The sequence below is a fragment of the Pseudorhodoferax sp. genome (assembly GCF_047601025.1).
In the GTDB taxonomy this organism is placed as follows: Bacteria; Pseudomonadota; Gammaproteobacteria; order Burkholderiales; family Burkholderiaceae_C; genus Pseudorhodoferax.
Genome location: NZ_JASGJZ010000001.1, coordinates 724,676 through 950,101, shown reverse-complemented (window position 1 = coordinate 950,101; position 225,426 = coordinate 724,676). Strand labels below are relative to the sequence as shown.

Annotated in this window: 211 protein-coding genes, 3 tRNA genes, 2 pseudogenes and 1 riboswitch (2 of these 217 only partly in view); of the genes and pseudogenes, 133 read left to right on the top strand and 83 right to left on the bottom strand. The window is 69.1% G+C overall.

Annotated features, from left to right (window positions below):
• The 15 genes from QM782_RS04535 to QM782_RS04465 all read right to left on the bottom strand — a co-directional run.
• Positions 1–193: the 5' end (the start) of a FimV/HubP family polar landmark protein gene (locus QM782_RS04535; protein ID WP_415201734.1), read on the bottom strand. The gene continues 1,937 nt to the left of window position 1, outside the view; the window shows 193 of its 2,130 coding nt (coding positions 1–193); it begins with the start codon at positions 191–193; its stop codon lies beyond the left edge, outside the window.
• A gap of 109 nt (positions 194–302) precedes the next feature.
• Positions 303–1,466, bottom strand: a complete 1,164-nt coding sequence (gene asd / locus QM782_RS04530; RefSeq protein WP_415201733.1) for an aspartate-semialdehyde dehydrogenase — start codon at positions 1,464–1,466, stop codon at positions 303–305.
• Between the two features lie 219 nt (positions 1,467–1,685).
• Complete coding sequence (locus QM782_RS04525) at positions 1,686–6,824, bottom strand: RecQ family ATP-dependent DNA helicase (RefSeq protein ID WP_415201732.1); 5,139 nt, start codon at positions 6,822–6,824, stop codon at positions 1,686–1,688.
• Positions 6,825–6,843: 19 nt separating this feature from the next.
• The gene (leuB, locus tag QM782_RS04520) at positions 6,844–7,914 is read right to left on the bottom strand and encodes a 3-isopropylmalate dehydrogenase (protein ID WP_415201731.1); all 1,071 of its coding nucleotides are present in this window, start codon (positions 7,912–7,914) and stop codon (positions 6,844–6,846) included.
• A 32-nt stretch (positions 7,915–7,946) separates the two neighbouring features.
• Positions 7,947–8,600: a 3-isopropylmalate dehydratase small subunit gene (gene leuD / locus QM782_RS04515; protein ID WP_415201730.1), complete on the bottom strand. Its 654-nt coding sequence runs from the start codon at positions 8,598–8,600 to the stop codon at positions 7,947–7,949.
• Between the two features lie 20 nt (positions 8,601–8,620).
• A complete protein-coding gene (locus tag QM782_RS04510; protein ID WP_415201729.1) occupies positions 8,621–8,740 on the bottom strand; it encodes an entericidin A/B family lipoprotein in 120 nt (39 codons plus the stop codon).
• Between the two features lie 13 nt (positions 8,741–8,753).
• On the bottom strand, positions 8,754–10,199 hold the full coding sequence (leuC, locus tag QM782_RS04505) for a 3-isopropylmalate dehydratase large subunit (protein WP_415201728.1): 1,446 nt from the start codon (positions 10,197–10,199) through the stop codon (positions 8,754–8,756).
• Positions 10,200–10,226: 27 nt separating this feature from the next.
• The gene (locus QM782_RS04500) at positions 10,227–11,198 is read right to left on the bottom strand and encodes a LysR family transcriptional regulator (protein WP_415205587.1); all 972 of its coding nucleotides are present in this window, start codon (positions 11,196–11,198) and stop codon (positions 10,227–10,229) included.
• Between the two features lie 155 nt (positions 11,199–11,353).
• Entirely contained in the window at positions 11,354–12,664 is a 1,311-nt protein-coding gene (gene gltA, locus QM782_RS04495; protein WP_415201727.1) for a citrate synthase, read from the bottom strand.
• A 10-nt stretch (positions 12,665–12,674) separates the two neighbouring features.
• Positions 12,675–12,950: a succinate dehydrogenase assembly factor 2 gene (locus QM782_RS04490; protein ID WP_415201726.1), complete on the bottom strand. Its 276-nt coding sequence runs from the start codon at positions 12,948–12,950 to the stop codon at positions 12,675–12,677.
• A gap of 13 nt (positions 12,951–12,963) precedes the next feature.
• The gene (locus tag QM782_RS04485) at positions 12,964–13,665 is read right to left on the bottom strand and encodes a succinate dehydrogenase iron-sulfur subunit (RefSeq protein ID WP_415201725.1); all 702 of its coding nucleotides are present in this window, start codon (positions 13,663–13,665) and stop codon (positions 12,964–12,966) included.
• A 16-nt stretch (positions 13,666–13,681) separates the two neighbouring features.
• Positions 13,682–15,490 (bottom strand): succinate dehydrogenase flavoprotein subunit, encoded by a 1,809-nt coding sequence (gene sdhA, locus QM782_RS04480; RefSeq protein WP_415201724.1) that lies wholly within the window; start codon positions 15,488–15,490, stop codon positions 13,682–13,684.
• A 2-nt stretch (positions 15,491–15,492) separates the two neighbouring features.
• Positions 15,493–15,861 (bottom strand): succinate dehydrogenase, hydrophobic membrane anchor protein, encoded by a 369-nt coding sequence (sdhD, locus tag QM782_RS04475; RefSeq protein WP_415201723.1) that lies wholly within the window; start codon positions 15,859–15,861, stop codon positions 15,493–15,495.
• Between the two features lie 24 nt (positions 15,862–15,885).
• Complete coding sequence (gene sdhC, locus QM782_RS04470) at positions 15,886–16,332, bottom strand: succinate dehydrogenase, cytochrome b556 subunit (protein WP_415201722.1); 447 nt, start codon at positions 16,330–16,332, stop codon at positions 15,886–15,888.
• Between the two features lie 137 nt (positions 16,333–16,469).
• A complete protein-coding gene (locus QM782_RS04465; protein ID WP_415201721.1) occupies positions 16,470–17,267 on the bottom strand; it encodes a GntR family transcriptional regulator in 798 nt (265 codons plus the stop codon).
• A 157-nt stretch (positions 17,268–17,424) separates the two neighbouring features.
• Between QM782_RS04465 and QM782_RS04460 the strand changes: the two genes are divergently transcribed.
• Genes QM782_RS04460 through acnB form a run of 5 tightly spaced genes read left to right on the top strand, consistent with a single transcriptional unit; the run spans position 17,425 to position 23,511 of the window.
• On the top strand, positions 17,425–18,411 hold the full coding sequence (locus tag QM782_RS04460) for a malate dehydrogenase (RefSeq protein ID WP_415201720.1): 987 nt from the start codon (positions 17,425–17,427) through the stop codon (positions 18,409–18,411).
• A 16-nt stretch (positions 18,412–18,427) separates the two neighbouring features.
• The gene (gene tam / locus QM782_RS04455; protein ID WP_415201719.1) at positions 18,428–19,219 is read left to right on the top strand and encodes a trans-aconitate 2-methyltransferase; all 792 of its coding nucleotides are present in this window, start codon (positions 18,428–18,430) and stop codon (positions 19,217–19,219) included.
• Positions 19,216–20,250: an HpcH/HpaI aldolase/citrate lyase family protein gene (locus QM782_RS04450; protein ID WP_415201718.1), complete on the top strand. Its 1,035-nt coding sequence runs from the start codon at positions 19,216–19,218 to the stop codon at positions 20,248–20,250. Before tam ends, QM782_RS04450 begins: the two co-directional genes overlap by 4 nt.
• Positions 20,247–20,861, top strand: a complete 615-nt coding sequence (locus tag QM782_RS04445; RefSeq protein ID WP_415201717.1) for a hypothetical protein — start codon at positions 20,247–20,249, stop codon at positions 20,859–20,861. The genes QM782_RS04450 and QM782_RS04445 overlap by 4 nt, the downstream gene beginning before the upstream one ends.
• A gap of 58 nt (positions 20,862–20,919) precedes the next feature.
• Positions 20,920–23,511 (top strand): bifunctional aconitate hydratase 2/2-methylisocitrate dehydratase, encoded by a 2,592-nt coding sequence (gene acnB, locus QM782_RS04440; RefSeq protein WP_415201716.1) that lies wholly within the window; start codon positions 20,920–20,922, stop codon positions 23,509–23,511.
• Between the two features lie 135 nt (positions 23,512–23,646).
• Here the strand turns inward: acnB and tolA are convergent, their stop codons facing one another.
• From tolA to QM782_RS04350, 18 genes are all read right to left on the bottom strand, one after another.
• Positions 23,647–24,711, bottom strand: coding sequence for a cell envelope integrity protein TolA (tolA, locus tag QM782_RS04435; protein WP_415201715.1), 1,065 nt, complete (start codon positions 24,709–24,711; stop codon positions 23,647–23,649).
• A 16-nt stretch (positions 24,712–24,727) separates the two neighbouring features.
• Positions 24,728–25,150 (bottom strand): protein TolR, encoded by a 423-nt coding sequence (gene tolR / locus QM782_RS04430; protein WP_415201714.1) that lies wholly within the window; start codon positions 25,148–25,150, stop codon positions 24,728–24,730.
• 9 nt (positions 25,151–25,159) lie between these two features.
• Positions 25,160–25,852, bottom strand: a complete 693-nt coding sequence (gene tolQ, locus QM782_RS04425; protein WP_415201713.1) for a protein TolQ — start codon at positions 25,850–25,852, stop codon at positions 25,160–25,162.
• A 34-nt stretch (positions 25,853–25,886) separates the two neighbouring features.
• Entirely contained in the window at positions 25,887–26,306 is a 420-nt protein-coding gene (gene ybgC, locus QM782_RS04420; protein ID WP_415201712.1) for a tol-pal system-associated acyl-CoA thioesterase, read from the bottom strand.
• Positions 26,303–27,487 (bottom strand): pyridoxal phosphate-dependent aminotransferase, encoded by a 1,185-nt coding sequence (locus QM782_RS04415; RefSeq protein WP_415201711.1) that lies wholly within the window; start codon positions 27,485–27,487, stop codon positions 26,303–26,305. Before QM782_RS04415 ends, ybgC begins: the two co-directional genes overlap by 4 nt.
• A complete protein-coding gene (gene nusB, locus QM782_RS04410) occupies positions 27,484–28,014 on the bottom strand; it encodes a transcription antitermination factor NusB (RefSeq protein ID WP_415201710.1) in 531 nt (176 codons plus the stop codon). The genes QM782_RS04415 and nusB overlap by 4 nt, the downstream gene beginning before the upstream one ends.
• The gene (gene ribH, locus QM782_RS04405; protein WP_415201709.1) at positions 28,011–28,490 is read right to left on the bottom strand and encodes a 6,7-dimethyl-8-ribityllumazine synthase; all 480 of its coding nucleotides are present in this window, start codon (positions 28,488–28,490) and stop codon (positions 28,011–28,013) included. The genes nusB and ribH overlap by 4 nt, the downstream gene beginning before the upstream one ends.
• Position 28,491: 1 nt before the next feature.
• On the bottom strand, positions 28,492–29,625 hold the full coding sequence (gene ribBA, locus QM782_RS04400; protein WP_415201708.1) for a bifunctional 3,4-dihydroxy-2-butanone-4-phosphate synthase/GTP cyclohydrolase II: 1,134 nt from the start codon (positions 29,623–29,625) through the stop codon (positions 28,492–28,494).
• Positions 29,622–30,248 carry a riboflavin synthase gene (locus QM782_RS04395; RefSeq protein WP_415201707.1) on the bottom strand — a complete coding sequence of 209 codons (627 nt, stop codon included), beginning with the start codon at positions 30,246–30,248 and terminating at the stop codon, positions 29,622–29,624. The genes ribBA and QM782_RS04395 overlap by 4 nt, the downstream gene beginning before the upstream one ends.
• A gap of 44 nt (positions 30,249–30,292) precedes the next feature.
• Complete coding sequence (gene ribD / locus QM782_RS04390) at positions 30,293–31,387, bottom strand: bifunctional diaminohydroxyphosphoribosylaminopyrimidine deaminase/5-amino-6-(5-phosphoribosylamino)uracil reductase RibD (RefSeq protein WP_415205586.1); 1,095 nt, start codon at positions 31,385–31,387, stop codon at positions 30,293–30,295.
• Positions 31,388–31,427: 40 nt separating this feature from the next.
• Positions 31,428–33,200 carry a pilus assembly protein gene (locus QM782_RS04385; protein ID WP_415201706.1) on the bottom strand — a complete coding sequence of 591 codons (1,773 nt, stop codon included), beginning with the start codon at positions 33,198–33,200 and terminating at the stop codon, positions 31,428–31,430.
• Complete coding sequence (locus QM782_RS04380) at positions 33,197–33,814, bottom strand: hypothetical protein (RefSeq protein WP_415201705.1); 618 nt, start codon at positions 33,812–33,814, stop codon at positions 33,197–33,199. The genes QM782_RS04385 and QM782_RS04380 overlap by 4 nt, the downstream gene beginning before the upstream one ends.
• Positions 33,815–33,904: 90 nt before the next feature.
• A complete protein-coding gene (locus QM782_RS04375) occupies positions 33,905–34,663 on the bottom strand; it encodes a PilW family protein (protein WP_415201704.1) in 759 nt (252 codons plus the stop codon).
• Positions 34,641–35,171 (bottom strand): type IV pilus modification PilV family protein, encoded by a 531-nt coding sequence (locus QM782_RS04370; RefSeq protein WP_415201703.1) that lies wholly within the window; start codon positions 35,169–35,171, stop codon positions 34,641–34,643. The genes QM782_RS04375 and QM782_RS04370 overlap by 23 nt, the downstream gene beginning before the upstream one ends.
• On the bottom strand, positions 35,165–35,722 hold the full coding sequence (locus tag QM782_RS04365; RefSeq protein WP_415201702.1) for a GspH/FimT family pseudopilin: 558 nt from the start codon (positions 35,720–35,722) through the stop codon (positions 35,165–35,167). The genes QM782_RS04370 and QM782_RS04365 overlap by 7 nt, the downstream gene beginning before the upstream one ends.
• 110 nt (positions 35,723–35,832) lie before the next feature.
• A complete protein-coding gene (nrdR, locus tag QM782_RS04360; RefSeq protein ID WP_415201701.1) occupies positions 35,833–36,282 on the bottom strand; it encodes a transcriptional regulator NrdR in 450 nt (149 codons plus the stop codon).
• 12 nt (positions 36,283–36,294) lie between these two features.
• Complete coding sequence (gene glyA / locus QM782_RS04355; protein ID WP_415201700.1) at positions 36,295–37,539, bottom strand: serine hydroxymethyltransferase; 1,245 nt, start codon at positions 37,537–37,539, stop codon at positions 36,295–36,297.
• A 36-nt stretch (positions 37,540–37,575) separates the two neighbouring features.
• Positions 37,576–37,736: riboswitch (ZMP/ZTP riboswitch) on the bottom strand.
• A 37-nt stretch (positions 37,737–37,773) separates the two neighbouring features.
• Positions 37,774–38,619 (bottom strand): transglycosylase SLT domain-containing protein, encoded by an 846-nt coding sequence (locus QM782_RS04350; RefSeq protein WP_415201699.1) that lies wholly within the window; start codon positions 38,617–38,619, stop codon positions 37,774–37,776.
• 584 nt (positions 38,620–39,203) lie between these two features.
• Here QM782_RS04350 and QM782_RS04345 point away from each other — a divergent pair.
• Both QM782_RS04345 and QM782_RS04340 read left to right on the top strand, forming a co-directional pair.
• Positions 39,204–42,875 carry a DUF748 domain-containing protein gene (locus QM782_RS04345; RefSeq protein WP_415201698.1) on the top strand — a complete coding sequence of 1,224 codons (3,672 nt, stop codon included), beginning with the start codon at positions 39,204–39,206 and terminating at the stop codon, positions 42,873–42,875.
• A 134-nt stretch (positions 42,876–43,009) separates the two neighbouring features.
• Positions 43,010–45,676: a DUF349 domain-containing protein gene (locus QM782_RS04340; protein WP_415201697.1), complete on the top strand. Its 2,667-nt coding sequence runs from the start codon at positions 43,010–43,012 to the stop codon at positions 45,674–45,676.
• 72 nt (positions 45,677–45,748) lie between these two features.
• Here QM782_RS04340 and efp read toward each other — a convergent pair whose 3' ends face one another.
• Positions 45,749–46,303, bottom strand: coding sequence for an elongation factor P (efp, locus tag QM782_RS04335; protein ID WP_415201696.1), 555 nt, complete (start codon positions 46,301–46,303; stop codon positions 45,749–45,751).
• A 115-nt stretch (positions 46,304–46,418) separates the two neighbouring features.
• Positions 46,419–47,438 (bottom strand): elongation factor P maturation arginine rhamnosyltransferase EarP, encoded by a 1,020-nt coding sequence (earP, locus tag QM782_RS04330; protein WP_415201695.1) that lies wholly within the window; start codon positions 47,436–47,438, stop codon positions 46,419–46,421.
• A gap of 153 nt (positions 47,439–47,591) precedes the next feature.
• On the opposite strand from earP, the gene QM782_RS04325 reads away from it, so the two are divergent.
• From QM782_RS04325 to QM782_RS04255, 15 genes are all read left to right on the top strand, one after another.
• Complete coding sequence (locus QM782_RS04325; RefSeq protein WP_415201694.1) at positions 47,592–48,800, top strand: CaiB/BaiF CoA transferase family protein; 1,209 nt, start codon at positions 47,592–47,594, stop codon at positions 48,798–48,800.
• 58 nt (positions 48,801–48,858) lie between these two features.
• On the top strand, positions 48,859–50,829 hold the full coding sequence (gene uvrC, locus QM782_RS04320; protein WP_415201693.1) for an excinuclease ABC subunit UvrC: 1,971 nt from the start codon (positions 48,859–48,861) through the stop codon (positions 50,827–50,829).
• Positions 50,830–51,151: 322 nt separating this feature from the next.
• On the top strand, positions 51,152–51,718 hold the full coding sequence (gene pgsA / locus QM782_RS04315; protein WP_415201692.1) for a CDP-diacylglycerol--glycerol-3-phosphate 3-phosphatidyltransferase: 567 nt from the start codon (positions 51,152–51,154) through the stop codon (positions 51,716–51,718).
• A gap of 13 nt (positions 51,719–51,731) precedes the next feature.
• Complete coding sequence (locus QM782_RS04310; RefSeq protein ID WP_415201691.1) at positions 51,732–52,817, top strand: tartrate dehydrogenase; 1,086 nt, start codon at positions 51,732–51,734, stop codon at positions 52,815–52,817.
• Between the two features lie 253 nt (positions 52,818–53,070).
• The gene (locus tag QM782_RS04305) at positions 53,071–53,343 is read left to right on the top strand and encodes an HU family DNA-binding protein (RefSeq protein ID WP_415201690.1); all 273 of its coding nucleotides are present in this window, start codon (positions 53,071–53,073) and stop codon (positions 53,341–53,343) included.
• A gap of 17 nt (positions 53,344–53,360) precedes the next feature.
• Positions 53,361–53,436 (top strand) — tRNA-Val (locus tag QM782_RS04300).
• A gap of 56 nt (positions 53,437–53,492) precedes the next feature.
• Positions 53,493–55,403, top strand: coding sequence for a SurA N-terminal domain-containing protein (locus QM782_RS04295; protein WP_415201689.1), 1,911 nt, complete (start codon positions 53,493–53,495; stop codon positions 55,401–55,403).
• Between the two features lie 36 nt (positions 55,404–55,439).
• A tRNA-His gene (locus QM782_RS04290) sits at positions 55,440–55,515 on the top strand.
• A 544-nt stretch (positions 55,516–56,059) separates the two neighbouring features.
• A complete protein-coding gene (locus QM782_RS04285; protein WP_415205585.1) occupies positions 56,060–56,578 on the top strand; it encodes a sigma-70 family RNA polymerase sigma factor in 519 nt (172 codons plus the stop codon).
• A 201-nt stretch (positions 56,579–56,779) separates the two neighbouring features.
• Complete coding sequence (locus tag QM782_RS04280; protein WP_415201688.1) at positions 56,780–57,817, top strand: FecR domain-containing protein; 1,038 nt, start codon at positions 56,780–56,782, stop codon at positions 57,815–57,817.
• A gap of 81 nt (positions 57,818–57,898) precedes the next feature.
• On the top strand, positions 57,899–58,231 hold the full coding sequence (locus tag QM782_RS04275) for a type II toxin-antitoxin system PrlF family antitoxin (protein ID WP_415201687.1): 333 nt from the start codon (positions 57,899–57,901) through the stop codon (positions 58,229–58,231).
• A gap of 2 nt (positions 58,232–58,233) precedes the next feature.
• Complete coding sequence (locus QM782_RS04270) at positions 58,234–58,734, top strand: type II toxin-antitoxin system YhaV family toxin (RefSeq protein WP_415201686.1); 501 nt, start codon at positions 58,234–58,236, stop codon at positions 58,732–58,734.
• 148 nt (positions 58,735–58,882) lie between these two features.
• Positions 58,883–59,113 carry a type II toxin-antitoxin system VapB family antitoxin gene (gene vapB / locus QM782_RS04265; protein WP_415201685.1) on the top strand — a complete coding sequence of 77 codons (231 nt, stop codon included), beginning with the start codon at positions 58,883–58,885 and terminating at the stop codon, positions 59,111–59,113.
• Between the two features lie 8 nt (positions 59,114–59,121).
• Positions 59,122–59,520 carry a type II toxin-antitoxin system VapC family toxin gene (locus QM782_RS04260; RefSeq protein WP_415205584.1) on the top strand — a complete coding sequence of 133 codons (399 nt, stop codon included), beginning with the start codon at positions 59,122–59,124 and terminating at the stop codon, positions 59,518–59,520.
• Between the two features lie 98 nt (positions 59,521–59,618).
• Positions 59,619–62,216, top strand: a complete 2,598-nt coding sequence (locus QM782_RS04255; protein ID WP_415201684.1) for a TonB-dependent siderophore receptor — start codon at positions 59,619–59,621, stop codon at positions 62,214–62,216.
• 6 nt (positions 62,217–62,222) lie between these two features.
• Here the strand turns inward: QM782_RS04255 and QM782_RS04250 are convergent, their stop codons facing one another.
• Together QM782_RS04250 and QM782_RS04245 are read right to left on the bottom strand one after the other, a co-directional pair.
• Positions 62,223–62,576, bottom strand: coding sequence for a DUF5615 family PIN-like protein (locus tag QM782_RS04250; RefSeq protein WP_415201683.1), 354 nt, complete (start codon positions 62,574–62,576; stop codon positions 62,223–62,225).
• The gene (locus tag QM782_RS04245) at positions 62,573–63,103 is read right to left on the bottom strand and encodes a hypothetical protein (RefSeq protein WP_415201682.1); all 531 of its coding nucleotides are present in this window, start codon (positions 63,101–63,103) and stop codon (positions 62,573–62,575) included. Before QM782_RS04245 ends, QM782_RS04250 begins: the two co-directional genes overlap by 4 nt.
• 63 nt (positions 63,104–63,166) lie before the next feature.
• Between QM782_RS04245 and QM782_RS04240 the strand changes: the two genes are divergently transcribed.
• From QM782_RS04240 to QM782_RS04230, 3 genes are all read left to right on the top strand, one after another.
• Complete coding sequence (locus tag QM782_RS04240; RefSeq protein WP_415201681.1) at positions 63,167–64,810, top strand: PepSY-associated TM helix domain-containing protein; 1,644 nt, start codon at positions 63,167–63,169, stop codon at positions 64,808–64,810.
• A gap of 1 nt (position 64,811) precedes the next feature.
• On the top strand, positions 64,812–65,135 hold the full coding sequence (locus QM782_RS04235; RefSeq protein WP_415201680.1) for a hypothetical protein: 324 nt from the start codon (positions 64,812–64,814) through the stop codon (positions 65,133–65,135).
• 126 nt (positions 65,136–65,261) lie between these two features.
• Entirely contained in the window at positions 65,262–65,405 is a 144-nt protein-coding gene (locus tag QM782_RS04230) for a hypothetical protein (RefSeq protein WP_415201679.1), read from the top strand.
• An 18-nt stretch (positions 65,406–65,423) separates the two neighbouring features.
• Here the strand turns inward: QM782_RS04230 and QM782_RS04225 are convergent, their stop codons facing one another.
• A complete protein-coding gene (locus QM782_RS04225) occupies positions 65,424–65,837 on the bottom strand; it encodes a type II toxin-antitoxin system VapC family toxin (RefSeq protein ID WP_415201678.1) in 414 nt (137 codons plus the stop codon).
• 117 nt (positions 65,838–65,954) lie between these two features.
• On the opposite strand from QM782_RS04225, the pseudogene QM782_RS04220 reads away from it, so the two are divergent.
• The 4 genes and pseudogenes from QM782_RS04220 to QM782_RS04205 all read left to right on the top strand — a co-directional run.
• Positions 65,955–67,080 (top strand): annotated as a pseudogene (locus QM782_RS04220) (PepSY-associated TM helix domain-containing protein); the annotation flags it as partial.
• Between the two features lie 65 nt (positions 67,081–67,145).
• A complete protein-coding gene (locus QM782_RS04215; RefSeq protein ID WP_415201677.1) occupies positions 67,146–67,772 on the top strand; it encodes a hypothetical protein in 627 nt (208 codons plus the stop codon).
• Between the two features lie 87 nt (positions 67,773–67,859).
• Entirely contained in the window at positions 67,860–68,039 is a 180-nt protein-coding gene (locus QM782_RS04210) for a hypothetical protein (protein ID WP_415201676.1), read from the top strand.
• Positions 68,040–68,172: 133 nt separating this feature from the next.
• Positions 68,173–68,298 carry a hypothetical protein gene (locus tag QM782_RS04205; protein ID WP_415201675.1) on the top strand — a complete coding sequence of 42 codons (126 nt, stop codon included), beginning with the start codon at positions 68,173–68,175 and terminating at the stop codon, positions 68,296–68,298.
• A gap of 63 nt (positions 68,299–68,361) precedes the next feature.
• Here the strand turns inward: QM782_RS04205 and QM782_RS04200 are convergent, their stop codons facing one another.
• On the bottom strand, positions 68,362–68,667 hold the full coding sequence (locus QM782_RS04200) for a DciA family protein (protein WP_415201674.1): 306 nt from the start codon (positions 68,665–68,667) through the stop codon (positions 68,362–68,364).
• A 152-nt stretch (positions 68,668–68,819) separates the two neighbouring features.
• Here QM782_RS04200 and secA point away from each other — a divergent pair, with 152 nt between their 5' ends.
• The 4 genes from secA to QM782_RS04180 are packed head-to-tail and all read left to right on the top strand — an operon-like array spanning position 68,820 to position 74,162.
• Positions 68,820–71,582, top strand: a complete 2,763-nt coding sequence (gene secA, locus QM782_RS04195; RefSeq protein ID WP_415201673.1) for a preprotein translocase subunit SecA — start codon at positions 68,820–68,822, stop codon at positions 71,580–71,582.
• 8 nt (positions 71,583–71,590) lie between these two features.
• Positions 71,591–72,820 carry a bifunctional glutamate N-acetyltransferase/amino-acid acetyltransferase ArgJ gene (gene argJ, locus QM782_RS04190; RefSeq protein ID WP_415201672.1) on the top strand — a complete coding sequence of 410 codons (1,230 nt, stop codon included), beginning with the start codon at positions 71,591–71,593 and terminating at the stop codon, positions 72,818–72,820.
• Positions 72,817–73,692 (top strand): ATP-binding protein, encoded by an 876-nt coding sequence (locus QM782_RS04185; protein ID WP_415201671.1) that lies wholly within the window; start codon positions 72,817–72,819, stop codon positions 73,690–73,692. Before argJ ends, QM782_RS04185 begins: the two co-directional genes overlap by 4 nt.
• Positions 73,689–74,162 carry an NUDIX domain-containing protein gene (locus tag QM782_RS04180; protein ID WP_415201670.1) on the top strand — a complete coding sequence of 158 codons (474 nt, stop codon included), beginning with the start codon at positions 73,689–73,691 and terminating at the stop codon, positions 74,160–74,162. Before QM782_RS04185 ends, QM782_RS04180 begins: the two co-directional genes overlap by 4 nt.
• Positions 74,163–74,174: 12 nt before the next feature.
• Here the strand turns inward: QM782_RS04180 and QM782_RS04175 are convergent, their stop codons facing one another.
• The 7 genes from QM782_RS04175 to pilB all read right to left on the bottom strand — a co-directional run bounded on the left by QM782_RS04175 (position 74,175) and on the right by pilB (position 82,205).
• Positions 74,175–76,427, bottom strand: a complete 2,253-nt coding sequence (locus tag QM782_RS04175) for a TonB-dependent siderophore receptor (protein WP_415201669.1) — start codon at positions 76,425–76,427, stop codon at positions 74,175–74,177.
• Positions 76,428–76,672: 245 nt separating this feature from the next.
• Entirely contained in the window at positions 76,673–76,885 is a 213-nt protein-coding gene (locus tag QM782_RS04170) for a DNA gyrase inhibitor YacG (RefSeq protein ID WP_415201668.1), read from the bottom strand.
• 5 nt (positions 76,886–76,890) lie between these two features.
• Positions 76,891–77,646: a cell division protein ZapD gene (gene zapD, locus QM782_RS04165; protein WP_415201667.1), complete on the bottom strand. Its 756-nt coding sequence runs from the start codon at positions 77,644–77,646 to the stop codon at positions 76,891–76,893.
• Between the two features lie 23 nt (positions 77,647–77,669).
• The gene (gene coaE, locus QM782_RS04160; RefSeq protein ID WP_415201666.1) at positions 77,670–78,269 is read right to left on the bottom strand and encodes a dephospho-CoA kinase; all 600 of its coding nucleotides are present in this window, start codon (positions 78,267–78,269) and stop codon (positions 77,670–77,672) included.
• Between the two features lie 3 nt (positions 78,270–78,272).
• Positions 78,273–79,229: a prepilin peptidase gene (locus QM782_RS04155; RefSeq protein ID WP_415201665.1), complete on the bottom strand. Its 957-nt coding sequence runs from the start codon at positions 79,227–79,229 to the stop codon at positions 78,273–78,275.
• A complete protein-coding gene (locus QM782_RS04150; RefSeq protein WP_415201664.1) occupies positions 79,229–80,446 on the bottom strand; it encodes a type II secretion system F family protein in 1,218 nt (405 codons plus the stop codon). Before QM782_RS04150 ends, QM782_RS04155 begins: the two co-directional genes overlap by 1 nt.
• 25 nt (positions 80,447–80,471) lie before the next feature.
• The gene (gene pilB, locus QM782_RS04145; protein WP_415201663.1) at positions 80,472–82,205 is read right to left on the bottom strand and encodes a type IV-A pilus assembly ATPase PilB; all 1,734 of its coding nucleotides are present in this window, start codon (positions 82,203–82,205) and stop codon (positions 80,472–80,474) included.
• Between the two features lie 16 nt (positions 82,206–82,221).
• Here pilB and QM782_RS04140 point away from each other — a divergent pair, with 16 nt between their 5' ends.
• A complete protein-coding gene (locus QM782_RS04140; RefSeq protein ID WP_415201662.1) occupies positions 82,222–83,118 on the top strand; it encodes a PEP-CTERM/exosortase system-associated acyltransferase in 897 nt (298 codons plus the stop codon).
• Entirely contained in the window at positions 83,115–84,122 is a 1,008-nt protein-coding gene (locus tag QM782_RS04135) for an NAD-dependent epimerase (protein ID WP_415201661.1), read from the top strand. Before QM782_RS04140 ends, QM782_RS04135 begins: the two co-directional genes overlap by 4 nt.
• Positions 84,123–84,125: 3 nt before the next feature.
• Here QM782_RS04135 and QM782_RS04130 read toward each other — a convergent pair whose 3' ends face one another.
• Positions 84,126–85,721: an FAD-binding oxidoreductase gene (locus QM782_RS04130; protein WP_415201660.1), complete on the bottom strand. Its 1,596-nt coding sequence runs from the start codon at positions 85,719–85,721 to the stop codon at positions 84,126–84,128.
• A gap of 162 nt (positions 85,722–85,883) precedes the next feature.
• Between QM782_RS04130 and QM782_RS04125 the strand changes: the two genes are divergently transcribed.
• From QM782_RS04125 to QM782_RS04035, 19 genes are all read left to right on the top strand, one after another.
• Complete coding sequence (locus tag QM782_RS04125) at positions 85,884–86,513, top strand: XrtA/PEP-CTERM system exopolysaccharide export protein (protein WP_415201659.1); 630 nt, start codon at positions 85,884–85,886, stop codon at positions 86,511–86,513.
• A gap of 3 nt (positions 86,514–86,516) precedes the next feature.
• Positions 86,517–88,082, top strand: coding sequence for an XrtA system polysaccharide chain length determinant (locus QM782_RS04120; protein WP_415201658.1), 1,566 nt, complete (start codon positions 86,517–86,519; stop codon positions 88,080–88,082).
• A 7-nt stretch (positions 88,083–88,089) separates the two neighbouring features.
• Entirely contained in the window at positions 88,090–88,977 is an 888-nt protein-coding gene (locus QM782_RS04115; protein ID WP_415201657.1) for an XrtA-associated tyrosine autokinase, read from the top strand.
• A 195-nt stretch (positions 88,978–89,172) separates the two neighbouring features.
• Positions 89,173–90,615, top strand: coding sequence for a TIGR03016 family PEP-CTERM system-associated outer membrane protein (locus QM782_RS04110; RefSeq protein WP_415201656.1), 1,443 nt, complete (start codon positions 89,173–89,175; stop codon positions 90,613–90,615).
• Between the two features lie 4 nt (positions 90,616–90,619).
• Positions 90,620–91,699 carry an XrtA/PEP-CTERM system-associated ATPase gene (locus QM782_RS04105; protein ID WP_415201655.1) on the top strand — a complete coding sequence of 360 codons (1,080 nt, stop codon included), beginning with the start codon at positions 90,620–90,622 and terminating at the stop codon, positions 91,697–91,699.
• A 26-nt stretch (positions 91,700–91,725) separates the two neighbouring features.
• The gene (locus QM782_RS04100; RefSeq protein ID WP_415201654.1) at positions 91,726–92,565 is read left to right on the top strand and encodes an XrtA system polysaccharide deacetylase; all 840 of its coding nucleotides are present in this window, start codon (positions 91,726–91,728) and stop codon (positions 92,563–92,565) included.
• A gap of 9 nt (positions 92,566–92,574) precedes the next feature.
• Positions 92,575–93,612 carry a FemAB family XrtA/PEP-CTERM system-associated protein gene (locus QM782_RS04095; RefSeq protein ID WP_415201653.1) on the top strand — a complete coding sequence of 346 codons (1,038 nt, stop codon included), beginning with the start codon at positions 92,575–92,577 and terminating at the stop codon, positions 93,610–93,612.
• A gap of 7 nt (positions 93,613–93,619) precedes the next feature.
• The gene (locus QM782_RS04090) at positions 93,620–94,840 is read left to right on the top strand and encodes a TIGR03087 family PEP-CTERM/XrtA system glycosyltransferase (RefSeq protein WP_415201652.1); all 1,221 of its coding nucleotides are present in this window, start codon (positions 93,620–93,622) and stop codon (positions 94,838–94,840) included.
• Between the two features lie 11 nt (positions 94,841–94,851).
• On the top strand, positions 94,852–96,417 hold the full coding sequence (xrtA, locus tag QM782_RS04085) for an exosortase A (RefSeq protein ID WP_415201651.1): 1,566 nt from the start codon (positions 94,852–94,854) through the stop codon (positions 96,415–96,417).
• A 17-nt stretch (positions 96,418–96,434) separates the two neighbouring features.
• Positions 96,435–98,345: an XrtA/PEP-CTERM system amidotransferase gene (locus QM782_RS04080; protein ID WP_415201650.1), complete on the top strand. Its 1,911-nt coding sequence runs from the start codon at positions 96,435–96,437 to the stop codon at positions 98,343–98,345.
• Positions 98,346–98,395: 50 nt separating this feature from the next.
• On the top strand, positions 98,396–99,613 hold the full coding sequence (locus QM782_RS04075; RefSeq protein ID WP_415205583.1) for a glycosyltransferase family 4 protein: 1,218 nt from the start codon (positions 98,396–98,398) through the stop codon (positions 99,611–99,613).
• Positions 99,516–100,751, top strand: a complete 1,236-nt coding sequence (locus tag QM782_RS04070; RefSeq protein WP_415201649.1) for a TIGR03088 family PEP-CTERM/XrtA system glycosyltransferase — start codon at positions 99,516–99,518, stop codon at positions 100,749–100,751. Before QM782_RS04075 ends, QM782_RS04070 begins: the two co-directional genes overlap by 98 nt.
• Before the next feature lie 15 nt (positions 100,752–100,766).
• Positions 100,767–101,981 carry a TIGR04063 family PEP-CTERM/XrtA system glycosyltransferase gene (locus tag QM782_RS04065; RefSeq protein ID WP_415201648.1) on the top strand — a complete coding sequence of 405 codons (1,215 nt, stop codon included), beginning with the start codon at positions 100,767–100,769 and terminating at the stop codon, positions 101,979–101,981.
• Positions 101,978–103,123, top strand: a complete 1,146-nt coding sequence (gene wecB / locus QM782_RS04060; protein WP_415201647.1) for a non-hydrolyzing UDP-N-acetylglucosamine 2-epimerase — start codon at positions 101,978–101,980, stop codon at positions 103,121–103,123. Before QM782_RS04065 ends, wecB begins: the two co-directional genes overlap by 4 nt.
• Positions 103,123–104,343, top strand: coding sequence for a UDP-N-acetyl-D-mannosamine dehydrogenase (wecC, locus tag QM782_RS04055; protein ID WP_415201646.1), 1,221 nt, complete (start codon positions 103,123–103,125; stop codon positions 104,341–104,343). The genes wecB and wecC overlap by 1 nt, the downstream gene beginning before the upstream one ends.
• 20 nt (positions 104,344–104,363) lie before the next feature.
• Positions 104,364–104,546: a hypothetical protein gene (locus QM782_RS04050; RefSeq protein ID WP_415201645.1), complete on the top strand. Its 183-nt coding sequence runs from the start codon at positions 104,364–104,366 to the stop codon at positions 104,544–104,546.
• Between the two features lie 16 nt (positions 104,547–104,562).
• Complete coding sequence (locus tag QM782_RS04045) at positions 104,563–105,885, top strand: putative O-glycosylation ligase, exosortase A system-associated (RefSeq protein ID WP_415201644.1); 1,323 nt, start codon at positions 104,563–104,565, stop codon at positions 105,883–105,885.
• A gap of 82 nt (positions 105,886–105,967) precedes the next feature.
• Complete coding sequence (locus tag QM782_RS04040) at positions 105,968–107,449, top strand: oligosaccharide flippase family protein (RefSeq protein WP_415201643.1); 1,482 nt, start codon at positions 105,968–105,970, stop codon at positions 107,447–107,449.
• Positions 107,450–107,458: 9 nt separating this feature from the next.
• Positions 107,459–109,678: a polysaccharide deacetylase family protein gene (locus QM782_RS04035; RefSeq protein WP_415201642.1), complete on the top strand. Its 2,220-nt coding sequence runs from the start codon at positions 107,459–107,461 to the stop codon at positions 109,676–109,678.
• A gap of 19 nt (positions 109,679–109,697) precedes the next feature.
• On the opposite strand, the gene QM782_RS04030 is transcribed toward QM782_RS04035, so the two are convergent.
• On the bottom strand, positions 109,698–111,923 hold the full coding sequence (locus tag QM782_RS04030) for a glycosyltransferase (RefSeq protein ID WP_415201641.1): 2,226 nt from the start codon (positions 111,921–111,923) through the stop codon (positions 109,698–109,700).
• Positions 111,924–112,051: 128 nt separating this feature from the next.
• On the opposite strand from QM782_RS04030, the gene QM782_RS04025 reads away from it, so the two are divergent.
• The gene (locus tag QM782_RS04025; protein WP_415201640.1) at positions 112,052–112,966 is read left to right on the top strand and encodes a polysaccharide pyruvyl transferase family protein; all 915 of its coding nucleotides are present in this window, start codon (positions 112,052–112,054) and stop codon (positions 112,964–112,966) included.
• Between the two features lie 34 nt (positions 112,967–113,000).
• Here QM782_RS04025 and QM782_RS04020 read toward each other — a convergent pair whose 3' ends face one another.
• Positions 113,001–113,810 (bottom strand): hypothetical protein, encoded by an 810-nt coding sequence (locus QM782_RS04020; RefSeq protein WP_415201639.1) that lies wholly within the window; start codon positions 113,808–113,810, stop codon positions 113,001–113,003.
• A 723-nt stretch (positions 113,811–114,533) separates the two neighbouring features.
• On the opposite strand from QM782_RS04020, the gene QM782_RS04015 reads away from it, so the two are divergent.
• Complete coding sequence (locus tag QM782_RS04015; protein WP_415201638.1) at positions 114,534–115,622, top strand: GNAT family N-acetyltransferase; 1,089 nt, start codon at positions 114,534–114,536, stop codon at positions 115,620–115,622.
• Positions 115,623–115,626: 4 nt separating this feature from the next.
• Here QM782_RS04015 and QM782_RS04010 read toward each other — a convergent pair whose 3' ends face one another.
• Genes QM782_RS04010 through QM782_RS03995 form a run of 4 tightly spaced genes read right to left on the bottom strand, consistent with a single transcriptional unit; the run spans position 115,627 to position 120,287 of the window.
• Positions 115,627–118,260: a hypothetical protein gene (locus QM782_RS04010; protein ID WP_415201637.1), complete on the bottom strand. Its 2,634-nt coding sequence runs from the start codon at positions 118,258–118,260 to the stop codon at positions 115,627–115,629.
• Positions 118,261–118,297: 37 nt separating this feature from the next.
• Entirely contained in the window at positions 118,298–119,176 is an 879-nt protein-coding gene (locus tag QM782_RS04005) for a hydrolase 1, exosortase A system-associated (RefSeq protein ID WP_415201636.1), read from the bottom strand.
• Positions 119,173–120,033 carry a hydrolase 2, exosortase A system-associated gene (locus QM782_RS04000; RefSeq protein WP_415201635.1) on the bottom strand — a complete coding sequence of 287 codons (861 nt, stop codon included), beginning with the start codon at positions 120,031–120,033 and terminating at the stop codon, positions 119,173–119,175. The genes QM782_RS04005 and QM782_RS04000 overlap by 4 nt, the downstream gene beginning before the upstream one ends.
• On the bottom strand, positions 120,030–120,287 hold the full coding sequence (locus tag QM782_RS03995; RefSeq protein WP_415201634.1) for an acyl carrier protein: 258 nt from the start codon (positions 120,285–120,287) through the stop codon (positions 120,030–120,032). Before QM782_RS03995 ends, QM782_RS04000 begins: the two co-directional genes overlap by 4 nt.
• Positions 120,288–120,422: 135 nt before the next feature.
• Here QM782_RS03995 and QM782_RS03990 point away from each other — a divergent pair, with 135 nt between their 5' ends.
• Together QM782_RS03990 and QM782_RS03985 are read left to right on the top strand one after the other, a co-directional pair.
• On the top strand, positions 120,423–122,024 hold the full coding sequence (locus QM782_RS03990; RefSeq protein ID WP_415201633.1) for an acyl-CoA ligase (AMP-forming), exosortase A system-associated: 1,602 nt from the start codon (positions 120,423–120,425) through the stop codon (positions 122,022–122,024).
• A 46-nt stretch (positions 122,025–122,070) separates the two neighbouring features.
• The gene (locus QM782_RS03985) at positions 122,071–123,276 is read left to right on the top strand and encodes a pyridoxal-dependent decarboxylase, exosortase A system-associated (RefSeq protein ID WP_415205582.1); all 1,206 of its coding nucleotides are present in this window, start codon (positions 122,071–122,073) and stop codon (positions 123,274–123,276) included.
• Between the two features lie 17 nt (positions 123,277–123,293).
• Here QM782_RS03985 and QM782_RS03980 read toward each other — a convergent pair whose 3' ends face one another.
• The 3 genes from QM782_RS03980 to QM782_RS03970 are packed head-to-tail and all read right to left on the bottom strand — an operon-like array spanning position 123,294 to position 127,188.
• Positions 123,294–124,343 (bottom strand): hypothetical protein, encoded by a 1,050-nt coding sequence (locus QM782_RS03980; protein ID WP_415201632.1) that lies wholly within the window; start codon positions 124,341–124,343, stop codon positions 123,294–123,296.
• On the bottom strand, positions 124,343–125,821 hold the full coding sequence (locus QM782_RS03975) for an MBOAT family O-acyltransferase (RefSeq protein ID WP_415201631.1): 1,479 nt from the start codon (positions 125,819–125,821) through the stop codon (positions 124,343–124,345). Before QM782_RS03975 ends, QM782_RS03980 begins: the two co-directional genes overlap by 1 nt.
• A gap of 47 nt (positions 125,822–125,868) precedes the next feature.
• Positions 125,869–127,188, bottom strand: a complete 1,320-nt coding sequence (locus tag QM782_RS03970; RefSeq protein WP_415201630.1) for a UDP-glucose dehydrogenase family protein — start codon at positions 127,186–127,188, stop codon at positions 125,869–125,871.
• Positions 127,189–127,308: 120 nt separating this feature from the next.
• On the opposite strand from QM782_RS03970, the gene QM782_RS03965 reads away from it, so the two are divergent.
• On the top strand, positions 127,309–129,258 hold the full coding sequence (locus tag QM782_RS03965) for a hypothetical protein (RefSeq protein WP_415201629.1): 1,950 nt from the start codon (positions 127,309–127,311) through the stop codon (positions 129,256–129,258).
• Positions 129,259–129,533: 275 nt separating this feature from the next.
• Here QM782_RS03965 and QM782_RS03960 read toward each other — a convergent pair whose 3' ends face one another.
• Positions 129,534–130,259: a PEP-CTERM sorting domain-containing protein gene (locus tag QM782_RS03960; RefSeq protein ID WP_415201628.1), complete on the bottom strand. Its 726-nt coding sequence runs from the start codon at positions 130,257–130,259 to the stop codon at positions 129,534–129,536.
• 305 nt (positions 130,260–130,564) lie between these two features.
• Here QM782_RS03960 and QM782_RS03955 point away from each other — a divergent pair, with 305 nt between their 5' ends.
• Positions 130,565–130,807 carry a hypothetical protein gene (locus QM782_RS03955; protein ID WP_415201627.1) on the top strand — a complete coding sequence of 81 codons (243 nt, stop codon included), beginning with the start codon at positions 130,565–130,567 and terminating at the stop codon, positions 130,805–130,807.
• A gap of 7 nt (positions 130,808–130,814) precedes the next feature.
• On the opposite strand, the gene QM782_RS03950 is transcribed toward QM782_RS03955, so the two are convergent.
• The 10 genes from QM782_RS03950 to QM782_RS03905 form a co-directional block, all read right to left on the bottom strand.
• A complete protein-coding gene (locus QM782_RS03950; protein WP_415201626.1) occupies positions 130,815–134,429 on the bottom strand; it encodes a molybdopterin cofactor-binding domain-containing protein in 3,615 nt (1,204 codons plus the stop codon).
• Positions 134,429–134,899 (bottom strand): (2Fe-2S)-binding protein, encoded by a 471-nt coding sequence (locus tag QM782_RS03945; RefSeq protein ID WP_415201625.1) that lies wholly within the window; start codon positions 134,897–134,899, stop codon positions 134,429–134,431. Before QM782_RS03945 ends, QM782_RS03950 begins: the two co-directional genes overlap by 1 nt.
• A gap of 13 nt (positions 134,900–134,912) precedes the next feature.
• Positions 134,913–135,635 (bottom strand): nicotinamidase, encoded by a 723-nt coding sequence (locus QM782_RS03940; protein ID WP_415201624.1) that lies wholly within the window; start codon positions 135,633–135,635, stop codon positions 134,913–134,915.
• A gap of 34 nt (positions 135,636–135,669) precedes the next feature.
• Positions 135,670–136,398, bottom strand: a complete 729-nt coding sequence (locus tag QM782_RS03935) for an ABC transporter ATP-binding protein (RefSeq protein ID WP_415201623.1) — start codon at positions 136,396–136,398, stop codon at positions 135,670–135,672.
• Entirely contained in the window at positions 136,395–137,165 is a 771-nt protein-coding gene (locus tag QM782_RS03930) for an ABC transporter ATP-binding protein (RefSeq protein ID WP_415201622.1), read from the bottom strand. Before QM782_RS03930 ends, QM782_RS03935 begins: the two co-directional genes overlap by 4 nt.
• The gene (locus QM782_RS03925; protein ID WP_415201621.1) at positions 137,162–139,051 is read right to left on the bottom strand and encodes an ABC transporter permease; all 1,890 of its coding nucleotides are present in this window, start codon (positions 139,049–139,051) and stop codon (positions 137,162–137,164) included. The genes QM782_RS03930 and QM782_RS03925 overlap by 4 nt, the downstream gene beginning before the upstream one ends.
• Positions 139,052–139,082: 31 nt before the next feature.
• Entirely contained in the window at positions 139,083–140,297 is a 1,215-nt protein-coding gene (locus QM782_RS03920; RefSeq protein WP_415205581.1) for an ABC transporter substrate-binding protein, read from the bottom strand.
• 37 nt (positions 140,298–140,334) lie between these two features.
• Positions 140,335–140,919, bottom strand: coding sequence for an amino acid synthesis family protein (locus tag QM782_RS03915; RefSeq protein ID WP_415201620.1), 585 nt, complete (start codon positions 140,917–140,919; stop codon positions 140,335–140,337).
• 80 nt (positions 140,920–140,999) lie between these two features.
• Positions 141,000–141,872 (bottom strand): UPF0280 family protein, encoded by an 873-nt coding sequence (locus QM782_RS03910; protein ID WP_415201619.1) that lies wholly within the window; start codon positions 141,870–141,872, stop codon positions 141,000–141,002.
• A gap of 6 nt (positions 141,873–141,878) precedes the next feature.
• Positions 141,879–143,462: a 6-hydroxynicotinate reductase gene (locus QM782_RS03905; protein ID WP_415205580.1), complete on the bottom strand. Its 1,584-nt coding sequence runs from the start codon at positions 143,460–143,462 to the stop codon at positions 141,879–141,881.
• A 228-nt stretch (positions 143,463–143,690) separates the two neighbouring features.
• On the opposite strand from QM782_RS03905, the gene QM782_RS03900 reads away from it, so the two are divergent.
• The 3 genes from QM782_RS03900 to QM782_RS03890 are packed head-to-tail and all read left to right on the top strand — an operon-like array spanning position 143,691 to position 146,385.
• Positions 143,691–144,467, top strand: a complete 777-nt coding sequence (locus QM782_RS03900; protein ID WP_415201618.1) for a ferredoxin--NADP reductase — start codon at positions 143,691–143,693, stop codon at positions 144,465–144,467.
• A gap of 8 nt (positions 144,468–144,475) precedes the next feature.
• A complete protein-coding gene (locus QM782_RS03895) occupies positions 144,476–145,246 on the top strand; it encodes a TetR/AcrR family transcriptional regulator (RefSeq protein WP_415201617.1) in 771 nt (256 codons plus the stop codon).
• Positions 145,186–146,385, top strand: a complete 1,200-nt coding sequence (locus tag QM782_RS03890) for an amidohydrolase family protein (protein ID WP_415201616.1) — start codon at positions 145,186–145,188, stop codon at positions 146,383–146,385. The genes QM782_RS03895 and QM782_RS03890 overlap by 61 nt, the downstream gene beginning before the upstream one ends.
• 28 nt (positions 146,386–146,413) lie before the next feature.
• Here QM782_RS03890 and QM782_RS03885 read toward each other — a convergent pair whose 3' ends face one another.
• Both QM782_RS03885 and zwf read right to left on the bottom strand, forming a co-directional pair.
• Complete coding sequence (locus QM782_RS03885; protein ID WP_415201615.1) at positions 146,414–147,262, bottom strand: MurR/RpiR family transcriptional regulator; 849 nt, start codon at positions 147,260–147,262, stop codon at positions 146,414–146,416.
• 229 nt (positions 147,263–147,491) lie between these two features.
• A complete protein-coding gene (gene zwf / locus QM782_RS03880; protein ID WP_415201614.1) occupies positions 147,492–148,955 on the bottom strand; it encodes a glucose-6-phosphate dehydrogenase in 1,464 nt (487 codons plus the stop codon).
• A 141-nt stretch (positions 148,956–149,096) separates the two neighbouring features.
• Between zwf and tal the strand changes: the two genes are divergently transcribed.
• From tal to QM782_RS03865, 3 genes are read left to right on the top strand one after another with little or no spacing between them, the layout of a single operon-like run.
• A complete protein-coding gene (gene tal / locus QM782_RS03875) occupies positions 149,097–150,047 on the top strand; it encodes a transaldolase (protein ID WP_415201613.1) in 951 nt (316 codons plus the stop codon).
• A 59-nt stretch (positions 150,048–150,106) separates the two neighbouring features.
• Positions 150,107–151,678, top strand: a complete 1,572-nt coding sequence (pgi, locus tag QM782_RS03870; protein WP_415201612.1) for a glucose-6-phosphate isomerase — start codon at positions 150,107–150,109, stop codon at positions 151,676–151,678.
• A gap of 3 nt (positions 151,679–151,681) precedes the next feature.
• Complete coding sequence (locus tag QM782_RS03865) at positions 151,682–152,392, top strand: FHA domain-containing protein (RefSeq protein ID WP_415201611.1); 711 nt, start codon at positions 151,682–151,684, stop codon at positions 152,390–152,392.
• Positions 152,393–152,426: 34 nt separating this feature from the next.
• Here the strand turns inward: QM782_RS03865 and QM782_RS03860 are convergent, their stop codons facing one another.
• Together QM782_RS03860 and QM782_RS03855 are read right to left on the bottom strand one after the other, a co-directional pair.
• Entirely contained in the window at positions 152,427–153,449 is a 1,023-nt protein-coding gene (locus QM782_RS03860) for a Bug family tripartite tricarboxylate transporter substrate binding protein (RefSeq protein ID WP_415201610.1), read from the bottom strand.
• A gap of 208 nt (positions 153,450–153,657) precedes the next feature.
• Positions 153,658–155,148 (bottom strand): sulfatase-like hydrolase/transferase, encoded by a 1,491-nt coding sequence (locus tag QM782_RS03855; RefSeq protein ID WP_415201609.1) that lies wholly within the window; start codon positions 155,146–155,148, stop codon positions 153,658–153,660.
• Positions 155,149–155,273: 125 nt separating this feature from the next.
• Between QM782_RS03855 and QM782_RS03850 the strand changes: the two genes are divergently transcribed.
• From QM782_RS03850 to QM782_RS03840, 3 genes are all read left to right on the top strand, one after another.
• The gene (locus QM782_RS03850; RefSeq protein ID WP_415201608.1) at positions 155,274–156,221 is read left to right on the top strand and encodes a LysR family transcriptional regulator; all 948 of its coding nucleotides are present in this window, start codon (positions 155,274–155,276) and stop codon (positions 156,219–156,221) included.
• A gap of 140 nt (positions 156,222–156,361) precedes the next feature.
• Positions 156,362–156,520 (top strand): hypothetical protein, encoded by a 159-nt coding sequence (locus tag QM782_RS03845; RefSeq protein ID WP_415201607.1) that lies wholly within the window; start codon positions 156,362–156,364, stop codon positions 156,518–156,520.
• Between the two features lie 48 nt (positions 156,521–156,568).
• Complete coding sequence (locus tag QM782_RS03840; RefSeq protein WP_415201606.1) at positions 156,569–157,555, top strand: tripartite tricarboxylate transporter substrate binding protein BugE; 987 nt, start codon at positions 156,569–156,571, stop codon at positions 157,553–157,555.
• Between the two features lie 150 nt (positions 157,556–157,705).
• Here the strand turns inward: QM782_RS03840 and groL are convergent, their stop codons facing one another.
• Positions 157,706–159,346 carry a chaperonin GroEL gene (gene groL, locus QM782_RS03835; RefSeq protein WP_415201605.1) on the bottom strand — a complete coding sequence of 547 codons (1,641 nt, stop codon included), beginning with the start codon at positions 159,344–159,346 and terminating at the stop codon, positions 157,706–157,708.
• A gap of 44 nt (positions 159,347–159,390) precedes the next feature.
• The gene (gene groES, locus QM782_RS03830; protein ID WP_415201604.1) at positions 159,391–159,681 is read right to left on the bottom strand and encodes a co-chaperone GroES; all 291 of its coding nucleotides are present in this window, start codon (positions 159,679–159,681) and stop codon (positions 159,391–159,393) included.
• Positions 159,682–160,000: 319 nt separating this feature from the next.
• On the opposite strand from groES, the gene QM782_RS03825 reads away from it, so the two are divergent.
• A complete protein-coding gene (locus QM782_RS03825; RefSeq protein ID WP_415201603.1) occupies positions 160,001–160,813 on the top strand; it encodes a class I SAM-dependent methyltransferase in 813 nt (270 codons plus the stop codon).
• Between the two features lie 19 nt (positions 160,814–160,832).
• Here QM782_RS03825 and QM782_RS03820 read toward each other — a convergent pair whose 3' ends face one another.
• Both QM782_RS03820 and metK read right to left on the bottom strand, forming a co-directional pair.
• On the bottom strand, positions 160,833–162,068 hold the full coding sequence (locus tag QM782_RS03820) for a multidrug effflux MFS transporter (RefSeq protein ID WP_415201602.1): 1,236 nt from the start codon (positions 162,066–162,068) through the stop codon (positions 160,833–160,835).
• Positions 162,069–162,083: 15 nt separating this feature from the next.
• Positions 162,084–163,265: a methionine adenosyltransferase gene (gene metK / locus QM782_RS03815; protein WP_415201601.1), complete on the bottom strand. Its 1,182-nt coding sequence runs from the start codon at positions 163,263–163,265 to the stop codon at positions 162,084–162,086.
• Positions 163,266–163,453: 188 nt separating this feature from the next.
• On the opposite strand from metK, the gene QM782_RS03810 reads away from it, so the two are divergent.
• On the top strand, positions 163,454–164,317 hold the full coding sequence (locus tag QM782_RS03810) for a lipid A biosynthesis acyltransferase (protein ID WP_415201600.1): 864 nt from the start codon (positions 163,454–163,456) through the stop codon (positions 164,315–164,317).
• On the opposite strand, the gene yihA is transcribed toward QM782_RS03810, so the two are convergent.
• Positions 164,311–164,985 (bottom strand): ribosome biogenesis GTP-binding protein YihA/YsxC, encoded by a 675-nt coding sequence (gene yihA / locus QM782_RS03805; protein ID WP_415201599.1) that lies wholly within the window; start codon positions 164,983–164,985, stop codon positions 164,311–164,313. The two genes, QM782_RS03810 and yihA, sit on opposite strands and share 7 nt — an antisense overlap.
• 72 nt (positions 164,986–165,057) lie before the next feature.
• Between yihA and QM782_RS03800 the strand changes: the two genes are divergently transcribed.
• The 5 genes from QM782_RS03800 to QM782_RS03780 all read left to right on the top strand — a co-directional run bounded on the left by QM782_RS03800 (position 165,058) and on the right by QM782_RS03780 (position 171,013).
• On the top strand, positions 165,058–165,699 hold the full coding sequence (locus QM782_RS03800) for a c-type cytochrome (protein ID WP_415201598.1): 642 nt from the start codon (positions 165,058–165,060) through the stop codon (positions 165,697–165,699).
• A 148-nt stretch (positions 165,700–165,847) separates the two neighbouring features.
• Complete coding sequence (locus QM782_RS03795; RefSeq protein ID WP_415201597.1) at positions 165,848–167,989, top strand: cytochrome c biogenesis protein ResB; 2,142 nt, start codon at positions 165,848–165,850, stop codon at positions 167,987–167,989.
• Positions 167,986–169,326 carry a c-type cytochrome biogenesis protein CcsB gene (ccsB, locus tag QM782_RS03790; RefSeq protein ID WP_415201596.1) on the top strand — a complete coding sequence of 447 codons (1,341 nt, stop codon included), beginning with the start codon at positions 167,986–167,988 and terminating at the stop codon, positions 169,324–169,326. The genes QM782_RS03795 and ccsB overlap by 4 nt, the downstream gene beginning before the upstream one ends.
• 42 nt (positions 169,327–169,368) lie before the next feature.
• Positions 169,369–170,367 (top strand): protein-methionine-sulfoxide reductase catalytic subunit MsrP, encoded by a 999-nt coding sequence (gene msrP, locus QM782_RS03785; protein ID WP_415201595.1) that lies wholly within the window; start codon positions 169,369–169,371, stop codon positions 170,365–170,367.
• 1 nt (position 170,368) lies between these two features.
• Entirely contained in the window at positions 170,369–171,013 is a 645-nt protein-coding gene (locus QM782_RS03780; RefSeq protein WP_415201594.1) for a sulfite oxidase heme-binding subunit YedZ, read from the top strand.
• On the opposite strand, the gene lysA is transcribed toward QM782_RS03780, so the two are convergent.
• The gene (gene lysA, locus QM782_RS03775) at positions 170,952–172,244 is read right to left on the bottom strand and encodes a diaminopimelate decarboxylase (protein WP_415201593.1); all 1,293 of its coding nucleotides are present in this window, start codon (positions 172,242–172,244) and stop codon (positions 170,952–170,954) included. The two genes, QM782_RS03780 and lysA, sit on opposite strands and share 62 nt — an antisense overlap.
• A 129-nt stretch (positions 172,245–172,373) precedes the next feature.
• Complete coding sequence (locus QM782_RS03770; protein WP_415201592.1) at positions 172,374–172,571, bottom strand: lipoprotein; 198 nt, start codon at positions 172,569–172,571, stop codon at positions 172,374–172,376.
• 46 nt (positions 172,572–172,617) lie between these two features.
• On the opposite strand from QM782_RS03770, the gene cyaY reads away from it, so the two are divergent.
• On the top strand, positions 172,618–172,947 hold the full coding sequence (cyaY, locus tag QM782_RS03765; RefSeq protein WP_415201591.1) for an iron donor protein CyaY: 330 nt from the start codon (positions 172,618–172,620) through the stop codon (positions 172,945–172,947).
• Here cyaY and QM782_RS03760 read toward each other — a convergent pair.
• Entirely contained in the window at positions 172,937–175,330 is a 2,394-nt protein-coding gene (locus QM782_RS03760; protein ID WP_415201590.1) for a penicillin-binding protein 1A, read from the bottom strand. The two genes, cyaY and QM782_RS03760, sit on opposite strands and share 11 nt — an antisense overlap.
• Before the next feature lie 283 nt (positions 175,331–175,613).
• Between QM782_RS03760 and QM782_RS03755 the strand changes: the two genes are divergently transcribed.
• The 45 genes and pseudogenes from QM782_RS03755 to tatC all read left to right on the top strand — a co-directional run bounded on the left by QM782_RS03755 (position 175,614) and on the right by tatC (position 213,214).
• The gene (locus tag QM782_RS03755) at positions 175,614–176,693 is read left to right on the top strand and encodes a pilus assembly protein PilM (protein ID WP_415201589.1); all 1,080 of its coding nucleotides are present in this window, start codon (positions 175,614–175,616) and stop codon (positions 176,691–176,693) included.
• Complete coding sequence (locus QM782_RS03750; RefSeq protein ID WP_415201588.1) at positions 176,690–177,286, top strand: PilN domain-containing protein; 597 nt, start codon at positions 176,690–176,692, stop codon at positions 177,284–177,286. Before QM782_RS03755 ends, QM782_RS03750 begins: the two co-directional genes overlap by 4 nt.
• Before the next feature lie 11 nt (positions 177,287–177,297).
• Positions 177,298–177,975, top strand: coding sequence for a type 4a pilus biogenesis protein PilO (locus QM782_RS03745; RefSeq protein ID WP_415201587.1), 678 nt, complete (start codon positions 177,298–177,300; stop codon positions 177,973–177,975).
• Complete coding sequence (locus tag QM782_RS03740; RefSeq protein WP_415201586.1) at positions 177,972–178,529, top strand: pilus assembly protein PilP; 558 nt, start codon at positions 177,972–177,974, stop codon at positions 178,527–178,529. Before QM782_RS03745 ends, QM782_RS03740 begins: the two co-directional genes overlap by 4 nt.
• Entirely contained in the window at positions 178,526–180,655 is a 2,130-nt protein-coding gene (pilQ, locus tag QM782_RS03735) for a type IV pilus secretin PilQ (protein WP_415201585.1), read from the top strand. Before QM782_RS03740 ends, pilQ begins: the two co-directional genes overlap by 4 nt.
• 29 nt (positions 180,656–180,684) lie before the next feature.
• Positions 180,685–180,987, top strand: a complete 303-nt coding sequence (locus QM782_RS03730) for a hypothetical protein (protein ID WP_415201584.1) — start codon at positions 180,685–180,687, stop codon at positions 180,985–180,987.
• Between the two features lie 104 nt (positions 180,988–181,091).
• On the top strand, positions 181,092–182,660 hold the full coding sequence (locus tag QM782_RS03725) for a hypothetical protein (protein WP_415201583.1): 1,569 nt from the start codon (positions 181,092–181,094) through the stop codon (positions 182,658–182,660).
• Between the two features lie 9 nt (positions 182,661–182,669).
• The gene (locus tag QM782_RS03720; RefSeq protein WP_415201582.1) at positions 182,670–183,182 is read left to right on the top strand and encodes a shikimate kinase; all 513 of its coding nucleotides are present in this window, start codon (positions 182,670–182,672) and stop codon (positions 183,180–183,182) included.
• Positions 183,183–183,209: 27 nt separating this feature from the next.
• Positions 183,210–184,328 carry a 3-dehydroquinate synthase gene (aroB, locus tag QM782_RS03715; protein ID WP_415201581.1) on the top strand — a complete coding sequence of 373 codons (1,119 nt, stop codon included), beginning with the start codon at positions 183,210–183,212 and terminating at the stop codon, positions 184,326–184,328.
• Between the two features lie 7 nt (positions 184,329–184,335).
• Entirely contained in the window at positions 184,336–185,502 is a 1,167-nt protein-coding gene (locus tag QM782_RS03710) for a deoxyguanosinetriphosphate triphosphohydrolase (RefSeq protein WP_415201580.1), read from the top strand.
• Between the two features lie 2 nt (positions 185,503–185,504).
• A complete protein-coding gene (locus tag QM782_RS03705; protein ID WP_415201579.1) occupies positions 185,505–186,071 on the top strand; it encodes a DUF1415 domain-containing protein in 567 nt (188 codons plus the stop codon).
• Positions 186,068–186,937 carry a class I SAM-dependent methyltransferase gene (locus tag QM782_RS03700; RefSeq protein WP_415201578.1) on the top strand — a complete coding sequence of 290 codons (870 nt, stop codon included), beginning with the start codon at positions 186,068–186,070 and terminating at the stop codon, positions 186,935–186,937. Before QM782_RS03705 ends, QM782_RS03700 begins: the two co-directional genes overlap by 4 nt.
• A gap of 7 nt (positions 186,938–186,944) precedes the next feature.
• A complete protein-coding gene (locus QM782_RS03695) occupies positions 186,945–187,637 on the top strand; it encodes a transposase (protein WP_415201577.1) in 693 nt (230 codons plus the stop codon).
• A gap of 158 nt (positions 187,638–187,795) precedes the next feature.
• The gene (locus QM782_RS03690) at positions 187,796–192,535 is read left to right on the top strand and encodes a glutamate synthase-related protein (protein ID WP_415201576.1); all 4,740 of its coding nucleotides are present in this window, start codon (positions 187,796–187,798) and stop codon (positions 192,533–192,535) included.
• A 24-nt stretch (positions 192,536–192,559) separates the two neighbouring features.
• The gene (locus tag QM782_RS03685) at positions 192,560–194,026 is read left to right on the top strand and encodes a glutamate synthase subunit beta (RefSeq protein WP_415201575.1); all 1,467 of its coding nucleotides are present in this window, start codon (positions 192,560–192,562) and stop codon (positions 194,024–194,026) included.
• Positions 194,027–194,107: 81 nt separating this feature from the next.
• Complete coding sequence (locus QM782_RS03680) at positions 194,108–194,950, top strand: ABC transporter ATP-binding protein (RefSeq protein ID WP_415201574.1); 843 nt, start codon at positions 194,108–194,110, stop codon at positions 194,948–194,950.
• The gene (gene mlaE, locus QM782_RS03675) at positions 194,947–195,729 is read left to right on the top strand and encodes a lipid asymmetry maintenance ABC transporter permease subunit MlaE (protein WP_415201573.1); all 783 of its coding nucleotides are present in this window, start codon (positions 194,947–194,949) and stop codon (positions 195,727–195,729) included. Before QM782_RS03680 ends, mlaE begins: the two co-directional genes overlap by 4 nt.
• 22 nt (positions 195,730–195,751) lie before the next feature.
• A complete protein-coding gene (gene mlaD / locus QM782_RS03670) occupies positions 195,752–196,225 on the top strand; it encodes an outer membrane lipid asymmetry maintenance protein MlaD (protein WP_415201572.1) in 474 nt (157 codons plus the stop codon).
• Positions 196,226–196,244: 19 nt separating this feature from the next.
• Positions 196,245–196,967 (top strand): VacJ family lipoprotein, encoded by a 723-nt coding sequence (locus QM782_RS03665; protein ID WP_415201571.1) that lies wholly within the window; start codon positions 196,245–196,247, stop codon positions 196,965–196,967.
• Between the two features lie 120 nt (positions 196,968–197,087).
• Positions 197,088–197,726, top strand: a complete 639-nt coding sequence (locus QM782_RS03660) for an MlaC/ttg2D family ABC transporter substrate-binding protein (protein WP_415205579.1) — start codon at positions 197,088–197,090, stop codon at positions 197,724–197,726.
• A complete protein-coding gene (locus QM782_RS03655; RefSeq protein ID WP_415201570.1) occupies positions 197,726–197,995 on the top strand; it encodes an STAS domain-containing protein in 270 nt (89 codons plus the stop codon). The genes QM782_RS03660 and QM782_RS03655 overlap by 1 nt, the downstream gene beginning before the upstream one ends.
• Before the next feature lie 63 nt (positions 197,996–198,058).
• Positions 198,059–198,991: an ABC transporter ATP-binding protein gene (locus QM782_RS03650; RefSeq protein WP_415201569.1), complete on the top strand. Its 933-nt coding sequence runs from the start codon at positions 198,059–198,061 to the stop codon at positions 198,989–198,991.
• A 14-nt stretch (positions 198,992–199,005) separates the two neighbouring features.
• Complete coding sequence (locus QM782_RS03645; RefSeq protein ID WP_415201568.1) at positions 199,006–199,761, top strand: ABC transporter permease; 756 nt, start codon at positions 199,006–199,008, stop codon at positions 199,759–199,761.
• Positions 199,762–199,769: 8 nt separating this feature from the next.
• Entirely contained in the window at positions 199,770–200,021 is a 252-nt protein-coding gene (locus QM782_RS03640; RefSeq protein ID WP_415201567.1) for a BolA family protein, read from the top strand.
• A 66-nt stretch (positions 200,022–200,087) separates the two neighbouring features.
• On the top strand, positions 200,088–201,368 hold the full coding sequence (gene murA, locus QM782_RS03635) for a UDP-N-acetylglucosamine 1-carboxyvinyltransferase (protein ID WP_415201566.1): 1,281 nt from the start codon (positions 200,088–200,090) through the stop codon (positions 201,366–201,368).
• Positions 201,365–202,027, top strand: a complete 663-nt coding sequence (hisG, locus tag QM782_RS03630; RefSeq protein ID WP_415201565.1) for an ATP phosphoribosyltransferase — start codon at positions 201,365–201,367, stop codon at positions 202,025–202,027. The genes murA and hisG overlap by 4 nt, the downstream gene beginning before the upstream one ends.
• Complete coding sequence (gene hisD / locus QM782_RS03625; protein WP_415201564.1) at positions 202,024–203,343, top strand: histidinol dehydrogenase; 1,320 nt, start codon at positions 202,024–202,026, stop codon at positions 203,341–203,343. Before hisG ends, hisD begins: the two co-directional genes overlap by 4 nt.
• Before the next feature lie 74 nt (positions 203,344–203,417).
• Positions 203,418–203,708: a hypothetical protein gene (locus QM782_RS03620; protein WP_415201563.1), complete on the top strand. Its 291-nt coding sequence runs from the start codon at positions 203,418–203,420 to the stop codon at positions 203,706–203,708.
• A 77-nt stretch (positions 203,709–203,785) separates the two neighbouring features.
• Positions 203,786–203,984, top strand: a pseudogene (locus QM782_RS03615) (IS30 family transposase); the annotation flags it as partial.
• A 70-nt stretch (positions 203,985–204,054) separates the two neighbouring features.
• Positions 204,055–204,444, top strand: a complete 390-nt coding sequence (locus tag QM782_RS03610) for a helix-turn-helix domain-containing protein (RefSeq protein ID WP_415201562.1) — start codon at positions 204,055–204,057, stop codon at positions 204,442–204,444.
• 51 nt (positions 204,445–204,495) lie between these two features.
• Positions 204,496–204,741 carry a CopG family transcriptional regulator gene (locus QM782_RS03605; protein ID WP_415201561.1) on the top strand — a complete coding sequence of 82 codons (246 nt, stop codon included), beginning with the start codon at positions 204,496–204,498 and terminating at the stop codon, positions 204,739–204,741.
• The gene (locus tag QM782_RS03600; protein ID WP_415201560.1) at positions 204,713–205,165 is read left to right on the top strand and encodes a PIN domain-containing protein; all 453 of its coding nucleotides are present in this window, start codon (positions 204,713–204,715) and stop codon (positions 205,163–205,165) included. The genes QM782_RS03605 and QM782_RS03600 overlap by 29 nt, the downstream gene beginning before the upstream one ends.
• Positions 205,153–206,241, top strand: a complete 1,089-nt coding sequence (gene hisC / locus QM782_RS03595; protein ID WP_415201559.1) for a histidinol-phosphate transaminase — start codon at positions 205,153–205,155, stop codon at positions 206,239–206,241. The genes QM782_RS03600 and hisC overlap by 13 nt, the downstream gene beginning before the upstream one ends.
• Positions 206,238–206,849 (top strand): imidazoleglycerol-phosphate dehydratase HisB, encoded by a 612-nt coding sequence (gene hisB / locus QM782_RS03590; protein WP_415201558.1) that lies wholly within the window; start codon positions 206,238–206,240, stop codon positions 206,847–206,849. The genes hisC and hisB overlap by 4 nt, the downstream gene beginning before the upstream one ends.
• Positions 206,850–206,852: 3 nt before the next feature.
• A complete protein-coding gene (gene hisH, locus QM782_RS03585) occupies positions 206,853–207,536 on the top strand; it encodes an imidazole glycerol phosphate synthase subunit HisH (RefSeq protein ID WP_415201557.1) in 684 nt (227 codons plus the stop codon).
• A gap of 34 nt (positions 207,537–207,570) precedes the next feature.
• Positions 207,571–208,314 (top strand): 1-(5-phosphoribosyl)-5-[(5-phosphoribosylamino)methylideneamino]imidazole-4-carboxamide isomerase, encoded by a 744-nt coding sequence (hisA, locus tag QM782_RS03580; RefSeq protein WP_415201556.1) that lies wholly within the window; start codon positions 207,571–207,573, stop codon positions 208,312–208,314.
• Positions 208,307–209,158 (top strand): D-hexose-6-phosphate mutarotase, encoded by an 852-nt coding sequence (locus tag QM782_RS03575; RefSeq protein ID WP_415201555.1) that lies wholly within the window; start codon positions 208,307–208,309, stop codon positions 209,156–209,158. Before hisA ends, QM782_RS03575 begins: the two co-directional genes overlap by 8 nt.
• A gap of 23 nt (positions 209,159–209,181) precedes the next feature.
• The gene (hisF, locus tag QM782_RS03570) at positions 209,182–209,961 is read left to right on the top strand and encodes an imidazole glycerol phosphate synthase subunit HisF (RefSeq protein ID WP_415201554.1); all 780 of its coding nucleotides are present in this window, start codon (positions 209,182–209,184) and stop codon (positions 209,959–209,961) included.
• A 41-nt stretch (positions 209,962–210,002) separates the two neighbouring features.
• Positions 210,003–210,392: a phosphoribosyl-AMP cyclohydrolase gene (gene hisI, locus QM782_RS03565; RefSeq protein WP_415201553.1), complete on the top strand. Its 390-nt coding sequence runs from the start codon at positions 210,003–210,005 to the stop codon at positions 210,390–210,392.
• A gap of 6 nt (positions 210,393–210,398) precedes the next feature.
• Positions 210,399–210,791 carry a phosphoribosyl-ATP diphosphatase gene (locus tag QM782_RS03560; protein ID WP_415201552.1) on the top strand — a complete coding sequence of 131 codons (393 nt, stop codon included), beginning with the start codon at positions 210,399–210,401 and terminating at the stop codon, positions 210,789–210,791.
• A complete protein-coding gene (locus QM782_RS03555; RefSeq protein WP_415201551.1) occupies positions 210,784–211,179 on the top strand; it encodes a DUF4870 family protein in 396 nt (131 codons plus the stop codon). The genes QM782_RS03560 and QM782_RS03555 overlap by 8 nt, the downstream gene beginning before the upstream one ends.
• 11 nt (positions 211,180–211,190) lie before the next feature.
• Positions 211,191–211,547: a histidine triad nucleotide-binding protein gene (locus tag QM782_RS03550; protein ID WP_415201550.1), complete on the top strand. Its 357-nt coding sequence runs from the start codon at positions 211,191–211,193 to the stop codon at positions 211,545–211,547.
• Between the two features lie 70 nt (positions 211,548–211,617).
• Complete coding sequence (gene tatA, locus QM782_RS03545; protein WP_415201549.1) at positions 211,618–211,854, top strand: Sec-independent protein translocase subunit TatA; 237 nt, start codon at positions 211,618–211,620, stop codon at positions 211,852–211,854.
• Between the two features lie 7 nt (positions 211,855–211,861).
• On the top strand, positions 211,862–212,350 hold the full coding sequence (locus tag QM782_RS03540) for a twin-arginine translocase TatA/TatE family subunit (protein WP_415201548.1): 489 nt from the start codon (positions 211,862–211,864) through the stop codon (positions 212,348–212,350).
• A gap of 60 nt (positions 212,351–212,410) precedes the next feature.
• Entirely contained in the window at positions 212,411–213,214 is an 804-nt protein-coding gene (gene tatC, locus QM782_RS03535; protein WP_415201547.1) for a twin-arginine translocase subunit TatC, read from the top strand.
• Here tatC and QM782_RS03530 read toward each other — a convergent pair whose 3' ends face one another.
• Entirely contained in the window at positions 213,215–214,360 is a 1,146-nt protein-coding gene (locus QM782_RS03530) for a S1C family serine protease (RefSeq protein ID WP_415201546.1), read from the bottom strand.
• Between the two features lie 95 nt (positions 214,361–214,455).
• Between QM782_RS03530 and QM782_RS03525 the strand changes: the two genes are divergently transcribed.
• Together QM782_RS03525 and pdxA are read left to right on the top strand one after the other, a co-directional pair.
• Entirely contained in the window at positions 214,456–215,211 is a 756-nt protein-coding gene (locus tag QM782_RS03525; RefSeq protein ID WP_415201545.1) for a Nif3-like dinuclear metal center hexameric protein, read from the top strand.
• A complete protein-coding gene (gene pdxA, locus QM782_RS03520) occupies positions 215,211–216,221 on the top strand; it encodes a 4-hydroxythreonine-4-phosphate dehydrogenase PdxA (protein WP_415201544.1) in 1,011 nt (336 codons plus the stop codon). The genes QM782_RS03525 and pdxA overlap by 1 nt, the downstream gene beginning before the upstream one ends.
• Positions 216,222–216,237: 16 nt before the next feature.
• Here the strand turns inward: pdxA and mscL are convergent, their stop codons facing one another.
• Positions 216,238–216,660 carry a large conductance mechanosensitive channel protein MscL gene (gene mscL / locus QM782_RS03515; RefSeq protein ID WP_415201543.1) on the bottom strand — a complete coding sequence of 141 codons (423 nt, stop codon included), beginning with the start codon at positions 216,658–216,660 and terminating at the stop codon, positions 216,238–216,240.
• A gap of 161 nt (positions 216,661–216,821) precedes the next feature.
• Here mscL and petA point away from each other — a divergent pair, with 161 nt between their 5' ends.
• From petA to QM782_RS03485, 6 genes are all read left to right on the top strand, one after another.
• Positions 216,822–217,421: a ubiquinol-cytochrome c reductase iron-sulfur subunit gene (petA, locus tag QM782_RS03510; protein WP_415201542.1), complete on the top strand. Its 600-nt coding sequence runs from the start codon at positions 216,822–216,824 to the stop codon at positions 217,419–217,421.
• A gap of 15 nt (positions 217,422–217,436) precedes the next feature.
• On the top strand, positions 217,437–218,840 hold the full coding sequence (locus QM782_RS03505) for a cytochrome b (RefSeq protein WP_415201541.1): 1,404 nt from the start codon (positions 217,437–217,439) through the stop codon (positions 218,838–218,840).
• Positions 218,841–218,862: 22 nt separating this feature from the next.
• Positions 218,863–219,630: a cytochrome c1 gene (locus QM782_RS03500; protein WP_415201540.1), complete on the top strand. Its 768-nt coding sequence runs from the start codon at positions 218,863–218,865 to the stop codon at positions 219,628–219,630.
• Between the two features lie 90 nt (positions 219,631–219,720).
• Entirely contained in the window at positions 219,721–220,332 is a 612-nt protein-coding gene (locus tag QM782_RS03495; RefSeq protein ID WP_415201539.1) for a glutathione S-transferase N-terminal domain-containing protein, read from the top strand.
• Positions 220,333–220,351: 19 nt separating this feature from the next.
• Positions 220,352–220,849, top strand: coding sequence for a ClpXP protease specificity-enhancing factor (locus QM782_RS03490; RefSeq protein WP_415201538.1), 498 nt, complete (start codon positions 220,352–220,354; stop codon positions 220,847–220,849).
• 32 nt (positions 220,850–220,881) lie between these two features.
• A tRNA-Thr gene (locus QM782_RS03485) sits at positions 220,882–220,957 on the top strand.
• Positions 220,958–221,123: 166 nt separating this feature from the next.
• Here QM782_RS03485 and serA read toward each other — a convergent pair.
• A complete protein-coding gene (serA, locus tag QM782_RS03480) occupies positions 221,124–222,359 on the bottom strand; it encodes a phosphoglycerate dehydrogenase (RefSeq protein ID WP_415201537.1) in 1,236 nt (411 codons plus the stop codon).
• A gap of 129 nt (positions 222,360–222,488) precedes the next feature.
• On the opposite strand from serA, the gene rph reads away from it, so the two are divergent.
• The 3 genes from rph to hemW are packed head-to-tail and all read left to right on the top strand — an operon-like array spanning position 222,489 to position 225,077.
• Positions 222,489–223,217 carry a ribonuclease PH gene (gene rph / locus QM782_RS03475; protein ID WP_415201536.1) on the top strand — a complete coding sequence of 243 codons (729 nt, stop codon included), beginning with the start codon at positions 222,489–222,491 and terminating at the stop codon, positions 223,215–223,217.
• Complete coding sequence (locus tag QM782_RS03470; protein WP_415201535.1) at positions 223,217–223,816, top strand: non-canonical purine NTP pyrophosphatase; 600 nt, start codon at positions 223,217–223,219, stop codon at positions 223,814–223,816. The genes rph and QM782_RS03470 overlap by 1 nt, the downstream gene beginning before the upstream one ends.
• A 1-nt stretch (position 223,817) precedes the next feature.
• Positions 223,818–225,077: a radical SAM family heme chaperone HemW gene (gene hemW, locus QM782_RS03465; protein WP_415201534.1), complete on the top strand. Its 1,260-nt coding sequence runs from the start codon at positions 223,818–223,820 to the stop codon at positions 225,075–225,077.
• Positions 225,078–225,087: 10 nt separating this feature from the next.
• Here the strand turns inward: hemW and QM782_RS03460 are convergent, their stop codons facing one another.
• Positions 225,088–225,426, bottom strand: partial view of a SirB1 family protein gene (locus tag QM782_RS03460; RefSeq protein ID WP_415201533.1) — the end only. Its footprint extends 519 nt past the window's final position; the window shows 339 of its 858 coding nt (coding positions 520–858); its start codon lies off the right edge, out of view; the stop codon is at positions 225,088–225,090.

Genomic DNA, 225,426 nt, shown 5'->3' with positions numbered 1-225,426 from the left:
CGGCCCGCAGCGGCTCGCCGAGCGCGGAGTGCACCTTCAGGCGGCCCAGCGTGAGCGCCTGCGCCGGCGACAGCGCGGCCCCCAGCGCACCCGCCACCGCGGCGGCGAGGATGCTGCGCTTCCAACCCTGCCGTCCCGGTTTCTTCGGTGGCGCGACCGACGCCGGATCAGCAGCAGGGGTTCGAATCATCATGCAGCAAATGGATGGGCATCCATGGGTTCAAAAAACAACGGTAGCAGCAATGCCTGGGGGTGACAAGCCGACGGCCGGCCGCAGGCCCGCGGCCTGCGGCGGCGGGCGATCAGGCCTGCAGCAGCACCCGCAGCGTGCGGCGCAGCGGCTCGGCCGCGCCCCACAGCAGCTGGTCGCCGATCGTGAAGGCGCCCACGTACTCCGGCCCCATGGCCAGCTTGCGGATGCGGCCGACCGGGATGTCCAGGGTGCCGGTCACGGCCACGGGCGTCAGGCTCTTGAGCGTGTCCTCGCGCGTGTTCGGCACCACGCGCACCCAGTCGTTGTCGGCGGCGATCATGGCCTCGATGTCGGCCAGCGGCACGTCCTTCCTGAGCTTGAAGGTCAGCGCCTGGCTGTGGCAGCGCATGGCGCCGACGCGCACGCAGAAGCCGTCCACCGGCGTGATGGCGGTGCCGAAGGACGGGCCCTGTCCCAGGATCTTGTTGGTCTCGGCGCCGCCCTTCCATTCCTCGCGGCTGACGCCCCAGTCGGCGTCGCCCTGCGACTTGCCCAGGCCCAGGTCCTTGTCGATCCAGGGGATCAGGCTGCCCCCCAGCGGCACGCCGAAGTTGGCGGTCTCGTCGGCGCTCAGGCTCTTCTGCCGGGCCAGCACCTTGCGGTCGATCTCCAGGATCGCGGACTTGGGGTCCTGCAGCAGCTCGCGCACCTCGGCGTGCAGGGTGCCGAACTGCGTCAGCAGCTCGCGCATGTGCTGGGCGCCGCCGCCGGAGGCGGCCTGGTAGGTCATGGTCGTCATCCACTCGACCAGGCCGGCCTTGTACAGCGCGCCCACGCCCATCAGCATGCAGCTGACCGTGCAGTTGCCGCCGATCCAGTTGCGGCCGCCCTTGGCCAGCGCGCGCTGCATGACGGGCAGGTTGACCGGGTCGAGCACGATGACGGCGTCGTCCTTCATGCGCAGCGTGGAGGCGGCGTCGATCCAGTGGCCGTTCCAGCCGGCCGCGCGCAGCTTGCCGAAGACCTCGGTGGTGTAGTCGCCGCCCTGGGCCGTGACGATGATGTCGCAGCGCTTGAGCGCGTCGATGTCGTAGGCGTCCTGGAGCGTGGTCTCGTTCTTGGCCTGCGCCGGGGCCTTGCCGCCGGCGTTGGAGGTCGAGAAGAACACTGGCTCGATCAGCTCGAAATCGCCCTCGGCCTGCATGCGGTCGATCAGCACGGAGCCGACCATGCCGCGCCAGCCGACGAGGCCGACCAGATTACCTACCTTCATCACATTGCCCTTTCAAGTAAAAACAAACAGCGCCGTACGGACTGATCGCCTGGCTCGTTCGAGGCCAGGAAGGGCGCACGACGAACCAGGCTGGATCAGCCCCGAATGGTGGTCGTGGTTTTGGTGGAGATGCCGGCTGCCGCAGCCACGCCGCAGGGCGTGGGGTATGCGAGAAGGAGGGCGGCGGCGGACATAAGGCGCAATTGTAGCCATATGGCGTCAGCCGCCGGCTTCGGCCCACTCGAACTCCGGCAGCACCACTTCCCACGCCGGCACGCGGGCCGTCTCCTGCGGGCGGGCACGCCGCGCGAGGAGGGCGGCGACGCGAACCTGCACGAGCCGGCCCGGCGGCGGCGCGAAGCGCCTGGCCATGCGGCCCACCGTGCGGCCGGCGGCGTCGGCGAGCTCCCAGCCTTCCTGCCCGTCGCCACGCCGCCGCAGCGCGAGCGGCGCGCCGACGTCGAGCGCGGCGATGGCCGCGTGCACGGCGGGGGCGGCGCGGGCCGGCCAGGACAGCACCACGTCGGCCGGGCCGGCACCGGCCACGCGCGTCCAGCCTGCCGGCAGCGTTGGCGCCGGCATGGGGCGCGCGCGCAGGGCCAGGCCGTCGGTGGCGCGCACGAAGGGATGGCGGCTTCCCGCGCGTTCGCACAGTGTCAGCGTCAGGCGGGCGCGCGTCATCGCGACGTAGTACAGCCGGCGTTCGTCGTCGCTGCCGTCGAGCCAGCCGCCGGCGTCGAGGATCAGCACGTGGTCGAACTCCATGCCCTTGGCGCGGTGCGCGGTCATCAGCGTCATCGGGGCGTTGGCCGGGGCGTCGCCCTGCACGGCGCCGGCGTGCTCGTGCAGCGCCTCGACCACGTCGCCCGCGAGCAGGGGGTAGCCGCCCGCCGCGCCTTCGGCGTCGCGAATGAAGCGGGCCAGCGCTGCGCGCCAGGGGTGGGCGATCCAGCCGTCCACCGGCTGGCCGTGGCGGCGCCGGAACCAGCGGCTCAGGGCGCCCGGACGCACCTGCATCCGCCTGCGCGGGGTGCGGCGCGCCGCGCCTTGCAGCAGGGCGCGCAGGGCCGCGCCTTCGCGGGTCTGGTGCAGGCGGACGGATCGGCTGTCGTGCAGCAGCTGCACCGGCATGCCGCGCGCGCGGCAAAGCGCGGCCAGGGCATCGAGATCGGCTTTGCGGCGCGCGATGGCGGCAAAGCGTCCCCAGCAGCCGGCGCTGCCGGCATCGGCCGCCAGCGCATGCAGCCGCTGCAGTTCGTCCAGTGCCAGGGCGGCTTCCTGCAGCGGCTGCGGCGGCACTTCGAGCACCTGGACCCGGCCGCCGGCCAGCGGGTCGCGCGCGGCCCAGGCACCGCCGTCCGGCTCCGCGCGGCGGGCGTGGTCGACGCGCAGCGGCTGGCCGTCCTTCATGCGGCCGCGCGCCGGCGCGATCACGCGGTTGGCGCACTGCACGATGTGGGCGGTGGAGCGGTAGTTCTCCAGCAGGCTGTGGCGCCGGGCCTGGTAGTCCGCCTCGAACTGCCGGATGTAGGCCGCGCTGGCACCGCCGAAGGCGTAGATGTTCTGGTCGTCGTCGCCGACGGCCATCAGCGACAGGCGGTCTTCCTCGCCGTGCAGCGTGCGGCCGGCGATGGCGCTGATCAGCGCGTAGTGCTCGCCGTTGATGTCCTGGTATTCGTCGACCAGCAGGAAGCGCAGGCCGCTCAGCAGCCGGTCGCGCGCGGCGGACGCACCGGCGCCTTCGCCCGCGTCGGCCTGCTGCAGGCTGGCCGTGGCCTGGCGGATCACGGCGGAGAAGTCCACTTCCTCGCCGTGCTCGCTGGCCACCGCGTAGCTGGTGCCGGTCAGCCGCATCGCGAAGCCGTGCAGGGTCTGTACGGTCACGCCGCCGGCGTCGGCGCCGGCCAGCGCCCACAGCCGGCGCCGGATCTCCGAGGCGGCCGAGCGGTTGTAGGCCAGCACCATGATTTCCTCGGGCCGCACCATGCATTCGCGCAGCAGCCAGGCGACCCGGTGCACGATCACCCGCGTCTTGCCCGAGCCGGGCCCGGCCAGCACCAGCTGGCTGCCCTCCAGCGGGGCGGCGACGATGGCCTGCTGCGCGGGATTGGCCAGGTCGGTCAGCACGCGGCGGTGCGTGGCCTCGGTGGCGGCGATGTCCAGCACCTCCTTGCGGCCGGCGAAGTAGCGCTGCACGAACTCGGCGCGGCCCAGCGCGAAGTAGTGGACGATGAAGTCCATCGCCGCTTGCAGCTTGCGCAGCGCCAGCCGGGCGTACTCGGCCATCACGTGCACCTGCACGACCTTGTCCTTGTAGTGCAGCGCCAGTTCGGCGTGGTCGGCCTTGCTGAACTGGCGCCGCCGCGCCTCGGGGTTCAGCGCGATGCGCATGGCCGAACGGAACACGGCCTTGCCGCGCGCCAGGTGCAGCACTTCGTTGGCGTGCAGGTACAGCAGCGCCGCGGCGAGGGCGCTGTCCCAGTCCCGGATGTCGAGGCCGGCGAGCGTGGCGTCGGCCCGCAGCTGCGCTTCCAGCGTGCCCTGCGGGCAGGTCACCAGCAGCTGGTTGCCCTGGCGCAGGCGCAGGAACTGCTGCACCAGGGCCCGGGCCAGCTGCAGGCGGCGGGCGCGGATGCGGTCGATGTCGCGCCAGTCGCGCTGCAGCCGCAGCTGGCGGTGGTCGGCGCCGGCCGGCCGCAGGGCGAAAAAGCCGCGCTGGCCCGTGCCCTGGCCGAAGGGCTCGGCGAACGACTTCAGCAGGCGCGTGAGCCGCTCCGGTGCGAGGTCGAGCTGCGTGCGCCGCCGCAGCAGGTCGCACAGCCGGCGCACGTCCAGCAGCTGCCAGTCGTCCGGGCCGGCATCGGGCGCCGCCTCGCGCAGCGCGGCGACGAGCGCGTCTTCCAGCCGCTCGAGCTCGGCCAGGCGCTGGCCGGTGTCGGGTGCGCGCTGCAGCGTCACGCCGATCTCGGTGTCGTTGGACAGCAGCCGCCACCGGTCCAGCTCGCGCAGCATGGCCTGCACGGCGCGGGCGTCGCGGCCGGTGGCCAGCACCAGCGCGTCGGTGGACAGGCCTTCGTCGGCATCGGCCTGCAGCAGCGGCGCCAGCAGGTCCAGGTAGGGCTGCAGGTCGGCCTGCGGCCCGAGCTGGCGCGCCAGCCGCTCGCGGGCTTCGTCCAGGCTCGCGACCCGCAGGCTGTCGGGGAACACCCGGGTGTGGTTCTCGTGGCGCTCCAGCAGGCGCGCCTCCTCCAGCCAGGCGACGGCGATGCGGACCTTGGTGTCGGCGTCGCGTGCGTCGGGGTCGATGCGCTGCTGGTCCGGCAGCTCCATCAGCAGCTCGCCGCTGGTGACGATGACCTCGCCCTGCGCGCGGTCCTTGCGCTCGATGGCGCGCAGCGCCTTCAGGATGGTCTGGATCTCGTGCTGGCTCAGCCGGGCGTTCTTGAGCAGGCGGAACTGCACGTCCAGGTCGGCGTCGTCGTACAGCAGCACGCAGCGTGCCGGCGCCTGGTCGCGCCCGGCGCGGCCGGCTTCCTGCAGGTAGTTCTCCAGCGAGCCGGGCGTGTCCAGGTGGACGACCAGCCGCACGTCGGGCTTGTCCACGCCCATGCCGAAGGCGTTGGTGGCGGCGATCACGCGCAGGCGGCCGGCGATGAAGTCCTCCTGCACCGCGCGCTTGTCGGCCGCCTGCATGCCGCCGTGGAAGTGGCCGCAGGCCAGCCCGGCCTGGTTCAGGAAGGCGGCCACCTCCTCCACGGTCTTCTGGCGCGCGCAGAACACGATGGCGCCGCCGTCTTCGCGCTGCGCCTGCTGCAGCAGGCGCAGCGTCTCGCCGAACTTGGCGGCGGTCGGCACGGGCAGCACCTCGTAGGCGAGGTTGATGCGCTCCACACCGCCTTCCAGCGGCACCAGCGCGAGGCCGAGCTGCCGGTCGAAATGGCGCAGGATGTCCTGCACCACGTCGGGCTTGGCCGTCGCCGTGAAGCAGAACACCGGCGACGGTGCCGGCTGGAACTGCCGGATGAAGCGCGAGACGTACAGGTAGTCCGGCCGGAAGTCATGGCCCCACTTGGACAGGCAGTGCGCCTCGTCGAACACCCAGGCGCGCACCTCGCGCTGCGCCAGCGCCTGCACGAACGCGGGGCTGCGGAACTGCTCCGGCGCGACGAAGACCAGCCCCAGGTCGCCCAGGCGCAGCCGGTCGAGCATGGCGCGGCGCTCGATCGGGCCGAGCAGGCCGTTGAGGTAGCCGGCGCAGGTGATGCCGCGGGCGACCAGGTTGTCCACCTGGTCCTTCATCAGCGACTGCAGCGGCGACACCACCACGGTCAGCGCGGCCGTGCGGTAGTAGTGGGCCAGCGCCGGCAGTTGGTAGCACAGCGACTTGCCGCCGCCGGTCGGCAGGATGGCCAGCGCGGAGCGGCCGGCCATGCCGTGCTCGACGATGCTGCGCTGCAGGCTGCGGCCGTCGGGCGTGGCGGGCAGTGGGCGGAATGCGGTGAACGGGGCGAAGAAGCGCGGCAGCAGCCGTTCGAGCTGGTGCTGTTCCCGGCACCAGGTGCAGGCCGGGTCGTCGCAGGGCGTGTCGCGCAGCGCGGCGATGGCCTCGCGCGTGCGCGGGATGTTGTGCCGAACCCACGGCGGCAGCACCGAGTTGCCGCCCGCCACGCGCAGCCAGGCCAGCACGTAGGCCAGCGGCTGGTGCCAGGCCGGGTCGGGCAGCCAGTGCGCCAGCAGCTGCGCCTGCGCGCGCCGGCAGACCTTGCCGTCGGTGCACCGGCGCCAGGCCGATGCCGCCTGCGCCAGCGCAGGCCGTGGCTGCCCGCGCCAGGCGGCCAGCAATGCGGGCAGGCCCGGGCCGTCGGCCGGCGTGAGCAGAAAGTGCAGGCACAGCGCCTCGTCCGGGTGGTCGCGGATGCGCTGCACCAGGGCCTGCTTCTGCTCGCCGAACAGCGCGTGGGCCAGCTCGGCGTCGCGCACCGGGTCGTTGCGCGCGAGCGTGCAGAGCTTGTAGTCCTTGACCAGCCGGTGGTAGGGGTTCTGCGGGAACGCGATGGGCGACAGTTCCAGCGTGTCGACCAGCGGCAGCCGGTGCAGCGCCAGCGCCGGATGCAGCACCCGCAGGACGGGCTGGTCGAACACCGCGATGTTGTGGCCCAGCAGGTAGGCGGCGCCGGCGGTGAGGGCGTCCAGCCGGGCCGCGAGATCCGGCGCCTGGCCGGACAGGTGCAGCCGGCGCCCCTGGTCGGGGCGGTAGGCGCCGATCTCCTGCAGCGCGGTCCTGTCGTCGCGCCGGGTTTCGATGTCCAGGCACAGGCAGCGGGATTCCAGGCCGCCCCCGGCATCGCCATCGGCCATGGGGCGGCTGGGCCCGGGCCTAGGCCAGTGCCTTCAGCACCGCGTCGCCCATCTCGCGCGTGCCGACCTTGGTCGTGCCCTCGCTCCAGATGTCGGGCGTACGCAGGCCCTGCGCCAGCACCTTCTGCACCGCAGCCTCGATGCGGTCGGCGGCCTCTGCCTGGTTCAGCGAGAAGCGCAGCATCATCGCGGCCGACAGGATGGTGGCCAGCGGGTTGGCCACGCCCTTGCCGGCGATGTCCGGCGCGCTGCCGTGGCTGGGCTCGTACAGGCCCTGGTTCTTCGCGTTCAGGCTGGCCGAGGGCAGCATGCCGATCGAGCCGGTCAGCATCGCGGCGGCGTCGGACAGGATGTCGCCAAACATGTTGCCGGTCACGATCACGTCGAACTTCTTCGGCGCCTTGACCAGCTGCATCGCGGCGTTGTCCACGTACATGTGGTCCAGCGCGACGTCCGGGTAGTCCTTGCCGACCTCGGTGACCACGTCCTTCCAGAGCTGGAAGGTTTCCAGCACGTTGGCCTTGTCCACGCTGGTCACGCGCTTGCCGCGCTTGCGCGCGGCCTCGAAGGCCACGCGCGCGATGCGCTCGATCTCCGGCCGGGTGTAGCGCATGGTGTCGAAGGCTTCCTCGGCGCCGGGGAAGTGGCCGTCCGGCGCCGTGCGGCGGCCGCGCGGCTGGCCGAAGTAGATGTCGCCGGTCAGCTCGCGGATGATCAGGATGTCCAGGCCGGCGACCAGTTCGGGCTTGAGGCTGGAGGCGTCGACCAGTTGCTCGTAGCAGATGGCCGGGCGGAAGTTGGCGAACAGGCCGAGGTTCTTGCGCAGGCCCAGGATGGCCTGCTCCGGCCGCAGCGGGCGGTCCAGCGTGTCGTACTTCCAGTCGCCGACGGCGCCGAACAGCACGGCGTCGGCCTGCTGCGCGAGCTTCAGGGTGGCCTCGGGCAGCGGGTGGCCGTGGGCGTCGTAGGCGGCGCCGCCGACCAGGGCGGTCTCCATCTCGAACGGGAGGGCCAGCGCGTTCAGGACGCGCACGGCCTGCTCGACGATCTCGGTGCCGATGCCGTCGCCCGGCAGAACTGCGATCTTCATGGGTGGTGTGGTGGAGGGTTGGGAAAAGGGGCTCAGGCCGAGGCCATGGTGTTGGCCAGCCAGGGCTTGGCGGCCAGGCGCTCGGCCTCGAAGGCGCGGATCTTGTCGGCGTAGCGCAGCGTCAGGCCGATGTCGTCCAGCCCGTTGAGCAGGCAGTAGCGGCGGAAGGGCTGCACCTCGAACGCGATCTCCTCGCCCTGCGGCCGCACGATGACCTGGCGCTCCAGGTCGATCGTCAGCTGGTAGCCGGGGAACGCGAAGCACTCGTCGAACAGGCTGGCTACCTGCGCCTCGCCCAGCACGATGGGCAGCAGGCCGTTCTTGAAGCTGTTGTTGAAGAAGATGTCGGCGAAGCTGGGCGCGATGATGGCGCGGAAGCCGTACTGGTCCAGCGCCCAGGGGGCGTGCTCGCGCGAGGAGCCGCAGCCGAAGTTCCTGCGCGCCAGCAGGATGGAGGCGCCCTGGTAGCGCGGCTGGTTCAGCACGAAGTCCGGATTGGGCTTGCGCTGGGACTCGGGCACGCCGGGCTCGCCCTTGTCCAGGTAGCGCCACTCGTCGAACAGGTTGGCGCCGAAGCCGGTCTTCTTGATCGACTTCAGGAACTGCTTGGGGATGATGGCGTCGGTGTCGACGTTCTCGCGGTCCATGGGCGCGACGATGCCCTGGTGGATGGTGAATTTCTGCATGGCGGTGTTCTCTGCTGGTGTTACTGGGCGGCGCGTTCGATGGCCTGGCCGGCCTTCTGCACGTCCTTGCCGACGCCCTTGACGGTGTTGCACCCGGCCAGCAGCAGCGCGGCGGCGAGCAGGGCGGTCGTGGTCTTCATCGCAGGGGGCCTTTCAGGCGAACTGGCGCACGTCGACGAAGTGGCCGTGCACCGCGGCCGCGGCGGCCATGGCCGGGCTGACCAGGTGGGTGCGCCCGCCGGCGCCCTGGCGGCCTTCGAAGTTGCGGTTGCTGGTGGAGGCGCAGCGCTCGCCCGGCTCCAGCCGGTCGGCGTTCATGGCCAGGCACATGGAGCAGCCGGGCTCGCGCCACTCGAAGCCGGCGGCCTTGAAGATCTGGTCCAGGCCTTCGCGCTCGGCCTGTTCCTTCACCAGGCCCGAGCCGGGCACCACCATCGCGAGCTTGACGTTCCTGGCGACCTTCTGGCCGAGCTTCTTGACCACCGCGGCGGCCTCGCGCATGTCCTCGATGCGGCTGTTGGTGCAGCTGCCGATGAACACCTTGTCGACGAAGATGTCGTTCAGCGCCTTGTTCGGCTCCAGGCCCATGTAGGTCAGCGCGCGTTCGATGGCGGCGCGCTTGCCGGCGTCCTTCTCCTTGTCGGGGTCCGGCACGCGCGCATCGACCGGCAGCACCATCTCGGGCGAGGTGCCCCAGGTGACCTGCGGCTTGATCTGCGCGGCATCCAGCTCGACCACGACGTCGAACTTGGCGCCGGGGTCGGACTGCAGCGTCTTCCAGTAGGCGACGGCCTGGTCCCAGGCGACGCCGGTCGGCGCCAGCGGGCGGTTCCTGACGTAGTCGATGGTCTTGCCGTCCACGGCCACCAGGCCGGCGCGCGCGCCGGCCTCGATCGCCATGTTGCAGACGGTCATGCGGCCCTCGATGCTGAGATCGCGGATCGCCGAGCCGGCGAACTCGATCGTGTAGCCGGTGCCGCCGGCCGTGCCGATCCGGCCGATGATGGCCAGCACGATGTCCTTGGCGGTGCAGCCCCGCGGCAGCCGGCCCTCGACCTTGACCAGCATGTTCTTGGCCTTCTTGGCCAGCAGCGTCTGCGTGGCCATCACGTGCTCGACCTCGCTGGTGCCGATGCCGTGCGCCAGCGCGCCGAACGCGCCGTGCGTGCTGGTGTGGCTGTCGCCGCAGACGACGGTCATGCCGGGCAGCGTGGCGCCGTTCTCCGGCCCGATCACGTGCACGATGCCCTGGCGCTTGTGCATGAACGGGAAGAACGCCGCTGCACCGAACTCCTGGATGTTCGCGTCCAGCGTGGTGATCTGCTCCTTGCTGATCGGGTCGGCGATGCCGTCGTAGCCGCGCTCCCAGCCGGTGGTCGGCGTGTTGTGGTCGGCCGTGGCCACGATGGAGCTGACGCGCCAGACCTTGCGGCCGGCCTGGCGCAGGCCTTCGAAGGCCTGCGGGCTGGTGACCTCGTGCACCAGGTGGCGGTCGATGTAGAGGATGGCGGTGCCGTCCTCCTCGGTGTGCACGACGTGCTCGTCGAAGATCTTGTCGTAGAGGGTGCGGGCACCCGTCTGGCTGGTCGTGAGGCTCATGGAGTCTTCCTTGTTGTGGCGTGGGGATCAGGCGGCCAGCGCGGCGTCTTCGGACGCCGGCCGGCCGGAGGTTTCGGGGGCGGGCGCCAGGTGCTCGACGAGCAGCCGCGCCGTGACCGGCAGCGCCGCGAAGTCGCGCGCGACCATGCGGATCTGCCGCATCGCCCAGGCATCGCTCAAGGCCACGTGCTCCAGCGCGCCGACGCCGTGCGTCAGCTCGAAGGCGCGCAGCGGCATCACGCCGATGCCCAGGCCGTTGTGGATCATGCGGCACATGGCGTCCAGGCCGGTGACCTGGATGCGCAGCTTGATCGTGCGGCCCAGGCCGGCCGCGGCGCTGCGCGTGGCCAGGTGGATGGAGCTGTCGCTGTGCAGGCCGACGTGGTCGAAGGCCAGCGAGGCCTCGAACGGCAGCGGCCCGCGGCCCGCCAGCGCGTGCCCGCGCGGCACGACCAGCACCAGGCGGTCGCTGCGGTAGGGGCGGGTCTGCAGCGCCTGCCCGCCGGCGAGCTCGGCCACCGCGGCGTTGCAGATGCCCAGGTCGGCCGCGCCCTCCTGCACGGCGCGCACGACCGCACTGGACAGGTGCTCCTCCAGGTCGATCTTGATGCCGCCGTGGCGCCGCGCGAAGGCGCCCAGGTCTTCCGGCAGGAACTGCACGATGGCCGAGATGCTGGCGTGCACGCGCACATGGCCGCGCACGCCGTCGGCGTACTCGCTGAGCTCGCCCTGCATGCGGTCCAGGCTGAACAGCACCGAGCGAGCATGGTGCAGCAGGCTTTCGCCGGCCGGCGTCAGGTCCACGCCGCGCGCGTGGCGGTACAGCAGCGTGGTCTGCAGCGTGGCTTCCAGGTCCGACAGCCGCTTGCTGACGGCCGAGGCCGCGATGAACTCGCGCTCGGCCGCCTTGCCGATGCTGCCGAGTTCGCAGACGGCCACGAACAGCTGCAGCGACGTGAGGTCGATGCGGCGGGCGAAGTTGCGCTCGGACGGTTTCATCATGGCTCGGTCATCGCCAACGGCGACGAGGGCGGCGATTTTCCACCGGAATGCACGCCGCAGGCATCGTGATGCGCGATGCCCCTGCTGCCGGAGCGCGCAAACGAAAGCCCCGCGGCACAGGGCGGCGGGGCTGCTCGGCCGGGACGGCGGGATCAGCGCTGGGCGATCGGCGGAACGTCGCGGCGCGGCGAGCCGGTGAACAGCTGGCGCGGGCGGCCGATCTTGTACTCCGAGTCGCCGATCATCTCGTTCAGCTGGGCGATCCAGCCGACCGTGCGGGCCAGCGCGAAGATGGCGGTGAACAGCGGCACCGGGATGCCGATGGCGCGCTGCACGATGCCGGAGTAGAAGTCCACGTTGGGATACAGCTTGCGCGAGACGAAGTACTCGTCCTCCAGCGCGATCTTCTCGAGCTCCTTGGCCAGCTTGAACAGCGGGTCCTTCTCCAGGCCCAGCTCGGTCAGCACCTCGTTGCAGGTTTCCTGCATCAGCTTGGCGCGCGGGTCGTAGTTCTTGTAGACCCGGTGGCCGAAGCCCATCAGCTTGACGCTGGAGTTCTTGTCCTTGACCTTCTTGATGAACTCGCCGATCTTCTCCACGCCACCTTCCTTCTGGATGTCGTAGAGCATGTTCAGCGCCGCTTCGTTGGCGCCACCGTGGGCCGGGCCCCACAGGCAGGCCACGCCGGCGGCGATGGCGGCGAAGGGGTTGGTGCCCGAGGAGCCGCACAGGCGCACCGTGGAGGTGGAGGCGTTCTGCTCGTGGTCGGCGTGCAGGATGAAGATGCGGTCCAGCGCGCGTTCCAGCACCGGGCTGACCTGGTAGCTCTCGCACGGCGTGGCGAACATCATGTGCAGGAAGTTGCCCGCATACGACAGTTCGTTCTTGGGGTACATGTAGGGCTGGCCCACGGTGTACTTGTAGGCCATGGCCACCAGCGTGGGCATCTTGGCGATCAGCCGGATCGCCGCGATCTCGCGGTGCTGCGGGTTGTTGATGTCCGTGCTGTCGTGGTAGAAGGCCGACAGCGCACCGACCAGGCCGGTCATGATGGCCATCGGGTGCGCGTCGCGGCGGAAGCCGCGCAGGAAGAACTGCATCTGCTCGTTGACCATCGTGTGGTTGGTCACGAGCTTGGTGAAGCGTGCCTTCTCGGTGGCATTGGGCAGCTCGCCGTTCAGCAGCAGGTAGCAGGTTTCCAGGTAGTCGCAATTCGTCGCCAGCTGCTCGATCGGGTAGCCGCGGTACAGCAGCTCGCCCTTGTCGCCGTCGATGTAGGTGATGGCGGACTGGCAGGAGGCCGTGGACAGGAAGCCGGGGTCGTAGGTGAACATCCCGGTCTGGGCGTACAGCTTGCGGATGTCGATCACATCCGGGCCCACGCTGCCGTGGTAGACCGGTAGCTCGACACTGGGGCTGCCATTGCTGAACGACAGCGTGGCTTTGTTTTCGGCAAGTTTCATGTTCACCCTTTCAGCGGTTTTCTCTCAACAGATTCAAAACGTCGCGTGTGTCCGCGGTGTCCAGCGAGGGACCGACCTGGGCTAGCGTCTTTCGTGCCAGTTGCAAGTCCAGCAGATCGTGGTCGCCCAGTTCCATCAGCCGGGACAGCGCCTGCGCCTGGGAGACCGTGAGCCGGGAGCCGTGGCGCTCGAAGAAGCGCTCGAGGAACAGGTCGTTCTCCAGCAGCCCGCGGCGGCACCGCCAGCGCAGCAGCGCCAGGGAGCGTTCGTCGAGGACTTCCTGCACCTGTGCCACGTTATCAGACGGTGCGCAGCACCATCATTTCCTTGATCTTCCCGATGGCTTTGGTCGGGTTCAGGTGCTTGGGGCACACGTCCACGCAATTCATGATCGTGTGGCAGCGGAACAGCCGGTAGGGGTCTTCCAGGTTGTCCAGCCGCGCGCCGGTGGCCTCGTCGCGGCTGTCGGCGATGAAGCGGTAGGCCTGCAGCAGGCCGGCCGGGCCGACGAACTTGTCCGGGTTCCACCAGAAGCTCGGGCAGCTGGTCGAGCAGCTCGCGCACAGGATGCACTCGTACAGGCCGTTCAGCTCCTCGCGCTCCTCGGGCGATTGCAGGCGCTCCTTGTCGGGGGCCTGGCTCTCCGTGATCAGGTAGGGCTTGATCGAGTGGTACTGCTTGAAGAACTGCGTCATGTCGACGATCAGGTCGCGGATCACGGGCAGGCCGGGCAGCGGCTTCAGGACGATCGGGTCCTTCAGCGTGTTCATGTTGGTCAGGCAGGCCAGGCCGTTCTTGCCGTTGATGTTCATCGCGTCCGAACCGCAGACGCCTTCGCGGCAGGAGCGGCGGAAGGCGATGGACGGATCCTGCTTCTTCAGCTTGACCAGCGCGTCGAGCAGCATGCGCTCGTGGCCGTCGAGTTCGATCTCGACGGTCTGCATGTAGGGCTTGGCGTCCTTGTCCGGGTCGTAGCGGTAGATGTGGAATGTGCGCTTCATCGTGATGGGACCTTGTTCAGAACGTGCGGACCTTGGGCGGGATGGACTCGACCGTCAGCGGCTTGAGGTTGACCGGCTTGTAGGTCAGGCTGTTGTCGGCGCTGTGCCACAGCGTGTGCTTCATCCATTCCTTGTCGTTGCGGCCGAGCGGGAAGTCGGGATGGTCGGCCGGGTGCTCGTAGTCGTACACGGTGTGCGCGCCGCGGCACTCGCGGCGCGCGGCGGCCGAGGTCATCGTGGCCTGCGCCACCTCGATCAGGTTGTCGACTTCCAGCGCCTCCATGCGCGCGGTGTTCCAGACCTGGGACTTGTCCTTCAGCGTGACCGTGCCCACGCGCTCGCGGATGGCGTTGACCTTGGCCACGCCCTCGTCCATGCTGGCCTGCGTGCGGAACACGCCGGCGTGCTGCTGCATGGTGCTGCGGATCTCGTTGGCGAGATCCTGGGCGTAGATGCCATCCCTGGACTCCTGCAGCTGGTTCAGGCGCTCGAGCGTGCGGTCGGCGGCATCGGCCGGCATCGGCTTGTGCTCGCCGCTGCCGCGGACGAAGTCCACGATGTGGCGCCCGGCGGACTTGCCGAACACCAGCAGGTCCAGCAGCGAGTTCGTGCCCAGGCGGTTGGCGCCGTGCACCGACACGCAGGAGCACTCGCCCACGGCGTACAGGCCGTTGACGACGTGGTTGTCGATGCCGCCCTGCTGCACCACGACCTGGCCGTTGACGTTGGTCGGGATGCCGCCCATCTGGTAGTGGATGGTGGGCACCACGGGGATCGGCTCCTTGGTGATGTCCACGTTGGCGAAGTTGTGGCCGATCTCCTCCACCGAGGGCAGGCGCTTGCGGATGGTGTCCGCGCCCAGGTGGTCGAGCTTCATCAGGATGTAGTCCTTGTTCGGACCGCAGCCCCGGCCTTCCTTGATCTCCTGGTCCATCGAGCGCGAGACGAAGTCGCGCGGCGCCAGGTCCTTCAGCGTGGGGGCGTAGCGCTCCATGAAGCGCTCGCCGTTGCTGTTCAGCAGGATCGCACCCTCGCCGCGGCAGCCCTCGGTCAGCAGCACGCCGGCACCGGCCACGCCGGTCGGGTGGAACTGCCAGAACTCCATGTCCTGCAGCGGGATGCCGGCGCGCGCGGCCATGCCGAGGCCGTCGCCGGTGTTGATGAAGGCGTTGGTCGAGGCCGCGAAGATGCGGCCGGCGCCGCCGGTGGCCAGCAGCACGGCCTTGGCCTGCAGCAGGTACAGCTCGCCGGTCTCCAGTTCCAGCGCGGTCACGCCGACCACGTCGCCGTCGGCGTCGCGGACCAGGTCCAGCGCCATCCACTCGACGAAGAAGTTGGTCTTGGACTTGACGTTCTGCTGGTACAGCGTGTGCAGCATCGCGTGGCCGGTGCGGTCGGCCGCGGCGCAGGCGCGCTGCACCGGCTTCTCGCCGTAGTTGGCGGTGTGGCCGCCGAACGGGCGCTGGTAGATGGTGCCGTCCGGGTTGCGGTCGAACGGCATGCCGAAGTGCTCCAGCTCGATCACGACCTTGGGCGCCTCGCGGCACATGAACTCGATCGCGTCCTGGTCGCCCAGCCAGTCCGAGCCCTTGATCGTGTCGTAGAAGTGGTAGTGCCAGTTGTCCTCGGACATGTTGCCGAGCGAGGCCGACACGCCGCCCTGCGCCGCCACCGTGTGCGAGCGCGTCGGGAACACCTTGGACAGGGAGGCCACGGACAGGCCGGCGCGGGACAGCTCCAGCGCGGCGCGCATGCCGGAGCCGCCGGCACCGACGATCACGACGTCGAACTTGCGCTTGTTGATGCTTTGCTTGGTGTACGCCATGCTCACAGCCTCCAGAGAACTTGGATGGCCCAGCCGGCGCAGCCGACCAGCCAGATGATGGTGAAAATCTGGAGCACGAGACGGAGCCAGACCGCCGAGGTGACGTAGTCCATCAGCACATCGCGGATGCCCACCCAGACGTGGTAGAGCAGGGCCAGGATGACGGTGAAGGTCAGCACCTTCATCCACTGGGCGGCGAAGATGCCGGCCCACAGGTCGTAGCCGATCGGGCCGCGGCTCAGCAGCAGCTGGGCCAGCACGATCACCGTGAACAGGGCCATGAGCGCGCCGGTGACGCGCTGCGCCAGCCAGTCGCGCGTGCCGTAGTGCGCGCCGACGACGAGGCGCTTGGATCCGTAGTTGACAGCCATGGGGGACTCTTCCTTCTCGTGGGATCAGTACACGCCGAACAGCTTCAGGCCCAGGACCAGCGTCAGGCCCAGGCTCAGCACCAGCACCGTGATGGCCGAGGTCTTGCCGAACTGCTTGCTGACCGCGTCGTGGCTGACGTCCATCCACAGGTGGCGCAGGCCGGCGATGAAGTGGTGCAGGTAGGCCCACATCAGCGCCAGCACGACCAGCTTGAGGAACCAGCCCGGCACCCAGCCCAGCCCGACGTTGAAGGCCGCCTTGAAACGCGCGAAGGACAGCTCGGAGGACACCGAGGTATCGAACATCCAGATGATGAACGGCATCAGCACGAACATCAGCACGCCGCTGACGCGGTGCAGGATCGACACCCAGCCCGCCGGCGGCAGGCGGTAGGTGCGCACATCCGTGAAGATGTTGATGTTGCGGAACTGGGGGCGCTGCGGCCGGGCTGAAGAGGCGGTTTCGGTCATGAATTGGCTTTCGTGGATGTAACTGCCTTGTAATTGTGTCGAGCGGTCAACCCAAAATTCTATTGCAACGCAACAAGCGAACTGCGACCAAGCGTTGCATCGCCGGTCGCGCAGGCGGCTCCAGGGCCGGAGCCGCTTCAGCTCAGGTCGTTGCGGTAGTGGTGGGTGTCCGTCCGGTACAGCCCGCGGCGCAGCTCCATCGGGGCGTCGTTGTAGGTGTAGGCGACGCGTTCCACGCTCAGCAGCGGCGTGCCGGTGGAGACCTGCAGGATCCCGGCCTGCTCCGCGTCCGGCAGCACGGCGCGGATCTTTTCCTCGGCGCGCACCATGCGCACCCCGAACTCGGTCTCGAACAGCGCGTACGTCGGTCCGCGGAACGCGGCCATCAGCTCGGCGGTCAGGCCCTTGAACGGCCCGCCGGGCAGCCACAGGTCTTCCAGGATCGTCGGCACCAGCACGGCGCCCTGGCCCGCGAAGGACAGCACGCGCCGGACCTGCATCACGGCATCCCCGGTGCGCAGGCCCAGTGCCCGTGCGATCTCGGCGCTGGCACGGCTGCGCCGGCATTCGAGGAAGCGGCGCTGCGCTGGACCTTCGCGGTCCAGGTCGCCGTCGTCGGGCACCAGCTTCAGGAAGCGGTAGCGCACGTGCTGCTCGGTGTGCGTCGCCACGAACGTGCCCTTGCCTTGGCGGCGCACCAGCAGGTTGTCGCCGGCCAGTTCGTCCACGGCCTTGCGCACCGTGCCCTGGCTGACGCGGAAGCGGCCGGCCAGCTCGATCTCGCTCGGGATCAGCTCGCCGGGCTTCCATTCCCCGGCTTGCAGGCTCTGCAGGATCAGGCCCTTGATCTGCTGGTACAGCGGACTGAAGGCCGGCGTCGGCGGCGGCGGGCTGCCGCCGACCGGAGCTTCGGCGTCGGGGGGCGGACTGTGCATGGGCATGGCGGGGCAATCTTATCTTATATAAGACATAAGACAAATTGACCCGAACCCTCGAACACGGGTAAACTCCTATGCTGTTCCTCGGCCGGTGCGTTCGCCGTGCGGCGTCCGGGCAGGGGTTCTTCTCATCTTCCATTCCGGAGCCTTTCTCATGAGCAAAAAGCCTGTCCGCGTGGCCGTCACCGGTGCCGCTGGTCAAATCGGTTACGCCCTCCTGTTCCGCATCGCTTCGGGCGAGATGCTGGGCAAGGACCAGCCGGTGATCTTGCAACTGCTGGAGATCCCGGACGAGAAGGCGCAGAAGTCGCTCAAGGGCGTGATGATGGAACTGGAGGACTGCGCGTTCCCGCTGCTGGCCGGCATGGAAGCCCATGGCGACGCCAACACCGCGTTCAAGGACACCGACTACGCGCTGCTGGTCGGCGCCCGTCCGCGCGGCCCCGGCATGGAACGGGCCGACCTGCTGGCCGCCAACGCCCAGATCTTCACCGCCCAGGGCAAGGCGCTGAACGCCGTGGCCAGCCGCAACGTCAAGGTGCTGGTGGTCGGCAACCCGGCCAACACCAACGCCTACATCGCGATGAAGAGCGCGCCGGACCTGCCGCGCAAGAACTTCACCGCCATGCTGCGCCTGGACCACAACCGCGCGCTGAGCCAGGTCGCCGCCAAGACCGGCACCAAGGTCGCCGACATCGAGAAGCTGACGGTCTGGGGCAACCACTCGCCCACCATGTACGCCGACTACCGCTTCGCCACGGTCGGCGGCAAGAGCGTCAAGGACCTGATCAACGACCAGGTCTGGAACGCCGACGTGTTCCTGCCCACCGTGGGCAAGCGCGGCGCCGCCATCATCGACGCGCGCGGCCTGTCGTCCGCCGCCTCGGCCGCCAACGCGGCGATCGACCACATGCGCGACTGGGCGCTGGGTTCCAACGGTAAGTGGGTCACGATGGGCATTCCGTCGGATGGCCAGTACGGTATCCCGAAGGACGTGATGTTCGGCTTCCCGGTCACCACGGCCAACGGCGAATACCATGTCGTCGAAGGCCTGGAGATCGACGCGTTCAGCCAGGAGCGCATCAACAAGACCCTGAAGGAGCTGCAGGACGAGCAGGCCGGCGTCGCCCACCTGCTCTGATCCTGTCCGTCCGGCCATGCGCGACTGGAATCCGGCGCTGTACCGTCGTTTCGAGGACGAGCGCACACGCCCGGCCGCCGAGTTGCTGGCGCGCGTGCCGCTGCAGGCACCGGCCCGGGTCGTCGACCTGGGCTGCGGCCCGGGCAACTCCACCGAACTGCTGGTTCGGCGCTTCGCCGGGGCCGAGGTGACGGGGCTGGACAGTTCGGCCAGCATGCTGGAGAGCGCCCGCGAGCGCCTGCCGGCAGTGCATTTCGTGGAGGCTGACATCGCCGGGTGGGCCGCCGCCGAGGGTGCGGCCCCGGACCTGCTGTACGCCAACGCGGCCTTGCAGTGGGTGCCCGACCATGCGCGGCTGCTGCCCCGGCTGTTCGCGCAGCTGGCGCCCGGCGGCGTGCTGGCCGTGCAGATGCCGGACAACCTGCAGCAGCCCTCGCACCGCCTGATGCGCGAGGTCGCGGCCGAGCCGGCCTGGCGTGTCGCCATCGGCGACGCCTCCCGCGTGCGCACGCCGCTGCTGGGCGTGGCCGACTACTACGACCTGCTGGCGCCGCTGGCGGCCGAGGTCGACATCTGGCATACCGTCTACCAGCACCGCATGAACTCGGCCGAAGCCATCGTCGATTGGCTGCGCGCCACCGGCCTGCGGCCTTTCCTGGACCGGCTGCCGACGGCCGCGCAGCAGGCCGGCTTCGTGGCCGAGTACACACGCCGTATCGACGCGGCCTATCCGCCGCGCAGCGACGGGCGACGGCTGCTGGCGTTCCCGCGCCTGTTCCTCGTGGCGCACAAGCCTCCGCACCCATGAATCCACCTGCCTCCGCCCATCCGCGCGACGTGCTGCTGGGCTCGCACGCCGGTCTGGTCGTGCTGCCCGTCTGCGACCACTACAGTGGCGTCGAGCAACGCATGCGCAAGAGCCTGCAGCTGCAGGCCGAAATGATCGAGGAGTTCGGCGCCTGCGTGTTCGACGTGACGCTGGACTGCGAGGACGGTGCGCCGGTCGGCGGCGAGGCGGACCACGCGGCGCTGGTCGTGGCGCTGGCGCAGGCGGCCGATCCGCGGGCCCGCGTGGCGGCACGCGTGCACCCGGTGGACCATCCGGCCTTCGCGGCGGACATGGCCACGATCGCCGGCCAGGCCGGCAGCCGCTTGGCGCACATCATGGTGCCCAAGGTCGAGTCCGTGCAGGATGTGCAGCAGGCCGAGCAGGCCCTGCTGGCGGCCGGGGCGGTCGATCTGCCGCTGCAGGTGCTGATCGAGTCGCCGGCTGCCGTGCACCGCGCCTTCGAGATCGCCGCGCATCCGCGCGTGCAGTCCATCAGCTTCGGCCTGATGGACTTCGTGTCCGCGCACGGCGGTGCGATCCCGGCCGAAGCCATGGGCGCGCAGGGCCAGTTCACGCATCCGCTGGTCGTGCGCGCCAAGCTGGAGATCGCCTCGGCCTGCCACGCGTATGGCAAGGTCCCGTCGCACTGCGTGGTCACCGAATTTTCCGATCCGCAGGCCATGCAGGCTGCGGCCCGGCGTGCTTCCCGCGAGTTCGGCTACACCCGCATGTGGAGCATCCATCCGGCACAGATTCGGCCCATCATCGAGGCCATGGCGCCTGGCGCCGAAGAGATCGAACGGGCCGCCCGCCTGATCCAGGCCGCCGTGGCGGCGGATTGGGCGCCGGTGGCGTTCGAAAAACAATTGCACGACCGCGCCAGCTACCGCTACTTCTGGCAGGTGCTCGAGCGTGCACACCAGACCGGACGGCCGCTGCCGCCCGACATGCAACCCTACTTTGACGAGCGCCGGGACGCGCACCGCCCGGCAACGGAGGCGCAACGATGAAAACCGCGATCCTGAGCATGGCATTGGCCCTGGCGGCCGGCACGGCGGCGGCGCAGACCGCCACCCCCAAGCATGGCGCGGCGCCGGCCAAGGCGCCCGCCAAGGCCGCCCCTGCCAAGAAAGTGTCCAAAGCCAAGCCGGCGGCCAAGCCGCTGGACGTCGGCGCCCTGGCGGCCCATTCGCCGTCCGCCGAGGCAGTGCTGGGCGCGGCCGAACTGGCCATTGCCGAGCGCGTGCACGTCGGCGACCTGCCGTGCGAAATGGGTGCTTCGGTCAAGCTGGTGGCCGACACCGCCAAGCCGGGCTACTTCGATCTGCAGATGGCCAAGACCCACTACCGGCTGGTGCCGGTGCCGACCTCCACGGGGGCGATCCGGCTGGAGGACGCCAAGGCCGGGGCCGTCTGGCTGCAACTGGCCAACAAGTCCATGCTGATGAACCACAAGCTCGGCCAGCGCCTGGCGGACGAATGCAAGAGTCCGCAGCAGGTTGCCGTGGCCGAGGAATTCAAGCTCCGGCCCCCGCCCAGCGTGCTCGACGGCACGCCCGCCGGTGCCCGCGAGGTCCAGGTCGGCACGACGATTGCATCGCCGTCCGCCAAGGCGCGCTGACGCCCCGGGCGCGTGCGGACTCCCCTTTCCCCACATCCCAGAACCGGAGAAGAAAACCATGTTGCAAGCCTACCGTGACCACGCCGCCGAACGCGCTGCGCTCGGCATTCCGCCGCTGCCCTTGTCGGCGACGCAGACGGCAGCGCTGGTCGAGCTGCTGAAGGCGCCACCCGCTGGCGAGGAAGAGTTCCTGCTGAACCTGATCACGCACCGCGTGCCGGCCGGCGTGGACGACGCGGCCAAGGTCAAGGCCAGCTACCTGGCCGCGGTCGCGCACGGCACCGAGAAGAGCCCGCTGATCAGCCGCGCCAAGGCCACCGAACTGCTGGGCACCATGCTGGGCGGCTACAACATCGGTCCGCTGATCGACCTGCTGAAGGATGCCGAGGTCGGCACCGTGGCCGCCGAGGGCCTGAAGAAGACGCTGCTGATGTTCGACCAGTTCCACGACGTCAAGGAACTGGCCGACGCCGGCAACGCCAACGCCAAGTCCGTGCTGCAGAGCTGGGCCGATGCCGAATGGTTCACCAGCCGTCCCGAAGTGCCGCAGAGCATCACCTTCACCGTGTTCAAGGTGCCCGGCGAGACCAACACCGACGACCTGTCGCCCGCGCCCGACGCGACCACGCGCCCGGACATCCCGATGCACGCGCTGGCCATGCTGAAGAACAAGCGCGAAGGCGCATCCTTCGTGCCGGAAGAGGACGGCAAGCGCGGCCCGGTCAAGTTCATCCAGGACCTGGTGGCGCGCGGCCTGCCGGTGGCCTACGTCGGCGACGTGGTCGGCACCGGTTCCTCGCGCAAGTCCGCCACCAACTCGGTGCTGTGGTTCACCGGCGAGGACATCCCGTTCATCCCGAACAAGCGGTTCGGCGGCATCTGCCTGGGCGGCAAGATCGCACCGATCTTCTACAACACCATGGAAGACGCCGGCTCGCTGCCGATCGAGCTGGACGTGAGCCAGATGAACATGGGCGACACCATCGAGCTGCGTCCCTACGAGGGCAAGGCGCTGAAGGACGGCAAGGTCATCGCCGAGTTCAAGGTCAAGAGCGACGTGCTGTTCGACGAGGTGCGCGCCGGCGGCCGCATCCCGCTGATCATCGGCCGCGGGCTGACCTCCAAGGCGCGCGAGGCGCTGGGCCTGCCGCCCTCCACGCTGTTCCGCCTGCCGCAGGCGCCCGTGGATTCCGGCAAGGGCTTCTCGCTGGCGCAGAAGATGGTCGGCCGCGCCTGCGGCCTGCCCGAGGGCCAGGGCATCCGCCCGGGCACCTACTGCGAGCCCAGGATGACCTCCGTCGGCAGCCAGGACACCACTGGCCCGATGACGCGCGACGAGCTCAAGGACCTGGCCTGCCTGGGCTTCTCGGCCGACCTCGTGATGCAGAGCTTCTGCCACACGGCGGCCTACCCGAAGAAGGTGGACGTGAAGATGCACCATGAGCTGCCCGACTTCATGAGCACGCGCGGCGGCATCGCGCTGCGCCCGGGCGATGGCGTGATCCACAGCTGGCTGAACCGCTTCCTGCTGCCCGACACCGTGGGGACCGGCGGCGATTCGCACACCCGCTTCCCGATCGGCATCAGCTTCCCCGCCGGTTCCGGCCTGGTCGCGTTCGCGGCCGCCACCGGCGTGATGCCGCTGGACATGCCCGAGTCGGTGCTGGTGCGCTTCAAGGGCACGATGCAGCCCGGCGTGACGCTGCGCGACCTGGTCAACGCGATCCCGCTGTACGCGATCAAGCAGGGCCTGCTGACGGTCGAGAAGAAGGGCAAGAAGAACATCTTCTCCGGCCGCATCCTGGAGATCGAGGGTCTGCCGGACCTGAAGGTCGAGCAGGCGTTCGAGCTGTCCGACGCCAGCGCCGAGCGCTCGGCCGCCGGCTGCACGGTGCACCTGAACAAAGAGCCGATCATCGAGTACATCAACAGCAACATCACGCTGATGAAGTGGATGATCGCCGAGGGCTACCAGGACGCGCGCACGCTGCAGCGCCGCATCGCCGCGCAGGAAGCTTGGCTGAAGAACCCGCAACTGCTCAAGGGCGACGACGACGCCGAGTACGCGGCGGTCATCGAGATCGACCTGGCCGACATCCACGAGCCCATCGTGGCCTGCCCGAACGACCCGGACGACGTGAAGACGCTGTCCGACGTCGCCGGCGCGAAGATCGACGAAGTCTTCATCGGCTCGTGCATGACCAACATCGGCCACTTCCGCGCGGCGTCCAAGCTGCTGGAAGGCAAGCGCGACATCCCGGTCAAGCTGTGGATCGCGCCGCCGACCAAGATGGATGCGCAGCAGCTGACCGAGGAAGGTCACTACGGCGTGTTCGGCAACGCCGGCGCGCGCACCGAGATGCCCGGCTGCTCGCTGTGCATGGGCAACCAGGCCCAGGTGCGCGAGGGCGCGACGGTCATGTCCACCAGCACGCGCAACTTCCCCAACCGGCTGGGCAAGAACACCAACGTGTACCTCGGCTCGGCGGAGCTGGCCTCCATCTGCTCCAAGCTCGGCCGCATCCCGACCAAGGAAGAGTACATGGCGGACATCGGCGTCATCAACAGCAATGGCGACAAGATCTACCAATACCTCAACTTCGACAAGATCGAGGACTACACCGAGGTGGCGGAGAAGGTCGCGGCCTGATCCCGGGCCACACGGCGGGCACGGCCCGCCGGCATCAGGAAAGCCCGCGGACGCGGGCTTTCTTCTTGGTACTCACTGGATGCCTTCACCCGTACGGGCTGCGGTGCGGGCTTCTTCTGGCGGCCGGGCGAGGCTCTATTCCTTGGGACGGAAGCTGATGGTCATCAGCGAGGGCACGCGTCCGTCGATGTCGCGTGGCAGCGTCTCGGTCTTGTCGATCGCGCGCAGTACGGCGTCGTCCCAGGCCTTGTAGCCGCTGGACTTGACGAGGCGGCGGCCGACGATGGTGCCGTCCGGTGCGGTGCGCACCTCGACCTCGGCGCTGGGGTTGCCCGGCACGTTGTCGGGGAACACGATGTTGGGCCGCACGCGCGCCGCGACGCGGGCGCCGTAGCCGGCGGACGGGCCGGCCGACTGCAATGCGCTGCCGGTGGCCGTGCTGCTGCCCGAAGCGCCGGCCATGCCGAGCGAGCGCCGGATGTTCTCCTGGCGGCGGGCTTCGGCGGCCTTTTCCTCGGCGGCCTTGGCGGCGGCTGCCTGCTGCTTGCGCTTGGCTTCGGCGGCTTCCGCGGCCTTGCGTTCCTCGGCTTCCTTCTTCTGCGCTTCGGCCTTCTTCTGGGCCTCGGCTTTCTGCTGGGCTTCCGCTTTCTGCTGGGCTTCCGCCCTTTGCCGGGCTTCGGCCTTCTGCTGCGCTTCGACCTTTTGCTGGGCTTCGCGCCTGGCCTCGGCCAGTTCCTCCTGGCGGCGCCTCTCGGCTTCGGCCTTGCGCTGCTGCTCGGCCAGTTCGCGCTCGCGTTCCTTGCGTTCGCGCTCCTTCTTCTCGCGTTCGAGCGCGATCTGGGCATCGCGCACGCGCGTGTCCGGCGGCGGCTCGGCCTTGGGAGGCGCGGCCTTGGCCGGCGCGGGTGGCGCCGGCGGCGGTGGTGGCGGTTCGACCCGGGGCTGCGGCCGCGGCGGTTCCGGCTCGGGGCGGGCGGGCGGCGGGGCCACGGCGCGGGGCGCGGCCTGCTGGCGCACGCTGGACCACAGCTCGGCCTCGACCGCCGGGCTTTCCTGCGACTTCCAGTGCACGCCCCAGGTCAGCGCCGCGATCAGCAGCGCATGTACCACCAGCGCCAGGCCGATCGAGCGGCCCAGCCCTTCCGGCTGCGGCGGCGCGAGGCTGGACGGCTCCGGCACGGCGTGCGACAGGGTGGCCATCGCGCGGGCCGCTCCCTTACTGCCCGCCCAATTGGACCGACAGGCCTACGCGCGCGATGCCCGCGCGCTGCAGCGCATCCATGGCCTTGACCACGGTCTCGTACTTGACGTTGCGGTCGGCGCTGATGACGACCGGGGCATCCTTGTCCTCGCCCTGGGCGCGCTTGACGGCGCCGGCCAGCTCGCGCTGCGAGACCGACTGGCTGTCGTCGCCGCCCTTGACCTGCAGTCGCTCGTCCTTGCCGATCACGACCTGGATCACCTTGTCCGGCTGGCGGCCGGCCTTGCCCACGCTGGGCAGGTCGATCAGGCTGGGCGTGACCATCGGCGCCGTGACCATGAAGATGATCAGCAGCACCAGCATCACGTCGATGAAGGGCACCATGTTGATCTCGTTCATGGTGCGGCGGCCGCGGCCGCGCGAGACGGTGGCGGGCATGGCGTTTCCTCAGTGTCCGGAGGCCGATTGGGAGGCCACGTTGCGCTGCAGGATGTTGCAGAACTCCTCGATGAAGGTCTCGAGGCGGATGGCGGTGCGGTCGATCTCGCGTGCGAAGCGGTTGTAGGCCACGACCGCCGGGATCGCCGCGAACAGGCCGATGGCCGTGGCCACCAGCGCCTCGGCGATGCCGGGCGCCACCGTGGCCAGCGTGACCTGCTGCAGGCTCGCCAGGCCGGTGAACGCATGCATGATCCCCCACACCGTGCCGAACAGGCCCACGTAGGGCGAGACCGAGCCGACCGAGGCCAGGAACGACAGGCTGGACTCCACCACGTCCATCTCGCGCTGGAAGCTGGCGCGCATCGCGCGGCGCGCACCGTCCATCAGCGTGCCGGGGTCGACGATGCGGCGCTCGCGCAGCTTCTGGTACTCGCGCATGCCGCTGGCGAAGATGCGCTCCATGGGGCCGGCGCTCTTGGCATTCTGCGTGGCGGCGGCGTACAGCTCGTTCAGGTTGCTGCCCGACCAGAAGTCGCGCTCGAACTCCTCGTTCAGCGCATGCACCTTCTTCAGCGCGAACAGCTTGCGGAAGATGGCGGCCCAACTGGCGACGGACACGCAGATCAGCAGGGCCATCACGAACTGGACGACGAAGCTGGCGTTGAGCACCAGCTGCAGGATGGACATGTCCTGGGTCATCGGGGACTCCGGACGGGTGGGCGCGCGATGTGCGTCATGGATGCTCTAGGACGTTCAGGACGAAAGGCGGAATTCTCGCAGGGCGCAGGCTGTCGGCCTGCACCCAGCCGATGCGGATGCGGCCCTCGCACAGCAGCGGGTCGGCCGCACCGGGGCCGGCCAGCACCTGCTGCGCCAATAGGAGCGAGGCCGAGCCGATTCGTTCCATCGCCACCGTCACGACGAGCGCGTCGTCCAGCCGGGCCGGACGCAGGTAGCGCACCTGCGTGTCGCTGACGACGAACATGCCGCCGGTCTGCTCGCGCAGCTGCTGCTGGCCGATGCCCTTGGCGCGCAGCCACTCGGTGCGCGCGCGCTCGAAGAACTTCAGGTAGTTCACGTAGAACACGATGCCGCCGGCATCGGTGTCCTCCCAGTACACGCGCACCGGGAAGCGGAAGGTCTCCTGCGTCATGCGAGCAGCGGCCGCAGCCGGGCCACGGCTTCCTGCAGGTGCGCCATCGAGCTGGCCGTGGAGAAGCGGACGAAGTGGCCGGCGTCGGCCTGGCCGAAGTCGCGGCCCGGCGTGACCGCCAGGTGCGCCTGGCGCATCAGCGCGAACGATAGCTCCCAGCTGTCCGGCACGCCCAGCCGCGCGCAGGCCGCCGAGCAGTCGGCCCAGGCGTAGAAGGCGCCGTCGGGCATGACCGGCACCGCCAGGCCCAACGCGTCGAGCGCCGGCACGAAGAAGTCGCGCCGTGCGCGGAACTCGGCCCGGCGCTGCTCGTACAGCGCCAGGCTCTCGGGCTCGAAGCAGGCCAGCGCGGCATGCTGGGCCACCGTGCTGGCGCAGATGAACAGGTTCTGCGCCATGCGCTCGACCACCGGCACCAGCGCGTCGGGCACGACCAGCCAGCCCAGGCGCCAGCCGGTCATGTTGAAGTACTTGGAGAAGCTGTTGATGCTGACGAGGTCCTCGCCCAGCGCCAGGGCGCTGCGGCCGAAGGCCGGGTCGTAGGACAGGCCCAGGTAGATCTCGTCGATCAGCGTGATGCCGCCGCGGCGCCGGACCTCGGCGTGGATGCGCGCCAGCTCGTCCGGGGCGATCGAGGTGCCGGTCGGGTTCGACGGCGAGGCCAGCAGCACGCCGCGCGTGTCCGGCCCCCAGGCCGCGGCGACCTTGGCGGCGCTGAGCTGGAAGCGTTCCGCCGCCGTGGTGGGCAGCAGCCGGGAGCGGCCTTCCGCGGCGCTGACGAAGTGCCGGTTGCAGGGGTAGCTCGGGTCCGGCATCAGCATCTCGTCGCCGGCCTCGACCAGCGCCAGGCAGGCCAGCTGCAGCGCGGCCGAGGCGCCGGCCGTGACGACGATGCGCCGCGCCGGCACCTGCACGCCGAACCGGTCGGCGTACCAGGCGCTGATGCGTTCGCGCAGCGCGGGCAGGCCGGTGGCGGGCGTGTATTGCGTGCGGCCCTCGCGCACGGCGCGCGCGGCGGCCTCCTGCACCAGCGGCGGGGCGGTGAAGTCGGGCTCGCCGATGTTCAGGAAGATCATCGGCCGGTCGCCGCCGGCCGCTGCGTGCGCCAGGTCGGAGGCCGCCTTGGCCACTTCCATCACATAGAAGGGCTCGATCGCCTGCGCGCGGCGCGAGACCCTCATGCGCCGGCTTTCTTGGCGCGGTCAGCCTGCACTTCGGTGGCGCGCAGCTGCGGCGCCAGCCCGTTCAGCACGCCGTTTACGTACTTGTGGCCGTCGGTGCCGCCGAACTCCTTGGCCAGTTCGATGGCCTCGTTCAGCACCACGCGCCAGGGGACGTCCAGGCAGTGCCGCATCTCGTAGATCGCGATCCACAGGATGCAGTGCTCGATCGGCGAGATCTCGGCCATCGGCCGGTCCAGCTGGGGCTGCATCAGCGCGTCCAGTTCGGCTTCCTCGCGGATGCAGCCGTGCAGCAGCGCGTCGTAGTGCACGGCGTCGGCCTTGTGGAAGCCCGACAGGTCGCGCGTGAACACGTCGATGGCGGTGGCCTCGTTGCGGCCCACCAGGTGCTGGTACAGGCCCTGCAGCGCGAATTCGCGGGCGCGGCTGCGGGGGTTCTTGGCCGCGGCCTTGCGTGCGCCGGTGGCGGTGCGGCCGGTGCGGGTCTGGTGGCCCTGGGGCAGGCCGTTCTCGTCGATCTCGTTCATGTTCGCAGCCGTTCGAGCAGGCGGGCCATCTCGACGGCGACGCGCGCCGCGTCGCGGCCCTTGTCGCTCTGGCGGGCCACGGCCTGCTGCATGTTCTCGGTGGTCAGGATGGCGTTGGCGATCGGGATGCGATGGTCCAGCGCGACGCGGCTGACGCTGGCGCCCGATTCGTTGGCCACCAGCTCGAAGTGGTAGGTCTCGCCGCGCACGATGCAGCCCAGCGCGATCAGCGCGTCGTAGCGGCGCGCGGCGGCCATGGCCTGCAGTGCGAGCGGCACTTCCAGCGCGCCGGGCACCGTCTCGTGCGCGATCTGGTCCTCGCGCACGCCGAGGGCGGCCAGCTCGCGCTTGCAGGCATCGGCCAGCGCGTCGGTGATCTCGGCGTTGAAGCGGGCCTGCACGATGCCGATCGCCAGGCCCTGGCCGTTCAGACGGGCGTCGCCGGCGGCGGGTTCACCCTGGTTGGCGCCTTGCATGTCAATCCTTCCTGCAGTTGGGGGGCGTCAGGTATCCGGTGTTCTCCAGCCCATAGCCGGCCATGCTGGGCATGCGGCGCGGGTGGCTCATGAGCTGCATGCGCTGCACGCCGCAGTCGCGCAGGATCTGCGCGCCGATGCCGTAGGTGCGCAGGTCCATGCGGCCGCGCTCCGGTGCCTGGGCGGCGCGGGCCGTGCCGTCGAACTGGGCCAGCAGCTCGGCGGCGCTCTCGCCGCAGTTCAGTAGCACGGCGACGCCGCGGCCGGCGCCTTCGATGTGGGCCAGGCTGGCCGGCAGGCTCCAGGAATGCATGGCGCGGTCCACCTCCAGCAGATCCAGCACCGACAGTGGCTCGTGCACGCGCACGGCGACCGCCTCGTCGGCCGGCCAGCTGCCCTTGACCAGCGCCAGATGCACGCTGGTGCTGGGCTTGTCGCGGTAGGCGTGCAGCTGGAACGGACCGAATGCGGTCTGGATCTCGCGGCTGCCGATGCGTTCGACCAGCGATTCGGTACGGCTGCGGTACTCGATCAGGTCGGCGATGGTGCCGATCTTCAGGCCGTGCTGCGCGGCGAACAGCTGCAGGTCCGGCAACCGGGCCATGGTGCCGTCGTCGTTCATGACCTCGCAGATCACCGAGGCCGGGCTGCAGCCGGCCATCACGGCCAGGTCGCAGCCGGCCTCGGTATGGCCGGCGCGCAGCAGCACGCCGCCGTCCACGGCCTGCAACGGGAAGATGTGGCCAGGCTGCACCAGGTCCTCGGCCCGGGCGCCGGGCGCCACGGCGGCCTGCACGGTGCGCGCGCGGTCGGCGGCGGAGATGCCGGTGGTCACGCCCTCGGCGGCCTCGATCGAGACGGTGAACGCGGTGGCGTGCTTGGCGCCGTTGCGCGCGACCATGGGCGGCAGGCGCAGGCGCTCGCATATCGCGCGCGAGAGCGTCAGGCAGATCAGGCCGCGCGCGTGGCGCGCCATGAAGTTGATGGCCTCGGGCGTCACGTGGTCGGCCGCGAGCACCAGGTCGCCTTCGTTCTCGCGGTCTTCCTCGTCGACCAGGATGACCATGCGGCCGGCCCGCATCTCGGCGACGATGTCCTCGACCGGCGAGATCGGGGCGGGGGAGGGGGGGGTCATGCGGATTCCTTGTGGCGCAGCATGCGTTCGACGTAGCGTGCGATGGTGTCGATTTCCAGGTTCACGGGAGAACCGGCGCACAGGTCACCCAGCGTGGTGTGCTCGACCGTGTGGGGGATCAGGTTGATGCCGACGAGGCAGCCCTGCGGCCCGTCCTGCACGGCGTTGACGGTCAGGCTCACGCCCTGGACCGTGATCGAGCCCTTGTACGCCAGGTAGTGCGCCAGCTGCGGCGGCACCAGGATGTCCAGCGCCCAGCTTTCGCCGACCTGCTCGAAACGCTGCACGCGGCCCAGGCCGTCGACGTGGCCCGAGACGATGTGGCCGCCCAGGCGGTCGTGGGCGCGCAGGGCCTTCTCGAGGTTGACGCGGCCGGTACGGTCCAGCCCCGCCGTGCGGGCCAGCGACTCGGCCGAGACGTCGATCGTGAACCGGCGCGCCGGCAGGTCCAGCGAGGTCACGGTCATGCAGGCGCCGTTCAGCGCGATGCTGTCGCCCAGGCCCACGTCGTCGAGGTAGTCGGCCGGCGCCTCGATCTCCAGGCGCTTGCCGAAGCTCGAAGAACTGCCGAGGTCGTGGACGGCGGCGATGCGCCCCACGCCGGTGATGATTCCCGTGAACATAGCCGCTCATTTTCGCAGGCTTTGCGCCCGCGGCCGGCGCGCGGTCAGAAGTCGCGGCCGGGGATGCGGGCCAGGATGCGCAGGTCGGGGCCGATGCGGTCGATCGCGCCCCATTGCAGAACCTGGGCGTCGGACAGCGCGGCCAGCGGGCCGAGCCGGGCCATGCCCAGGCCTTCGCCGATCAGCCGGGGGGCGAGGTAGACCAGCAGTTCGTCCACCAGGCCTTCGCGCAGCAGCGAACCGTTGAGCTGGGTGCCGGCCTCCACGTGCACCTCGTTGACCTCGCGTGCGGCCAGGTCGCGCAGCGCAGCGGCCAGGTCGACTTTCGCCGCGGTGGGCGGCGTGCCACCGGGCAGGCGCACCACGGTGGCGCCGCGCGCGCGCAGGGCGTCGGCCTTGGCCTCGTCGCCGACGGCGTGGTAGACCAGCAGCCGGCGCGCGGGGCCGAACAGCCGCGCCGTCGGCGGCAGCTGTAGCCGGCTGTCGATCAGCGCCAGGTGCGGCTGGCGGCTGGTGGGGACCAGGCGCACGTCCAGCAGCGGGTCGTCCTGCAGCACGGTGCCGATGCCGGTCAGCACCGCACAGGCGCGGGCGCGCCAGGCGTGGCCGTCGGCACGGGCCGGCGCATCGGTGATCCATTGGCTGCGGCCGTCGGGCAGCGCGGTGCGGCCGTCCAGCGACGCCGCGACCTTCATGCGCACCCAGGGCGTGCCGCGCTGCATGCGGCTGAAGAAGCCGATGTTCAGCGCCCGGGCTTCGTCCGCGCAGGAGCCCATTTCGACGGCGACGCCGGCTGCTGCCAGCCGGGCCAGGCCCTGGCCGACGACCCGGGGATTCGGGTCCACGCAGGCCGCGACGACGCGGGCGACGCCGGCGGCGATCAGAGCGTCGCAGCACGGGCCGGTGCGGCCATGGTGCGAACATGGCTCCAGCGTGACCCAGGCCGTGGCGCCGGCGACCGCATGGCCCTGCGCCTGCGCGTCGCGCAGCGCCATGATCTCGGCGTGCGGCCCGCCGGCCTGCTGGGTGAAGCCGCGCCCCAGTACGCGGCCGGCAGCGTCGGCCAGCACGCAGCCGACGCGCGGGTTGGGGTTGGACAGGGTCAGCGCGCGTTCGGCCAGGGCCAGCGCTTCGGGCATGTGGTCGATGGTCACGCCGGAATTCTCGGCGATGACGCCGTCAGCGCCGTTCGTGCCAGCCGGCCCGTGCGCCGGTGGTGCGCGCGGTGCGCAGCACCACCGGCGCGGCGCCGGGGTACTGCACCAGCACCTGGCCCTGGCCCGGCAGCCGCTGCAGCACGGCTTGCCCCGGCGGCACGCGGGCCATGCCCGGCGACAGCGGTGCCAAGGCCCCGTCCGCGATGCCGAACGCCGGTTGCGCTGGCGCATCGCCGGTCAGCAGGTTCAGCACCGACAGATAGGTCTGTCCATCGGTCCAGGGCCGGCCTGCTGCGCCGTGGGGCACCACACTGTGGACCAGGACCTTGTAGCCCTCGAAGCCCTGCGGGTTGAGCAAGACCCGCTGGCCGGGCCGCGGCAGGTCGATCCACCAGCCGCGCTGCGCGGTGTCGCCGGCCGGTGCGCCGGCGACACCGTAGTAGTCCGTGCCGTGCAGCGTGACCGGGGCGGCATAGGTCCGTGCGGCCATGATGGCGGGCCGGGCGCAGTCGGCCGTGCCGGACTGCAGCGGCCCGCTGCCGTCGTCGCGCACGCCGTAGATCGATTGGGGGCGGGTGTCGCCGCGGTCGCCGGGCCGCAGGTGGCGGCCGGTGCCGAACACCAGCATGATGCCGCCGCGCGGATGGGGCGTCGCATGAGGCGCGGTCGTGATCGGCTGCGGCCGGCCTTGCGCGTCGCAGGCCGTGAACAGGGGGCGGCCTTCGTGCGCGACTCGCCACTGGTGTTCGCCGCCAGCCAGGTCGAACCGCCACAGCCGGCCCTGCAGGTCGCCGGCGTAGGCGCGGTCGATGCGGCCGTCGCCGTCGACGTCCAGGAGCCGCGGCATCGACAGTCCGTTGCTGCCGGCGTACGTGCAGGGGCCGAAGGACGGGCAGGGCGTGAGGCGGGCCAGTTCGCGCGCCTGGTCGAGGTACTGGAACAGCAGCACCGGCCGGTCGGCGCGGCTGAAGTAGCCATTGCCCACGACCAGCGCCCAGCGGCCGTTGCCGAGCTGCACGACGTGGCGGGCGCGGTTGGCGGCGTCGTCCGCGAGCACGGGCGGGCTGAACAGCTGGCCGATGTCGGCATCGGTGCTGTCGCTGAGGTCCGCCAGCACCCGGTCCGGGGCGAAGGCCTGTGGTGCGTTCACGTCCAGCACGAAGAAGCCGCGCCCACCGCTGCCGAGCCCGGCGACGAGCAGCGGGTGCAGGGCACCCTCCGGCCCGATCGGCGCCTCGCCGCCGAAGACCGGACCGTCGACCGCGGCATCCCGGGCGCCGGCCGACAGGCGCGGCAGCAGTCCACGCGGCGCGTAGGCGAAGCGCTCCTGGCCGTCGTCGGCGTCGAAGCCGTGCAGCATGCCGTCGTGCGCGCCGACGTAGACCATCGCAGGTCGGTCTGGCGAACCGGCGCGCACCGGCCATGGCAGGGCGTTCAGCACGGCGCCGAGGGGCGCAGCATGCAGCCGCGCAGCGAGCGCATCGGACGGGCCGCGGCGGTCGGCATCGGCGACGGCGCCGAGCACGATGTGCCGCGGTTCGCGGCTGTCCGCGGATCGGCGCGGCTGCAGCAACTGCGCTGCCTGCCAGAGCGGCTGCGCGGTGTCGACGGCCGAACGGACGACCAGCAGGTCGCCAGCGCCGGTGGCCGGATCGTACTGCGCGACAAAAAGGCGCGGGCTGCGCTGCGGCAGCGCCGGCTCGGCGGCCATGCCGCTTGGCTGCCATTGCGCATGCGCGAGCGCCGCCTGCCATGCCAGCAGGCCCAGGATGGGGACGCGCCAGAGGGGCTTCATTGGAGTTGCGTGCTCGGATAGGGAACGAACAGGCTCTTCACGACGGCACGCGTGCCGGGGTGCAGGCCCTGCGCCAGCACGGTGATGCGGTAGACGAAGGGCCGGTTCGGATCGGGCGCGGCGTGGTGCGGGGCGGCAGTCGCGTCGTTCTGGTAGCGGAAGATCTCGACCCAATACCAGGCGCGGGGCCGCGTCGCCTCCGGCGCTGCGGCGTCCGCATCGGCCTGTGTGTATTGGCCGAAACGGGCCGCGTGTGCCAGGGCGTCCGGCGCGTCTTCGAGCGCGGCCAGTGCCGCGAGGCTGGCCGGCGCGCAGATGCCGTCGCGGCACGGAAAGCGCGCGCCGACCTGCAGCAGCGCCCGCACCTCATCGAATTCGGCCAGGCTTTGCGGGAAATAGGGTGCGGCCGGCAGCATGCCCGTGCCGCGGGTCCGGCAGCCGACGAAGCCTGCAGCGGGCTGCGCCGGATGCACCCGATCGGGGCGGCATGGGCTGCCGTCGGCGCGGGCGCCGAGGATGTCCGCCTCGGCGTCCAGCAGCACGGCTTGCGCATCGGCCTGCGCGCGCAACTGGTCGGCCTGCCGGCCCGTCTGCATCTCGTGCAGCAGGCCCATGCGGCCTGCTGCCAGCACGGCCATGCTGGCCAGCATCAGCGCCACCAGTACGCTGATCAGGGCGATGCCGCGGGTCCGCATCGTCGGCTTTCACAGCGCGGCGTTGCGCAGGGCGAAGGTCGCGTGCGCGACCTGCCGCAAGCGGCCGTCGGCTGGCGTTTCCAGGCCCCGGCAGTTGCGCACGGTGGCGGCTTGCGGATGGCGGCCGTCGCCGCGGACCTGCAGGCACACCTGGATCGCCCCGACGTCCTGCCAGCGGCCCGCGACAGCGTCCGCGGCGACGAAGTGGAACGGCGCTGCCGGGTCGGACGGGGTGCGCAAGCCGTAGTGCACCTGGAAGTCCTCCACGCCGTCGGCGACGACCTGGCTTCCCGTGGCGGCATGGGCGCCCAGGCAGCGCAGCGTGTCTCCGGACAGCGTGAAGCGGCTGTCGATGCGGACGCCGGTGCGCGATGCGTCGGGCCGGTTGCCCAGGCAGTCACGGGCCTCGCCATCGTCTTCGCGGCTGACGGCGAGCACGTCGGGCCGTCCGCCGGCCCCTTCCTCGCCCTGTACCGAGTGGCCACTGCCGGCATAGCCGTCGAACGCGGTGCTGAAGCGCACCGTGCCCTGCGGGGTCTCGACCAGTTCGATGGCGCCGGCCGGCTGCAACTGCTCGCCGATCGTCAGCAATGCCACCTCGACGCGCTGCTGCAACCGGAAGGCGTCGCCCTGCAGTCCGGCCGAGGCTTGCATGAAGGCCAGCGTGCCGAAGGCGGCCAGCGTCACCATCATGCCGATCGCCAGTGCCGTGACGAGTTCCAGCAGCATCACGCCGCGCTGGGCGTCAGAGCGAGGCGTAGACGACATGGCACAGGTGGTCCTGCGGGCACTCCAGCCCGTGCTGCTCGCGGGTGAGGACGCGCGGCTGCTGGGCCGCGTTGCGCGACGGCCATGCAACGGCGATGCCGATGCGGTGCGATCCTTCTGCAGCGGGAAACACGGTGGCGTTGCCGCCGCGCACACTCCGTGCCAGTGCGGCGCGCCAGGATGCCAGGTCCGCGCGGGCCAGTTCGGTGCCTGAGCAGCGGCGTTCCTCGCAGCCCGGTGCGGCCGGCTGTTCGTCCCAGCCGAGCCGATAGTCGCCGCGCGCCACGGCATGGTGGTTGAACAGCATGCGGTTGGTCAGGTCGTGGATGGCCAGTACCGCAGCCGCGCGCGCGGCGGAGTCGCGGCCATCGGCCAGTTGCCTGGCCTGGGTCCAGGCGAGGCCGCCCACGCCCAGCGCCAGCACGAGGATGGCGGCCAGCGACTCGACGAGGGAAATGCCCTTCTGGGCCCGGCGCTGGGAGGGGCGGTGTGCGCGTTGCTTCAGCATGATGTTTGTCCTTCGATGGTGCGAACCCTGCCGGTCCGGTTCATGCACAGGGTGATGGCGTGCGATGTGGTGGCCACGCCGAGGGAGGTGTCGGCCGGCAGTCCGACGACGAATTTGTGGGCGACCTGCGCCGGTTGTCCGGAGCGGGCGTAGGCCAGCGTGGCGCCGCCGCCCGGGTGGACGAGATGGAGCCCATGGTGCAGTTCGAAGCGCTGCAGCACTTCGCGCTCGTGCTCGGGGCCGGTGGCCACGATGTCCCAGCCGCAGTGCCACTCGTCGGCGGAGCGCAGCAGCAGGCCGCAGTCCTCGCGGCGGGCCAGGGAGACGGTGGCGTTGCGCCGCAGGGCTTCCCAACGGACCCACTGCAGCGCCGTCGTCAGTTCCGTCCGGACGGCGGCGATGCGCTGCTTCTGCAGTGCATGGTGAAAGGACGGCGCGGCCAGCCCTGCCAGCACCGCCAGGATGGCCAGGCAGACCAGCGCCTCGACCATGGTGATGCCCCGCGCCGTGCGGCGTGCGATGCGGGCCGGGTGGAGAGGTGGAGGGAACAAGAAGCGCCTCAGGACGAAGGTCAACTGAGGCGCAGTCTATGGATGCAAATGGTTACAAACAATGTGCAAAGATCACGGCGAGAGTGCTCTGCATACGATCTGTGAAGTAGTTAGCGACGCACCTCGTCGACCAGCGTCTTGAACTCCTCGATGTCCGCGAAGCTGCGGTAGACGCTGGCAAAGCGCACGTAGGCGACCTCGTCCAGCTTCTTGAGTTCGCGCATGACCAGTTCGCCGATGCGGCTGGACGGCAGTTCGCGCACACCCAGGCTCAGCAGCTGCTCCTCGACCCGCTCGATCGCGGCATCGACGAGGGCGGTTTCCACGGGCCGCTTGCGCAGTGCCAGCGCGAACGACGACCGCAGCTTGCCCGGGGAATAGTCCACGCGGCGCCCGTCCTTCTTGACCACCGCCGGAAAGCTGACCTCCGCCCGCTCATAGGTCGTGAAGCGCTTGTCGCAGCCGCTGCATTGGCGGCGGCGGCGGATGAAGCCGCCGTCCTCCGAGACGCGGGTCTCGACGACCTGCGTCTCGGCGTGGCCGCAGAACGGGCACTTCACGCCACAGCCCGTTCAGCGGTAGACCGGGAAGCGCTGCGTCAGTGCGGCCACCTTCTGGCGCACCTGGGCCAGGTTGGCCTCGTCGCGCGGGTTGTCCAGCACGTCGGCGATCAGGTGGGCCGTGGCATGGGCTTCGTCGGTGCCGAAGCCGCGCGTCGTCATGGCCGGCGTGCCGACGCGGATGCCGCTGGTGACCATGGGCTTTTCCGGGTCGTTCGGGATGGCGTTCTTGTTGATGGTCATGTGGGCGGCGCCCAGCACGGCCTCGGCTTCCTTCCCGGTGATGCCCTTGGCGCGCAGGTCGACCAGCATCACGTGGCTTTGCGTGCCACCGCTGACGATGCGCAGGCCGCGCGCGGTCAGCGTCTCGGCGACCACGCGGGCGTTGTCCAGCACGCGCTGCTGGTAGGCCTTGAACTCGGGCGACAGCGCTTCCTTGAAGGCCACGGCCTTGGCGGCGATCACGTGCATCAGCGGGCCGCCCTGCAGGCCGGGGAACACGGCGCTGTTGATGGCCTTCTCGTGCTCGGCCTTCATCAGGATGATGCCGCCGCGTGGGCCGCGCAGGCTCTTGTGCGTGGTCGAGGTCACCACGTCGGCATGCGGCACCGGGTTCGGGTAGACGCCGGCCGCGATCAGCCCGGCATAGTGCGCCATGTCGACCATGAAGAGCGCGCCGACGTCGCGCGCGACCTTGGCGAAGCGCGCGAAGTCGATGTGCAGGCTGTAGGCCGAGGCCCCGGCGATGATCAGCTTGGGCCTGCATTCATGTGCCTTGCGCTCCATCGCGTCGTAATCGATGGCCTCCTGCGCGTTCAGTCCGTAGCTGACCACGTTGAACCACTTGCCGCTCATGTTCAGCGCCATGCCGTGCGTCAGGTGGCCGCCCTCGGCCAGGCTCATGCCCATGATGGTGTCGCCCGGCTTCAGGAACGCCAGGAACACGGCCTGGTTGGCCGAGGCGCCGCAATGCGGCTGCACGTTGGCGGCATCGGCGCCGAACAACTGCTTGACGCGGTCGATGGCCAACTGCTCGGCCACGTCCACATGCTCGCAGCCGCCGTAGTAGCGGCGGCCGGGATAGCCCTCGGCGTACTTGTTGGTCAGTTGCGAACCCTGGGCGGCCATGACAGCGGGCGAGGCGTAGTTCTCGCTCGCGATCAGCTCGATGTGGTCTTCCTGGCGCCGGTTCTCGGCCTGGATGGCGGCGTACAGCTCGGGGTCGGTGCGTTCGATCAGGATGTTGCGGTCGTACATGGCAGTCCTCACAGCGTCGGCCTTGTAAATGGTTACAAGGGCTGCCCAGGCGAACGGCTGAACGCGGCGCCGAAAAAACACAGATGGCCGCGGTACGCTTCCCAGTGGTTGTCGAGGAGCTGTGGTGAGTCCGGCGGGTCCACGTCAGCAGCGGATCTGCGCATGACCGCTGCCTATCGCCAGTTGCGTACGGCCGCTAGTGTAGCCGAGGCCACCGGCCCGGCCCGGGAAGGCTCAGGACGCGTTGGACAGCGAGACCAGCGTCTCGTCGGCCGTGGTCTGCACGGGCTCCGCGTCGCGCGTGCCACCGGCAGGCGCGACGGCCGGGATGGTGCGCGGCTCGGGCGGCGGCAGTGCGCGGCCGGTGGCCACCTGGAACAGCCGGGCGTGCTCGGCCATGACCTTGGCGGCATAGGCGCCGCCTTGCTCGCCCAGCGCGTCGCCCACGTAGTGGCGCAGGCCGCCTTCGATCGAGCCGGCGCGCGCGATGCATTCCTGCAGCACCTTGACGCCGACCTTCAGGTTCGTGAGGGGATCGAACGCGGCCAGCGTGCCGCCGAAGCGCTCGTACTTGGCGGTGTGCACGCGTGTCATGACCTGCATCAGGCCCTGGGCGCCCACGTGACTCTGCGCGAAGGGGTTGAAACCCGATTCCACGGCCATGATGGCCAGGATCAGCGTGGGGTCCAGCTTGGTCTTGCGGCCCACCTCGAAGGCCTCGGCCACCAGGGCGCCGACGGGTTCGGGCGCGACGCGGTACTTCTTGCTGATCCAGAACGCGACAGCGGCCTGCTGCTTGGGCAGTTCGGCCGGATTGGTGGCGGTGGCGCGCTCGATGGCACCGGGCTCGGAGGGCTGCCATGCGGCCTCGGTGGTCGCGATGTGCCGCTCCTGCAGCCAGCCCATCAGCTCGATCTCGGCCGTGTGGCGCAGGTCGGGGCGCGCCAGGGCCACGCCCGCCGCCACCGCGACGGCCAGCCCCACCAGCGCGAAGCCGTTGTGCGTGATCTCGAAGAACCCCTGGGCGACGTCCGACCCGAAGGTCTTCAAGCCATGCCCGAAATTCCGCAGTAGTTCCATACCTTCCTCGTCTCAGAAACCGCCGCGACGTCGTAGAACGAGGCGGGGCTTGTCGATCGGATGGGGTCCATGTGTCCGGAACCGCGGACGTCCTGCGCTGGCAGGAGGGCGATTCATCGGCCGGCTCTGCGGCGCTGCGGGTAAACCCCAGAGGCCCCGCTTGGGGGCTGGCGGCGATTGTAGGAGGGGTCTTAATAACGAGTCAAGAATTAAGAATTGATTTCTTATGCGTATTTGCGTGATAAAAATAAGAAAAGTGGTGTTTTCTGTCAACACAAGCACATCAATGGCCACCTCTGCTGCCATTGAGACGTTGGCTTTGCCAGGTCCGTGGAAGCGCACTACATTGGAGGCGCTTGCACGACGCGAGCATTCCCCGGTAGGAGCGATTCGGCGGCATTCGTGCCAATGGTTGCAGCCCCGGACCCAACGAAGGCAATGCATTGCCTTCACCGCACGGCAGGACGTTGATCTCCATGCCTGCGACGACGGCGGCGAAAGACGATGAGTCCGCTGCCAAGCCCGGCGACAGGCCACCCTGTCGCCGGGCTTTCCATTTGGGCCGGGGCAAGTACGATCCGGCCATGTTCGCCCCGCTGCTTTCCCGTCTTCCGCCCTGGCTGCGCCGCACGCTGCTCGTCCTGCTGGCACTCGCCTTCATCTGGAGCGCCGGCATGCTGTGGGTGCCGGCCATCGTCAAGCCGCAGGCCGAGCGCGGCCTGGCGCAGGCGCTGGGTCGGCAGGTGGCGATCGGCGCGGTCGAGTTCCGCCCCTGGAGCCTGGAGCTCACGCTGCGCGATCTGGCGGTGCGCACGGCCGACGGAACTGGCGATCAGCTGCATGTCGCGCAGATCTATGCGAACGCGGCGCTGACGTCGGTATGGCGGCTGGCGCCGGTGCTCGATGCGCTGTCCGTGGACCAGCCGCGCCTGGTGCTGCGCCAGCAGGCGCCCGGCCAGTACGACATCGACGACATCCTGGCCAGGCTGTCGGCGCCGTCTCCCGAGCCGAAGGCCGAGAGCCGGCCACCCTCGTTCGCGCTGTACAACATCACGCTCAACGGCGGCAGCGTGGACTTCGAGGATGCGGTGGTCGGCCAGACGCACGAACTGCGCGGCCTGCAGCTGGGCGTGCCGTTCATCAGCAACCTGCCGACCTACCGTGAGGTCGAGACCGAGCCGCGGCTGGCGTTCCAGCTCAATGGCAGCCGTTTCGACTCCGCCGCGCAGAGCACCCCGTTCGTGGCCTCGCGCCGCACGGCCGCCAGCCTGCGCATCGCCGACCTCGACGTGAAGCCCTACCTGGGCTACCTGCCGCGCAGCCTGCCGGCACGGCTGCTCGCCGGCGTGCTGGATGCGGACCTTCAGCTGGAGTTCGAGCAGACGCCCGCGGCCTCGGTCGTGCTGCGCGGGCGGTTGCAGGCGCACGGCCTGCAACTGCACGATGGCGCGGATGGCGAGCTGCTGCAGGTCGCGCGCATCGGCGTCGATATCGCCGAACTGCGGCCGCTGGAGCAGCTCGTGAAACTGCAGGCGGTGGAGATCGATGCGCCGCAGCTGCAGCTGCGGCGCGATGCGGCCGGCCGGCTGAATGTCGCGCCATCGTCCGCGGCCGGCGGCGCAGCGCCGGCGCCGTCGACCTCCGCGTCGGCGGCCGCGCCCGCGTCGGCACCCGCATCGGCGGCCACGGCCGCCCCGGCGGAGGCTCAGGCCGGCTGGCGCGTCACGCTGGCCAAGGCCTTGCTGCGCGATGGCCGCATCGGCTGGCGCGACGCGGCGGCCGCGCCATCCGGTCCGCCTGCCGAACTCGTGCTGCAGCAGCTGTCGCTGTCGCTGGAAGACGTGGCCTACCCGTTCGCCCAGCCCGCGCGCCTGCAGGGCTCGGCCGAACTCGCCGGCACTGGCGGAGCCGCGCCGGCGCAACTCGAGTTCCAGGGCCAGGGCACCGACCAGGCGGCCGATCTGCGTGCCAGCATCGCCCAGTTGCGCCTGCAGCCGTTCGCGGCCTACCTGGCCGGCGTGCTCAAGCCGCGGCTGGAGGGCGAGCTGTCGGCCGAGCTCGGCGTGGCCTGGAACGCCCAGGGCGGCCTGGTCGTGACGGCCGAGCGCGCGACGCTGGCCCAGCTGGCGCTGAAGACCGAGGGTGCGCCCCAGGACATCCGGGCGCTGGAGCTGCGCGGCGCCCGCATCGATGTGGCCCAGCGCCTGGCCGACCTCGGTGCCGTGCGCATTGACCGTCCGCGCGCCGCCGTGGCCCGTGGCGCCGACGGCCGCTGGATGTACGAGGCTTGGTTGCAACCGCAACCGCAACCGCAGGCCGCTGCGGCCAAGGCCGAGGACAAGCCGTGGACCGTGGCGCTGCGCAGCCTGGCCGTGGAGCAGGGTGCCGTGTCGTTCTCGGATGCCGCCGTGCCGCGGCCGGTGGCGCTGGACCTGCAAGCGCTGCAGGTGCACGTCGGCGCCTTGCGCTCGGACCAGCTGAAGCAGCCCGTGCCGGTGGAACTGTCCGTTGCCGTGGGCGCGGGCCGTGCGGCGCCCGGCCGGCTCGGCCTGCGCGGCCAGCTGACGCCCGAGCCGCTGGTGCTGCAGGCCACCCTGGACGCGCAGAAGCTGCCGCTGCATGCGCTGGAGCCGTATTTCGGCGATACGCTGAACCTCGAGCTCGCGCGCGCCGACGCCAGTTTCAAGGGCCAGCTGCGCTATGCGGCCCAGGCCGGCGGGCCGGCCCTGCGGGTGGCCGGCGACCTGGGCGTGGAGGATTTCCGCGCGCTGCAGCGCGGCGACCGGCCTGCGCGCGGTCGCGAGCTGTTGACCTGGAGCGTCCTGCGCCTGCGCGGCCTGGCGCTGCAGTTGGCGCCCGGCGCGGCCACGTCGGTCGCCGTGCAGGACACCGCGCTGAGCGATTTCTACGCCCGCGTGATGATCGACGAGACCGGGCGCATCAATCTGCAGGACCTGGTCAAGTCCGCGCCGGCCGATGCGGCGCCCGCGGCGGCCGGCAAGGCGGCGGCCGGCAAGTCCGAGGCCGGTCCGCCGCCCAGCATCCGCTTCGGCCCGATCGCGGTGCAGGGCGGCCGCGTGCTGTTCTCCGACCGCTTCATCAAGCCCAACTACACGGCCAACCTGACGGAGCTGCAGGGCCGGCTCAGCGCCTTCGACTCCGCCGGCGCGGCAGGCAGCACGCCGGCCATGGCCGACCTCACGCTGCGCGGCCGCGCCGAGGGCACGGCCGCGCTGGAGATCGACGGCAAGCTGAACCCGCTGGCCAAGCCGCTGGCGCTGGACATCCGCGCCAAGGTGCGCGACCTGGAGCTGCCGCCGCTGTCGCCCTATTCGGTCAAGTACGCCGGCCACGGCATCGAGCGCGGCAAGCTCAGCGTGGACGTGCACTACGAAGTGCTGCCCAACGGCCAGCTGACCGCCAGCAACAGCCTGGTGCTGAACCAGCTGACCTTCGGCGACCCCGTGCCCGGTGCGCCGGCGAGCCTGCCGGTGCGCCTGGCCACCGCGCTGCTGGCCGACCGCAACGGCGTAATCGACCTGAACCTGCCGATCCAGGGGTCGCTGAACGACCCGCAGTTCAGCCTCGGCCCGGTGATCCTGAAGGCCATCGGCAACCTGATCCTGAAGGCCGTGACCGCGCCGTTCAGCCTGCTGGCCGGTGCCTTCGGCGGCGGTGGCGAGGAGCTCGGCCAGGTGCCGTTCGCGGCCGGCAGCGCCGTGCTGGACAAGCCGGCCGAGGAGCGGCTCGACAAGGTGGCCCGGGCGCTGGCCGACCGGCCCGGCCTGAAGCTCACGGTCGTCGGCACGGCCAGCGAGCAGGTCGAGCGCGAGGGCTTCAAGCGGGCGCGGCTGGCGCGCATGGTGCGGGCCGAAAAGCGCCGGCAGTCGCTGGCCGTCGGCCAGCGGGCTGCGGCCGGCGCGGCCGATGGCGCGCCCGTGCAGGTCGGCGCCGACGAGTATCCGGCGCTGCTCAAGGCGATCTACCAGCGCGCCGACCTGAAGGACAAGCCGCGCAACGCGATCGGCCTGGCCAAGGACCTGCCCGTGCCCGAGATGGAACAGCTGCTGCTGGACGCGATGACGGTCCCGGACGACGCCATGCGCGACCTGGCGGTGCAGCGCAGCGTGGCGGTGCGCGACTACCTGGCCAGCCGCCAGGTCGCGGCCGATCGCATGTTCCTCGGTGCGCCCAAGACCGTGGACGGCGGCGCGGGCTGGTCGCCCCACGCTCAGCTGGAGTTGGCCACCCCCTGACACACCCCAAGGGACCGGGGCCGCAAATCCGGCGAAAATGCCGGGCTCGGCGCGCGCTCTGGCGGGCCCCCATCGTTTTCTGCGGCCGCCTGCATGCCGGGGCGGCCGCAGCCACTTTTCGCAGAACACCCGTGGTGACATCGACTCCCTCCAAATCCCAAGACACCCAGGCGCTGGACGCGCTGACCGGCGGCGCGTTCTCGGCGCCGACTTCGGGCGAGCGCGCCGCACGCGTGCGTGAATGGCTGGCCGGCAACCCGGACGCCGAGCAGATCCAGCAGGTCTTCCAGGAACTCAGCGTGCGCGACCGCGGCGCGGCCAAGCCGCTGCGCGAGAAGCTCGACGAGATCAAGCGCGCGCGTGGCCAGGAGGCCATCGCCGCCGAATGGGCGGCCAAGGCCGAGACCCTGCTGGCGCTGCAGCGCCTGAACATCGCCGACGCCATGGCTTGGCAGCGCGACGCCGCCAAGGCCGGCGCGCCGCTGTCGCGCGAGCCGCTGGCCTCGCTGAAGACCCGGCTGGCCGAGCGCGTGCGCGGCATCGAGGATCTGCAGCACCGCGTGCAGGTGCAGCGCGAGGCCGCCGTGCTGCTGGCCCAGCGCATCGAGGTGCTGTCCACCAAGCCCTGGCAGGATGCGCTGGCCCAGCTCGGCGTGCTGCAGGCCGACGTCGCGCACTGGCAGGAGCAGGCCGCCGGCCTGGCCGGCGATGCCAACTGGGCCAGCGTGGACGGCAAGTTCCCGCCGCTGCTGGAGAACTCCAAGGCCCAGCTGCTGGTGGTGTGGGAGGCCTTCCAGGGCGCGCTGGAGCAGGCCCGCGTGGCCTCCGAGGACGTCGCCGCGCCGCTGCCGCCGGTGCAGATCTGGGCCGATGCGCTGCGCCTGGCGCGCGGCGAGACGCTGGAGCCGCCGGCTGCGTCCGAGCCCAGGCCGGCCCGCCCGGCCGTCGATCCGGCCCAGCGCGAGCAGGCCGAGCAGCGCGTCGCCGAAGCCCTGCGCCGCGTGCAGCAGGAGGTGACCGAGGGCCACGGCAAGGCCAGCGCCGCCGCGGCCACCGCGCTGCGCAATGCCTTCAAGGAGCACGGCCGCCTGATCGGCGAGAAGCTGGAGGCCGAGGTGCATGCCGCGCTGGCCTCGGCCGGCGAGCTCGAAGGCTGGCAGCGCTGGCGCGCCGACCAGCTGCGCGAGGAGCTGGTCATCAAGGCCGAGGGCCTGCTCAAGCGCCCCGAGGGCCATTCCCTGGGCGGCCGCAAGATGCAGGAGACGCTGCGCCAGATGCGCGAGCAGTGGAAGCAGACCGACCAGGGCGGCCCGGCCAACCATGGGCTGTGGCGCCGCTTCGACGAAGCCTGCAACGCCGCGCACAAGGTCGTCGAGGCCTGGCTGGACAAGCGCAAGGCCGAGGCCACCGAGCACAGGGCCCAGCGCCAGGCGCTGCTGGACGAGCTCAAGGCCTGGGGCGCGGCGCACGCGGCCAGCACCGACTGGAAGGACCTGTCGCGCGGCCTGCATCAGTTCGAGAACCGCTGGCGCGAGGCCGGCCACCTGGGCGAGAAGGCCTTTGCCGAGCTGCAGGCGCAGTGGAAGCAGGCGCTGCAGGAGGCCGGTGCCGGCCTGGAGCAGGCGAAGCAGGCCAGCGTGCAGCGCCGCCAGGCCCTGATCGAGGAGGCCAAGGCGCTGGGTGCCGCGGCGCAGCTGCGCATCGACGCCGTCAAGGCGCTGCAGCAGCGCTGGCAGGCCGAGGCGCAGAGCGTGCCGCTGGAGCGCAAGTTCGAGCAGAAGCTGTGGGATGCCTTCCGCAAGCCGATCGACGAGGCCTTCCAGCGCAAGACCGAGGAGCGCGAGAAGGCCGCCGCCGCGCTGAGCGCGGTGGACCGCGCCGTGCTGGACGCCGCGCGCGCGCTGCAGGCTGCCAACGCCACCGGCGATGCGCAGCAGATCAAGGCCTCGATGGCCGCGCTGGAAGCCGCGACGCGTGGCCAGGCGGCGGCCGTGGCCGCTGCTGCGGCGGCCGCCGCGCCGGCCGAAGCGCCCGCCGCGGCGGCACCGGCCGAAGCGGCACCGGTCGAAGCGGCGGCGCCTGCCGAAGCCGCGCCCGCCGCCGAAGGTGCCGAGACGGTGGAAGAGGCGGCGCCTGCTCCGGTGCCGGCCCCGGCGCCGCGCAAGCCCGTCGTGGCCGTGCGCGGCGACGACCGCCCCGGCGCCCGTCGGCCGGAGCCGGCGGCGGCGCGCGGCGGCCGTTTCGGCGACAGGGACCGCGACGGTGGCCGTGGCCGCCCCGGCGACAAGCGATTCGACCCCCGCCGCGACGAGCGCGGCCCGCGGTCCGAGCGCGGTCCGCGCCTGGGCGATGCCGCCTTCCGCGCCCAGCGCGAGGCGCTGGAGAGCGCCCAGGCCGCGCTGCGCAAGCTGGCGGCCCAGGCCCATGGCGAGGTGCTGACCAACCTGCTCGGCGCCTGGGAGAAGCGTGCCGCCGACCAGGTGCCCAGCGCCCAGGAGCTGGGCCACGGCGTCACGCCGGCCGTGCGCGGCCAGTGGGTGCAGAGTATCGGCGGCCCGGCCGGCGACGCCGATGCCGCGCGCGAGGCCCTGCTGCGCATGGAGATCGCCGCCGAGGCGCCGACGCCGGCCGACCAATTGGCCGCGCGCCGCATGCTGCAGCTGCAACTGCTGACACGGCGCGGCGATCCGTCCCCGGCCCAGACCTGGGCGCAGGACGCGGCCAAGGTGCTGGCCAGCCCCTACGACCAGGCCACGGCGCGGCGCGTGCAGAACGTGCTGAAGGTGCTGCTCAAGCGCTGACCGCGCCGCGCACGGGCCCATGAAAAAAGCGCCCGCGGGCGCTTTTTTTGCTGGGGCCTGCGCGACCGCCGCTCAGACGCGCTTGCGGTACTCGCCCGTGCGGGTGTCGATCTCGATGCGGTCGCCCTGCGACACGAACAGCGGCACGGACACTTCGAAGCCGGTGGCGATCTTGGCGGGCTTGAGCACCTTGCCCGAGGTGTCGCCCTTGACGGCCGGCTCGGTCCAGGTGATCTCGCGCTCGACGCTGGTGGGCAGTTCCACCGAGATGGCCTTGCCTTCGTAGAACACCACTTCCAGCGGCATGCCGTCTTCCAGGTAGTTCAGCGCGTCGCCCATGTTCTCGGCTTCCACCTCGTACTGGTTGTACTCGGCGTCCATGCAGACGTACATCGGGTCGGCGAAGTAGGAATAGGTGCACTCCTTCTTGTCCAGCACGATCTGGTCCATCTTGTCGTCGGCCTTGAACACGACTTCGGTGCCGAAGTTGTTCAGCAGGCTCTTGAGCTTCATGCGCACGGTGGCGGCGTTGCGGCCGCCGCGGCTGTATTCGGTCTTGAGCACGACCATCGGATCCTTTCCGTGCATGATCACGTTGCCGGCGCGGATTTCTTGAGCGATCTTCATAAGCGTTCAGTAGGGGAGGTTGGAAAGCCCGGCAGGTGGAAGGCGGCCGGGGCGCAACCCCGGACTCTTCGCTGGGCTGCGTCGGATGTTGCGAGAAATCGCAAAGCCCACGATTTTATCGTTTTTCGGCTGCGAACCGGAGCAGCTGCGCCGCCAAGTCCGGCTGGGCCAGCAGGCGCCGGCGGGCCGCTTGCACGCAGTCGCGCCACTGCTGCAGCAGCGCCGCGGTCAGCGGCGGCAGCGCGGCGTCGGCCAGGCCGTTCCAGGCCAGGTGGGCCTGGCGCAGCGAGGCCGGGGCCTGCAGCCAGTCCAGGAAGGCCAGCAGCTTGGCCGCGTGGGCGCCGTCGTCCTGCGGGTAGATCTGCCACAGCAGCGGCTGGCCGGCCCACAGCGCGCGGACCAGCGAATCCTCGCCGCGCACGCAGTTCAGCGCGCAGGCCCACAGCAACTCGTCGAAGGCCGGCTGCGGCCGCGCGGCCAGCCAGGCGACGGGCCCGGCCGGCGCCAGCGCGCGCACCGCGGCCGCCGCGCGGCCGGGCGTGACCAGCAGCTGCGCCCCGGCCTCGGCCACGCGTGCCAGCAGAGCGGGCAGCGCCGGCGGTTCGTAGCAGAACAGCGAGACGGCAGGCCGGTCGATGCCTTCGCGGGCGCGCCACGCCGCCGGGTCGAACGCGGCCTGGCGCGCCAGCAGGTCCGGCTCGCGCAGCAGCCCGCCGGTCGACGGCGTGAAGCCCGGGTAGTAGAACCAGCGCGTGCAGCCCGCCGCAGGGCCGGCCAGCAGCGGCGAGGGCAGGGCGTGGCTGCGCTCCACGTACGGCTCGGCCGACAGGTATTCGAGGTTGATCCACACCGGCCGCGGCTGGCGCGCGGCGATGGCAGCCAGCACGGCGCCGGGCAGTTCGCAGCCGAAGGCTTCGACGACCACGTCGCCCAGCCCGTCGGCCGGTGCAGCGTCCGGCCAGGGGCGCACCTGCACGCTGGCCTGGCCGGCGGGCGCCATCCAGGCCAGCGCGCCGGCGTCGTCGCACCACAGGCGCACGCGCTCGCCGCGCCGGGCCAGGTCGGCGGCCAGCCGCCAGCTCACGCCCAGGTCGCCGTGGTTGTCGATCACGCGGCAGAACAGTTCCCAGTTCATCGGGCTTCTCGGCGGTTTTCTCAGCGGGCCGGGTCGGGTTCCATGGGCGGCATCGTAGCGGCCGCCGCCGGCGGCCAGCATGCCGCGGCGGTTCGCGCCGGCTGCGGCCTGGCGCATGATGCGGCCCGTTCGCAACGCAGGGAGATGCAACCGATGGAGACGACGACGGAGACGCCGCTGGCCCTGGCCGGCGTGCGCGTGGTCGAGATGGGGCAGCTGATCGCCGGCCCCTTCTGCGGCAAGACGCTGGCCGAATTCGGCGCCGACGTGGTGAAGATCGAGCCGCCCGGCGGCGGCGATCCGCTGCGCAACTGGCGCCTGATCAGGAACGGCACCTCGGTCTGGTGGCAGGTGCAGTCGCGCAACAAGCGCTCGCTGGCGCTGGACCTGCGCCAGCCCGAAGGCCAGGACGTCGCGCGCCGGCTGATCGCCGAGGCCGACGTGCTGATCGAGAACTTCCGCCCCGGCACGCTGGAGGGCTGGGGCATGTCGCCCGAGGAACTGCACCGGCTGAACCCGGGCCTGGTGATGCTGCGCATCTCCGGCTACGGCCAGAGCGGCCCGTACCGCGACCGGCCCGGCTTCGGAGTGGTCGGCGAGGCCATGGGCGGCCTGCGCCACCTGACCGGCGAGCCCGGCCGCGTGCCGGTGCGCTGCGGCGTCTCGATCGGCGACACGCTGGCCGCGCTGCACGGCGCCATCGGCGTGCTGACGGCCCTGTACCACCGCAGGGTCAACGGCGGCCAGGGCCAGGTGATCGACGTGGCGTTGCACGAGGCGGTGTTCAACTGCATGGAGAGCCTGATCCCCGAGTACAGCGCCTTCGGCGCCGTGCGCGAGGCCGCCGGCAGCGCGCTGCCCGGCATCGCGCCCAGCAACGCCTACCCCTGCAGCGACGGCTGGGTGCTGGTGGCCGGCAACGGCGACAGCATCTTCAAGCGCCTGATGGGCGCGATCGGCCGGGCCGACCAGGCGAACGCGCCCGACCTGGCCGGCAACGCCGGCCGCGTGGCGCGCGTGGCCGAGATCGACGCCGCCATCGGCGCCTGGACCGCGCAGCGCACGGTGCAGCAGGTGCTGGACCAGCTGGGCGCCGCGCGGGTGCCGGCCGGCAAGGTCTACACCGCGCGCGACATCGCCGAGGACCCGCACTACCGCGCGCGCGACATGCTGCTGGAGCAGCCCACGCGGGACGGCTACACCGTCACCGTGCCGGGCGTGGTGCCCAAGCTGTCGGCCACGCCGGGCCGCATCCGCAGCAGCGCGCCGGGCCTGGGCGACGACACCGATGCCGTGCTGCGCGAGGCCGGCCTGACGGCGCAGCAGATCGCGCTGCTGCGCGCCAAGGGCGTGGTGGCGTGAGCCGGACGCGCCTGCCGGCCGGCAGGTGGCTCCGGGGCGGCGTGGCCACAATACGGCCATGCCTTCCCCGCATTCCGACGAACTGCTCGCCCAGGTCGCGGCGCTGCCCGCGCTGCCGGGCGTGTACCGCTACTTCGACGCTGCCGACCAGCTGCTCTACGTCGGCAAGGCGCGCGACCTGAAGAAGCGCGTCTCCAGCTATTTCCAGAAGACCCATGGCGGCACCCGCATCGGCCACATGGTGGCCTCGATCGCGCGCATGGAGACGACGGTGGTGCGCTCCGAGGCCGAGGCGCTGCTGCTGGAAAACAACCTGATCAAGGCGCTGGCGCCCAAGTACAACATCCTGTTCAGGGACGACAAGAGCTACCCGTACCTGAAGATCACCGCCGCCGGGTCGACCGAGCTCTCGACCTCGCGCCAGACCGCGCCGTCGGACTTCCCGCGCGTGGCGTACTACCGCGGCGCCGTGGACAAGAAGCACCGCTACTTCGGCCCGTTCCCGAACGCCTGGGCCGTCAAGGAATCCATCCTGCTGCTGCAGAAGGTGTTCCGCCTGCGCACCTGCGAGGACACGGTGTTCATGAACCGCACGCGGCCGTGCCTGCTCTACCAGATCAAGCGCTGTTCCGGGCCCTGCGTGCACCTGGTCGCGCCCGCCGACTACGCCGAGGACGTGCGCAACGCCGAGCGCTTCCTCGACGGCGACACGCAGCAGGTGCTGTCCACGCTGGAGCAGCGCATGCTGGCGCACGCCGAGAAGCTGGAGTTCGAGCAGGCCGCCGAGCTGCGCAACCAGATGGGCGCGCTGTCGCGCGTGCTGCATCAGCAGAGCATGGACACGGGCACCGACAAGGATGCCGACATCCTGGCCGTCAAGGTGCATGGCGGACGCGCCTGCGTGAACCTGGCCATGGTGCGCGGCGGCCGGCACCTGGGCGACCGGCCGTACTTTCCGAGCCACGTGGACGACGCCGTGGCCGTGCAGGCGGCCGCGGCGGAGGGCGACGCGCAGGCGGCCGCGACGGCCGAGGTGCAGGTGCTGGAGGCCTTCATCGCGCAGCACTACACCGGCGTGGCCGTGCCGCCGCTGCTGATCACCAGCGAGCCGGTCTCCAAGGACCTGATCGCGGCCCTCTCGGCCGACAGCGGCACGCGCGTGTCGGCCCAGCACCAGCCGCGCGAGCAGCGCCGCCAGTGGCTGGAGATGGCGCAGAAGAACGCCGCGCTGCAGCTGGCCCGGCTGCTGGCCGAGGAAGGTTCGCAGCAGGCGCGCACGCGCGCGCTGGTCGAGGCGCTGGACCTCGCGCCCGACGACCTGGAGCAGTTCCGCGTCGAGTGCTTCGACATCTCGCACACGGCCGGCGAGGCGACCCAGGCCTCCTGCGTGGTGTTCCAGCAGCACCGGATGCAGAGCGCGGAATACCGGCGCTTCAAGATCCAGGACATCACGCCCGGCGACGACTATGCCGCCATGCGCCAGGTGCTGACGCGGCGCTACGCCAAGTTCTCGCCGCAGGCCGCGGCCGAGGACGCCGCCACCGAACCTGCGGCCGCCGACGCGGCGAAGCCCGCCGGCCGCATGCCCGACCTGGTGCTGGTCGACGGCGGCCGCGGCCAGGTGTCGATGGCGCGCGAGGTCTTCAAGTCGCTGGGGCTGGACATCGGCCTGATCGTCGGCGTGGAGAAGGGCGAGGGCCGCAAGGTCGGCCTGGAGGAGCTGGTGTTCGCCGACGGCCGGCCCAAGGCTACGCTGGCGCGCGACTCGGCCGCGCTGATGCTGGTCGCGCAGATCCGCGACGAGGCGCACCGCTTCGCGATCACCGGCATGCGCGCCGCGCGCGCCAAGGTGCGCACCGGCGGCAGCCGCATCGAGGAAATCCCCGGCATCGGCCCCAAGCGCCGGGCCCGGCTGCTGCAGCGCTTCGGCGGCGTGCGCGGCGTGGCGGCGGCCAGCGTGGACGACATCGCCACGGTCGACGGCGTCTCGCGCGAACTGGCCGAGCGCATCTACAAGGCGCTGCACTGAGAAGCGGTGAGCGGATCTTTCACGCCCACGCGGGGCCCCGATGAACGTCCACTCGCCTCGCCTCGCCTCGCCTCGCCTCGCCTCGCCGATGCCGATGCCGATGCCGATGCCGATGCCGATGCCGCGCCCCGGGGCCTCGCCCGTCGGGCCGGGGCACGTCTCCCATGCGGGCGTTGCAGTCCCTGCCCTGGCACCGGCCAGGGCCGCGGCCTGCGCTTGCAGCCCGGCGCACCCCGTCGTGGGCGCGATCGATCCATTCACGGCTTCTGCTTCTGAGACCGGGGTCCGGCCGGCCTTTGGCCGCATGCCACAATCCGCCGCCATGTTCTGGACGATTCCCACCATCATGACGTGGACGCGCATCGTCGCGATTCCGCTGATCGTGGGGGTGTTCTACCTGCCGCTGCCGCCGGCCACCTGCAACCTGATCGCCACCGTGATGTTCGTGCTGTTCGCGGCCACGGACTGGCTGGACGGCTACCTGGCCCGCCGGCTGAACCAGACCTCCTCGTTCGGCGCCTTCCTCGATCCGGTGGCCGACAAGTTCCTGGTCTGCGCGAGCCTGCTGGTGCTGGTGCACCTGAACCGGGCCGACGTGTTCGTCGCGCTGATCATCATCGGCCGCGAGATCGCGATCTCGGCGCTGCGCGAGTGGATGGCGCAGATCGGCGCCTCCAAGAGCGTGGCCGTGCACATGATCGGCAAGCTCAAGACCACGGTGCAGATGGTGGCGATCCCGTTCCTGCTGTACGACGGGCGGGTGTTCGGCGTGGTCGACACCGGCGCTTGGGGCGCCTGGCTGATCTGGCTGGCGGCGGTGCTGACGGTCTGGTCCATGGTCTATTACCTGCGCAAGGCGATTCCCGAGATCCGGGCGCGCGCGCGTTGAGGAGCAAGCACCGATGAGCAAGCAGCGCATCGCCGTGATCGCCGGCGACGGCATCGGCAAGGAAGTCATGCCCGAGGGCCTGCGCGTGCTGGAGGCGGCGGCCAGCCGCTTCGGCATCGACCTGCAGTTCGACCACTTCGACTTCTCCAGCTGGGACTACTGCGAGCGGCACGGCAAGATGCTGCCGGACGACTGGAAGGAGCAGATCGGCGGCCACGACGCGATCTATTTCGGCGCCGTCGGCTGGCCCGAGAAGATCCCGGACCACGTGTCGCTGTGGGGCTCGCTGCTGCTGTTCCGCCGCGAGTTCGACCAGTACGTCAACCTGCGCCCGGCGCGGCTGATGCCCGGCATCGTGGCGCCCGTGGTGCGGCGCGACGGCAGCGCCCGCGCGCCCGGCGAGATCGACATGTACATCGTGCGCGAGAACACCGAAGGCGAGTACTCGTCCATCGGCGGGCGCATGTACGGCGGCACGCCGCGCGAGATCGTGATGCAGGAGACCGTGATGTCGCGCCACGGCGTGGACCGGGTGCTGAAATTCGCGTTCGACCTGGCGCGCACGCGCCCGAAGAAGCACCTGACCAGCGCCACCAAGTCCAACGGCATCGCCATCACCATGCCGTACTGGGACGAGCGCGTGGCCGCCATGGCCAAGGCCTATCCCGACGTGCAACTCGACAAGTTCCACATCGACATCCTGACCGCGCACTTCGTGCAGCGGCCCGATTTCTTCGACGTGGTGGTGGCCTCCAACCTGTTCGGCGACATCCTGTCCGACCTGGGCCCGGCCTGCACCGGCACCATCGGCATCGCGCCCAGCGCCAACCTGAACCCGGACCGCACCACGCCCTCGCTGTTCGAGCCGGTGCACGGCTCGGCGCCCGACATCGCCGGCCAGGGCATCGCCAATCCGATCGGGCAGATCTGGTGCGGCGCGATGATGCTGGAATTCCTCGGCCACAAGGACGCGCACGACGCGGTGCTGCGGGCGATCGAGGCCGTGCTCGACCCCGGGAGCGGCGCGCCGCGCACGCCCGACATCGGCGGCCGGGCCTCCACGCAGGATCTCGGGCGCGCGATCGCGCAGGCCCTCTGACGGCGTGCGCGAAGGCGCCGGCGGCAGCCGGTTCGCCAGCTGTAAAACAACTGGTAGCCTTGGCAAATCCGTCTAGAATCCGCCTCCGCGCCGACGCATGCGCCATGCGACTCGCGGAGGTGGCTCGGGCCACCGGCGCCGCCGCAACAATTCGTTTCCACTCCCCCTCGTCAGATGCGCGCCGCTTCCAGCGCGGGCCGTGGAGGCATTTCGTGTCGACTTCCGACCGCACAACCCAAGCGAGGCATCCTTCGTGAACAAGACTGAACTCATCGAACACATCGCCACCAACGCCGACATCTCCAAGGCCGCCGCGACGCGCGCGCTGGAATCGACGATCGAAGCGGTCAAGAAGACCCTGAAGAAGGGCGGCACGGTGTCTCTGGTGGGTTTCGGCACGTTCGCGGTCGGCAAGCGGGCGGCCCGTACCGGCCGCAATCCCCGCACCGGCGCGACGATTAAAATCAAGGCCGCCAAGGTTCCCAAGTTCCGCCCGGGCAAGGCCCTGAAAGATGCCCTGAACTGAACCACCGATGACGGTTGGGGTGCTTAGCTCAGTTGGTAGAGCGGCGCCCTTACAAGGCGTAGGTCGGGGGTTCGAGCCCCTCAGCACCCACCATCCCCAGCCAAGGCGAACGCTGCGTTCGCCTTTGTCATTTCTGCGAGAGCACGCCGATGTTCGATTTCGTCCGCCAGCACACCAAGATCATGATGGGCGTGCTGTTCCTGCTGATCCTGCCGTCCTTCGTGTTCTTCGGGCTGCAGGGCTATTCCCGGATGAACGAGGGCGGCAGTGCCGTCGCCCGCGTGTCCGGCGCGGACATCAACCAGGCCGAATGGGATGTCGCGCACCGCAACGAGGTCCAGCGGCTGCTGGCCCAGACGCCCAGCCTGGACACCCGCCAGCTGGATTCGCCGCAGGCCAAGTACGCCACGCTGGAGCGCCTCGTGCGCGACCGCGTGCTGGCCGGCACGGCCGACAAGGAGCACCTGGTGACGACCGACGCCCGGCTGGCGCGGGCGCTGCAGGAGGACCCGACCATCGCCAGCCTGCGCAAGCCCGACGGCAGCCTGGACGTGGAGCGCTACCGCGCGCTGGTGGGTGCCCAGGGCATGACGCCCGAGATGTTCGAGGCCAGCGTGCGGCACCAGCTCTCCGCGCGCCAGGTCATGGCCGGGCCGCTGGAGTCGTCGTTCGCCTCCAACGGCGCCGCGGACGCGGCGTTCGGCGCGCTGCTGCAGCGCCGCGAGGTGCGCGTCGCCCGCTTCGCGGCCGGTGATTTCCACGCCGGCCTGGCGCCCAGCGATGCCGACCTGGAGGGCTGGTACAAGGACCACGTGGCGCAGTTCCAGGCGCCCGAGCAGGCGACGATCGAGTACGTGGTGCTCGACCTGGACGCGGTCAAGCAGCACATCGCCGTCAACGAGGACGACCTCAAGACCTACTACGAGCAGAACCGCACGCGCCTGGGCGGCCAGGAGGAGCGCCGCGCCAGCCACATCCTGATCAACGCGCCCCGCAGCGCCCCGGCCGAGGAGCGCGCCAAGGCCAAGGCCCGCGCCGAGGAACTGCTGGCGCAGCTGCGCAAGGCGCCCGGCAGCTTCGCCGCGCTGGCGCGCGCGAACTCGCAGGACCCGGGTTCCGCGCCGAACGGCGGCGACCTGGACTTCTTCACGCGCGGCGCCATGGTCAAGCCCTTCGAAGACGCGGCCTACGCGCTGAAGAAAGGCGAGATCAGCGACGTGGTGGAAACCGATTTCGGCTACCACATCATCCAGCTGACCGACATCCGTGCACCCAAGGCGCCGAGCTTCGCCGAGATGCGACCGCAGCTGGAATCCGAGCTCAAGGCCCAGCAGGCCCAGCGCCAGTTCGCCGAGACGGCCGAGACGTTCACCAACACCGTCTACGAGCAGTCCGACAGCCTGAAGCCCGTCGCCGACAAGCTCAAGCTGGAGATCCGCACGGCCACCGTCACGCCCCAGCCCGCGGCCGGCGCGACCGGCGTGCTGGCCAACCCCCGCCTGCTGGAGGCCGTGTTCTCGGCCGATGCCACGCAGAACAAGCGCAACACCGAAGCCATCGAGACCGGGGCCAACCAGCTGGTGTCCGCGCGCGTGGTCCAGCATTCGCCGGCGCGCACGCTGCCGCTGGCCGAGGTGCGCGAACGCGTCCGCGAAGGCTGGATCGCGCAGCGCGCGGCCGAACTGGCCAAGAAGCAGGGCGAGGAGCGGCTGGCCCAGTGGAAGACGCAGGCCGATGCCGACGCCGGCCTGCCCGCCGCCATCACGGTCGCGCGCAACGAGGCACACCAGTTGCCGGCCAAGGTCGTGGACGCGGCGCTGCGGGCCGATCCCGCCGCGCTGCCGGCCTGGGTCGGCGTGGATCTGGGGGCGGACGGCTACGCCGTAGTGCGCGTGGAGAAGCTGGCCCCGGCCCAGCCGCTGCCGCCCGAAGCCGAGCAGCAGGCGCGCCAGCAATACGCGCAGACCTGGTCGCTGGCCGAGAGCCTGGCCTACTACGGGCTGCTGAAGGAGCGCATGAAGGTGCGGATCGACGTGCCCGAGCCGACTGCCGCGCAGTGAGTGGCGCGCGCCGCGCTATAATGCGAGGCTGTCGTGGTGGCTGTAGCTCAGTTGGTAGAGTCCCAGGTTGTGATCCTGGTTGTCGTGGGTTCGAGTCCCATCAGCCACCCCAGAAATTCATTGCAAGCGGTTCCGTAGACGCTCGGAACCCCGCACAGGTCCCTAAGTCGATCAACAGCTTAGGGGCTTTTTTGTGTCCGCAACGTCTCGATGGGGATCGAGACCGCGTGGCCCAGGGCAGGGAACATGATGGGGAACAAGCGGGCCTTTTTGCCGTGTTCTCCGGAGGCCTGTTCCCCCTGCGCACCGGTACCGAGTGCCGAAACGCCCCTGCCTGCCCCGAGGGTAAAAGCCGTCGTCGTCACCGCTGGAGGCCTGCAAGACCTCCAGCGCATAGACCTCCTGCGCGTCCGGTGCGAGTCGCGACTGGCAGCCCCGTCGGTGATGCTGCCGAAGAGGCGTACCGCATGGCCGTCTGCGTGCAGTACGGGCGTGGGGTTGGATGGCGGGCTGTGCCTGTGGGGAAGAAGCTTGGGCGCCGGCATCGATGGACTCCTTCCAGGCCGACCACGGTTACGGCAGAAATGTGAATATTTCTCATTTGCTAACATGCGCCCCCTTCACTGGCCATTCAGCGATGGAAGGGCATCGTGGGCATCCCGGAAGTCGCGCTTCATCAACAGCAGGTCGAAACCCTCTACACCGATCACCACGGTTGGCTGAAGGGTTGGCTGCGCCGCAGGCTGGGTGATTCCTTCGATGCGGCCGACATCGCGCAGGACACGTTCATGCGCGTGCTGGTCCGCCGTCAGGTTCCGGCCTTGGACGAGCCGCGCGCCTACCTGTCCACCATCGCGCGCGGCCTGGTCATCGACCACTGGCGCCGGCGCGCGCTGGAACAAGCCTGGCTGGAGACCCTGGCCGCGCTGCCCGAGCCCGAAGCGCCGTCGCCCGAGACACGCAGGATCTTCCTGGAGACGCTGATCGCGATCGACCGCATGCTCGATACGCTCAAGCCACCGGTGCGCACCGCCTTCCTGCTGGCCCAGCTCGACGGATTGACCTGCCCCGAGATCGCCCAGCGCCTGGGCGTGTCGCTGGCCACGGTGGAGCGCTACATCGCCAAGGGCCTGCGCGCCTGCTACGCCGCGTGCTTCGAGGACCAGAAGGTGTGAACGAACCGCTCACGCCCACGCGGGGCCCGATGGCCACCTGCTTCCCGCACCGCCGGCGCTCTTCGGGCCTCGCCCTGTGGGCCGGGGCACGCCGGACCGCACGCGGGCGCCGCAGTCCTTGCCCTGGCACCCGCCAGGGCGGCGGCCTGCGGTTCGCCGCGCCCCGTCGTGGCCGCGATCGGTGCATTCACACCTTCTGACATGGAGACCGGCTCGACCAGCGCCGCAGCGGCCGAGGCCGGCCGGCTGTCCGAATCCCTCATCCAGGCGGCCATCGGCTGGTCCATCCGGCTCCACTACAACCGGCCCAGCCCGCGGGACCGCCAGGCCTTCGAGCGCTGGCTGCAAGCCGACCCCCTGCACGGCGTCGCCTGGCAGCGCGTGAGCGGCCTCAAGGGCTTCCAGTCCGAACTGAAGGGGCTGCCGCCCCAACTGGCCAGCGACGCTCTGCAGGCCGCGCAAGGCCTGCGCGACCAGCGCGCCGCCGGCCGCCGCCATGCGGTCAAGCTGCTGGCCTGGGGCAGCATCGCCGTCGCCACCGGATGGCTGGCCCGCGCGTACGCGCCCTGGCAGCGCGTGCTGGCCGACGCCAGCACCGGCGTGGGCGAGCAGAAGACCCTGCGCCTGGGCGATGGCACGGTGCTCGTGCTCAACACCGACAGCGCCGTCGGCATCGACCTGTCCGGCGGCAGCCGCCTCATCACCCTGCGGCGCGGCGAAATCCTCGTCACCACCGGTGTCGACGCCGACGCCGTGGCGCACCAGGGCGCCAAGCGTCCCTTCTGGGTCCAGACCCCCTTCGGCCGCATGCAGGCGCTGGGCACCCGTTTCACGGTACGGCTCGATGACGGGCGGGCGCGCGTCAGCGTGCAGCAGGGCTCCGTGGCCTTGCACCCCGTCGGCGGCACGTCCGCCGTCGTGCCGGCCGGAGAAAGCCGCTGGCTCATGGAAGACGGCACTCAACCGGCCGAGGTGCAGGGCTTCGGCGCGGACGACTGGGCCGAGGGCGTCATCGCCGGCAGGAACATCCGCCTGCAGGACCTGCTGGCCGAGATGGCGCGCTACCGCCACGGCCGCATCGTCTGCGACCCGCGCGTGGCAGACCTGCGCGTGTCGGGCCTGTTCCACATCCGCGATACCGACCAGGCGCTGCAGTTCCTCATCCAGACCCAGCCCGTCAGCGTGACCTACCTGACGCGCTGGTGGGTCATGGTGCGGCCGCGCGAGACCGCTGCTTGAAATGCATTTGCATTGTCGTGGCAATGCAAATGCATTACCATGCGCGCATCACTCCCTCCATCGCCTTGACGGGAACATGCCATGCCAGCCGCGCTCGACGCCGAATCCACGCTGACCGACCGCTACCAGACCACGGTGCCCGAGACGGTGCGCCGGGCCCTGCGGCTGGGCAAGCGCGACAAACTCCACTACACCATCCGCCCGGGCGGCGAGGTCGTGCTGACCCGCGCCGCAGCGCAGGAAGACGATGACCCCGTGCTTGCCGCGTTCCTGGAGTTCCTGGCGCACGACATCGCCGCCCACCCCGAGCGGCTGCGGCCCCTGGATGCCGGCTTCGCCGAGCGCCTGCGCGCCCTCTCCAGCGGCGTCGAGGTCGATCTCGACGCCCCCATCGATGGCGACGTCGATCTCTGACCATGTCCCCCGCCCCGGCCCAGAGCTGGCAACTGTTCGCGCATCCGCTGTTTCTCGACCAGGTTGACAGGCTGGCCGCCGCCGTCGAACGCGCGCAGGCCAAAGACCCCGGCGGCTGGCGCCAGTCGGCCAATGCCAAATTGCTGGCCGTCCTGTGCCAGCTGGTGTTCCACACCATCCCGCAAGACCCCGCCCGCCCGGAATACCGGCAGGGCACGACGCTGGGGCCTGGGCACAAACACTGGTTTCGCGCCAAGTTCGGCGGCGGGCGCTTCCGGCTGTTCTTCCGCTACAGCACCGGCGCCAGGGTCATCGTATTTGCCTGGGTGAACGATGAAACCACCCTGCGCACCTACGGCGCCAAATCCGATGCCTACGCCGTGTTCCACAAGATGCTGCAAAGCGGCCGCCCCCCGGACGACTGGGGCCAACTGCTGGCCGAGGCCCAGGCGGAAGAACGGCGACTGCGGCAGTTCGCCGCCAGCGCCAGCGGGCCGCCGTGAACGGCTCCGACCAGGCGCTGCAGTTCCTCATCCAGACCCAGCCCGTCAGCGGGACCTACCTGACGCGCTGGTGGGTCATGGCGGGGCTGGAGCAGCCCGACAACCTCTTTACCGACAACATATGCCAAGCATATGCAAGGAGGCCGTCATGCGCACCGTATCTCTGTTCATCAATGGCAAGAACCAGGCCATACGCCTGCCCGTGGACATGGCCTATGAGGGCGTGCGTGAGCTGGAAATCTCCCGCGAGGGCGACGTCATCACCCTGCGCCCGGCCCGGCAGGACTGGCTCTCCCTGGCTTCGCTGGCCAAGGCCGACGCGGATTTCATGCAGGAGCGCGAAGCCGTGGTGGACGATGAAGGCCGGATTGCGCCGTGACCACCTACATGTTCGACACGAACATCTGTTCGTTCATCCTGCGCGAAATGCCCGCATCGGTCTTGCAGCGTCTGGCCGACATCAGCGCGCAAAAACACCGCATCGTGATCTCTGCCATCACCTATGCCGAAATCCGCTACGGCCAGATCGGCAGGAAGGCGTCGCCGCGCCATGCGCTGCTGGTGGACGGCTTCGTCCACAGGCTCGACGGCATCCTGCCTTGGGACCGGCACGCCGTGGACGCCGCCGTCCAGGTGAAACAGGCGCTCTCGCAGGCGGGCACACCCATCGGCCCCAACGACACCGCCATCGCAGGCCATGCCATCGCCACCGGCAGCATCCTCGTCACCAACAACACGCGAGAGTTCTCCAGGGTTGCCGGGCTGGCGCTCGAGGACTGGGCCTGATCCGGAAAATTTTTTCTTCGCACAACTGAGGGGATTCGGATTCTCGTTCGGCTGGCCAGGTAGGAGAACTTTTGAACCTACCTGAGGGAACGACCGACATGAGCATCACCCGGAGTCCGAATTTCGCAGCCTTGCCGACGCTGCGGGGCACCGCCCGCCGGGCAGGCAGCGCGAACAGCAGAGCCCGCCTGCGGCCCACCGTGCTGGCCGTCGCCCTCCAGGGTGCACTGGCGGGCGGCCTGGTCATCGGCGCGGCGACCGCGTCCCAGCAGGCCCGCGCCCAGGACTCGGGCGTCAATTCCGCCGCCGCCACGGCGCTGCCCAAGGGCGATGCGGTCAAGAGCTTCGACATTCCCGCCGGGCCGCTCGATGCAGCGCTGGACCGCTTCGCGCGCGCTGCGGGCGTGAACCTTTCCTACGACGAGGCGCTGGTCGCCGGACGGAGCACGCGGGGCGTGAACGGCAGCCTCAGCGTCACGAGCGGCTTGCTGAAGCTGCTGGAGGGCAGCGGGCTCGAGCCACTGGCGCAGCCGGGCGGCGGGTATTCCCTGCGCAGGTCGACCCGGGTGGCTGCACCTGTGTCGGCGGCCCGGACAAGCAGCACCGCTTTGTCTGAAGTGATCGTTACGGCAGCACCGTTACGCGAGCCATCGACCGAAGGCACCGGCTCCTACGCCGCCCGGGGCGCGACCCTGTTCAAGGGGGCGGAGTCGCTCAAGGACATTCCGCAGTCGGTGACCGTGATCACGCGCCAGCAGATGGACGACCAGGGGCTGGAAACGCTGTACGACGTACTCGACAACACGCCCGGCGTCACCCTGGTCAAGCGGGCTCAAGGCGGCAGCGACATCACCTCGCGCGGCTTCCCTGTCGCCAGTGTGCAATACGACGGCGTGCCGCTGCCCCGCTTCGGCCCCTGGGGCAACACCTTCGCGGCCAGCACGGTCGATCTGGACCGCGTGGAAGTGCTGCGCGGCGCGCAGGGCCTGCTGGAAGGCGCGGGCGACCCGGCCGGCTCGGTCAATCTGGTACGCAAGCGCGGCCTCGCGGACAAGCGCATCACCGTCGAGGGGCGCGCCGGTTCATGGGACACCTACGGCACGCAACTGGATGCGGGCGGCCCGCTCGACAAGGATGGCCGTGTGCGCGGCCGCCTGGTGCTCGACTACGAGCGCACCGGCTCCTTCCTCGATACCGTGTCCGACAGAAACCTGAATGCCTATGGCGCCCTGGATTTCGACCTGGCGCCGGACACCACCTTCGGCATGGGCCTGGTGCATTCAAGGCGCAAGGGCAACAGCGCGGAATACGACGGCATCCCTACCTATACGGACGGCCGCCTGCTCGGTCTGCCGAGCTCGGCCTACATCAGTGCGGATTGGAGTGGCGACAAGAGAACGGAAACACGCCTCATCGCCGACCTGGAGCACAACTTCGATGCCGACTGGAAGTTAAAAGTTGCTGGCACTTATCTCCAGGATGACTCTTCACAACTCGTTTCCACTCCCAATGGCCTTGTTCCGATTGGTGGAGGGGTGATGCCCGGCCTCGGCTACGACTACCACTACAAAACCAAGAGCTACGGCATCGACGCCAGCCTCACCGGGAAATTCACAGCAGCAGGTCTGCAGCATGACGTCGTGCTGGGCGCCAACTACGGCAAGCAGGCGAGGGACGACGCCTATGTCCAATACCGTAATCACTTTGGCTACCCGCTGCCGACCATCGTTCGGGATGTGCCCCCGCTGAGCATGGCCACGCCCACCCGGATTGCCACCAACGACATAGATACCGTCTCGAAGGGCTTCTACGGCATGGTGCGCACCAAACTGACCAGTCGCCTGACCTCCGTTCTCGGAGCGCGCATCAGTTGGTTCATATACGATGCGAATTACCTATACAGCAACACCGGGCCATCGGTAACCTACATCAAGAAGGATGCCACATTCACCCCCTACGCCGGCCTGGTCTATGCAGTGACGCCCCAATGGTCGGCCTATGCCAGCTACGCGGACATCTTCAAGCCGCAAGCTGAGATGGACGTTCACGGCAAGGTGCTGGAGCCGATTCTGGGCGCCAACTACGAGGCCGGGGTCAAGGGCGAGTTGTTCGATGGCGCGCTGAATACATCCCTGGCGGTGTTCCGCATCGATCAGAAGAACCTTGCCGTGTGGGACGGCAATGAGTCGACCTGCGGTGCCAGCGGCGCCGGTCTCTGTTATCAGTCGGCGGGAAAGGTTCGCACCCAAGGCATCGAGTTGGAGGTGCATGGCAACCTGACGAGAAGCTGGCAGATCAGCGGCGGCTACACCTACCAGCGCAACAAGTACCTGAAGGTCGATATACAACCGGAACTGGTGGGCACGCCGTTCAACTACAACACGCCCGAGCAGATATTCCGCCTGTGGTCGAACTGGAAGCTGCCTGGCGCGTGGAGCCAGTGGCAGTTGGGCACGGGGGTGAACTACCGCAGTGCCATGCGCACGGGCAGCACCACGCGGCTGGATCCGGTGCAGGGCGGCTATTCGGTCTGGAATGCGCGCATTGCCTACCAGATCAACCCCAAGTGGCAGGCAGCGTTGAACATCAACAACGTGTTCGACAAGCACTACCTGTCATATGTCCGGCCCAATTACTACGCGAACTACACGGGTGAGCCGCGCCGCTTCATGCTGACCCTGCGCGGTAGTTTCTGACGCGCCTCAGCGCCAATGGTTGAGGACATGGAACTGGCCCTGCACGGGCAGGCCAGCCGCTTGCAGCGCGCCGATGGCCCGCACGATCTGCTCGTGGCCCATGGTGTTGCGCGGGTTGCCGTCGCGGAAGACGGCGAGCACGCCAGCGTGTTCACCGCCGGCCTGCCGGGCCAGCGCCAGGAAGTCGGCCACGTTGTGGGTCAGCAGGGCACGCCCTTCGCTCTGCGCCCGGGCGAAGACCTCGGCGTCGGGCAGGCCGTTGCAGCCCAGTTCGGCCACGCTCGCCACGTCGTGCCCGGCGTGGCGCAGGGCGTCGAGCAGGCGGCGGGCCTGACTGTCTTCATCCACCAGCAGTTTCATGCGTCTTGTACCGGCGCTTTTTCTGGATTCAGGCCTTCGACCAGCAGGCGCTGGCGTTCCTCGTCGGCCTCGGCCTCGATCAGCGCGCGGTGGGCTTCGCAGTACGCGAAGGCTTCCTCGACGGCGGGCAGCGGCAGGTTCCAGTTTTCGGCGGCTTCTTCCTCGCTCAGGCCGTTGGCCTGGGCGTCGAGCCAGACGGCGCTGGCCAGCAGCTTGCGCCCCTTGATCCACAGCTGGCGCCGCCACGGGTGGGGGCGCTCCACCAGCCATTGCCAGGCGGGCGGCAGGTTGGCTTCCAGCTCGGGTATCGCCAGGCGCGTGGCCTGCTGCGCGCTGCGGCCGACGTACAGGTGGTTGCCCTGGCGCGCTTCGTTCACCAGCAGGGTGGCGAGCTGGGCGGCGCGCAGCACGGTGTCCTTGACGCTGGAGGCGGACAGCGCGGTGCGCAGGTTGGCCAGGATTTCGTCCTGCTCGGGCGTCAGGTCGAAGTTGGCGCGCTTGGTGGCTGCGGCGGTGGTGGCGGGCATGGCGTGACCTTGGTGTGATGAATGCTCGGATTATGAGTGTATTTTGAGTTTATGTGAATTCCTATGGCTTCAACCGCGTCTTCCGCCCGCTGGTGGTTCCTGGCCCATGGCTGGCTGGCGCTGCCCATCTGGGTGTTTCTGTTCTTCGTCTGCCTGACCGGCTCCATCGCCACGGTCAGCCAGGAGATCGTCTGGCTGGCCAGGCCCGAGGTGCGGGCCAATCCGCCGTCCAGCGATGCGCGGATGCTGGGCTACGACGGGGTGCTGGCGGTCATCGCCCGCGAGCACCCCGAGGCGATCATCCGGCGCCTCGACCGGCCCGTGAAGTCGATGTTCGCCTGGACGGTGAAGGCGGAGTATCCCGACGGCAAGTCCGTGGATCACTACGTGAACCCGTACACCGGCCACATTCAGGGCAGCGAGCCCGAGGGGTTCTCCTTCCGCTCGTTCATGCAGGCCCTGCACGGCTGGCTGCTGTTCAAGGACATGAAGGCCAGCGTCGGCTGGCTCCTGGTGTCGCTGCTGTCCGTGCCCCTGCTCGGCTCGCTGATCACCGGCCTGGTGGTCTACAAGCGCTTCTGGCGCGGGTACCTGCACCCGCGCCTGCGCTGGCGCCAGGGCGCGCGGGTGTTCTGGGGCGATCTGCACCGGCTGATCGCCATCTGGTCGGTGCCGTTCATCCTGATCATGGCGATCACGGGGTTGTGGTTCCTGACGGACATCGTGTTCAAGGCCAGCCATGTGGAGCTGCCCGAAACCGGTCCGGCTGTACCCGTGATGCTGGACCGCGAGGGTGTGCCGCTTGCGGCGCCAGGCGGGCAGGTGCCGCCTCGCATCGGGTTGGACAAGGCCGCGCAGATCATGCGGGAGACGTTCCCTGGGGTGGAGGCGTCGTTCTTCTCGATGGGCGACCATGCGTTCGCGCCCATCCGCGTGCGGGGCCAGGGCGCTCACTGGCCGCTGCTGACCGAAGGTGTCTGGATCGACCCGTATTCGGGCAAGCTGGAGTACGTGCGCAGCATCGGCAACCGATCCTGGCTGGAGCTGGTCACGCAGTCCATGCGGCCCTTGCACACGGGCGATTTCGTGGGCCTGGGGCTGAAGCTGGTGTACTTCTTCTTCGGCCTGATGCTGACCACGCTGGTGGCTTCGGGGCTGGTGATCTGGCTCAAGCGCACGGCCAGGGCCACGGCGGAAGCATGGCCCGGCTTCGCGGCCCATTGGCGGCGCTGGCGCTTTCACCTGAGCGGGCTGATGCTGATGCTGCCGCTGGCCCTGCTGCCGCAGTACCTGGCGGATCACAAGCCGGCTGCCCGCGCCGGCCTGGGCCAGCGCATCGCGGGCGATTTCGACGCCGGGCCCTGGCGCCTGACGCTGGGTGAATGGCTCCAGGGGCCGCCCCGGCTGGTCGGTGGCGAGTATGAAAAAGCCTTCACCCTGGCCCTGCGCGGCGATGCCGTGAGGCAGGTGAAGGCGGTCTACGTGCGCCTGGGGCGGCCGCGCGGGGATGTGCGCACGTCGGGCCATTTGCTGCAAGGCACGCCGTACCGGATGTTCGCCGTGGGGGATGTGCCCGAGGACATCCGGCCCGACGCGCAGCTGTGGCTGACGCTGGAGGGCTGGGACGGCAGCAAGCACCGGGTGGCGGTTCCGCTGGCGCAGGCATCGCCCGCCACGGCGCAGTGGGCGAGAGACAGGAGCCGATGACATGAGCAAACCCTTTCGACTGCTGGCGTGCGCCAGCGTGATGGCGCTGGGCGCGCAGCCGGCCTGGGCGCACGGCTACGAGCTGGCGGGCCGGTGCGAGCCGCAGGGCGCCCGGGTGGTGCGCTGCACGGCCGGCATCGATGGCCGGCCGGTGCCCGGCGCGCGCATCGACGTGGTCGCCGCCGATGGCGATGCGATCCTGCTGGGGGGCCGGCTGGACGGGCAGGGGCGGTTCAGCTTCGAGCGGCCTGCGGTGCCTTTCTATGTGGTGATCGAGGCCAAGCCGGGGATTGCGCTGGATATCGGCGACGAGGAGATCAAGTGACGCGCGCCGCCGTGATGCACCGCGCGCCATGAACTCGCGTGAGCCAGGGGACGGTGGACCGAGCGCTAGCTGAGCGGCCTGGTCGCGCTGGGCCTGCCGCTCCAAGACGCCGAGCACCTGGCCACCATGCCGGGCCTGCTGCTGTATCTGGTGGTCTTGCCGTGGGCTTTCGTCGCGCGCAGCCCGTGGCGCGTGTGGGCGGTGCTGGCCGGCGGCGGGGCGGTGATGGCCGGTGCGGCTTCGCCGCTGCAATCGCGGCTGGTGGGCTGAGGAACTATGTTGTTTCGATCAGCCGCTGACCCAGTCTTCCACGCGCAAGCCAGCCACGCGGCGGAACTCGTCCACGTTGTGGGTGACGAACGTGAGGTTGGCGATCAGCGCATGGGCGGCGATCTGCGTGTCCAGCGCGCCGATGGGCGTGCCGGCGCGCTCCAGCGCGGCGCGCACAGGGCCGTAGGCATCTGCGGCGGCCTCGTCCCAGGGGAGCGTGGCGATGCCTTGCAGGAAGCGCTGCACCTCGCGCTCCAGCCGCGTGGCGGCAGGCAGCAGGCGAGCCACGCCGTAGCGCAGCTCGGCGCGGGTGATGGCGGAGATGCACACGGCATCGACGCGCTCGCGCCGCAGGCGCTGCTCCAGGCGAGGGGAGCCACCGCGCAGCAGGTCGCTGGCGATGTTGGTGTCCAGCATGTAGCGCAAGGTCATGCCCTGGCGTTGCCGGTGTCCGGCGGCTGCGGTCAGTCGCGTGCCTGCGGAGGGGGCTGCTGGCGGTCGGCCATGATTGATGCCTAAAGCTGCGTCATCCCCAGCTTCCGCCAGTCCATGGCCTGGCGGCACACCTGGTTCGGCCTGGTGCTGGGTTTCGTGCTGATGGTGTGCTTCTTCTTCGGCGCGCTGTCGGTGTTCGACCGCGAGATCGACCGCTGGGCGATTCCCCGGTCACGCTTCGCCGCGCAGCCCATGCCCTCGTTCGACCGCGTGCTGCGCCTGGTGTTCGAGGGCATGCAGCCCGCCGCCGAGAGCCTGGCGCAACGGTGCGGCAAGGTCGATGGCCCCATGCCCACGCACTTCGGCGCCGTGCGCAGTTGGGGCGCCTATACGACGCACCGCGATCCGGTGCCGGGCATCCATGCCGAGTGGGAGGTGCCGGGCGTCCGCGACCCTGACGACACCGCCTGGGCCAGCCGCACCCTCGACCCGCGCAGCGGCGCGGCCCTGCCCGATGACCGGCTCAAGATCGGCAGCGGTTTCTTCTACCCGCTGCACTACAGCCTGCACCTGGCATGGAAGAACCTGGGCTTCTGGATCGTCGGCCTGGCTGGGCTGTCGATGCTGGCCGCGCTGGTCCCCGGTGTGGTCATGCACCGCAAGGTGTTCCGCGAGTTCTTCACCTTCCGCCCCAGGAAAGCCACCCAGCGCAGCACGCTCGACCTGCACAACATGACGGGTGTGCTGGCCTTGCCCTTCCACTTCTTCTTCGCCTTCACCGGGCTGGCGATCTTCTCGGGCATCTATTTCCCGGTGGCCGAGACCCAGTTGCATCCGCTGCACGAACTGCACGAACTGCACGAGAGGCTGGAGGCGCAGGAAACCGGCCTGCCGCGAAAGCGTTCTGGCGAGCCGGCCCCCCTGGCCTCGGTCGACACCATGGTGACCGAGGCGCAGCGCCGCTGGGCGGCCAAGGGCATGGCGGGCGAGGGGGGCGCTGTCGCTCACCCACGTGGGCGACGCCAACGGCTATGTCAGCATCTACCGCGCCGGCACTGACCGCATCGCCCTCACCGGCGAAGGCATCCATTTCAAGGCCAGTACCGGCCAGGTGATCCGCGAAGAGCCGCCGCGCAGCGCGGTGGACGGCGTGAGCGAATTCCTGCGGGCGGACCACGCATCGATGGCGGTGCTGGTCTGGGTGATGGTGCTGGGCGCCTCGGCGCTGGCCGTGGCGCTGGTGCTGGCGTGGCGGCCGCGCTGGCTGAACGTGCTGGCCTGGGTGGCCGGCGGAAGGGAGTGAGGATGATGAAACCGAACCGTGCACAAATTCGCAGCCTGCTGGCGGCTGCCGCGCTGGCGCTGGGCGCGCCGGCCTGGGCGGACTACCTGTGGCTGCAGCGCGAGGCAGGGCAGGCCACGGCGCGCGTGGGCGAACTGCACAAACCGCTGGCCGCCTTGCCCGCGCTGCGGGACGCGCACACCGTGCTGCCCGACGGCACGGCCGCTGCGGCGCAAGCGCAGGGCGACCACTTCGCCATCGCACCGGCGGGCGGCGGCGACGTGCGCTTCGTCGCCACGCGCGTTGCCGGCGAGGTGCTGACCTATTACCAGGCCCGCTTCGGCCGCACCGAGATCAAGGCGGTGAACGACCTGGAGCTGGTGCCCACGGCGCCCGATGGCAACACCTTCCGCCTGTTCTTCAAGGGCCGGCCGGTGGCCGCCAGCCAGGTGAACGTGGCCACCAGCGAAGGCTGGAGCCGCGTGCTGCGCCCGGCGGCGGACGGCAGCGTGCGCTTCACACCCTGGTTTCCGGGCCTGTACGTGCTGGAGGTGACGGCGCGGGTCGACAACGGCTCGGCCACGGTGGACGGCAAGACCTACCAGGATGTGCGGCATACGGCCACCTTGAGCTTCGAGGTTCAACCCTGAGGATGTGGGCGCGCGCGGTGCTCGCCGTCGCCGGCGGCGCGCCAGGATCGGCGGCCGGGCCCGGTTTCTGGCCAAGCGGCACAGTGGATGTTCTCGCGCGCCGGCCGCGAGCTGCGCCGCGCCGGCGACGCCGCGCGCCAGGCCGCCATCCTGGCGGCGGTGTGCGCGGTGCGGCCCGATCTCCGCGCTGCCGGTGCCCGGTGGCTGGCCGCCGTCGTCCACCGCGTCGGCGGCGCCCATGGCTGGGTGTTGATGAAGGAGGCCTAGGACTTCAGCGGCGAAGAAGCCGGCCGTGCCGCCTCGGAGTGGATGCGGGCCCTGCTGCACCTGCCGGCCGCTGCACCGGCGGCTCCCAAAGCGACAGGAAGGAAATGACCGCCTCGATCATTCAATCTCCCTGTTGGCGGACGACACCGTGAAGACGGCGCAGGTGCTGGCCGACATCGTGCAGGGCGAGGCCTGGTGCTTTTCGTCCGGCGGGCCACAGGCCCGACCTGCCGGGATGCCGGGCCGCGCCGCCGCCTGAAGCCTGCGATCGACATCTCGCGCACCCACCGGGCGCTGGCACCGCACCGCGCAGGGTCGCGCCTCAGGTCCGCTTCTGGATCTTCACGCGGATGGCCTCGACCTCGTGGCCGCGCCGCTGCAGCGCGGCCTGCAGTGTGGGCGCCAGGTGCCGCAGCTTGGCCGCGGCGGCGCTGTTGTCCACCAGCAGGCACCAGTTGCCGCCGTCGATGGGGCCGGGCCGGACCGAGGGGCGCAGCGGCGCCGGGATCAGCGCCTGCACTGCCGCCAGCCGGCCCGCCGACTCGCGCGCCAGGGCCGTCAGGCGGGCCAGCGGGGCGGAGTCTTCCACCGCCTGCTGCAGCGTGAAGGAACGGCGGGGAGCGTGCATGGCCGGGATTATCGGGGTTGCCGGCACGGCATAAAATCGCCGGTTTGGCAAGAGCTGGCCGCTGCCTTCGCGGCGCCCCGCCCGGCCGTCCCGGTTTCCACCGCTTCGAGGAATTCCGGCCGCTGCCCCGCGCGCGCAACGGCCCCGCATCCATGACCATCAACTTCCTGACCAAGATTTTCGGCAGCCGCAACGAGCGGCTGCTGAAGCAGTACCGCAAGTCGGTGCAGGCGATCAATGCGCTGGAGCCCCAGTTCGAGAAGCTCTCGGACGACGAACTGCGCGCCAAGACCCAGGAGTTCAGGGACCGCGTGGCGGCCGGCGCCACGCTGGACTCGCTGCTGGTCGAGGCCTTCGCGGTCGTGCGCGAAGGCTCCAAGCGGGTCATGAAGATGCGCCACTTCGACGTGCAGCTGCTCGGCGGCATGGCGCTGCACTACGGCAAGATCGCCGAGATGCGCACCGGCGAGGGCAAGACGCTGACGGCCACGCTGCCGGTCTACCTGAATGCGCTGGCGGGCAAGGGCGTGCACGTGGTCACGGTCAACGACTACCTGGCCAACCGCGACGCCACCTGGATGGGGCGGCTCTACGGCTTCCTGGGCCTGTCGGTCGGCATCAACCTGCCGCAGATGCCGCGCGAGCAGAAGCAGGCCGCCTACGGCGCCGACATCACCTACGGCACCAACAACGAGTACGGCTTCGACTACCTGCGCGACAACATGGTCTACGAGGTGCGCGACCGCGTGCAGCGCGGCCTGTACTACGCGATCGTCGACGAGGTGGACTCGATCCTGATCGACGAGGCGCGCACGCCGCTGATCATCAGCGGCCAGGCCGAGGACCACACCCAGCTGTACCTGGCGATCAACCAGGTCGTGCCCTCGCTGACGCGCCAGGAGGGCGAGGCCGACCCGCGCACCGGCGAGGGCGTGACCAAGCCGGGCGACTTCACGGTCGACGAGAAGGCGCACCAGGTGTTCCTGACCGAGCAGGGCCACGAGAACGCGGAGCGGCTGCTCGCCGGCCTGGGCCTGATCCCCGAGGGCGCGTCGCTGTACGACCCGGCCAACATCACGCTGATGCACCACCTGAACGCGGCGCTCAGGGCCCACCACATCTACCACCGCGACCAGCACTACGTGGTGCAGGATGGCGAGGTCGTGATCGTCGACGAGTTCACCGGCCGCCTGATGGCCGGCCGGCGCTGGAGCGACGGCCTGCACCAGGCGGTGGAGGCCAAGGAGGGCGTGGCGATCCAGCCCGAGAACCAGACGCTGGCCTCGATCACGTTCCAGAACTACTTCCGCCTGTACGCCAAGCTGGCCGGCATGACCGGCACGGCTGATACCGAGGCTTTCGAGTTCCAGTCGATCTACGGGTTGGAGACCACGCTGATCCCGCCGAACCGGCCGAACCGGCGCGAGGACCAGCTCGACCGCGTCTACAAGACCACCAAGGAAAAGTACGACGCCGCCATCGCCGACATCCGCGAATGCCACGAGCGCGGCCAGCCGGTGCTGGTGGGCACGACCTCGATCGAGAACTCCGAGATCATCGACCAGCTGCTGATCCGCGCGAAGCTGCCGCACCAGGTGCTCAACGCCAAGCAGCATGCGCGCGAGGCCGACATCGTGGCCCAGGCCGGCCGGCCGAAGATGATCACGATCGCGACCAACATGGCCGGCCGCGGCACCGACATCGTGCTGGGCGGCAACCTGGAAAAGGCCATCGAGGCCTTGCACGCGGCCCATCCCGGCAAGGACGAGGCCGCGCTCGCCGCCGAGGAGGCCCAGCTGCGCGCGCAGTGGGAGAAGGACCACGAGCTGGTCAAGTCCCTCGGCGGCCTGCGCATCATCGCCACCGAGCGGCACGAGTCGCGCCGCATCGACAACCAGCTGCGCGGCCGCTCCGGCCGGCAGGGCGACCCGGGCTCCTCGCGCTTCTACCTGAGCCTGGACGACCCGCTGATGCGCATCTTCGCCGGCGAGCGCGTCAAGGCCATCATGGACCGCCTGAAGATGCCCGAGGGCGAGGCCATCGAGGCCGGCATCGTCACGCGCAGCATCGAGAGCGCGCAGCGCAAGGTCGAGGCGCGCAACTTCGACATGCGCAAGCAGCTGCTGGAGTACGACGACGTCGCCAACGACCAGCGCAAGGTGGTCTACACCCAGCGCAACGAGATCCTGGACGCGGCCGACCTTTCCGACGTGATCCGCGGCCTGCGCCACGGCTGCTTCACGGACGTGGTGCGGCAGTTCGTGCCGGCCGAGTCGGTCGAGGAGCAATGGGACCTGCCGGGCCTGGAGAAGACGCTGGCCGAGGACTGGCAGCTGCCGGTGCCGCTGGCCGCCGAGGTCGAGGCCGCCAGCGACATCACCGACGAGGACATCGTCGAGAAGGTCATCGCCGCGGCGGACGCGGCCTTCGAGGCCAAGGTCGCGCTGGTCGGCGGCGAGCAGTTCACCCAGTTCGAGCGCATGGTGCTGCTGCAGAGCATGGACCAGCACTGGCGCGAGCACCTCTCGGCGCTGGACTACCTGCGCCAGGGCATCCACCTGCGCGGTTATGCGCAGAAGCAGCCCAAGCAGGAATACAAGCGCGAGGCCTTCGAACTGTTCGGCCAGCTGCTCGATGCGGTCAAGAACAACGTCACCAAGCTGCTGATGACGGTGCGCATCCAGTCCAGCGAGGAGGCCGGCCAGGCCGCCCACGACCTGGAGCAGCGTGGCGAGCACGTGGCCAACGTGACCTACACCGCGCCGACCGAGACCGGCGAGGCCGAGACCCGCGCCGAGGGCCAGCCCGCCGGCGGCAACGCGTTCGCGCTGAACGGCCAGCGCGTGGGCCGCAACGACCCCTGCCCCTGCGGCAGCGGCAAGAAGTTCAAGCAGTGTCACGGCAAGCTGGCATAAGGAAATCCATGCCCGTCCATCTCCTTCCCCCCCATCCCGCGGACCTGCACGCCGTGGCCGGCGTGCGCATCGGCGTCGCCGAGGCCGGCGTGCGCAAGGCCGGCCGCAAGGACCTGACGGTCGTGCTGCTCGACGAGGGCGCCTGCGTCGCCGGCGTGTTCACGCAGAACCGCTTCTGCGCCGCGCCGGTGCAGCTGTGCCGCCAGCACCTGGCGGCCGGCCACGGCATCCGGGCGCTGCTGGTCAACACCGGCAACGCCAACGCCGGCACCGGCAGCGACGGCCTGGCCCGCGCGCAGGCCACCTGCGTGGCGCTGGCGCAGCAGCTCGGGGTCGCGCCCGAGCAGATCCTGCCGTTCTCGACCGGCGTGATCATGGAGCCGCTGCCGAGCGAGCGCATCATCGCCGGCCTGCCGGCGGCCGTGGCCGACGCCCGGCCCGACCACTGGGCGCGCGCGGCCGAGGGCATCATGACCACGGACACCGTGCCCAAGGCCTTCAGCACGCAGGTGGTGCTGTCCGGCGTGCCGGTGGCCATCACCGGCATCAGCAAGGGTGCCGGCATGATCCGGCCGAACATGGCGACGATGCTGGGCTACCTGGCGACGGACGCGAAGATCGCGCCCGGCCTGATGCAGGACCTGGTCAAGGAACTGGCCGACGCCTCGTTCAACCGCGTGACCATCGACGGCGACACCTCGACCAACGACTCCTTCGTGCTGATCGCGACGCAGCAGGCGGCGCATCCGGTCGTCGCGTCCTGGGACCAGCCGGACGGCCGCGCGCTGAAGGCCGGCCTGCTGCAGGTCGCGCAGCAGCTGGCCCAGGCCATCGTGCGCGACGGCGAGGGCGCGACCAAGTTCATCACCGTGCGCGTGGAGGGCGGCCGGACCGCCGAGGAATGCCGGCTGGCGGCCTACGCGATCGCGCACTCGCCGCTGGTCAAGACGGCCTTCTTCGCCAGCGACCCGAACCTGGGCCGCATCCTGGCGGCCGTGGGCTACGCCGGCATCGCCGACCTGGACCAGACGAAGATCGAGCTGTTCCTGGACGACGTGCACGTGGTCACCCGCGGCGGCCGCCGTCCCGAGTACCGAGAGGAAGACGGCCAGCGCGTGATGCGGCAGAGCGAGATCACGATCCGCGTGGGCCTGGGCCGCGGCGAGGCCGTCGACACGGTCTGGACCTGCGATCTCTCGCACGACTACGTGAGCATCAACGCCGACTACAGATCATGAACGAGGCTTTCGAGCGCATGCTGCTGCGCGCCGAGCAACTGATGGCGCGCATCGAGCGCGTGCTGCCGGCGCCGCTTTCCGAACCCGACTGGGCGGCCTCCATCGCCTACCGCTACCGCAAGCGCAGTTCCGGCCATGCGCTGCTGGAGCCCGTGCGGCACGTGGGCGTCATGCGGCTGCCGGACCTGAAGGAGATCGACGGCCAGAAGGAGAAGATCCAGCGCAACACGCTGCAGTTCGTCGAGGGCAGGCCGGCCAACAACGTGCTGCTGACCGGCGCGCGCGGCACGGGCAAGTCCTCGCTGATCCGCGCCTGCCTGAACGAATACGCGCCGCGCGGCCTGCGCCTGATCGAGGTCGACAAGACCGACCTGACGGACCTGCCCGACATCGTCGAGGTGGTGGCCGGCCGGCCCGAGAAGTTCATCATCTTCTGCGACGACCTCAGCTTCGAGGACGGCGAGCCCGGCTACAAGGCGCTCAAGTCCATCCTCGACGGCTCGGTGGCCGCTGCCACGCCCAACGTGCTGATCTACGCGACCAGCAACCGCCGCCACCTGCTGCCCGAGTACATGAAGGAGAACCTCACGTACACGCACACGGAGGACGGCGAGGTGCATCCGGGCGAGGTGGTGGAGGAGAAGATCTCGCTGTCCGAGCGCTTCGGCCTGTGGGTCAGCTTCTACCCGTTCACGCAGGACGAGTACCTGGCCATCGTCGCGCAGTGGCTGGGCGCGTTCGGCGTGTCCCCTGCGGCGCAGCAGGCGGCGCGGCCCGAGGCGCTGGTCTGGGCGCTGGAGCGCGCCTCGCGCAGCGGCCGCGTGGCCTACCAGTTCGCGCGCGACTACGCCGGCCGGCACGCGGCGGCATGACCGCGCCGGCGCTGGTGGCCGACGGCGACCGGCCACGCGAAGGCGGGCCGGATCGCCGGCCCGTCGACGTCGCCGTCGGCGTGCTGCTCGACGCCGAGGGCCGCTTCCTGCTGACGTCGCGGCCCGAGGGCAAGGTCTACGCCGGCTACTGGGAGTTCCCGGGCGGCAAGCTGGAGGCCGGCGAAACCGTGGAGCAGGCGCTGCGCCGCGAACTGCAGGAGGAGATCGGCATCGTGATCGGCGCGGCCGAACCCTGGCGCGAGGAACTCGTGGACTATCCGCACGCGCTGGTCCGGCTCAGCTTCTGCAAGGTGCGGCACTGGACCGGCCAGCTGGAGATGCGCGAGGGCCAGCGCCATGCCTGGGCCGCGCTGCCGGTGCGGCTGGCACCGGTGCTGCCGGGCGCGCTGCCGGTGCTGGACTGGCTCGCCCGCGAACGCGGCTTCACCGGGCCGACCCATGGCGTGTGAGGCGATGGCGTCCTAGAACGTCGTCTTCACGGTGAAGGCGAAGGTTCTCGGATCGCCCAATGCCCGGGTGTTCGACCAGTACACCTTGTCCGCGATGTTCTGGACGGTGAAGTTGAACGTCGTCGGATATCGACCCAGCTTGGCGGCATATCGGATGCCCGCATCGAACAAGGTGTAGGCGGGCACGACGACGGTGTTGGCCTGGTCGTCGTATTTTTTGCCCGTGTAGTAGGCACCCCCCGACACGCTCAGGCCCTCGACGCCCGGAATCCGGTACTCGGCGTAGATCTTTGCCATCCTGCTGGCGGCGCCGGTGGGTTTCTTCCCGTCCAGCGCCGGGGTGTTGTTCTTCTTGAGGCTCAGGTCCATCACGGTGCCGCCGGCGATCAGCGTGAGGTTGTCCGTCACCTTGCCCGTGATGCCGATTTCCACGCCCTGGTGGACCTGCAGGCCGTCCCGGGTGCGCGTGATCCTGCCCGGCGTCCCGGCAGGGATGCTCAGATCCTCGGTGTCGAAGGTGTCGGCCTTCTCGATCCGGAACACGGCCAGGTTGAGCAGCGTCCGCTCGTTCAGCTTGTACTTCGCGCCGATTTCGTATTGCTTGCTGATGTAGGGGGCGAGAACCCCTCCCGGGTTGGCGTATTCCGGATCGTCGGGAATGGTGGCTCCCTGCTCCAGGCTCTCGATGTACGTGGCGTAGGTGCTCAGGCTGCTGAACGGCTTGTAGATCAGCGACAGCGTCGGCGTGAAGGCCGATTGGTCATAGCCGACCACGTTGGTTCGAAGGTTCTTTGTGGTGATGGAGGCATAGTTGCCCCCGACCAGCGCAGACCAGTGCTCGTTGAACTGGATGTCGTCCCCGATCAGGACGTTCTGGAACTGCGTCTTGTTGTTGGGCGTGGGCGCCTGCACCGCGCTGCCCCATCCTGCGGGCATCGGGAAGTTCCGGAACCCGTCGGGCGTGGTGTCCGCGGGGATCAGGAAGCTCGAACCACCCTGGCTGCTCTTGGTCTTTTCGGTGCTGGACGAGTAGCCGACCGTCAGCGTGTGCCGCACCCCGGCCGTTGCGAACTTAGCGTCCAGGTAGGCAGCGGCGCCGAGCTTGCTGTTTTCTCCCTTGGAGGGGTTGCCGTACCAGGAGTTGCGCTGAACGATGCCGTTCACGTACCGGATTCTGGCATCGCCGCCGGACCGGTCCACCTGTTCATGGAACACGCCGGTTCTCAGCGTGAAGACGTCGCTGATGTTCCACTTGACGCTGTTCTCGATCTTCTTCGACGTGAGTTGGTGCTTCTGCCATTCCGGGGTGTAGCTCTGGTTCCGCCGGATGCCGGCGCCGGAATAGTCGATGGGCTCGCCGCGGTTGCCGCCCCAGAAGATCGTCGGACCGGGGTTCTCGGTGTCCTTGTAGCTGATGCGCAGATCGGTATAGAAATCGTCGCTCGGCTTCAGGTCGAGCACCAGGCTGGCCGCACCGATTTTCTTTTTCTCCTTCCGGCTGGTCTCGCCATCCTGGTAGAGCGCGTTGAAGCGGTAGCCGAACACGCTGTTCCGGTCGATCTGTCCTCCCAGGTCGACGTGCCCGAAGTATGTGCTGCCGCCATAGCTGCCGACGCTGACCGTTCTCAGGTCGTGGAGCGTGGGTTTCTTGGTGACGTAGTTGACGGCACCGCCGACGCGTCCGCCGCCGTACAGGAAGCCGGTCGCGCCGTTGATGATCTCGACGCGCTCGATGTCCTGCATCATCGGCGTGCCGCCGACCCGGCTGGCGTAGGGCATGCCGTTGACGACGGGGTTGTTGACCTGGAATCCGCGGATGGTCACCCATGCGCCGTCCGTCGAATCGCTGGCGATGCGCGCGGTCTCCTGCGTGGTCGGGTTCATCCGGAAGATCTGGTCCATGTCCTTGGCGTTGGCGTTCTCGATCAGCTCCTCCGGGATGACGCTCATCGAATACGGCGTGTCCTGCAGATCCCGTGCACCCCAGAGGCCGACGCCGGTGATCTTCTTGACCAGATAGCCGTCCTCGGCGGTGCCGGTCTGTTCCTGGTCGGCGCTGACGGTGACCGTGGGCAGCTGGGTGGCCCCGGGCTCGGTGTGCGGCGCGCTCGTCTGTGCATGGGCCGTGCCGCCGCTTGCCGCGATCGTCAGCGCGACCAGGTGCAGGCGGGAATGGCCGCCGTACAGGGCGAGGGGTGATGCGAGCGAGGTGTGCAGACGCCGCTGCGGCGGCTGTGCGGATGGTCGGCGCTTGGTGCGGGCCATGGGAATCTCCGTTGGTTGGGGGAAGAGCTGGCTTCCCGGCCACGAGAGTCCCGGTGTTGTCGCTGGCGGGTCAGGAGTCTATTTGATAATTATTATCAGTTGCTGTTTTGAATGGCAAGCGGCTGCAGGGTGTGGGCGGCAAGCCACACGGCTGGATGCCTGTGTCGGGTACGGGGGGATGGGGCGCCGGCAGGGGAGGCTGCCGCGGGGCGGCCGCGCTCTGGCTGCCGCGGCTGAACCGGGCGTTACTGCAGCCGCGGATCGCCGAAGGGCTGGTCGTCCGGCGGCGTCGGGTCCGGCACCGAGAAGCTCTCGCTGGCCCAGGCGCCGAAGTCCAGGTTCTTGCAGCGTTCGCTGCAGAACGGGCGATAGGGATTACCGGGCGCGTACAGGCTCTTGCCCTTGCAGGTCGGGCAGTCGACCCAGCGTGCGGTCGTGGTGGGCGTGCCGGTGGCCATGGGCCTCAGGCGCACAGCGCCATTTCGAAGGCCGCATCTTCACTTGCGGGCTGCAGCTTGCCGTCCTCGCCCTGGTGCATCAGCCGCACCGACACCATCAGCCGGTTGCCGCTGATCTCGGGGATCAGGCCCAGCGCCGGATCGATGCGCAGCCGCATCAGGTTGTAGGTGCGGCCCTGCGGCAGGTTCTGCTGGAACTGGCCGGCCAGCGCCATGACCTTCTGCGGTGCGCCGGAATCGCGCAGCATCCTCAGCAGGTGCTGGATCGATTCGGCCAGCGGGGCCAGCGCGCCGGCCCATTCGGCGATGGCCTGGCGCCGCACCTCGGCGTCCAGGTGCTGCCAGTGGTAGTAGGCGGGCAGGTCGAAGCTGCAGGTGCCGGCCGGGATGCTGACGCGGCTGCGCAGGCTCATCAGCCAGTCGTTCTCGGTCAGCGGCTGGCCGGCCTTGCCGGACTGCTCGTGCAGGGCCGTGAAGCAGTGCTCCAGCTGCGCGATCACGTCCTCCAGCAGGCGCTGGTCGATCGAGGGGTTGTCGCGGTAGCCGGCCAACTGGGTCTTGTGACGCTCCAGGTCCTTCAGGACGTCGGACTTGAGGTCGGCGCGCGCGGCGACGTCCATGATCTCGAACAGCGTGACCAGCGCGAAATGGTGGTCGACCGGGGCCTCGCGCGGCATCAGCTCGACCAGGCGGCGGAACAGGTGCTCCAGGCGCAGATAGGTCCGGATGCGTTCGTTGAAAGGGTACTCGTACAGGATCACACTCGGCTTCCGTTCGCCGCCGATCATAGCCCGAAGGCTTGCGCGAACCCGTGCACCTCTATCCTCAGCTGTTCCAGGGAAATGCCGTCGTTGCAGATCACGGCGTCGGCCGCCGCCAGGCGCAGCGCGCGCGGCGCCTGTGCGGCGATGATGGCCCGCACGGCGGCCTCGGTCAGGCCGCTGCGCTGCATCACGCGGGCGATCTGCGTCTGCGGCTGGCAGTCCACGACCAAGACGGCATCCAGCTGCGCGCGCCAGCGGCCCGATTCGACCAGCAGCGGGATGTCGTGGACCACGCAGCGGCGGCCGGCGGCGAGGGCCGTGTCGTGTTGCTGCCGGCCCAGCAGGCCCACGAGCGGATGCACGATGGCTTCGAGCCGCCGCTTGGCCTCGGCATCGCCGAAGACCAGTTCGCGCATGCGCGCGCGGTCCAGCGCCCCTTCCGGGGTGATCAGCGCCGGGCCGAACGCGGCGCGCAGGGGTTCGATCGCCGCGCCGCCCGCGGCGGTCACGGCCCGCGCATTCGCGTCGGCGTCGATCAGCGCCGCGCCCAGGCCGGCCAGCATGGCCGCCACCGTGCTCTTGCCGCTGCCGATGCCGCCGGTCAGGCCCAGGATCTTCATGGGTCAGAACGGGAATGCGAACGGCGCCAGGTGCCGCACCTCGGCCGGCCCCAGCACCAGGCACAGCAGCCCGGCGCCGGCCAGGAACGGGCCGAAGGCGATCGGCACGTCCTTGTGCGCCAGGCGGCCGCGCAGCAGCAGCAGGCCGCCCAGCAGCGCGCCGACGACGGACGACAGCAGCAGGATGGCCAGCAGGTGGTCCGCGCCCAGCCAGGCGCCCAGCGCGGCCAGCAGCTTGAAGTCGCCGTAGCCCATGCCTTCCTTGCCGGTCAGCAGCCGGTAGGCGTGGAAGAAGCACCACAGCACCAGGTAGCCGGCGACGGCGCCCCAGACGGCCGAGGCCAGCGGCACGGTCCAGCCCAGCGCCGCAGCCACCAGGCCGGACCACAGCAGCAGGTAGTTCAGCGGGTCGGGCAGCAACTGGGTGTCCAGGTCGATCAGGAACTGGCACACGAGGAGTGCGGCGAACAGCGCCCACGCCGCCGCCGTCGGGCCGAGGCCCCAGCGCCAGGCGCACAGCGCGAACAGCACGCCGGTCGCCAGCTCGACCAGCGGGTAGCGTGCGCCGATGCGCTGCCGGCAGGCCGAGCAGGCGCCGCGCAGCGCCAGCCAGCTGAGTACCGGCAGGTTTTCGTACCAGGCGATCGGGTGGCCGCAGTGGTCGCAGCGCGAGCCCGGGCGTAGTAGATCCAGGCGCGGCAGGGCCTGCAGCGCCGCGCCGGCCGCTGCGGCGCTGGCGTGCAGCTGCGCCGGCGCGGCGCGCTGGCCGCGGAACACCAGGTCCCACAGCGACACTGGCACGCCCATCCGTGGGTCCGCGGCCATCAGGTTGTCGGCGGCCTCGCGCAGCCAGCCGCGGTACATCATGGCCGGCAGGCGGTGGACGACCACGTTCAGGAAGCTGCCGACCACCAGGCCGAGCACGCCGCCCAGCGCGGCGTCCAGCCAGGCGGGCGGCATCAGACGACCTGGCCGAGCTTGAAGATCGGCAGGTACATGGAGATCACGATGCTGCCGATCAGCCCGCCCAGGAACACGATGATGACGGGCTCCATCAGGCTGGACAGGCCGGCCACCATGTCGTCGACCTCCTGCTCGTAGAAGTCGGCCGCCTTGCCCAGCATGTGGTCGATGGAGCCGGATTCCTCGCCGATCGAGGTCATCTGCAGCACCATGCCCGGGAACACGCCGGCATGGGTCATGGCGCTGGTCAGGCTGGTGCCGATCGAGACTTCCTGCTGGATCTTGTCGGTGGCCACGGCGTAGACGACGTTGCCGGCGGCGCCGCCCACGGAGTCCAGCGCTTCGACCAGCGGCACGCCGGCCGCGAACATCGTGGCCAGCGTGCGCGTCCAGCGCGCGAGGCAGGACTTCTCGATCAGCGGGCCGAACACGGGCAGCTTGAGCAGCGCCCGGTCCATGACCTGCTGCACGCGCTCGTTGCGCCGCCAGGCCTGCATGGAGAAGTAGATGCCGCCGATCAGGCCGCCGAAGATCAGCCACCAGTACTGGACGAAGAATTCGGACACCGCGATCACCAGCAGCGTGGGGGTGGGCAGGTCGGCGCCGAAGGAGGAGAACACCTCCTTGAACGCCGGGATCACGAAGATCATGATCACCGCCACCACGACGAAGGCCACGAGGATGACCGAGATCGGGTACATCAGCGCCGACTTGATCTTGGACTTCAGCGCCTCGGTCTTCTCCATGTAGGTCGCCAGCCGGTCCAGCAGCGCCTCCAGGATGCCCGCGGCCTCGCCGGCCTCGACCAGGTTGCAGTACAGGCTGTCGAAGTACAGCGGGAACTTGCGGAACGCCGAGCTCAGCGAGCTGCCGGTCTCCACGTCCATGCGCACGTCGTTCAGCAGCCTGGTCACGTTGGCGTTGCTGTTGCCGCGGCCGACGATGTCGAAGGCCTGCAGCAGCGGCACGCCGGCCTTCATCATGGTGGCGAGCTGGCGCGTGAAGACCGCGATGTCCTTGGGCTTGACGGCCTTGCCCGAGCGCATCCTGCGCTTCCTGATCTTCGTGGGGAACACGCCCTGGCGTCGCAGCGAGGCCTGGACCTGGTTCTCGCCCGCGGCGCGCGTCTCGCCGCGGACCTGCTTGCCGTTGCGGTCCCGGCCTTCCCACTCGAAGACGAACTCCTTGACGTCCCTGGAGACTGCGGTGGCCATAGCGTTCCCGTTCGCGGTACTGGTACTACTCGTTGGTGACGGCGAGGACTTCCTCGAGCGAGGTCACGCCCAGCCGGACCTTGTGCAGCCCGGACTGCCGCAGCGAGCGCACGCCCTCGGCACGGGCCTGGCGGTCGATGTCCAGCGCGCTGCCGTCGGCCAGGATGATGCGCTGCAGTTCCTCGCTGATCGGCATGACCTGGTAGATGCCGACGCGGCCCTTGTAGCCGTTGTTGCACTGCTTGCATCCGACCGGATGGTAGGGCCGCCAGCTGCCGTCCAGCTCCGCCGGCGCGAAGCCCGCGTCCAGCAGCGCCTGCCGCGGCAGGTCCGCCGGCTGCTTGCAGCTGGGGCACAGCCGCCGGGCCAGCCGCTGCGCCGTGATCAGGATCACGCTGGAGGCGATGTTGAACGGCGCGATGCCCATGTTGCGCAGGCGCGTGAGGGTGGCCGGCGCGTCGTTGGTATGCAGTGTGGACAGCACCAGGTGGCCCGTTTGGGCGGCTTTGATCGCGATGTCGGCGGTCTCCACGTCGCGGATCTCGCCGACCATGATGATGTCCGGGTCCTGGCGCAGGAAGGAGCGCAGCGCCGCGGCGAAGGTCAGCCCCGCCTTCTCGTTCACGTTGACCTGGTTCACGCCCGGCAGGTTGATTTCCGACGGGTCTTCCGCCGTGGCGATGTTCACGCCGGGCTTGTTCAGCAGGTTCAGGCAGGTGTAGAGGGAAACCGTCTTGCCCGAACCGGTCGGACCGGTCACGAGGATCATGCCGTGGGGGCGGCCGATGGCGCGCAGCAGCCGCTCCTTTTCCTCGGGGTCGTAGCCGAGCGCGTCGATGCCCAGCTTGGCGCTGCTCGGGTCCAGGACGCGGATCACGATCTTTTCGCCGAACAGCGTGGGCAGCGTGCTGACGCGGAAGTCGATCACGCGGTCCGGCCCGATCTTGAGCTTCATGCGGCCGTCCTGCGGCACGCGCTTCTCGGAGATGTCCAGCCGCGAGATCACCTTGATGCGCGAGGCCAGCTTGTCCTTGATCGCGACCGGCGGCGAGGCGATCTCGCGCAGTTCGCCGTCGATGCGAAAGCGCACGCGGTAGGTGTGCTCGTAGGGCTCGAAGTGCAGGTCCGAGGCCCGCATCGCGATCGCGTCGAGCAGCATCTTGTGCAGGAACTTGACGACCGGCGCGTCCTCGATTTCCGACAGGGCGGCCGATTCGCCGGTGTCCGTCGCTGCGGCCACCGCGGCGTCGTCGAACTCGAACTCCGCGCCGGCCAGGGCCTGCATGGCCGTGCTGGGATGGCCGAGGCTGGTCTCCAGCATCCGCGCGAGTTTGTCGTACTCGGCGATGACCCAATCCACCGCCAGCTGGGTGGAGAACTTGATCTTCTCTGCCGCCTCCTGGTCCGACGGGTCGGCGGTGGCGACGGCCAGCCGGTTGCCGCGCCGCGACAGCGGCAGTACCCGGTAGGTCTGGCAGATCTTGGGGTCCAGCAGATCCTGCGGCAGGCGCTGCAGGTCCAGCGCGTCCAGGTCGATCACCGGCGCCGCGAAGGCTGCGGACATCGCGTGCGCGAGATCGAACGGCGACACGGCGGCCGACCCCGTGAGTTCCGCCATGAAGCTGGTGCGGTTCGCCTGCGCGTTGCGGTACAGCTCCTCGGCGGTCTGCTGGCTCAGCTTGCCGGCGGCAATGAGGGCCCTGCCGAGGCCGGGCAGGGCTACCGGGTGGGCGCTCTTCGCCTTGTCGACTGCAGCCATCCTCAAAATGTAGCAAATGCGCGCTGAGCGACACACCCTTGCGAAAGATTTGTTCATTCAGCGTACTTTGTTGTGCCGTGGCGACACTCCTGTCGGCCGCGAGCGACAATGCCGCGCAGGGCTGGCCGCCGCGCCAGCACGTTGCGCCTGCCACATGGAGGAGCCGATGTCCAGACTCAATCTCGCCGAAAACTTCAACCGTTTCTTCAGGATCGCGCCGGCACTGAGCGCCGCCGACCAGGAGAAGGTGTTCTTCATCCGCCACGACGTTTATGCCCGCGAACTGGGCTTCGAGCCGGTCCGCCCCGATCAGCGGGAGACCGACGCCTACGATGCGCGGGCCGCGCACTGCCTGCTGCGCACCGCCGAGGCTTCGCCGCGGCTCGTGGGCTGCGCACGCGTCGTGTTCGCCGATCCGCAGGATCCCCAGGCGCTGCTGCCGTTCGAGAAGGCCTGCCGTGACTCGCTGTTCCGCGACCAGATCGACCCCTCGCGCCTGCCGCGCGACCGCATCGCGGAAGTGTCGCGGCTGGCCGTGCTGTCCGACTTCCGGCGCCGCCGCGGCGAGGCGCACAAGGCGGTTGCGCTGGACGTGCAGGACTTCGGCGACGCGCAGCAGCCGCGCTTTCCGTACATTCCCGTGTCGCTGTACTTGGCGGCCGTCCTGCTGGCGCAGCGCAGGCAGGTCGAATACCTGTTCACGTTGACGGAGCCGCGGCTGGCCGAGCATTTCGCCAAGCTGGGCGTGGAAGTGACGCAGATCGGAGCGCCGATCGAGCACAGGGGCACGCGGGTGCCTTCGGTGATCCGCGTGGCCACGGTGGAGACCAGGCTGCGGCTGATGATCCAGCCGCTGTGGAAGGCGATCGATAGCCAGATGGCGCAGCAGTACGCGCAGGAGTCCGCTTCGTGAAGATCCTCGTTACGGGAGCTGCCGGTTTCATCGGCATGGGGGTTGCGCGCAAATTGCTGGCGCGAGGCGACGAAGTCGTCGGACTGGACAATCTCAATGACTACTACGACGTCCGCCTGAAGGAGGACCGGCTGGCGCAGCTGCAGCAGGCGTCCGGCTTCCGTTTCGTGCGCATGGACGTGGCCGATCGTGCGGGCATGGCCGCGCTGTTCGAGCGCGAACGTTTCGACCGCGTCGTGCATCTGGCGGCCCAGGCGGGGGTGCGCTATTCGCTGCGCAACCCGCACGCCTATGTGGACAGCAATCTGGTGGGCTTCGTGAACATCCTGGAGGCCTGCCGCCACCAGCAGGTGCAGCATCTGGTCTATGCGTCCAGCTCCAGCGTCTACGGTGGCAACACCAAGATGCCGTTCGCCGAGCGCGATCCGGTGGACCATCCGGTCAGCCTCTATGCGGCGACCAAGAAAGCCAACGAATTGATGGCGCATACCTACAGCCATCTGTACGGCCTGCCGACGACCGGCTTGCGCTTCTTCACCGTGTACGGCCCCTGGGGTCGGCCGGACATGGCCTTGTTCCTGTTCACCAAGGCCATCCTCGAGCAGCGGCCGATCGACGTTTACAACTTCGGCGAGATGCAGCGCGACTTTACCTATGTCGACGATGTCGTGGAAGGGGTGGTGCGCGTCCTCGACCGCCCGGCGCAGTCCGACCCAGCCTTCGACGCCGCCGCGCCGGATCCGTCCACCAGCCATGCGCCATACCGCGTCTTCAACATCGGCAACCGCAATCCGGTCCCGCTGCTGGAATTCATCGGCTGCATCGAGCAAGCCCTGGGCCGGCAGGCCGAAAAGCGCTTGCTGCCGCTGCAGGACGGCGACGTGCTGGCGACCTATGCCGATACGGATGCGCTGCAGCAATGGGTCGGCTTCCTGCCGTCCACGCCGATCGCACAGGGCATCTACCGCTTCGTCGAGTGGTACCGGGGCTACTACCGGGTCTGAGTTTCAGCGGTAGCGTCCCGGCGCCAGGATGTCGTGCGGGTCGAGGCTCTCGCGCAGTCGCGCGTGAAAGCGCGTGGCCGTGTCCTGCAGGCCGACCAGCTTCGACATGCCGGCTACGCCGACGCGGTAGGGGAAATAGCCCAGTGCCCGCCCCGCATCGACGAGTTCTTCGTAGCACGCCTGGGCGGCCGCGACCTTGTCCGGCTGGTCGCGCTCGAACACGATCGGCACGGTGCTGTCCACCAGCTTGTCGCTGAGCGTGGTGAACGTGATCAGCGGCTCGATGCCGTGGCGGCGCGTCACCTGCTTGACCATGTCGACGTAGCCGCGCATGGCGCTGGGGCGCATCGGCACCAGCGGTGCGTACCAGATCAATCCACAGCCGTCACGCGCCGGGTCGCGCTGGCTGCCGCGCGGTGCGTTCGCGTTGCGCCAATAGGCCAATGGCAGGGCGGTTTCATTGGGACGCCCCGCCACCAGTTCCAGCGACAGGGCCAGTGTTTCGGCCGTGCTGCCCAGTCGCTTGACCATCGCGCCCGGCAAGCGCTTGGCCAGCCGGGCCAGGCTCTTGGCGCCGCTCGGCGTGACGAAGATGAGGCGGCTGGCGATGCCGGACAGGGCGCTGCGGATCTCCCGCTGCGCGGCCGCCACGACGCGGCGCGTGCCGTAGAGAGTGCCGAAGCCCGTCCACGGCAGGATCTGGTACTGCCTTCCCAGTTCCTGGACGACGTTGGGCGGGATCAGGCCATCGGGCCCGAGCTGGTCTGCGGGGTAGGGAGCCGACATCGCCAGTAAACGGTGCTGGTTCATCAGATTGATGGCGCCCACCGTGCCGGGCAACCTGCCCAGGATCTGTCGCACGCGCTCGACAGCCTTTTCCAGCAGGGCGTCGTCTTTCAGGCTGAACAGGCACGCCTTGATGCACTCCGGGCGTCGCGCCAGCAGGATGCTCATGCGCGTCACGATCCCGAAACCGCTTTGCGTGAACAGGCCCGGCGAGTAGGGGCCGACGCCCCACTTGAACAGACGTGCCAGTTCTTCGCCGCCAGCTTCGCGCAGGGCGGTCCGGTACAGGGAGCCGTCCGGCAGCACCGCCTCGAGGTCGGTCACTGCGGCGAAGTGGTCGGTCAGCGGCGTCACGCCATAGCCGCGTTCGAGGGCATTGGCCAGCAGGCTGCACGTCGGACCGGCGCCGGTGACCGGCACGAGATACGGATGGCCTTCGCGGTCCAGGAAATCCGCCAGCATGCCTTGCGTCACGCCCGGCTCCACCGTGGCGACGCCGAACTCCGCATCGAAATGCACAATGCGCTGCAACCGGCCGAGGTCCACCAGCACGCTGCCGGAGCGTGCAGGGAGCGCGGTGCCGTAGCCCCAGTTGTGGCCAGTGCTGATCGGATAGATGGAGACGTGGTAGGCGTGTGCGATCCGCACGACTTCCTGCACCTGGGTGATCTCTACAATTTGCAGTGCTGCCAGGATGTGTCGTTCGGCGCCCGTCGTGTCCTGCCCATAGGTGCGCAGGGCCCGGTCAGCGTTGAGCACGTGGTCTGCGCCTAGCAGTTGCGTCCAGGCGGCGAGTGCTTGGTCGAGGTTCATTGTGTGCATTTTTAGCGCGAATGATCGGCCGTGGCGTGGAGAATTGAGGGGTCAACCGGGTGCACCTGCACCGGTCGTCGCCCGTGCGTCATCGTGGGTGGCGAGGGAAGTGCGCTATAGTGCCCCGCTCCGTAGCCGCATCGAATACTGTAGGGGATTATCTTGAAAATTCATCACTCCATTATCCGGCGTGTATTGTGCAGGCTTGGGTTCGTGCTGGCAGCTGCGTCCGTGGTGGGCTGTGCTTCGAACAAATATCCTCCGGCTCCCGCCTTGGCGGCTTCTGGGGACTATAACTACATCGTAGGTCCTGGTGACGATCTGAACATCATTGTCTGGCGCAATCCGGAGCTCTCTCAAACGGTACCGGTAAGGCCTGATGGAAAGATATCCACGCCATTGGTCGATGAATTGGTGGCGCAGGGTAAGACTTCCACGGAGATTGCGCGAGAAATCGAGAATCTGCTCGGGAAGTTCGTGCGTGACCCCGTCGTGACCGTGGTCGTGACCACGTTTGTGGGGCCGTATAGCGAGCAGATCCGCGTTGTGGGCGAGGCGGCCAAGCCGCAATTCCTGCCTTATAAGCAAAAGATGACTTTGCTTGATGTCATGATTGCCGTAGGTGGATTGACGGATTTTGCCGACGGAAATGGCGCAACGATCTTGCGTACGTCCGAAGGAGGAAGGCAGTACTCCGTGCGGCTGCGTGACCTCGTCAAGCGGGGTGACATTTCGAATAACGTCGAGATGAAGCCGGGCGATATCCTGGTGATTCCGCAAAGCTGGTTCTGACCGATGGACGAGTTGATCAGTCAGGTTTCCAATTTCGCCAAGGGTGCATGGAAATACCGGTGGTGGGGGCTGCTCGCGGCATGGATCGTCGCGATCGTGGGTTCTGCCGTAGTGTTAAGGATCCCCGATAAATATGAAGCGTCTGCACGTATCTTCGTCGATACGCAGTCCATTTTGAAGCCGCTGATGTCCGGCTTGGCGGTTCAGCCCAATGTGAATCAGCAGGTTGCGATGCTAAGCCGTACGCTGATCAGTCGCCCGAACGTGGAAAAGCTGATTCGTATGGCGGATTTGGATCTGAAGACGCAATCGCCTGCTGAGCGCGAGAAAATGATCGACTCGCTGATGGGTGAGTTGCAGATTCGTAGTGCGGGACGCGACAATCTTTACACGATCACATATCAGGATTCCGTGCCTCAGCGGGCGCAGCGGGTGGTTCAATCGCTCGTGTCCATCTTCGTGGAATCGAGTCTGGGTGATTCGCGTAAGGACACAGAGGCTGCGCAGAAGTTTATCGCTGACCAGATTCGGATGTACGAGGCGCGCCTGCAGGAGGCTGAAACACGGTTGAAGGATTTCAGGCTGCGCAATATTGAAATGCAGTCCCAGGCAGGGCCAGACGCTGCTGCGCGCATTGGCGAGCTTGCAGGGCAATACAATCAGGCGCGTCTGGAGTTGATAGAGGCCGAGCGCGCGCGGGATACGGCCAAGCGCCAACTTGATGCCGAGCGGGCCGCGATCGCTACCGCGGCCAAGAGTGCTGATGCGAGCCGCTTGTTCCCGACGCCGCAGCTCGATGCCCGTTTGGATGAACAAAAGCGCGCGCTTGATACGCTATTACAGCGATTCACCGACGAGCATCCGGATGTCGTGGCGACGCGTCGTGCGATCAAGGAGTTGGAAGCCCAAAAACACCGTGAGGTCGAAGAGCAGCGCAAGGCGGCAATGGCCAACCCGGCTAGCGCAGCGACTTCCAGCCCTGTGACGCAGGAGTTGGGACGTCTGCTTGCCACAGCGGAAGTGCAGGTCGCGTCGCTGAGTGCGCGGGTTGCCGAATACAAGTCGCGCTACGAACGCGCGCAAGAGCAGGCCAAAACGGCGCCGCAAATTGAGGCAGAGTTTGCACAGCTGAACCGTGACTATGCAATCAACAAGAAGAATTATGAGGATCTGGTTGCTCGGCGCGAATCGGCTTCGCTGACCGGAAATTTGGACTCCGTCGCAGGTGTGGCCGACTTCCGTTTGATCGATCCGCCACGTGTGTCGCCGCGCCCAGTCGCACCCAACCGGTCGCTGCTGCTGTTGGGCGCTTTGATTGTTTCGCTCGGCGCGGGCGTGGCGGTTGCTATCGGGCTTGGACAAGTCAGGCCTGTGTTCCACAACGCACAGTCGCTGCGCCATGCGGTCGGTTTGCCACTGCTAGGAGTGGTGACACTGATGATCAGCGAAGAGGCAAAGCAGCAGGAGCGCAGAAATCTTCTCAAGTTTGCTGTTGCATCCGGAAGCCTTGTGGTGTGTTTCGGACTGGGAATCGGATTGATGGCTGTAATGGCCAGCAGGGTCGCGTGAGGATGCTATGAGCAGTTTGATCGAACAGGCTTCCCGTCGACTTGAGCAGTTGCGACAAGCCGGAGTGGCTGTGCCGGATGTGGTGGTTCCGCCGAAATCGGTGGAGTTGGCAGCTCCGGCGGCGCTGGCGCGCGCTCCGGTCATGTCGCGCCAAGTGACTCTTGATCTTGACGCGTTGACGGCTGCGGGCTTTGTCAGCCCCAACGCTCCACGGTCTCAGATCGCCGATCAGTACCGGGTGATCAAGCGTCCACTGATCGCCAATGCCATGGGAAAAGGGACGGCGCCCGTGGTTAATGGCAACCTCATCATGGTTACCAGTGCCGTAGCCGGTGAGGGCAAGAGCTTCAATGCGTTGAATCTCGCAATGAGCATCGCGACAGAACTGGACAACACGGTGATGCTGGTCGATGCGGATGTCGCCAGACCCTCGATTCTGCGCATGCTGGGCTTGCCGGCGAGCCGCGGTTTGCTGGATTTGCTGGTGGATGATCAGGTCGAACTTTCGCAGGTGCTGCTGCGAACGAATATCGACAAACTATCGCTGCTTCCCAGCGGTACACCCCACACGCGCGCAACCGAACTGTTGGCCAGCGACGCCATGACGGCGCTGATTGGTGATATTGCCAAGCGGTATTCCGATCGCATCATCATCTTCGATTCGCCGCCGCTGCTGCTGACGACCGAGTCCCGGGTGCTCGCGACCCATATGGGCCAGATCGTGATGGTGGTGCATGCAGGCAAGACATTGCAGAGCGACGTTCAGCATGCGCTGGCGACCATCGAATCCTGTCCTGTGAAGATGATGGTGTTGAATCAGGCGAGGAGCGCCTCTGGGGGCGGCTATGGGTATGGATATGGGTATGGACATGGATATGGGTACGGCCAGCACTGAGGCATGTCGTCGATGCCTGTTTTGATGGCTTCCCGCTTGCTCATTGCCGGAAAGGGCTTGCGTGCGACTAGTCTTGCGTGCCTGCTCTGCATTGCCTCATTGTCCAATGCGCAATCGCGTGGGGACATTGCTTCTGCCGCGGGTCTTCCCCGGTCTGCTGTTGGAGAGACGGACTCTGGAGAGCGCGAGCGGTCTGTGTCTTTCGTCCCGCGCGTGAATGTTGAAGGTACTTGGACGAGTAATGTCCGTCCGCAGGCAGGTGGTGTGGGGGCCAGCGGGTCTGATTTCGTGATGTCGGTCCAGCCCGGTTTTCGGTTCACGGCGGATGGAGATCGACTCAAGGCTTACGCTGACTATTCGTTTCGGCGCTTGTTCTATGCGAGCCATTCTTCGCTGAATCGTAATCAGAATAGCCTGAACGCTTTCGGATCCTATGAATTGGCGGAAAACTTTGCCTTCATCGACTTCAACGGAAGAATGTCGCAGGATACGATCTCGGCATTCGGATCGCTGGCAGATGATGGTGTCAGCATCAACAACAACCGTACCGAAACGCGCATGTACCGTGTTTCACCTTATGTGCGTGGATGGTTCGGTGATTGGGCGAACTATCAGGCGCGTTATGCACGTACCATGTACAGGGCCAAATCGGTTGGCACTGCAGACTACGATTTGGATGAATACTCGTTGCTGCTGAACAGTGGAAGTCAATTGCGTGCGTTTAGTTGGACGTTGGATACTAGCCGGCAAACTCAGGATTACATTGTGGGCCGTGGTTATGAATCCAGCCGGATCCGGCTATTCTTGACCTATCTGTTCACGCCCCAGTTGAGCGTATCGTTGATTCCTGGCTGGGAGTCGAACAATTATGCTTCCCAGGAGAACGACAAGCAGAGCGATGTGACTATGGGAGGGCGTGTTCAATGGGCTATCTCCAATCGCACGAACGTGTCTGCGCTGCTGGAAAAGCGTGTTTTCGGAAATGCACACGCGATCAGTTTTGAGCATCGTACCCCGCGTACGGCGTGGCGCTTCTCAGATACACGCGATGCATCAGCGACTCCAGGGCAGAATACGTCGTTCAGCATGGGGCCGCTGTACGATCTTTTGTTCTATCAGTTCGCTTCGGTCGAACCAGATCCTGTCTTGCGTGCGCAATTGGTCGAGAGTTACTTGGCGCAGACTGGGGAAGATGGCTCCAGAAACGTGGATCTGAGCTTGCTCACATCGGCGATGACACTGAACCGCCGGCAGAACTTGTCCTTTACCCTGTTGGGGCTGCGCGATTCGCTGACCTTCATGGCTTCGCGTCAAGAGACTAGCCGCTTGCTGCAGATTGGTGCCGGAGGCGACCTCGGCAGTTCCAACTTCGTGCGTCAGCATGGATTCAGCGTGGCGTATTCGCGCCGGCTGACTCCGTTGACTTCCTTCAACGTGGTCGCTTCGCAGAGTCGATCGTCCGGCGAGAACACCCGCATGCAGCGTAGCGAGTTGCGATCGCTCGATGTCGGCTTGTCCACGCGCCTGAGCAAGGACACGACGGCTACGGTGGGCGTGCGACGCATCCTTTCCGATACTGCCGCAGCCTCGTCGTACACCGAATCATCGGTGCGTGGCGGGCTTTCCATGCGGTTCTGATTCCATGTATGAAACTTACTATGGGTTGAGCAGCAAGCCCTTTCAGCTCAATCCCGATCCCGCTTTCTATTTCGCCAGCAAGCAGCACAGACGCGCCAAGGCGTACCTGGATTACGGCGTACTGCGCAACGAGGGCTTCATCGTCATCACGGGTGAGGTCGGTGCCGGCAAGACCACGATCGTGCGTGGTCTGCTTGACAGCCTGGATGCCAGCAAGGTTGTAGCAGGCAACGTCGTCAGCACGCAACTGGAGGCCGACGACACATTGCGCATGGTCGCAGCGGCGTTCGGTGTACGCGTCAAGGACGCGTCCAAGGCCGACCTGTTGATGGCGCTGGAGGCCTTCCTGGTCGGCCAGACCGTACAGGGCAAGCGCTGCCTGCTGATCGTCGATGAGGCCCAGAACCTGACGCCGCCCGCTGTTGAGGAACTGCGCATGCTGTCGAATTTTCAGTTCGGCAACCAGGCTTTGCTGCAGAGTTTTCTCGTGGGTCAGCCCGAGTTCCGCGAGATCCTGCAGCACCCGCAGATGCAGCAGTTGCGCCAGCGCGTCATCGCGGCCTGCCACATCGGCCCGCTGGACCTGGAGGAAACCCAGGGCTACATCGAGCATCGGCTGAAATGTGCCGGCAGCACTGGCCGGCCCCACTTCGAGCCTGAGGCCTTTGCCGTCATCTTCGAAGCCAGCGGAGGCATTCCGCGCCGGATCAATGCGATCTGCGATCGGATGCTGCTGCTCGGCTTCCTCAATGAGAAGGACACCTTGACCGCGGAAGATGCCAGCGCCGTGGCCCAGGAGATCCGCGAAGAGTCTGGCACGACGCGCACGGCAGTGATGGCGTCGCCGGCCGAGGCGCCGTCGCTGGAGTTCGATGCGGACTTCAACGATCTGCAGTTCGATCCGGCCGTGCTGGACGGTGTGGACGCACGGATCACCAGCCTGGGTCAGGAACATCAGGGCGACCGCCTGCAACGTCTCGAGCGCAGTTTGCTGCGCCTGGAGCGCATCAATTTGGAATTGCTTGCCATGCTGAAAAAACTCGTGGCGTCTGCCAGGCGCGGCGCAGAGGAGAAAGCCTCGTGACTGCCTCGGCTCCCATCACGAACGCCTTGACCATCGACGTCGAGGACTACTTCCAGGTTTCGGCCTTCGCTCCCTATATCCGGCGAGACGAGTGGGATGCGCGGGAATGCCGTGTGGAGCGCAACGTCCATCGCATCTTGGACATGCTGTCCGAACGCGGCGCGAAGGCCACGTTCTTCACGCTCGGCTGGATTGCCGAACGCTATCCGCAGATCGTGCGCAGGATCGTCGCCGAGGGCCATGAACTGGCCAGCCATGGCTACGGTCACGAGCGAGCCAGCGATTTGAGTGAACCCGCCTTTCTCGACGACGTCCAGCGCGCGAAGGCGATCCTGGAAGACATCGGCGGTGTGGCTGTCAAGGGCTACCGTGCGCCCAGCTTCTCCATCGGCACCGGTAACCTGTGGGCGTTCGACTGCCTGCTCGCGGCGGGCTATCGGTACAGCTCCAGCATCTACCCGATCCAGCACGACCACTACGGCATGCCGGACGCGCCCCGCTTCGCCTACCAGGTACGCGATGGCCTGCTGGAGATTCCCGTCACGACGTTGCGCGTGCTGAATCGCAACCTGCCCTCCAGCGGCGGTGGCTACTTTCGCCTGCTGCCGTACGGCCTGTCGCGCTGGATGCTCGGTCGAGTGAACGGCGGCGACCACGAGGCGGCGATCTTCTACTTCCACCCCTGGGAGATCGATCCGGGGCAACCGCGTGTGGCCGGGATCGACGCCAAGTCGCGCTTCCGTCACTACGTGAACATTGGCCGCATGGAGAAGCGTCTGCAACGACTGCTGACCGATTTCCGCTGGGGCCGCATGGACCAGATTTTCTTGAACCGAACCGTCGCCTCCGTGGCGACCACGGCCTGACCGATTGCGATGCTGACCGTCAAACACCTTGCGCCGGGCGACATGGCGGGGGCCCGGCGCTGGGACGCTTTTGTCCTGCGCTGCCCGTCGGCCACCTTTTTCCACCGCGCTGGCTGGCAGAGTCTGCTGCGCGACGTGTTCCGGCACGACAGCCACTACCTCTATGCCGAGAACGATGGCCAAATCGAGGGCGTGTTGCCGCTCGGCCATGTCAAGAGTCGATTGTTCGGCAACGCGCTGGTCAGCCTGCCTTTCGGCGTCTATGGCGGAGTGGCTGCGACCAACGATGCGGCGGCGGCGGCGCTGGAGCAGCAGGCTCAGGCCATCGCGCGCCGGCTCGGCGTCGACCATCTGGAACTGCGCAACCTGCAGCGCCGGCATGAAGATTGGCCGATGCAGGATCTGTACGTCACGTTTCGCAAGATCCTGTCTGCGGACGACGAAGCCAACATGCAGGCCATCCCGCGCAAGCAACGCGCCATGGTGCGCAAGGGCATCAAGAACGGCCTGCAGAGCCATGTCGATCCGACGGTGGACCGCTTCTTCGCGTTGTACGCCGACAACGTGCACCGGCACGGCACCCCGCCGATGTCCAAGCGCTACTTCCAGGCACTGCAGCGCACGTTCGGCGAAGACTGCGAGGTGCTGACGGTCACCACGGCCGAAGGCAAGCCGCTCAGCAGCGTGCTGAGCTTTTACTTCCGCGACGAGGTGTTGCCCTACTACGCCGGTGACGACGAGGCTGCGCGCGACCTGGCTGCCAACGACTTCAAGTATTGGGAGTTGATGCGCCGTGCCGCGGCGCGTGGCATCCGCGTGTTCGACTATGGCCGCAGCAAGCAGGGCACGGGCTCGTTCTCGTTCAAGAAGAACTGGGGCTTCGAGCCGCAGCCGCTGTACTACGAGTACCAGCTCTACAAGCGCGACGCAATCCCGCAGAACAACCCTTCGAACGCCAAGTACCAGTTCGTGATCCGCACCTGGCGGCGGATGCCGCGCGCCGTGGTCAATTTCATCGGTCCGCACATCGTGCGCAACCTGGGTTGATGCCGCCATGGCCACACTGCTGTACTTGGTGCACCGCCTGCCCTATCCGCCCAACAAGGGTGACAAGGTGCGCTCGTATCACCTGCTGCGGCACCTGCAGCGTTCGCACCGGGTGCTGTTGGGCACGTTCATCGACGATCCACAGGACGAGGCGCATCTGCCGGCTCTGCGCGCGTTTTGCCCCGACCTGTACGTGGCCCGCCTGCATCCGGGCCGTGCCCGCCTGCGCAGTCTGACCGGGCTGCTGCGCGGCGAGGCGCTGACGCTGGCCTACTACCGCGACGCTGGTCTGGCGCAATGGGTGCGGGAGATGCAGGCCGTGCATCGGGTGGATGCGACGGTGGTGTTCTCCTCGGCGATGGCGCAGTACGCGCCGGCCGACCTGCCGATGCTGGTCGATTTCGTCGACCTGGATTCGGCCAAGTGGACCCAGTACGCTGCGGCGCGCCCCTGGCCGCTGTCCTGGCTGTACCGGCGCGAAGGCGAACGGCTGCTGGCGTTCGAGCGTAGCGTGGCGCGTCGCGCGCGTCACTCCTTCTTCGTCACGCCGCAGGAGACCGATCTGTTCCGGGCCCGTGCCCAGGAAAGCGCGACACGCGTGGAACCGCTCGGCAACGGCGTCGACGCGGGCTTCTTCGTGCCGGACGCGGCGCGTCCGTCGCCCTATGCCGAAGGCGAACTGCCGCTGGTGTTCACTGGTGCCATGGACTACTGGCCCAACATCGATGCCGCGACCTGGTTTTGTGCCGAGATGCTGCCGACGCTGCGACAGCGCTGGCCACAGTTGCGCTTCTACATCGTCGGCCGCAACCCGGCGCCAGCCGTGCAGGCGTTGGCGTCCGAGGCCGTGGTCGTAACCGGCACTGTGGACGACGTGCGCCCCTATTTGCAGCACGCGGCGCTGGTGGTGGCGCCACTGCGCGTGGCGCGTGGCATCCAGAACAAGATCCTCGAAGCCATGGCCATGGCCAAGGCTGTGGTCGCGACGGCCGAATGCGCCCAGGCGATCGGCGCGCGCGCAGGCGTCGAGATGTTTCCCGCATCCGATGCGGCCGACTTCGTGGCCCAGGTCCATGGCTTGCTTGCCGATCCGGCGCGCGTGGCCACCGTGGGTGTGGCCGCACGCGCCAAGGTACTGGACAGCTTCAGCTGGGATGCGCACCTGTCCGGCATCGACCGCCATCTCCACCTTGCCACGCCGGCTGCGCCGGCGCTCGCACCGACATGAACAGTCGCCCCATGCCCCTGACGTCTGCTTCCGTGCAGTCCGTGCCTTCCTCGCCTTGGCAGCGGTCGATGACCATCTTCGTGCTGGTCGTTGCTGGTCTGCTGCTGCTGTACCGCGAAACTGTCGTGGGCATGGTCTCGATCTGGGCCCGGTCGGAGACCTACGCCCACGGTTTTCTGGTGCTGCCGATCGTGCTGTGGTTGGTGTGGCGCCAGCGCCATGCCTTGGCCCGCCTGGTGCCGCAGCCCAGTGCGCTGGCTGTGCTGCTGATGGCCGGCGCGGCGGCATTGTGGCTGGCCGGCGATCTGGTGGCCGTCAATGCCGCCACGCAACTGGCGCTGATCGCGCTGCTGGTGCTGGCGGTGCCGGCCGTGCTGGGCTGGCGCGTGGCCGGGGCGCTGCTGTTTCCGCTGTTCTTCATGTTCTTCGCGGTGCCGATCGGTGACTTCATGATGCCCAAGCTCATGGAGTGGACGGCCGACTTCACCGTGCTGGCGCTGCGCCTGTCGGGCATTCCGGTGTACCGCGAAGGCCAGCAGTTCGTGATCCCCTCGGGCCATTGGTCGGTGGTCGAGGCCTGCAGCGGTATCCGCTACCTGATTGCCTCGGTCACCGTGGGTGCGCTGTTCGCTTACCTGAACTATCAGTCGGCGCGCAAGCGCGCACTGTTCGTGCTGGTGTCCATCCTGGTGCCGCTGGTCGCCAACTGGCTGCGCGCCTACATGATCGTGATGTTGGGCCACTACTCGGGCAACACCATTGCCACCGGCGTGGACCACCTGATCTACGGCTGGCTGTTCTTCGGCGTGGTGATTCTGATCATGTTCGCGATCGGCGCACGCTGGGCCGACACGGCGCCCGAGGTGCCGGCGGCGCTGCCCGCGGCGACCGGTGCCCGGCGAGAGGGCCAGGCAATGGCACGTCCGGCGGTGCTGCTCGCGCTGGTGCTGGTCGCATTGGCGCCGCATGGCGTGATCTGGGCGCTGGAACGCACCCAGAACCAGGCGCAGCCCCAGTTGGCGCTGCAGGCGGAACTGCAGGATGGTTGGCAACTGGCCGAGCCGCCGTCGCCGGACTGGAAACCCGCGTTCCAGAATCCGTCGGCCGAACTGGTCCGCGGAGCCGCCAAGGATGGCCGGCAGGTCGGCATCTACATTGGCTACTACCGCAACCAGAGCACCGAGCGCAAGCTGGTGAGCTCCGAGAATCAGCTGGCGCGAACTGCCGAGAAGAAATGGGCGCAGGTGGCATCGTCCGGCGCCACCGCACCCTGGAATGGCGGCGACGTGGCCGTGCGCCAAGCGGAGCTGCGCAGCTCGATCGTCAGCGATGTGGCGGCGCCGCGGCTGCTGGTCTGGCAGCTCTACTGGGTCAACGGGCGGCTGATCGCCAGCGATGCGACGGCCAAGATCCACGGCGCGCTGTCCCGGCTGACCGGGCAGGGCGACGATTCGGCGGTCGTCATCGTCTACACCCCGGTGCGCGAAGGGGAAGATCCGCGCGAAACGCTGGCGGCCTTCGTGCGCGCCAACGGCCAGGCCATCGAGGCCAGCCTGCAGCAGACGCGTGCGCGCTGACGAGGGAGAAACCAGACATGTGTGGTATTTCTGGCTTGTTCGACCTGCGCGGCACCCGTGCCTTTTCGCCCGCGCTGATGTCGGCCATCAATGACATACAGGCGCACCGCGGTCCCGACGAGGCGGACCTGCACCTGGAACCCGGCTTGGCCATGGGCCACCGTCGCCTGTCGGTGATCGACCTGGCCACCGGCATCCAGCCACAGTTCAACGAGGATCGCTCGGTCGTCATCGTCTTCAACGGCGAGATCTACAACTACCGCGAGCTGACCGTCGAGCTTAAAGCCCTGGGCTATGTCTTCAAGACGCGCAGCGACACCGAGGTCATCGTCCATGCCTGGCAGGCCTGGGGCGAGGACTGTCTGGCCCGTCTGCGCGGCATGTTCGCATTCGCGATCTGGGACCGCAACCAGCAGGTGCTGTTCATGGCGCGCGACCGCATGGGCGTCAAGCCCTTGCACTACGCACTGCTGCCGGACGGCAGCCTGGTGTTCGGCTCCGAGCTGAAGGTCATCACCGCCCATCCGGGCTTCGCACGCACGATCGATCCGCTGGCGGTGGAGGAGTATTTCGCGCTCGGCTACGTGGCCGATCCGCGCTGCATCTACCAGGGTGCCTACAAGCTGCCGCCGGGCCACAAGCTGCTGTTGCGCCGCGGCATGGGCGAGCTGCCGGCGCCGCAGCCATACTGGGATGTGCGTTTCACGCTGGACAACCCGATCGGGCTGCGTGACGCACAGGCCGAACTGCTGCAGCGTATCGACGAGTCGGTGCGGCTGCGCCTGGTCGCCGACGTGCCGCTGGGCGCCTTCCTGTCCGGTGGCGTGGATTCCAGTGCCGTGGTCGCTTCCATGGCCCAGGTGGCTGGCAGCAGGATCAAGACCTGCGCGATCGGCTTCGAGGACCCGCGCTTCAACGAATCGCAGTTCGCGCAGATGGTGGCCGAGCGCTATGGGACCGACCACAGCCTGGACATCGTCGGCAGCGACGACTTCGACCTCATCGACACGCTGGCTTGGCTGTACGACGAGCCGTTCGCCGATAGTTCGGCCGTGCCGACCTACCGGGTCTGCCAGATGGCCCGCAAGCACGTGACCGTGGCACTGTCCGGCGACGGTGGCGACGAGAGCTTCGGCGGCTACCGTCGCTACCGGCTGCACCTGGCCGAGGAGAAGGCGCGCCGCGCGCTTCCGCTGGCCGTGCGCAAGCCGCTGTTCGGTGCGCTCGGCAGCCTATACCCCAAGGCCGACTGGGCGCCGCGCGTGTTGCGTGCCAAGACCACCTTCCAGGCACTGGCCTTCGATTCGGCGCAGGCCTACCTGCACAGCGTCTCGGTGCTGCGGGCCGACGAGCGCGAGCGCCTGTATTCGGCGGACTTCAAGCGCCGGCTCGGCGGCTACAGCGCCCTCGACCTGTTCCGCCGGCATGCGGAGCGCGCCAGCACCGACGATCCGCTGGCTCTGGTGCAGTACCTGGACTACAAGACCTGGCTGGTCGGCGACATCAACACCAAGGTGGACCGCGCCGGCATGGCCCATTCGCTGGAGGTGCGCGAGCCGCTGATGGACCACCTGCTGGTGGAGTGGCTGGCCACGCTGCCCACGAGCCTGAAGATCCAGGGCCAGGAAGGCAAGTTCCTGCTCAAGAAGGCGTTCGAGCCGCGGTTGCCGGCGGACGTGCTGTACCGGCCCAAGATGGGTTTCTCGGTGCCGCTGGCCAGTTGGCTGCGCGGCCCGTTGGCCGAGCGCACGCGCGAGGCCTTGCTGGGCCCGCGCATGCTGGACGCCGGTTACTTCGATGCCGGCACGCTGCGCAGCATGGTGCGCCAGCACCAGAGCGGCCAGCGTGACTTTTCGGCGCCACTGTGGACGCTGTTGATGTTCGAGGCATTCCTGCGACAGACAGAGCGCGCCTCGGTCCAAATTTGAGCACTATGGCGCACGATCCTCCGCAGATCGTTGCGGATAATGCGCAGTTCATGTCCAACAAACCGCTTCGCATCCTGCTGTTCTCCAGTCTCTATCCGAGCACGGTTCGGCCTATTCATGGCATCTTCGTCGAAACGCGGCTGCGCGAACTGCTCAAGACCGGCGAGGTGCAGGCCAAGGTGGTGGCGCCGGTGCCTTGGTTTCCGCTGCGCGGCAAGCGCTTCGGTGAGTACGGCCGCTTCGCCGAGACACCACGGCTGGAGCAGCGCAACGGGCTGGAGGTGCACCATCCGCGCTTCCTGGTGTTTCCCGGCTTCGGCATGAGCATCACGCCGTTCACGATGGCGCTGGGCGCCTGGCGGACCATCCGCCGCCTGCAGCGTGAAGGTTTCGATTTCGATCTCATCGATGCGCACTACTACTACCCGGATGGTGTGGCCGCCAGCCTGCTGTCGCGCTGGCTCGGCAAGCCCTTTGTGGTCACCGCCCGTGGTACCGACCTGAATCTGATTCCCGAATACACCGTGCCGCGCAAGCTGATCCTGTCGGCGGCCGCGCATGCGCGCGCCTCGATCGGCGTCTGCCAGGCGCTGATGGACCGGCTGCGCGAACTCGGCGGCGATCCCGGCAAGCTGCATACGCTGCGCAACGGCGTGGACCTGCAGCGCTTCGTGCCGGAGTCGCGCGCGGCGGCGCGTGAGCGGCTCGGCCTGCCGGCGGACGCGCGGCTGCTGCTGTGCGTCGGCCACCTGATCGAGCGCAAGGGCCAGTATCTGGCGATTCAGGCCTTGCCCGACTTGCCCGCGGACGTACGCCTACTGCTAGCCGGTGACGGGCCCGAGCGTGCGGCGCTGGAGCGCCAGGCCACGGCCCTGGGTGTGCGCGAACGCGTGCATTTCGCCGGCGTGGTGCCGCAAACCGAACTCAAGTGGTGGTACAGCGCGGCCGACGCACTGGCGTTGTGCTCCAGCCGCGAGGGCTGGGCCAACGTCTTGCTGGAAGCCATGGCCTGTGGCACGCCCGTGATCGCCACCGACATCTGGGGTACGCCGGAAGTCGTGAGCCAGCCTGCGGCCGGCGTGCTGATGCACGAGCGTTCTGCGGCGGGCCTGGTACAGGCTTGGCAGCGGCTGTTTTCCAGCCTGCCCGAGCGCAGCGCCACGCGCCAGCATGCGGAAACCTTCTCCTGGGATGCGACCACGCAGGGACAGCTGCGGCTGTTCCGCCAGATCACGAGCCATCGGCCGGCGGAGCCGCACGTTGGCTGAAGCGCGCCGCCCACTGCACGTCGTCCACTTCGTCTACCGGTTCTCGATCGGCGGGCTGGAGAACGTGATCGTGCAGTTGATCAACCGTCTGCCTGCGGAACATTACCGGCACACCCTGGTGTCGCTGACCACGATCGACGATTTCCGTCAGCGCGTGGCGCGGCCCGATGTCGAATTCATCGCCTTGGACAAGCCCGAAGGCCACGCCATCCCGCTGTACCGCCGCATCTACGGCCTGCTGCGCCGGTTGCGCCCGGACGTGCTGCACACCTGCAACCTGGCAGCGCTGGAGGTCACGCCGCTGGCCTGGCTGGCCCGCGTGCCGCGGCGCGTGCATGCCGAGCACGGCTGGGATGCGCACGATCCGCACGGCCGCAATGTGCGCTACCGGCGCCTGCGCAGGGTGTACCGACCTTTCGTGTCGCACTATGTGACGGTGTCACGCGATCTCGACGATTACCTGGAACAGGCCGTCGGCGTGCCAGCGGATCGGCGCTCGCTGATCGCCAATGGCGTCGATACCGACCTGTTCGTTCCGGCGCAGGAGCCACGGGCTGCCGTGCCGGGTTGTCCCTTCACGCCTGGCCGGCACTGGTTGCTCGGCACCGTCGGTCGGCTGCAGACCGTCAAGAACCAGCCTGCGCTGGCGCGTGCCTTCGTCGAACTGCTGCGCATGCATCCGCAGGCGGCCGAACGTGCACGCCTGGTGTTCGTCGGCGACGGGCCGCTGGCCGCCGAGATCGACGACATCCTGGTGCGTGCCGGCGTGCGCGACCTGGCCTGGCTGGCCGGCGCCCGCAGCGACGTGCCCGAGGTGCTGCGCATGCTCGACTGCTTCGTGCTGCCTTCACTGACCGAAGGCACCTCCTGCACGCTGCAGGAGGCCATGGCCTGCGGCCTGCCCATCGTCGCGACCGCAGTCGGGGGCACGCCCGAAGTGGTGGCCGACGGCATGACCGGTACCTTGGTGCCTGCGCAGGACGATGCCGCGATGGCGCGTGCCCTGGCTGCCTACCTGGGCGATGTCGCGCTGGCGCAGCGCCATGGCCGGGCGGCTCGCGTAGAGGCGCAACAGCACCATGCGTTGTCGGCCATGGTGCGCCGCTACGACGCGGTGTTCTCCGGCCGGCCAGCCTGATCTCCCCGACTTCCCATGCGCATCCTGCACATCTTCGACCATTCGCTGCCGCTGCACAGCGGCTACACCTTCCGTTCGGCCGCGCTGCTGCGCGAGCAGCGCGCGCTGGGCTGGGAAACCTTCCACCTGACCTCGCCCAAGCAGGAGGGCGACCAGCACGACGTGGAGGAGTCCGAAGGTTTCTTCTTCTACCGCACCCCGGCCGATCCCTCGGTGTGGGACCGCTTTCCGGTCACGCGCGAACTGGCCTTGCTGCGCCAGCTAGGGCGGCGTATCGAGGAGGTGGCGCGCGAGGTCAAGCCCGACCTGATCCACGCCCATTCGCCGGTGCTGAACGTGCTGCCGGCCCTGAAGGTCGGGCGCAAGCTCGGCATTCCGGTCACCTACGAGATCCGCGCGTTCTGGGAGGATGCCTCGGTCGACCACGGCACCACGCGCGAGGGCAGTCTGCGCTATCGCGCGACGCGCGCGCTCGAGACCTATGCCGTGCGCCGCGCGGCCCATGTGTTCACGATCTGCGAAGGCCTGCGTGGCGACATCTTGGCGCGCGGCATTCCGGCCGCCAAGGTGAGCGTGGTGCCCAATGCCGTCGATCCGCAGTCGTTCCAGCTTTCCCAACCGCCGGATCCTGCGCTGCGCCAGCAGCTCGGACTGGGGCAGGGGCCGGTGGTCGGCTTCATCGGCTCGTTCTATGCGTACGAGGGGCTGGATCTCCTGATCGATGCGATGCCGCGCCTCGTACAGGGCCAGCCCGACCTGCACCTGCTGCTGGTCGGCGGTGGCCCGCAGGACCAGAACCTGCGGGCCCAGGCTGCCCGCCTGGGCATGGCCGATCGCATCGTCTTTACGGGGCGCGTGCCGCACAAGGATGTGAGCCGCTACTACGACCTGATCGACGTGCTGGCCTATCCGCGCCATTCGATGCGGCTGACCGAGCTCGTCACGCCCCTCAAGCCGCTGGAGGCCATGGCGCAAGGGCGCATCTTCGTCGCTTCCGATGTGGGCGGTCACCGCGAACTGGTCGAGCACGATCGCACTGGTGTGTTGTTCAGGGCCGATGATGCTGACGAACTGGCTGCTGCCGTGCTGGGACTGCTGCGCCAGAGCGAACGCTGGCCGGCCATGAAGGCCCATGGTCGGCAGTTCGTGGAGCAAGTTCGCAATTGGCGCAACAGCGCCGCCAACTACCGGGCACCGTTTACCCGCTTGGTAGCAGGACGCAAGCAATGAAACCGAAAGTACTGATCGTTTTTGGCACCCGGCCCGAGGCCATCAAGATGGCGCCCGTGGTCAAGGGCTTCCAGGCTGCGGCCGATCGTTTCGAGACGGTCGTCTGCGTGACTGCCCAGCATCGCGAAATGCTGGACCAGGTGCTGCGGTTGTTCGAGATCGAACCGCAGTACGACCTGAACGTCATGAAGCCCAACCAGGACCTCTACGACGTGACCTGCAGCGTGCTGGCCGGACTCAAGCCGGTGCTGGCGGCAGAGCGGCCCGACCTGGTGCTGGTGCATGGCGACACCACCACCACGCTGGCCACGAGCCTGGCCGCCTACTATGCGCGCGCGGCAGTCGGCCACGTCGAGGCTGGCCTGCGCACCGGCGACAAGTACGCACCCTTTCCCGAAGAGATCAACCGCAAGGTCACCGGCGCCGTGGCCGACTTGCACTTCGCGCCGACCGCCACCTCGCGCGAGAACCTGCTGCGCGAGGGTGTGGCCGAAGCCTCGGTGTTCGTGACCGGCAACACCGTGATCGATGCGCTGTTCGCGGTCGTGCGCAAGCTCGAGACCGATCCGGCGCTGGGCGCCGAGATGCAGCAGCGCTTCTCCTTTCTCGACCCGGCACGGCGCCTGATTCTCGTGACCGGCCACCGGCGCGAGAATTTCGGGGCCGGCTTCGAGAACATCTGCAACGCGCTGGCCGACATCGCCGAGCGCACGCCCGACGCCGAGATCCTGTATCCGGTGCACCTGAACCCCAACGTGCGCCGCCCGGTCAACGAGATCCTGGCTGCGCGCGGGCTGTCGAACGTGCACCTGATCGAGCCGGTGGACTACCTGCCCTTCGTCTACCTGATGAACCGCGCCCACCTGATCATCACCGACTCCGGCGGCGTGCAGGAAGAGGCGCCCTCGCTCGGCAAGCCGGTGCTGGTCATGCGCGATATCACCGAGCGGCCCGAGGCCGTCACGGCCGGCACGGTACTGCTGGTCGGTACCTCGCGCAGCGCCATCGTCGAGCAGGCCACGCGGCTGCTGCAGGACGAGGCGGCCTATGTCCGCATGTCCAAAGCCCATAACCCCTACGGCGACGGCCAGGCCGTCGGCCGCATTCTTCAAGCCGTTCAATCCTGGAAAGAGAGCCGCTAATGGCACACAACACGCAGAAAATCGTCGTCATGGGCCTGGGTTACATCGGTTTGCCCACTGCGTCCATGCTGGCCACCAAGGGTCACACCGTGCTGGGCGTGGATGTCAACAAGGCCGCCGTGGACACCATCAACTCCGGCCGCATCCACATCATCGAGCCCGACCTGGACGTGCTGGTGCGCTCGGCCGTGAACAGCGGCAATCTCAAGGCTTCGCTGACGCCGGAGGAGGGCGATACCTTCATCATTGCCGTGCCCACGCCGTTCAAGGAAGAAAACGGCAATCCCAAGGCGCCGGACCTGTCGTACGTGGAAGCCGCGACCAAGGCCATCACGCCGTTCCTGCGGGAGGGCAACCTGGTGATCCTGGAATCCACCTCGCCGGTCGGCACCACGGAATTCATCGAGAAGACCATCGTGGACGCGCGGCCCGAACTGCAAGGCAAGGTGCATGCCGCGCACTGCCCCGAGCGCGTGCTGCCGGGCCACATCCTGCGCGAACTGGTCGACAACGACCGCATCATCGGCGGCACCAGCAAGGCTGCCGTGGCCAAGGCGCGCGAGCTGTACAAGACCTTCTGCAACGGCGCCATCCTGGAAACCGACAGCCGCACGGCCGAGCTGTCCAAGCTGGTCGAGAACTCGTTCCGTGACGTGAACATCGCGTTCGCCAACGAACTGTCACTGGTCTGCGACCACCTGGGGGTGAATGTCTGGGAGACCATCGCGCTGGCCAACCGCCATCCGCGCGTGAACATCCTGCAACCCGGCCCCGGCGTGGGCGGGCACTGCATCGCGGTCGACCCGTGGTTCATCGTCTCCAGCGCGCCGGTCCAGTCGCGCTTGATCAAGACCGCGCGCGAAGTCAACGACGCCAAGCCGCATTGGGTGATCGACAAGGTCAAGGCCAAGGCCGAGCGATTCAAGTCACCCGTGATCGGTTGCCTGGGGCTGACCTTCAAGGCCAACATCGACGACCTGCGGGAGTCGCCGTCGCTGGACATCGTGCGCGACCTGATCGCCGAGGACGTGGGTCAGGTGCTGGCCTGCGACCCCAATGTGACGGCCGACAAGATCGATATCCCGCTGCACGACCTCAAGCAGGTGATGAAGAGCGCTGACATCCTGCTGCTGTTGGTCGACCACGATGAGTTTAAGGCCATCGATCCGGAGACGATCAAGGACAAGATCGTGATCGATACGCGCGGGATCTGGCGCTGAGGCGCTAGCACTGCGACGCCATGGAAGCTGCTCTGTTCACGCTTGACATCGTGCTGCTGATCTTGCTGATCTTGGCTGTGAGCAAGGCCGACCGGTCTCCGCCGGGCAAACGCAGCTTGGGCATGCTGTCGTACCTGGAGTCCAAGACCGATCAGGTGCAAAAGGGACTGCGCAGCCAAAAGGAAGAACAGCCAGGTGCGTGACCTAATGATGCTGGGGATGATGTTCATCATCGTTCCGATCACGCTTTCCAATGCGTTTGCGGCCTACCTGGTCTGGGGATGGACATCGGTGATCGCCGTGCCGTTCTACATGTACGGCTTCATGGGATCGCTGCGCTACAACTTGTTTTTCGCGCTGATCACACTGATGTTCGTATTGATTGGGAAGGTCCACGAAAAAGGGCGCTTCACGCTCAATCCCACGAGCGGCCTGATCCTGTTGTTCATGGCCCATGTTTCGGTCAGTGCGGTGTTGGCCAAGCCGAGCGCGGTCAACAACTTCTCCATCTACTCTGATTTGGTCAAGTCGGTTACGTATTGCTTACTGATGTGCCTCTTTGTCACTTCGCGTTTGCGTTTGCACGCGATGATGATTGCTATCGCGTTGGGGCTGGGATTTCATGGCTTGGCCGAAGGGCTGAAGACGCTGGTCACCGCCGGCGGGCACAAGGTGATTGGCCTGCCGGGTACCAAGATGAGTGACAACAACCATTTCGGTGTGGCACTGGTGATGGTGTTGCCCATCCTGCTGTATCTGTACCAGTATTCCAAGGTGCGTGTCGTTCGGCTGGGCTTTCTCGGGGTCCTGGTGGCGACGGTGCTGGCCATCGTGGGATCCAACTCGCGGGGAGCATTTGTGGCGATGGCTATGTTCGCGCTGGTTCTGGTGCTTACGACGCGGCGCAAGGTACTGACTGGCGCCATGGTTGTGGCAGGTGTCGTGCTGGTACTCGTGCTCAGCCCCGAGCGCTGGTTCGAACGCATCGAGACCATCGGCACCGCAAGTGACGATGCGTCGTTCATGGGGCGCGTGGAAGCATGGAACGTGGCGACGGCGCTGGCTTTGAAGAATCCGGTGTTCGGAACCGGCTTTCATGCCATGCAGTCACCTGAACTGTGGTTCGGCGTGCGACCGGCCGATGGGCTGCTGTTCAAGCATCTCTCCGAACACTTCTCGACCTTCGCGAAGGCTGCGCACAGCATTTACTTCGAAGTACTGGGAGACCACGGCTTCGTAGGGTTACTGATATTTCTCTGCGTGTTGTTCAACTGTTTCTTGACTGCTCGTCACGTACGGCAACTGACTAAGGGTCAACCCACCATGCTATGGGCACGCGACATGGCCGACGCGCTGGGGTTGTCCATTCTGGCCTTTGCGGTGGGCGGGGCGGCTGTCAGCCTGGCTTACTTCGAGACCTTCTATGTGGTGGCGTGCCTGTTGGAGTGTCTGCGCCAGTTCGTCCTGAGGCACGGGAGCACGTCGTCGATTGATATGGTGTCCAGTTCGGACGAGCCCCAGCTGAGGTCTCGGTCTTCGTGAAGGGGCGCTTCGTGTCTCCGCAGTTTGCGTGTTCCGAAGGTGCTTTGAGGCGGTTGTTGAATCGCTATGCTGGAACCGGTGCATGACCGCGGCGAGCGGCAAGAGCACCTTGGTGCGCGGTGCGGCGTGGGCAGTTGGCATGCGCTGGTCGGTCCGGCTGCTGGGCCTGCTCAACACCGTGGTCATGGCCCGGATCCTGTTGCCGGCAGAGTACGGCGTCGTGGCCATGGCCTCCGTGGTGGTCGGGCTGATCCAGGCGTTCCTGGACTTCGGCGCAAGCACAGCATTGCTGCGCAAGGCCGAGGTTGACCGCGACGATATCGATTCGGCCTGGACGTTACGCGTCATCCAGGGCTGCATCGTGTTTGCTGTACTGGTGTTGGTGTCGCCCCTGGCCGTGCGCTATTTCGGCGAGCCGCGTGTCATGTACGTGTTGTGGACGCTGGGGCTGTGCATGGCCGTGACCTGCATGGCGAACATCGGCGTCACGCTGGCGCAGAAGGCGTTCAACTTCTCCTTGGATTTCAAGCTGCAGGTGATCTCCAAGGTGCTGGGAGTGATCGTCACCATCGTAGCCGGGTTGATGCTGCGCGACTACCGGGCTTTGGTGATGGGAATCGCGACCGGGCAGATCAGCATGACGCTGTTGAGCTATTGGATGCACCCATATCGGCCGCGGTGGAATACCAGCAAGATCGGCGAAATCTGGGCTGTCACCAAGTGGCTGATGCTGTCGAGCATCGGCAGCTTCGTGATGCGACGCGGCGATGAGCTCGTGGCCGGCCGCGTGGCCACCGACTCGGCGCAGTTCGGTGTCTACAGCGTGGGCTCCGATTTCGGGCAGATGCCCACTTCCGAGGTCGGCCCTGCATTGCTGCGAGCCTTGCTGCCCCTGTTGTCGTCGATGACCGGAAGCGTACAGCAGATCAATGCTGCTGTGATCAAGGCAGCCGGAGCGGCGAATACCGTGACCTGGGCGCTCGGCCTAGGTTTTGCCGCAGTGGCCGGCCCGGCGACCGTACTGGTACTGGGGCCGAACTGGTCGGCAGCTGCACCGTATGTGGCAGGGTTTGCTATCGTGGGCGCGATCCAGTCCATGCCGGGCAGCCTGAATACGCTGCTGGTCATGCGCGGCCGGACTAAGCAGCACAGCATGACGGTGTGGACCGAGTTCGTGGCTTTTCTCGCTGCGGCGCTGGTGCTGGTCCCGATGCTGTCTATCTATGGCCTGGTCTGGGCACGTGCCTGCGGCGCGCTGTGCGGTGCGGCGGCGGCGATGTTCTTTGCTTGGCGCTATTGCGAACTGCGGCTGCGGGCGCTCGCCATGGCATTGATCCGGCCTGTAATCGGTGCCGTGCTGATGTATCTGCTGGTGCGCTGGGCCATGGGCCATGTGCAGGCGCCGGCCGTGCAGTTGGCGATTGGTATTTTGATGGGGGGGGTGTTCTACGTCGCATGGTGCGCGGTGAGTTGGCGGTTGCTGGGTTGTCCCGATGGCCTGGAAAGCATGGTGCTCGGTTATCTACGGCGCCGGCTGTCGCGACCCCGCACCGCGACGCATTGAGGCTGGGCTATGCTGAGTCCCCTGTTCAATATGTTGTCCCACGGCAAGCTGTCCGTGCTGTTGTTCCACAAGGTTCCCTTGCAGGTTGATCCGCTTGTGCCTCATGAGCCGGATCTGGCGACGGTGCAGGGCGTGTTGGAGGCTGTCGGGCGGTTGTTTCGCGTGCTGCCGCTGGCCGACGCAGTGGTGGCCTTGCGCGCCGGTACGTTGCCGCGCCGCGCTGCCTGCATCACTTTTGACGATGGTTATCAGGACTGGGTACCCGGCGTGATGCCGGTATTGCAGCGTCTGGGCATGCACGCCACATTCTTCGTCACGACCGGTCAGTTCCAGGGGGTGCCGGTCTGGAGCGAGCGCATCGTGCATGCGGTGCGGCAGGCCAATGTGGCGATGACCATCCTGGACCTGGAGCGCCCGGGTTTGCGTGATCTTCCAATGCAAGGGCCTGTGGCGCGGAGCCAGACGGTGGCGCGCGTTGGCGCAAAACTCAAGTACATGCGATTGAGCGAGCGCGAAGAAGCGTTACAGCACCTGGAGTCTCTATGCGGTGTGATGTGCCAGACCACGCCGGTGATGCCGGTTGCCGATCTGCGAGCGCTGCACGCCGCAGGTTTCGGCATCGGGGCACACACGATCAGCCATCCGATCCTTCGCCGATGCGATAGCCAGGAGGCCTACCGGGAGATCGCGGCGTCGCGAGAGGATCTCGAAGGACTGGTGGGCGGTCGCGTCGATGGCTTTGCCTATCCGAACGGACAGTTCGGGCGTGATCTGGACGTGTCCCATGTCGACATGGTGCGCCGTGCAGGCTACCGCTATGCCGTCACGACGGACTGGGGTGTGGCGCGTGCCGGGCAGTCGGTGTTCCAGTTGCCGCGCTTCACGCCCTGGGGGCCTTCGTTCGCGAAAATGGCTTGGCAGTTTGCACGCAACATGCTGCGGTCTCCGCGTGTTCTGCCGGAAACGCGTACGCATGCAACGCGCCGGGCTTTGATGGTGGCCTTCCATTTCCCGCCGCAATCGGGAAGCAGTGGTGTGCTTCGCACGCTCAACTTCGTCAAGCATTTGCCCAGGTCTGCTTGGCAGGCGGATGTGCTGACGGCGCAGCCCCGTGCCTACGAACAGGTCCGCACCGATCTGGTCGAGGAAGTGCCGCCGTCAGTGGAGATCGTCCGCGCCATGGCGCTGGACACCGCGCGCCAGCTCAGCCTGTATGGCAAGTACCCGCTGACGCTGGCGTTGCCGGATCGCTGGAGTAGTTGGTGGTTGCCCGCGGTTTGGGCGGGTTGGCGGCAGCTGCGGCAAGGTCGGGTAGACCTGCTGTGGAGCACCTATCCGATCGCGACCGCTCACTTGATCGGTGTCACGCTGGCGCGCTGCAGTGCCGTGCCGTGGGTTGCTGACTTCCGTGATCCCATGCTCAACGGCGACCATCCGCGTGAGCCACTCAAACGCCGGCTTTGGCAACGGCTGGAACAAAGCGTGATGCGGCACGCCGCTCTGTGCGTGTTCACCACGGAACGTGCTGCAGCGGCACACCGGCAGCGCTATCCGGCCTTCGCGCACAAATGCGTGGTGATCGAGAATGGCTACGATGAGGAGTCGTTCGTGCCGCTGCGTCCGATGCGGCTCGGGGCGGCGCAGAACAAGCTGCTGTTGCTGCACAGTGGCCTGATCTATCCCGGTGATCGTGATCCGTCGGCGTTCTTTGCAGCGCTGGCTGCACTGTTGCGTGCTGGTGTCGTGCCGCGCGATGGCGTGGTAGCACGCTTTCGCGCGCCTGTGCACAGCGATGAGGTCATGCGTCTGGCACACCAGCATGGTGTCGGTGATGTGGTCGAGTGCACTGGACAGCTCGCGCACGCCCAAGCTCTGTCGGAGATGCTGGGCGCAGATCTGCTGTTGCTGTTCCAGGGAACGACCTTCAATGCCCAGGTGCCTGCCAAGGTCTACGAGTACCTGCGCGCGCAACGTCCGATACTGGCCGCAGTCGACCCGCAGGGCGATACTGCCGCTCTGGTGCGCTCGTTCGATCATGCGTGGTTGGCAGACATTACCAGCACCGAGGAGATCGAGGGGGCGCTGGTGCAATGGCTGGCCAGCCGTTCCGAGTTGCAGCATGCGGCGCCGTTTGCTGCCAACCTGGAGCGGCTGGCGCGCTACTCGCGGCGCGAACAGGCGAAGCGACTGGCACAGCATTTGGATCAACTGGTGCGCAACAGAAACTGATTTGCCCCCGTGCGTTGCCTTACTCCGCCGGGCCATGGGGCCTCAGGTGCAGTAGTTGCTCGTGCAATTGCTGCGTGTGCTGTGCGCAGCGTGGGCCGGAAAACCACGTCTCGACCAGCGAACGGCCCTGCGCTGCAGTCGATGCATCGTCGCAGCGATTGATCGCCAGCGCAAGCTTGGCCGCCAACGAGGCCGCCGAGCCGGGCTGGAACAGGTAGCCGGTACGGCCGTCTTCGACGACTTCGCAGGCCGCTCCGAAAGCCGGGCCGATGAACAGGCAGCCCTGCATGAGCGCTTCCAGCATGACCAGGCCGAGGGGTTCCGGCTCGGTCGATGCGGAGACGCAGATCTGGATCTGGGGCAGCAGTGCCGGCAGGCCATTGCGTTTGCCTAGGAAATGCACGATGCGCTGCAAGCCGAGGACTTGCACCTGCTGCTGCAGACCTTGTGCATATCCGCTGTCTCCGCGTTCAGGCGTACCGCCAATCAGCAGAAACGCTACGGGGCGCGGGCCTTGCCGCAGCCGAGCCACGGCGTCCAGAAACAGGTCCTGTCCCTTCCAACGTACCAGCATGCCGACCATCGCTACCAGGATGGTATCGGGCGCTAGCCCCAGTTCGGCGCGCAGGTCGGAGGGCGCTGCGGTGCCGGGATTGGAGGTTTCTACGCCGTCGTAAATGTGGCGGATGCGCTCGGCGTGTACGCCAGCCAGCAGCAACTCTCCGGTCAGCCAGCGCGAAACCGGAACGAACAGGTCCGGGCCGTTGCGCATGTACCGACGCTCCAGGCTGTCGCTGATGGCTCCGCGAACATGCTGGACATACGGAATACCGAGCAGGCGTGCCACCAGCATGGCCTCGCGGTTGGAGCTGGGGTCGTTGTTGCCGTGGATGATGGCTGGTCGGTGTCGCGCCACATGAGCGGCTAGGCGAAGGAAGTAGGGCAGCCGATTGCAAAGGTCGTCTAGTCGCCCGAGCAGAAACAACGTGGACCGAGCCACCAGACCTTGGCCCAGCTGCTGGCGCACACGTTGCGAAAGCGGGCGGAAGTTGACCCAGCGATCCGCGATGACCCGGTGTGCGCAGACCGCTGGCAGACGCTCGAAATCGCCGCTCGGCAGATTGGAGATCACCTCATAGCGGTATCCGGTCTGTTCGGAGCTGCGCAGCAGTGTCTGTAACGCGACCACGGCTCCGCCGAATCCCGAACCGTTTTCGACGAAGGTGACCAGGGGGCGTTGGCCAGGATCGGTATCGGCTGCGGGGTGTTGTGTTCGCGGCAATGACACATAACGCGGTCGCTTGCGCAGATTGCGCGCCAGTTGTAGCCCCATGCGCATGCCGCTCGGTCCCCAGGGAGTGAAGCGGGGGATCTCGAAACGGGGCGTATGGATGTCGGCGGCACCGGATTCGGTGGTTACGGCATAGGCATAGCCAGCAGCGCGCACCATGTCGATATGCTCGCGCACGAAGTCCACTCCTGGGCGGCCATTGGGATAGGCGAAGGCGCGAACCGGTGCGCCGATCTGGTGTGCCAGGATTTCTCGAACTTCGCCGATCTCGCGCTGGGCTTCGGCGCGGTCGCACAAGGCCAGAATGGGATGGCGCACCGTATGTGCGCCAATGCCGAAGCCCATGGTGTGCAATGCCCGCACTTGGTCTGCCGTGAACGACGGCAGCTGCTGCTGCACCGTGCCGGCGCAGCGCTCGAGGCGCTGCAGCAAGCTGTCGCGCACTTCCAGCCGCTGGTACTTGAGCAATTGCTCGATGAGTTGCAACGCACGACGACGCAGAGCGAGCGAGCTCAGGTCCAACTGCGGCAAGCCGAAGCCTGGCAAGTCGAAGGTCGGGCCGGGCAACTGGGCGAGCGCCAGAGCGACGCGCTCGTGCCACATGCGCTCCTGGTCGAACTGCGCGGTAGTGATGAAGAACGTGGCATGCAGATTGCGCTTGAGCAGCAGCGGCGCGACGCCCTGTAGCCAACTGTCGTAGCCGTCGTCGAAGGTGATTGCTGCAGCACGCTCGGGCAGTCGGTTCTCAGCCAACCTTTGGACGGCATCGTCTAGCGGCATCACGTTGAACTGTCGGCCGACGAAGTCGACGATGCGCTCGAATTCCGCGAGGGTCAGGTCGTTGACCAGTTCCGAGGTACTTTTGGGCACTGCATGGAACAGCAGGATCGACAGCTTCCCGCGCGTCAGTACGTTGAACATGCTTCGACTGATCGACAGGGAATTGGTCATCATGGCGAGGTCTCAAGCATTTGATGTGCCGATCGATGCAGGCCTGTGCAATGAATGATGTAGGCACAGGTGAGCGTCGAAAAGCATGCTGTACCATGCCTCACTTGTCTATTTGATGGTTGGGCTTTGGAGTGCAACTTTTCTATTACAAGGATTCGGCTGGAAACTTTGGCGATGACCTGAATCCTTGGATCTGGTATTCGCTTTATCCGGAACTGTTCGACGGCCTGTCCAGGGACTACATCCTTGGCATTGGCACTCTCATCAACGACCGGGCGCCGCGCGACGAGCGTATCCATGTCTGTGGTTCGGGCGTGGGCTACCACGGCGCAGCGCCAGTTGACGCGCGCTGGAACTTCGTGTTCGTGCGCGGGCCGCGTTCCGCCGCTGCGCTGGGCTTGCAGCCCGACAAGGCGATCACGGACCCAGCCATTCTGGTCAGGCAGCTGATGCCCAAGCGGCCTCGCACGACCGCATCGGTAGCCTACATGCCGCATCACGATAGCTTGTGGCGTGCCGATTGGCGCATGATCTGCAAGCGTCTGGGCCTGGTATTTCTGGATCCCGGGGAAGATATCCACACTACGATCCAAAAGATCTGCCAGAGCAAGTTCGTCATTGCCGAGGCCATGCATGCGGCCATCGTTGCGGACGCCCTGCGCGTGCCGTGGGTTCCGGTCAAGGCCTATCGACACATCCTGGACTTCAAGTGGTGCGATTGGGCCGAGTCGTTGGACATGGTCTATCAACCGCTGGAACTTGCGGAGTTGTGGGATGCGGAGCAATTCCGCAGCGAGCGTGACGTCCTCAAAAGCAACCTCAAGCGTCGCCTGATGCGCATGGGCATGAGCGGTCGGGGCTGGACACCGCCGTTGCCGGAAAATACGTCGCGTCAGGCTTTGGAGCCGCTGCTGGCACAGCTGGCGGACTGCCGCGACCGGGCCACGCCGTTGCTCAGCCAGGATGCCGTGCATGCGGAGGCCTTGCGGCGCACGATGCAAGCCCTGGACGACTTCGTCCGCAGCCAGACGCCGTCGCAGAGCTAGACAGGTTGGTGGCTGCATCAGCCGGCTACGGTGCTTAGCGGGCTGATGCGGCACGGAGCGGCTGTGCATTGGTCTGCAGCGCGCGCGCGATGCGTACCGCCGTGCGCTCGTACAGGCGGTCGCGAAAGCGGACCGGCCCGATGAAGTGGATGAATACCGAGTTCGCATCGATCTGGTGAGCTGCCGCATACTTGGGCAGCGGCAACACCTGAGCATCGGGTAGGTTGGCCACGATGAAGTTCGAGCTGACCTGCTCCGTGCCCCATTCCCGCCATCGATCGCCCAACTGGCGCTGCATGCGCCGCGAGAAATCCACGATGCGCTCGGCCATGTCGCCGCTTTGCGGAAAGCCGCTGAAGCCCGCGCAGCCACGAACGTAGCGCGCATCGTCCGGAAGACCGACGGAGGTCAGGGACATTTCCGCAACGACCTGGATGTGCTGGCTGCGCATGGTGCGGGCACGCTCCACGCTGGCGCTGATGGGTTCGATGCAGGTATTGGCGTGCTCCGCAAGGATGTAGCCGCGGTTCGCTGAGATACAGGCGATCACTTCGTCTGGGTATCCGATCGTGGCGGTGTCGGCGTCGAGCTGCAGCGTGTATTGCTTGGCGCTGTAGTGGCCGATAGCGAACAGACGCTCCCAGACCCCGCCGCGCGGGATGTCCGGATGCGTGAACTCGTCGGCGTCACGCAATTCCAGATGCGGGATGTGCGCCAGCAGCACGCGTCGGTCATCGGCGGTGATGCTCGGGTCGCACACCACCACGGCGTGGGACGGTCCGACCTGTGCCCAGAACGACTTGAACGCGACCAAGTAGGCCAAGACGTCGCGGGTGTGGACCATGGATAGTACGGTGCATGGTTGTGGTCCTGACACGGCAGGAGGGCTCTCCAGAATGGCGCGTGCGTTGCGCTCGAACAACGCTTTGCACAAGCGCTGCGCGCCGCGTTGGCGCAACGAGTGGAACTGGCTGAAGAGGTTTGTAGGCGTGGACGTCATGGATAGGACTCGAAGGAGTGTGGGCGAGGCACCGGGGCGATACGTCGCGATGGGGCCCTGCGCGTCGTGTTCGACATCTTCGCAGGGCTTTTGCCTGCATCGTTGCCAATTTTGCAGTATGACTTGACTATTTGCGATTATCTTGTGCCGAATTGACTCGGATCATGGGGTGTGCCCCCAACGGGGTGGCTAGGCTACAACGCTGTTCCAACGCGTGGCGCTGAGACGCAACGCACAGGCGGCGAGACAGCACAGTTCCTGTACTTCGATGGCATGGATGCCGTCGCCAAGTCTGCAAGGTTGGTCGGAAGTTCGATCGGATGTTGACAGGTGGTCAGCATGGTGTGGCTTGCGCGCAAGCGGCTGCACCAGTGCGCCGACCAGGTCGAACGCCGAGCACTGGCCACCGGTACGCGATCGAGAAGCCGGCGGAGCCGGGCACAGGTCGTGTCCGGGGTGTTTTTGCCAGGGCATGGCGCTTCGCAGGAACAAGATGATGACAAGGAGAGCAGCAAATCAGCATGACCGAGTGGCGTAGCAACGCCAGCAGCGACAATGGCAGAGCATATGAGCCAAATTGAGCGTCAATTGTCAAACATTAAGTCGGTTTTTCTGTCTGATTTCGTGCAAACGCAGCGTTTTCTGGATGGAACTGACGCATCCTGCGATGTTTTTCTCACGCTCGATTGGTACGAGCTCTTGAGCCAGCATGGCTTGGTGGGTGGTGGGCAACCCTGTCTACTGGGTTTGTCCTGGGGCGACACGGCGGATGCGCGGTGTGTGCTGCCTTTGCTGGTGCGTCCTGGGACGTTGTCGAGCCTGAGTAATTTCTATAGCAGTTTGTATGGGCCGGCGGGTGCCCAGGGTGCGCCTGCCGAGGCTTGGCGTGTTCTGGCCGGGACACTGCGACAGCAGCCGTCTTCCGATGTATTGCAACTGCAGCCGCTGGACGAGGATGCTGCTTGGCTGGCGCAACTGCGTATGGCATTGCGCCAGCACGGCTATTGGATGGATCGTTTTGAGTGCTTTGGTAACTGGTACCTGCCGGTACGCCATGCTTGCTTTGCCGACTACATGGCCACCGTGCCATCACCATTGCGCAACAGCATCGCACGCGGTCGACGGCGCCTGGCGCGTGTCGACGGCATGCGCCTGTCCATCCACCAGGATGCCGACGAGCACCTGGACGCGGCGATCGCGGATTTCCAAGCGATCTATCGGCATAGTTGGAAGCAGGCCGAACCCTGCCCGCAGTTCATGCCCGGTCTGATCCGGCTGGCGGCGCGCCGGGGCTGGCTGAGGTTGGGGGTGCTGCATATCGAGGGACGGGCCGTCGCCGCCCAGGTCTGGTTGGTCCAACAAGGTAAGGCCAACATCTACAAACTTGCCTATGTGCAGGGCTACGAGCGTTTCTCGCCGGGCTCGGTGCTGACCGCAGCGCTGATGGAGCACGTGATGGATGTGGATCGGGTGCAGGAGGTGGACTACCTGACCGGCGACGATGCATACAAGCGCGATTGGATGAGCCATCGGCGCGTACGTGTAGGACTGGTGGCGTTTCGCTGGAGTCGACCGCGCGGCCTGTTGGCGGCAGCGCGCCATTTCGGCGGCCGAGCTGTGCGTCGCCTGCAGGCGCGACTGACCTTGGGGCGGTGAAGCCTCAGCGCGAGGCGATCAGGTATTTGGCGCGGTTATCGAAGCGCGTGCGCTGACCATCCACGATGCGGTCCATCGCAGTCTTGGCTGCGTCGACATCGTCGCCGCATTGTTGATGGTACGCCAGCGCACCGCGCAGGTTGGATGCGTAGTTGTAGGCGTGGCCTCCCCCCAGAACGGCCGGGCCCAGATTGCGCGCGCGGCACATGTACGAGGCAATCTCGACATCGACCGGAATTGCCAGCGGGTTGCCGCCCGGGCGCTCGGATAGCTGAAGGCTTGGCCCCTGGCAGTTCACGGCATACAGGCGTTGGCCTGGTTGTACGACGGGCGAAGGCAGTAGCGGGCTGGCTTCCGGTGCTCCGAATACGAACACGTCGCCATCACTGGGATTCCACGCAAGTTTCGGATCCTTGCGCTCATCCAGAATGGTGCCCCGCCCGGTCGAGGCACTGAACGCGATGCGGCCCTGGCGCAGCGAAACGACGTCCTCGACGCGTTCGACCATGCGTTTGCCGATCCAGAAGTTGGCCCGATACGCTGTCATGCCGCCGATGTCGGCGACCGCGGCATAGCTGCGCCAGAAGCGCGCCAGGTAGGCGCGCGTACGCGCAGCCGCCGGCGTGCCCAACACGTCAGCCTGGTGGCACAGCGACCATGAGAAATAGGCTTGCATCCATGGGCTTTCATTGGTGTTGCGCAGTACGAACATGCCCGCCTGCGTGAAGGACCGAGGCATGCGTGTGGCGTAGTCGTCGAACGCGGCGTAGGCCGCGTCCATCACATCGTGCAGGTACTCGCGCGTGGCGGCCCCGTCCGCCGGCTGGTGTGGACTGAGGGCCGCTGCCTGGGCGACATCGCGTGACGACCAGGCAGCGATGCGCAGGCCGCCAGCGCCATTGAACAGCACACCGGCACCCAGGCGTACAGGGCCGTCGGCACCGACGCGGATGTTGCGCTCGCCTTTCCAGCCGTCAATGTAGAGACTGGTGATCGGCGGCGTGGTCGCATAGGTGTTGGTGCCTTGGTTCAGATCCAGCACATGGGCAAACGCATGCTCGACCAGCAGATCCAGGTACTGCGGCTCGCCTGAGAACAGGTAGGGCCAGTAGACGCAGCCCGGGCGATGGGCGGTGTCTTCCTTCCACAACGATTCGTTAGGGCCGGGTTTGACCATGCCGCTGGCGTAGCTGTAGCCACGCCAGTTGGCCTCGATTGGGCCCAGGCCGGCATAGCGCGCGCGGTTGGCTACGCAGGGTACCGGTTGGCGCGTGCCGCGCTTGCGCATGTTCAGCCGCCATCCGGCTGCTGCCATGGCGTTGACGCGTGCGACGCGTTCGTGCGACGGGTCCTGCGTGATCAGGTGCTGCACATTCCACTCCGGCCAGACACCGATGTCGGTGCGTTCGCCGGTCGTGCCCATGCCGCGTGTGACCGTACCGCGCCCCATCGGATGGTATTGCGCATCCGTAGCCAGACGGATGTCGGCGCGCAGGTCGTACGGCGGCACCAAGCGCGAACGCTGCAGATAGCGCGCGTCGGGGCGTACCTGCAGCGGTGTCGCGGTATCGGGCTGGCCATCGGGCTGCAGGCAGTCCCAGGTGGCGTCGACGCCGGCCGTGAAGAACGAGCCGTAGTGCGGCAGCCGGATCGTATCGCCCGGCGTTTCGCTGTCGCTGTGGCCTTGTAGCGCACGGATCTCGGTGTCGCCGCTCAGCAGCCGAGCGCTCAGATCGCGGTGGCGTGCCGGTGGCTGGGCCACGTCGGTCCAGGGCTGGGCCACGCGGCCGAGGTAGCGCAGCCCCTGCAGCGCACCACCAGGATCCTGCAGCGCAGCGATGTAGTGCCAGCAGTAGAGCTGCCCATGGGCCTGGCCGTGCATGTCGCGGAATTCCGCACCGATGCGCCAGATGCTGCCGGCAGGGCCGTCTGCCAGCCGGACCACGTCGCGGCCGTCGCGGATGCCATCGTCGAGGCTGGAGCGCCAACGCCCGGCCAGCCCGTCGCGGCCCTCGAGTTCGACGCACAACGCGGCGGCGCGCAATTCCTCGACACGGCGGCGGCTGGGCGCGCCGGCCTGGCCATCGGGCCAGACCTGTAGTGTCAGCATCTGTCCGGCCCCGACCGCGCGGGGCAGCAGCAGCATGGCGGAGCAGAACTTCAGCGATCCATCTGGCCAGTAGCTCATACCCCACAGCGTGGCCGGGCAGGGCGTACCGTCTTCCAGCGTGAAGCGCGGCAACGCTCCAGGCGCGACGTCGCCCTGGCGAAAAGGCTGGCCGAACATCGGCGACGCCTGACCCGCGGGCACAGCCTGCCGGCGGTCCAGGTTGCGCAGTCGCAACGTCGTCAGGGCGGTGCCTGGGACGTCTCCTTCGGAGCGCGGCATGGGTCGCTGCGGTGAGGGCGATGCGGTCCATGCGCCGCCCGGTAGCAACGCGAGCGCGGCCAGCAGGCGGCGCCGCAGCGCCTGGCCGCGCTGCGCTCGGCGCGGGGCGCGGCGTTGCCGTGCCCGCAGGCCGAGACCGCCAGCAAGTATCGCGATGGCCACAAGAGCGGCCAGCAGCCAAGCCGCATTCCGGGAGAGCGCGGCGAGGCAGCCGTTGCCGATTGCACTCAGCAGTTCACAGGCATCCATGTCCAGCATTCCTTTCCGGACGCCGGAGCGTCCATGTTCAGTGGCGCGTCGAAAGGCTTTGCAGCCATTGCGCGGTAGCGACCTGCACTGCGCGCTGTGCAACTGGATCGGACAGCGTGTGGTCGGCCTGGGCCAGCCGCAGCCATTGTTCGCCGCCGCGCCGGCGTGCTGCCGCCCAGTCCGGGCTTTGTTGCCATTGCTCTTCGAACTCGCGCGCAGTCCAATCGTTCCCACTCAGGACAACCAGCAGGCCACCGTCAAAGCGCTGCCAGGCTGCGGCCATGCGCTGCTGAAAGCTGCGCTGCGGCGTGGCGGGCGGTGCGCGTCGCAAGGCCCGGCGGGTGTTGGTGCCCAGCTCGTGCAGTGCGCGCAGCCCGACGCCGCCGCGCAGCAGCTTGGTCCAGAAGTCCTTCTGCAACAGTCGCTCGCGGTAATAGTGCTTGACGTGGGTGCGCGCCAGGCTCTGTTCTGAGCGCACCCAGGGGTTGATCAGCGCCAGGCCGGCGATGCGCGGATCGGCCGTGCTGTCCAGATACAGCAGGCTGGCCGAGGCGCCATCGCAGAGGCCCCAGAGCGCCGTACGCGACACGCCGGCGCTGCGCTGCAACGTGTCGACTGCGGCGGCGATGTCCGCATCCAGTGTCTCGAAGTTGCGCGGTACGCCGGTGCTGTCGCCCATGCCGCGTACATCGAAGCGCAACACGGCGTGGCCGGCCTGCGCCAGATGCCGTGCCAATTGCACGAACTGTCGGTGGCTGCCGATGCGGACCTGGGGGCCGCCGACCACGATCAGCACACCCACCGGCGCACAGGGCTGGCCCGCAGGCGGTAGCGTCAGCACGCCTTGCAGCAGTGCGTCGTCGCAGGCGAACGACAGCGCCTGTTCGTGGTAACCATAGCCGGCCGGTGCGCTCATGGCAGGTATTCCTCGCACAGCGCCGCGGTCGTGGCAGCCAGTAGCGCCGGCGCTTCCTCGATCTCGGCCGACTGCCAGAACGCCGGTCCCGGCAGAGCTCTGGCCCGGGCCTGCCAGCCAGCCGCCTGCCAGGCCGCCAGCGTGCGCGTGGCCAAGGGGCTGGGCGTGGCATCGGGCCGGCTCGTCACCTCCAGCCAGTACAGCCGGGCCGACGGGCGTGCGGGCGCCGGCGGGCTCAGGCGGCTGGCCTGCAGGCTGGCCGCCAGCGCGGGGGCCAGCGTGTAGCCCGCGACGTCCAGCGCCGTTCCAGCCGCCAGGCTGGCATGCAATGCCGCCATCGTCGGCGCGGCTGGGGCGGCGTCGGCAGTTGCCGTGTTCAGCATGGAGGCCGCCAGCCTCAGCCGCAGGAACTGCTGCAGTTGCTGCCCGCCATCGCCGAACGCGGGTTGCCAGAACAACAGCCGGCACTCCCGATCCAGGCTGCGTGCCAGGTCAGCGGCCAGCAGGCAGCCAGCGCGCAGGCCCCAGAGCCAGGGCGCAGGGGCGACAGGGTGGTGTTGCTGCAGCCAGTGCAGGCCGGTCCGCAGGTCGTGCAGCCAGATGTCCCAGCGTGCGTCGGCGAAGTCGCCGTCGCTGTCGCCGCAACCCAGCAGGTCCAGTTGCAGCACGGCGAAGCCGGCCTGCGCCAGCGCGCGTGCCTGCAGCGCAGCCATTCGGCGCGTCTTGTTCAGCTCTTCGGCGAAGGGGGGGCAGTACAGCACCAAGCCGCGCACCGGGCCGTCCGCAGGCGCGTGGTAGAGCGCATAGCGCTGGCCCGGCGCGGCCGGCAGGAAGAAGGCCTGCGGGCCGTGGCTCATGCCTGGTGTTGCAGCTGTCGTTCCACGAAATCGCTGAGCGCACCGACACTGGCGAATACGCTGCCGTCGAGCTCGTCGTCCGGCAGCACGATGCCGAAGTGCTGCTCCAGCCCGGCAATGAGGCTGACCACGGCCATGGAATCGAGTTCAGGCAGTGCGCCCAGCAAAGCGGTGTCGGCATCGAAGCCGGCACTGCGGCCGGCTAGGTTCAGGGTCTCGTCCAGAACGTGCAGGACCTCGGGCAATACGGCCATGGTGCGTGGAGCAGAAGCGAAGACAGCAGGGCCGACCATTCTAGGAGCGCCCCGCGGGTCGGTGGCGTGGACCGGTGGTCGGCTCCGGTCCACGGCCGGCGCCAGCGCCCAAATCCTGCATGCGATACTTTCCGAATGCCCATTCCCACGCTGTTGCCGCATCTGCTGGATGAGGCCGCGCAACGTTGGCCGAGCGCGGTGGCGTTGTGTGCCGGAGCCCAGCGGCAGGACTATGCCGCGCTGCATGCCGCGGTACACCAGTGCGCCCAGGGCTTGCTGGCGCTGGACGTGGCGCGCGGCGAGCGCGTGGCAGTCTGGCTCGACAAGAGCCTGCCGATGGTGCAGGCTTGTTTTGGTTCGGCCCAGGCTGGCGCGGTGTTTGTGCCGGTCAACCCGGTGCTCAGGCCCGAGCAGGTCGTCCACGTGCTGGTGGACAGCGGTGCTGGAGTGTTGGTGACCTCGCGCGAGCGGCTGGCGCTGCTGGCCCCGCGCCTGGTCAACTGTCCCGCGCTGCGCCATGTGGTGGTGACCGGCGGCGAGGCGAGCGAGCGTCCGGCGGCGCTGCCAGCGCGGCTGTCGCTGCTGGACTGGGCCGCACTGGTGCAGGCTGGCGCGCGCGCGCCGCACCGCATCGTGGACCAGGACATGGCGGCTATTTTGTACACCTCGGGCAGCACCGGCAGCCCCAAGGGCGTGGTGCTGTCTCACCGCAACCTGGTGGCCGGCGCGTCCAGCGTCGCTTCGTACCTGGACAACCAGCCCAGCGATATCTTGCTGGCGGCGCTGCCGTTGTCCTTCGATGCCGGCTTCAGCCAGCTGACCACGGCCTTTCTGAGCGGCGCGTGCGTGGTGCTGCTGAACTACCTGCTGCCGCGCGACGTGTTGAGCGCGATGGCGCGCGAACGGGTCACCGGGCTGACAGCGGTGCCGCCGCTGTACATCCAGCTGGCGCAGCTGGAATGGCCGGAGGCAATCGGCACCCATCTGCGCTATTTCGCCAACACCGGTGGCCACATGCCGCGCGAGACGCTGGACGCGCTGCGCCAGCGCGTGCCGCGGGCCCGGCCCTTCCTGATGTATGGACTGACCGAAGCTTTCCGCTCGACTTATCTGCCGCCCGAGCAGGTGGATCGGCGGCCGGACTCCATCGGCCAGGCCATTCCGAATGCCGAGATTCTGGTGCTGCGCGAGGACGGTTCGCCTTGCGCCGTCGACGAGCCGGGCGAACTGGTGCACCGTGGCGCCCTGGTGACCCTGGGCTACTGGAACGATCCGCTGCGCACGGCCGAGCGCTATCGGCCGCTGCCGGCCCGGGCTGGCGGTTTGCCGCTGCCCGAACTGGCCGTGTATTCGGGCGACACCGTGCGCCGCGATGCCGAGGGCTTTTTGTATTTCATCGGCCGGCGCGACGAGATGATCAAGTCCTCGGGCTATCGCATCAGTCCGACCGAGGTCGAGGACATCGTGTATGGCACTGGCCTGGTTGCCGAGTGTGCCGCCTTTGGTGTGCCGCATGCGACGCTGGGCCAGGTCGTGCATCTGGTTGTGGCGGCTGCCCCGGTGCCCGATGGCGCGGCCGTGCTGGCCGCCTGCCGTGCGGCGATGCCAGCCTACATGCTGCCGGCCTGCGTGCACGTGCATGCCGGGGAGTTGCCGCGCAACCCGAACGGCAAGATCGACCGCGCCTGGCTGCGCCAGCATTACGGCGTTGCGACGGAGGCCCGCGGTGAGCGCTGAGCAGCCGCCCGCGGGCGCGCCGCGTGCATCGCTGCGCCACACCGATATGACGCAGTTTCCGATCGTCGATGGCGAGCTGCAGGTCGGCGGCCTGCCGCTGCGCCGCCTGGCCGAGCGCGTCGGCCGGACGCCGTTCTATGCCTACGACCGCGCGTTGCTGCGCGCGCAGGTGAACGAACTGCGCGCGGCACTGCCTGCGGCCGTGCGGCTGCACTACGCGATGAAGGCCAACCCCATGCCGGCGCTGGTCGGGTTCATGGCCGGGCTGGTCGATGGTGTGGACGTGGCCTCGGCCGGCGAGTTGAAGGTGGCGCTGGACGGCGGCGCCAGCCCGGCCGAAGTCAGCTTCGCCGGTCCCGGCAAGCGCGACGCCGAGCTACGCCAGGCCGTGGCGGCAGGCGTGCTGGTCAACATCGAATCGGCGCGCGAGATCGGTGTGCTGGCGCAGGCCGCGGCGGCGCTCGGGATGCCGGCGCGCGTGGCCGTGCGCGTGAATCCCGACTTCGAGCTGAAGGGCTCGGGCATGCGCATGGGCGGCGGACCCAAGCCGTTCGGCGTGGACGCCGAGCAGGTGCCGGATCTGCTCGGCCAGATCGCCGCGGCCGGCCTCTCGTTCGAAGGCTTCCACCTGTTCGCCGGCTCCCAGAACTTGAGAGCCGAGGCGATCTGCGCAGCGCAGTGCCAGTCGTACGAACTGGCGCTGCGGCTGGCTGCCCACGCGCCCGCGCCGGTGCGCGTGCTGAACCTGGGCGGTGGCTTCGGCATTCCGTACTTTCCGGGCGAGCAGCGGCTCGCGCTGCAGCCGATCGCCGACCACCTCGCGGCGCTGCAGGCGCGGTGTGAGCGGGAATTGCCCGGGGCGTCGCTGACGCTGGAGCTGGGGCGCTACCTGGTCGGCGAGGCCGGTGTGTACGTCTGCCGCGTGGTCGACCGCAAGATCTCGCGCGGGCAGGTGTTCCTCGTCACCGACGGTGGCATGCACCACCATCTGGCGGCGTCCGGCAACTTCGGGCAGGTGGTGCGGCGCAACTATCCGGTGGCCGTCGGCAATCGCATGGACGCTGCCGCCTGCGAGACCGCTACCGTGGTGGGGCCGCTGTGCACGCCACTGGACCTGCTGGCCGAACGCATGCCGTTGCCCGAGGCGCAGGTGGGCGATTTGATCGTGGTGTTCCAGTCTGGTGCCTATGGAGCCAGCGCCAGCCCTGCCGCATTTCTCGGCCACCCTGCTTGCGTGGAAGTGCTGGTCTGACCGCGTTGCGCGGAAAACTACCGTAGCGACTCGGCGGCGGCCGACATGGCCAGCCGTACGCCCAACCTATTCAGATGGCCGTCGTAAGGGCCGACTGCCAGGGAGCGCTCGGAGTGCACAGCATGCTCTGCATAGCGCAACTCGAGATCGTGCACGATGGCTCCGCTCTGGCGCAGGCGCTCGATGAGATACGCACGCTCGAGGTCGGCCAGCTCCGGGGGATTGGCCGGCCCGTTACGCTGCCCGTCGACGACGATGACGAGACGCCGCACCGCGTCGCGCGGAATCGTGGCCAAGAACTCCGCGACCACTGCATCGACCATGGCCCGCTTGGCCTGCACCTGTTGCGGAGCTGGCACCACCGGCCGGCTTCTCTCGGCGGTAGCGTCGCGGTCCTCCGGCGGCGTGCGCGTGAAGGTGGCCTTGACGAGCGTCGCCGGCTTGAAGCGCAACTGGCTCATCAGGTACTGCGCAAGTGCAGAGCGGCGTGCAATGCGGGCCCACAAGCTCGGCGGGGGCTGCCGCACGATCCGCGGCTGCAAGGTCGCGGGATCCAGGCAGCGGCTGACCACGTTGCCTGAGCCGCACAGGGCCTGCCGGGCGTCCGCCCCTTCCATCAGCACCACGAAGTCCCGGATCTGAAAGCGCTCGCTGGCGAAGCGGATGCGTTGCGCGTAGTCGAGCATGGCCGTACCGGGCGTGCCCAGGGCGTAGACCCGGCGCGTGCCGCCGAGCAGGGCTTCGAGCTGGGCGGCCGGCCGATCGCCGGGCGCGAGCATGGACGCCTCGACGTAGCTGTCGCCGACCAGCGCCACGGCGCTGGCATCCGGCACGAAGTCGTGCGCCGCGGCGAATCCCCAGTTGTTCGCGTGCAGCGTCTGCGGGTTGCGCAGATCCCATCCCGTCGCCATCGTCCACGTGTGGCCCGACGGGTAGGTCAACAGGTCCGGATCATGGTAGTAACCCGTCATCGTCGCCGTGGAGACGGGAAGCAGGCGCAGCATGACTTCGGCGATCACCGCCGCGGCGGCGAGTCCGGCCAGGAAGGAAAGCAGTCTGCGGGCCATCAGAAATTGAAGTAGATGAAGGCACTCACCGAACTGCGGGTGGTGTTCACGATCACCAGTGCGACCGCGCCCGCGATCGCCGCTCCGGCCAGCACGGGGCGCCAGGCGGGCCGGGCATCCATCCATTGCAGCAGGCGCGTGCCGATGTGGTTGCTGTTGTGCAGCAGTACGGCAGCGGCCCCGAGCACGGCGCACCAGCCGATGGCGACGGCAGGTTTCAGCCCGGCGTTCCAGAGCAGCAGCCCGGCATCGACATCGGCCGGGGCCCGCCCCACCATCGACTGCAGCATGCGCATGGCGCCCGGCAGGGTTTCCGCGCGGAAGAACACCCAGGCGATGACCACGGCCAGGAAGGTCGCCAGCCAGGCAACGGCGCGGAACGCCAGGCTGGCATCGAGCGCTGGCCGCCAGCCCAGCGCTTCGGTGATGGCGCGGAAGGCATGGTTGGCCATCAGGTACACACCATGCAGCGTGCCCCACAGCACGAAGGACCAGCTCGCGCCGTGCCACAGCCCCCCGAGCACCATGGTGATGCCGAGGTTCAGATAGCGGCGAATGCGGCCCTTGCGGTTGCCGCCCAGCGGCACGTACAGATAGTCGCGCAGAAAGGTGGACAGCGAGATGTGCCAGCGGCGCCAGAAGTCGCTGATGCTCAGCGCCTTGTAGGGTGAGTCGAAGTTGAACGGCAGCCGGATGTTGAACATCCAGGACAGTCCGATCGCCATGTCGGAGTAGCCCGAGAAATCGAAATACAGCTGGAAGGTATAGGCCAGCGCACCGATCCAGGCCTCGGCGGCGCTGGCGTGGGCACCGGTGTCGATGGGCGCGAACACGGCGTCGGCGTACGGCGCGATGCCATCGGCGAGCACGACCTTCTTGAACAGCCCGATGCAGAAGATGGCCATGCCGGCGGCGAAGTGGGCGCCGTCGAAGCGGTAGACCCGGGCGTCGCCGAACTGCGGCATCATCTGCGCGTGGTGGAGCACCGGCCCTGCGATCAGATGCGGGAAGTAGGTCACGAACAGTCCGTAGTGCACGGGCCGTGCCTCGCGGACCTTGCCCTGCCAGGTATCGACGAGGTAGGCGATTTGCGTGAAGGTGTAGAAGGAAATGCCGATGGGCAGCACGACCCGGCCGATCTTCCAGTCCACGCCCAGCAGCGCATCCAGGTTGTCGATGAAGAAGTTGGCGTACTTGAAGTAGGCCAGCGCCCCGAGGTTGAGGACGATGCCTGTGGCCAGCCAGGCGCGACGGGCCTGACCTTGCGCGCCGCCGATGCGCTGGCCGATGAAGAAGTTGGCGCCGATGGAGCCCAGCAGCAGCAGCGTGAACTCCGGCATCCAGTACCCGTAGAAGAATACCGACGCCGCGAACAGCCAGAAGGCGGCCAGGACCGGCGAGCGCCGGCCGCACAGGAAAAAGCCGACCAGCACGATCGGCAGATAGACGAACGCGAAGGTCGCGGTGGTGAACAGCATGTCAGGCCGGGCGTCCGTGCACGCCGCTGCCGGGTGTCTTCAACGCTTCAACGCCCGATCGGCAGATAGGTCAGCCCCATGCCGCGCACGAACTTCGGGTCGTACAGGTTGCGTCCGTCGAAGATCACCGGGCTCTTGAGCCGGGACTTGATGGCATCGAAGTCCGGGCTGCGGAACTCCTTCCATTCGGTCACGATGACCAGGGCGTCGGCGCCTTCGAGGCAGGCCATCGGCGCATCGCCGTAGTGCAGGCCGGCGGTGTCGCCGAAGATGCGGTGCGCTTCGTGCATGGCCACCGGGTCGTAGGCCGTCACGGTGGCGCCGGCAGCCAGCAGGTCGGCGACCAGCGTGCGGCTGGGGGCGTCGCGCATGTCGTCGGTGTTGGGCTTGAACGCCAGGCCCCACAGCGCGAAATGCTTGCCCTTCAGGTCGCCGAAGTGCGCCTTGATCTTGGTCGAGAGCACGTGCTTTTGGGCGTCGTTGGCGGCCTCCACGGCCGTCAGCACCTTCAGCTCGATGTCTGCCTTGTCGGCCGCGGTCTTGATCAGCGCCTTGACATCCTTGGGGAAGCACGAGCCGCCGTAGCCGCAGCCCGGGTACAGGAAGTGGTAGCCGATGCGCGGATCCGAGCCGATGCCCTGGCGCACCATCTCGATGTCGGCGCCCAGCTTCTCGGCCAGGTTGGCCAACTCGTTCATGAAGCTGATGCGCGTGGCCAGCATCGCGTTGGCGGCGTACTTGGTCAGTTCGGCGCTCTTCACGTCGGTGACGATCAGGCGTTCGTGGTTGCGCTGGAACGGCGCGTACAAGGCCTTCATCAGCAGGATGGCCTGCTCGTCCTCGGCACCGACGACGATGCGGTCCGGGCGCATGAAGTCGTCCACCGCCGCACCTTCCTTCAGGAACTCGGGGTTGGAGACCACGCTGTAGGGCACGTCGACGCCGCGCTTTTTCAGCTCTTCGGCCACGGTGGCGCGCACCAGTTCGGCGGTGCCGACGGGCACCGTGCTCTTGTCGACGACGACCTTGTAGTCGGTCATCAGCCGGCCGATATTGCGCGCGGCGGCCAGCACGTACTGCATGTCGGCCGAGCCGTCCTCGTCCGGCGGCGTGCCGACAGCGATGAACTGGATGGTGCCGTGGTCCACGGCCTTCTCGATGCTGGTCGTGAAGTGCAGGCGGCCGGCCGCGACGTTACGCCGGACCATGTCCTGCAGGCCGGGTTCGTAGATCGGGATGCCGCCTTCCTCGAGGATGCGGATCTTTTCGGGATCCAGGTCCAGACACAGCACGTCGTTGCCGACTTCGGCCAGGCAGGTTCCACTCACGAGGCCGACATAGCCGGTTCCGACGACAGTGATTTTCATGATGCAGTGAGAGATGAGCGTGGACAATGCCGCCCGCGGCGGCGAAAGCGCCTATCTTAGCGACCAAACCCGCCGGTGCTGCAGTGCAGCATCGGCGCATCCGGAACCATCCTCTTCTTTTTGTCGGCAAATCCTGAAATCCTGCCGGGTCCTGCGCGCGGCCGGAAAACGGCCAGCGCGCTGGCGGCACTGGGCTGTGCGGGCCTGGGCCTGTGGCTGGCCTGGCAGCATCCGCTGGCGCCGGTGCTGGTGAGCTCGGCCTTGGTGGCGTGGTTGCTGGCCGCCTGGCGCTGGCCCGGCCTGTGGCTGGCCGTCGTGCCGGCCGCCGTGCCGCTGCTGAGCCTGGCGCCGTGGACCGGCTGGATCGCCGCCGACGAGTCGGACCTGCTGCTGCTGGCGGCGCTGGCCGCCGGCCACGCGCGGCTGGCGCTGGGGCAGGGGGCGCCCGCGCCGGCGTGCCGGGACTGGCGCGACGCGTTGCCGGCGCTGCTGGGCCTGTCGCTGCTGGCCGGCCTGGCGCTGGCCTGGACCGACGCGCAGAGGCTGCCGCAGCACGAGGCCGGCGCCTATACCTCGTTCGCGAACAGCCTGCGGGTCGGCAAGGCCATGGCCTACGCGCTGCTGGCCGTGCCGCTGCTGCGCGCCGCGCTGGCGCATTCGCCGCAGGTGGCGCAGCGGCGGCTGGGCGCCGGCATGGTGGCCGGGCTGACCGGCCTGATGCTGGGCGTGCTGTGGGAGCGCGCGGCCATCCCGGGCCTGCTGAACTTCGGCCTGGACTACCGCACGGTCGGCCTGTTCTGGGAGATGCACGTGGGCGGCGCCGCCATCGACGCCTACCTGGCGCTGGCCGTGCCGTTCGCGGTCTGGGCCGTGCGGGCCTCGCGCCGGCCGCTGGCCTGGCTGGGCGCGGCGCTGCTGGTGCAGGTGCTGGCCTACGTGTGCCTGACCACCTTCGCGCGCGGCGTCTACGGTGCCGTGCTCGGGGGGCTGGTGGTGGCCGGCGTGCTGCTGCACCGCCCGCCGCGCGTCGCGGCCGCGCGGCCGCCCTGGCGCGGCCGCGCCAATGCCGTGCTGTGCGTGCTGTTGGTGCTGGAGGTGCTGGCGATGGCGCTGGCCAGCAGCTTCCTGGCCGACCGGCTGCGCGACGCCGACAACGACTTCGGCAGCCGCGTCGCGCACTGGTCGCGCGGCGTCTCGGTGCTGCAGGCGCCGCGCGACTGGCTGGCCGGCATCGGCCTGGGCCGCCTGCCGGTGCGCTATGCCGGGCTGGGGCGGGACGGCGAATTCCCGGGGGCTGCCGTGGTGCTGGACGATGACGATGGCCAGCGTGCCGGCGGGCGCTTCCTGCGGCTGTACGGGCCGCCCACGCGCGGGCAGCTGGCCGGCCGCTACGCGTTGACGCAGCAGGTGCCGCTGGTTCCGGGCGAGCGCTACCGCATCGCGTTCGATGTGCGCGCGGCGCAGCCGGTGCAGTTGCGGGTGCTGGTGTGCGAGCGCCACCTGCTGTACGAGGGAGGATGCCAGCGGCGCCTGGTGGTGTACCGCCCGGGCGCCGAGCCGGGCTGGGTGCGCCTGGAGGCGAGCCTGCTGGGCCCGCCGCTGCAGGCCGGTGCGTCCTGGGCGCCACGCCGCGCCAGCCTGGAGCTGGCCGTGGCCCGGCCCGGTGGCGTGGTGGACATCGACAACCTGCAGCTGTCGGCCGGGCCGCGCACGGCCCTGTTGCGCAATGGCGGCTTCGAGCAGGGCATGGCGCGCTGGTATCCGGTGGTGGACGCCTATTTCCTGCCCTGGCACATCGACAACCTGTACCTGGAGTGGCTGATCGAACGCGGCGCGCTGGGGTTGCTGGTGTTCCTCGGCGCGGCCGGCACGGCGCTGTGGCGCGTGTCCTTCGGCGCCGCGCGCGGGCAGCCGGCGGCTCCCTATCTCGCGGCGGCGCTGGCCGGCGGCTGCGCGCTGGGCTTGGTCAGCAGCGTGATGGACATGCCGCGCGTGGCCTTCCTGTTCCTGCTGCTGCTGTTCTTCGCGCTGTACCTGCCACGCCCGTCCGGGCCTTCACCTTCAGGGTGACGCGCGCAGCGCCGCGGCGCGCTCGGCCAGGCCCTGCCAGGCCGGCCGGGCGCGAAGCGCTGGCGCAGGTAGGCCGCCAGTTCGGCGACCTGCGCGTCCGACAGGTGGTCCGCGACGCCCGGCACGAAGCCGATCTCGGGCCCGGCCGGTTCCTGTACGCCTTCCAGGATCACGCGCAGCAGGTTGTCGATCACGCCGCTTGATGTGTCGGCGTAACCGCCCCGACCTGGCCGACGGCCAAGTCGGCGATCTGATCGTGGTATTCCTGCCCGGTGCTACGGAGCCAGTGCGAGCCTGCTGGCATTCCTGGGGTATCCAGGAGACGGGCAGATGCTGGTGCAGTCGTTGCGGCCACGTTTTTCAGCCCTCCGACGCCGCAGTCCAATCATTCCTACCAGGCCGGCACCGAAGAGGGCGAGAGTGGTCGGCTCGGGTGTCTCGTACCACGTCCCGGTGAAGTACAGCCTGTAAGGCCCGAGACTGTCGGACCCGTAGAAGCCACTCCAAATCGTCGACCCTCCCGACCACATCTCGACCTGGTCGTTGGTGGTCAGTGTGAAAAGGTAGCCGGTGAGTCCGTTCAGAACTTCGTCGAACCGGAAGGCGGAGTCCAGCCTGCAGAAGTAGGATCCGTAGGATCCATAGGGTCCGTCGAAGCACAACTCAGCTGCCAGATCGACTCTCGTTCCGATCCTGCCGAAGTTGTTGTAGGAAACGTTGGACCTGCTGTAGTACGCATTGCCCGGCTCTTCGAAATACCAGTGGGTCTCGATGTGCAAAAAGCCCTCGTCCGCGGAAAGGCCAACGCGGAGCCCGTTCAGGTCGTCGAGCCCGTAGGTCCCGTTGTTGCAGACCGTCGCGTCCACGATCGATCCGTCTCCCCAGGAGCACTGGTAGGACAGCACCTTGAACTCATACAGTGTGTAGGGGTGGGCTGCGGCGGTCGCCGGCCCAAGCAAGGCCGATGCAGTCAGCGACACGGTTGCAAGAATCTTTTTCATCTTTTCTCCCGTTGCCGGCATCGATGCCTGCCAGCTTGGCGCAGGGGAGGGTAATGAAGTGGCGCTTGCCTGGAGATCGGGCGTAACCCTTGTCGGATCGGCAGGCCCACCGAACGCTGCTGGATGAGCCACCACCGCGCCAACTCGAAGCAAAGGAACGGCGCCTCGCCTGCGGACAGTGCCTGCGTCACCACCATTGACCGGGGCCACAGGTCCTCCTTGCACGATAGGCTTGAAGTACGTTACCCCGGCTTCCCGGCTGCGTGGCACGCTACGAGCGCCGTAGGCCGACGAGATGCATGCGGATGCGAGCCGAGATCGTGGATTTCCAGGAGAGGCGCATCGATTCCTTCGTCGACGTGTTTCTAGCCGAGCCGCCTACACGTGTGCACCTGATCAAACAGGGGCTGCCTGCCGACTGCCTCTGGACCAGCTCTCGCGCCGAAAGGCGCGGAGACCACGGGAGGCCGCTGGAAAAGGGGATCATCGCGCACAAGATACGCAAGTGGCTCTACGAGCCGCGACGGTCGGGTCGCAAGCCCGTCTGACAGCCCTTCAGCGCGCGGCATGCGCTGGACGCGCGCGCAGTTCCGCGATGTGGCCGTCCAGGTCCGGCCAGGCCGGCTTGTCTGGCGCGAAGCGCCCGCGCAGGTAGCCCGCCAGCGCCGCGATCTGCGCGTCCGACAGGTCGCCGGCGAAGCTTGGCATGAAGCCGACCGCGGGGCCGGCCGGCTCTTGCACGCCATCCAGGATCACGCGCAGCAGGTTGTCGGGCCGGTCGCTGTGCAGCTTGGTCGACAGCGCCAGCGGCAGGTTCAGCCCCAGCAGCTGCGGGCCGCTGCCGTCGTGGTGACAGGCGCCGCAGGCGTTCTCGAACAGGCGCTGCGCCGGGCCGGGCAGCGTGGCCGCGGGCTGGGCCTCGGGTGTGGTGTCGGCCGCCGGAGCGTTGAACGAGGCCAGGTAGGCGGCCATGGCGCGGATGTCGGCGTCGGGCAGCGCGGCAAGCTCGCGCACCACGGGCGCCATCGGCCCGTTGGCCGTGCCGTGGGTGCGGCTGTAGCCGTGGCGCAGGTAGTCGTACAGGCTTTGCGCGGTCCAGGGCACGGGCGCCTGCGACAGCGTGGTCAGTGCCGGTGCCTCCCAGCCGTCGACCAGCGCGCCGGACAGGAAGGCCGTGCCGCCGCGCTCGGCGCCCAGCGCGTTGCGCGGCGTGTGGCAGGCGCTGCAGTGCCCGACGCCGTTCACGAGGTAGGCACCGCGGTTCCATTGCGGCGTGCGCGCGGGGTCCGGCGCCATGGTCCCGGCGTCCAGGTACAGCGCGTTCCAGCCGGCCAGCAGCGGGCGCAGGCCGAACGGGAACGGCAGCCTGGTCTGCGGCGGCTGCGACGCCACGGCCGGCTGAGCCATCAGGTAGGCGTACAGCGCGGTGATGTCCTCGTCCGTCATCCGGGTGAACGCGGTATACGGGAAGGCCGGGTACAGGTGGTGCCCGTCGCGTGAGATGCCTTCGCGCATGGCGCGCTGGAACGCGGCCAGCGACCAGCCGCCGATGCCGGTGGTGGCGTCGGGCGTGAGGTTGGTCGTGTAGACGGTGCCGAACGGCGTGTCCATGGCGCGGCCGCCGGCGTTGGGCACGCCGCCCGGCGCCGTGTGGCAGACCACGCAGTCGCCGGCCGCGGCCAGCAGCCGGCCGCGTTCGATCGTCGCGGTGCTGAAGGTCGCGGGGTCGGGCCGCGCAATCGGCGCGATCTCGCTGCGCCAGCCGGCCAGGCCGGCGGCCGTGGCGATGCCGCCGAGCAGGAAGGCGAGGGTGGTGGCCCACGGGGGGCGGGGCCGAGGCCATGGGGCGTCGGCGGGGGGGCCACCCCCAACCCCAGCCCTCTCCCCGGCGGGGAGAGGGGGACGTCGGCGCCATGGCCACCGTTTGGCTCCCTCTTTCTGTGGGAGAGGGCTGGAGTGAGGGTTGGCATCCGCGCTGCGTTCGCCGGCCGGCAGCGGCCGCTGCTGCAGCGCGGCGCGCACGACCTCGGGCGTGAACGGCGGCTGGCGCAGGCGCACGCCGGTGGCATCGAAGATCGCGTTCGCGATCGCAGCCGTGCCGGGCACCGAGGACGATTCGCCCGCGCCCAGCGGTGGCTCGCCGGGCCGCGGCATCAGCAGCACCTCGACCACCGGCACCTCGCGGAAGTTCAGGATCGGGTAGCTGCCCCATTCGCGGCTCAGCGGCACGCCGGTGGCGGCGTCCACCGGCACGCGCTCCTTCAGCGCGCGGCTGGTGGTCTGCAGCACATTGCCGTGCACCTGGTGCTGCACGCCGGCCGGGTTGACCATGAGCCCGGCGTCGTGGCCGACGACGATGCGGCCGACGTGGACCTCGCCGGTGCGCCGGTCGACCTCCACGTCGGCCACCCAGGCGGCCCAGGCCGCGCCGAAGCCGGGGAACTTGCTGTGCACGTAGCGCGCGTAGGCGAAGCCCTGGCCCTTGAGGATGTCGCCCGCGGCGGGCTGCTGCCGCGGCGCCGTGTGCGGGATCCAGCCGGCCTTGGCGGCCGTGGCGCGCACCAGCTCGGCGGCGCGTTCGTCCGGCAGGTGGCGCAGCCGGTACTCGACCGGGTCGACGCCGGCGGCCGTGGCCAGTTCGTCGATGTAGGACTCGTGCGCGAACGCGTTCGGCAGCGCCGACACGCCGCGCAGCCACGACGCGCGCAGGATCGGCGGCATGTCGTTGGCGGCCACGCGCAGGTGCGGGTAGGCGTAGGGCGGCACGGCCGTGCGGTCGCCCATCTCGAAGGCGCGGGCCACCGGCTCGACCGTGCGCGTGAGCAGCAGCGCCAGCGTGGGGGCGCCGTTGCTGGGGTAGGAAGTCTGGAAGTCGTAGGCCGCGGGCGCGCCGTCCGCGGCCAGCCCGCCGTCGATCTGCATCAGCTGGGCCGCGCCCTTGGGCTCCCACTGGTGCTCCTGCGCGCGCGTGAGCTGCACGCGCACCGGCCGGCCCGCGGCGCGCGCCAGCAGCAGCGCGTCGGCCGCCACGTCGTCGGCGCCGTTGCGGCCGTAGCAGCCGGCCGCTTCCATGCGCACGACGTCGATGCGCGGCGGCGCCACGCCGGCCAGCAGCGCCAGGTCGGCGCGCAGCACGTGCGGGTTCTGCGTGCCGGCCCAGACCGTGGCCACGGTCTGGGCCGGCTCGCCATGCCAGTGCGCCAGCGCGCAGGAGGGGCCGATGGAGCCGTGCAGCTGGTACGGCCAGACGTAGGTGCGCGGCAGGCGCTGGGCGGCGCCGGCCAGCGCCTGGTCGACCTGGCCGTCCTCGCGCAGCAGCCGGCGCGTGGACGGGTTGGCGCGCAGGGCCTGCTCGGTGCGGTCCACGCCGGCGATGCCGGGCCAGGGCTTCCAGCGCACCCGCAGCGCCGCCATGGCGGCCTCGGCCTGGTCCTCGCGCTCGGCCACGATGCCGAGGAAGTCGCGCTGGCGCACGATGGCCACGATGCCGCCGACGTGGGCGATGGACGACTCGTCCACGCTCTCCAGCGTGTTGCCGACGAACTCGCCGGCGTCCAGCCCGGCGTAGGGCGGGCGCACCACGCGGCCGTGCAGCATGCCGGGCAGGCGCATGTCGTGCACGAACACCGTTTCGCCGAAGGCCTTGGCCGGGATGTCCACGCGCGGCACGCTGCGGCCGACCAGGCGATGGTCGGCCGTGGGCTTGAGCGGGGCCTGCGGGTCCAGCAGCAGCTCCACGTGCCGGCCGGCCAGCGCGCCGGCGCCGCCCTGCGCCTGCAGCCAGGCGCGTGCCTGGGCCGCGGCCTGGCGCAGCGGCACCGCGTGGATCTGGATCGAGGCGCTGGCGATCGTGGCGCCCTGGTTCGGCGCGGCCGCGGTGCTGCCCATGTGCATGGCCACGCGGTCCATCGGCAGGTCCAGCTCCTCGGCGACGAGCTGGCTCAGCGCGGTGCGCAGGCCGGTGCCCAGGTCCACATGGCCGGCCAGGCCGGTGGCGCTGCCGTCGTCCCAGACCGCCAGCAGCACTTCCTGCCCCTCGGACGGATCGCCCGGCACGGCCGGCGGCTGGCCGGGCGCCGGCGGCGGCGCCGGCGGCACGTCGCGCAGCACCAGCAGCACGCCGTCGGCGCGGCGCAGCGCAGCGCGCGGGAGCAGCGCCGCCGCACGCATCAGCGCCGCTCCTGCGCGCACAGGCGGGCCGCGCGCTGCACCGCGTCCAGGATCTCCAGGTGCGTGCCGCAGCGGCACAGGTTGTGCGACAGCTCGGCGCGGATCTGCGCGGGCGTGGGATCGGGCACGCGCGCCAGCAGCGCGCACGTCGTCATGACCATGCCGTTCAGGCAGTAGCCGCACTGCGCGGCCTGGGCGTCGATGAAGGCCTGCTGCACCGGGTGCGGCTGCGCGCGCGTGCCCAGGCCCTCCAGCGTGGTGACGCTGCGCCCGGCCACGCCGCGCGCCGGGATCACGCAGGCGCGCGCGGCCCGGCCGTCCACCAGTACCGTGCAGGCGCCGCACTGGCCCAGGCCGCAGCCGTACTTGGGGCCGTTCAGTCCGCAGTCGTTGCGCAGCAGCTGCAGCAGCGTGGTGGCGGGCGGCGTGTCGAACTGCCGCGCCTGTCCGTTGACCTGCAGCGCGAACATGGCCACCGGGCGGTCACACGCCTTCGACGTCGCTCGACTGGATGCGCCGCACGCCCTTGGCGGCCATCTGCTTCCAGGCGGCGGCCAGCGAGCCGTTCAGGTCGATCGCGCGCGTGGCGTCCTCGACCACGTAGGTCTCGAAGCCGGCCGCACGCGCGTCCAGCGCGCTCCAGGCCACGCAGAAGTCGGTGGCCAGGCCGGTCACGTAGACGGTCTTGATGCCGCGCGCCTTCAGGTAGCCGGCCAGGCCGGTCACGGTCTTGCGGTCGGCCTCCTGAAAGGCGGAATAGCTGTCCACGCCCGGGTTGTAGCCCTTGCGGATGATCAACTGGGCCGTGGGCAGCTCCAGGCCCTCGACCAGCGCGGCGTCCGGCGTGCCCTGCACGCAGTGGTCGGGCCACAGCACCTGCTCGCCATAGGGCAGCCGGATGCTGGAGAACGGCTTGTGCCCCGCGTGGGCGCTGGCGAACGAGGCGTGGCCCGGCGTGTGCCAGTCCTGCGTGACGATCACGTTGCGGAAGGCCTTGGCCAGCCGGTTGATGACCGGCACGACCTCGGCGCCACCCTTGACCGGCAGCGTGCCGCCGTCGACGAAGCAGTTCTGCACGTCGACCACGATCAGCGCCGCGCTGGCACCGGGCCGGAGCTTGCCGCCGGCCGCCAGCAGCGGCGGCGCCAGGGCCGCGAGGCCGAGCGTGGCGGTGGAGCGGAGCAGCGTTCTGCGGTGCAAGGTCATGGGAGGCTCCCGGTCGTGGAGGAAATCAGGGGGTTCAGACGCTCAGGTAGGCGCGGCGCACGTCCTCGTCGGCGGCCAGGTCGGCCATCGTGCCCTCGAAGCGGATCTGCCCTTTCTCGAGCACGTAGGCGCGGTCGCCGACCAGTTCGGCGAAGTGCATGTTCTGCTCCGACAGCAGGATGGATACGCCCTGCGTCTTCAGCTCCAGGATCATGTGCGCCATCTGCTCGACGATGACCGGCGCCACGCCCTCGCTGGGCTCGTCCAGCAGCACCAGGTAGGGGTTGCCCATCAGCGTGCGCGCGACCGTCAGCATCTGCTGCTCGCCGCCGCTCATGCGCCCGCCGGGGCGGTCGGGCATCTCGCCCAGGTTCGGGAACAGCGCGAACAGGCGCTCGGGCGTCCACAGCGGCGCCGGCGTGCCGTCGGCCCAATGGCGCGCCGGCTGCCGGCCGACCTCCAGGTTCTCCAGGACCGTGAGGTCGGTGAACACGCGCCGGTCCTCCGGCACGAAGCCCAGGCCGAGCCGCGCGGCCTCGTGCGGCTCGGCGCGCGAAAGGTCGTGGCCGAGGAAGCGGATCGCGCCGCGCCGCTTGTCCAGCAGGCCCATCAGCGCCTTCAGCGTGGTGGATTTGCCGGCGCCGTTGCGGCCCATCAGCGCCACGACCTCGCCGCGGTTCACGTGCAGGTCCACGTCGTACAGGATCTGCGCGGCGCCGTACCAGGCGCACAGGGACTTGGCCTCGAGCAGCGTGGGCGTCATGCCGCCACCTTGTCCTTCTCGAAGGTCTTGCCGCTGCCGAAGTAGACCTCCTGCACCTTGGGGTGGTCGCGGATCTCCAGGGGCCTGCCCTGCGCGATCAGCCGGCCGCGCGCCAGCACGATCATGCGGTCGGCATAGGCGAACACCACGTCCATGCTGTGCTCGGTGAACAGCACGGCCATGCCGCGCTCGACCACCAGTTGCTTGGTCAGCGCCATCAGCGCGTTGCGCTCCTTGGGCGCCATGCCGGCCGTGGGCTCGTCCATCAGCAGCAGCTTGGGATCGTTGGCCATGGCGATGGCCAGCTCCACGCGCTTGACGTCGCCGTAGGCCAGCTCGCTGCAGGGCCGGTCGGCCTGCGCGCGCATGCCCACCTGCTCCAGCAAGGCCAGCGCCGCGTCGCGCCGGTGGTCGGCCGCGCGCCGCCACATCGACAGCAGCCGGCGGTCGTGCGAGAGCAGGGCCATCTGCACGTTCTCGACCACGGTCAGCGAGGCGAAGGTCTCGGCGATCTGGAAGGTGCGGCCCACGCCCAGGCGCCAGATCTCGCGCGGCTTCTTGCCGATGAGTTCGGTGCCGTTCAGGCGGACCGAGCCCCGGTCGGCGCGCAGCTGGCCGTTGACCATGTTGAAGGTGGTGGACTTGCCGGCGCCGTTGGGGCCGATCAGCGCCAGCAGCTCGCCGGCCTGCAACTCGAAGTCGATGCCGTCCACGGCCTTGACGCCGCCGAACGACTTGCCGAGCTGCGAGACGGTCAGCAGGCTCATGCGTGGTCTCTCCGCAGCCGGGCCGCGATGCGCTGCACCGAGCCCGCGATGCCCTGCGGGAACAGCAGCACCAGCAGCAAGATGATGCCTCCCAGCATGGCGCGCCAGTAGTCGGTGCTGCGCGCCACCATGTCGTGCAGCCAGGTGAAGCTGACCGCGCCGACCACCGGGCCGGCCAGCGTCTGCACCCCGCCCAGCAGCACCATCACCAGGCCGTCGATGGACCTGGACACGTTCAGCGACTCCGGCGAGATGCTGCCCTTGGAGAACGCGAACAGCGCGCCGGCCAGGCCGCCGACCGCGCCGGCGATGACGAAGGCGATCCACTGCATGCGGCGCACGTCGATGCCGATCGCGTCGGCCCGCAGCGCCGAGTCGCGGCCCGCGCGCAGCGCGTAGCCGAACGGCGCGAACAGCACGCGGCGCAGCCACCAGATCCCCAGGCCGGCGAGCGCCAGCGTGAGCCAGTAGTACATGCGCTTGTCGGCGAAGGCCGCCGACGGCCACACGCCGGTCAGCCCGTTGCTGCCGCCGGTGAAGCTGTCCCACTGGTAGGTGATGGCCCAGGTGATCTGCGCGAAGGCCAGCGTCAGCATGGCCAGGTATACGCCCGACAGCCGCACCGCGAACCAGCCGAACACCAGGGCGCCCAGCGCCGCCGCCAGCGGCGCCAGCGCCAGCGCCAGTTCCATCGGCATGCCGCCGGCGCGCACCAGCAGCGCCGCGGCATAGGCGCCCAGGCCGAAGTAGGCCGCGTGGCCGAACGAATGCATGCCGGCCGGCCCCATGATGAAGTGCAGGCTGGTGGCGAACAGCGCGGCCACCAGCAGGTCGATCAGCAGCACCGTGGCGTAGGCGTTCTCCGCCACCAGCAGCGGCACGGCGGCCAGCACCAGCGCCAGGGCCGCGGCGGCGGCGACGTAGGCGGCGCCCGGCCGGCGCAGCGGCGCCTCGGGCAGGCCCACGTAGCGGTTCGGCGCCTGCGGCCGGCCCATCAGCCCCCAGGGCCGCCAGACCAGCACGGCGGCCATGACCAGGAAGTCCACCATCAGCGTGAGCTTGGAGAACGACACGCTGACGCCGAACAGGTCGACCACGCCGAGCCAGATGCACAGGGCCTTGAGCTCGGCGATCAGCAGCGCGGCCACGTAGGCGCCGGGCAGCGAGCCCATGCCGCCCACCACCACCACGACGAAGGCCGCGCCGATGGTGTTCAGGTCCATCTCCAGCGTGGCCGGCTCGCGCGGCAGCTGCAGCGCGCCGCCCAGGCCCGCCAGCAGGGCGCCCAGCGCGAACACCGCCGTGAACAGCCAGGCCTGGTTCACGCCCAGCGCGCTGACCATCTCGCGGTCCTGCGTGGCGGCGCGCACCAGCGTGCCGAAGCGCGTGCGCGTCAGCAGCAGCCAGACCAGGGCGAGCACCACGGGCCCCACGGCGATCAGGAACAGGTCGTAGGACGGGAACTGGCGGCCGAGGATCTCGACCGAGCCGCGCAGGCCCGGCGCGCGCGGGCCCAGCAGTTCCTCGGGCCCCCACAGCCACAGCGCCGCGTCCTTGATGACGAGCACCAGCGCGAAGGTGGCCAGCAACTGGAACAGCTCGGGCGCCTTGTAGATGCGCCGCAGCAGCAGCATCTCGACCACGGCGCCGAGCACGCCCACGGCCACGGCGGCCAGCGCCAGCGCAGGCCAGAAGCCCAGCAGGCCGCCGAAGCGGTCCACCAGCGTGTAGGCGACGTAGATGCCCACCATGAAGAACGAGCCGTGCGCGAAGTTCACGATGCGCGTGACGCCGAAGATCAGCGACAGCCCGGCCGCGACCAGGAACAGCGAGGACGCCGCGGCCAGGCCGTTCAGCAGCTGGACGATGAGTCCGGAAAAGCTCATGGGTCGGTGGCGGGCCGCGGGATGCGCAGGGCTACTCGGCCGAGCGGGACTTCTTCACCTCGGCGGCCGGCGGCTGGAAGCGCGGATCGGCGCCGTCCAGGTAGACGTAGTCCACCATCACGCCCTTGCCGCCCTCGTTCTTGGTGCGGCCGACGAAGGCGCCCATGGTGGCCTGGTGGTCTTCCGGCCGGTAGGTGATGGTGCCGAACGGCGTGCCCACCTGCAGGCCCTTGAACGCCGCGACCAGCTTGTCGGCCTCGGTGCTGCCGGCCTTGGCGATGCCCGCCGCGGCCGACCGGATCATGCTGTAGCCGACGATCGAGCCCAGGCGCGGGTAGTCCTTGAAGCGAGCCTGGTAGGCCTTCAGGAAGGCCTCGTGCTCGGGCGTCTTGATCGAATACCAGGGGTAGCCGGTGACGATCCAGCCGTCGGGCGCCTCGTCCTTCAGCGGGTCCATGTACTCGGGCTCGCCGGTCAGCACGCTGACCACCGCGCGGTCCTTGAACAGGCCGCGCGTATTGCCCTCGCGCACGAACTTGGACAGGTCGGCCGCGAACAGCACGTTGAAGATGGCGTCCGGCTTGGCGTCGGCCAGCGCCTGCACCACGCTGCCGGCGTCGACCTTGCCCAGCGGCGTGGCCTGCTCGGTGACGAACTCCACGTCGGGCTGGGCCGCCTTCAGCAGGCTCTTGAACGCGGCCGTGGCCGACTGGCCGTACTCGTAGTTGGGGTAGACGATGGCCCAGCGCTTCTTGCGCAGCTTGGCCGCCTCGGGCACCAGCATCGCGGCCTGCATGTAGGTGCCAGGGCGCAGGCGGAAGGTGTACTGGTTGCCGCCCTGCCAGGTCATCTTGTCGGTCAGCGGCTCGCCGGCCAGGTAGAAGAACTTCTTTTGCTTGGCGAAGTCCGCCAGCGCCAGGCCGGTGTTGGACAGGAAGGCGCCGGTGAGTACGTCGACCTTCTCGCGCGAGACCAGTTCCTCGGCCATGCGCACGGTGTCGCCGGGGTTGCCGTTGTCGTCGCGCGTGATCAGCTCGATCTTCTTGCCGTTGATGCCGCCCTGGGCGTTGATCTCCTCGACCGCCAGGTCCATGCCCTTCTTGTAGGGCTCCAGGAAGGCGGGCTGGGCCTTGTAGCTGTTGATCTCGCCGATCCGGATCACGCCCTGCGCATGGGCGGGCACGAGCGCGGCGAGCGCCAGCAGCGAGACGGCGCTGAACGCGCGACGCGTGGGCATGGACTTCATCATCGAAAGACTCCTGGGGGTGACGATGGACACATTCTCAGCGCAGGCCGTCCCTGCCTTCGATCTCGCAGGCCTGCAGGCCGCCCACGCGCGGCAGCGGCCGGCCGCCGGCGGTGACGGCCACGGCCACCACGATCTCGCCGGCGCGCGGCGCGTCGGGCACGCGCGCCTCGATCGCGTCGAAGTGGCTGCGCACGAAGGCGGCGTCCTTGTGGCCCAGCGGCACGTCGATCGCGCAGCCCAGGCCGCCGACCTTCTTGGCCGAGGGCACCAGGGCCGCGCCCCGTTCGACCGCGCGGCGCAGCGGCGCGCCGAGCTTGGGGTGCAGGATGGCGGCCGCGTGCTCCAGTTCGCCGGCCTCGCCGACGATGGCGGCCTTGCCGTAGCCCTCGGCCTGGGCGGGCGCGATGCCCAGCGCGGCGACGCACCGTTCGCCGAGCAGGCCGCCCAGTTCCTCGCCGATCGCGATCAGCTCGTCCAGGTTCTCGGCGTAGCGGCCGGCGTAGGGATTGGCGATCACCGCCATGGCCAGTGCGCGGCGCACCGGCGGCGTCACCGGCTGCCCCATTTCGAGGCGGGTTTCTTCGACTTGGACGAGCAGCTTGCGGATCTGGGCGGTCATGACGGGTGGCAAGGGTACGACGGTGGCGGCATTGTGGGGTGGTCGGGGCGCGGGCGGACTAGGTACTTTTCATTAAGCAATTACTGCACCAACTGCTGTGCCGCGAGGCCCTCGGTGGCGCGCCAGCGGCCCTGGCAGGCCAGGGCCGCATGCCAGATCAGGCCGGCCGCGCGCAGCCGGTGCGCGCATGCCAGGCCGGCGTCCAGCGCCTGCTCGACCAGCGCGGCGGGCAGCGGCGGCACGTCGACCGTGACCAGGCGCGCGCCGAGATCGGTGTCGTCCCGGAGCGTGTTCGCCGGGCGGCGCACGATGCGCGCGTCGAGCGCATCGACCGCGTTGGCGATCACGGTGGCGGCGGCGTCGGCCATGGCTGCGTCGCGCGCCAGCACGGTCACGCTGTCGGCGATGCCCAGCGAGAAGCTGCGCCCGCGCCAGCCGCTGGTGGCCACGCCGCGCACCGGCAGCTCCGCGGCGAGCGTGAAGCGGGCATCGGTCGGCAGCCCGCGCTGCGCCTGGAGGTGCTGCAGGCGCGCGATGTCGGCGAACAGGCCGACGCGCACCCGGCGGCCGGGCGCGAGGTGTAGCGCGATGTCGCCGCCGTTGTTGACCCAGGCGCGCGCGATGCCGTCGCGCGCGTAGTGCGCGGCGATGTCCTGCGCCACCGCGCCGGCCACGGCCGCCATCGGCGTGATGAAGCCCTGGCGGTACGGCGCGCAGGCGGCCCACATGCGGCGCGCCACCACGCCCTGCAGCGGGCAGGCGTCGCCGACCGGTGCGCGCAGCAGCGGCAGCTCGGCCACTAGCTCGGCCAGCACGCCGGCGAAGCGCTGCCAGGCGGCCTCGTGCGCGGCCTGCACCGCGCCGGCCTCGCCCTCGGCGCCGATCACCAGGTCGATCGGGCCGTGCTGGAAGTGCAGGCGTCCGCCGGCTAGCGGGCTGCGGCGCGGGCCCATGCCGCGTCAGCCGAGCAGAGGCGGCCGGCCCACCGGCCAGCCGTTCGCGGCGGCCGGCGGCAGCATGCGGCGCGCGCGCGGCGCGCCGTCGTCGTGCCAGGCGCCGTGCGCCAGCGTGTCGGCCAGCGAGCGCACCTGCGCCATGTGGCCGCCCAGCCGGCGGTAGTCGTCCAGCCGCATCGTGAACTCCAGCGGCGCCACGATGGCCGGCGTCGGCACGGTGCCGAAGCTGTTGTCGGGCATGCGCATCACGTCGACCATGACCGTGATGCCGCCGCCGGGCCAGACGTAGGCCGGCGCGCCGCCCAGCGTCACGTTGACCACGCTGTGCTTGATCGCCTGCGTCAGCAGCACCGGGTTCTCGCTGACGCCGGCGCGCAGGCTGCCGCCGGCGCCGCCGAGGAACAGCACGGTGGTCAGCGAGGGTTCGCAGTTCTCGCCGATGCGCGCGACCACGTGCGCGACCTCCCCGGGCATGGGCGCGGGCTGCGGCACCAACTGCTCGTCCAGCACGTACCAGGCTGCGTGCTCGCCGGTGGTGGACACCATCAGCAGCCGCAGGCCGGGCCAGGCCGTGCCTTCCTCGCAGGCCTCGACGATGGACAGCGGGTCCGCGATGTCGGTGCCGCCCCAGCCGGTGCCCGGGTTGGCGACCTGGAAGTAGCGGCCCGGCGTGGACTTGCGCCCGCGCACCTTGACGCCGGCCGGCCGCATCGCCAGGCAGCGGCCGGCCTGGTGCTCGGTCAGCACGCCGGTGATGTGGTCGTCCACGACGATGACCTCGTCGCAGACGCCCTGGAACTGCCGGGCGAAGATGCCCACCGTGGCCGAGCCGCAGCCCACGCGCATGCGCTGCTCCCGCACGCCGTTGACGATGGGCGCGCGGCCGGCCTGGATCTCCAACTGCGCGCCGCCGTCGATGCTCAGTTCCACGGCCTCCTTGTTGCCGAGCCGCTGCATGGCCTCCAGCGTCACCCGGCCTTCCTTCTTGCTGCCGCCGGTCAGGTGGTGCACGCCGCCGAGTGACAGCATCTGCGAGCCGTACTCGGCCGTGGTCACGTGGCCGACGACCTCGCCCTTGCAGCGCACGTTGGCCTGCTCGGGGCCGAGCCAGCGGTCGGTGTCGATCTTCACCTTCAGGCTGCAGTAGCTGAAGATGCCCTCGGTGACGACGGTCACCATGTCCACGCCATCGGCTTCGGAGGCGACGATGAAGGGCGCGGGCTTGTAGTCGGGGTAGGTGGTGGAGGCGCCGATGCCGGTCACGAACACCGGTGCGGTGGCCAGGGCCGCCGGCGCGTCTCCGCCCGCGGCGTCGCGCGCCGTGAAGGGCACCAGCGGCTGCTCGGCGGCGATGGTCCGGTCCAGCAGCACGACCGGGTCCACGCGCACCAGCACGCCGTCCTGGTTGGCATAGCGGTCGCAGGCGCCGGCGCGGCCGCGGCCGATCTGGCACAGCACCGGGCAGGCGTTGCATTCGATCCTGTCGCTGGCCATGCGCTCGTTGCGCGGGCGCGCGCGTTCCAGGCCCTGTGGCAGCACCACTTCGGGAAGGTCGGGCAGGCCGTCGGTCTTGGTGTGCTCGTTCAGCATCGTGGGGCTCCGCTTGCAGTGCATTGCCGCGGCAATGCATTTCATGTAGCATTCACTTAACGTTGTGCGGCAGATGCTAGCCAGAATCGGTGGACGCCGCAAGCCTGCCGGCACGGCGGCGCCGGGCCGAAAGCCCATGCAGCCGGCATGCCGGAGACGCCAGCGCGGGCGGCGGCCTGTGAAAAAATCGGCCGTTTTCCCTCTTGCATCAACCGTCAGAACGTCATGAGCGCTTTCAACGAAGAAAAGGTCCTGTCGGTCCACCACTGGACCGACCGTTTGTTCAGCTTCACCACCACGCGCGACCCTTCGCTGCGCTTTTCCAACGGCCATTTCACGATGATCGGCCTGCGCGGCGCCAACGGTAAGCCGCTGCTGCGCGCCTACAGCATCGCCAGCGCCAACTACGAGGACCACCTGGAGTTCCTGTCGATCAAGGTGCCCGACGGCCCGCTGACCTCCAAGCTGCAGCACATCCAGGTCGGCGACTCCATCATCGTCGGCAGAAAGCCCACCGGCACGCTGGTCACCGACTACCTGCTGCCCGGCAAGCGCCTGTACCTGTTCGGCACCGGCACCGGCCTCGCACCGTTCCTGAGCATCGCGCGCGACCCGGACACGTACGAGCGCTACGAGCACGTCGTCGTGGTGCACGGCGTGCGCCAGGTCGACGAGCTGGCCTACCACGACCTGCTGGACCAGGACCTGTGCGTGCACGAGGTGCTGGGCGAGCTGGTCAAGGACAAGCTGCGCTACTACCCCACGGTCACGCGCGAGCCCTACCGCAACATGGGCCGCATCACCGAGCTGCTGGAGACCGGCAAGCTCTGCAACGACCTGGGCCTGCCGCAGCTCAACGCCGCCGAGGACCGCGTGATGCTGTGCGGCAGCCCGGCCATGCTGCGCGACCTCAAGAAGATGCTGGAGGAGCGCGGCTTCAAGGAAGGCAACACCACCACGCCGGGCGACTTCGTCGTCGAGCGCGCCTTCGTCGAGCAGTAGGGCCCTGCATGCCCCGGCCGGCCAGGAAGACCGACGACGGCCCGCGCAAGCCGGGCGTGCGCGAGCAGGCCGTCCTCGTCTCGCGCGGGAACCTGCTGCGCGCGGCGACCAAGGTCTTCGCCCGGCATGGCTATGCCGGCGGGCGCGTGGGCCAGATCTCCAAGGCGGCCAAGTCCTACGACCGGATGATCTACTACTACTTCGGCAGCAAGGAAGGCCTGTACATCGCGGTGATCGAGGACATCTACCGGCGCATGAACGAGGCCGAGGCCGAACTGGCGCTGGACGAGCACGCGCCGGTGGAGTCGCTGAAGAAGGTGGTGCGCTTCGTCTGCGGCTACTACCGCCGGCACCCCGAGTTCGTCACGCTGCTGAACAACGAGAACCTGCTGCAGGGCCGGCACATCGCGAAGATGGAGTCGGCGCAGCGGTATTCCTCGCCGGCGATCTCGGTATTGCAGCTGCTGCTGGCCGCGGGCGCGGCGCAGGGCGTGTTCCGTTCCGATCTTTCGGTGCGCGACGTCTACATGATGATCGCCGCGCTGGGCTACTTCCCGCAGTCCAACCGCTTCACGCTGTCCGAGTTCCTGGGCCAGCGCATCGACGACCCGGCTGCCGCGGCGCAGTGGGAGGCCTTCGTCGTGGACGCGGTGCTGCGCACGGTGCTGCGGCAGCCCGTGCCCCAAGATTCCCACAGCCCCCACGGAGAAACCACGCTATGGCAGAAGCCGCCGCCACCGCCGCATCCGGAAAAGTCGTCATCCGCAACATCGGCCTGATGCTGTCGGGCGACCTCGACCAGCCCGTCCTCGAAGCCGACACCATCGTCGTCCACGACGGCCGCATCACCGCCGTCGGCAAGCTCGCGGACTGCGACGTCGACCGTGCCGACACCGTCATCGACGCCAGGCACACCTGCGTCGCCCCAGGCCTGATCGACAGCCACGTGCACCCGGTGTTCGGCGACTGGACGCCGCGGCAGGGCCAGCTGGGCTGGATCGAATCCACGCTGCACGGCGGCGTCACCACGATGATCTCGGCCGGCGAGGTGCACCTGCCCGGCCGGCCCAAGGACATCGTCGGCCTCAAGGCGCTGGCGATCACGGCGCAGCGCGCGTTCGACAACTTCCGGCCGCTGGGCGTCAAGGTGCTGGCCGGCGCGCCGGTGATCGAGAAGGGCATGGTCGAGAGCGACTTCCGCGAACTCGCGGCGGCCGGCGTCGGCCTGCTCGGCGAGATCGGGCTGGGCACGGTCAAGGGCGGCACCGAGGCGGCGACCATGGTCAAGTGGGCCCGGGCCGCCGGCATCCAGAGCACCATCCACACCGGCGGCCCGTCGATCGCGGGCTCGGGCCTGATCGACAAGGACGTGGTGCTGGAGGCCGATGCCGACGTGATCGGCCACATCAACGGCGGCCACACCTCGCTGCCCGAGGCGCACGTCTGCGAGCTGTGCGAGAAATCCAGCCGCGCGATCGAGATCGTGCACAACGGCAACGAGAAGGTCGCCATCGCCGCGGCGCAGACGGCGCTGCAGCTCAAGTGCCCGCACCGCGTGATCCTCGGAACCGACGGGCCGGCCGGCTCGGGCGTGCAGCCGCTGGGCATCCTGCGCATGGTGGCCATGCTGTCCAGCCTGGCCGGCATCCCGGCCGAGCTGGTGTTCTGCTTCGCGACCGGCAACACGGCCCGGCTGCGCAAGCTCGACTGCGGCCTGATCGAGGTCGGCCGCGCCGCCGACTTCGTGTTCATGGACAAGGCCCAGCACACCGCCGGCCGCACGCTGCTCGACAGCGTGCAACTGGGCGACATCCCCGGCATCGGCATGGTCATGATCGACGGCATCGTGCGCTGCGGCCGCAGCCGCAACACGCCGCCGGCCACCGAGGCGCCGCAGGTGCTCGCGGGCGCGCATTGACACGGCGCCCGGCCGCCGCCGGCCGGGCTCAGGTGTAGCGCTTGCTGCGCAGGTTGTCCTTGATGCGCTGCAGCATCGGCTGCAGGCGCGCGCCGCCGATGCGCAGCGCCACGCAGGTGGCCAGGATGTCGATGACCATCAGGTGCAGCAGGCGCGAGACCATGGGGCTGTAGTGGTCGTAGCCTTCGGGGTGGTCGGCGGCGAGGTGGATGTCGCCGGCGCTGGCCAGCGGCGAGCCGCTGGCGGTCAGCACGATGGTGGTGGCGCCGTTGCGCCGGGCGATGCCGCAGGCGTCCATCAGGTCGCGCGTGCGGCCCGAGTTGGAGATGATCAGCACGCAGTCGCCCGCGCGCAGCATCGACGCCGCCATCACCTGCATGTGTCCGTCGCTGTAGCCGACGGCGTTCACGCCCAGGCGGAAGAACTTGTGCTGCGCGTCCTGCGCCACGATGCCGGAGTTGCCGACGCCGTAGAACTCCACGCGGTGGCCGGTCTGCAGCGTCGCGGCCAGCGTCGCGGCGGCCTTCTCGATGGCCGAGACGCTGGCCTCGTTGCGGTACTTCAGGAAGGCCGCGACCGTGTTGTCGATGACCTTGACCAGCACGTCGCCGGTCTTGTCGTCCATGTCCACCGCGCGGTGGATGAAGGGCACGCCCTCGCTGACGCTGCCGGCCAGCTTGAGCTTGAAGTCCACCAGCCCGTCGTAGCCCACGCTGCGGCAAAAGCGCACCACCGTGGGCTTGCTGACGTGGGCCTTCTCCGCCAGCGCGCCCACCGGCAGCTGCGCGAACGCGCGCGGGTCGGCCAGCACCAGCCTGGCCACGCGCTGCTCCGCGGGCGCGAGCGAGGGCAGGCAGGCGCGGATGCGGTCCAGCATCGGGTTCAGAAGCCGTGCATGGATCGATCGCGCCCACGGCGGGTTGCGCCAGGCCACAGACATAGGCGCTGGCCGCCGCCCTGGCCGGTGCCAGGGCGAGGACTGCAACGCCCGCACGGGGCCTGGCGTGTCCCGGCCCGAAGGGCGAGGCCCCAGGCACGGCGCTGGCGGGGCACGTGGACGCTCATCGGGGACCTCGCATGGGCGTGAGGGACGCGTTCACGGCGTCTCACGCTTCCTCGCTCCAGCAATGCCCGTCGCGCGCGATCATCGCGCTGGAGGCGCTGGGGCCCCAGGTGCCGGCCGCGTAGCCGCGCGGGCCGCGGACGTCGTTCTTCCAGTAGTCCAGGATCGGCTCGACCCAGCGCCAGGCGGCTTCCTGCTCGTCGCTGCGCACGAACAGGTTCAGCCGGCCGTCCAGCACGTCCAGCAGCAGCCGCTCGTAGGCACCCACGCGTTCGCTGCCGAAGCGCTTGTCGAAGTCCAGGTCCAGCTGCACGGGCACCAGCCGCTCGGCGCTGCTGCCCTTCTTGCGGCTGCCCTGGCCCTGCGACATCAGGTGCAGCTCCAGCCCATCCCTGGGCTGCAGGTTGATGGCCAGGCGGTTGAAGCTGCCGGGCGGCGCGTCGTAGATCGCGTGCGGCGTGGGCCGGAAGTTGACCTCGATGCGCGCGTCGCGCGAGGACAGCCGCTTGCCGGTGCGGATGTAGAACGGCACGCCGGCCCAGCGCCAGTTCTCCATCTCGGTGCGCAGCGCGACGAAGGTCTCGGTGTGGCTTTCCGGGTCCACGCCGGGCTCGTCCAGGTAGCCCTGCACGCGCTGGCCGTAGGCCGTGCCGGCCTGGTACTGGCCGCGCACCGTGTGCAGGCCCAGCGTCTCGGGGTTCCAGGGCTTGAGCGAGCGCAGCACCTTCAGCTTCTCGTCGCGGATGGCGTCCGCGTGCGCGTTGATCGGCGGCTCCATCGCGATCGCGCAGACCAGCTGCAGCGCATGGTTCTGCACCATGTCGCGCAGCGCGCCGGTCTGGTCGTAGAAGGCGCCGCGCTTTTCCACGCCCAGGTCCTCGGCGATCGTGATCTGGATGTTGGCGATGTGCTCGCGCCGCCAGATCGGCTCGAACAGCGCGTTGCCGAAGCGCAGCGCGAACAGGTTCTGCACCGACGGCTTGCCCAGGTAGTGGTCGATGCGGAACACCTGGTTCTCGTCCAGCACGCGGGCGACGGCCTGGTTGATCGCGCGGTTGGAGGCCAGGTCGTGGCCCAGCGGCTTTTCCAGCACCACGCGCGTGCGGGGGCCGTTCAGCCCGACCGCGGCGATCTGCTCCACCACCTGGGTGAACAGCGCCGGCGCCGTGGCCACGTACATCACGATGGAGTCGGCGTCGCGGCTCAGCAGCTTGTCGGCCAGGCGGCGGTAGTCGTCGGGCCGCGACAGGTCCATGCGCAGGTAGTACAGCAGCGAGGCGAACTTCTTGAACTCCTCGTCGCTGGGGCGCTTCTCGCCCTCGACCGCGTTGAAGCGCTCCTGGATCAGCGCGCGGTAGCGGTCGTCGTCCAGGTCGTCGCGCGCGATCGCCAGGATGCGCCCGTCGGCCGGCAGCGTGCCGTGCCGAAACGACTGGAACAGGGCCGGCATCAGCTTGCGCCAGGTCAGATCGCCGGTGCCGCCGAAGAAAACGAGGTCGAAGCTCATGGTGTTACATGAATGGAGGGTTTTGAATGTAACTTGGTTTCATGCGACCGTACACTTCGGTGCGGCAGCGCGCCCTTGCGGGAGGGCGGATACGCGCTTGCACTATTCTTGCCAACCGCTTCAACCCGATTGCGATCCGCCATGAACCAACTCGACGCCCTGAAGGCGTTCACCACCGTCGTCGCCGACACCGGCGACTTCAAGCAGCTCGGCGCCTTCAAGCCCACCGATGCGACGACCAATCCCTCGCTGATCCTGAAAGCGGTGCAGCGGCCGGACTACGCGCCGCTGCTGCAGCAGACGGTGGAACGTTTCCGCGGCAGGCCGCTGGACGAGGTGGTGGACCGGCTGCTGGTGCGCTTCGGCTGCGAGATCCTGGCCATCATCCCGGGCCGCGTGTCGACCGAGGTGGACGCGCGGCTGAGCTTCGACGAGGACGCCACGGTGGCCCGCGGCGAACGTATCGCGGCGCTGTACCGGGCCGAGGGCATCGCCCTGGAGCGGCTGCTGGTCAAGGTCGCCTCGACCTGGGAGGGCATCCAGGCCGCGGCGCGGCTGGAGCGCCAGGGCATCCGCACCAACCTGACGCTGCTGTTCTCGTTCTGCCAGGCCGTGGCCTGCGGCGCGGCCGACGTGCAACTGATCTCGCCCTTCGTCGGCCGCATCTACGACTGGTACAAGAAGTCCGCCGGCGCGGGCTGGGACGAGGCCGCCAACGCCGGCGCCGCCGATCCCGGCGTGCGCTCGGTGCGGCAGATCTACACCTACTACAAACACCAGGGCATCAGGACGGAGGTCATGGGCGCGAGCTTCCGCAACACTGGCCAGATCACCGCGCTGGCCGGCTGCGACCTGCTGACGATCAGCCCCGAGCTGCTGGCCGCGCTGGCCGCCAGCGAGGCGCCGCTGGCGCGCGCGCTCGATCCCGAGACCGCGCGCGCGCAGGACGTCGCGCCGGTGCAGTACGACGAGGCGGGCTTCCGCTACGCGCTGAACGAGGACGCCATGGCCACCGAGAAGCTGGCCGAGGGCATCCGCGCGTTCGCGGCCGATGCCGCCAAGCTCGACCGCCTGCTGGAGGCCGCGGCATGAGCCCCGCCCGGCCGCCCGAAGAGGCTCGCACCGCAGCCGGTACGGGCGACGGTACACCCATGCGCCTGGTTGCCTGGGACACCCGGCCACGCTGCGACCAGCTGCCCGCCTGGGGCCAGCTGCGGGCGCTCAGCCAGCGCCATGCCGGCGGCTTCGACCTGCGCGGCGCCTTCGCGGCCGATGCTGGCCGCGCCGCGCGCTTCGGCCAGGAGGCGCCCGAGCTGTTCGCCGACCTGTCCAGGAACTGGATCGACGCGGCCACCGAGGACCTGCTGTTCGATCTCGCGCGCCAGGCCGGCGTGGAGGCGCACCGCGACGCCATGTTCGCCGGCGAGCCCATCAACAACACCGAGCAGCGCGCCGTGCTGCACACGCTGCTGCGCGCGCCGGCGGGCGCGCCGCAGGCCGGCGCGGCCTGGGACCAGGCGCTGGCCGAGGTGCACCGGACGCTGGACGCGATGCTGGCCTACGCCGAGCAGGTGCGCGCCGACGCGGCCATCACCGACGTGGTGAACATCGGCATCGGCGGCTCCGACCTCGGCCCGCAGATGGTGGTGCGCGCGCTGGACGCCTACGCCGCGCCCGGGCGGCGCCTGCACTTCGTCTCCAACGTCGACGGGCACGAGCTGGCCGCCGTGCTGCGCCAGGTGCGCCCCGCCAGCACGCTGTTCCTGATCGCCTCCAAGACCTTCACCACGGCCGAGACCATGCTGAACGCGCGCTCGGCGCTGGCCTGGTTCCAGGCGCAGGGCGGCACCGACGTGGCGCGCCACTTCGCCGCGCTGTCGAGCAACGTGCCGGCCGCGCGTGCATTCGGCATCGCCAGCATCTTCGGCTTCTGGGACTGGGTGGGCGGGCGCTACTCGCTGTGGTCGGCCATCGGGCTGCCGATCGCGATCGCCATCGGCGCCGAGCGCTTCCGCGAGCTGCTGGCCGGCGCGCATGCGATGGACCGGCATTTCCGCAGCGCGCCGCTGGCCGCCAACCTGCCGATCCGCCTGGGCCTGCTGGACGTCTGGTACCGCAACTTCATGGGCTTCACCAGCCGTTCCATCGCGCCCTACCACAGCGCGCTGGCGCGGCTGCCGGCCTACCTGCAGCAGTTGGAGATGGAGAGCAACGGCAAGCGCGTGGACCGCCATGGTGCGCCCGTGCCCTACGGCACCTCGCCGGTGCTGTGGGGCGAGCCGGGCACCAACGGCCAGCACGCCTACTTCCAGATGCTGCACCAGGGCACCGACGTGGTGCCGGTGGAGTTCATCGCCGTGCGCGAGGCCGCGCACACGCTGCCCGGCCACCAGGCCGCGCTGCTGGCCAACGCGCTGGCCCAGGCCCAGGCGCTGATGCAGGGCAGGGCCGACGCCGGCGGCCACCGCGATTTCCCTGGCAACCGGCCCAGCACCTTCCTGCTGCTGCCGGCGCTGACGCCGCGCAGCCTGGGCGCGCTGATCGCGCTGCAGGAGCACCGCGTGTTCACCAGCGGCTCGGTCTGGGGCATCAACAGCTTCGACCAGTGGGGCGTGGAACTGGGCAAGGTGCTGGCCAAGGACATCGAGCCGCGCCTGTCCAGCGGCGCGGCCGACGGGCTGGACGCTGCGACCGCCGCGCTGCTCGGCCGGCTGCGGGGCTGAGCGATGTCTGCACTGCGCATCCGCATCGAGGGCGACGGCGGCCCCTCCGCCAGTGCCGTGTTCGGCGAGAAGGGCGGCACGCTGGGCCGCTCGCGGCAGAACACGCTGGTCCTGTCCGACGCCGAGCGCTCGGTCTCGCGGCTGCACGCGCGCGTGGACTGGCGCGACGACGGCTTCCGGCTCGTGAACATGGGCCTGAACCCGGTGATCCACAACGGCGCGCGGCTGGGCCCGGCCGACGAGTCGCCGCTCGGCGCCGGCGACGTGCTGCGCATCGGCCGCTTCTCGCTGCTGGTGGAGGCCGCGCACGAGGACGAGCAGCCGCTCGACGACGAGGACGCGCTGTACGACGACATGACCGGCGAGCCGCTGCCGCGCCGCAGTGCGCGCATGCCGCCCTTCGCGCTGTTCGACGATTCCACCGCCGTCGGCGTGACCGGCCGCGGGCGCCCTACCGACGTCGGCGGCCTGTCCGCGCGGGCGCAGGCCGGCGTGGCGACGGAGCTGCTGCGCGGCATGGGCTGCGCCGCGCCCGCCGGCAGCCAGGGCTTCTCGGCGGAGCAGACCGGCCAGCTCCTGCGCCGCGCGATCGAGGACACGCTGCGCACCTGGATCCCGCACTGCTCGCCAGCGGTGCAGCAGGCCTGGTTCACCAGCTTCGAGGAGGCGCTGGCCCGCGTCGCCCAGGCCGAGGCCGTGGTGCGCGAGCGCTGAGCCGCGAGGCGTACCGCGCAGCCATGCGCGGGGGTCAACCGTTGAATTCGATCTTCGCGCTCGACACGATCTGCACGACCTTGTCGTAGGCCACGCGGATCTCCTGCCCGAACGCTTGCGGCGACGAGCCGGCGGCGGCCAGTCCGGCGGACTCCAGTTGCTGGCGCACGGCCGGCAGCTTGGCGATGCGCTGGAGTTCGCCGCTGAGGCGCTGGACCGCAGCGGTCGGCGCGCCGGTCGGCATCAGGTAGCCCCAGAAGTTCGTGAAGTGGAAGCCCGGGATGCCCGACTCGGCGATGGTCGGCACCTGCGGCAGCGCCGGCACGCGGTCACCGGTGGCGGCCAGGGCCTTGAGCTTGCCGGCCTTGGCCTGGGTGAAGGCCGCACCGTCGATCATGAAGTCGATGTGGCCGCCCAGCACGTCGGTCACCGCCGCCGCGCCGCCGCGGTAGGGCACGTGGACGATGTCGACCCCGGCCATGTGCTTGACCATCTCCAGCACGAGGTGGCCGATGCTGCCCGCCCCGCTGGTCCCGCAGCGCAGCTTGCCGGGCTGTGCCCGCGCCATCGCCAGCACGTCGCGGAAGTTCGCGGCCGGCAGGTCGTTGCGGCCGGCCACCAGCACCGAGACGGTGGCGAGCAACGATACGGGCGTGAAGTCCCGGACCGGGTCGTAGGGCAGGTCCGGCCGCGCGACGCGGTTGATGCACAGGCTGCCCAGGTCGCCGATGAACAGGTTGTAGCCGTCCGGGGCCGAGCGCGCGGCCGCCGTGGCGCCGATGACGGCCGCGGCACCGCCGCGGTTGTCCACCACCACGGGCTGGCCCAGGGCTTCGGCCAGCGGCGTGGAGAAGATGCGGCCCACCACGTCGGTGTTGCCGCCCGGAGGGTACGGCACGATCAGCTTCAGCGGCTTGTCGGGATAGTCCCCCTGGGCGGCGGCCGGTCGCAGTGCCCAGGGGGTGGCAGCACAGGCGGCGGCGAGGCCGGCGCCGCGCAGCAGGGTGCGCCGCGTGGGTGGGCTGGGCGCAGCGTCGAGGCGCGGGAAGTGCATCATGGGGAAGTCTCCGGTCGTGGGCATGGGGAAAGGTGGGCGGGCGCCGGGCGCATGCGGATGCATCGGTGACGTCCACGCCGGCGTGCGGCGCACCGCAGTCTTTGGGCGCCTCGGCCCGAGGTGCGGGGTTCCAGGCGCGGCCATGGCGATGCAGGCATGCGCCGATGGAGGGCCTTGCCGCGGGCGCGGGGAATGCGTGCACGGCTTCTCAGGCGGGGCGGATGGCCGTGCGGTCCGGGTGGTCCACCGGCGGCTGCGGGTAGTGCACGCCACGCTGGCCGGAGAGCATGCGGTCCGGGCGCAGGCGCAGGCCTTCGGGTGCATAGCCGGCCACCCGGCCGCCCTGTACCCACCGCAGGTCGTCGCCGTACAGCGAGGCGATCAGCGCCTCTTCCAGCCGACGCCGCACGGGGGCGGCGTCGGTGGACAGGTCGTGCAGCTCGCGCGGGTCGTTCGCGAGATCGAACAGCTGCACTACGCTGCCGGCCGGGTACCAGATCAGCTTGTATCGCCCGTCGTGGACCATGCGCGAGGCGTTGTGCTGCTCGCCGCACTCGCCGTACAGGATCTCGCGCCGTTGCTCGCCCACCATCGACAAGCCTTCCACCGTATCGGGCACGGCGATGCCCGCCATGTCCAGCAGCGTGGGCATCACGTCCTGCAAGCCGACCAGGCGCGTGTCCACACCGCCCTGCGCTACGCGTTCGCAGTGCCGGGTGCCGACCAGGATCATGGGCACGCGTGCGGAGCCTTCGTAGAACAGCCGCTTGGCCCACAGGCCGTGGTCGCCCAGCATGTCGCCGTGGTCGCAGGTGAGCAGGATCACCGTGTCGTCCAGCAGCCCTTCCTCGCGCAGCGTGCCGATCAGCACGCGGATCTGGTGGTCGATGTGCGTGCACAGCGCGTAGTAGGCACGGCGCAGCGCACGGTGCGTGGCCGGCGTGTGGGGCGCGGGCCAGTAGTTGCGGATCACTTGCAGCGCGCTGGGCAGCCGGTCGGCAGGGCGCGACCAGTTGCCGGCCACGGGCAGGTCGATCTCGGCGTCGCGGTACAGGTCCAGGTAGGCCGACAGCGGCACCAGCGGCGGATGCGGGTGGCTGTAGGAGACATGCCAGAAGGCCGGCCGCGTCGGGTCGCGCCGCTTGATGGCGCGGGCGGCGGCCTGCGTGATCCAGTTCGTGACGTGCAGCGACTCGTCCAGGTGCCAGGGGCGGTGCTCGTAGCCGTTGTTGCTCATGCCGTGCATGAACTGCTGGCCGGCCTGGCCGCGGTCGGCCAGGAACAGGTCGTAGTCGTCCACCGCGCCGAGGCCGGGGCGGCCTTCCTCGGCCAGCAGCGCATCGTCGAATCCGACGCGGTCGCGCTGCGGGAAGACGTGCAGCTTGCCGATCGCCTGGGCCTGGTAGCCCGCATTGCGGAAGCACTGGGCGAGCAGCGGCGTGCGTGGCATCGGCTCGGCCGGCAGGAAGGAGCGGTCGCCGTGCCCACGCGGCGACAGGCCCGTCATCACGCTGCGCCGTGCCGGGATGCAGATCGGCGACTCGCTGTAGGCGTGCGGAAAGCGCGTGCCCAGCCGCGCGAGCTGGTCGATGGTGGGCGTCTGGATCACCGGATGGCCGGCATGGCCGAACAGCGGGCCGGCCCATTGGTCGACCATCAGAAACAGTACGTTGGGACGGGTGGCGGCGGGGCTGGTCATGCGTGGAGTCCTGGCAGCGACGCGCTGGCGGCACGGCGCCGGCACTGGGCGGCCAGTCTAGGCAGCCCAGCGCATGGCGCCTATCGTTATGCTGGGCAGACTACGTATGCCTTCGGAGGAATGGCTTGAACGCTCCCAGCCTGGAACAGTGGCGGCTGTTCGTGCAGATCGCCGACCTTGGCAGCCTGACCCTCGCGGCGGCGGCGCGCGACGTTGCGCAGCCGGCGCTGAGTCGCCAGCTCGCGGCCATCGAGCGTGCCTGCGGCGGACGCCTGTTCGAGCGCGGCGCGCGCGGGCTGCGGCTGAACGAGGCCGGCCAGCGGCTGTATCCGCGCGTGCGCGACTGGCTCGCGCAGGCCGACCGGATGCTGCAGGACGCTCGCGGCGAACTGCGGACGCCCAGCGGCACGGTGCACCTGGGCGTGCTGGCATCGTTCTCGCCGCGGCTGGCGACCGAGGTCTTCACGGCGGTGCGGCAGCGCTTTCCAGGCATCGTGCTGCGTCTTTCCTCGGGCCTGAGCGGGGCGCTGGCCGAGCGCGTCGCGGAGGGCGACGTCGACCTGGCGCTGCTGTCCACCAACGCGCGCGAACACCACAGCCGGGAGATTCCGATCGGGACCGTGGCGCACGTGCTGGTCGGGCCGCCCGGCGATCCGCTGACCGCGGCCGCCAGCGTGGCCTTCGCCCGGCTGGATGGGGTGCCGCTGGTGGTGCCCGGGCGTCCCTACGCCTTCCACAATCTGCTGGAGCACTGGGCCGCGCGCCGCCGCATCCGCCTGAACGTGGTGGCCGAATGCGATGCGCTGGACCTGCAGAAACAGCTGATCCGCACCGCCGGCGTGCACGCCATCATGGCCGGCAGCGCGGTGCGCGCCGAAGTCGCGGCCGGCATGCTGCAGGCCGCCCCGGTGGTCGCGCCGGCACTTCGCCGCAACATCGTGCTGCGGGTGTCGGCGCTGCGGCCGCCCACGGCGGCCTGCCGGGAAGTGCTGCGCATCGTCGAGCAGGCCGCCACGCAGGTGCTGCGCGAAGAGGCCGCAGGCGGCGCACCGGCAACGGACGATGCCTGTTGAGCCGGGAAGGGGCCAACACCATCACGCATCGGCCAGGAAGATCGCGTCGGAGCCATCCGCTGCCGGCCGGTGCAGGTCAAGGGCCTGCTCAGCGGCGAGGATGCACTGCAGTGCAGGCGCACGCAGCTCCGCCCCTGCGCGTGATCGAAGCCGTGGTGGCTGCCTTGGCGGAGGAGGCCGGCGTGGGCCATGCCATCGGCGTGCTGTTCGGCGAGATGGATCGCAACATGGCTATGCTGGGCGTTGCGCGCTGCGCCGCGTTGGGGGTGCAGCACCACATCGTGCGCTGCCGCGCCTGAGCGGCGCACCCACCATTCTTTGACCAACCACCGAAGGAGATGATGCACATGCCTGCTTTTGCTTTGCGCCTCGGCGCCCGCGCGCTGCTGGGCGGCCTGGTCCTTGCGGCGAGCGCAGCGGCGCTGGCCCAGGCCGCCTACCCGAACAAGCCGATCCGCCTGATCGTGCCCTTCGCCGCCGGCGGCACCACCGACATCATCGCCCGCGTGGTGGCCGATCCGCTGGGGCGGGAGCTGGGCCATCCGGTGGTGGTGGACAACAAGGGCGGCGCCGGCGGCACCATCGGCGCGACCGAAGCCATGCGCGCCAGGCCCGACGGCTACACGCTGAGCGTGGCCACCGTGTCCACCACGGCCACCAACCCGGCCATCACGCCCAAGTTCCCGTACAACCCCGAGACGGACTTCGTACCCATCATCAACATCGCCGCCACGCCGAACGTGATCGCGGTGAACCCCAAGTTCCCGGGGCACGACTACAAGGGCTTCGTCGAAGAGCTGAAGAAGAACCCCGGCAAGTACTCGTACGCCTCCACCGGCACCGGCAGCATCACCCACATGCTGATGGAGTTGTACAAGAGCATGGCGGGCGTGCAGATGACGCACATCCCCTACCGGGGCGCGGGCCCGGCGCTGAACGACGTGGTGGCAGGACAGGTGAACATGAACCTGGACAACCTGCCCTCGTCGCTGCCCTTCATCAAGGACGGCCGCCTGATCCCCATCGTGGTGGCCGCGCCGCAGCGCCTGGCGGTACTGCCCGACGTGCCCACCTTCAAGGAGGTGGGGCTGGAGCCGGTGAACCGCATGGCCTACTACGGCATCGTCGGCCCCAAGGGCACGCCGCGCGAGGTGGTGGACCGCATCAATGCCGCCGTGAAGAAGGTGCTGGCGGAGCCGGCGGTGAAGAAGCGCATCGAGGAAACCGGCTCGCTGGTGATCGCCAACACGCCCGAGCAGTTCGCCGAGCAGATCCGCAACGAGTTCGCCATCTACAAGGACGTGGTGAGCAAGCAGAAGCTGACGCTGGATTGAGGCGCGGAGGGGGCGCTGCCAGGCAACGCAGCGCCCCCGCCGGGCCGCGCACCGGCCGGCCAGCCCGAAAACGAAAAACCCGCCGGGTGCGAGCCCGGCGGGTTTTTCTTCGGTCGGGGCCGTCCGGACGGACGGCCTGCGACAGGAGGCTTACATGCCCATGTCGCCCATGCCGCCCATGCCGCCGGGCATGGCCGGGGCGGGGGACTCGTCCTTCGGCGCCTCGGCGACCATGCACTCGGTCGTCAGCATCAGCGACGCCACGGAGGCGGCGTTCTGCAGCGCGGTGCGGGTGACCTTGGTGGGATCCAGGATGCCCATCTCGATCATGTCGCCGTAGGTGTCGTTGGCGGCATTGAAGCCGTAGTTGCCCTGGCCGGCCAGCACCGCGTTCACGACGACGGAGGCTTCGCCGCCGGCGTTGTAGACGATCTCGCGCAGCGGGGCTTCGATGGCCTTGAGCACCAGGCGGATGCCGGCGTCCTGGTCGGCGTTGTCGCCCTTGATGGCGCCAGCGGCCTGCTTGGCGCGCAGCAGCGCGACGCCGCCGCCGGCCACGATGCCTTCCTCGACGGCGGCACGGGTGGCGTGCAGCGCGTCTTCCACGCGGGCCTTCTTCTCCTTCATCTCGACCTCGGTGGCGGCGCCGACCTTGATCACGGCCACGCCGCCGGCCAGCTTGGCCACGCGTTCCTGCAGCTTCTCACGGTCGTAGTCGCTGGTGGCTTCCTCGATCTGCACGCGGATCTGCTTGACGCGCGCTTCGATGTCGGCAGCGCTGCCGGCGCCATCGATGATGGTGGTGTTTTCCTTGCCCACTTCGATGCGCTTGGCCTGGCCCAGGTCGGCCAGCGTGACCTTCTCCAGCGTCAGGCCGACTTCCTCGGCGATGACCTTGCCGCCCGTCAGGATGGCGATGTCTTCCAGCATGGCCTTGCGGCGGTCGCCGAAGCCGGGCGCCTTGACGGCCACGACCTTCAGGATGCCGCGGATGGTGTTGACCACCAGGGTCGCCAGGGCTTCGCCCTCGACTTCCTCGGCGATGATCAGCAGCGGACGGCCGGCCTTGGCGACGGCTTCCAGCGTGGGCAGCAGTTCGCGGATGTTGCTGATCTTCTTGTCGAACAGCAGCACGTAGGGGTTGTCCAGCAGGGCGGCCTGCTTTTCCGGGTTGTTGATGAAGTAGGGCGACAGGTAGCCGCGGTCGAACTGCATGCCCTCGACGACTTCCAGCTCGTTGTCCAGGCTCTTGCCGTCCTCGACGGTGATCACGCCTTCCTTGCCGACCTTGTCCATGGCGTCGGCGATGATCTTGCCGATGGACTCGTCGCTGTTGGCGGAGATGGCGCCGACCTGGGCGATCTCCTTGGAGGTCGTGGTGGCCTTGGAGGCCTTCTTCAGCTGCTCGACCAGGGCGGCGACGGCCTTGTCGATGCCGCGCTTGAGGTCCATCGGGTTCATGCCGGCGGCCACGTACTTCATGCCTTCGCGCACGATGGCCTGGGCCAGCACGGTGGCGGTGGTGGTGCCGTCACCGGCGTTGTCCGAGGTCTTGGAAGCGACTTCCTTGACCATCTGGGCGCCCATGTTCTGGAGCTTGTCCTTCAGCTCGATTTCCTTGGCCACGGACACGCCGTCCTTGGTCACGGTGGGGGCGCCGAAGGAGCGCTCGAGCACCACGTTGCGGCCCTTGGGGCCCAGGGTCACCTTGACCGCGTTGGCCAGGATGTTCACGCCTTCGACCATGCGGGCGCGGGCGTCGCCGCCGAAAATGACGTCTTTAGCTGCCATGGATGTTTCTCCGGATTCGTTTCAACAGGGGGTGGGCGAAGGGCTTACTTCTCGACGACCGCGAACAGGTCGTCTTCCTTCATCACCAGCAGTTCGTCGCCGTCGACCTTGACGGTCTGGCCCGAGTACTTGCCGAACAGCACGCGGTCGCCGACCTTGACGGACAGTTCGACGCGCTTGCCATCGTCGTCCCGCTTGCCCGGGCCGACGGCCAGCACTTCACCCTGGTCGGGCTTCTCGGCGGCGTTGTCGGGGATCACGATGCCCGAGGCGGTCTTGGTTTCGCTTTCAACACGCTTGACGATCACGCGATCGGCCAAAGGACGAAGTTTCAATTGCATCTCCTGAAGAAGGTTGCGTTGCACTTGGGTTGCTGGGGGCAGCCGCGGGCTGCCGCCCCGAAGACGCGGGATCGCGGTGCCTGTTAGCACTCGACCCCAGCGAGTGCTAATCATAGCGGCGAAATGTGACGCTTCAAGAGTGGTCCGGCGAAAAAAGTGGCCGGGTGCAGACGGCGATTCGTCCCTATCTTGCGCAAGCGCATTACCGCAGCGCCGGGGATTTGCTAAGGTCGCAAGGATGCACGAATCGACTTCACCGAGGACGGGGCGCGGTCGGAAGGCGCCCGCCTCTGGCAGCGTGGCGTTATCGGCCGTGCCTTCGACCCTGCGCATCCCGCTGGCGGCCCGCGCCCATGGCGACGCGCTGTTCCCGCAGGTGGCGATCGGCGACGTCCATGCCCGCGCGTGGCTGGATGCCATCGGCGACGACGGGCAGGACTGGCTCGACGACCGGCCCAGCGTCTACGGCGTGCTGGCGCGCACGCGCGTGTTCCGCGAGCGCGCGCTGGACTACCTGGCGCGCCATCCGGCCGGGCAGGTGGTCAACCTGGGCTGCGGCCTGAGCCACTATTTCCAGTGGCTGGACAACGGCCGCTGCCGCATGGTGGAAGGGGACCTGGAGGAAGTGGTGGCGATCCGCCGGCAGCTGCCGGGGGGCGGTCCGGACGGCCGGCGGCACCGGCTGGCCGTGCTGGACATCGGCCAGCCGGGCTGGTGGGACCGCCTGGGGCTGGCGCCGGACCGGCAGGGCGCGCCGGTGTTCCTGATGTGCGAGGGCGTGCTGATGTACCTGCCGCCGGCCACCGTGCGGGGCATTCTGGCGGAGTTCGGCGCGCGGGCCCCGGCCGGCTCGGTGTTCGTGTTCGACGCGCTGTCCGGGCTGGCGTCGGGCAACGCGCGGCTGCATGCCTCGGTGCGGCACACCGCGGCCGAATTCAGCTGGGGGCCGCTGCGCATCGCCGAGCTGACCGCGCCGCACGGGCGGCTGCAGCTGGAGGCGGTGCACATGGTGATGGAGGGCTACGACCCGCTGTACGCGGTCATGGGGCACTCGTTCCGTCTGTTCATGGGCGTGCCGTTCTACGCGCTGTACGAGCTGCACGCGCAGCACGCGGCAGGCGGCTGAGCCCGCCGCCGCCCATCCGTCATGCGTGCGTGTGCGCGTGGCGGCCGATCTCGGGCCAGCGGCGGTGCAGCACGATCCAGGCCGCCAGGCCCACGCCCATCATCGCCAGCGAGGCCAGCGCCAGCAGCCGCGTGGAATGCATCACCAGCGGCGCGACCACGCCGGCCACCACGCCGTTGGCGGCCGAGCCGACGAAGGCCTGCAGCGAGGACGCCATGCCGCGCCGTGCTGGGTACAGGTCCAGCACCAGCAGCGTGACCACCGGCACCATCAGCGCCCAGCCGAACGCGAACACCGCGATCGGCGGCAGCGCCCAGGCGGGGTGCGCGGTCCACAGCAGGTTGGCGGCCAGGTTCAGCACGGCCACCACGGTCATCACCAGGAAGCCGTGGCGGATCTGCCGCTTGGGCGCGATGCGCCCGGCCAGCCGGCCGCTGGCGAAGGCGCCGCCCATGATGCCGCCGATGGTCAGCAGGAAGAACCAGAAGAACTGCGTGGGCGCGAGATGCAGCAGCGTGCCCAGGAACTCGGGCGCCGACAGCACGTACAGGAACATGCCGTTGAACGGGATGCCGCTGGCCAGCGCCAGCAGCAGGAAGCGCGGGTCGGCCAGCAGCTGGCGGTAGCCGCGCAGCAGCTCGCGCACGCGGAAGGCCTGGCGGTGCCCGGCGTGCAGCGTCTCGGGCAGCAGCCGGAAGATGCAGGCCCACAGCAGCACGCCGACCACGGTCAGGAACCAGAACACGCTGGCCCAGCCCAGGTGCACGAACAGCCAGCCGCCGACGATGGGCGCGATGGCCGGCGCCACGCCGAAGTAGATCGTCACCTGGCTCATGACGCGCTGCGCCTCGGCCGGCGGGAACACGTCGCGGATCACCGCGCGCGAGACCACCATGCCGGCGCCGCTGGACAGCCCCTGCAGCGCGCGGAAGAACACCAGCTGCCCGATATCCCGCGACAGCGCGCAGCCGGCCGAGGCCAGCGTGAACACGGCGATGCCCCACAGCACCACCGGCCGGCGGCCGAAGCTGTCCGACAGCGCGCCGTGGAACAGGTTCATGCAGGCGAAGCCGAACAGGTAGGCCGACAGCGTCTGCTGCATCTCCACCGGCGTGGCGCCCAGCGCGCGGGCGATGCCGGAGAAGGCGGGGATGTAGGTGTCGATCGCGAACGGCGCCAGCGTGCCCAGCAGGGCCAGCAGCGCCGCCAGGGCCCAGCGCGGGCCGCGCCACAGGGGCGGTGCCTCTGCGCTCATCGGGGGCGGGGCCGCCTACAGGCCGGCAGCGGCGCGCAGCGCGGCGGCCTTGTCGGTGCGTTCCCAGCTGAACTCCGGCTCCTCGCGGCCGAAGTGGCCGTAGGCCGCGGTCTTCTCGTAGATCGGGCGCAGCAGGTCCAGCATCTGGATGATCCCCCTGGGCCGCAGGTCGAAGTGCTCGCGCACCAGCGCGGCGATCTTCTCGTCGGAGATGACGCCGGTGCCCTCGGTGTAGACCGTGATGTTCATCGGGTGCGCCACGCCGATCGCGTAGGCCACCTGGATCTGGCACTGGCGCGCCAGGCCCGCGGCCACGATGTTCTTGGCCACGTAGCGCGCGGCATAGGCGGCCGAGCGGTCGACCTTGGTCGGGTCCTTGCCGCTGAAGGCGCCGCCGCCGTGCGGGCAGGCGCCGCCGTAGGTGTCGACGATGATCTTGCGGCCGGTCAGGCCGCAGTCGCCCTGCGGGCCGCCGATGACGAAGCGGCCGGTCGGGTTGATCAGGTACTTGGTGTCCTTGAGCCACTCCTTGGGCAGCACCGGCTTGATGATCTCCTCGACCACGGCCTCGACGAAGCTGGCCTTCATCTTGGTCGGCGTCTCGCTCTGGTCGGGGTGGTGCTGGGTCGACAGCACCACGGTGTCGATGCTGTGCGGCTTGCCGTCCAGGTAGCGCATCGTCACCTGGCTCTTGGCGTCCGGGCGCAGGAAGGGCAGGCGGCCGTCCTTGCGCAGCTGCGCCTGGCGCTCGACCAGGCGGTGCGCGTAGTAGATCGGCGCGGGCATCAGCTCGGGCGTCTCGTCGCAGGCGTAGCCGAACATCAGGCCCTGGTCGCCGGCGCCGGTGTTCAGGTGGTCGTCGCTGGCATGGTCCACGCCCTGGGCGATGTCGTTGGACTGCTTGTCGTAGCAGACCATCACCGCGCAGCCCTTGTAGTCGATGCCGTAGTCGGTGTCGTCGTAGCCGATGCGCTTGATGGTGTCGCGCGCGACCTGGATGTAGTCCACGTGCGCGTTGGTCGTGATCTCGCCGGCCAGCACCACCAGGCCGGTGTTGGTCAGTGTCTCGGCGGCCACGCGCGAGCGCGGGTCCTGCCGGAAGATCGCGTCGAGGATCGCATCGGAGATCTGGTCGGCCACCTTGTCGGGATGCCCCTCGGACACGGACTCGGAGGTGAACAGGAAGTCGCTCGCCATTTGAATAAACTCCTTCGCTTCGTAAAAGGCGGTTACGTCTTGTGCGTTGCCTCTTGCGGGGAGCTTGCGGCGAACGCTTTAGCAGTTGTGTTTAACGTCGCCCTGCAAGTAGTTCAGTAACTCGGCGACGGCGCTGATTCTAGAAGGTTGTCGATGTCCCCACTGTCGAACCGGGGCGCTGCGCGGTGATGGCGCGCATCGCCATCGCGCTGCTGCGCCTGCTGGCGCCGCTGCCGCTGGCCTGGGTGCGCGGCCTGGGCGCCGTGCTGGGCCGGCTGCTGTACCGGGTGGTGGCCAGCCGCCGGCGCATCGCGCTGACCAACCTGGCGCTGTGCTTCCCGCAGCTGTCCGCCGCCGAGCGCGAGGCGCTGGCCAGGCGCCACTTCGTCGTCTTCGTGCAGGCCTGGCTGGACCGCGCCTGGCTCTGGCACGGCCGCCCGGAGGTCACGCGCGCGCGGCTGCGGCTGACCGGCGCGCTGCACGAGTTCGACGGCCTGGCGCCGCGGCTGCTGTTCGCGCCGCACTTCGTGGGCCTGGACGCGGGCGCCACGGCGCTGTCGCAGCAGGTGCGGCGCCAGTTCGCGACCATCTACACGCAGCAGTCCAACGCGACGGTCGACGCCTGGGTCAAGCAGGGGCGCCAGCGCTTCGGCAATGCCAAGCTGTACGGCCGCATCGACGGCGTCAAGCCCATCGTCGCGGCGCTGCGCGCCGGCGAGCCGGTCTACCTGCTGCCGGACATGGACTTCGGCGCGCGCGACTCGGTGTTCGTGCCGTTCTACGGCGTGCCGGCGGCCACCGTGCCCTCGCTGTCGCGCTTCGCGCGGCTGGGGCGCGCGCGCGTGGTGCCGGTGGTCACGCGGCTGACCGACGACGGCTACGAGGTGCAGGTGCTGCCGGGCTGGGATGGTTTCCCGACCGCCGACGCCACCGCCGACACGGCGCTGATGAACCAGCGGCTGCAGGGCTGGATCGACGCCATGCCCGAGCAGTACTTCTGGGTGCACAAGCGCTTCAAGACCCGTCCGCCCGGGGAGCCCCCGGTCTATTGAGGCGCCGCCGCCGGGGGCGGGGCGTCCGGCTGCTCCGGATGCGCCCAGTCCCACAGCAGCTGGCTGACCTCGTCCACGCCCTGGCGCTTGAGCGCCGAGAACAGCATGGCCTGGCCGCCGCCGGCCTGCAGCCGCGCGATCGACAGCGCCTTGGCCGCCTCACTGCGGGTGAGCTTGTCGGCCTTGGTCAGCAGCAGCAGGAAGGGCAGGCCCTGCTCCACGCGCGGGCGGATCACCTCCAGCAGGCCCTCGTCCAGCTCGGTCAGGCCATGGCGGGGGTCGCACAGCAGCACCACGCCCGCGAGGTTCTCGCGGCTGGCCAGGTAGTTGGCCATCACGCGCTGCCAGCGCAGCTTGTCCTGCAGCGGCACGGCGGCGTAGCCGTAGCCCGGCAGGTCGGCCAGCACCGCGTCGGTCGCGCCCTGGCGGCCCAGCGCGAACAGGTTGATGTGCTGCGTGCGGCCGGGCTTCTTGGAGGCGAAGGCCAGCTGCTTGCGCTGCGTCAGCGTATTGATGCAGGTCGACTTGCCGGCGTTGGAGCGGCCGACGAAAGCGATCTCGGGCACGCCCGGCGCCGGCAGCTGGTGCAGCTGCGCGGCCGTCGTCAGGAAGCGCGCCGTGTGCAGCCAGCCCGTGGCGAGGGCGGCGGCAGGGGCGGGAGAGGTCATGGAGGGTGCAGGGAAGGCGCGGGGGCGCATTGTAGAATCGCCGGGTTTTGCGCACATAAAACGACCCTCGATATGAAGTTGCCCGCCTGCATGATCCTGGCTGCCGCGCTGGCAGCGCTGTCGTTTCCAAGCATCGCCGCGGAGGAGGGGCAGCCGGCCGCGCCCAAGACGGCCAAGCCGGATCTGGTCAAGGGCGAGCAGGGCTTCACCGCGGTCTGCGCGGCCTGCCACGGCGCGGACGGCAACTCGACCATCCCGGCCAACCCCCGGTTGTCGCAGCAGCACCCCGAGTACCTGATCAAGCAGCTGCGCGAGTTCAAGGACGGCAAGCGCAACGATGCGGTCATGAAGGGCTTCGCCTCCACGCTGAGCGAGGACGACATGCGCAACATCGCCTACTGGGTCACGGCGCAGAAGGCCAAGCCCGGCTTCGCCAAGGACAAGGACCTGGTGATGCTGGGCGAGCGCATCTTCCGCGGCGGCATCCCGGACCGCCAGATCGCCGCCTGCGCTGGCTGCCACAGCCCCAACGGCGCCGGCATCCCGTCGCAGTACCCGCGCCTGTCCGGCCAGCATGCCGACTACACGGTCGCGCAGCTGCTTGCCTTTCGCGACGGCAAGCGCCTGAACAACGTGCAGATGACCGGCGTGGCCGCCAAGATGAACGACCGCGAGATCCGTGCGGTCGCCGACTACATCGCCGGCCTGCGCTGACGCGCGCGGCGCGCGGCGCGCGCGGAACCAAATGCCGGCTTCCCCGACCCAAGGAACGGGCCATCCGGTCGAAGGGCAGCACGGCGGGCCCGCGGGCGGATGGCCCGCTTTTTTCATGGGCGCCTGAACGGCGCCCCGGCGAGCTTCGATGAGCACTTCCACCCACGGCCTGCGCGTGCGCAGCGGCTCCCACGCCTGGCGGGCCGTGGTGGAGCTGCTGTCGTCCATGCGCTTCGCGATCGCGCTGCTGACGACCGTCTGCATCGCCTCCGTGATCGGCACCGTCGTCAAGCAGCACGAGCCGTCCGCCAACTACGTCAACCAGTTCGGCCCGTTCTGGGCGCTGCTGTTCGAGAAGTTCGGCCTGAACGCGGTCTACAGCGCCTGGTGGTTCCTGCTGATCCTGGGTTTCCTGGTCGTCAGCACGACCCTGTGCATCGTGCGCAGCACGCCGAAGATCCTGGCCGACCTGAAAGCCTACAAGCAGGACATCCGCGCGCAGAGCCTGAACGCCTTCCACCACCGCGCGCACGGCCAGGTGGCCGGCAGCCCCGCCGCCGCCGCCGCGCGCATCGGCAAGGCCCTGGCCGGCGCCGGCTGGAAGGTCAAGCTGCAGCGCCGCGACACGCCGGCGGGCGAGGGCTGGATGGTCGCGGCCAAGGCCGGCGCGGCCAACAAGCTGGGCTACCTGGCCGCGCACAGCGCCATCGTGCTGATCTGCATCGGCGGCCTGTTCGACGGCGACCTGGTCGTGCGCGCGCAGACCTGGTTCAACGGCAAGTCGGTCTACCGGGGCGGCGGCATGATCGCCGACGTCGCGCCCGAGCACCGGCTGTCCATGCGCAACCCGACCTTCCGCGGCAACCTGATGGTGGCCGAGGGCACGCAGTCCAGCACCGCCATCCTGTCGCAGTCCGACGGCGTGCTGCTGCAGGAGCTGCCGTTCGCGGTCGAGCTGAAGAAGTTCATCGTCGAGTACTACTCGACCGGCATGCCCAAGCTGTTCGCCAGCGACATCGTGATCCACGACCGCGAGACCGGCGCGCAGACGCCGGCGCGCGTGGAGGTCAACCACCCGGTGCGCTACAAGGGCGTGGAGATCTACCAGTCCAGCTTCGACGACGGCGGCTCCACGGTGAAGCTGCGCGCCGTGCCGCTGGTGCCGGGCGGCCAGCCGTTCGAGGTCGAGGGCCAGATCGGCGCCAGCACCGAACTCGTGCGCGGCGGCGACACGATGACGCTGGAGTACACCGCCCTGCGCGTGATCAACGTGGAGAACCTGGGCGGCGCGCCGGCCGACGGCGCGGTGGACGTGCGCAAGGTCGACCTGGGCGCCGCCATCGACGCGCGGCTGGGTGCCGGCAACAAGACCGCGACCCAGCGCGAGCTGCGCAACGTCGGCCCCAGCATCACCTACCGGCTGCGCGACGCGGCCGGCCAGGCGCGCGAGTTCCACAACTACATGCTGCCGGTGGACACCGGCGACGGCGCGCTGGCCTTCCTGCTGGGCGTGCGCGCCACGCCGGCCGAGCCCTTCCGCTACCTGCGCATCCCGGCCGATGCGGACGACAGCATGGACACCTTCGTGCGCCTGTACGCGGCGCTGCGCGATCCCGCGCTGCGCGAGCAGGCCGTGCAGCGCTACGCGCAGCGCGCGGTCGATCCGCAGCGGCCCGAGCTGGCCGCCCAGCTGGCGGCCTCGGGCTCCAAGGCGCTGGCGCTGTTCGCCGGCGGCGGGCGCGCCGAAGGGCAGGCTGTGCCGCGCGGCGGCCTGCAGGCCATCGCCGACTTCATCGAGGCCAACGTGCCCGAGGCCGAGCGCGCCCGCGCCGGCGAGGTGCTGGTGCGCATCCTGAACGGCACGCTGTTCGAGCTGGTCCAGCTGGCCCAGGAGCGCGCCGGCGCCAAGCCGCTGGATCCCGATGCGCCGCGCACCCAGGGCTTCATGACCCAGGCCGTGCTGTCGCTCAGCGACGCCTTGCTGTACCCGGCGCCGATGGCCTTCATGCTGGCCGACTTCCGCCAGGTGCAGGCCAGCGTGTTCCAGGTCGCGCGCGCGCCGGGCCGCAACATCGTGTACCTGGGCTGCCTGTTGCTGATCGTCGGCGTTTTCGCGATGCTCTACGTGCGCGAGCGCCGGCTGTGGGTCTGGCTGACGCCGCAGGGCCTCGGCGCCGGGTCCGAGGCGACCATGGCGCTGTCGTCCAACCGCCGGACGCTGGACGTGGACCGCGAATTCGAGCGGCTCGGCCGCCAGCTGATCGGCGCGCAGCAGGAAGCGAAGCAATGAACACCATCACGCACGAAGACACCCTGGTCCTGAACGAGGGCTTCCTGGCCCGGCGCAGCTGGTTCGACTGGCTGTTCGCGCTGCTGGCCGTGGCCGGCGGCGTGCTGGCCTTCGCGCGCTACCACGCGGCCATGGACGTCTACGAGAAGTGGATCCTGGCCGGCACCGTGCCGGCGCTGGTCTGGCTGGGCTGGTTCTGGCGGCCGCTGCGCGTGCTGATGCTGGTCGTGGCCGGCCTGTCGCTGCTGGCCATCGCCTCCTACCAGTCGGGCGGGCAGGCCGACCTGGCGCGCGCCGACCAGGTGTTCTGGCTCAAGTACTTCCTGTCCAGCCAGTCGGCCATCCTGTGGATGAGCATGCTGTTCTTCGTCAGCACCGCGTTCTACTGGGCCGGCATGCTGGCGCGCAACCCGGCGGCGTCGCTGGAGCTGATCGGCTCGCGCGTGGCCTGGGCGGCGGTCACGATGGCCCTGGTCGGCAGCATGGTGCGCTGGTACGAGAGCCACCAGATCGGCCCGGACATCGGCCACATCCCGGTCAGCAACCTGTACGAGGTGTTCGTGCTGTTCTGCTGGCTGACGGCGGCCTTCTACCTGTACTTCGAGGCCCAGTACCGCACGCGCGCGCTCGGCGCCTTCGTGCTGCTGGTCATCAGCGCGGCGGTGGGTTTCCTGCTCTGGTACACGGTGGTGCGTGAGGCGCACGAGATCCAGCCGCTGGTGCCGGCGCTCAAGAGCTGGTGGATGAAGCTGCACGTGCCGGCCAACTTCGTCGGCTACGGCACTTTCGCGCTGGCGGCCATGGTGGCCTTCGCCTACCTGATCAAGCAGCAGGCCGGCGAGACGCGCTGGTGGCGCCTGGCGCCGCTGTGGCTGCTGGGCGTGGTGCTGTGCTTCGAGCCGGTGGTGTTCCGCCAGGGCGGCGTGCAGGGCGTCAGCAGCTACTGGGCGGTGTACTTCGGCGTCTCGGCGCTGATCGTCGCCGGCATCCTGCTCGGCCGCCGGCGCATCGCGGCCCGGCTGCCGGGGCTGGAGGTGCTGGACGACGTGATGTACAAGGCCATCGCCGTCGGCTTCGCGTTCTTCACGATCGCCACCGTGCTCGGCGCGCTGTGGGCTGCCGAGGCCTGGGGCGGCTACTGGAGCTGGGACCCCAAGGAAACCTGGGCGCTGATCGTCTGGCTCAACTACGCGGCCTGGCTGCACATGCGGCTCATGAAGGGCCTGCGCGGCACCGTGGCGGCCTGGTGGGCGCTGGCGGGGCTGGCCATCACGACCTTCGCCTTCCTCGGCGTCAACATGTTCCTGTCGGGCCTGCACAGCTACGGAACGCTTTGACCACGTATGGGTCCGAAACGGGCGCACCCGCAGGAGCTTCGCATGCTGATCTGGACCCACGCCGACGGTTTCATCCATCCCCATGCCAGCGAGATCACGCCGCGGCGCGTGCATGCAGGCCGGCGCGAACTGATGCGCTGGATGGCCGGCGGTGCGGCCGGCGCCGCGCTGGCCGGCTGGGCCGCTCGCGCGGCCCTGGCCCAGCCGGTCGCGCGGCCGCACAGGCTGGCGCCGCTGCCGGGCGCGCGCTCCGCGGTGGCCGGCGCCATGACCATGGAGAAGCCGACCTCGTACGAGGATGCGAGCAGCTACAACAACTTCTACGAATTCGGCACCGACAAGTCCGACCCGGCCCGCAACGCCCACACGCTGAAGACCTCGCCCTGGACCGTGGAGATCGAGGGCCTGGTCAGGAAGCCCGGCGCGTACGCGCTGGAAGATCTGCTCAGGCTCTCGGCCCAGGAGGAGCGCATCTACCGCATGCGCTGCGTCGAGGGCTGGTCCATGGTCATCCCCTGGGTCGGCTATTCGCTGTCGGCCCTGATCCAGAAGGTGGAGCCGCAGCCGGGTGCCAGGTACGTGGAGTTCCTGAGCCTGGCCGATCCCAAGACCATGCCCTTCGTCGGCTCGCGCGTGCTCGAGTGGCCCTACGCCGAAGGCCTGCGCATGGACGAGGCCATGCACCCGCTGACGCTGCTGGCCTTCGGCATGTACGGCGAGGTGCTGCCCAAGCAGAACGGCGCGCCGGTGCGCCTGGTCGTGCCCTGGAAGTACGGCTTCAAGAGCGCCAAGAGCCTGGTCAAGATCCGGTTCGTCGAGAAACAGCCGGCGACGGCCTGGAACAAGGCCGCCGCGCACGAGTACGGTTTCTATTCCAACGTGAATCCCGACGTCGACCACCCGCGCTGGAGCCAGGCCACCGAACGCCGCATCGGCGAGGACGGCCTGTTCAGCAAGAAGCGCAAGACACTGTTGTTCAACGGCTACGAGCCGCAGGTCGGCCAGCTCTACGCCGGCATGGACCTGGCGAAGAACTTCTGACGTGAAGGCGCTGCTGCATCCGGCCGCCAAGCCGGTTGTGTTCGCGCTGTGCCTGCTGCCGTTCTGCTGGCTGGTGTTCGGCGCGTTCGCGGACCGGCTGGGCGCCAACCCGGCCGAGCACCTGATCCGCGCGACCGGCGACTGGACGCTGCGTTTCCTGTGCATCGTGCTGGCCGTCACGCCGCTGCGCGTGCTCGCGGGCTGGCCGGCGCTGGCGCGGCTGCGGCGCCCGCTGGGGCTGTTCGCGTACTTCTACGCCGTTCTGCACCTGCTGTGCTACGCCTGGTTCGACATGGGCTTCGAGGTGCCGGACATCGCCGCCGACATCGCCAAGCGGCCGTTCATCCTGGCCGGCTTCGCGGCGCTGGCGCTGCTGACGCTGCTGGCCGCGACCTCGTCCAACCGCGCGGTCAAGGCGCTGGGCGGGCGGCGCTGGCAGGCGCTGCACCGGCTGGTCTACGCGGCGGCCGGCCTGGCGCTGCTGCACTTCTTCTGGATGCGCGCGGGCAAGAACGACTTCGCCGAAGTCGCGGCCTATGCCGCCATCGTGGGCGCGCTATGGCTGTGGCGGCTGTGGCGCCGCTTCAGTCCGGCAGCAGCGTCTCGCCGCGCATCTGCGCCTGCGCGTCCTCGCGCGCGCGGATGAGCGTGGCGCGGCGTCCGTCGACCAGCACCTCGGCCGCGCGGCCGCGGGTGTTGTAGTTGCTGGCCATGCTCATGCAGTAGGCGCCTGCCGACAGCACGGCCAGCCGGTCGCCGGGCTGCACCGCGAGCGTGCGCTCGCGGCCCAGCCAGTCGCCGCTCTCGCAGACCGGGCCGACCACGTCGTAGGCGGTGGCCTGCGCATCCTGGCGCAGCGCCAGCGGCACGATCCGGTGGTAGGCCTCGTACATGGCCGGCCGCGGCAGGTCGTTCATGGCGGCGTCGACGATGCAGAAGTTCTTCTGCCCCCCGGGCTTGAGGTACAGCACCTCGGCCACGCACAGGCCGGCGTTGCCGACCAGCGAGCGGCCGGGCTCGATCATCAGCAGGCGCTCGCCGTAGCCACGCGCGTCGAGGCGGGCCAGCAGTTGCTGCCACAGCCCGTCGGCGCCGGGCGGCTCGGTGCCGTCCGGCGCGCCGTAGTCGATGCCCAGGCCGCCGCCGAAGTCGATGTGCTCGATCCGGATGCCGGCCGCCTCGATCGCATCGACCAGGTCCAGCACGCGGTCCATCGCATCCAGGTAGGGCGACGCCTGCGTGATCTGCGAGCCGATGTGGCAGTCGATGCCGACGATCCGCAGGCCCTCCAGCCCGGCGGCGTGGCGGTACAGCGCCAGCGCCTCGTCGTGCGCGACGCCGAACTTGTTGCCCTTGAGGCCGGTGGAGATGTAGGGGTGGGTTTGCGCATCCACGTCGGGATTCACGCGGATGCTGACCGGCGCCGTGCGGCCGGCCTGTAGCGCGACCTCGTTCAGCACGTCCAGCTCGGCCGCGCTCTCCACGTTGAAGCAGGCGATGCCGTGCACCAGCGCCTGTTGCATCTCCGCGCGCGTCTTGCCGACGCCGGAGAAGATGACCTTGGCCGGATCGCCGCCGGCCGCCAGCACCCGCGCCAGCTCGCCGCCCGAGACGATGTCGAAGCCGCAGCCCGCGCGGGCGAACAGCTGCAGCACGGCCAGCGTGGAGTTGGCCTTCATCGCGTAGCAGATGCGGGCGCGCCGGCCCGCGAAGCCGCGCTGGTAGGCCGCCAGCGCCGCCAGCATCGCGGCCTTGGAATACACGAACAGCGGCGTGCCGTGCAGGGCGGCCAGGTCGGCCACGCGCACGTCTTCCACGTGCAGCGCGCCGTCGCGGTAGTGGATCTGGGGGTGGCCGGGCAGGGGCGAGTCGGTCATGGCGAAGGGGTGGACGGGAATCCGGGGATCATAGGCAGCCGCCGTGCGGGTGGCCATGCATCACGCAAGGTCGTGCGGCCTCGCGGCCATGGATTTGAAGGACTGCCCGGCCGCGCGCCTTCAGCCGCTTCAGCTGCCGGGCAGCGGCAGCGGCGGAGTGGCCGGTTCGAGCGCCGGCAGCGGCTGTGCCGCCGCGGGCGCCGAGGCGGCCGACGCCGGCATGGACGGCCGCAGCGACTGCACCAGCGAGGCGCGGTTGGCGGCGGCCGGATCCTGGGAGAAGTACAGATCGCCCTTCTGCCCGCAGGCTGCGGCCAGCAGTGCCAAGATGGCGCTTCCTAGAATGTTCTTCACCCTCGACATCCCTGAAATTATGACCGACCCCGAATTCATGGACCGCGCCGAACGCCTGCTGGCGGCCGTGGAAGCCGGCTGCGACCGCATCAACGAAACCAGCGACGCCGACCTGGACAACCAGCGCGTCGGCGGCATGGTCACGCTGGTGTTCCCCAACCGCAGCCAGATCGTCGTGAACCTGCAGAAGCCGCTGCACGAGGTCTGGCTGGCCAGCCAGTCCGGCGGCTACCACTACCGGTTCGAGGACGGGCAGTGGCGCGACACCAAGGGCGGGGCCGAGTTCTTCGCCCAGCTGACGCAGGACGCCAGCGCCCAGGCCGGCCAGCCGGTGCGCTTCAGTTCCTGAACAGGTCCAGGATGCGGTTGCGCTCCTCGGCGGGGGGCGGCGCCACGGCGGCGCTGCCGTTGGCCGCCGGCAGCGCCGCATCCAGGCCCAGGCTGCCCACGCCGGTGTCGCGCGCGTATTCCTCGTAGAACCACTCGCCGCCGCTGTTGACCACGCCGGGCGGCGGCGCCGGCTGGCTCACCGGAACGCCCTTGAGGGCCTGCTCCATGAAGCTGATCCACACCGGCAGCGACAGGCCGCCGCCGGACTCGCGCGCGCCCAGGTTGCGCGGCTGGTCGTAGCCGATCCAGGCCACGGCCGCCAGCGTGGGCTGGTAGCCGGCGAACCAGGCGTCGATCGCGTCGTTGGTGGTGCCGGTCTTGCCGTACACGTCCGGGCGCTTGAGCATGGCCTGGGCGCGGGCGGCCGTGCCGCGCGAGGTCACCTCGCCCAGCAGCTGCGTCATCACGAAGGCGTTGCGCGCGGGGATCGCGCGCACGTTCTCGTCCAGCACCGGCGGCGTGGTTTCCACCAGCGTGCGGCCCCGGTGGTCGGTGACCTTGGCGATCAGCCAGGGGTTCACGCGGTAGCCGCCGTTGGCGAACACCGCATACGCGGCCGTCAGCTGCATCGGCGTGACCGAGCCGGCGCCCAGCGCCATCGTCAGGTAGGCCGGGTGGCGCTCGGCCTCGAAGCCGAAGCGCGTGATCCACTCCTGCGCGTTCTGCGGGCCCACGGCCTGCAGCACGCGGATGGAGATCATGTTCTTGGACTTGGCCAGGCCGGCGCGCAGCGTCATCGGGCCGTCGAACCGGCCGTCGGAGTTCTTCGGTTCCCAGGGCTGGCCGCCGGTGAAGCCGGCGTCGAAGAACAGCGGCGCGTCGTTGACCAGGGTCGCCGGCGTGAAGCCCTTCTCCAGCGCGGCCGAGTAGATGAAGGGCTTGAAGCTGGACCCCGGCTGGCGCCAGGCCTGCGTCGCATGGTTGAACTTGTTCTTCTGGAAGTCGAAGCCGCCGACCAGCGCGCGCACCGCGCCGGTGTGCGTGTCCATGGCCACGAAGGCGCCCTCGACCTCGGGCAGCTGGGTGATCTCCCAGGTGTTCCTGGGCGTCCTGACGACGCGGATCACGGCGCCACGGCGGATCTTGACGTTGGGCTGCGCACTGGCGGCCAGGCCGGACTGCGCCGGCCGCAGGCCCTCGCCGGTGATCTCGATCCGGTCGCCGTTGCCGCGCACGGCCAGCACGCGCTTCGGGCCGGCCTCCAGCACCACGGCCGACAGCACGTCGCCGTTGTCCGGGTGCTCCTGCAGCACGTCGTCGACCGCGTCGTCCATCTCGGCGGCGTCGCGCGGCAGTTCGATGAACTTCTCGGGGCCGCGGTAGATCTGCCGCCGCTCGAAATCCATGATGCCGCGGCGCAGCGCGTTGTAGGCGGCGATCTGGTCGGTGGAGGACAGCGTGGTGTAGACGTTCAGGCCGCGGGTGTAGGTGGCGTCTCCGTACTGCGCGTACATCAGCTGGCGCACCGTCTCGGCGACGAATTCGCCATGCACGCGCAGGCCTTCGCTGGGCGGGCGGATGTGCAGTTCCTCGTGCTTGGCGGCCTCGGCCTGCGCGGCGGTGATGAAGCCGTTCTCCTGCATGCGCTGGATGATGTAGAGCTGGCGCGTGCGGGCGCGGTTCGGGTTGCTGATCGGGTTGTAGGCCGACGGCGCCTTGGGCAGCCCGGCCAGCATGGCGGCCTCGGCGATCGTGATGTCCTGCAGCGGCTTGCCGAAGTAGGTTTCCGAGGCCGCCGCGAAGCCGTAGGCGCGGTTGCCCAGGAAGATCTGGTTCATGTAGATCTCCAGGATCTGGTCCTTGGAGAGCAGGTGCTCGAGCTTGAAGGTCAGCAGGATCTCGTAGATCTTGCGCGTGTAGGTCTTCTCGGAGGACAGGTACACGTTGCGCGCCACCTGCATCGTGATGGTCGAGGCACCCTGGCTCTTGAAGCGGCCCAGGTTGGCAACGGCCGCGCGCAGCACGCCCTTGTAGTCCACGCCGCCGTGCTCGTAGAAGCGCGCGTCCTCGATGGCCAGCACGGCATCCTTCATGATCTTGGGGATCTGCGTGATCGGCATCAGGTTGCGGCGCTCCTCGCCGAACTCGCCCAGCAGCGCGCCGTCGGCCGCGTACACGCGCAGCGGCAGCTTGGGCCGGTAGTCGGCCAGGTCGGAGATGTCGGGCAGGTTGGGATAGGCCACGGCCAGCGCCACGGCGGCCAGCAGCACCAGCGACACCACGCCGGCGGCGGCGATGGCCAGCGCCCAGGCCAGCACGCGCCCGGCCAGGGCCAGGGGGCCTTTGCGCGCGGCGGCGGAGCCGGCCTTGGAGGAGGTGCCGGAAGAGGGCTTGGGAGGCATAGGAATTCGAGGGGAGCGCGGGGTCTGGAAGGCTGTCGCGCAGGCTGCCGGAGGTCTGTGCGCGGCCCGCCATTTTGCCTCGGCGCTGCGGTGGCTGCCGGGGCCCGGCCATGCCCCCAGGGCGTTCGGCCGCGGCGTTCAGAAGGGCCCGCTGCGCGTCGGCTTTTGACAACGCCGTGTCCGATTCCGGGGGCGCGAGTCGGTTCCCGTCAAACTGTTGCTGATAGTATTCAAAACGCTTGTCAGTATTTGTATCCATTTCCGACCGGTTCGGGGGCTTCGCTTGATATCTTTGGGGACGCTCTTCAGTCGCAAGCCGGCGCCCCTGCTGGGGATCGACATCAGTTCTTCCAGCATCAAGCTGGTCGAGCTGGACCACGATCCGGCAGGCCAGCTGCTGCTGTCGCGCTGCGCGATCGAGCCGCTGGAGGCGGGCTGGATCACCGACGGCAACGTCGAGAAATTCGACGAGGTGGCGCAGGCGCTGCGCCGCCTGGTCAAGAAGAGCGGCACCCGCACCCGGAACGTGGCGCTGGCGCTGCCGCCCTCGGCCGTGATCACCAAGAAGCTGGTGATGCCGGGCGGGCTGACGGAGCAGGAGATGGAATTCCAGGTCGAGGCCGAGGCCAGCCAGTACATCCCGTTCCCGGTCGACGAGGTCAGCCTGGACTTCTGCGTGGTCGGCCCCAGCACCGGCGCGCCCGGCGACCTGGAGGTGCTGATCGCCGCCTCGCGCAAGGAGAAGGTGCAGGACCGCCAGGGCCTGGCCGAGGCCGCCGGGCTCAAGCCGGTGGTGCTGGACATCGAATCCTTCGCCTCGCGGCTGGCCGCGGGCCGGCTGATCGAGCGGCTGCCCGGCAAGGGCGCCGGCACCATCGTGGCGCTGTTCGAGATCGGCGCCATGACCGCCAGCATGCACGTGCTGCGCGACGACCAGGTGCTGTACGACCGCGACCAGCCGTTCGGCGGCGCGCAGCTGACGCAGATGATCGTGCGCCAGTACGGCTTCTCGCCCGAGGAGGCCGAGGCCAAGAAGCGCAGCGGCGAGCTGCCGCAGGACTATGCCGAGGTGGTGCTGGCGCCGTTCGTCGAGACGCTGGCGCACGACATCGGCCGCGCGCTGCAGTTCTTCTTCACCAGCACGCCGCACAACCGGGTCGACCACGTGATGCTGGCCGGCGGCTCGGCGCCGCTGGCCGGGCTGGTGGAGGCGGTCACGCAGCAGACCTCGTTCCCGTGCAGCCTGGTGAATCCGTTCGACGGCATGGAGATCGGCCAGGACGTGCGCGTGACCCGCCTGGGCCGCGAGGCGCCGGCCTACCTGACGTCGTGCGGGCTGGCGATGCGGAGATTCCTGCAGTGATCCTGATCAACCTGCTGCCGCACCGCGAGGCTGCCCGCAAGGCCCGCAAGGAGGCGTTCCACGTCATGCTGGGCCTGGCGGCGCTCGCCGGGCTGGCCGTGGGGGCGGTGATCTACCTGGGCTTCCAGGCGCGCATCGAGACACAGCAGGAGCGCAACCAGTTCCTGCGCAGCCAGATCCAGGCGCTGGACGTGCAGATCAAGGAAATCGCCAACATCGAGCAGGAGATCGCCTCGCTCACCGCGCGGCAGAAGGCGGTGGAGGATCTGCAGGCCGACCGCAACCTGCCGGTGCACCTGCTGAACGAACTGACCAAGGCGCTGCCGGCCGGTGTCTACATCACCAGCCTGCGCCAGGAGAACCAGGCGGTCACGCTGCAGGGCGTGGCGCAGTCGAACGAGCGCATCTCCGAGCTGCTGCGCAACCTGGCCGAGAACACTCCCTGGCTGTCCAGGCCGGACCTGTCCGAGATCGTGGCCGGCAACGTGGCACTGGGGCCGCGCGACAACCGGCGCGTGGCCAACTTCAACCTGCGCGTGCGGCTGGTGCGCGCCAGCGAGGTGCAGGCCGCCGCCGCGCCGGCCAAGCCCTGAGGAGCGCACGCGTGGCGACCCGGTCTCCCCCCCGCCCCCCACGGTTCAACGTCGCCGCGCAGTGGGCGCGGCTGGCCGGGCAGTTCCGCAACCTGCATCCGTCCGACGCCTCGCAATGGCCGGTGCTGCCGCGCACGCTGCTGCTGGCCTTCGTCGTGCTCGTCGCCCTGGCCATCGTGTGGTTCGCCTACCTGCGCAGCGTGGAGGACGAACTGACGAGTGCGCAGAACCAGGAGGCCGAGCTGCGCCAGGCCTACGAGGCGCGGCTGGTCAAGGCCGTGAACCTGGAGGCGCTGAAGAAGCAGCGCGAGCAGATCCAGCAGTACGTGACGCAGCTGGAGCGCCAGCTGCCGAGCAAGGCCGAGATGGCCGCGCTGCTGTCCGACGTGAACCAGGCCGGCCTCGGCCGCAACCTGCAGTTCGACCTGTTCCGCCCCGGGCAGGTGGTGGTGCGGCCGTACTACGCCGAACTGCCGATCACGCTGCGCGTGACCGGGCGCTTCCACGACATCGGCGCGTTCGCGGCCGACGTCGCCAACCTGTCGCGCATCGTCACGCTGAACAACATCGCCATCGTGCCGGCCCGCGACGGCGCGCTGACCATGGACGCCACGGCCCGCACCTTCCGCTACCTCGACGCCGACGAGATCGCCGCCCAGCAGGCCGCCGCCAAGGGGGCGTCGAAGTGACGCAGGTGACGCGCCGGCTGCGGTCCGGGCTGCTGGCGGGTGCCGCGCTGCTGGTGTTGGCCGGCTGCGGCGGCTCCGGCCCCGAGGAGCTGCAGCAGTGGATGGCCGAGCGGCGCACCCAGGTGCGCGCGCGCGTGACGCCGCTGATCGAACCCAAGCAATTCGTCCCCCAGGCCTACACGCAGGGCGATGCGGTCGACCCCTTCAGCGCGCAGCGGCTGGTGCAGGCGCTGCGCCAGGAGGGGCCGCAGAGCGCCGCCAACAGCGGGCTGATCACGCCCGAGCTGGCGCGCCGCAGGGAGCCGCTGGAGGCCTACCCGCTCGACGCCATGGCCATGGTCGGCAGCCTGCGCCGCGGCGGTGTGCCGGTGGCGCTGATCAGGATCGACAACCTGCTGTACCAGGTGCGCGTGGGCAACTACCTGGGCCAGAACTACGGCAAGGTCACGCGCATCGACGAATCGGAGGTGATCCTGCGCGAGATCGTGCAGGACGGCGGCGGCGAATGGACCGAGCGCACGGCGACTCTGCCGCTGCAGGAAGGGCGTAAATGAACAAGTACAAACCGATGCTGGCCGGCCTGGCCCGGTACACCGCCGTGCTGGCGCTGGCGCTGGCCTCCTGCGGGGCCTGGGCGCTGCCGGCCATCGAAGCCGTGAGCGGCGCGCTGCAGAACGGCACCGAGGTCGTGCGCATCGACCTCAGCGAGGCGCCCGCGGCGCTGCCGGCGGGGCTGGCGCTGCAGTCGCCGGCCCGCATCGCCCTGGACTTCCCGGGCGTGGTGACCTCGCTGCCGCGCACGCCGATCGAGCTGAACCAGGGCAACCTGCGCTCGGCCAGCGTGCTGAACGTGGGCGAGCGCTCGCGCGTGGTGCTGAACCTGCAGCAGGCCACCACCTACCGGGCGCAGCTGCAGGGCAATTCCATCCTGATCGTGCTCCAGCCGGTGGCCGCGGCGCAGCTGCCGGCCGCCACGCCGCTGTTCCCGGACGCCGGCGCCCATGGCCGCGCGCCGCTGCGCGACCTGGACTTCCGCCGCGGGCCCGACCAGACCGGCCGCGTGGTCGTGAGCCTGGGCAGCGCCCAGGTCGGCGTGGACGTGCGCCAGCAGGGCCAGAGCCTGGTCGTGGAGTTCCTGAATTCCTCGCTGCCCGAGGGCCTGCGCCGGCGGCTGGACGTGGCCGACTTCGACACCCCGGTGCAGACCATCTCCACCTTCGAGGTCGGCGACCGGGTGCGCATGGTGGTCGAGCCGCGCGGCGCCTGGGAGCACAGCGCCTACCAGAGCGACGGCCAGTTCGTCGTCGAGGTGCGGCCGCAGCGCGTGGACCCGACGCGGCTGAGCCAGGGCCCGGGCTTCTCGGGCGAGAAGCTGTCGCTGAACTTCCAGAACATCGAGGTCCGCTCGCTACTGCAGGTCATCGCCGACTTCACGAACTTCAACGTCGTCACCTCGGACTCGGTCACCGGCGCGGTGACGCTGCGCCTGAAGGACGTGCCCTGGGACCAGGCCCTGCAGATCATCATGGACGCCAAGGGCCTGGGCATGGAGAAGAACGGCAGCGTGCTGTGGATCGCGCCCAAAGACGAGATCGATGCGCGCAAGAAGCGCGACCTGGAGTCCGCCGCCGCGCTGGAGAACCTGGAGACGCTGCGCACCCAGTCGTTCCAGCTGAACTACGCGCGCGCCGTGGACATCGCGGCGCAGATCACCGGCACCGCCGCGGGCGGCGGCACCGGCGCCAGCCGCTTCCTCAGCGTGCGCGGCACGGCGATCCCGGAGCCGCGCACCAACCAGCTGTTCGTGACCGACGTGGCCAGCCGGATCGCCGCCGTCAACGAGCTGATCAAGAAGCTCGACGTGTCGGTGCGCCAGGTGCTGATCGAGGCGCGCATCGTCGAGGCCTCGGACACCTGGGGCAAGTCCATCGGCGTGCGGCTGGGCGGCGGCGACCTGCGGGCGCAGCGGGGCGGCGACGGGGGCTACCGCATCTCCGGCAACAACCGCGTGGCCCTCGGCACCAGCTACGGCAATGCCGTGGCCAGCGCGGGCATGGGCGGCACGGTCAACACCAGCAGCAACTTCGTGAACCTGCCGGCCGTGGCCCAGGGCAGCGCGACCGAGGCCGCGAGCTTCGCGGTGTCGATCTTCAATGCCGCGGCCAACCGCTTCCTGTCGCTGGAGCTGTCGGCCATGGAGGCCGACGGCAAGGGCAAGGTGGTGTCCAGCCCGCGCGTGGTGACGGCCGACCAGACCAAGGCGCTGATCGAGCAGGGCACCGAGCTGCCCTACCAGGTGGCCACCTCCAGCGGCGCGACCTCGATCGCGTTCCGCAAGGCCAACCTGAAGCTGGAGGTCACGCCGCAGATCACGCCCGAGGGCAACATCATCCTGGACCTGGACGTGAACAAGGACAGCGTGGGCCAGAGCACCTCGGCCGGCTTCGCGATCAACACCAAGCACATCAAGACCCAGGTGCTGGTGGAGAACGGCGGCACGGTCGTGATCGGCGGCATCTTCGAGCTGAGCGAGGTCGAGGACGTGACCAAGGTGCCGCTGCTGGGCGACATCCCGATCGCCGGCAACCTGTTCAAGAGCCGCACGCGGACGTCGAACAAGCAGGAGATGCTGATCTTCATCACGCCCAAGATGATTGCCGACCTGATGGCCGGTCGCTGAGCGACAACAGGACTTTCGAGGGGAGCACCATGCGTTGGATGCGGTATGTGGTGGCCACCGCGGCGGCCGGGTTGATGGCGGCCTGCGGCGGGGGCGGGGGCAGCGTGGGAACGACGGGCACAGGCACGGGCGGTGGTGGCGGCGGCACGACGCCGGTGGTGCCGACGATGGCGGTGGCCCTGGTGAACGGCGGTGGCACCGCCGTGTCGAGCATCAGCGCGGGCGGGGCCTTCGCCGCCCGCGCGACGCTGCGCAGCGCCGCCGGCGCGGCGATCGCGCGGCGCCTCGTGGCGTTCTCGGTGTCGGACGAGGCCATCGCCAGGCTGAGCTGACGCCCGCCACCGCGCTGACGAACGACCTCGGCATCGCCGAAGTCGCGATCGAGCCGGCCTCGATCTCGGCGCTGGGTGCGGCCAGCCTGAAGGCCGCGGCCACCGTGGACGGGGCCGAGGTCGCCGCGTCGCTGGATTTTGGAGTTTCCGCGTCCAGCCTGTCCTTGTCGGCGCTGACCGCGGCACCGGCGTCCTTGCCGTCCGGCGGCAATGCCACGGTGTCGACCACGGCGTCCATCGGCGGTGCGCCCGCTGCGGCGGTTCCGGTGAACGTCGCCTTCTCCGCGACCTGCGGCCGCATCAATGGGCAGAACGCCAGCGACGGCGGCGTCGGCGTGACGACCGATGGCAGCGGCACGGCCTCGGTGACCTACAGCGCGGTGGCGGCCGATGGCCGTCCCTGCAACGGCATGGTGACGCTGACCGCTTCCAGCCCGGGCGCGGCGGCGCAGTCCACCACCCTCAGCGTGGCCGTGCCGGTGGCCAATACGCTGACCTTCGTCGGCGCGACGCCGGAGCAGATCTTCATCGCCGGCACCGGTGCGGCCGAGCAGTCGGTCGTGCAGTTCCGGGTGCTGTCGTCCGTCGGCTCGGCGCTGGCCAACGTGCCGGTCCGCTTCAGCATCGAGACGAACCCCGGTGGCGTCGGCATCGGTGCTTCGGGCGCCACCGCCCCGGTGACCGCGACAAGCGACCAGGACGGGCTGGTGTCGGTGTCGCTGTTCTCCGGCACCATTCCCGGGCCGGTCAAGCTGCGTGCCGAACTGGCGGGGTCCAGCCCGCTGGTGTTTGCCGAGACGCAGAATCTGACGGTCGCGTCGGGCCCGCCGTCGCAGCGCTTCATGAGCCTGGCCGTCGGCCAGGCCGCCCTGGAAGGCTGGGGCAGGGACGGCAGTTCCACGACCCTCACGGTTCGCCTGGCGGACCGCCAGGGCAATGCCGTGGCGGATGGAACGGTCGTCAACTTCACGGCGGAGGGCGGCCAGGTGGTGCGCAGTTGCGCCACGACGCGCATCAACGGCATCTCGCAGTGCTCGGTCAGCTACGAGACCCAGAACCCGCGGCCGCTCGGCGGGCGGGTATCCGTGCTGGCGTATGCGTCCGGCACCAAAGACTACGTGGACGTGAACGGCAACAACATCTTCGATGCGGGGACCGATCACCTCATGCAGATGGGCGACGCGTACCGCGATGACAACGAGAACGGGACGGCCGACACCGGGGAGTTCTACGTGCCCCGCGGTGGCACAGGTGCCTGCCCTGCGGCAGGAGGGGCGTTCCCGTCGCGCCAGGATACCTGCGACGCCGGGCTGGCGACGACGGTCCGCCAGCAGGCGATCATCCTGTTCGCGTCGTCCCAGCCCTCCATCGTCTTCGAAAGTGCGACCGCGGGGAACTTCAGGTTCCTGCTGAGCAGCCTCGACAACCCGCGCAGCATCCCGATGCCGGCAGGCACGACGGTCAGCGCGACGGCGACGCCCAGCACCTGCACGGTGAAGGAAGTGGGCGGCTCGCCCCTGCCCAGCGCCCGGCCCACCGCCGGACGGCCCGACGAGCTCCTCGAGAGCCGCATCGTGTTGACGCTCGATGGATGCCAGGCCGGCAACAGCATTTCGATCCGCGTGACGGCACCTTCCGGCTTGACGACGACAATCGTCAAGAACGTGGAATGAGGTTGTCAATTGAACATCGCACTCATCGGCCTGCCCGGCTCGGGCAAGTCGACCGTCGGCCGCCAGCTCTCGCGCCGGCTCCAACTGCCATTCGTCGATGCTGACCACTGGGTCGAGCAGCGGCTGGGCTGCTCGATCCGCGAATACTTCGAGCGCGAGGGCGAGGCCGGCTTCCGCGACTTCGAGCAGCAGGCGCTGGTCGACATCACGGCCGGCGGGCCGGCCGTGATCGCCACCGGCGGCGGCGCCGTGCTGCGGCCGGCCAACCGCGCCTGCCTGCGCGAGCATGCGCGCGTGTTCTACTTGTTCGCGACGCCCGAGGAGGTCTACCGCCGGCTGCGCAACGACCAGGTGCGCCCGCTGCTGCAGGTGGCCGATCCGCTGGCGCGGCTGCGCGAGCTGTTCGCGCAGCGCGATCCGCTGTACCGTGAGACCGCGCACGACGTCATCACGATCGGCCGGCCCTCGACCTCGGCGCTGGTCAACACCATCGTCGGCCTGGTGCAGCGCCAGGGCCGCTGATCGCGGCGACTTACACTTCGCGCCCTGATGGATGCCTCCCCTTCCGCTTCTTCCGCCGCCCGCGTGCAGATCGCGCTGGGCGAGCGCAGCTACCCGATCGTCATCGGTGCCGGCCTGTTCGACGCGCCGGACAGCTATGCCGGCCTGCCGCGCGCGGCCAGTGCGCTGATCGTCACCAACACCACGCTGGCGCCGCTGTACGCCGGCCGCCTGCAGCAGGCGCTGGCCGGCCGCTACGGGGCCGTGCACACGGTGGTGCTGCCCGACGGCGAGGCCTACAAGACCTGGGAGACGCTGAACCTGGTGTTCGACGCGCTGCTGTCCCATGGCTGCGACCGCAAGACCGTGCTGTTCGCACTCGGCGGCGGCGTGGTCGGCGACATCACCGGCTTCGCGGCGGCCAGCTACATGCGCGGCGTGCCCTTCGTGCAGGTGCCGACCACGCTGCTGGCCCAGGTCGACTCCTCGGTCGGCGGCAAGACGGGCATCAACCACCCGCTGGGCAAGAACATGGTCGGCGCGTTCTACCAGCCGCAGCTGGTGGTGTGCGACCTGGGCGTGCTGAAGACGCTGCCGCCGCGCGAACTGGGCGCCGGCCTGGCCGAGGTCATCAAGTACGGGCCGATCGCCGACGCCGCCTTCCTCGACTGGATCGAGGCGCACCTGGACGCGCTGCGCGCCGGCGACCCGGCTGCGCTGGCCCATGCCGTGCGGCGCAGCTGCGAGATCAAGGCCGAGGTCGTGGGCCAGGACGAGCGCGAAGGCGGCCTGCGTGCGATCCTGAATTTCGGCCACACCTTCGGCCATGCGATCGAGGCCGGCCTGGGCTACGGCGCCTGGCTGCACGGCGAGGGCGTGGGCTGCGGCATGGTGATGGCCGCGCGGCTGTCCGCGCGGCTGGGCCTGCTGGACGAGCCGGCCGTCGCGCGCATCGCGCGCCTGGTCGAACGCGCGGGCCTGCCGACCGTGGCGCCGGTGCTGGACGCGGCCGACAACGCCGGCCGCTACCTGGCGCTGATGCGCCTGGACAAGAAGGCCGAGGCCGGCGAGATCAAGTTCGTGCTGATCGACGGCATCGGCAAGGCGGTGGTGCGCGGTGCGCCCGATGCGCTGGTGCGCGAGGTCATCGACGCCAGCTGCGCATAGGGCCCGTATGCACGCCGCGCTGGCTCCCTACGCCTGCGATCCGGCCCGCAGCCGCGGCCGGCGCTTCGCCGAGGCGCCGGCGCCCACGCGCACCGAGTACCAGCGCGACCGCGACCGCATCGTGCACTCCACGGCGTTCCGCCGGCTGGTCTACAAGACCCAGGTGTTCCTGAACCACGAGGGCGACCTGTTCCGCACCCGGCTCACGCACTCGCTGGAAGTCGCCCAGCTGGGCCGTTCGATCGCGCGCTCGCTCGGGCTCGACGAAGACCTGGTCGAGGCCATCGCGCTGGCGCACGACCTGGGCCACACGCCGTTCGGCCATGCCGGGCAGGATGCGCTGAACCAGTGCATGGCCGACTGGGGCGGCTTCGAGCACAACCTGCAGAGCCTGCGCGTGGTCGACGAACTGGAGGAGCGCTACCCGCGCTACGACGGCCTGAACCTGTGCTTCGAAACGCGCGAGGGCATCCTGAAGCACTGCTCGCGCACCAACGCCGAGCGGCTGGAGGCCGCCATGCCCGGCGACGTGGGCCGGCGCTTCCTCGACCGCACGCAGCCCAGCCTGGAGGCGCAGCTGTGCAACCTGGCCGACGAGATCGCCTACAACGCGCACGACATCGACGACGGCGTGCGCTCGGGCCTGCTGGCGCTGGAGCAGCTGGAGGCGGTGCCGTTGTTCGACGACTTCCGGCGCGAGACGCTGCGCGAGCATCCGGATCTGCGCGGCCGGCGGCTGCTGTACGAGACCATCCGCCGCATGCTGAGCGCCCAGGTCTACGACGTGATCGGCGCCAGCGGCGCCGCGCTGGCCCAGGCCGCGCCGGACAGCGCCGACGCGGCGCGGCGCTGTCCGCCGCTGATCGGCTTCGGCGCGGCGATGCGCGAGGCCTCGCTGGCGCTCAAGCAGTTCCTGATGCGCAACCTGTACCGCCATCCGCAGGTGGGCGAGGTCACGCAGCAGGCCAAGACCGTGGTGCGCGAGCTGTTCGCGGCCTACCGCGCGGCGCCGGACGAGATGGCCGGCGGCTTTGCCGGGCGCGCGGCCGAACGGCTGGCGCAGGCTGGGCAGGACGGCCAAGCCCGCGTCGTGGCCGACTACATCGCCGGCATGACCGACCGCTTCGCCGCGCGCGAGCACGAGCGGCTGACCGGTCGCCGGCTGCTGGGGTGAGCATGGCCACGCCGTCCGACGCGGCCGTGCGGGCCGACACCATCGCCTGGCTGGAGCGCGCGGTGATCGGCCTGAACCTGTGCCCCTTCGCCAAGTCCGTGCACGCCACCGGCCGGCTGCACCTAGCCGTCAGCGGGGCGCAGGACGCCGATGCGGTCGAGGCCGACCTGCGCCGCGAGTTGCAGGACCTGGTGGCGCTGGACGCGGCGGTGCGCGACACCACGCTGCTGGTGCTGCCGCAGGCGCTGCCGGACTTCCTCGACTTCAACGACTTCCTGGACCGCGCCGACGCGCTGGTCGAGGCGCTGGCGCTGGACGGCGTGGTTCAGGTCGCGAGCTTCCACCCCGGCTTCCAGTTCGCCGGCACCACGCCGGACGACGTGACCAACTGCAGCAACCGCTCCCCGTACCCCACGCTGCACCTGCTGCGCGAGGACAGCGTGGCGCGCGCGGTCGAGGCCTTTCCGGACGCGGCCGAGATCTTCGAGCGCAACATCGAGACGCTGGAGCGGCTGGGCCCGCAAGGCTGGGCCGCGCTGGACGTCGGCGCCGGCCGGGGGGCCGCATGACGACGAAGAAGCGCGCGGCGCCCGATCCGCTGGCCGCGCTGGCGGACGAACTGCGCCCCGGCCAGTCGATCGAACTGCTGAAGGCGCTGCACATCCTGACGCGCGACGGCCGGCTGAACCAGGACTCGCGGCGCAAGCTCAAGCAGGTGCAGCACCTGGTGCAGTTCATCGAGCGCGAGATCCGCGAGGGCTTCGCGCCCGATGCGCCGGTTCTGCTCGCCGACCATGGCGCTGGCAAGTCCTATCTCGGCTTCATGCTGTACGACCTGGTGTTCGCGCAGCGGCCCGGCCATGTCTACGGCATCGAGACGCGCGGGGAACTGGTCGAGCGCTCGCGCGAGCTGGCCGCCCGGCTCGGCTTCGAGCGCATGTCGTTCCTGCACCTCAGCGCCGCCGAGGCGGCGCGCGCCGTGCAGCTGCCGCCGCGCATCGACGTCGTGACGGCATTGCACGCCTGCGACACGGCGACCGACGACGCGATCCGCTTCGGCCTGGAGAAGCAGGCCGCCAGCATGGTGCTGGTGCCGTGCTGCCAGGCCGAGGTGGCCGCCTGCCTGCGCCAGCACAAGGCGCTGGCGCTGGCGCGCACGCCGCTGGCCGAGCTGTGGCGCCACCCGCTGCACACGCGCGAGATCGGCAGCCAGATCACCAACGTGCTGCGCTGCCTGTACCTGGAGGCCTGCGGCTACCAGGTCACCGTGACCGAACTCGTGGGCTGGGAGCACAGCCTGAAGAACGAGCTGATCGTGGCGCGCCGCACCGGCCGCGGCAAGCGCAGCGCCGCCGAACGTCTGGACGGCCTGCTCGACGCGTTCGGCCTGCAGAGCCTGCGCGCGACCCGCTTCGACCTGCTTCCGCACGCCTGAGGGGTCCATGGCCCGCCTGCCCCGTCTGTCGCTGGCCGGCCAGGTGCACCACGTGCTGCAGCGGGGCAACAACCGCCAGCCCATCTTCACCAGCGACGACGAGCACGCCGAGATGCTGGCGCTGCTGGCGCGCGAGGCCGCGGCGGCCGGCGTGGCGCTGCACGCCTACGTGCTGATGCCCGACCACTTCCACCTGCTGCTGACGCCGCCGGCCGAGGAGGGCGCGCTGGCGCGCATGCTGCAGGGCGTGGGGCGCCGCTACGTGCGCAGCTTCAACCAGGCCCATGGCCGCAGCGGCACGCTGTGGGAGGGCCGCTACCGCTCCACCGTGCTGCAGCCCGGCGCGCATGTGCTGGCGTGCATGGCGTACTTCGATCTGAACCCGGTTCGCACCGGGTTGGTGCAGGCCGCCGCCGACTACGCCTGGTCCAGCCACCGCCACTATGCGGGGCAGCGCCACGACGCCTGGCTGGTGCCCCCGGCGGACTACTGGACGCTGGGCAACACGCCGTTCGCGCGCGAGGCCGCCTACGCCGAAATGGTGCATGCCGGCCTGCCCACTTTGGAGCAGGAGGCGCTGACGCGCTCCGTGCTGGGGGGCTGGGTGCTCGGCGATCCCGCCTTCGTGGAGCGGCTGCAGCGGGCGGTGCCGCGCCGGCTCACGCGCGGCCGACCCGGCCGGCCACGCAAGAGTGACTGAACACGGTCGTTTTTGATATGTCCCCGAATAATTGTTGATGAAAAAAATCAAGGAATAATAGTGATCTGACCCTGAATTTTCTTCTTGGCATCCTTGTTGCAACGCACTATGCTCCGCTTCCCCCGCGAACGACCGAGCAAGAACGAAGGAGTGCGTCGATGACCACGGATGCCGAGATCCAACACCTGGCCCAGCACGGCCTGTATTCCGCCGCGCACGAGCACGATGCCTGCGGCCTGGGCTTCGTGGCCCACATCAAGGGCGAGAAGCGCCACGACATCGTGACCCAGGCGCTGAAGATCCTGGAGAACATCGACCACCGCGGCGCCGTCGGCGCCGACAAGTTGATGGGCGACGGCGCCGGCATCCTGATCCAGATCCCGGACGCGCTGTACCGCCAGGAGCTGGCGAAGCAGGGCGTCACGCTGCCGCCGGCCGGCGAGTACGGCGTGGGCATGATCTTCCTGCCCAAGGAACATGCCTCGCGCATGGCCTGCGAGCAGGAGCTGGAGCGCGCCATCAAGGCCGAAGGCCAGGTGCTGCTGGGCTGGCGCGACGTGCCGGTCAACAAGGACATGCCGATGTCGCCGGCCGTGCGCCAGACCGAGCCCATCATCCGCCAGGTGTTCATCGGCCGCGGCAGCGACGTGATCGTGCAGGACGCGCTGGAGCGCAAGCTGTACGTGATCCGCAAGACCGCCAGCGCCAACATCCAGAACCTGGAGCTGGTGCACTCCAAGGAGTACTACGTCCCCTCGATGTCCAGCCGCACCGTGGTCTACAAGGGCCTGCTGCTGGCCGACCAGGTGGGCGTGTACTACGACGACCTCGCGGACGAGCGCTGCATCTCGGCCATCGGCCTGGTGCACCAGCGCTTCTCGACCAACACCTTCCCGAAGTGGCCGCTGGCCCACCCGTACCGCTACGTCGCGCACAACGGCGAGATCAACACCGTGCGTGGCAACTACAACTGGATGCGCGCGCGCGAGGGCGTGATGTCCTCGCCGGTGCTGGCGGCCGACCTGGCCAAGCTGTACCCGATCAGCTTCGCCGGCCAGTCCGACACCGCCACCTTCGACAACTGCCTCGAGCTCATGACCATGGCCGGCTATCCGATCGCCCAGGCCGTCATGATGATGATCCCCGAGCCCTGGGAGCAGCACGAGAAGATGGACGAACGCCGCCGCGCGTTCTACGAGTACCACGCCGCGATGATGGAGCCCTGGGACGGCCCGGCCTCCATCGTGTTCACCGACGGCCGCCAGATCGGCGCCACGCTGGATCGCAACGGCCTGCGCCCCTCGCGCTACATCATGACCGACGACGACATGGTCATCATGGCGTCCGAGTCCGGCGTGCTGCCCGTGCCCGAGCACCGGATCGTCAAGAAGTGGCGGCTGCAGCCCGGCAGGATGTTCCTGATCGACCTGGACCAGGGCCGCATGATCGAGGACGAGGAGCTCAAGTCGCTCACCGTCAACACCAAGCCCTACAAGCAGTGGATCGAGAACCTGCGCATCAAGCTCGACAGCGTCCAGGCGCCGGCCGCCGAGCCGCCCAAGAGCGAGGTCCCGCTGCTGGACCGCCAGCAGGCCTTCGGCTACACGCAGGAGGACATCAAGTTCCTGATGAGCCCGATGGCCCAGGCCGGCGAGGAGGGCATCGGCTCCATGGGCAACGACAGCCCGCTGGCGGTGCTGTCGTCCAAGAACAAGCTGCTCTACAACTACTTCCGGCAGATGTTCGCGCAGGTCACCAACCCGCCGATCGATCCGATCCGCGAGGCCATCGTGATGTCGCTGAACAGCTTCATCGGCCCCAAGCCCAACCTGCTGGACATCAACCAGGTCAACCCGCCGATGCGGCTCGAAGTCAGCCAGCCCATCCTGGACTTCGACGACATGGCCAAGCTGCGCGACATCGAGCGCTATACGCAGGGCAAGTTCCGCTCGGCCACGCTGGACATCACCTACCCGGCCGACTGGGGCCGCGAGGGCGTGGAGGCCAAGCTGGCCTCGCTGTGCGCCGAAGCGGTGGATGCGATCAAGGGTGGCGCCAACATCCTGATCGTCAGCGACCGCGCCGTCGGCCCGGCCCGCGTCGCGATCCCGGCACTGCTGGCCTCCAGCGCGATCCACCAGCACCTGGTGCGCGAGGGCCTGCGCACCACGGCCGGCCTGGTGGTGGAAACCGGCAGCGCGCGCGAGGTGCACCACTTCGGCGTGCTGGCCGGCTACGGCGCCGAGGCCGTGCACCCCTACCTGGCGATGGAGACGCTGGCGGCCATGCACGCCGACCTGCCGGGCGCGCTGTCGGCCGAGAAGGCGATCTACAACTACGTCAAGGCGATCGGCAAGGGCCTGTCTAAGATCATGTCCAAGATGGGCGTGTCGACCTACATGTCCTATTGCGGCGCCCAGCTGTTCGAGGCCGTGGGCCTGAACAGCGCCACCGTGGACAAGTACTTCACCGGCACCGCCAGCCGCGTGGAAGGCATCGGCGTGTTCGAGATCGCCGAGGAGGCGCTGCGCATGCACGCCGCCGCCTTCGGCGACGACCCGGTGCTGGCCACCATGCTGGACGCCGGCGGCGAGTACGCCTGGCGCACGCGCGGCGAGGAGCACATGTGGTCGCCCGACGCCATCGCCAAGCTGCAGCACAGCACGCGCGCGAACAGCTGGAGCACCTACAAGGAATACGCCCAGATCATCAACGACCAGAGCCGCCGCCACATGACGCTGCGTGGCTTGTTCGAGTTCCGGATCGATCCGTCCCGGGCCATTTCCGTCGACGAGGTCGAGCCGGCGGCCGAGATCGTCAAGCGCTTCGCCACCGGCGCGATGTCGCTGGGCTCGATCTCCACCGAGGCGCATTCCACGCTGGCCATCGCGATGAACCGCATCGGCGGCAAGAGCAACACCGGCGAGGGCGGCGAGGACCCGGCGCGCTACCGCAACGAGCTCAAGGGCATCCCGATCAAGGCCGGCGACACGCTCAAGAGCATCATCGGTGCCGAGAACGTCGAGGTCGACATGCCCCTGCGCGACGGCGACTCGCTGCGCTCGCGCATCAAGCAGGTGGCCTCGGGCCGCTTCGGCGTGACGGCGGAGTACCTGTCTTCTTCTGACCAGATCCAGATCAAGATGGCGCAGGGCGCCAAGCCCGGCGAGGGCGGCCAGCTGCCCGGCGGCAAGGTCACCGAGTACATCGGCAAGCAGCGCTACTCGGTACCCGGCGTGGGCCTGATCAGCCCGCCGCCGCACCACGACATCTACTCGATCGAGGACCTGGCCCAGCTGATCCACGACCTGAAGAACGTGGCGCCGCACGCCTCGATCAGCACCAAGCTGGTCAGCGAGGTCGGAGTCGGCACCATCGCCGCCGGCGTGACCAAGTGCAAGAGCGACCACCTGGTGATCGCCGGCCACGACGGCGGCACCGGCGCCTCGCCCTGGTCGTCGATCAAGCACGCCGGCAGCCCCTGGGAGATCGGCCTGGCGGAGACCCAGCAGACGCTGGTGCTGAACCGCCTGCGCGGCCGCGTGCGCGTGCAGGCCGACGGCCAGATGAAGACCGGCCGCGACGTCGCCATCGGCGCGCTGCTGGGCGCCGACGAGTTCGGCTTCGCCACGGCGCCGCTGGTCGTCGAGGGCTGCATCATGATGCGCAAGTGCCACCTGAACACCTGCCCGGTGGGCGTGGCCACGCAGGATCCGGTGCTGCGCAAGAAGTTCTCGGGCAAGCCCGAGCACGTGGTGAACTACTTCTTCTTCGTCGCCGAGGAAGTGCGCCAGATCATGGCGCAGCTGGGCATCCGCAAGTTCGACGACATGATCGGCCGCTCGGACCTGCTGGACATGAAGAAAGGCATCGCCCACTGGAAGGCCAGGGGCCTGGACTTCAGCCGCCTGTTCGCGCTGCCCGAGGTGCCGGCCGACGTGCCGCGCTACCACGTCGAGGCGCAGGACCACGGCCTGGAGAAGAACCTGGACACGCGCTTGATCGAAAAGGCCAGGGCCGCCATCGAGAAGGGCGAGAAGGTGCAGTTCATGGAGGTCGCGCGCAACGTGAACCGCACCGTGGGCGCCAAGCTCTCGGGCGCCGTCACGCGCGTGCACCCCGAGGGCCTGCCGGACGACACCATCCGCATCCAGCTCGAGGGCACGGGCGGCCAGTCCTTCGGCGCCTTCCTGTGCAAGGGCATCACGCTGTACCTGATCGGGGACGCCAACGACTACACCGGCAAGGGCCTGTCCGGCGGCCGGGTGGTGGTGCGGCCCAGCCTGGACTTCCGCGGCGAGCCGGCGCGCAACATCATCGTTGGCAACACCGTGATGTACGGCGCGACCACTGGCGAGGCCTACTTCTGCGGCGTGGCCGGCGAGCGCTTCGCGGTGCGGCTGTCCGGCGCCACGGCGGTGGTCGAGGGCACGGGCGACCACGGCTGCGAGTACATGACCGGCGGCACGGTCGCGGTGCTGGGCAAGACCGGCCGCAACTTCGCGGCCGGCATGAGCGGCGGCGTGGCCTACGTCTACGACGAGGACGGCCAGTTCGCCAGCCGCTGCAACACCTCGATGGTCACGCTGGAGAAGGTGCTGGCCACGGCCGAGCAGACCGCCACCGTGCCGCGCGGCCACTGGCACAACGGCACCACCGACGAGGCGCTGCTGCGCAAGCTGCTGGAGGACCACCACCGCTGGACCGGCAGCAAGCGCGCGCGCGAACTGCTGGACGACTGGGCCAGCACGCGCGGCAAGTTCGTGAAGGTGTTCCCGAACGAGTACAAGCGCGCGCTGGGCGAGATCCACGACCGCAAGGTCGAGCTGGCCAGCAGCGGCAACAACGCCCACGTGGGCCTGGAACCGCACGCCGTGGCGCAGGCGGCATCGGTCTGAGCGAGAACAACGAGGAAGAGCACGATGGGAAAGATCACCGGCTTCATGGAATACGAGCGCATCGAGGAGGGCTACCGCCCGGTCGAGGAGCGCCTGAAGCACTACAAGGAATTCGTGGTGGGCCTGACGCCCGAGCAGGCCAAGCTGCAGGGCGCGCGCTGCATGGACTGCGGCACGCCGTTCTGCAACAACGGCTGCCCGGTCAACAACATCATCCCGGACTTCAACGACCTGGTGTACCGGCAGGACTGGAGGAGCGCGATCGCGGTGCTGCAGTCCACCAACAACTTCCCGGAGTTCACCGGCCGCATCTGCCCCGCGCCCTGCGAGGCGGCCTGCGTGCTGAACGTGAACGACGACGCCATCGGCATCAAGTCGATCGAGCACGCCATCATCGACAAGGCCTGGGAAGAAGGCTGGATCACGCCGCAGCCGGCCCGGCACAAGACCGGCAAGAAGGTGGCCGTGGTCGGTTCCGGCCCGGCCGGCCTGGCCGCGTCGCAGCAACTGGCCCGCGCCGGCCACGACGTCACGCTGTTCGAGAAGAACGACCGGGTCGGCGGCCTGCTGCGCTACGGCATCCCGGACTTCAAGATGGAGAAGGTGCACATCGACCGCCGCGCCGAGCAGCTCAAGGCCGAGGGCGTGACGATCAAGACCGGCACCGTGGTGGGCAACTGGCCCAAGGACTCCAAGGTCACCAACTGGGCCAAGCACCACGTGTCGGCGGACGACCTGCTCCAGGAGTTCGACGCCGTGCTGCTGACCGGTGGCGCCGAGCAGTCGCGCGACCTGCCGGTGCCGGGCCGCGAGCTGGACGGCATCCACTTCGCGATGGAGTTCCTGCCGCAGCAGAACAAGGTCAACGCCGGCGACAAGCTCAAGGGCCAGCTGCGGGCCGACGGCAAGCACGTGATCGTGATCGGCGGCGGCGACACCGGCAGCGACTGCGTGGGCACCAGCAACCGGCACGGCGCGGTCAGCGTGACCCAGTTCGAGCTGATGCCGCAGCCCCCGGCCGAGGAGAACCGCCCGCTGACCTGGCCCTACTGGCCGATCAAGCTGCGCACCAGTTCCAGCCACGAGGAAGGCTGCGAGCGCGAGTTCGCGATCTCGACCAAGGAATTCATCGGCGAGAAGGGCAAGGTCACCGGCCTGAAGACCGTGCGCGTGGAGTGGAAGGACGGCAAGATGGTCGAGGTGCCGGGCAGCGAGCAGGTGCTCAAGGCCGACCTGGTGCTGCTGGCCATGGGCTTCGTCAGCCCGGTCGCCAGCGTGCTGGAGTCCTTCGGCGTCGACAAGGACGCGCGCGGCAACGCCAAGGCCACGACCGAGTTCGACGGCGGCTATGCCACCAACGTGTCCAAGGTCTTCGCCGCCGGCGACATGCGGCGCGGCCAGTCGCTGGTGGTGTGGGCGATCCGCGAAGGGCGCCAGGCGGCGCGCGCGGTGGACGAGTTCCTGATGGGCTTCTCGGACCTGCCGCGCTGAGGGGATCTGCCGCGCATACGCAGCAATACGCGGTATCCCTTATCATCGTCCGAGGCCGGATCTCCTCCGGCCTTGTTGTTGATGGACGATTCTTCCCTTTCTTCCGACCCCCTCGTCGTCCTGCAGGACCTCTCCTTCGGCTACGGCGAGCGGCCGGTTCTCGCCAGTGTCTCGCTGACCGTGCCGCGCGGCAAGGTCACGGCGCTGATGGGTGCCTCGGGCGGGGGCAAGACCACCGTGCTGCGCCTGATCGGCGGGCAGATCCGGCCGCAGAAGGGCCAGGTGCTGTTCGATGGCCAGGACGTGGCCGCGCTCGACGAGGCGGGCTTGTACGCCGTGCGCCGGCGCATGGGCATGCTGTTCCAGTTCGGCGCCCTGTTCACCGACCTGGACGTGTTCGAGAACGTGGCCTTTCCGCTGCGCGAGCACACCGATCTGGCCGAGCCGCTGATCCGCGACATCGTGCTGATGAAGCTGAACGCCGTCGGCCTGCGCGGCGCGCGCACGCTGATGCCCAGCCAGGTGTCCGGTGGCATGGCGCGGCGCGTGGCGCTGGCGCGCGCGATCGCGCTGGACCCGGAACTCGTGATGTACGACGAACCGTTCGCCGGCCTGGACCCGATCTCGCTCGGCACCGCCGCCCGGCTGATCCGCCAGCTCAACGACGCCATGGGCCTGACCAGCATCGTCGTCTCGCACGACCTGGACGAGACCTTCGCGATCGCCGACCAGGTCATCGTGCTGGCCAACGGCTCGATCGCCGCCCAGGGCACGCCGGCCGAGGTGCGCGCCAGCACCGACCCGCTGGTACACCAGTTCGTGAGCGCCGAGGCCGAGGGCCCGGTGCATTTCCACTACCCCGGCCCGACGGTGGACGAGGACTTCGGTCCCGCCCACGGGCCGCATGCGCGGAGCCGGCGATGAGCTGGTACAAGCCTGCGGACATCGGCTTCGCCGTGCGCAGCGCGCTGGCCGACCTGGGCCAGGGCACGCGGCTGTTCCTGCGGCTGCTGGCGCTGGGCGGCGCGAGCCTGCGGCGCTTCGGCCTGGTGCGCGACCAGATCCACTTCCTGGGCAACTACTCGCTGGCCATCGTCATGGTCTCCGGCCTGTTCGTGGGCTTCGTGCTGGCGCTGCAGGGCTACTACACGCTGCAGCGCTATGGTTCGTCCGAGGCGCTCGGCCTGCTGGTGGCGCTGAGCCTGGTGCGCGAGCTGGGGCCGGTGGTCACGGCGCTGCTGTTCGCCGGCCGGGCCGGCACCTCGCTGACGGCCGGCATCGGCCTGATGAAGGCCGGCGAGCAGTTGGCCGCCATGGAGATGATGGCCGTGGACCCGGTGCGCCGGGTGCTGGCGCCGCGCTTTTGGGGCGGCGTGATCGCGATGCCGCTGCTGGCGGCGCTGTTCTCGGCGGTCGGCATCCTGGGCGGCTGGCTGGTCGGCGTGGTGCTGATCGGGGTGGACGCGGGTGCGTTCTGGAGCCAGATGCAGGGCGGCGTGGACTGGCTGGCCGACGTCGGCAACGGCGTGCTCAAGAGCGTGGTGTTCGGATTCACCGTGACCTTCGTGGCGCTGCTGACCGGCTGGCGCGCCCTGCCGACGCCCGAGGGCGTGTCGCGCGCGACCACGCGCACCGTGGTCGTGGCCTCGCTGGCCGTACTGGCACTGGACTTCGTGCTGACGGCCGTGATGTTCAACATTTGAAAGCGCTCGCGGAGAGAAGGCGATGCAACGAAGCAAGACGGATGTATGGGTGGGGCTGTTCGTGCTGCTGGGCGCGGCGGCCATCCTGTTCCTGGCGCTGCGCGCCGCCAACCTGACCAGCCTGAACCTGTCGTCCACCTACACGGTGACGGCGAAGTTCGACAACATCGGCGGCCTGAAGCCCAAGGCGGCCGTCAAGAGCGCCGGCGTGGTCGTCGGGCGCGTGGAAACCATCGATTTTGATGACAAGAGCTTCCAGGCCCGGGTGCAGCTGGCGATGCAGAGCCGCTACACTTTTCCGAAGGACAGTTCTCTCAAGATCCTGACCAGCGGCCTGCTGGGCGAGCAGTACATCGGCATCGAGGCCGGCGCCGACGAACACAACCTGCAGGCCGGCGACACCGTCACGACCACGCAGTCGGCCGTGGTGCTGGAGAACCTGATCGGCCAGTTCCTCTACAGCAAGGCTGCGGAGACGCCGGCACCCAAGAAATAAAGAGAGGTGGAGTGATCCCATGAAGCGCCCCGTTCCCCGAAGTTCCGCCCTCGCGGCCGGCCTGCTGGCCGTGGCCCTGTCGACGGGTTGCGCCACCGGTCCGAACGCCGACCCGCGAGATCCCCTCGAACCGTTCAACCGCAGCGTCTACTCGTTCAACGAAGGCCTGGACCGTGCGGTGTTCAAGCCCGTGGCCGAGGTCTACAACGAAGTGCTGCCCAGCCCGGTGCGCACCGGCGTGCGCAACTTCTTCAACAACCTGGCCGATGCGTGGACGGGCGTGAATGCGCTGCTGCAGGGCCGCGGGCAGGCGGCCGCGGAAAGCCTGTTCCGTGTCCAGCTCAACACCTTGTTCGGCATCGGCGGCCTGATCGACATCGCCAGCGACGCGGACATCCCGCGCCACCGCGAGGACTTCGGCAAGACGCTGGGCCACTGGGGCGTGCCGAGCGGGCCGTACCTGGTGTTGCCGGTGCTGGGGCCGTCCACGGTGCGCGAGACGGCGGCGCTGCCGGTCGACCTCTGGGGCAACCCGGTGTCGCATGTGAACGACCGCGGCGTGCGCTACGGGATGTACGGGCTGGGCTTGATCCACACGCGCGCGCAGCTGCTGCGCGTGGGCAACGTGCTCGAAGAGGCGGCGCTGGACAAGTACAGCTTCACGCGGGATGCCTACCTGCAGCTGCGCGGCGCCACGGACTACGACGGAAACATCGACGATCCGTCGGCGCCCGAGCAATAGGCGCTGCATAGTCGGCTGCATGCTGCACGGCCGGGCGCGGGAGTCTGCGTGCCCGAAGGCCTGCGGCACCACCCCTGAATTGAACGGCGGGTCAGGTCCCGCATGGAGAACACGACGATGATGAAGCGCAGAGACTTGGCCCGGTGGGCGGGCGCCGCGGCCCTGGTGCTGGCGCAAGGTCTGCCCCTGGCCTGGGCGGCCGACGAGGCGCCGGATGCCCTGATCAACCGGCTGTCCACCGAGGTGCTCAACGCGATCAAGGCCGACAAATCCATTCAGGCCGGCGACATCGGCAGGATCATGGCGCTGGTCGACAGCAAGATCATGCCCAACGTGAACTTCCAGCGCATGACGGCCTCGGCGGTGGGACCGGCCTGGCGGCAGGCCACGGACGAGCAGAAGCGCCAGCTGCAGGCCCAGTTCAAGACCCTGCTGGTGCGCACCTATTCCGGCGCGCTGGCCCAGGTCAACGAGCAGGAGGTCGTGGTGCGGCCGCTGCGTGCCGGGCCGGACGACAAGGACGTCGTGGTGCGCTCCGAGGTGCGTGGCCGCGGCGATCCGGCCCAGCTCGAATACCGCATGGAAAAGACGCCCGGCCAGGGCGCGGGCTGGAAGATCTACAACCTGAACGTGATGGGCATCTGGCTCGTGGAGACCTACCGCAGCCAGTTCGCCCAGGAAATCAATGCCAAGGGCCTGGACGGGCTGATCGCCTCGCTGACCCAGCGCAACCAGTCCAACGAGAAGAAGAGCGGCTGATGCTGGTGCTCCCGGCCGAGCTGACGCATGCGCAGGCTTCGGCCTCGCTGCACATGCTGCTGCAAGGCATGGCGTCGCTGCAGGGCCCGGTGCTGGTGGATGCCGGCGCGCTGCGGCAGTTCGATTCGTCGGCGCTGGCGGTGCTGCTGGAGTGCCGGCGCGAGGCCATGGCGCAGGGCCGCGGCTTCACCGTGCGCGGCCTGCCCGTGCGGCTGCGCGCGCTGGCCGGGCTGTACGGCGTGGACATGCTGCTGCCCGCTGCCGCGTAGAGAGGGCTGCGGCCGGCGCCGCCTGCGCGAAACGGGGCGGCGGCATAGAATGCCGGGTTCCCCATGCCCGCCATCTCGTTCCAGTCGGTCAGCAAAATCTACGCGGGTACGCGTTCCAGCGGCCCGTTCCGTGCGCTCGACCAGGTCAGTTTCGATATCGAGCCCGGCGAGTTCTTCGGCCTGCTCGGCCCCAATGGCGCGGGCAAGACCACGCTGATCAGCATCCTCGCGGGCCTGTCGCGGGCCAGCAGCGGCCGCGTGGCCGTCATGGGCCACGACGTGCAGGCCGACTACGCGCAGGCGCGGCGCCAGCTCGGCGTGGTGCCGCAGGAGCTGGTGTTCGACCCCTTCTTCAGCGTGCGCGAGGCGCTGCGCATCCAGTCCGGCTATTTCGGCGTGCGCCGCAACGAGGCCTGGATCGACGAACTGCTGGAAAGCCTGGGCCTGGCCGACAAGGCCGGCGCCAACATGCGCCAGCTGTCCGGTGGCATGAAGCGCCGCGTGCTGGTGGCCCAGGCGCTGGTGCACCGGCCGCCGGTGATCGTGCTGGACGAGCCCACCGCCGGCGTGGACGTGGAATTGCGCCAGACGCTGTGGCAATTCATCGCGCGGCTGAACAAGCAGGGCCACACGGTGCTGCTGACCACCCACTATCTCGAGGAAGCCGAGGCCTTGTGCACGCGCATCGGCATGCTCAAGCAGGGCCGCGTGGTGGCGCTGGCCGAGACCAGCGCGCTGCTGAAGTCCGCCTCCAGCAACGTGCTGCGCTTCAAGGTGGACCGCGAGCTGCCGCCGGCGCTGGCCCAGCACGCACGCGTGACGGGCCGCATCGTGCAGTTGCCGGCGCACGGCGCGTTCGAGATCGAGCAGTACCTGGCGGCGGTGCGCCAGGCCGGCCTGGTCGTGGAAGACGTGGAGATCCGCAAGGCCGACCTGGAGGACGTGTTCCTGCAGGTCATGGCGGCCGAGCGCAGCCCGTTGGCGCTGGTGGCGTGAGGCGGATGGTGGCGATGCAGGGCTGGCGCACGCTGTTCTACAAGGAGGTGCTGCGTTTCTGGAAGGTCGGCTTCCAGACCGTCGCGGCGCCGGTGCTGACGGCCGTGCTGTACCTGCTGATCTTCGGCCACGTGCTGGAAGACAAGGTCAAGGTCTACGACACCATCGGCTACACCGCCTTCCTGGTGCCGGGGCTGGTCATGATGAGCGTGTTGCAGAACGCGTTCGCCAACAGCTCGTCCTCGCTGATCCAGAGCAAGATCATGGGCAACCTGGTGTTCGTGCTGCTGACGCCGCTGTCGCACTGGGCCTGGTTCGTCGCCTACGTGGGCTCGTCCGTGCTGCGCGGCGTGCTGGTCGGGCTCGGCGTGTTCCTGGTGACGGTGTTCTTCACCGGCGCGCACCTGCAGGCGCCGCTGTGGATCGTGGCGTTCGCGCTGCTGGGCGCGGCGCTGCTGGGCACGCTGGGCGTGATCGCCGGCCTGTGGGCCGAGAAGTTCGACCAGATGGCGGCGTTCCAGAATTTCCTGATCATGCCCATGACCTTCCTGTCGGGCGTGTTCTATTCCATCCACTCGCTGCCCGGCTTCTGGCAGACCGTGAGCCACCTGAACCCGTTCTTCTACATGATCGACGGCTTCCGCTACGGCTTCTTCGGCGTGAGCGACATCTCGCCCTGGATCAGCCTGGGCATCGTCGGCGTCGCGCTGGTCGTCGTCAGCGGCATCGCCGTGCGCCTGCTGCGCATTGGCTACAAGATCCGCAACTAGCCCCCGCCATGACCGCCGACCAACTCCGCACCCTGATCGCCGCCGGACTGTCCTGCGAGCACCTGCACGTCGAAGGCGACGGCCGGCACTGGTTCGCCACCATCGTGGCGGCCGGTTTCGAGGGCCGGCGGCCGATCCAGCGCCACCAGATGGTCTATGCGACGCTGGGTGAGAAAATACGCAACGACGAAGTGCACGCGCTGTCGATGAAGACGCTGACGCCGGCCGAGTGGGCCGCGCAAGGCCGGCCGCAGCACTGACGGCTGCCGCGCCCGCGTACTGCGGGCTTCCGGCGAGCCTCCCGATGATTTCCTGAACTGCTTCCGATGGACAAACTGTTGATTCGCGGCGGCCCCCGGCTGGCCGGCGAGGTGTGTATTTCCGGCGCCAAGAACGCGGCCCTGCCCGAGCTGTGCGCGGCCCTGCTGACCGAGGAGGCGGTGCAGCTGTCCAACGTGCCGCGCCTGCAGGACGTGGCCACGATGCTGAAGCTGATCCGCAACATGGGCGTGGCCGTGGAGCAGCACGAGGACGGCCGCGTGGCCCTCGTCGCGCGTGCGCTGGACAAGCCCGAGGCACCCTACGACCTGGTCAAGACCATGCGCGCCTCGGTGCTGGCGCTGGGCCCGCTGCTGGCGCGCTTCGGCCGGGCCACGGTCTCGCTGCCGGGCGGCTGCGCGATCGGCTCGCGCCCGGTGGACCAGCACGTCAAGGGCTTGCAGGCCATGGGCGCGCAGATCGACGTGGAGCACGGCTACATGGTCGCCCGCCTGCCGGCCGGTCGTACGCGGCTGCACGGCGCCCACATCACGACCGACATGGTCACCGTGACCGGCACCGAGAACCTGATGATGGCCGCCACGCTGGCCGAGGGCGAGACGGTGCTGGAGAACGCCGCGCAGGAGCCCGAGATCCCCGACCTGGCCGAGATGCTGATCGCGATGGGCGCGCGCATCCAGGGGCACGGCACGCGCCGCATCGTGATCCAGGGCGTGGAGCGCCTGCATGGTTGCAGCCACCGGGTCGTGGCCGACCGCATCGAGGCCGGTACCTTTCTGTGCGCGGTCGCCGCGACCGGCGGCGACGTGCTGCTGCGCGAGGCCCGGGCCGACCACCTGGACGCCGTGGTCGAGAAGCTGCGCGATGCCGGGGCCCGCGTGCAGGCCGTCGACGGCGGCATCCGCATCCAGGCCGACGCGCCGGCCTATGCCTTCCTGCGCGCGCAGAGCTTCCGCACCACCGAGTACCCGGGTTTCCCGACCGACATGCAGGCCCAGTTCATGGCGCTGAACTGCATCGCGCAGGGCGCCAGCAAGGTGACGGAAACCATCTTCGAGAACCGCTACATGCACGTGAACGAACTGCTGCGGCTGGGTGCCCATATCCAGGTCGACGGCAAGGTCGCGTTGATCGAAGGGGCGCCGCGGCTGTCGGGCGCGACCGTGATGGCGACCGACCTGCGCGCCTCCGCCGGGCTGGTCATCGCCGGCCTGGTGGCCGAGGGCGAGACCGTGGTCGACCGCGTCTACCACCTGGACCGCGGCTACGACCGCATGGAGTCCAAGCTGCGCGGCATCGGCGCGGACATCGAGAGGATCAAGGCATGATCACGCTGGCGCTGTCCAAGGGCCGCATCTTTGACGAGACGCTGCCGCTGCTGCGCGCAGCCGGCATCGAGGTGCTGGAGGATCCCGAAACCTCGCGCAAGCTGATCCTGCCGACCAACCGGCCCGAGCTGCGCGTGGTGCTGGTGCGCGCCACCGACGTGCCGACCTACGTGGAGTACGGCGGCGCCGACCTGGGCATCACCGGCCGCGACACGCTGCTGGAGCACGGCGGCCAGGGCCTGTACCAGCCGCTGGACCTGCAGATCGCGCGCTGCCGCATCAGCGTGGCCGTGCGCAAGGACTTCGACTACGCCTCGGCCGTGCGCCAGGGCTCGCGCCTGCGCGTGGCGACCAAGTACGTCGGCATCGCGCGCGACTTCTTCGCCACCAAGGGCGTGCACGTGGACCTGATCAAGTTGTACGGCAGCATGGAGCTGGCGCCGCTGACCGGCCTGGCCGATGCCATCGTCGACCTGGTGTCCACCGGCAACACGCTGCGCGCCAACGACCTCGTGGAGGTCGAGCGCATCATGGACATCAGCGCGCGCCTGGTCGTCAACCAGGCCGCGCTCAAGCTCAAGCAGGACGCGCTGCGCCCGGTGCTCGACGGCCTGGCCGCCGCCGTGCGCGCGCACCGGCTGGAGGAGGCCACCGCATGACGCTGCTCGCCCGGCCCCTGCGCCTGTCCACCGCCAGCGCCGACTTCGAGGCGCAGTTCAAGACCCGGCTGCACTGGTCGGCCGACACCGATGCCGCGATCGAGCAGCGCGTGGCCGAGATCCTGGCCGACGTGCAGCGGCGCGGCGATGCCGCGGTGCTGGAGTACACCCGCCGCTTTGACGGCCTGGACGCGCCGGACCTGCAGGCGCTGGCGCTGAGCCCGGCCGAGCTGCAGGCCGCCTTCGACGGCCTGCCTGCCGCGCAGCGCGATGCGCTGCAGGCCGCCGCGGCGCGCGTACGCACCTACCACGAGGCGCAGAAGAAGGCCTGCGGCGAGAGCTGGACCTACCGCGACGCCGACGGCACGCTGCTGGGCCAGAAGGTCACGCCGCTGGACCGCGTGGGCATCTACGTGCCGGGCGGCAAGGCGGCCTATCCGTCCAGCGTGCTGATGAACGCCATCCCGGCGCACGTCGCAGGCGTCGGCGAGATCGTCATGGTCGTGCCGACGCCGCGCGGCGAGAAGAACCTGCTGGTGCTGGCGGCGGCGCACGTGGCCGGCGTCACCCGCGCGTTCACGATCGGTGGCGCCCAGGCCGTGGCCGCGCTGGCCTACGGCACGGTCACCATCCCGGCCGTGGACAAGATCACCGGCCCGGGCAACGCCTACGTGGCGGCGGCCAAGCGCCGCGTGTTCGGCACCGTGGGCATCGACATGATCGCCGGCCCGAGCGAGATCCTGGTGCTGGCCGACGGCAGCACGCCGCCGGACTGGGTGGCGATGGACCTGTTCAGCCAAGCCGAGCACGACGAACTGGCACAAAGCATCCTGCTGAGCCCGGACGCGGCCTACCTCGACCGCGTGCAGGCCGAGATCGACCGCCTGCTGCCGCAGATGCCGCGCGCCGACATCATCGCCGCCAGCCTGAACGGCCGCGGCGCGATGATCCTCACGCGCGACATGGAGGAGGCCTGCGCCATCAGCAACCGCATCGCGCCCGAGCACCTGGAGGTCAGCAGCGCCGAACCCCACCGCTGGGAACCGCTGCTGCGGCATGCCGGCGCCATCTTCCTCGGTGCCTACACCAGCGAGAGCCTGGGCGACTACTGCGCCGGCCCCAACCACGTGCTGCCGACCTCGGGCACGGCGCGTTTCTCCAGTCCGCTGGGCGTCTACGACTTCCAGAAGCGCAGCAGCCTGATCGAGGTCAGCGCGGCCGGCGCGCAGGCGCTCGGCCGCATCGCCTCGGTGCTGGCGCACGGCGAGGGCCTGCAGGCCCACGCGCGCGCGGCCGAGATGCGGCTGGGCCGCTGAGCACGGCCATGCGGCGGCGGTCGCGGCTCCTGGCCGGCGCCCTGGCGCTGGCCGGTGCCGTGGCAGCGCAGGCCATGAGCATCCGCGAACTGCGCACCCTGGAGGCCAGCGAGGAGGACGGTCGCGCTCACGCCGGTTATTACCTCGTCGGCGTGATGGAGGGGCTGCGCGAAGGCGCCGATACCGTCCAGCGCACCGGCGGGAAGCCGCCGTTCTGCGTCGGCCGCCGCCGCTTCGAGCCTGCCATGGCCCGCTCGCTGTACCAGGGCGAACTGACCCGCCACGCCGGTTTGTACGAGGCCGACATGCCGGTGCAACTCGTCATGTCGGCCGCGCTGCAGAACGCGTACCGCTGCGGACCGTAGCGGATGCCCGCTTGGGCTACCCCGTCAAATCAGCGTAAACCCGAGCTTGCCGTTGACGAAGTCTTTGACTGCTCAGGTGCGAGAATACCAACGGACTGCTGCGCCAGTTCCTGCCCAAGGGCACCGATTTGTCGGCCTACAGCCAGGACGACTGGACTGCATTGCCGACCTGCTGAATACCGGCTGCGCGCCACACTGGACTGGCGCAGCCCCATCCAGGCCATGCGCGACCTCGTGCACGGCATCGCCGAACACCGCGACGCGACAATCCATTAATCGATCAACAAATGCCCGGTGTTGCATTTCGGATTTGAGACCGCCCAGTCATGTTCACGCTCCTTCCTTGGTGGATGGTCACTGCCTGGCGATAGAACTTGATCGGCTCGGCGGGCCGGCGTGGCGCAGTCGCGCCGACCGGGCCGTGTTTTATGAGAAGCAAACTCCGTGGATGCAAATGGAGCAGGTGGCGAAGCTCAGCGAGGTGCCGGCCAAGCCTTCACTTCCAAAAATTCAGCCCGACCGCGGCGATCTGCGCGGCATCCTGGCCTGGCATGTGCGCAGCCTGCGGGTGGCCAAGGGTTGGTCCCAGGAGAAGCTGGCGCTGGTCTGCGAGCTGGACCGCACCTATGTCTCTGCCATCGAACGCTCCGTCTGGAATGTCTCGCTGTCCAACATCGAGAGGCTGGCGCGCGCCCTGGAGGTCGAACCCTGGACCTTGCTGGTGCCGGTGGAGTAGGGCATCAGGACACGATCTTCGTGTTCCACGAGTCTCGTGTAGCATCCTGGCGTGAAGAACGTCACCATCACCGTGGAAGATGCAGTGCTCGAATGGGTGCGCATCGAGGCCGCGCGGCGCGGTTCCAGCGTGTCGCGCCTGGTCGGCGAAATGCTGGCCGAGAAGATGCGGCACGACGATGCCTACGAGCGGGCCTACCGTGAATGGCAGGCCGACGAGCGCAGTTGGACGTCCTCCGGTGTGCCATGCCCTGCGCGTGACGAATTCGATGTCGGCCGCCTCGACCGTTTTCGTTGACACCGGCGTCCTGCTGTACGCGGACGACGGTGCCGACGAGGCCAAGCGCCTGCGCGCGCGCCAGTGGCTGGACCACCTCTGGCGGGCGCACCGCGGCCGGATCAGCATGCAGGTGCTGAACGAGTACTACGTCAGCGCCGTGCGCCGGCTCGGCATGGCCCAGGGCGATGCGCGTGCCAAGGTGCGCCGGCTGCAGCTGTGGCAGCCCTGGCAGCTCGACCACCAGACCATCGAGACCGCCTGGGGCGTGGAGGCACGGCACGGCCTGCCCTTCTGCGATGCGCTGATCGTCGCCGCGGCCATGCAGGCTGGCTGCGGCCATCTGCTCACGGAAGACCTGCAGCACGGCCAGCGCGTGGAGTCGCTCACCATCCTCAACCCTTTCCTGTTCTCACCGGACGAACTTCCCGCATGTCCCGCCTGACTTCCGCTCTCCAGTGCATCCGCCCCGACGTGCGCGACCTGCATGCCTATGTCGTGCAGGACGCCGCCGGCCTGCTCAAGATGGACGCGATGGAGAACCCGCACCGGCTGCCGCCCGAACTGCAGCAGGCGCTGGGCCAGCGCCTGGGCGCGCTGGCGCTGAACCGCTATCCCGGCCCGCGCATCGACGAACTGCGCCGCGCGCTGGCCGCCCACGCCGGGCTGCCGGAGGGCTTCGCCTTGATGCTGGGCAACGGCTCGGACGAGCTGATCTCGCTGCTGGCCCTGGCCTGCGCCCGGCCGGGCGCCACGGTCCTGGCGCCAGTGCCGGGCTTCGTGATGTACGCGATGAGCGCGCAGTTGCAGGGCCTTGGGTTCGTCGGCGTGCCGTTGACGGCGGATTTCGAGCTCGACGAGGCCGCGATGCTGGCTGCCATCGCCGAGCACCGGCCCGCCATCGTCTTCCTGGCTTACCCGAACAACCCGACCGCCAACCTGTGGGACGACGCCGCCATCGAGCGCATCGTCGCGGCCGCGCCGGGCCTGGTGGTCATGGACGAGGCCTACCAGCCGTTCGCGAGCCGCAGCTACCTCGACCGCGTGGCGCGCCACGGGCACGTGCTGCTGATGCGCACGCTGAGCAAGTTCGGCCTGGCGGGTGTGCGCCTGGGCTACCTGATGGGACCGGCCGCGCTGGTGGCCGAGTTCGACAAGGTGCGCCCGCCCTACAACGTCAGCGTGCTGAATGCCGAATGCGCGCTGTTCGCGCTGGAGCACGCCGAGGTGTTCGCCGCACAGGCACGCGACTTGCGTGCGCAGCGTGAGTCGCTGCTGGCGGCGCTGCGGGCCATGCCGGGTGTCACGGCCTGGAACAGCGATGCCAACATGGTGCTGGTGCGCGTGAACGGCAGCGACGAAGGGCACGCCCAGGCCGTGTTCGAGCGCATGAAGGCCCGCGGCGTGCTCATCAAGAACGTTTCTAGAATGCATCCGCTGCTGGCCAACTGCCTGCGCCTGACCGTCGGCACGGCCGACGAGAACGCGCAGATGCTGCGCGCCCTGCAGGATTCCCTATGACCCACGCATCTTCTCCCGCTGCCCGTACGGCCGAAGTCAGCCGCAACACCGCCGAGACCCGGATCACGGTGCGCGTGAACCTGGACGGCACCGGCCAGGCCCGGTTGGCCACCGGCATCGGCTTCTTCGACCACATGCTGGACCAGATCGCACGGCACGGCCTGATCGATCTGGACGTCCAGGCCGACGGCGACCTGCACATCGACGGCCACCACACGGTGGAAGACGTGGGCATCACGCTGGGCCAGGCCGTGGCCAGGGCCATCGGTGACAAGAAGGGCATCCGCCGCTACGGCCACGCCTACGTGCCGCTGGACGAGGCGCTGAGCCGCGTCGTCATCGACTTCTCGGGCCGTCCCGGCCTGGTGATGAACGTGCCGTTCAAGAGCGGCATGATCGGTGGCTTCGACACCCAGCTGGCGCACGAGTTCTTCCAGGGCTTCGTGAACCACGCCTTCGTGACGCTGCACGTGGACAACCTGCGCGGCGAGAATGCGCACCACCAGTGCGAAACCGTGTTCAAGGCCTTCGCCCGGGCATTGCGCGCGGCGCTGGAACTCGACCCGCGCGCGGCCGGCACCATTCCCTCCACCAAAGGTTCGCTCTGATCCATGACTGACAGAACCGTGGCCGTGGTCGACTACGGCATGGGCAATCTGCGTTCCGTGTCGCAGGCCGTGCAGGCGGCCGCGGCCGGCGAAGGCTTCGCGGTGCAGGTGACGGCCGATCCCGACGTCGTGCGCGCCGCCGGCCGCGTGGTGCTGCCGGGCCAGGGCGCGATGCCGGACTGCATGCGCGAACTGCTCGACTCCGGTCTCATGGAGTCCGTGCTCGAGGCGGCGCGCAGCAAGCCGCTGTTCGGCGTCTGCGTCGGCATGCAGATGCTGCTGGACCGCAGCGAGGAAGTGCGCGCCGGCGATGCGGCACAGGACACGCCGGGCCTGGCCCTGATCGGCGGCGACGTCGTGCGCTTCCAGCTGCACGGCCGCCTGCAGCCCGATGGCAGCCGCTACAAGGTGCCGCAGATGGGCTGGAACCGCGTGGTCCAGCAGCAGCACGGCGGCCGTCGCCACCCGGTCTGGGGCGAGGTACCACAGGGCAGCTGGTTCTATTTCGTGCACAGCTTCTACGCGCGCCCGGCCAGCCCGGAGCACAGCGCCGGCGTGACGGAATACGGGCAAACCTTTACCAGCGCCATTGCCCGCGATAATATTTTTGCGACCCAGTTCCACCCGGAGAAGAGCGCTGCGCAGGGTCTGGCGCTGTACCGCAACTTCCTCCACTGGAATCCCTGACTCCCTTTCTTCGGCTCCTGCTGCTTCCGGCACCATGCTCCTCATTCCCGCGATCGACCTGAAAGACGGTCAATGCGTGCGCCTCAAGCAAGGCGACATGGAACAGTCCACCACCTTCAGCGACGATCCGGCCGAGATGGCGCGCCGCTGGGTCGACCAGGGCGCGCGGCGCCTGCACCTGGTGGATCTCAACGGGGCCTTCGCCGGCAAGCCGAAGAACGAACTGGCCATCCGCCGCATCCTGAAGGAGGTCGGCGACGAGGTGGACGTGCAGCTGGGCGGCGGCATCCGCGACCTGGACACGATCGAGCGCTACCTCGACGCCGGCCTGCGCTACGTGATCATCGGCACGGCCGCGGTCAAGAACCCCGGCTTCCTGCACGATGCCTGCACCGCGTTCGGCGGCCACATCATCGTGGGCCTGGACGCCAAGGACGGCAAGGTCGCCACCGACGGCTGGAGCAAGCTGACCGGGCACGAGGTCGTCGACCTGGCCCGCAAGTTCGAGGACTACGGCATCGAGTCCATCATCTACACCGACATCGGCCGCGACGGCATGCTGACCGGCATCAACGTGGAGGCCACCGTCAAGCTGGCCCAGGCCCTGAACACGCCGGTCATCGCCTCGGGCGGCCTGTCCGACATCGCCGACATCGACAAGCTCTGCGCCGTCGAGGACGAGGGCATCGAAGGCGTGATCTGCGGCCGCGCGATCTACACCGGCGACCTGGACTTCGCCCGTGCGCAGGAGCGCGCCGACCAGTATCCCAATGGCTGAGCCGGCTGCCGCCGTCGAGTCGTTCCGCGGCCAGCCCTGCCTGCGGCTGAGCCTGGACGGGCATAACAGCCTGCTGGTGGCGCTGCACGGCGCGCACCTGCTGTCCTGGACGGGCGCCGGCGCCGAGCGCTTGTTCCTGAGCCCGCGCGCGCTGTTCGACGGCCGCAGCGCGATCCGCGGCGGGGTGCCGGTGTGCCTGCCGCAGTTCAACGAACGCGGCCCGCTGCCCAAGCACGGCTTCGTCCGCAACCTGCCCTGGCGTGCCGGCGGCGCGCGCGTGGACGCGGCCAGCGGCGACCTGGAGCTGACGCTGGAGCTGGCCAGCGATGCGGCCACGCGGGCGACGTGGCCGCACGACTTCCACTTCGCGCTGACGCTGCGGCTCGGCCCGGGCCGGCTGGCCATGCGGCTGGACCTGCACAACACTGGTGCCACCGCCTGGTCCTTCACCGGGGCGCTGCACACCTACCTGCGCGTGCAGGATGCCGCCGCGGTGCGGCTCGATGGCCTGGACGGCCAGCCCTGCTGGGATGCGTTGACCGATCGCCGTGTGCCGCATGCCGGCGCCGTGCGCCTGGACGGCGAGTTCGACCGCGTGTTCCGTGCCGCCGCCGCGCCGCTGCGGCTGCACGACGGCGCTACCGTGCTGTCGATCGCGCAGAGCGCGAGCTTCGAGGACACCGTGGTCTGGAACCCCGGCGCCGCCAAGTGCGCCGGCATGGCCGACATGGCGCCCGACAGCCATGCGCAGATGCTGTGCGTCGAGGCGGCCCAGGTCGAGCGGCCCGTCGCCTTGGCGCCGGACGCGCGCTGGTCCGGCTGGCAGCGGCTCCAGCTGGCCTGAGCCAGCGCTCCTTTCTTCCATTCATGCTGGCAAAACGCATCATTCCCTGCCTGGACGTCACCGGCGGCCGCGTCGTCAAGGGCGTCAACTTCGTCGAACTGCGTGACGCCGGCGATCCGGTGGAGATCGCCGCGCGCTACAACGAGCAGGGCGCCGACGAACTGACCTTCCTGGACATCACGGCCACAAGCGACGGACGCGACCTGATCCTGCACATCATCGAGGCCGTGGCCGCGCAGGTCTTCATCCCGCTGACCGTGGGCGGCGGCGTGCGCACCGTCGAGGACGTGCGCCGGCTGCTGAATTCCGGCGCCGACAAGACCAGCTTCAACTCCGCCGCGATCGCCGATCCCGACGTGATCAGCGCAGCCTCCGACAAGTACGGTGCGCAGTGCATCGTCGTGGCCATCGACGCCAAGCGCCGCACGCCCGACGAGGCGGCGCAGCGCGGCCCGGGCTGGGACGTCTACAGCCACGGCGGCCGCAGGAATACCGGCCTGGACGCCGTGCAGTGGGCGCGCGAGATGGCCCGCCGCGGCGCCGGCGAGATCCTCCTGACCAGCATGGACCGCGACGGCACCAAGTCCGGCTTCGACCTGGCGCTCACGCGCGCCGTCAGCGACGCGGTGGACGTGCCGGTGATCGCCTCCGGCGGCGTCGGCAGCCTGGACCACCTGGCCGACGGCGTGCAGGCCGGCGGCGCCGACGCGGTGCTGGCCGCCAGCATCTTCCACTACGGCGAATTCACCGTGCGCCAGGCCAAGGAGCACATGGCCGCCCGCGGCATTCCCGTACGCCTGTAGCCGTCATCGGCATGCCGGGCGCGATGGCGGACAATGCCGCGATGGATTGGTTGGACGAAGTCAAGTGGGATGCGCAGGGCCTGGTGCCGGCCATCGCCCAGGAGGCCGCCAGCGGCGATGTGCTGATGTTCGCCTGGATGGACCGCGAGGCGCTGCGCAAGACCGTGGAACTGGGCCGTGCGGTCTACTACAGCCGCTCGCGCGGCAAGCTGTGGTTCAAGGGCGAGGAGTCCGGCCACGTGCAGACCGTGCACGAGGTCCGGCTGGACTGCGACGCCGACGTGGTGCTGCTGAAGGTCACGCAGCGGGGGCACGAGCCCGGCATCGCCTGCCACACCGGCCGGCACAGCTGCTTTTTCCGCCGCTTCGACGGCCAGGGCTGGCAGACGGTCGATCCGGTCTTGAAAGACCCCGAGTCCATCTACAAATAGGCCGCCATGAACCTCCCGACCCCAGATGCCCTGGCCCGCCTGGCCGCCGTGATCGAGAGCCGCAGGCCGGCGGCCGGCGGTGATCCGCAGGCCAGCTACGTGGCCCGGCTGCTGCACAAGGGGCCGGACGCCTTCCTGAAGAAGATTGGCGAGGAGGCGACCGAGGTCGTCATGGCCGCCAAGGACGTCGACGCCGGCCGCGGCGACCTGGAGCACCTGCGCGACAAGCTGGTCGGCGAGGTGGCCGACCTGTGGTTCCACTCCATGGTGGCGCTGGCCCACTACGGGCGCGGCCCGCAGCACGTGGTCGCCGAGCTGGTGCGTCGCGAAGGCACCAGCGGCATCGAGGAAAAGGCCTTGCGCAAGGCCGTCGCCCGCGAAGGAGAAAGCCATGGCTGACATCATCGACGTGGAAGTCAAGGACGACCAGCAGGCCCAGCAGCTCAAGACCATCGGCTGGGTCAGCTACCTGCTGCACCTGATCGTGGCCGTGGCGGCTGTGGTGCCTGGCGCGCAGCCCAGCATCGCGCTGCTGATCGTCGCGCTGGTGATCGACCTCGTGAAGAAGCCCGATGCCGAGGGCACCTGGCAGGCCAGCCACTTCTCCTGGCGCATCCGCTCGGTGCTGTGGGCCGGCGTGCTGTACTTGGTCACGCTGCCGCTGTACCTGCTGCTGTACCTGCCTGGCGCCATCGCCTGGCTGGTGATCTCGGTCTGGTTCCTGTACCGCATCGTCCGCGGCATGGTGGACATGAATGCCAGCCGCCCCGTCGGCTTTCCCCGTTGAGCGAGTACTCCATGCACGACCCCGATTGCCTGTTCTGCAAGATCGTCCAGGGGCGGATTCCGTCCCGCAAGGTCCACGAGGACGAGGAGTTCTTTGCGTTCCACGACATCCGGCCGGCCGCGCCCATCCATTTCCTGGTCGTGCCCAAGGCGCATGTCGCGTCCATGGCCCAGGTGTCGGATGCGCATGCGCCGATGCTGGGTCGCATGATGGCGCTGGCGCCGCGGCTGGCCATGCAGGAGGGCTGCAACCCGTACCCGGAAGGCGGCTTCCGCCTGATGGTCAACACCGGCGCCGAGGGCGGCCAGGAAGTCCACCACCTGCATCTGCACGTGCTGGGAGGCCCGCGTCCCTGGGCGCGCGGCTGAACCAAGCACTCGCGGGCGGGAGTGTTTCGTCCCGCCGACTAAAATTCGCCCCATTCGCAAGGAGTACACCATGGGTTCGTTTTCCATCTGGCACTGGCTGATCGTGCTGCTGATCGTGGTCATGGTGTTCGGCACCAAGAAGCTCAAGAACATGGGCAGCGACCTCGGCGGTGCCGTCAAGGGCTTCAAGGACGGCATGAAGGACGGCAGCGCCGACGACAAGCCGGCTGCGCCGAACGCCCAGGTCGCCAACGCGGCCGGTGCCGAGAAGGCCACGATCGACGTCGAGGCCAAGAACAAGTCCTGATCGCGCCGTGATCGACCTCGGCATTTCCAAGATGGCGCTGATCGGCGCGGTGGCGCTAATCGTCATCGGGCCGGAGAAGCTGCCGCGCGTGGCGCGCACCGTGGGCACGCTGCTCGGCAAGGCGCAGCGCTACGTCGCCGACGTCAAGGCCGAAGTCAACCGGTCCATGGAGCTCGACGAGCTCAAGAAGATGAAGGACTCGGTCGTCAGCGCCGCGCGCGACGTGGAGACTTCCATCCAGTCGACGGCGTCGGACCTCGAGAAGGACTGGGCCGCCACCACGGCCGGGCTCACGGGCGAGAGCGGCGTTTCGTCCGCCCCGACCACCACGGCGGACAGCTTCACCCGCTATCCCGAATACAAGCACCCCAACAAGCACTGGCGCGTGAAACGGGGCGCGACGCCCCAGTGGTACAAGGCGCGCGCCGGCGTCCGCACCAAGGCCCTGTCCGGCGCCGCGCGCGTGGCCCGCTACCGGCCGCAGAAACCCAATTGAACGCGGCGGGCGCCGCGTCCGGCCGGCGGCCGGACGTGCAGTGTCCAGGCCGCCAGCACCATGGCTGACCCGAACAACAAGGAAGACGAACTCGCCGGTACGGAGCAGCCGTTCGTGGAGCACCTGATGGAGCTGCGCGACCGGCTGATCAAGGCCGTTCTCGCGGTCGGCGTGGTGGCGGCGGTGCTGGCGGTGTACCCGGGGCCGGGCACGCTGTACGACCTGCTGGCCGCTCCGCTGGTGGCGGCCCTGCCGCACGGCGCCACGCTGATCGCGACCTCGGTGATCTCGCCGTTCCTGGTGCCGCTGAAGATCCTGCTGATGGCGGCCTTCATGGTCGCGCTGCCGGTGGTGCTCTACCAGGTCTGGGCGTTCGTCGCGCCGGGCCTGTACTCGCACGAGAAGAAGCTGGTGATGCCGCTGGTGATTTCCAGCACCATCCTGTTCTTCATCGGCGTGGCGTTCTGCTATTTCTTCGTGTTCGGCCAGGTGTTCAAGTTCATCCAGGGCTTCGCGCCCAAGAGCATCACGGCCGCGCCGGACATCGAGGCCTACCTGACCTTCGCGCTGACCATGTTCCTGGCCTTCGGCCTGGCCTTCGAGGTGCCGATCGCCGTGATCGTGCTGGCGCGCATGGGCATCGTCGACGTGGACAAGCTCAAGAGCTTCCGCGGCTATTTCATCGTGCTGGCCTTCGTGGTCGCGGCCGTCGTCACGCCGCCGGACGTGGTGTCGCAGCTGGCGCTGGCGATCCCGATGTGCCTGCTGTACGAGGTCGGGATCTGGGCCGCGCAGCTGTTCATCAAGCACACCCAGGGGCCGGCCGACGAGGCCGACGCCAAGGCCGGCAGCAGCGGTTCGTGATCAGGGGCGCTGCTGCAGGTGCTGCGGCTTCGGCCGCACGCCGGGCGTGACCTGCACGGTCAGCTGCTCGCCGCGGCGCAGCACGGCGAAGGGCGCGCTCTCGCCCGGCTTCAGCGCGGCCACGCTGGACAGCAGTTCCGAGACGTTGACGACCGGCCGGCCGGCCACCTGCGCGATCACGTCGCCGGGGCGGATGCCGGCCTGCGCGGCCGGGCCGTTCTGCAGCACGCCAGTGATGATCACGCCGCTGGTGGCTTTCACGCCGAAGGTCTCGGCCAGTTCCGGCGACAGGTCGTTCGGTTCCACGCCGATCCAGCCGCGCGTGACCTGGCCGTCGCGCACGATGCCCTCCAGCACCAGCTTGGCCGTGGACACCGGAATCGCGAAACCGATGCCCATGCTGCCGCCCGAGCGCGAATAGATCGCGGTGTTGATACCCAGCAGGTTGCCGGACATGTCCACCAGCGCGCCGCCGGAATTGCCGGGATTGATGGCCGCGTCGGTCTGGATGAAGTCCTGGTACAGCGCCAGGCCCAGCTGGTTGCGGCCCAGCGCGCTGACGATGCCGCTGGTGACGGTCTGGCCGACGCCGAACGGGTTGCCGATGGCCAGCACCTGGTCGCCGACCTGCAGCGCGTCGGAGCTGCCCAGCACCATGACCGGCAGCTTGTCCAGGTCGATCTTCAGTACCGCGAGGTCCGTCTCCGGGTCCGTGCCGACGACCTGGGCCTGGGCGCGCCGGGCGTCGTTCAGCACCACCTCGATCGTGTCGGCGCCTTCGACCACGTGGTTGTTGGTCAGCACGTAGCCCTCCTGGCTGACGATCACGCCGCTGCCCAGGCCGGCCTGGGGCTCGGCGCCGCGGTCGCCGAAGAAGAAGCGGAACCAGGGGTCGTTGCTGTTCGGGTGGCGCGCCGCCGTGCTGGTGTTGATGCTGACCACGGCCGGCGCGGCGCGCTTGGCCGCCGGCGCGAAGCTGCCGGCGGCGACGCTGCCCGGCGGGCTGGGCGGTGCCTCGATGACCGACAGGCTGCCGCCGATGACGCTGCGCCGGTTCAGCCACTCGGGTTTCAGCGTGGCGACGACGAAATAGGCCGCGAGCAACACGGTCACGGCCTGGGAGAACAGCAGCCAGAAGCGCTTCATGGTGGCAAACAGGGGGATCGGGGGGAGATGGCGCATTGTCGGGCAACGGGCCGGGCCCGCCGCTGGCGTTGGCGCTGGCCTGACACAATCGCGCGATGACCACCGTGACCCGTGAACGACTGCTGCAGGCCTGCGACGCGCTGCTGCAGCCTGCCCGCTTCAAGGACTACGGCCCGAACGGGCTGCAGGTCGAGGGGCGGGCCGGGGTCGGGCGGTTGGTCAGCGGCGTCACGGCGAGCCGCGCGCTGATCGAGGCCGCGATCGCCGACGGGGCCGACGCGATCTTCGTGCACCACGGCCTGTTCTGGCGCGGCCAGAGCGGCACCGTCACGGGCTGGATGAAGCAGCGCCTGGCGCTGCTGCTGCGGCACGATATCAACCTGTACGCCTATCACCTGCCGCTCGATGCCCATGCCGAACTGGGCAACAACGCCCAGCTGGGGAAGGTGCTCGGCTTCGACCTGTTGCCGGCGCGCTTCGGCGAGCAGGACCTGGGTTTCCTCGGCGAGGCGGCGTTCGACGATGCCGCCGCGCTGGCGCGGCACGTCGAGGCGCGCCTGGGCCGCGGTGTGACGCTGGTGGATCCGGACGCGGGGCCGCTGCGCCGCGTCGCCTGGTGCACCGGCGGCGCGCAGTCCTACTTCGAGGCGGCCATCGCCGCAGGCGCGCAGGCCTTCATCACCGGCGAGATCTCCGAGCCGCAGGCGCACCTGGCGCGCGAGTGCGGCGTGGCCTTCCTGGCCTGCGGCCACCATGCGACCGAGCGCTACGGTGCGCCCGCGGTGGCGGCCCATCTGGCGGACGAGCTGGGCCTGCAGCACCGCTTCATCGACATCGGGAATCCGGCCTGATGTCCGCGCGGCCCATCGCGATCACGCTCGGCGATGCCGCCGGCATCGGCCCGGAGATCATCGCCCAGGCCTACTGCGCCGAGCCCGAACTGCTGCGCGGCTACTTCGTGGTCGGCGACGTGGGCCTGATGCGCCGCGCCACGGCGCTGCTGCCGGGCGTGGCGCCTGCGCTGGCGCCGATCGAGATGGCCGAGGAGGCCTGGCAGGTGCCGCCACGGTGCATCCCGGTGCTGCAGCCGGGACCGGCCATGGCACCGATGCCGTTCGGCGTGGTCAGCGCGGCGGCCGGGCGGCTGGCGGCGGACTGCGTCGCCTGGGCCGCGCGTGCCGCGTTGCGCGGCGAGGTGGCGGCGCTGGTCACGGCCCCGCTGCACAAGGAAGCCCTGGCGGCCGCCGGCGTGCCGTTTCCGGGCCATACCGAGCTGCTGCAGGCCGAGGCCGCCGCGCACGCGGGCCTGCGCGTCGACCAGATGCCGGTGCGCATGATGCTGGCCAATCCCGAGCTGCGCACCGTGCTGGTGAGCATCCACGTGGCACTGCGGGCGGCGCTGGATGCCGTGAGCTTCGGGAACGTGCTGCAGACGCTGCGCATCACGCATACGGCGCTGGCGGGCCTGCTGCAGCGGGCGCCGCGCATCGCCGTGGCCGGGCTGAATCCGCATGCCGGCGAGGGCGGCCTGTTCGGCCGCGAGGAGATCGACACCATCGCGCCGGCCATCGCGGCCGCGCGTGCCGAGGGCATGGACGCCAGCGGCCCCTATGCGCCCGACACGGTCTTCATGCGGGCGCGCACCGGCGAATTCGACGTGGTGGTCGCGATGTACCACGACCAGGGCCTGATCCCGGTGAAGTACCTCGGCGTGGAGCAGGGGGTGAACGTCACGCTGGGCCTGCCGCTGGTGCGCACCAGCCCGGACCACGGCACGGCCTTCGACATCGCCGGCACCGGCCGGGCCGATGCGCGCAGCCTGGTCGAGGCGCTGCGCATGGCGCGCCAGCTGGTCCGCTAGCCGGCGCGCGGCTGCGTCACTTCTTCAGGCTGTCGCGGATCTCGCGCAGCAGCGCGATGTCTTCCGGCACGGCCGGGGGCGGCGGGGGCGGTTCCGCGCGCTTCAGGCGGTTGATCTGCTTGACCATCATGAAGATGATGAAGGCCAGGATGATGAAGTTCACCGCGATGGTGATGAAGTTGCCGTAGGCCAGCACCGGCACGCCGGCCTTGCGCAGCGCGTCCAGCGTCATCGGCGTGTCGGCGGGGGCCGTGCCCAGCACCAGGAACAGGTTGGAAAAGTCCAGCTTGCCGAACACCAGGCCGATGACGGGCATGATCAGATCGGCCACGACCGAATCGACGATCTTGCCGAAGGCACCGCCGATGATCACGCCCACGGCGAGATCGATCACGTTGCCCTTGACGGCGAATTCCTTGAACTCCTGCATCATGCCCATGACCAGTTTCCTTCCGGGATTGAAAACGCGCGCATTGTCGCTGCAAAAAAAGCGCGTCGCAGGCGGCGGGCGGAGCGGCTCGCAGCGCCTGGGGCGCCGAAAACGCTCCGCTACAATCTCCTGTTGACTCCAATAAGTGACAACATCGATCGAGGAACCCCATGAGTGACATTCCAGTCGACCGTAGCAAGCGGACATGGCTGATCGCCTCCGGTTGCGCGGGGGCGGTGGGCGGCGTTGCAACCGCCGTTCCGTTCGTGAGCACCTTCCAGCCTTCGGAACGCGCCAAGGCTGCGGGTGCCGCCGTCGAGGTCGACATCTCGGCGCTCAAGCCGGGCGAGAAGGTCACCGTGGAATGGCGCGGCAAGCCAGTGTGGATCGTCCGCCGCACGCCGGAGCAGCTCGCCGAGCTGCCCAAGCTCGATTCCCAGCTCGCCGATCCCAAGTCATTGCGCAAGCCGTCCGAGCTGACGCCGGAGTACGCGCGCAACGAGGCGCGCTCGATCAAGCCGGAAGTGCTGGTCGTGGTCGGCATCTGCACCCACCTCGGGTGCTCTCCCGTCGACAAGTTCCAGCCCGGCGCCCAGCCCTCGCTGCCGGACAACTGGGCCGGCGGCTTCCTGTGTCCCTGCCATGGCTCGACCTTCGACATGGCGGGCCGCGTGTATGCCAACAAGCCGGCGCCCGACAACCTCGAGGTGCCGCCGCACATGTACCTGTCCGACACGCGCCTGCTGATCGGCGAGGACAAGAAGGCTTGAGGGGGCACGACGGACATGGCTGAATTCAAGGAAATCTCGCCGAACGCGTCGATCGGCGCGCACGCGACGAACTGGCTGCACAACCGCTTCCCGACGGCGTTCGACGCGTACCGCGTCCACATGTCGGACTACTACGCGCCGAAGAACTTCAACTTCTGGTACATCTTCGGCTCGCTCGCGCTGCTGGTGCTGGTGATCCAGATCGTCACCGGCATCTTCCTCGTGATGCACTACAAGCCGGACGCGAACGTGGCGTTCGCGTCCGTCGAGTACATCATGCGCGACGTGCCCTGGGGTTGGCTGATCCGCTACATGCACTCCACGGGCGCATCGGCCTTCTTCGTCGTGGTCTACCTGCACATGTTCCGTGGCCTGCTGTACGGCTCGTACCGCAAGCCGCGCGAGCTGGTCTGGATCTTCGGCTGCGCGATCTTCCTGTGCCTGATGGCCGAGGCCTTCATGGGCTACCTGCTGCCCTGGGGCCAGATGTCCTACTGGGGCGCCCAGGTGATCGTGAACCTGTTCTCCGCGATCCCGTTCGTCGGCCCCGACCTGGCGCTGCTGATCCGCGGCGACTACGTCGTCGGCGACGCCACGCTGAACCGCTTCTTCAGCTTCCACGTGATCGCCGTGCCGCTGGTGCTGCTGGGCCTGGTCGTGGCGCACCTGCTGGCGCTGCACGACGTGGGCTCCAACAACCCCGACGGCATCGAGATCAAGGCCACCAAGGACGCCAACGGCAAGCCGCTGGACGGCATCCCCTTCCATCCGTACTACACGGTGCACGACATCTTCGGCGTGTGCGTGTTCCTGATGGTGTTCACCGCCGTCATCTTCTTCGCGCCCGAGCTCGGCGGCTACTTCCTCGAATACAACAACTTCATCCCGGCCGACCCGTTGAAGACGCCGTCGCACATTGCCCCGGTCTGGTACTTCACGCCGTTCTACTCGATGCTGCGGGCCATCACCGCCGAGATGGTGTACGTGCTGGTGGCCTGCGTGGTGCTGGGCGCCGGGCTGATGATCCTCAAGCTGCGCCTGCCGGGCTTCGTCAAGGGCATCATCGCCGTCGCCGCGCTCGTGGCTATCGCGCTGATGCTGTCGATCGACGCCAAGTTCTGGGGCGTGGTCGTGATGGGCGGCGCCGTGATCATCCTGTTCTTCCTGCCCTGGCTGGACCACAGCCCGGTCAAGTCGATCCGCTACCGTCCGGACTGGCACAAGTACGTCTACGGCGTGTTCGTGATCAACTTCCTGGTCCTGGCCTACTTGGGCGTGCAGCCCCCGTCGCCGATCGGCGAGCGTGTGTCCCAGGTCGGTACCCTGTTCTATTTCGGCTTCTTCCTGCTGATGCCCTGGTGGAGCCGCCTGGGCGAGCCCAAGCCGGTGCCCGCGCGCGTGACGTTCAACCCGCACTGAGCCCAGGGAGCACAAGCAGATCATGAAAAAGAATCTCCACGGTTTCCTCGCCGGCCTGCTGCTGTCGCTGGGCCTGGCCGTCGGCGCGCACGCGGCCGAAGACGGCATCGCCTGGGACAAGGCGCCGGTCCGCACGAACGACATGGCCTCGCTGCAGAACGGTGCCAAGCTGTTCGTCAACTACTGCCTGAACTGCCACTCGGCCGCGTTCATGCGCTTCAACCGGCTCAGGGACATCGGCCTCACCGAGCAGCAGATCAAGGACAACCTGCTGTTCACGACCGACAAGGTCGGCGAGACCATGAAGGCCGCGATCGACCCGCGCCAGGCCAAGGAATGGTTCGGTGCCAACCCGCCCGACCTGACGCTGGTGGCGCGCTCGCGCGCCGGCCACGGCGGCACCGGGGCCGACTACCTGTACACCTACCTGCGCACCTACTACCGCGACGACACCAAGGCCACCGGCTGGAACAACCTGGCCTTTCCCAGCGTCGGCATGCCGCACGTGCTGTGGGAACTGCAGGGCGAGCGCAAGCCGGTGTTCGAGGAGGTCGAAAGCCACGGCCATACGACCCACGTGTTCAAGGGCTGGGAGCAGGTCACGCCCGGCACCATGACGCCGCTGCAGTACGACCAGGCCGTCGGCGACCTCGTGAACTTCATGACCTGGATGGCCGAGCCGGCGCAGAACACCCGCGTGCGCGTGGGCGTCTGGGTGCTGCTGTTCCTGATGGTGTTCACCTTCATCGCATGGCGTCTGAACGCGGCGTTCTGGAAAGACGTCAAGTAAGCCAGCCGCGCCCGCGGCACCGTCCGCGGGCTCGTACAGAGTGGGTGCGGCTACGCAGCCCACTCTTTTGATTTTTAGGAGTCTTCTCTCATGATGGTCTTGTACTCGGGAACGACCTGCCCCTTCTCCCACCGCTGCCGCTTCGTGCTGTTCGAAAAGGGCATGGACTTCGAGATCCGCGACGTCGATCTCTACAACAAGCCGGAAGACATCAGCGTCATGAACCCGTACGGCCAGGTGCCGATCCTGGTCGAGCGCGACCTGATCCTGTACGAGTCCAACATCATCAACGAGTACATCGACGAGCGTTTCCCGCACCCGCAGCTGATGCCGGGCGACCCGGTCGATCGCGCGCGCGTGCGCCTGTTCCTGCTGAACTTCGAGAAGGAACTGTTCGTGCACGTGGGCCTGCTGGAGTCGCGCGCCTCCAAGGGCAACGAGAAGGCGCTGGAGAAGGCGCGCTCCCACATCCGCGACCGCCTGACGCAGCTCGCGCCGGTGTTCCTGAAGAACAAGTACATGCTGGGCGAGAACTTCTCGATGCTGGACGTGGCCATCGCGCCGCTGCTGTGGCGCCTGGACTTCTACGGCATCGACCTCAGCAAGAACGCCGCGCCGCTGCTCAAGTACGCCGAGCGCATCTTCTCGCGCCCGGCCTACATCGAGGCGCTGACGCCTTCCGAGAAGGTCATGCGCAAGTAAGCGCGGAACGGGACGCCGCATGAACGCGCTGGACACCACTTCCACCCGCCCGTACCTGATCCGGGCGCTGTACGAATGGTGCACCGACAACGGCTTCACGCCGTACATCGCCGTGCTGGTGGACGAATCGGTGCAGGTGCCGCGCGAGTACGTCAAGGATGGCGAGATCGTGCTGAACGTCAGCTTCGACGCCACCAGCGGCCTGAAGCTCGGCAACGACTTCATCGAGTTCAAGGCGCGCTTCGCCGGCGTGGCCCGGGAGATCCTGGTGCCGGTCAGCCGCGTGATCGCGATCTACGCCCGCGAGAATGGCCAGGGCATGGCCTTTCCGTCCCCAGTGGCGGGTGCCGGCGTTGCTGCGCCCGCGGTCCCGCCGGCGGCGGCCCACGAGCCGGCGCCCCGGGTGCGGCCGCTGGCGCCGGTGGACTCCACCGAGGGCGAGGAGGGCGGCGACGATCCGGAGCCGCCCAAGCCAGGGGGCCACCCGGGCCGGCCCTCGCTCAAGCGCGTCAAGTAGACTGGGGCGGGGTGGATAGAATCGCCCGGTTCGCCGATTTAGCTCAGTTGGTAGAGCGCCCGCCTTGTAAGCGGATGGTCGTCAGTTCGATTCCGACAATCGGCACCAAGAATCCCAGAACCTTTCGAAACCCGCATGCTTCCTGGCATTGCGGGTTTTTCTTTTGCTTCAACGCCGTGACATGCCAACACCTTGTTGGTATCTGTGTTGGCATGTGGCGCCCTGGCGGGTTCAGATACCCACAGGGGGCGCCATGCGGGGAGTTAACTTCCCCTCAAAACAGCACGCGGCTGCGGATCGTTCCCGGCACCTGGGCGAGCTTTTCCTGCGCCAGCTCGGACGAGCCGGCGTCGAGGTCGATCACCACGTAGCCGATCGCGTCGTTGGTCTGCAGGTACTGCGCGGCGACGTTGATGCGGTTGTCCGAGAAGATGCGGTTGATGTCCGACAGCACGCCGGGCCGGTTCTGGTGCACGTGCAGCAGCCGGTGCTTGCCCGGGTGCGAGGGCAGGGAGACCTCGGGGAAGTTGACCGACGAGGTGGTGGTGCCGGTGTCGCTGTAGCGCACCAGCTTCTCGGCCACCTCGATGCCGATGTTGGCCTGCGCCTCCAGCGTGGAGCCGCCGATGTGCGGCGTCAGGATCACGTTGTCCAGGCCGCGCAGCGGCGACTGGAACTCGTCCTTGTTGCCGCGCGGCTCGACCGGGAACACGTCGATCGCCGCGCCGAGCAGCCGGCCCGCGCGCACGGCCTCGGCCAGCGGCTCGATCTCGACGACCGTGCCGCGCGAGGCGTTGATCAGGATGCCGCCGGGCTTCATGGCCGCGATCTGCGCGGCGCCGATCATCCACTGCGTGGCCGGGGTTTCGGGCACGTGCAGGCTCACGATGTCGCTGGCGGCCAGCAGTTCGTCCAGGCTGCCGACCTGGCGCGCGTTGCCCAGCGGCAGCTTGGCCACGATGTCGTGGAACAGCACCTGCATGCCCAGCGCTTCCGCGAGCACCGACAGCTGCGTGCCGATGGCGCCGTAGCCGACCACGCCCAGCGTCTTGCCGCGGATCTCGTAGGCGTTCTCGGCCGTCTTGAGCCAGCCGCCGCGGTGCGCGGCCGCGTTCTTGGCCGGCACGCCGCGCAGCAGCAGGATGGCCTCGGCGATCACCAGTTCGGCCACCGAGCGCGTGTTGGAGTAGGGGGCGTTGAACACCGCGATGCCGCGCTCGCGCGCGGCCTGCAGGTCGATCTGGTTGGTGCCGATGCAGAAGGCGCCGACGGCGGCCAGCTTGTGCGCATGCGCGAACACCTCGGCTGTCAGCTGCGTGCGCGAGCGGATGCCGAGGAAGTGCACGTCCGCGATGCGGCGCTTGAGCTCCTCGTCCGGCAGGGCCGAGGGCAGCGTCTCGATCTGGCTGTAGCCGGCCGCGCGCAGCACCTCCACGGCGGAGGCGTGCACGCCTTCGAGCAGCAGGAACTTGATCTTGGCCTTGTCCAGGGAGGTCGTCGGATGCGTCATGGAAGAAGGAGGGCGCCGCGCCGGCGCTGCTGCAAAGGTCGGCGATCCTACTATGGGCCCTCCGCGGGCCGGGTGGCCGTCGCGCGCTTGCCAGCGTCGCCAGTGCGGGCAAGTTGCGACAATCGCCCCATGACTGAATTTGCAAGAACCGGCGGCCGCGCCGCCGACCAGCTGCGGCCCGTGCGCATCACGCGCGGCTTCACCATCCATGCCGAGGGCTCGGTGCTGATCGAGTTCGGCCAGACGCGCGTGCTGTGCACCGCCTCGGTCGAGGAGCGCGTGCCGCCGCACAAGCGCGGCAGCGGCGAGGGCTGGGTCACGGCCGAGTACGGCATGCTGCCCCGCGCCACGCACACGCGCAGCGACCGCGAGGCCGCGCGCGGCAAGCAGAGCGGGCGCACGCAGGAGATCCAGCGGCTGATCGGCCGCTCGATGCGCGCCGTGTTCGACCTCGGCCGGCTGGGCGAGCGCACCATCCACCTCGATTGCGACGTACTGCAGGCCGACGGCGGCACGCGCACGGCCGCGATCACCGGCGCCTTCGTGGCCGCGCAGGACGCCGTGAACAAGCTGCTGGCCGACGGCAGGCTGGCGCATTCGCCGATCGTGCAGCCGGTCGCGGCGGTCTCGGTCGGCATCGTGCAGGGTACGCCGCTGCTGGACCTCGAATACCTCGAGGACTCGGCCTGCGACACCGACATGAACGTGGTCATGACCGGCGCCGGCCACTACGTCGAGGTGCAGGGCACGGCCGAGGGCGCGGCCTTCACGCGCGTGGAGATGGACCGGCTGCTGCAGCTGGCCGACAAGGGCATCCAGGAGCTGATCGCGCTGCAGCTCGAGGCGCTGGCCGGCTGATGCAACTGGTTCTGGCCTCCAACAACCAGGGCAAGCTGGCCGAGCTGCAGGCCCTGTTCGCGCCGCTGGGCGTGGAGCTGATCGCCCAGGGCCGGCTCGGCGTACCCGAGGCCGAGGAGCCGTTCCGCACCTTCGTCGAGAACGCGCTCGCCAAGGCCCGCAACGCCGCGCGCCATACCGGCCTGCCGTCCGTGGCCGACGACGCCGGCCTGTGCGTCGCTGCCTTCGGCGGCCTGCCCGGCGTGGACACGGCCTACTACGCCACCCGGTTCGGCTACGAGAAGGGCGACGCGAACAACGTGCGCGCGCTGCTGGAGCAGATGCGCGGCGTCGCCGACCGCCGCGCCGCGCTGGTCAGCACGCTGGTGGCCGTGCGCAGCCCGGACGACCCGGAGCCGCTGATCGCGGTCGGCCGCGCGGCCGGCCGCATCACCGATGCGCCGGTCGGCGACGGCGGCTTCGGCTTCGACCCCGTGATGTGGATCGAGGCCTTCGGCCGGACCTTCGCGCAGCTGCCGCCCGAGGTGAAGAACGCGCACAGCCACCGCGGCCAGGCCGCGCGCGAAATGCTGCGGCTGATCCGCGAGCGCTGGCTGTGACATGCGCTCGCGCGACCTGACGCAGCTGATGCGCCCGGGCCTGCTGCAGCTGCAGGCCCTGCCGCCGCTGGCGCTGTACCTGCACCTGCCCTGGTGCATCCGCAAGTGCCCCTACTGCGATTTCAACTCGCACGCGGTGCGCGGCGACGACGCCGTCGTGCGCTGGGCGGGCGCCGGCGCGCCGGCCGTGACGCAGGTGGCCGCGCCGGCCGAGCTGCCGGAGCGGCGCTACATCGCCGCGCTGGTGGCCGACCTGGAGGCCGCGCTGCCGCTGGTCTGGGGCCGCACGGTGCACAGCATCTTCATCGGCGGCGGCACGCCCAGCCTGTTCTCGCCGCAGGCGATCGACGAACTGCTGGGCGCGGTGCGCGCGCGGCTGCGCGTGGAGGCCGACTGCGAGGTCACGCTGGAGGCCAACCCCGGCACCTTCGAGAAGGACCGCTTCCGCGCCTACCGCGCGGCCGGCGTCACGCGGCTGTCGGTGGGCGTGCAGAGCTTCGACGACGCGCTGCTGCGCGCCGTCGGCCGCGTCCACGACGCCGCCCAGGCGCGCGCGGCCGTGGCCGAGGCGGGCGAGGCCTTCGACACCTTCAACCTGGACCTGATGTACGCGCTGCCGGGCCAGACGCCGGAGCGGCTGGCGCAGGACCTGGCCACCGCGCTGGCGCTGGCGCCGCCGCACCTGTCGGTCTACCACCTGACCATCGAGCCCAACACCTGGTTCGCCAAGCATCCGCCGGCCCTGCCCGAGGACGACGATGCCTACGCGATGCTGGACCAGATCACCGCGGCCACGGCCGCCGCGGGCCTGCAGCGCTACGAAGTCTCGGCCTATGCGCGGCCCGGCCACCGCTGCGTGCACAACCTCAACTACTGGCAGTTCGGCGACTACCTGGGCCTGGGGGCCGGCGCGCACAGCAAGCTCACTTTCGCGCACCGCATCGTGCGCCAGGTGCGGCTGCGCGAGCCCGGCCTGTACATGGAGCAGGCGCTGGCCGGCGCCGCGCTGGCGCAGGACGAGGACGTGCGCCGCGCCGACCTGCCGTTCGAGTTCATGCTGAACGTGCTGCGGCTGCGCGAGGGCTTCGCGCTGGCGGATTTCACCGAGCGCACCGGCCTGCCGCTGTCGGCCATCGCGGCCGGGCTGGCCGAAGGCGAGCGGCGCGGCCTGCTGCTGCGCGAGGGCGCGCACGTACGGCCGACCGACAAGGGCTTCGACTTCCTGAGCGACCTGCAGGAAATCTTCCTGGCCGGCGCGTAGCGCGCGCGGTTCAGTGCCGCAGCCGGCGCAGCGCCGACACCCGGTCGGCGATCACGGCCGTGTCGCGCGCCTCGTCGGCGCAGATCAGGTACTTCTCCAGGTCCAGCACCGCCTCGTCGGTGTGGCCCAGGTCGGCATGCGTGAGGCCGCGGTCGCGGTACTCGGCCCAGGCCTCGGGCAGCAGGATCACCAGCCGGTTCTGCACCGCCAGCAGGCGCTGCGCGTCGGACTGGCTGCGGTGGATCTCCTTGAGGTTGCGCAGCATGCGCGCCAGGATGTCGCGCGGCCGGGCCGACTGCAGGTACAGGCCCAGCGGCACGTCGAAGTGCTCGCCGTGCTCCAGGCGCTG

Bases quoted from the DNA above. Each gene is read 5' to 3' on its own strand.
- QM782_RS04120 (WP_415201658.1), top strand. From the start codon at position 86,517: ATGGACGAGTTGATCAGTCAGGTTTCCAATTTCGCCAAGGGTGCATGG.
- QM782_RS03495 (WP_415201539.1), top strand. From the start codon at position 219,721: ATGATGGTCTTGTACTCGGGAACGACCTGCCCCTTCTCCCACCGCTGC.
- hisH (WP_415201557.1), top strand. From the start codon at position 206,853: ATGACTGACAGAACCGTGGCCGTGGTCGACTACGGCATGGGCAATCTG.
- QM782_RS03975 (WP_415201631.1), bottom strand. From the start codon at position 125,821: ATGCTGTTCACCACCGCGACCTTCGCGTTCGTCTATCTGCCGATCGTG.
- QM782_RS04255 (WP_415201684.1), top strand. From the start codon at position 59,619: ATGAGCATCACCCGGAGTCCGAATTTCGCAGCCTTGCCGACGCTGCGG.
- earP (WP_415201695.1), bottom strand. From the start codon at position 47,438: ATGAACTGGGAACTGTTCTGCCGCGTGATCGACAACCACGGCGACCTG.
- QM782_RS03955 (WP_415201627.1), top strand. From the start codon at position 130,565: ATGCGAGCCGAGATCGTGGATTTCCAGGAGAGGCGCATCGATTCCTTC.
- asd (WP_415201733.1), bottom strand. From the start codon at position 1,466: ATGAAGGTAGGTAATCTGGTCGGCCTCGTCGGCTGGCGCGGCATGGTC.
- QM782_RS04500 (WP_415205587.1), bottom strand. From the start codon at position 11,198: ATGAAACCGTCCGAGCGCAACTTCGCCCGCCGCATCGACCTCACGTCG.
- hisC (WP_415201559.1), top strand. From the start codon at position 205,153: ATGTCCCGCCTGACTTCCGCTCTCCAGTGCATCCGCCCCGACGTGCGC.
- hisG (WP_415201565.1), top strand. From the start codon at position 201,365: ATGATCACGCTGGCGCTGTCCAAGGGCCGCATCTTTGACGAGACGCTG.
- QM782_RS04020 (WP_415201639.1), bottom strand. From the start codon at position 113,810: ATGGTCCACACCCGCGACGTCTTGGCCTACTTGGTCGCGTTCAAGTCG.
- ribBA (WP_415201708.1), bottom strand. From the start codon at position 29,625: ATGACCCCCCCCTCCCCCGCCCCGATCTCGCCGGTCGAGGACATCGTC.
- QM782_RS04015 (WP_415201638.1), top strand. From the start codon at position 114,534: ATGAGCCAAATTGAGCGTCAATTGTCAAACATTAAGTCGGTTTTTCTG.
- rph (WP_415201536.1), top strand. From the start codon at position 222,489: ATGACTGAATTTGCAAGAACCGGCGGCCGCGCCGCCGACCAGCTGCGG.
- QM782_RS03840 (WP_415201606.1), top strand. From the start codon at position 156,569: ATGCCTGCTTTTGCTTTGCGCCTCGGCGCCCGCGCGCTGCTGGGCGGC.
- hisB (WP_415201558.1), top strand. From the start codon at position 206,238: ATGACCCACGCATCTTCTCCCGCTGCCCGTACGGCCGAAGTCAGCCGC.
- QM782_RS03795 (WP_415201597.1), top strand. From the start codon at position 165,848: ATGAGCACTTCCACCCACGGCCTGCGCGTGCGCAGCGGCTCCCACGCC.
- QM782_RS03820 (WP_415201602.1), bottom strand. From the start codon at position 162,068: ATGAGCGCAGAGGCACCGCCCCTGTGGCGCGGCCCGCGCTGGGCCCTG.
- sdhD (WP_415201723.1), bottom strand. From the start codon at position 15,861: ATGGCTGTCAACTACGGATCCAAGCGCCTCGTCGTCGGCGCGCACTAC.
- QM782_RS03810 (WP_415201600.1), top strand. From the start codon at position 163,454: ATGGCGCGCATCGCCATCGCGCTGCTGCGCCTGCTGGCGCCGCTGCCG.
- QM782_RS04030 (WP_415201641.1), bottom strand. From the start codon at position 111,923: ATGATGACCAATTCCCTGTCGATCAGTCGAAGCATGTTCAACGTACTG.
- QM782_RS04235 (WP_415201680.1), top strand. From the start codon at position 64,812: ATGAGCAAACCCTTTCGACTGCTGGCGTGCGCCAGCGTGATGGCGCTG.
- pgsA (WP_415201692.1), top strand. From the start codon at position 51,152: ATGTTCTGGACGATTCCCACCATCATGACGTGGACGCGCATCGTCGCG.
- lysA (WP_415201593.1), bottom strand. From the start codon at position 172,244: ATGACCGACTCGCCCCTGCCCGGCCACCCCCAGATCCACTACCGCGAC.
- QM782_RS04465 (WP_415201721.1), bottom strand. From the start codon at position 17,267: ATGCACAGTCCGCCCCCCGACGCCGAAGCTCCGGTCGGCGGCAGCCCG.
- hisI (WP_415201553.1), top strand. From the start codon at position 210,003: ATGGATTGGTTGGACGAAGTCAAGTGGGATGCGCAGGGCCTGGTGCCG.
- tal (WP_415201613.1), top strand. From the start codon at position 149,097: ATGAACCAACTCGACGCCCTGAAGGCGTTCACCACCGTCGTCGCCGAC.
- QM782_RS03685 (WP_415201575.1), top strand. From the start codon at position 192,560: ATGGGAAAGATCACCGGCTTCATGGAATACGAGCGCATCGAGGAGGGC.
- QM782_RS03800 (WP_415201598.1), top strand. From the start codon at position 165,058: ATGAAGTTGCCCGCCTGCATGATCCTGGCTGCCGCGCTGGCAGCGCTG.
- QM782_RS03705 (WP_415201579.1), top strand. From the start codon at position 185,505: ATGGCCACGCCGTCCGACGCGGCCGTGCGGGCCGACACCATCGCCTGG.
- QM782_RS03995 (WP_415201634.1), bottom strand. From the start codon at position 120,287: ATGGCCGTATTGCCCGAGGTCCTGCACGTTCTGGACGAGACCCTGAAC.
- QM782_RS03560 (WP_415201552.1), top strand. From the start codon at position 210,399: ATGAACCTCCCGACCCCAGATGCCCTGGCCCGCCTGGCCGCCGTGATC.
- QM782_RS03640 (WP_415201567.1), top strand. From the start codon at position 199,770: ATGACCGCCGACCAACTCCGCACCCTGATCGCCGCCGGACTGTCCTGC.
- QM782_RS03695 (WP_415201577.1), top strand. From the start codon at position 186,945: ATGGCCCGCCTGCCCCGTCTGTCGCTGGCCGGCCAGGTGCACCACGTG.
- argJ (WP_415201672.1), top strand. From the start codon at position 71,591: ATGCCCGTCCATCTCCTTCCCCCCCATCCCGCGGACCTGCACGCCGTG.
- QM782_RS03470 (WP_415201535.1), top strand. From the start codon at position 223,217: ATGCAACTGGTTCTGGCCTCCAACAACCAGGGCAAGCTGGCCGAGCTG.
- QM782_RS04115 (WP_415201657.1), top strand. From the start codon at position 88,090: ATGAGCAGTTTGATCGAACAGGCTTCCCGTCGACTTGAGCAGTTGCGA.
- serA (WP_415201537.1), bottom strand. From the start codon at position 222,359: ATGACGCATCCGACGACCTCCCTGGACAAGGCCAAGATCAAGTTCCTG.
- QM782_RS03660 (WP_415205579.1), top strand. From the start codon at position 197,088: ATGAAGCGCAGAGACTTGGCCCGGTGGGCGGGCGCCGCGGCCCTGGTG.
- QM782_RS04170 (WP_415201668.1), bottom strand. From the start codon at position 76,885: ATGGCCACCGGCACGCCCACCACGACCGCACGCTGGGTCGACTGCCCG.
- QM782_RS04185 (WP_415201671.1), top strand. From the start codon at position 72,817: ATGAACGAGGCTTTCGAGCGCATGCTGCTGCGCGCCGAGCAACTGATG.
- gltA (WP_415201727.1), bottom strand. From the start codon at position 12,664: ATGAAACTTGCCGAAAACAAAGCCACGCTGTCGTTCAGCAATGGCAGC.
- QM782_RS04040 (WP_415201643.1), top strand. From the start codon at position 105,968: ATGACCGCGGCGAGCGGCAAGAGCACCTTGGTGCGCGGTGCGGCGTGG.
- QM782_RS03550 (WP_415201550.1), top strand. From the start codon at position 211,191: ATGCACGACCCCGATTGCCTGTTCTGCAAGATCGTCCAGGGGCGGATT.
- cyaY (WP_415201591.1), top strand. From the start codon at position 172,618: ATGACCGACCCCGAATTCATGGACCGCGCCGAACGCCTGCTGGCGGCC.
- QM782_RS03680 (WP_415201574.1), top strand. From the start codon at position 194,108: ATGGACGATTCTTCCCTTTCTTCCGACCCCCTCGTCGTCCTGCAGGAC.
- mlaE (WP_415201573.1), top strand. From the start codon at position 194,947: ATGAGCTGGTACAAGCCTGCGGACATCGGCTTCGCCGTGCGCAGCGCG.
- ccsB (WP_415201596.1), top strand. From the start codon at position 167,986: ATGAACACCATCACGCACGAAGACACCCTGGTCCTGAACGAGGGCTTC.
- QM782_RS03490 (WP_415201538.1), top strand. From the start codon at position 220,352: ATGAACGCGCTGGACACCACTTCCACCCGCCCGTACCTGATCCGGGCG.
- aroB (WP_415201581.1), top strand. From the start codon at position 183,210: ATGGATGCCTCCCCTTCCGCTTCTTCCGCCGCCCGCGTGCAGATCGCG.
- QM782_RS04450 (WP_415201718.1), top strand. From the start codon at position 19,216: ATGAATCCACCTGCCTCCGCCCATCCGCGCGACGTGCTGCTGGGCTCG.
- QM782_RS03530 (WP_415201546.1), bottom strand. From the start codon at position 214,360: ATGAAGCGCTTCTGGCTGCTGTTCTCCCAGGCCGTGACCGTGTTGCTC.
- efp (WP_415201696.1), bottom strand. From the start codon at position 46,303: ATGAAGATCGCTCAAGAAATCCGCGCCGGCAACGTGATCATGCACGGA.
- QM782_RS04180 (WP_415201670.1), top strand. From the start codon at position 73,689: ATGACCGCGCCGGCGCTGGTGGCCGACGGCGACCGGCCACGCGAAGGC.
- QM782_RS04105 (WP_415201655.1), top strand. From the start codon at position 90,620: ATGTATGAAACTTACTATGGGTTGAGCAGCAAGCCCTTTCAGCTCAAT.
- ybgC (WP_415201712.1), bottom strand. From the start codon at position 26,306: ATGACGCAGGAGACCTTCCGCTTCCCGGTGCGCGTGTACTGGGAGGAC.
- yihA (WP_415201599.1), bottom strand. From the start codon at position 164,985: ATGACCTCTCCCGCCCCTGCCGCCGCCCTCGCCACGGGCTGGCTGCAC.
- tolR (WP_415201714.1), bottom strand. From the start codon at position 25,150: ATGCCCGCCACCGTCTCGCGCGGCCGCGGCCGCCGCACCATGAACGAG.
- hisD (WP_415201564.1), top strand. From the start codon at position 202,024: ATGACGCTGCTCGCCCGGCCCCTGCGCCTGTCCACCGCCAGCGCCGAC.
- QM782_RS04080 (WP_415201650.1), top strand. From the start codon at position 96,435: ATGTGTGGTATTTCTGGCTTGTTCGACCTGCGCGGCACCCGTGCCTTT.
- QM782_RS04230 (WP_415201679.1), top strand. From the start codon at position 65,262: ATGCCGGGCCTGCTGCTGTATCTGGTGGTCTTGCCGTGGGCTTTCGTC.
- QM782_RS04380 (WP_415201705.1), bottom strand. From the start codon at position 33,814: ATGGGCCTGCTGCACGAGATGCAGACGGGCCGGCAGGCCGACCAGTTG.
- QM782_RS04155 (WP_415201665.1), bottom strand. From the start codon at position 79,229: ATGCCGCCCGCCTGGCTGGACGCCGCGCTGGGCGGCGTGCTCGGCCTG.
- QM782_RS03930 (WP_415201622.1), bottom strand. From the start codon at position 137,165: ATGAGCCTGCTGACCGTCTCGCAGCTCGGCAAGTCGTTCGGCGGCGTC.
- QM782_RS03665 (WP_415201571.1), top strand. From the start codon at position 196,245: ATGAAGCGCCCCGTTCCCCGAAGTTCCGCCCTCGCGGCCGGCCTGCTG.
- QM782_RS04395 (WP_415201707.1), bottom strand. From the start codon at position 30,248: ATGTTCACGGGAATCATCACCGGCGTGGGGCGCATCGCCGCCGTCCAC.
- QM782_RS04035 (WP_415201642.1), top strand. From the start codon at position 107,459: ATGCTGAGTCCCCTGTTCAATATGTTGTCCCACGGCAAGCTGTCCGTG.
- QM782_RS04240 (WP_415201681.1), top strand. From the start codon at position 63,167: ATGGCTTCAACCGCGTCTTCCGCCCGCTGGTGGTTCCTGGCCCATGGC.
- tam (WP_415201719.1), top strand. From the start codon at position 18,428: ATGCGCGACTGGAATCCGGCGCTGTACCGTCGTTTCGAGGACGAGCGC.
- QM782_RS04460 (WP_415201720.1), top strand. From the start codon at position 17,425: ATGAGCAAAAAGCCTGTCCGCGTGGCCGTCACCGGTGCCGCTGGTCAA.
- QM782_RS03655 (WP_415201570.1), top strand. From the start codon at position 197,726: ATGCTGGTGCTCCCGGCCGAGCTGACGCATGCGCAGGCTTCGGCCTCG.
- QM782_RS03555 (WP_415201551.1), top strand. From the start codon at position 210,784: ATGGCTGACATCATCGACGTGGAAGTCAAGGACGACCAGCAGGCCCAG.
- tatA (WP_415201549.1), top strand. From the start codon at position 211,618: ATGGGTTCGTTTTCCATCTGGCACTGGCTGATCGTGCTGCTGATCGTG.
- murA (WP_415201566.1), top strand. From the start codon at position 200,088: ATGGACAAACTGTTGATTCGCGGCGGCCCCCGGCTGGCCGGCGAGGTG.
- QM782_RS04075 (WP_415205583.1), top strand. From the start codon at position 98,396: ATGTCCAACAAACCGCTTCGCATCCTGCTGTTCTCCAGTCTCTATCCG.
- QM782_RS04370 (WP_415201703.1), bottom strand. From the start codon at position 35,171: ATGCTGAAGCAACGCGCACACCGCCCCTCCCAGCGCCGGGCCCAGAAG.
- vapB (WP_415201685.1), top strand. From the start codon at position 58,883: ATGCGCACCGTATCTCTGTTCATCAATGGCAAGAACCAGGCCATACGC.
- QM782_RS03600 (WP_415201560.1), top strand. From the start codon at position 204,713: ATGTCGGCCGCCTCGACCGTTTTCGTTGACACCGGCGTCCTGCTGTAC.
- QM782_RS04350 (WP_415201699.1), bottom strand. From the start codon at position 38,619: ATGGAACTACTGCGGAATTTCGGGCATGGCTTGAAGACCTTCGGGTCG.
- leuC (WP_415201728.1), bottom strand. From the start codon at position 10,199: ATGAGCCTCACGACCAGCCAGACGGGTGCCCGCACCCTCTACGACAAG.
- QM782_RS03855 (WP_415201609.1), bottom strand. From the start codon at position 155,148: ATGACCAGCCCCGCCGCCACCCGTCCCAACGTACTGTTTCTGATGGTC.
- QM782_RS04345 (WP_415201698.1), top strand. From the start codon at position 39,204: ATGTTCGCCCCGCTGCTTTCCCGTCTTCCGCCCTGGCTGCGCCGCACG.
- QM782_RS04010 (WP_415201637.1), bottom strand. From the start codon at position 118,260: ATGGATGCCTGTGAACTGCTGAGTGCAATCGGCAACGGCTGCCTCGCC.
- QM782_RS03650 (WP_415201569.1), top strand. From the start codon at position 198,059: ATGCCCGCCATCTCGTTCCAGTCGGTCAGCAAAATCTACGCGGGTACG.
- QM782_RS03525 (WP_415201545.1), top strand. From the start codon at position 214,456: ATGACCACCGTGACCCGTGAACGACTGCTGCAGGCCTGCGACGCGCTG.
- QM782_RS03890 (WP_415201616.1), top strand. From the start codon at position 145,186: ATGGCAGAAGCCGCCGCCACCGCCGCATCCGGAAAAGTCGTCATCCGC.
- QM782_RS04270 (WP_415201686.1), top strand. From the start codon at position 58,234: ATGTCCCCCGCCCCGGCCCAGAGCTGGCAACTGTTCGCGCATCCGCTG.
- QM782_RS03895 (WP_415201617.1), top strand. From the start codon at position 144,476: ATGCCCCGGCCGGCCAGGAAGACCGACGACGGCCCGCGCAAGCCGGGC.
- QM782_RS04140 (WP_415201662.1), top strand. From the start codon at position 82,222: ATGCGCGCTGAGCGACACACCCTTGCGAAAGATTTGTTCATTCAGCGT.
- QM782_RS03645 (WP_415201568.1), top strand. From the start codon at position 199,006: ATGCAGGGCTGGCGCACGCTGTTCTACAAGGAGGTGCTGCGTTTCTGG.
- QM782_RS04215 (WP_415201677.1), top strand. From the start codon at position 67,146: ATGATGAAACCGAACCGTGCACAAATTCGCAGCCTGCTGGCGGCTGCC.
- QM782_RS03860 (WP_415201610.1), bottom strand. From the start codon at position 153,449: ATGATGCACTTCCCGCGCCTCGACGCTGCGCCCAGCCCACCCACGCGG.
- pilQ (WP_415201585.1), top strand. From the start codon at position 178,526: ATGAACAAGTACAAACCGATGCTGGCCGGCCTGGCCCGGTACACCGCC.
- leuD (WP_415201730.1), bottom strand. From the start codon at position 8,600: ATGCAGAAATTCACCATCCACCAGGGCATCGTCGCGCCCATGGACCGC.
- QM782_RS04130 (WP_415201660.1), bottom strand. From the start codon at position 85,721: ATGAACCTCGACCAAGCACTCGCCGCCTGGACGCAACTGCTAGGCGCA.
- QM782_RS03730 (WP_415201584.1), top strand. From the start codon at position 180,685: ATGCGTTGGATGCGGTATGTGGTGGCCACCGCGGCGGCCGGGTTGATG.
- petA (WP_415201542.1), top strand. From the start codon at position 216,822: ATGAGTGACATTCCAGTCGACCGTAGCAAGCGGACATGGCTGATCGCC.
- QM782_RS04295 (WP_415201689.1), top strand. From the start codon at position 53,493: ATGTTCGATTTCGTCCGCCAGCACACCAAGATCATGATGGGCGTGCTG.
- ribD (WP_415205586.1), bottom strand. From the start codon at position 31,387: ATGCCCGAAGCGCTGGCCCTGGCCGAACGCGCGCTGACCCTGTCCAAC.
- zwf (WP_415201614.1), bottom strand. From the start codon at position 148,955: ATGAGCTTCGACCTCGTTTTCTTCGGCGGCACCGGCGATCTGACCTGG.
- QM782_RS03760 (WP_415201590.1), bottom strand. From the start codon at position 175,330: ATGCCTCCCAAGCCCTCTTCCGGCACCTCCTCCAAGGCCGGCTCCGCC.
- uvrC (WP_415201693.1), top strand. From the start codon at position 48,859: ATGCCTTCCCCGCATTCCGACGAACTGCTCGCCCAGGTCGCGGCGCTG.
- QM782_RS04510 (WP_415201729.1), bottom strand. From the start codon at position 8,740: ATGAAGACCACGACCGCCCTGCTCGCCGCCGCGCTGCTGCTGGCCGGG.
- sdhC (WP_415201722.1), bottom strand. From the start codon at position 16,332: ATGACCGAAACCGCCTCTTCAGCCCGGCCGCAGCGCCCCCAGTTCCGC.
- QM782_RS03690 (WP_415201576.1), top strand. From the start codon at position 187,796: ATGACCACGGATGCCGAGATCCAACACCTGGCCCAGCACGGCCTGTAT.
- QM782_RS03925 (WP_415201621.1), bottom strand. From the start codon at position 139,051: ATGAGCTTTTCCGGACTCATCGTCCAGCTGCTGAACGGCCTGGCCGCG.
- ribH (WP_415201709.1), bottom strand. From the start codon at position 28,490: ATGCAAGGCGCCAACCAGGGTGAACCCGCCGCCGGCGACGCCCGTCTG.
- QM782_RS03620 (WP_415201563.1), top strand. From the start codon at position 203,418: ATGAGCATCCGCGAACTGCGCACCCTGGAGGCCAGCGAGGAGGACGGT.
- QM782_RS04200 (WP_415201674.1), bottom strand. From the start codon at position 68,667: ATGCACGCTCCCCGCCGTTCCTTCACGCTGCAGCAGGCGGTGGAAGAC.
- QM782_RS04385 (WP_415201706.1), bottom strand. From the start codon at position 33,200: ATGAAGCCCCTCTGGCGCGTCCCCATCCTGGGCCTGCTGGCATGGCAG.
- QM782_RS03935 (WP_415201623.1), bottom strand. From the start codon at position 136,398: ATGACGCCCACGCTGCTCGAGGCCAAGTCCCTGTGCGCCTGGTACGGC.
- QM782_RS03500 (WP_415201540.1), top strand. From the start codon at position 218,863: ATGAAAAAGAATCTCCACGGTTTCCTCGCCGGCCTGCTGCTGTCGCTG.
- QM782_RS03885 (WP_415201615.1), bottom strand. From the start codon at position 147,262: ATGCTGGACCGCATCCGCGCCTGCCTGCCCTCGCTCGCGCCCGCGGAG.
- QM782_RS04175 (WP_415201669.1), bottom strand. From the start codon at position 76,427: ATGGCCCGCACCAAGCGCCGACCATCCGCACAGCCGCCGCAGCGGCGT.
- QM782_RS04000 (WP_415201635.1), bottom strand. From the start codon at position 120,033: ATGAGCCACGGCCCGCAGGCCTTCTTCCTGCCGGCCGCGCCGGGCCAG.
- QM782_RS03865 (WP_415201611.1), top strand. From the start codon at position 151,682: ATGTCTGCACTGCGCATCCGCATCGAGGGCGACGGCGGCCCCTCCGCC.
- QM782_RS04415 (WP_415201711.1), bottom strand. From the start codon at position 27,487: ATGAGGGTCTCGCGCCGCGCGCAGGCGATCGAGCCCTTCTATGTGATG.
- acnB (WP_415201716.1), top strand. From the start codon at position 20,920: ATGTTGCAAGCCTACCGTGACCACGCCGCCGAACGCGCTGCGCTCGGC.
- tatC (WP_415201547.1), top strand. From the start codon at position 212,411: ATGGCTGACCCGAACAACAAGGAAGACGAACTCGCCGGTACGGAGCAG.
- groL (WP_415201605.1), bottom strand. From the start codon at position 159,346: ATGGCAGCTAAAGACGTCATTTTCGGCGGCGACGCCCGCGCCCGCATG.
- QM782_RS04280 (WP_415201688.1), top strand. From the start codon at position 56,780: ATGGAGACCGGCTCGACCAGCGCCGCAGCGGCCGAGGCCGGCCGGCTG.
- QM782_RS04485 (WP_415201725.1), bottom strand. From the start codon at position 13,665: ATGAAGCGCACATTCCACATCTACCGCTACGACCCGGACAAGGACGCC.
- nusB (WP_415201710.1), bottom strand. From the start codon at position 28,014: ATGAACGAGATCGACGAGAACGGCCTGCCCCAGGGCCACCAGACCCGC.
- QM782_RS04525 (WP_415201732.1), bottom strand. From the start codon at position 6,824: ATGGCCGATGGCGATGCCGGGGGCGGCCTGGAATCCCGCTGCCTGTGC.
- QM782_RS04210 (WP_415201676.1), top strand. From the start codon at position 67,860: ATGTTCTCGCGCGCCGGCCGCGAGCTGCGCCGCGCCGGCGACGCCGCG.
- QM782_RS03900 (WP_415201618.1), top strand. From the start codon at position 143,691: ATGAGCGCTTTCAACGAAGAAAAGGTCCTGTCGGTCCACCACTGGACC.
- QM782_RS04445 (WP_415201717.1), top strand. From the start codon at position 20,247: ATGAAAACCGCGATCCTGAGCATGGCATTGGCCCTGGCGGCCGGCACG.
- tolA (WP_415201715.1), bottom strand. From the start codon at position 24,711: ATGGCCACCCTGTCGCACGCCGTGCCGGAGCCGTCCAGCCTCGCGCCG.
- wecB (WP_415201647.1), top strand. From the start codon at position 101,978: ATGAAACCGAAAGTACTGATCGTTTTTGGCACCCGGCCCGAGGCCATC.
- QM782_RS04375 (WP_415201704.1), bottom strand. From the start codon at position 34,663: ATGTCGTCTACGCCTCGCTCTGACGCCCAGCGCGGCGTGATGCTGCTG.
- QM782_RS03710 (WP_415201580.1), top strand. From the start codon at position 184,336: ATGCACGCCGCGCTGGCTCCCTACGCCTGCGATCCGGCCCGCAGCCGC.
- QM782_RS04005 (WP_415201636.1), bottom strand. From the start codon at position 119,176: ATGAGCGCACCGGCCGGCTATGGTTACCACGAACAGGCGCTGTCGTTC.
- hisF (WP_415201554.1), top strand. From the start codon at position 209,182: ATGCTGGCAAAACGCATCATTCCCTGCCTGGACGTCACCGGCGGCCGC.
- QM782_RS04250 (WP_415201683.1), bottom strand. From the start codon at position 62,576: ATGAAACTGCTGGTGGATGAAGACAGTCAGGCCCGCCGCCTGCTCGAC.
- hemW (WP_415201534.1), top strand. From the start codon at position 223,818: ATGCGCTCGCGCGACCTGACGCAGCTGATGCGCCCGGGCCTGCTGCAG.
- QM782_RS03505 (WP_415201541.1), top strand. From the start codon at position 217,437: ATGGCTGAATTCAAGGAAATCTCGCCGAACGCGTCGATCGGCGCGCAC.
- QM782_RS04070 (WP_415201649.1), top strand. From the start codon at position 99,516: ATGCGGAAACCTTCTCCTGGGATGCGACCACGCAGGGACAGCTGCGGC.
- secA (WP_415201673.1), top strand. From the start codon at position 68,820: ATGACCATCAACTTCCTGACCAAGATTTTCGGCAGCCGCAACGAGCGG.
- QM782_RS03960 (WP_415201628.1), bottom strand. From the start codon at position 130,259: ATGAAAAAGATTCTTGCAACCGTGTCGCTGACTGCATCGGCCTTGCTT.
- wecC (WP_415201646.1), top strand. From the start codon at position 103,123: ATGGCACACAACACGCAGAAAATCGTCGTCATGGGCCTGGGTTACATC.
- mscL (WP_415201543.1), bottom strand. From the start codon at position 216,660: ATGGGCATGATGCAGGAGTTCAAGGAATTCGCCGTCAAGGGCAACGTG.
- QM782_RS03940 (WP_415201624.1), bottom strand. From the start codon at position 135,635: ATGACCTTGCACCGCAGAACGCTGCTCCGCTCCACCGCCACGCTCGGC.
- QM782_RS03950 (WP_415201626.1), bottom strand. From the start codon at position 134,429: ATGCGTGCGGCGGCGCTGCTCCCGCGCGCTGCGCTGCGCCGCGCCGAC.
- QM782_RS04275 (WP_415201687.1), top strand. From the start codon at position 57,899: ATGCCAGCCGCGCTCGACGCCGAATCCACGCTGACCGACCGCTACCAG.
- QM782_RS03985 (WP_415205582.1), top strand. From the start codon at position 122,071: ATGACGCAGTTTCCGATCGTCGATGGCGAGCTGCAGGTCGGCGGCCTG.
- QM782_RS03980 (WP_415201632.1), bottom strand. From the start codon at position 124,343: ATGGCCCGCAGACTGCTTTCCTTCCTGGCCGGACTCGCCGCCGCGGCG.
- coaE (WP_415201666.1), bottom strand. From the start codon at position 78,269: ATGAAGATCCTGGGCCTGACCGGCGGCATCGGCAGCGGCAAGAGCACG.
- QM782_RS04245 (WP_415201682.1), bottom strand. From the start codon at position 63,103: ATGCCCGCCACCACCGCCGCAGCCACCAAGCGCGCCAACTTCGACCTG.
- QM782_RS03910 (WP_415201619.1), bottom strand. From the start codon at position 141,872: ATGGGCCCGCGCCGCAGCCCGCTAGCCGGCGGACGCCTGCACTTCCAG.
- mlaD (WP_415201572.1), top strand. From the start codon at position 195,752: ATGCAACGAAGCAAGACGGATGTATGGGTGGGGCTGTTCGTGCTGCTG.
- tolQ (WP_415201713.1), bottom strand. From the start codon at position 25,852: ATGACCCAGGACATGTCCATCCTGCAGCTGGTGCTCAACGCCAGCTTC.
- sdhA (WP_415201724.1), bottom strand. From the start codon at position 15,490: ATGGCGTACACCAAGCAAAGCATCAACAAGCGCAAGTTCGACGTCGTG.
- QM782_RS04225 (WP_415201678.1), bottom strand. From the start codon at position 65,837: ATGACCTTGCGCTACATGCTGGACACCAACATCGCCAGCGACCTGCTG.
- QM782_RS03990 (WP_415201633.1), top strand. From the start codon at position 120,423: ATGCCCATTCCCACGCTGTTGCCGCATCTGCTGGATGAGGCCGCGCAA.
- QM782_RS04095 (WP_415201653.1), top strand. From the start codon at position 92,575: ATGCTGACCGTCAAACACCTTGCGCCGGGCGACATGGCGGGGGCCCGG.
- QM782_RS03920 (WP_415205581.1), bottom strand. From the start codon at position 140,297: ATGAAGTCCATGCCCACGCGTCGCGCGTTCAGCGCCGTCTCGCTGCTG.
- glyA (WP_415201700.1), bottom strand. From the start codon at position 37,539: ATGTACGACCGCAACATCCTGATCGAACGCACCGACCCCGAGCTGTAC.
- QM782_RS04150 (WP_415201664.1), bottom strand. From the start codon at position 80,446: ATGGCCACCGCAGTCTCCAGGGACGTCAAGGAGTTCGTCTTCGAGTGG.
- pilB (WP_415201663.1), bottom strand. From the start codon at position 82,205: ATGGCTGCAGTCGACAAGGCGAAGAGCGCCCACCCGGTAGCCCTGCCC.
- QM782_RS04325 (WP_415201694.1), top strand. From the start codon at position 47,592: ATGGAGACGACGACGGAGACGCCGCTGGCCCTGGCCGGCGTGCGCGTG.
- leuB (WP_415201731.1), bottom strand. From the start codon at position 7,914: ATGAAGATCGCAGTTCTGCCGGGCGACGGCATCGGCACCGAGATCGTC.
- QM782_RS04090 (WP_415201652.1), top strand. From the start codon at position 93,620: ATGGCCACACTGCTGTACTTGGTGCACCGCCTGCCCTATCCGCCCAAC.
- pdxA (WP_415201544.1), top strand. From the start codon at position 215,211: ATGTCCGCGCGGCCCATCGCGATCACGCTCGGCGATGCCGCCGGCATC.
- xrtA (WP_415201651.1), top strand. From the start codon at position 94,852: ATGCCCCTGACGTCTGCTTCCGTGCAGTCCGTGCCTTCCTCGCCTTGG.
- QM782_RS03915 (WP_415201620.1), bottom strand. From the start codon at position 140,919: ATGACCGCCCAGATCCGCAAGCTGCTCGTCCAAGTCGAAGAAACCCGC.
- QM782_RS04045 (WP_415201644.1), top strand. From the start codon at position 104,563: ATGATGTTCATCATCGTTCCGATCACGCTTTCCAATGCGTTTGCGGCC.
- hisA (WP_415201556.1), top strand. From the start codon at position 207,571: ATGCTCCTCATTCCCGCGATCGACCTGAAAGACGGTCAATGCGTGCGC.
- QM782_RS04050 (WP_415201645.1), top strand. From the start codon at position 104,364: ATGGAAGCTGCTCTGTTCACGCTTGACATCGTGCTGCTGATCTTGCTG.
- QM782_RS04310 (WP_415201691.1), top strand. From the start codon at position 51,732: ATGAGCAAGCAGCGCATCGCCGTGATCGCCGGCGACGGCATCGGCAAG.
- QM782_RS03945 (WP_415201625.1), bottom strand. From the start codon at position 134,899: ATGTTCGCGCTGCAGGTCAACGGACAGGCGCGGCAGTTCGACACGCCG.
- metK (WP_415201601.1), bottom strand. From the start codon at position 163,265: ATGGCGAGCGACTTCCTGTTCACCTCCGAGTCCGTGTCCGAGGGGCAT.
- QM782_RS04065 (WP_415201648.1), top strand. From the start codon at position 100,767: ATGCGCATCCTGCACATCTTCGACCATTCGCTGCCGCTGCACAGCGGC.
- QM782_RS04260 (WP_415205584.1), top strand. From the start codon at position 59,122: ATGTTCGACACGAACATCTGTTCGTTCATCCTGCGCGAAATGCCCGCA.
- QM782_RS03575 (WP_415201555.1), top strand. From the start codon at position 208,307: ATGGCTGAGCCGGCTGCCGCCGTCGAGTCGTTCCGCGGCCAGCCCTGC.
- msrP (WP_415201595.1), top strand. From the start codon at position 169,369: ATGCTGATCTGGACCCACGCCGACGGTTTCATCCATCCCCATGCCAGC.
- pgi (WP_415201612.1), top strand. From the start codon at position 150,107: ATGCGCCTGGTTGCCTGGGACACCCGGCCACGCTGCGACCAGCTGCCC.
- QM782_RS03700 (WP_415201578.1), top strand. From the start codon at position 186,068: ATGACGACGAAGAAGCGCGCGGCGCCCGATCCGCTGGCCGCGCTGGCG.
- QM782_RS03970 (WP_415201630.1), bottom strand. From the start codon at position 127,188: ATGAAAATCACTGTCGTCGGAACCGGCTATGTCGGCCTCGTGAGTGGA.